The following is a 226,978-nucleotide window of genomic DNA, read 5'->3' on the forward strand; positions in this document are numbered from 1 at the left end:
TACGGAACCTGTACAGCCTATGCTCGCGCTGGATAAAATCGATGCCAATCTCTGTTGGAAGCACTAAATCCACGACCGCACGGACGTCTGCTCGTGCATCGATCCAGTCTTTGAAGGAAAATAGCATTTCCACATAAGCCTGAGCTATTATTGTCGAAGGGAATTTTCGGACGATAATTCTCCCGTTGGCATCAGCTGCGTAATACGAATCGCCGATCTCATTAGGCAGGTATTCTATAACTGCCCGATCGAGGGAGAATTCTTTAAAATTTCTCATGTCGCCTTTTCTGAAATATTATTTAGATAGCTATATTTCATGTGTTATTAGCAAGCTGTTTCCGGTTGTGGATTTATTTCCAAAGCGATTATGGTGATCCGGAAATTTCAGGGTGAAAAAATGGACTTACATATCAAACTCCGCAAGGATATCGACAGTACCATTCAATTTCTCCGCAAGAGAGATCAATTCTCTGGCGAGGTTTCTCTGGTTTTCCAGGTCAACCTCTTCAACTGGAAAGACATCAAGATCGTAGGTGTAGTATTGCCAGGCGTTCGGCCCCGACTTGGCCTTGTCAGTATCTCTGAATGTATTCAGAGCGAGTGTCATGGCATTTCCTGATTACTTTATATACCCACCGGTGCGCTCACTACCAACGAGTACGCGATGCATCATGTCGAAGAACTCATGTTCCTCGATGTCCAATTCAATTTTCAGGCAAAATGTAAGGTCCGAATCGCTCTGTAATCTGGAGGGCGTGGCGCTCATCGAATTCGGCCTTGCAGATGTCGACCAAGTAGCCATCGCGAAGAACATGCCGAGCAGCGCAAAGCCGGCTGAGTATTCCTTCGATGGCATGGCAAAGTACAGCGCAGCGGCCAGGGCGACGCAGAGCGCCGCCGCGAGATGATGATTTTTCATGACCGGCAGGCGTGAGGAAGTTGTGGAGTGCAAAGTATGCACGTCGAATTACCGTGCTTCAAGCTTGATTACTTGCGTGGATCGAGCTCGTCCGACCGCTCGCGCCGGCGCAGCGGACGATAGGTCCGGCTGCGCGTGGCCGGCCACACGAAACAGGCAAACATATAGACCGAGAAGCACAGCAGCGGTCCCATCACCCCCAGCACGGCCGGATCGGGATACTGATACACCATGGCGCTGCCCGCAAGCAGCTGGACCAGCACGATCACGGCCGCCAGTGGGCGCCGCCACGCCGAGCGCTGGATGCGCGCGCCGCCGATGGCAAAGAAAAAGTACCCGCCCGCGAAGCCAATAATCCCCCCACACATGAGCAGCAAGGTCGCGTCGCCGGCAAACGGGTGCAGCTGCGTCGGCGGCAGCAAGGTAAACGAGGTGGCGAACAATGACGCCATGCCTACCAGAAAGGCGAGCACTTGTAAAAGTAGCATCGGGACTCCGCATGATGCATCGGACCCAGTTGGCATCCGGCAAAGTTTCAATCGGCAGAAATTGCCTGATATTTATGAAGCTTGTCGAAAGATAACACATGATGCCGGGACGCGCCAGCCATGGCGTTATACTTCGCCCACACACCGATCACCCGCCAAGAAAGAAGTGACAATGATGCAAATCTGGGTCGATGCCGATGCCTGTCCGGTCGTCATCAAAGACATCCTGTACCGCGTGGCCGAGCGCCTGCAACTGAACGTGACCCTGGTCGCCAACCAGCTGATGCGGGTACCGCCATCGCGCTTCGTGCGCGCGCTGCAAGTGCCGTCCGGCGCCGACGTGGCCGACGCCGAAATCGTGCGCCTGCTGGCGCCGGGCGACCTGGTGGTGACGGGCGACATACCGCTGGCCGCCGATGTGCTGATCAAGGGCGGCTTCGCGCTCAATCCGCGCGGCGAGTTCTACACCAACGACAACATCGCCCAGATGCTCACCATGCGCACCTTCATGGATGAATTGCGCGGCAGCGGCGTCGACACCGGCGGGCCTGCGCCCTTCAGCCAGGCCGACCGCCAGAACTTCGCCAACCAGCTCGACCGTCACCTGGCCCGCCACGCCAAACGCCCCTGAACCCGCGTACAATGACGCCAGGGCTTGACGAAAAAACCACGCGCAAAGGTAAACATGCAGCTGTTACGTATCCTTGGCCTTCTGTTCGCCGCCGTTGCCATGGTCGGCTTTGGCCTGTGCGGGGTGTTCGGGGTGGTGATTGGTATCCAGCCCGGCGCTGATCTGGCCAACCGGTTCAATATCGGTTTCGTTCTTGGTCTGGCCGGTCTGGCCATCTGCGGCGCGCTTGCCTGGTTCCTCGGCAGCAAACTGCGTAAAGCGTTCGCCTCGTCCCGCGAGTGAGCAGCCGGTCGACACCCTCATGACCGTATCCTTCTCGTGAGGCACCGATGAACTTCCTGCACGCGGTCGGCCTGTTTCGTGAGGCAATGATGATCTTCCTGCGCACTATTGGCCTGTTGATTGCGCTGGCCGTCATGGTCGGCTGTGGCGCGTGTGGCGTGCTCGGGCTGATTCTTGGCACGTACACCGAAGAGAAAACAGGATCGATCGAATTGCTGGTGTATGGTTCCATCGGCCTGGCGATTGCGAGCTTGATCGCCTGGGGAATCTTCCGCCGGATGAGGAAGCTTGGCGCGCCTCGGGCGTCAACGCCGCCCGGGCAATGAGCGTGCAGTTCCTCTCTCCCGGCGCCGCCCATGTGGTTCATCTGCTGTTCGAGTGGGCCGCCATCGCCATCGGCGTGCAGCTGTACCGGCGCCAGCGCGCGCGCAGCGGCGCCAGCGGCATCCTCAGCAACAGTGGCTACGCCGTCGTGATCGGCTGTATTCTCGGCGCCGCCATCGGCAACAAGCTGGTGTTCTGGATCGAGTATCCCCACCTATGGGCCGCGCATGCGGGCAACGTGACGGTCTGGATGTCGGGGCAGTCGATTGTCGGCGGCCTGCTGGGCGGCTTGCTGGGCGTGGAAATGGCCAAGAAATTGACCGGCCAGCGCCACTCCACCGGCGACCAGTTCGTGCTGCCGCTGATGGTGGGGATCGGCGTCGGGCGCATTGGCTGTTTTCTCGCGGGCCTGAACGATGGCACCTACGGCAAGGCCACCACGCTGCCATGGGGCGTCGATTTCGGCGACGGCGCCGATCGCCATCCCACCCAGCTGTATGACATCGCCTTCGTGCTCGCGTGGGGCGGCCTGCTGCTGGCGCTGCGCGCACGCTGGCACGACAAACCGGGCCTGATGTTCAAACTGTTCTTGTCCGGCTACCTGGCCTGGCGCTTCGCCATCGATGCCATCAAGCCGCTGCGCTACGATTACGGCGCGGGCCTGGGCGGGGTGCAGCTGGTCTGCCTGGCCGCGCTGCTCTGTTATCTTCCCTTCCTCGCCAGGCAGCTCGGCGGGCCGGCACCACTAAAAGCGATTGAACCATGAGCCGGAAAATCCGTCCCTATCTGTTTTACGACACCACCACCTCGGTGTGCTCGACCTGCCTGCATCCGGTCGAGGCCAAGATCATCTTCAAGGGCAGCGATGTCTTCATGGACAAGTGGTGCAGCGCGCACGGCGCCGAACGCGTGCTGGTCAGCGACGATGTCGATTACTACCGCCTGTGCCGCGAAGTCTTCGTCAAGCATCCGGAAATGCCGCAGACCTTCAATACGCCGATGCAGTACGGCTGCCCTTACGATTGCGGCCTGTGTCCCGATCACATGCAGCACTCCTGCCTGTCGATCGTTGAAATCACTGACAACTGCAATCTGAACTGCCCCGTGTGTTATGCCGAAAGCGGCACCCACCGCGAGCTGCACAAAAGCTTCGAGGACATCCTCAAGATGCTCGACGCGGTGGTGGCCAACGAAGGCGAGGCGGATGTGATGCAGCTCTCGGGCGGCGAACCGACCCTGCACCCGCGCTTCTGGGACATCCTCGACGCGGCCAAGGCGCGCCCCATCAAGCACGTGATGGTCAACACCAACGGCATCGTGCTGGCCCAGGACCCGGCGTTCGCGCAGCGCCTGGCCACCTATGCACCGGGGATCGAGGTGTACCTCCAGTTCGATTCCCTGCGCGCTGCCGTGCACAAGGTGCTGCGTGGCGCCGACCTGACCCGCATCCGCGCGCAAGCGCTGGCCAACCTGAACGCGGCGGGCGTGTCGACCACGCTGGTGGTGACGCTCAAGAAGGGCTTGAACGACGACGAAATCGGCGCCATCATCGACTTTGCGCTGACCCAGCCCTGCGTGCGCGGGGTGACCTTGCAGCCGATCCAGGATGCCGGCCGGGTGGAGCAGTACGACCCGCGCGTGCACCGCCTGACGGTGTCCGAAGTGCGGCGCAAGATCGCCGAACAGACGTCCCTGTTCACGCTGCAGGATATCGTTCCGGTGCCCTGCAATCCGGACACGCTGGCCATGGCATATGCGCTCAAGACGGCCGGCCAGGTGGTGCCGCTGACGCGCTACCTCGATCCGCAAACGCTGGTCGAAGGCAGCAGCAATACCATCGTCTTCGAGCGCGACGAAACGCTTAAAAAGAGCATGAAAGAGCATGTCTTCAAACTGTTCTCGACCAATCATTCGCCCGAGTCGCAGGCCAACTGCCTGTCGGAGCTGATGTGCTGCCTGCCGCTGATCGACGCGCCGGCGGGTCTGCGCTACGACAATGTCTTCCGGGTGCTGATCGTGCAGTTCATGGACGCGTATTCGCTCGACGTGCGCGCGCTGAAAAAATCATGCATCCATTTCGCGCTGCCGGACGGGAAGATGATCCCGTTCGAGAGCTACAACCTGCTGTATCGCGGCGGCGAGCAGTTGGCCGAGATCCGCGCCAGCATCGCGCAGCAGACCGCGCAGCGCAAAGGTCCGCGCAAGGTCATTCCGATTGGCGCGCAGTAGGGTCAGCGCGGCGCGCGCTTGCTTGCGATGACGTCGCCCATGGTATGCGCGCCGGGGGCGTACAGCGCCAGCCCCGCGCCGGCAACGGCCATGGTCAGCGCAGCGGCCAGGAACGCCCAGCCGGTGCGGCGGATGGCCGGCTCGATCCAGTGAGCCCGGTCCAGGCCCCGCAGGCGGCGATACAGGCTGGCCGAGAGCAGCCCATCGACCAGCAGCTCGGCGAACAGCAGCGGCGCCGACGACACCAGCGAGAACATCATGAAGAGCGCTGCCCCAAGGGCGGCGCAGATGGCCGCGAGCAGCGCCAGCGGAATGAGCAGCTCTTCGGCGCTGCCGACCGCGTCGAGCGCCGCATCGGCGCCGCTGTCGGCGATGTCGGGCATGATTCCGTCGCCGGGCGCATCGAAGTTGGCGCTCGCGCCGCCGCCGTCGAAGCTGCCGCCCTCGCCGCTGTAGGATAGGTCCGAACCGCGCCCTGACGGTAGCAGGTCGGACAGGCCGCCATCGCCGATGTCGCCGCCGCGCATGCGCAGCCACACCCACAGCAGCAAAAGGAAGACCAGATAGGCGACGGCGATCGATGCCGGATAACGCAGCCACATGGACTGCAGGCCGGCCAACAGCAGCAGGAACGATGCGAGAAAGCCCCCCGCGCCGGTCAGCGTGACCAGCAGGAGCATCTGCAAGCGCGGATAACTGTCGCGTTCGAGCTTGCCGCGAAGGCGCGCGATCTCGCGCTCGCGCTGCGATACGGCGGGACGTCGCCTCATGGGGCGGAGCAGGCTTTTACGCTTCGGCCTGGTGGCAGACCGCTTCAATATTGTGGCCATCGGGGCCGATGACGAAGGCGCCGTAATAGTCCGGATGATAGTGCGCGCGGATCCCCGGCGCGCCGTTATCCTTGGCGCCGGCTTCCAGCGCCGCCGCGTAAAACTGGCGTACCTGGGGTCTGAGGTGCAGTGGAACGACAAACCCGGTTAAGCACAATCGTGGGGCTACCGCCGCTGATTGGCCAGTGTCCGGCTGAAGTACGCTCCAACTTGGCGTCAGGCAAGCGGCCAAAATTGCGTCAGGATAGGATCGATTCAGGCATTTCCTGACGCGCTCGCATCGGTGTCTATGACTTTAACCTGACAGGTTTGGCTCTTAACCCGGTTTTCCGTTCCACTGCACCTCAGACCCCTACCTGTTCGCGGCTGTCGGCCGCGAAAGCCACGTGCATCTGGCCCTGGACCGTGCCGCCCTGGCCGAACCAGAACTCGGGCTTGCCGTTTTTACCCAGGCCCGCCCAGCCTTTTACTTCGATAATGACGGAAATTCCCAGCGGCGCGAGCGCCTTGCCGAAAAAGATTTTGCTCTGTTCATAGTCGCTTACTGCAAAGCCAAGATGGTCGATGATCATGTCAGGTCCGGTGGATAGTTAACGTGATGAAAGTGTCGCCATGGCTTCCATGGCAACCTTGTGCTTTGAATACTATTAGGATTAGCGACCAGCAACAATGCCGGTCGACGCCGCGCGCAACAGGCGGGAAAGGCGATTACTCTTCGCGTACCCAGACCTGGGAACGGCCGAACACCGGCATGCCCATGTAGCCGCGCACGTTGAGCTTCTTGCCGCCTTCGACGACTTTCAGCTTGCTCTTGTAGACCTTGCCGTTGTCCGGGTCGAGGATCTGGCCGCCGGTGTACTCGTCGCCTTCTTTTTTCAGGCCGCTCATGAAGGTCATGCCGAGGATCGGCTGGTCCTTGTTGGCGCCTTCGCACTTGGTGCACTTGGGATTCTGGTCGGTGCCCTCGGGGCGGAACAGTTTTTCGAGCTTGCCCTGGATTTCGCCATTGTTGTCGCTGATGCGGATCAGCGCCTTCGGCTTGCCGGTCACGTCATCGATGTTCTTCCACAGGCCGACCGGGGACGCTGTTTCCTGCGCCAGTGCCAGGGCCGGCGTCATGGCCAGCATCGCGGCGATCAGGGTGGCTGTTGTCAGTGCTTTCATGGTGTCTCCAGTATTGTTGGTTTGTCCAGCGTTGCTAGTGTAGCAAACTGGCTTTGCACTGGAGCCACAACTTTGTATCAGCTTGTGAGGGCTTTTACCGGGACCGGCACGGCGCGCACCGTCCCCGGATGAGGCAGCCCCGGGACCGGGGGCTACCTGCGGCACTCAGGGTGCCGTGATGATCGTGACGATCTCGTTGCGGGTGCCGGCCACCAGCGTGCCCGTGGCGCTCTGGTCTTCGGTGCGGATCCAGCCGAAGCCTTTCGCCATCCACCCCACGGCAAGCTGGCCCTGGACATCGGACGCCCCGGTTATTTTGCAGGTATTGGCAAAGATCCGGCCCGCCACGGTGATGGTCTCGAATCCGGCGAACGTCAATTCATCGTTGACGGTCTTGACTTCGGTGGTGAGCGAGTTGGCCCTGGTAATTGTCTCGGTGAAGTGCAATACGATGGCCTGGCCCGGTACCTTGTTCAAGACCAGGGCCGCCTCTTTGGAATAGACGTATTTGTCCTCGTACACACCGGCTTCATTGTACTGGGTCAGTCCCAGCGGCGTGAAGACCTTGCCGTCGAACGCATTGTAGACTGCGGCCAGGCGCGTGCCGTTCTCGCGCAGATAGACGTCGGCATACGCCATCGCGCCTTCAAACATCTCCTGGACGATCATGTGGGTGTACTTGTCGGTCGTCGTGAATTTCACGCCCGGCGTACGCTCGTAGCAGTCGGCGAAGGCGGGTGCCGCCGGCACCACCACGGGCTTGGCCGGCGCGGTATTGTTATCGGACGAGCCGCCACCGCAGCCGGCAACGAGGACGCAGGACAGGGCGATGCCCCAGGCTGAATGTTTCATGTACTTCCTTCTTCTTAAAAAATCGTTGTGCGCGGCGCGTCCGTGGAAATCCATCGTGACAACGCCGCTGGCCCGGCAGACGGTGTTTGCCGCCTGCGTGGACCGTTGAATGATGTTGTTGTGCGCGTCAAAAATGCTGCTCGTGCACGCACACGCGGGATCGGGCAACAGGGAATCGGCCGACGCTGAACGCCGACGAAGCGGAAGGAATCAGGAACGCGCCGGCTGGCGCGGCGCTCGCATGAACATGCCCCCCGCGCCGGGTGTGGCGCTGGCGCGGGGAGACGGGGTGCGCGACTTGAAGCGCGCTACACGGCGCCTTACGCCGCCGGCAGCTTGGCCAGCTGCTCGCGCAGTTTTTCTATCGTGGCCGAGAAATTGACCAGACGTTCTTTTTCCTGCGCCACCACCGCCGCAGGCGCGCGCGCGACGAAGCTTTCGTTACCCAGCTTGCCGTTCACCTTGGCGATCTCGCCTTCGATGCGGGCGATTTCCTTCGCCATGCGCTCGCGTTCCGCCGCCACGTCGATCTCGACCTTGAGCATCAGCTTGGTGGCGCCCACCACCGCCACGGCCGCCGGCGATTCCGGCAGCGTGTCGACGATGTTCACTTCCGACAGCTTGCCCAGGGTCTGCACGTAGGCCGCATAGCTTTCCAGGCGCGCGCGGTCGGGGGCATCGGCCGCTTCCACGATCAGCGGCACGCGCATCGACTCCGGCAGCTTCATCTCGCCGCGCAGGGTACGGGTGCCATCGGTCAGCGCCTTGAGTTGGCCCATCCACTCTTCCGCGCGCTCGTCGATGAGCGCCGGATTAGCTTGCGGATACGGCTGCACCATGATCGAGTCGCCGGCCGGGTTGAGCTGCTTGCCCGCCAGCGGCGCGACGGTCTGCCACAGCGTTTCGGTCACGAACGGGATGATCGGATGCGCCAGGCGCAGGATCACTTCCAGCACGCGCAGCAGCGTGTTGCGGGTGGCGCGCTGCTGGCCTTCGCTGCCGTGCTGGATCTGGACCTTGGCCATTTCCAGGTACCAGTCGCAGTAGTCGTACCACACGAACTTGTGGATGGCCGAGGCGATGTTATCGAAGCGGTAGTCGTCGAAGCCCTTGGCCACTTCCATTTCGGCGCGCTGCATGGTCGACAAGATCCAGCGGTCGCCCTGCGACAGGTCGGCATCGGCCGGCACGCCGCAATCCTTGTCCTGGGTGTTCATCAGCACGAAGCGGGTGGCGTTCCACAGCTTGTTGTTGAAGTTGCGGTAGCCTTCGGCGCGGCCCAGGTCGAAATTGATGTTGCGGCCCAGCGAGGCATAGCTGGCCATCGTGAAGCGCACCGCATCGGTGCCATAGGCCGCGATCCCTTCGGGGAATTCCTTGCGCGTGGCCTTGGCGATTTTTTCGGCGTCGCGCGGATTCATCAAGCCGGTGGTGCGCTTCTCGACCAATGCTTCCACGTCGATGCCGTCGATCAGATCGATCGGATCGAGCGTATTGCCCTTCGACTTGGACATCTTCTGCCCGCTCGAATCGCGCACCAGGCCATGCACGTACACGGTCTCGAACGGCACCTTGCCGGTGAAGTGCGCGGTCATCATGACCATGCGCGCAACCCAGAAGAAGATGATGTCGAAGCCCGTCACCAGCACCGACGATGGCAGGAAGGTCTTCAGGTCGACCGTCTCTTCCGGCCAGCCCATGGTGGAGAAGGGCACCAGCGCCGACGAGAACCAGGTATCGAGCACGTCGTCATCACGGCGCAGCGGCGCCGTCACGCCGGCCGCCAGCGCCTTGGCCTTGGCTTCTTCCTCGGTCTTGGCGACAAAGATATTGCCGGCATCGTCGTACCATGCCGGGATCTGGTGGCCCCACCACAGCTGGCGCGAGATGCACCAGTCCTGGATGTTGTTGAGCCACTGGTTGTAGGTGGTGTTCCAGTTCTCCGGCACGAATTTGATCTCGCCCTGGGCGACTTTGTCGAGCGCGACTTCGGCGATCGATTTACCCGGGAAGAACGTGCCTTCCGGCGCCGGCTTGGTCATGGCGACGAACCACTGGTCGGTCAGCATCGGTTCGATGACCACGCCGGTGCGGTCGCCGCGCGGCACCATCAGCTTGTGCGGCTTGACTTCCTGCAGCAGCCCTTGCGCATCGAGGTCGGCCACGATCTTCTTGCGCGCCACGAAACGGTCCAGGCCACGGTAGGCTTGCGGAGCTTCGTCGTTCATCTTGGCGTCGAGCGTCATCACGCAGATCATCGGCAGCTTGTGGCGCTGGCCGACCGCATAGTCATTCAGGTCGTGCGCCGGGGTGATCTTCACGCAGCCGGTGCCGAAGGCCTTGTCGACGTATTCGTCGGCGATGATCGGGATTTCGCGCTCGGTCAGCGGCAGCTTGAGCATCTTGCCCACCAGCGCCTCATAGCGCTCGTCGGTCGGATCGACCGCCACGGCGACGTCGCCGAGCAGCGTTTCAGGACGGGTGGTGGCGACCGTGAGGTGGCCGCTGCCGTCCGCGAACGGATAGCGGATGTACCACATCGAGCCGTCTTCTTCTTCCGATACCACTTCCAGGTCCGACACGGCGGTGCCCAGTTTCGGGTCCCAGTTCACCAGGCGCTTGCCACGGTAGATCAGGCCCTGCTCGAACAAACGCACGAAGACGTCGGTAACGACTTTCGAGCGCGGCTCGTCCATCGTGAAGTATTCGCGCGCCCAGTCGGGGGAGGTTCCCATGCGGCGCATCTGGCCGGTGATGATGTTCCCCGACTTTTCTTTCCATTCCCAGACTTTTGCGACGAATTTTTCGCGGCCCAGGTCATGGCGCGAGATTTTCTGCGCATCGAGCTGGCGCTCCACCACGATCTGGGTGGCGATGCCGGCGTGGTCGGTGCCCGGGACCCAGGCGGTATTGAAGCCGCGCATGCGGTAGTAGCGGGTCAGGCCATCCATGATGGTCTGGTTGAACGCGTGACCCATGTGCAGGGTGCCGGTGACGTTCGGCGGCGGCAGCTGGATGCAAAACGACGGCTTGCCGGCGTCGGTGGTCGCGGCGAAGTAGCCGCGTTTTTCCCACTCCGCGCGCCAGTATCGTTCAATGTCGGCGGGCTCGAAAGATTTGTCTAATTCCATGGTTTGTCGTGTATTTTTGCGAAAACGTACATTATAGAGGACTGCCGCCAAGCCGCAGCCCAGAATGCCGGCCGGCCGGCCTGGCCGCGGACAGTTATTGCGCCGCGGCGCGCTGGCGCAGCGCTTCCAGGGTTTTGGGCATGCTGCCACGGCTCATGCTGTCGACGATCCAGCCCAGTCCCATCGGCACCGGACCCGGATCGGTGTACACCATGTACTTGACGACGGTCTTGGTTTTGTCTGCGGCGTGGGGTGCCAGCAGCCAGAAACCGGTGGTGTCGGCGATCGCTTCCTCGGCCTTCACACCTTCCCACGGCAGCATTTTCCACGACAGCTGGCAATGATAGGCGGTCACCTTCGGCTCCATGCGCAGGCGGTATTTCTTGACCTTCCCGAGCGGGAGCTTGAGCGTCATGTCGACCTGCGCCGCGTCATCCTTGCGCAGCACCGCCACCTTCTCGACGTTGGGCATGAAGCTCGGGTAGGCCGCGTAATCCTGGATCATCGCGCACAGCTTCGGCACGGGGGCGTTGATGATGGTGGCGGCCATGAAGGCCTTGCCGGGCTGGCCGGGCTTGCTGACGTCGGCGAGGGAGACCACCGTCTCGGTCAGTTTGGCGGTGTCGATGCCGGGGTCCGCGTAAGCGCCGGCGCAGGCGGCGGACAGCGCCGCGTACAAGAATAGTCTGGTCGTGGTCATGAGGCGTTTTTCTGAGTTGGTCAGGTTGGTGGCGTTCATGGTAATCGGTCCGCGTGCGCTCATGCCGGCTGGCCCAGCACCTGGGCCAGGACAGCGCCGGCCGCATGCGGGCGGCCCAGCGCGCGCGCGCGTTCGCCCATGGCGGCCAGCTGGTCGGGATGCGCCAGCAGGTGGGCGATGCGGTATTCCAGCGTCGGCCCATCGACCGCCTTGAGCGCGACGCCCTGTTCGAGCAGGTAATCGGCGTTGCGCTCCTCCTGCCCCGGAATCGGCGAGTTGACGATCATCGGCAAGCCCATGGCCAGGCATTCCGAACTTGTCAGCCCGCCCGGCTTGGTGATGACCAGGTCGGCGCAGGCCATCAGACGCTCCACGTGATTGGTAAAGCCCTGCGCCAGCAGGCGCCCCGGATAGCGCGCTTCGAGCAGCTTGAGTGCCGCCAGCGCCTTGGCGTTCTTCCCCGCCAAAACGATCAGCTGGAAGCTGCCCTCAAGGCCCAGCAGGCGTTCGGCCACGGTCTCCAGGCTGCCCAGGCCCGCGCCGCCGCCCATCAGCAAAAAGGTGGTGATGCCCGGATCGAGCCCGAATTCGCGCGCGCACACGGCGCGCTCAGGCAGCTGGCCGAAGGCCGGCATGATCGGAATCCCGGTGACGTGGATGCGTTCCGGCGCAATGCCGCAGCGCCGCATGCGGTACGCCACTTCCTCGTTGCCGGCGAAGTAGCCGGCCATGTTCTCGTGCACCCACATGCGGTGCAGGTCGAAGTCGGTCACCTGCACCCACACCGGGGTGGTGAAACCGCGCTTGCGGATCGCGCGCGCCAGGATCTCGGCCGGCAGGAAGTGGGTGCAGACGATGGCGTCCGGCCGGGCGTCTTCGATAGCCTGCATCAGCGCGCGCGTATTGAGGCGTTCCAGGCCGCGCCGCAATTGCTGCATGGTGCTGTCCGGGCGCGCATCGTTGCTGGCCTGGTACAGGTAGCCCCACAGCGCCGGCGCCTTGTTGACCAGCTTCAGATAGAACTCGGTGTACAGCTTGCGAAAGCCGGACGTCACGTAATCCATCACGTCCAGGTGGGTGGCGTCGATGCAGCCTGGCGCCGCGTGGGCGCGGATCGCTTCGGCCGCGCGCATATGGCCGGCGCCGGCGGAAACGCTTAACAGTAAAATCTTTTTCGTCATACTTGCCCGGGATGGTAGGGGCGCCAGGCGCCCCGGATAAACAAAAGTCTATCAGCGTACCATCTCCGCAAGATCGTGCGTCAGTTCAATTCCCGCAACCCTTCAACTTGATGCGGTCGTAGGCGGCCTTGGCCTGCACCAGGCCGTAACCATACTTGGTGTCGCGTCCCGCCGTGCCCAGGTCGAGCGCGCTCTTGCCGAGCGAGCTGCGGATCTGGGCGCCGCTGCAGGTCGGGAAGTAGCTCCACACCAGCGCCGCCACCGCCGACACGTGCGGGGTCGCCATCGACGTGCCATCGAACCAGGCGTAGCTGGCCGGCTTGACCGCCACCGTGGCGCTCTGGCCCAGCTGGGTCTTGAGCTGCGCACCCTCGGTGTTCGATGCCGATACCGACGGGATGAGCGTGGCCGTGCCGACCGTGCCGCTAAAGCCGCCGGCCACGTTGTTGTACACGACCGCGCCCACGCCGCCGCTGTTCTGGCAGTTGGCCACCTTGGTGGCGAAATCGATGGTGCCGCGCGCGATCAGGCACACCTTGCCCGAGACGGCGGCGTTGACCTTGTCGCCCAGGCCAAAGTCGGCCAGCGGCGCGCTAGCCGTTTTCAGCGGCGAGCCATCCATCGCCCCCGGCGCATACACGGAGGCGCCCACGGTCAGCGATGGCGTCGAGCCGCTGTTCATCGGCACGGTCGACAGCACGCCCACGCCAGGGCCGGAAATTTCGACCTTGCTGTTGTACTGCGAGAAGCTGGCCCAGGCCTTGTTCTCGTCCAGCGCGCCGACCATCATCACGCTGGCGTAGCCGGCCGGGTAGGAGACCACCGTGTTGCCATCGTTGCCGGCGGCGGCGATGCTGAGCACACCCTTGGCGGCCAGCGCATCGAAGGCGCGCTGTTCGGTCTTGCTGGCGCGCGCGCCGCCGAGCGACATGCTGATCACGTTGGCGCCGGCGCTGCCGCACTTGTTGGCGGCCGTCGCCAGGGATGAGGAATAGGCCCAGCCAGCCGCGCCGAACACCTTCACGATGTGCAGCTTGAGCAGGCGGTTGGGATTCACGCCCACCACGCCGGTGCCGCTGTTGTTGATGGCCGCGATGGTGCCCGCCACGTGCGTGCCGTGATGGTTTTCGTCGGTGTACCAGTTGCCGGTGCCGGCATCGTATTCGCCGGCGACGCTGTTGGCGCTCAAGTCTTCGTGGGCGCGGTCGTAGCCGGAATCGATGATGCACACCTTGCGGTTGGCGGCGTTCGTGTCCGGCAGCAGGTCGGCCTGCACCAGCTTGATCCCGTACGGGACCAGCTGGCCGGCCGCGTAAGGCGTGCCGGTCGACGCCGAGGTCAGGGCGAAGGCCTTGCGCAGCACGTCTTCTTCGATGTAGTCGACGTTCGGATTATGCTGCAAGCCTTTCAGGGCCTGGGCCGGCACCTCGATCGCCATCGCGTCCATGCCGTGAATCTCGTGCTTGACCGCACCGTGGGCGCCCGCCACCGCTGCCCGCACGATGGCAGCCTTGCCCGGTTTGAACGCGACAATCACGCGGGTCGTGTCCGCCGCCGCCGAGGCATGCGTGACGACGCCAGCGGCGACGCTGGCCAACAACAATGTGACCGCGTTGGCGATCGGGGACATTTCAGGCTTGGTGTGCATCATGGCAGTTCTCCGGAATGATCGTTTCGAGGGTGCCGCAGGCGTTGCTGACCGGCTTACCCATGGGACCAGAAAATAAGTGTATAGGGAAACGGTTAGAGCAAGCAATCAAGATGTTTGGTTACTTCGACAATTGTTGTTTTAACTTGGAAATCTGGTTTTCTGCCGTGTGCTCACTGCCAAGCGGGAGAATTGGTGATATTGTTTTGGGCTCCCCATCGCAACAGTCTGATTGAAATGGCAATCATGGCAGGCAAGCCAACGGTTCAGTGTCCCACGCCGACCCGCGCGCCGCTTGTGGCAGGTCACCGTGACTGGCATGCCGAAAAAGCCATCTTGTCGGGCGGATCAACAGGTATAATTGCGCTCGCTGCCGCAAGGCGGCACACGCTAGGGGTCCTGCAAGTCGCAACGCGATGCGCGGGTGAGAAACACCCTCTGAACCTGATCTGGATAATGCCAGCGAAGGGAAGCCAGTGAGTTCAATGGGTGCGCCATCATGGCCGCAATCCCGGCCGCTCCGACTCCTTTGCTGGCTCCTGCACGCAATGGAGCCACATGAACGCACCGCTTAAAACCCCGCTCAAATTCGATTCCGCCACCGCCACCGTGGACGAAGCCGCCATCGCGCCTTTCCCGAATTCCCGTAAAGTCTATGCCCAGGGCAGCCGCGCCGACCTGCGCGTGCCGATGCGCGCCGTCAGCCAGGCCGATACCGCCGCCTCGTTCGGCGCCGAGCCGAATCCGCCCGTGTATATCTATGACACGTCCGGCCCGTACAGCGACCCGGAAGCGGCGATCGACATCCGCTCGGGCCTGGGTACGCCGCGCCTGCCATGGATTGTCGAACGTGGCGACACCGAAGAACTGGCCGGCCCCAGCTCGGCCTACGGCCAGGCGCGCCTGGACGATCCGGCCCTGGCCGCGCTGCGTTTTCAATTGCAGCGCACCCCGCGCCGCGCGCTGGCCGGGGCCAACGTGACGCAGATGCACTACGCGCGCCGCGGCATCATCACGCCTGAAATGGAATACGTGGCGATCCGCGAAAACCTGCGCCGCCAGGAATACCTGCAGGAGCTCGAAGCGTCCGGCCCGATGGGCAAGCGCAGCGCGCAGCTGCTGGGCCGCCAGCATCCGGGCCAGTCGTTCGGCGCCAGCATCCCGGACACCATCACCGCCGAATTCGTGCGCGAGGAAATCGCGCGCGGACGCGCCATCATCCCGGCCAACATCAACCACCCGGAAGTCGAGCCGATGATCATCGGCCGCAATTTCCTGGTCAAGATCAACGCCAACATCGGCAATTCGGCCGTGACCTCGTCGATCGGCGAGGAAGTCGAAAAAATGACCTGGGCCATCCGCTGGGGTGCCGACAACGTCATGGATCTGTCGACCGGCAAGCACATTCACGAAACGCGCGAATGGATCATCCGTAACAGCCCGGTCCCGATCGGCACCGTGCCGATTTACCAGGCGCTGGAAAAGGTCAACGGCAAGGCCGAAGACCTGACCTGGGAAATCTTCCGCGACACCCTGATCGAACAGGCCGAGCAAGGCGTCGACTACTTCACCATCCACGCCGGCGTGCTGCTGCGCTACGTGCCGATGACGGCCTCGCGCCTGACCGGGATCGTCTCGCGCGGCGGCTCGATCATGGCCAAATGGTGCCTCGCGCATCACAAGGAATCGTTCCTGTACACGCATTTCGAAGACATCTGCGCCATCATGAAGGCCTACGATGTTTCGTTCAGCCTCGGCGACGGCCTGCGTCCGGGCTCGATCTACGACGCCAACGACGAAGCCCAGCTGGCCGAACTGAAGACCCTGGGCGAACTGACCCAGGTCGCCTGGAAGCACGACGTGCAGGTCATGATCGAAGGCCCCGGCCACGTACCGATGCAGCTCATTAAAGAGAACATGGACCTGCAGCTGGACCAGTGCGGCGAAGCGCCGTTCTACACCCTCGGACCTTTGACCACCGACATCGCCCCCGGCTACGACCACATCACCTCGGGCATCGGCGCGGCCATGATCGGCTGGTACGGCACCGCCATGCTGTGCTACGTCACGCCCAAGGAGCATCTGGGCTTGCCGAACAAGGATGACGTCAAGGACGGCATCATCACCTACAAGATCGCCGCGCATGCGGCCGACCTGGCCAAGGGCCATCCGGGCGCGCAGATCCGCGACAACGCGCTGTCGAAAGCGCGCTTCGAGTTCCGCTGGGACGACCAGTTCAACCTGGGCCTGGACCCGGACAAGGCGCGCGAATTCCACGACGAGACCTTGCCCAAGGATTCGGCCAAGGTGGCGCATTTCTGCTCGATGTGCGGTCCGCATTTCTGCTCGATGAAGATTACCCAGGAAGTACGCGACTACGCCGCCACCATGAACGTGAGCGAACAAAGCGCGCTGCGCCAGGGGATGGAAGTGAAAGCCATCGAATTCGTGCGCCAGGGCGGTGAGCTCTATAAAAAGGTGTGACCGTGATCGAGATCGAAGTCAACGGCGAGGCCCGGCGCGTGGCGCCGGGCGCCTCCTTGCTCGACCTGGTCGAGCAACTCGGCCTGCCGCCAGGGCAGGCCATGGCGCTGGCGGTCAACCGCCAGGTGGTGCCGCGCCAGCAATGGCCGCAACGCGCGCTGCTGGCGCTGGACAAAATCGAGATCGTGCGCGCCATCGGTGGCGGCTGACATAAAGGAATCGACAATGAACATGAACGACAACAACGGGGACGGCAGCGACCTCCTCACCATCGCAGGCAAGACCTACCGTTCGCGCCTGCTGGTCGGCAGCGGCAAATACCGCGACCTGGCGCAAACGCGCGAGGCGACCGACGCCGCGCAGGCGGAAATCATCACCGTGGCGATCCGCCGCGTGAACATCGGCCAGGACCGCAACGCCCCCAGCCTGCTGGACGTGCTGCCGCCCGACCAGTACACCATCCTGCCCAACACGGCCGGCTGCTACAACGCGAAAGATGCGGTGTACACGCTGCAGATGGCGCGCGAGCTGCTGGGCGGGCGCAACCTGGTCAAGCTCGAAGTGCTGGGCGACGAAAAGACCCTGTTCCCGCACATGCCCGAAACCCTGGTCGCGGCCGAAGCGCTGGTAAAAGACGGCTTCGACGTCATGGTCTACTGCAGCGACGATCCGATCCAGGCGCGCCTGCTGGAGGAAATCGGCTGCGTGGCGGTGATGCCGCTGGCCTCCCTGATCGGCTCCGGCATGGGCATTCTCAATCCCTGGAACCTGTCCCTGATCATCGAGCAGGCCAAGGTGCCGGTGCTGGTCGACGCTGGCGTGGGCACCGCGTCGGACGCGGCGATTGCCATGGAACTGGGCTGCGACGGCGTGTTGATGAACAGCGCCATTGCCGGCGCGCGCGATCCGGTGCGCATGGCCGGCGCCATGCGCCTGGCGGTGCAGGCCGGGCGCGAAGCCTTCTTGGCTGGACGCATGCCCAAGCGCTTCGCCGCCGTGCCATCGTCGCCGGTGGCTGGAAAAGTCGCGTGACAGGGCAGGGCGCGTTCATGCCGGCGGTGCTGGTGTTCTCCGGCCTCGATCCATCGGGTGGCGCCGGCATCGCCGCCGACCTGGCCGCGATCGCGGCCCAGGGCGCGCACGCGCTGCCGGTGGTCACCGCGCTGACGGTGCAGGACCATAACCGCGTCCACGAGGTGGTGCCGGTCGATTGCGCCCTGCTGACGCGCCAGGCGCAGGCGCTGCTCGACACGGTCGAGGTCAAAGCCGTCAAACTCGGCATCCCCGGCAACCGCGCCAATGCCGAGGCGATTGCCGCGCTGATCGTGCAACTGCGCCAGCGGATTCCCTCGCTGCCGGTGGTGCTCGACCCGGTGCTGGCCAGCGGCCATGGCGACGCGCTGGCGCGCGGCGATGCCCTGGCGGCCCTCATGCCCCTGCTGGCCGTGGCCACGCTGGTGGTGCCGAACCTGCGCGAAGCGGCCGCCCTTGGCCGGGTCGCGTGCCCGCATGTGCTGGTCACCGGCGGCCACGGCGACGGCCCGGATGTCGTCAACCGCTGGCACGCCGGGGGCCACGAGCAGGAGTGGCGCTGGCCGCGCCTGCCCGGCGAGTTCCATGGCAGCGGCTGCACCCTGGCGGCGGCGATTGCCGCCCGCCTGGCGCTGGGCGAATCGATGGCCGACGCCCTCGAACGCGGCCAGTCCTATACCCATCAAAGCCTGGCGCAATCGTTCGCGATCGGTGCCGGGCAGCGCATTCCACAGCGCCTACCTTCCTTACTATGACACTGAAAGCGACACTCCCCATGCGCGGACTTTACCTGGTCACCCCCAACTGGGACGATACCGAACGCCTGCTCGACTGCACCCGCGCCGCCCTCGATGGCGGCGTGGCGCTGGTCCAGTACCGCCACAAGGATGCCAGCCCGGATCTGCGCCGGCGCCAGGGCGCGGCCTTGCTGGCATTGTGCCGCCGCTACGGCCGGCCGCTGGTCATCAACGACCACCTGGACCTGTGCCTGACCCTGGGCGCCGACGGCGTGCACGTGGGCGGGACCGACGCCACAGTCGCCCAGGTGCGCGCCGCCCTGGGGCCGGGCAAGATCGTCGGCGCCTCCTGCTACGGCGACCTGGAACTGGCGCGCGCGGCCGAACGCGATGGGGCCACCTACGCGGCCTTCGGCGGCTTCTATCCCTCGCCGGTCAAGCGCTACAGCTTCACCACCGCGCCGGATATTTTGCTGGAAGCGCGCCGCCAGATCGCGCTGCCGCTGGTCGTCATCGGCGGCATGACGCCGAAGAACGCGGTGCCGCTGGTCGAACGCGGCGCCGACATGGTGGCGGCGATTACCTCGGTCTATGCCAGCGCCGATCCGACCTGCGCGGCGCGCCAGTTCGATACCTTGTTCGGCGCACAGCGGAAATCGTGCGCGAACATGACCGGGGCCGTATAATCTTTTTACACTTCCTCATAGCGTAAAAGGACTTCCGTGCCAACTTCCGCCCCTGTCGTGAAACGCCGCATCCTCATCGTCGACGACGATCCGCTGCTCCTGCAGTTTCTCAATGAAGTCATCGGCCACGCCGGCTACGACACCGTGACCGCGTCGTCCGGCGAAGAAGCGCTGCGCGAAATCGCTGCGGGCGAGCCGGACATGGCGCTGCTCGACATCACCATGCCCGGCATGACCGGACTGGAACTGGCGCACCACCTCAAGACCCACACCACGGTGCCGTTCATGTTTTTGTCGGCCATCGGCGACAGCGAATCGAGCAAGCAGGCCGCCGCCTACGGCGCGCTCGGCTACCTGGTCAAGCCGGTCGACGCCGAGCGCCTGATGCCGGCTTTCGAGGCGGGCCTGGCGCGCGCCGACGATATCCGCCAGTTGCGCCGCACCGAACTGAACCTGAACGCGGCGCTCGCCGCCGGACGCGAAACCAGCCTGGCCGTGGGCTTGCTGATGGGCAAATTCCAGACCGACCGCAACACCGCCTTCGAAGTGCTGCGCGACCACGCCCGTTCGAGCCGGCGCAAGATCAACGAAGTGGCCGACCAGTTGCTGGCGGCCGAAGAAACCTTGAATAGTTTGCATGCCGGCTTCGCCATTCGTCTCAAATCGAAATGATGTGATGCGAAGGCGTTGCGTGTTGCGGACGCTTTCAAAATAAAAAGCTTGCATACTGTTCCCGTAGAGCAAAACTTTGCTACACTGGTTTTGTGACTTGCATTTCTTCACACAGTTTTGCGTGACCGAGCCCTGACCCGCTCGCGTCCGCCCCCCTCAGTGCCGCCTTTCCCCTGCGGCCGATAGATGTTTCTCGGCCCAGCTCCGCCGATTGTTCCCCTGATGTCGTTGCGCTTTTGCCCATGCATTGTTGCGCCGTACGCTTCAGGATGTCGATCGAACCGGTTCAGAAAGGACGTCGTCATGAAAGCGACTGCAAATTACAAACTCTGCATCTCCGAGGCTGGCCCGCAAGTCGTCGCCAAGGAGCGCCGCACCCTGTTTTCCCACACCCCCCGGCGCTGGGATGTCGGTTCTTCCCTGATCGCGCCCGACGCCGACGCGCTGCTCCTGGGCGCGCCCTTGATGGACGCGGCGCTGGTGCCCGGCCACGCGAAGGATGCCGGCCCGGGCGACCTTGGCGGCGGTGCCCGCAGCGTGCCGCGCGTGCTGCACATCGACAGCGATGAAAAGACCGCGCTGGTGCTGGCCACCCTCTTGCAGCCGGAAGCGCGCGTGACCCATGTGACGACGATCGCCGCGGCGCGCCGCCTGCTCGGCACGGAACTGTACTCGCTGGTGGTGCTCGATCCAGGCCTGTCCGACGGCGACGGCCGCGCCCTGATGCCGGAGCTGCTGACCACCCCCCTGCTGGTGTACTCGGCGCGCCTGCCCGACGGGCGCGATCCGGTGCGCGCCTTCTTGCCCAAGCCATGGACCTCGCCGCGCCAGCTGTGGAGCACCATTTCGACCATGCTCGGGATTGCGCCCGGCGTGACGGCGGGAGACTAGGCATGGATACCGCCATCCACAACGCCCTCAAGACCATCCTGTACGTCGAAGACGACCTGCATGTGCGCACCACGGCCAAACTGGTGCTGGAAGTGATCGGCAAATTCGAGGTGCGCGACTGCGGCTCCGGGCGCGAAGCGCTGCTCGCGGCCACGGATTTCAAGCCCGACCTGATTTTGCTGGACGTGATGATGCCCGAACTGGACGGCCTCGCGACCCTGGCCATGCTGCGCCGCATACCGCACCTGGCCGACACGCCGGCGCTGTTCGTGACCGGGCTGACATCGGAAGCGGACATCGCGCGCTATGTCGAAGCGGGGGCGATCGGCGTCATTCCCAAGCCCCTGATGCCGCTGCGCCTGACCGGCCAGCTGCATTCGCTGTGGGAGCAGCACGCGCTGGCCGCGCACTGACGCGGAAGGTGCACGCTTGGTTCCAGCTTGATATGATGGCGGCAGTGCGCCCACGCGGCGCGATCCGATCATCTCAGGGACAGGAACAACATGAAAACCAAGGCAGCGATTGCATGGAAGGCGGGCCAGCCGCTGACGATTGAAGAAGTCGACCTGGCGGGCCCGCGCGAGGGCGAGGTACTGGTGGAAATCAAGGCCACCGGCATCTGCCACACCGACTACTACACGCTGTCGGGTGCCGATCCGGAAGGGATTTTCCCCGCCATTCTCGGGCACGAAGGCGCCGGCGTGGTGGTCGACGTGGGCCCGGGCGTGAAAAGCCTGAGCAAGGACGACCACGTCATCCCGCTGTACACCCCCGAATGCCGCCAGTGCAAATTCTGCCTGTCGCAAAAAACCAATCTGTGCCAGTCGATCCGCTCGACCCAGGGACGCGGCCTGATGCCCGATGCGACCAGCCGCTTTTCGATCGACGGCAAGCCGATTTTCCACTACATGGGCACGTCGACCTTCTCCAACTACATCGTGGTGCCCGAGATCGCGCTGGCCAAGGTGCGCTCGGACGCGCCGTTCGACAAGATCTGCTACATCGGCTGCGGCGTGACCACCGGCGTGGGCGCGGTGCTGTTTACCGCCAAGGTGGAAGCGGGCGCCAATGTGGTGGTGTTCGGCCTGGGCGGCATCGGCCTGAACGTGATCCAGGCGGCGAAAATGGTCGGCGCCGACAAGATCATCGGCGTCGACCTGAACCCCGCGCGCGAAGCGATGGCGCGCAAGTTCGGCATGACCCATTTCATCAATCCGTCCAAGGTGGAGAACGTGGTCGACACCATCATCGAGTTGACCGACGGCGGCTCCGACTACAGCTTCGAGTGCATCGGCAACGTGACCACCATGCGCCAGTCGCTCGAATCGTCGCACAAGGGCTGGGGCCAGTCGATCATCATCGGCGTGGCGGCGGCCGGGCAGGAGATTTCGACCCGTCCGTTCCAGCTGGTCACCGGCCGCGTATGGAAAGGCTCCGCCTTCGGCGGCGCGCGCGGACGCACCGACGTGCCCAAGATCGTCGACTGGTACATGGAAGGCAAGATCAATATCGACGACCTGATCACGCACCGCCTGCCGCTCGAACGCATCAACGAAGGCTTCGACCTGATGAAGAGCGGCGAGTCGATCCGCTCGGTCGTGCTGTACTGACCGACTGGCCTCCGCTTGCGCCCTTGCGCAGGCGGAGGCATGCTTCCTCCCCGGCAGCGGGCCTGCCCGCCGCCGCTTTCCCCGCGCACACCTCCACTCTGACTTCCCGCCAGCAAGCCATCCGCTTCCTTGGTCCGCCATAAGGCCGGGCCTGATGCCGATCATATCTTGAGTCCTTTCGCAGAACTATATTGAACTTCCCCGGGGTGTCGTTTCACCCGTAGACATGCAGCAAGTGCACCCCTTGTTCCGCGTAGCGCTTCTTCCTGTGGAGGTTTCAAATGGATCCCAAAGTATTCCAGAGTCTGGTTGAAAAGGCACAATCCGACCCTGCGTTTTTCCATCAACTGGTGTTCAGCCCAGAAAAAATCATTGACCAGGTTAATGATCTCGACCGCCGGGCCAAAGGTGCCCTGATGGGGCAAGAGCCGGGAGCCTTCATCGCCAGCCTGCTGGGCATTCTCCAGCGCTGCGGCAATACGTGCTCCAGCAGCTGCGACAACACCTGCGGCGGAAGCTGTGGCTATACCACCAACCTGACCGAGGAAATGACGACGGCCAACCCCGCCGCCGTGAGCTATTTCTCGATCTCCCGTAGCGCATTGGCTGGCTGCGGCAACACCTGTACCAGCAGCTGCGACAACACCTGTGGCGGGAGCTGTGGCTACACCACCAACTTTACCGACCGTGGTGGCGCCGTCATCAATCCGGCCAACGTCTTCGGCCGCTGAGCGGCACGCGCGTAAGCGCACATGGCGACGCGCCACGCTGTTGCGGCGCGTCACCTCGTTTTTCACACCGAGTCACTTTACAAGGAGACCGCCGTGGACAGAACGACTTTCACACGACTCGTCGGCCACTTGCGCGGCGACGCGCAGCTGTTCGCCACCTTCCTGTCCGATCCCGCCGCCGCGTTGGAAACGCTGGCCTATCTGGATGACGACACGCGCCGCGCGATCGCGGCAATCGATCCGCAAACCTTCATCGCCGATGCCGCCGCGCTGCTCGGCAGGGACCGCGCCCTGGGCGCATGCGGACCCCAGTACACCTGCTCCTGCACTTCGTACACCTGCGGCGGCGTCACCTGCGGCGGCTCCACCTGCGACGTCACCTGCACCGACACCAGTTGCGGCAACACCTGCGGCGACAGCTGCGGCTTCACCACGAACATCGATGCCCGCTACCTCGGCCTTGACCTGTGGCGCAATGAAGGCGCCCGGGCCGCCGGCCAGGTGCGGGATGACGCCTCCCTCGTCTGGAAATGAGCCACCACATGAATCCATCCATTGACAGCGCCCCGCCGAACACCACTTCCTACCACGACCATCTGCAGCGTTGGGGCCTGTCGCCCGAGATCAGCGGCGTGTGGCTCAAGGCCGGCCGCACCGACCGCGTGCAAGGCTGGAAACTGCACGTGTCCAGCGTGCCGGCCGAAGCGCACGCCTTGCTCGACACGATCCTTCCCGTCTTGCGGGCGCGCCAGGTGCCGTTCAAGATCGCCAGGGACGCCACCATCCTGGGATTGCTCAACGAAGGCAACCTGGGTGCCACCCAGGTCGGCAAGTTCTGCACCATCTACCCCGCCAGCGATGCCGACGCCAGCGCGCTGGCCGCGCAGCTGGTGCCGGCGACGCAGGGTTTCAACGGGCCGGTGATCACGTCGGATATGGCCTTGGGCAATCTGGTGTATGCGCGTTACGGCGGCTTCAACACCATCGTCGAGCGCGACCTGCTCGGCCAGCACCATCTGTACATCAAGGGCGCCGACGGCGAACTGATTGCCGACGCCTACACCCAGCCCTTCGTGGCGCCATCCTTCGCCGCCTGCCCGTTCGATACCACCAGCGCCCCGGCACCCGCCGAGGCCAATCGAACGGGTGGCCCGGCGACCTTCGGGCCAGGCTATGTGCTGGTCGACGTCATCAAGCATCACGCCAAAGGCAATGTCTACCTGGCCATCCTGGCGCGCTCGCAGGACTGCGTGGCCGGGCGCGTGATCAAGGAAGGGCGCAAGCACTGCCTGTCCGACATCCATGGGCGCGACATCCGGGTGCGCCTGCAACGCCAGGGCGCCATCCACGCCCAGTTGGGCGGCCTGGTGCCGGTGCCCGCCTGCGATCCGTACTTTGAGGTCGACGGCAACGGCTATCTGCCGATGGCCTTCCTGCCCGGCGCCGACCTGGAAACGGTGGTGCAGGCGAGCCTGAAACGCGGCCCCTGGAGCGCCGCCGGCCGCGCGGACCAGCTGCGCCTGCTGGACGCATTGCGCCAACTGGTTGACGCCGTGCAAGCGCTGCACTGCGCCGGCTTCGTGCATCGCGACCTGAGCGTGTCGAATGTCTGGCTCGGGGACGATGGGAAAACCTGGCTGCTGGACCTGGAGATCGCCCAGCATGTGGGCGACTGCGGCCCGGTGTTCGGCAAGGGCACGCCGGGCTTCATGGCGCCGGAACAGGAAGCCGGCGCCGCGCCCACGTTCGCGCAGGATATCCACGCGACGGCGGCGCTGATCCTGTTCGCATTGAGCGGCCTCGATCCGCGCCGCACGCTGTTTGCGCGCGGCGACTCGCGCGCGCGCAACGTGCGCCACCTGGCCGCGTCGGTGCCCGACGATCTGCTGGCCGTGCTGCTGGCCGGCCTGGACGACGATCCGCTGGCGCGGCCCGCGCTGGCCGCGATCGGGGAGCGGCTGGCCGCCTACGATGCCAGCCTGCGCGCCGGCACTGCACCCGACGGCGGCGCGCCGCCGCAGCGGCACGATTTTAGCGCCTGCGCGCTGGGCGCCGGACTGAGCCTGCTGCGCCACGCCTTGCGCGACCCGCAATCGGGCCTGTGGCTGTCGGCCGGCTTGTCGAATGCGGGCGGCGGCCAGGAGCAGGCGTCGTCGTACGAATTGCGGCGCGGCGCCAACCGCGGGGTGGCCGGCGTGGTCTACGCGCTCGCGCGCCTTGGCCGCGCCGGTATCGCCATCGACGAGGCTGCGCCGGCCGCCGCCACGGCCGTGGCCTGGCTGCTGGCGGACGCCATCACGCCCGACCGCGGCATGCCCGGCCTGCATTTCGGCGACGCCGGCGTGGCCGTCGGCATGGCCGAAGCGGTGCGCGCCGGGCTGGTACCGGCAACGCCGCAGCTCAGCGACTGGATCGCCCGCGTGTTCGAGGCGCCCGTCACCTGGCCCGACGTCACCCACGGCGCGGCGGGGCAGGGCATGGCCGCCCTCATGTGCGCGCACAGCCTGGGCACGGATGCCCCGCTGGCCATGGCGCACCGCTGCGCGCGCTATCTCACCGGCTCGCAGGCGGCCGACGGCTCCTGGGTCATGCCCGAAGGCGTGCCCGGCATGTCCGGCGAAACCCTGACCGGCTTCGCCCACGGCGTGGCGGGCATGGTGTTTTTCCTCCTTGAGCATGGCGAACGCTTCGGCGACGATACCAGCCGCGCGGCCGCCCAGCGCGGCTTGCGCTGGCTGGAACAGCATGCCTTGCCCGCCGCTGGCGAGCAGGCGCTCGCGTGGCGCTACAGCGACCGCCAGGGCGCCGTCTGGCAGTGGTGGTGCCACGGCGCGCCCGGCATCGCGCTGACCTTCCTGCGCGCTTACCGGCTCACCAAAGACCCGGGCGCGGCACTGTTCGCGCGGCGCGCGCTCGACGCCATCGATCCCGCCCTGCGCGCGCCCAACCTCACCATCTGCCATGGATTGAGCGGCCTGGGTGAGATCTTGCTGGAAGGGGCGCAGGCGCTCGGCGAGCCGGCTTACCGCGACAAGGCCGCCGCGCTGGCCGATACCATCCTGCACCTCGGGCACTGCTGCGCCGACGGCAGCCTGATCTGGCTGGCGGAAGACCCGGTCGCACCTACCGCCGACCTGATGGTCGGCATGGGCGGCATCGCCCATTTCCTGGCGCGCCTGGGCAGCGGCGGCACGGCGCTGGGTTTTCCCTTGCTGCCGTAGTCACCACCCAAGCCGGCGTTGGCGCAACAACGCCGGCTTGGGCCCGTCCGGCGCGCGCCAGCCGCGCCTTTTGGTCGCCTGTTCCCCCGAATCGACCGTCCATCGCCTGCCGCTGGAGCACGCTCCGCCTCCTGTCTAGAGTACGCTCAGCACGCCGCGCCCGCGGCTGCCTGCAAAGTAGAAAAATAGTTCTAGACAAAAGTATCTAGATATTTTATTCTACATTGACCCTTTGACGGAGAGACCATGCACGCAGGAAGCCCCCCATGAACGACATGCTCGCCGTCATCGTGCCCAGCCTGGGCTGGGCGCTGCTCGATTTTGTCTGGCAGGGTTTGCTGATCGGCTGCCTCGCCGCCATGGTGCTGGGATTGCTGCGCGCTGCGCGGCCCCAGCTGCGCTACGCGGTCGGCTGCGCCGCGCTGCTGCTGTGCGCCGCCTTGCCGCTGGCCGGCACGGTGCAGCGTGTGCTCGATGCGCAGGCGGTCACGACCATGTTGCCGCTGGCCGCCAGCGGCATGCCGCAGATTCCCGGCGGCGCCCCCCTGCTGGCGGTGCAGGTCGCCTCATGGGAGCCGGTGCTGCGGCAGCGCCTGCCCCTGCTGATGTTTTTCTGGAGCTGCGGCGCCGGCCTGCTGGCGCTGCGCCTGCTGCTCGGCCTGGCCTGGGTGCGGCGCCGCAGCCAGAGCAGCCAGTACACGCACAACGCCGCATGGCAGGCGCGGGTGGACCGGCTGGCGCTGCGCTTCGGCGTGGCGCGCCAGGTCGCGCTGGGGCTGGTGGACGACCTTCCCGGCCCGGTCACGGCTGGCTGGTGGCGTCCGGTGATCCTGGTGCCGGCCGCGCTGGTGAGCGGCATGCCGCCCGAGCTGCTGGAGGCACTGCTGGCGCACGAAATGGCGCATATCCGGCGCTTCGATTACCTGGTCAACCTGATGCAAAGTGCGATCGAAATCGTGCTGTTCTATCACCCGGCGGTGTGGTGGCTGTCGCACCGGGTGCGCATCGAGCGCGAACAGATCGCAGATGATTTAGCAGCAAGCATGCTCGGCGAACCGCGGCGTCTGGCGCTTGCATTATCCGAACTGGACCAGTTCCAGTTCTCCACACCTCAACTCGCCCATGGGGCTCACGGAGGAAATCTTATGTCCCGCATCAAACGCCTGGTCCGCCCGGATACCGAACCGCTCAACTGGAAGATGGCGCTGCCGATTCTCGGCCTGTCGGCCGCCTGCGCCGCCTTCTACGCCAACGCGCAGAGCGCGCCTTTAGCGCAGCCCCAGGCCGCGCGCGCGGTGCGGGCGCCGCTGCCGCCGGTCCCCCCCGCGCCGCCGGCCGCCCCGGCTGCGAAGGCGGTTCCGGCCGTTTCCGCCGCAGCGATGGATATGCCGGTACCGCCGGCGCCACCGGCGCCGCCCGCACCGCCGCGTCTTCCCGTGAGCATCACCAAAGGCGTCGGCGAGATGTCGTACGCGCTGGTGCAGGGCGCCGAGCGCAAGGGCATGCTCAGTGGCGACAGCCGCGACTTCGACGACATCGACGCCGCCAAGCACACCGTCAAGGGTGATTTCCTCTGGTTCCGCCAGGGCGGCAAGGCTTACGTGGTGCAGGACCCTGCGCTGATCGCCCGGGTGACCGAAGCCTATGCGCCGCTCAAGCGCCTCGGCGACCAGATGGACGTGCATGGCAAGGAGATGGAAAAGCACGGCAAGGTGGTCGAACAGCTGGGGCGCGAGATGGAACGCACCGCCGGCGCCCATCGGCCCGCCGACGCTGACACCCAGCGCATCGCCGGCCTGATCGCGGCGCTGGCGGCGCAGCAGGGCCGCTTGCAGCGCGACATCGTGCTGCTTGAGCGCCAGATCGACGACGCCAGCGGTGCCGCGCGCGCCCAGTTGTCGGGCAAGCGCGACCAGCTCAACACCAAGCTGGGCGACATCGAACGCCAGCTCGACGCGCAGCACGCCCAGCTGGAGCGCCAGCATGGCAAGATGGAGGCGGCGCGCGCGCCGATGGATGCCATCGACAAGCAGATGAAGGAAGCCGCCAAGCCGATGGACGCGCTGGGCAAGCAAATGAATGTCCTGGGCCGCGAAATGGACCAGCATGGCAAAGCGGCCGAGCGCGTGATGCGCGAGGTCCTGCGCGACGCCGTCGCCAGGGGCCTGGCGCGGCCCGTGCCAGGGGATCGCGCGGGCTGAGCAGCTTGATCAGATTGGCAAATTGTTAATCTGGTCGAATGAGCAGGCGATTAGAATAGGGCTCCGGCGATGTGCCGGAGTGATCGCCTATCTGACCATCAAGGGAAACATGAAACAATTTGTCAGGGTCTGTCTCGCGGCGGCTGCCGTCCTGTGCGCCGCCCCATCGCGCGCCGCACCGGTCGATATCAAGGGGCGCTGGATGATTGACCTGGCGCCCATGGTAGTGGGGATGAAAGCGAGGAAGGCACCGGCGAAAGCGATCGCGTCGATGGAACAGACCTTCCGCGGCGGCATCATGACCATCGACGCGAACACGCTCAAGCTCACTGTCGCCGGCCATGAGGACCGACAGCCCGTGACCCTCAAATACACAGTGGTCGGGAGCAGGGATGACTGTATCGCGCTGCACGTGGATGGCTCGCCGCGTCCCATTGCGTACTGTCTGGTGCCCGGCGGCATGGTGGTCAAGGACCCGGCTGCCGGCATGAGGCAGTTCTACCGGCGCCATTGATCGCGCACGCAAGCAGGGCTATATGTTAACTTAATTACATGTCAATTGTGCAATTGTTTGGAACCCCCGCTTGCGGTCAGGCTTCCGCTCACGCGCCTGGAGCGTTACGACCATCGACTCACTGTTAAGGAAAACATGAACAAAGCTCTACGCGTTGGTTGTGCGGCGATTGCCGTGCTGTGCGCCGCCCAGTCGCATGCCGCCTCGGTCGATATCAAGGGAAGCTGGGAGATCGACATGGCCCCCATGCTCGAACAGGCGAAGAAAAACAAGGCCCCGGCCGAACAGGTGGCGCAGCTCGAGCGCAGGTTCCAGGGCAGCCAGATGGTGATCGACGCCAAGCCGATCACGCTGTCGCTGGCCGACAGCGCCGCCAAGCCGATGACCTATCAGTACAAGATCGCCAAGCCCGCCAAGAGCGCCAAGAGCGCCCCGAACAAGGCGAACTGCGTCAGCCTGAGCATCGATGCCTTGCCCGCCCCGCTGGACTACTGCCTCAACGATGGCGCCCTGTCCGTCAACGATCCGACCAGCGTGCTGGTATCGGTCTACCGCCGCAAATAAATCATCAAGCAACAGCACTGAAGCACAAGCAGTGAAGCCCGCAACACGGGCTTGACCTTTGCGATTACACGTGTAATCATTAGTCATCGATTACACGTGTAATTAATAAGGGGAGTGACGCATGGAACAGCAAGCGGCAGCGATCAGCGACGCCGAGTCGAAGGTCATGGAAGTACTGTGGCGCTCTGGCAGCGCGATGCCGGCCGAGGATATCGTGGCCGCGCTCGTGAGCGGTCATCAGTGGCAGGAAGCGACCATCAAGTCGCTGCTCAACCGGCTGCTCAACAAGGGCGCGCTCAGCGCGCAGAAGGAGGGGCGCCGCTATCTGTACACGGCGGTGCTCAAGCGCGAGCACTGGCTCACCAGCGAAAGCACGGGCCTGCTCGAGCGCCTGTTCGGCGGGCGCATCGCGCCGCTGGTCGCCCATTTCGGCCAGCACCGCAAACTGAGCAAGACCGATATCGCCGAGCTCAAACGCCTGATCGGAGAGCTCGACGATGATCAATAACCTGCCCGAGCTGCTGCTGCGCCTGGCCGTCTGCGCCAGCGCGGCCATCGCCGTCGTGCTGCTGGTGCGCCGCCCGCTGCGCCAGCGCATCGATGCCGGCCTGGCCTACCAGGCCTGGCTGATCGTCCCGCTGGCCATGGCCGCCGCCGCCTTGCAGCCGCTGTTTGCCGCCCCCATCAAGGCGCTGGTGCTGCTGCCCGTGCTGCCTGCGCTGCCGGCGTTCGGGCCGGCGGGCGCGCCGGGAGCCGCCAGCGCCGCCGCCCAGGGGTGGACTGGCTGGCTGCTGCCGGTCTGGGCCTGCGGCGCGCTGGCCACGCTGGCCCTGTTCTGCCTGAGCCACCGCGCCTTCGTGCGCAGCCTGGGAGCGCTGAGCGTGCGCGGCGGCGTCGCCTACGCCGCCCATGCCGGCGCCGGCCCAGCCTTGCTCGGCTTGTGGCGCCAGCAGATTGTGGTGCCGCTCGATTTCGACCAGCGCTACAGCGCAGAGGAGCAGGCCCTGATCATCGCCCACGAGCAGGTCCATGCGCGGCGCGCCGATGCTGCCGCCAACACCCTGCTGGCGCTGATCCAATGCGCGTTCTGGTTCAATCCCCTCGTGCACCTGGCCGCGCCGCGCTTTCGCTTCGACCAGGAACTGGCCTGCGACGCGCTGGTAATGCGGCGCCATCCATCCCAGCGCCGCACCTATGCCGGCGCCATGCTGAAAACCCAGGCCGGCGTGAGCCTCACGCCGTCCGTCTGCCACTGGCAATCCTGCCACCCACTCAAGGAGCGCATCATGCATCTGCAACAAACCTCATCCACCCCGTCACGCCGCCTGGCCGGCCGCCTGCTGGTGGCGGCGCTGGCTACCGTCACCGTCTTCGGCGCCCTGGCCGCACGCGCCCAAGGCACGCCCGATTACGCGGTGGCCATGACCTTGCGCATGGATGGCGACCCTGCGCCCAAGGACATGCGCATCCGCACGCCGGGGGAATTTTCGGTGCGCTCATCGGCAAGTTCGGCCGAAGTCGACAGCAGTTGGGATGGCGCTTTCACGATGACCGCGGTCGGCAGCGACCAGGTGTACATCCGCAGCAAGATCAGCCGCAACGGCAAGCTGGTGAGTGAACCGGGCATCCTGTTGCGCCTGGGCGCGAGCGGCGCGATGAAGATTGCCGGTGCCGACGGCCAGGGTGGCATGGCAGTCGAGTTGACTGTCACGCGCGAGGGCGAGACCGCGCCCGGCGCCTGACCAGGGCCGTTCGCCAGCGAACACGCCGCCGCCTGGCGGCGTCGCGCCGGTATAATCACGGGATGCAAAATCTCCTCCATAACCTCAATCCCGAACAACTCGCCGCCGTCACCCTGCCACCGCAGAGCGCCCTGATTCTTGCGGGAGCCGGCTCCGGCAAGACGCGCGTGCTGACGACCCGCATCGCCTGGCTGATCCAGACCGGCCAGGTGTCGCCGTCCGGGATCATGGCGGTGACGTTTACCAACAAGGCGGCGAAGGAAATGCTGACCCGCCTGTCGGCCATGCTGCCGGTGAGCACGCGCGGCATGTGGATCGGCACCTTCCACGGCCTGTGCAACCGCTTCCTGCGCACCCATTACCGCGATTGCGCGCTGCCGCAAACCTTCCAGATCCTCGATTCCCAGGATCAGCTGTCGATGATCAAGCGCTTGCTGAAAGCGAACAATATCGACGACGAGAAGTATCCGCCCAAAAACCTGATGTATTTCATCAACAACGCCAAGGACCAGGGCTTGCGCGCCAACCGGGTCGAGGCGCACGACCCGATCGAACGCAAGATGGTCGAGTTGTACGAGCTGTACGACAACCAGTGCCAGCGCGAAGGCGTGGTCGATTTCGCCGAACTGCTGCTGCGCGCCTACGAACTGCTCGAACGCAACCAGCCGCTGCGCGAGCACTACCAGGCGCGCTTCAAGCACATCCTGGTCGACGAGTTCCAGGATACCAATGACCTGCAATACAACTTGCTCAAGCTGCTGGCGGGGCATGGCCAGCAGGTGGCCGGCGCGCTGTTCGCCGTGGGCGACGACGACCAGAGCATTTACGCCTTCCGTGGCGCCAACGTCGGCAATATGAGCGCCTTCGAGCGCGAATTCCGGGTCGAGAACCTGATCAAGCTGGAGCAGAATTACCGCTCGCACGGCCACATTCTCGACAGCGCCAACCACTTGATCGCCAACAACAGCAAGCGCCTGGGCAAGAACCTGCGCACCGATGCCGGCCACGGCGAGCCGGTGCGCATCTACGAAGCCTCGTCCGACCTGGAAGAGGCGCAGTGGATCATTGAGGAAGCGAAGAGCCTGATGGCCGAAGGTGCGCTGCGCCGCGAGATCGCGATTCTGTACCGCTCCAATGCGCAGTCGCGTGTGATCGAGCATGCCTTGTTCGCGGCCGGCCTGCCGTACACCGTCTACGGCGGCCAGCGCTATTTCCAGCGCGCCGAGGTCAAGCACGCCATCGCCTACCTGCAACTGATGGACAATCCGCACAACGATTCGGCCTTTTTACGCGTGGTCAATTTCCCCACGCGCGGCATCGGCATGCGCTCGATCGAAGCGCTGCAGGCGGCCGCCGAACAGTACGGTATTTCGCTGTACGCGGCGGTGCCTTACGTGGCGGGCAAATCCGGCTCCTCGCTGAACAGCTTCGTGAAACTGGTCGAAGGCGCGCGCTTCGAGACACAGCAACTGGCGCTGCCCGAAACGGTGCGCGTGGTGCTCGAGGCCAGCGGCCTGCTGCAGCACTACCAGAACGAAAAAGAAGGCGCCGACCGCATCGAGAATCTGGAGCAGATGGTCAATGCGGCCACCCAGTTCGTGCAGGAAGAAGGCTTCGGCCAGGGCGCCCCGGCCCACATGGGTCCCAAGGCGCAGGCCAGCGCGGGCGAACTGATTGTGAATGGCGACGGCACCGAGATCATCGACGCCGACATCCCGCTCAACACCATCATGTCGCCGCTGTCGGCCTTTCTGTCGCACGCCTCGCTCGAAGCGGGCGACGCCCAGGCCCAGGCCGGGCAGGATGCGCTGCAACTGATGACGGTGCACTCGGCCAAGGGCCTCGAATTCGACGCCGTCTTCATCACCGGCCTGGAAGAAGGCTTGTTCCCGCACGAGAGCAGTTCGCGCGAAATGGACGGCGTCGATGAAGAACGGCGCCTGATGTACGTGGCCATCACGCGCGCGCGCAAGCGCCTGTACATGAGCTTTACGCAAACGCGCATGCTGCACGGCCAGACCCGCTACAACATGAAATCGCGCTTTTTCGACGAGCTGCCGGAAGACGCGCTCAAATGGATCTCGCCGCGGGTGCAGTCGCACTGGTTCGGGAATAAAAAATCGGCCTGGGATGACGCCAAATCGGGCAGCGGTGGTTCGGACAACAAGATCGCCCAGCAGATCAAGCAGAAAGCGGCCAGCAACGGGCCCGGATGGCGCATCGGCGAATCGGTGGCGCATGCCAAGTTCGGCGAAGGGGTGATTGTCAATATCGAAGGCGGCGGCAGCAATGCGCGCGCCCAGATCAATTTCGGCAAGGCGGGCATGAAAGTGCTCGACCTGTCGGTCGCCAAGCTCGAACGGGTGGGGCGCTGAATCGATGGCGGGTGGGCCTGCGCCCACCCGCTGGCGCTGCTATTTGAGCGCCGCGTCCTTCGGCAGCAGCGACGGGTCGCCGAAGATTTGCCGGTAGCTGCAAAAAATCGCGCATTGCAACAGCAGTACGAATTGCAGCATCAGCCAGATGACGGCAATCCGTCCACCCTGGCTGTCGCCCAGCAGCAGCATGACTGCGATCGAGGCGCCGAAAAACATCGCGCACCACGCCAGCAGCATTACCATGAACGGGCGGATCGCCCCGAGAATGCCGAACACGCTGTAAAAGGTCGCCTTGCCCGGTGACATCTGCTGCCAGTAAGTCAGCGCTGGCGCAAAGCACAGCGCCAGCAGCGCCAGGCTTTGCAAGAGGCCGGTCAGCAGCACCGCCTGCATGTCGGCCGTGCTGATTTTCAGGTTGGCGCGATCGGCCAGCGGCACGCTCATCTGCTTGATGAATTCGGGCGATACCATCAGCGCCAGCAGCACGCCGAGCAGGATCGACAGCGCCAGGTAGATCAGGCCCAGCTTGCACAGGCGGCGCAAGGCCGGCTGGCGCAATCCGGTCAGCAGCACGCCCGGGGTGACCGGCTGGTCCTGGCCGATCAGATTGCAGGCTTGCAGGATCGCCACGCTGAACGAGGGCACCAGCACCATCGTGATCATTTGCCCGAGCAGGGGAATCGCGCTCAGGGCCAGGCTGAACAGCAGGGTGGCGAACAGCAGCATGGTGAGGATCGCCGGCTGCTTGCGGAACAGGGCGAAGCCCTGCTTGATCCAGAGCCATCCGGTGATGGCGGGAAGGCGGCTCATGCGAACAATTCCGGGGCCGGGGTGGCGATGCGCTCGCGCAGGATGCGCTCGAAATGGGTCGGATCGTGCGGCGTGAGCATTTCGGCTTCGCGCGGCAGGTAGAGGTCGTACAGGCGCGAGAGCCAGAAGCGCAGCGCGGCGGCGCGCAGCATGGGCTGCCAGGCGGCTTGCTCGTCGGCCGTGAACGGGCGCAGCGCGTGGTAGGCGTCGAGCAGGGCGCGCACGCGGGCGGTGTCGAGCACGCCGGTATCGAGGTCGATGCACCAGTCGTTGACGGTGACGGCCACGTCGAACAGCCAGGTATCGCAGCCGGCGAAATAGAAATCGAAGAAGCCGGTCAGGCGCTCGCCGACGAACATCACGTTATTGCGGAACAGGTCCGCATGGACCGGGCCGCGCCCGAGCCGGTGGTAATGGTCGCAGGCCGCGAACGCGCTCTGGAAATGCATCTCGGCGCGCAGCAGGTGGGCGTTGCGCTCGTCGAGGAAGGGCAATACCTGCGGCGTGGTGTCGTTCCACCAGTCCAGGCCGCGCAAATTCGGCTGCTGCAGCGCAAAGTCGCGCGCGGCCAGATGCATCTTGGCCAGCATGGCGCCGACGGCCGCGCAATGGACCGGCTGCGGCGCCATCTGCGAGCTGCCTTCGAGTTTGCTGACGATGGCGGCCGGCTTGCCGTGCAGCGGCACCACCAGTTCGCCCGACTCGTCCGGCACCGGGGCCGGCACCAGCACGCCGCGCTCGGCCAGATGACGCATCAGCTGCAAATAAAACGGCAACTGCGCGAAACTGAGGTTCTCGAAAATGGTCAGCACGTACTCGCCGTGCTCCGTATCGATGAAGAAATTGCTGTTTTCGATGCCGGAACTGATCCCTTTGATGGCGACGGCATTTCCTAATGGAAACTTCTTCAACAACAAGGTGAGGTCATCCAGGCTGACCGCGGTAAAAACTGCCATGTGCAAGCGAAGGGTAAGGTGAATCGGTCGATATCGGTACGCGCGCGCAAGAGGGCGCGCGCGGGCGGATGGGGGGATTACTTGGCTGGAGCGGGCGGTGGCGGCACCGGTGCTGCTTCGGTGTTGGCGGCGGCCTCGCTGGCGGCTTTTTTCTTTTTGTTCAGGTCGAATTCCCCGACCGTCCATTGAGGTGCGCGCAGGGTCGAGCCGGTGGCGTCGCCGGTCGAACTGCCGCCGGCGGGATTGTTGCCCTTCATCGTATAGCTGCTCTTGCCGGTTTTGACTTTGACTTCCGTGGTCCGGCCGCCCGCGCGTTTTTCGGTGATTTTCGGCTCATTCGCGCGCGGCGCGGGGGTAGCTGGCGCCATATTGCTCTCGTCGAGGCGTTCGAGCTTGGGCGGCGCGTCGCTCGGCTTGGTTTGCTGGGCGCCGGCCAGGTTCGCGTGGGCCAGCAGGCACAGGGCCAGGGTCTTGCAGAGAGAAGAAGTGCGCAGCATGATAGGGTCGCCTTGTGATCGTGTGGACCATTGTAACAAACCCCCGCCCCGCCTGTGAAAACACATCGTCCAAGCCAATACAATTCCTACCGCCCAAGGTCACCTCCTACAACCGGGGTCTGACCTCTGATTAGCAACAAAACCGCTGAAAGGCGCAAAACCGTTGCAAAATACGGCGCAGCGCCCAGTTTTGCAAGGAATCGGCGTCAAAAGTTGCCTGACCGGGGTCAAATCTTGGTTGGCAACACAAAAATTGCTAGTCAGAGCTCTGACCCCGGTTTAGGCGACACAAAAATTGCTAGTCAGAGGTCAGACCCCGGTTCGCGCTTCTAAGCCAGTGGAATTCCTACCGCCCGAGTCCACCTCCTACAACCGGGGTCTGACCTCTAATTAGCACGAGTCCACCTCCTACAACCGGGGTCTGACCTCTAATTAGCAACAAAACCGCTAAAAGGCGCAAAACCGTTGCAAAACACGGCGCGGCGCCCGGTTTTGCAAGGAATCGGCGTCAAAAGTTGCCTGACCGGGGTCAAATCTCGGTAGGCAACACAAAAATTGCTAGTCAGAGCTCTGACCCCGGTTAGGCGACACAAAAATTGCTAGTCAGAGGTCAGACCCCGGTTCGCGCTTCGGGCCAGCCGCGCTTTCTGCGATAATGACCGGTACGCTGCCGCGCCCGCTCCTGTCCCGGCTCAACCTCATTTTTGGCACTATGCAAAATACCCTGCTGTTAGTCGACGGTTCCAGTTATCTTTACCGTGCTTTTCACGCCCTGCCGGACCTGCGCAGCCCCGACGGCCATCCCACCGGCGCCATGCACGGCATGGTCAATATGCTGCGCCGCTTGCGCCAGGATTATCCGGCCGCTTACATCGCTTGCGTGTTCGATGCCAAGGGCAAGACTTTTCGCGACGATATGTATCCGGAATACAAGGCCACGCGCGCGTCCATGCCGGATGACTTGCGCCTGCAAATCGAGCCGATCCACGAAGTGGTGCGCCACATGGGCTGGCCGATCCTGATGGTCGACGGCGTCGAGGCCGACGATGTCATCGGCACGCTGTCGGTCCAGGCTTCCAGCCTGGGCATGGACACCGTCGTTTCCACCGGCGACAAGGACCTGGCGCAGCTGGTCAACGACAAGGTCACCCTGATTAACACGATGAGCAACGAGAAGCTCGACGAAGCCGGCGTACTGGCCAAGTTCGGCGTGCCGCCCAAGCGCATCATCGATTACCTCACGCTCATCGGCGACACGGTCGACAATATCCCGGGCGTGGCCAAGTGCGGCCCCAAGACCGCCCTCAAGTGGCTGGCGCTGCACGATAGCCTCGATGGCGTGATCGCCAACGCGGCGTCCATCGGTGGCGCGGTCGGCGAGAACCTGCGCCAGGCCCTCCCATGGCTGCCGCAGGGCCGCGCCCTGATCACCGTCAAGACCGATTGCGACCTGGCCGCGCACATGGCGTCGATCACCGATACCCTGGTGGCGCAGCCGGAAAACAAGGATGGCCTGAAAGCCTTCTTCGAGCGTTACGGCTTCAAGACTCTGCTGCGCGAAGTGAGCCAGCGCGACGACGAGGGCGCCCCGCGCGCACTGCTCAATTCCCCCGAGGGCGACCTGTTCCCCGGCGCGCTGGTGCCGGTCATGCGCGGCGAGTATGAAACGGTGGTCACCGAGGCCGACCTGGAACGCTGGCTGGCGCTGGTTGATGCCGCCGAACTGACCTCGGTCGATACCGAAACCACCTCGCTCGACCCGATGACGGCGCAGATGGTCGGCATCTCGCTGTCGGTCGAAGCGGGCAAGGGCGCCTACATCCCGCTGGCGCACCGCTACGCCGGCGTGCCCGAACAATTGAACCGCGAGGCGGTCCTGGCGCGCATGAAGCCATGGCTGGAAGATGCGTCGAAACCGAAGGTCGGCCAGAACCTCAAGTACGACAGCCACATTTTCGCCAACCACGGCGTGACCCTGCGCGGCATCATGCACGACACCTTGCTCCAGTCATACGTGTTCGAGTCGCACAAGCCGCACGACATGGATAGCATGGCCTTGCGCCACCTGGGCTACACCACGATTCCGTTTACCGATGTATGCGGCAAGGGCGCCGGCCAGATCTGCTTCGACCAGGTGGACCTCGAGCGCGCGACCGAATACGCGGCCGAGGATTCCGACATCACCCTGCGCCTGCACCAGGCCATGAAGGGCCATGTCGAGAGCGACGACAAACTCAATTTCATCTACCGCCAGATCGAGCTGCCCACCTCGGTGGTGCTGCACAAGATCGAGCGCAACGGGGTGCTGATCGACGCCGAACTGTTGAATGTGCAGTCGGGCGAACTCGGTGCGCGCATCATGGAGCTCGAACAGAAGGCCTACGAGCTGGCGGGCGGTCCGTTCAATCTCGGTTCGCCCAAGCAGATCGGCGAGATCTTCTTCGTCAAGCTGCAGCTGCCGGTGATCAAAAAGACCCCGAGCGGGGCGCCGTCGACCGACGAGGAAGTGCTGCAAAAACTGGCCGAGGATTTCCCGCTGCCGAAAATCCTGCTCGAATACCGCGGCATGTCCAAGCTCAAGTCGACCTACACCGACAAGCTGCCCAAGATGGTCAACCGCGAGACCGGCCGCGTGCACACCAACTATGCGCAGGCGGTCGCCGTGACGGGGCGCCTGTCGTCGAACGAGCCGAATCTGCAGAACATCCCGGTCCGCACCGCCGAAGGGCGCCGCATCCGCGAAGCCTTCATCGCCGCTCCGGGCAATGTGATCGTGTCGGCCGACTATTCGCAGATCGAGCTGCGCATCATGGCCCATATTTCGGAAGACGCGGCCATGCTGCGCGCGTTTGCCGAGGGCGAGGATATCCACCGCGCCACGGCCGCCGAAATCTTCGGCGTGCCGCCGGCGCAAGTGCAGGGCGAGCAGCGGCGCTATGCGAAGGTCATCAACTTCGGCCTGATCTACGGCATGAGCGCCTTCGGGCTGGCCGCCAACCTGGGCATCGAACGCTCGGCGGCGCAAAACTATATCGACAAGTACTTCGCGCGCTTTTCCGGCGTGCGCCAGTACATGGAAGACACGCGCATGCAGGCCAAGGCGCGCGGCTACGTCGAAACCGTGTTCGGGCGGCGCCTCTGGCTGCCGGAGATTAATTCGCCGAACGGGCCGCGCCGCCAGGGCGCGGAACGGGCCGCGATCAACGCGCCGATGCAGGGCACGGCGGCGGACCTGATCAAGCTGGCCATGATCGCGGTGCAGGACTGGCTGGAGACGGACAAGCTGGCCACGCGCATGATCATGCAGGTGCACGATGAACTCGTGCTGGAAGTGCCGCAGGCGGAACTGGAGCTGGTCAAGACCAGGCTGCCGCAATTGATGGCGGGCGTGGCGGCCCTGAAGGTGCCCTTGCTGGCCGAGGTGGGTATTGGCAAAAACTGGGACGAAGCACACTAATAACGTATAGATACCTACTAATATAAATACCTACTGAAAGAGGGAACGATGAAGAGCACATTTATCCGCCTTGGCACGGCAAGCACCGTATTGGCCGCCCTGGCGCTGACTGCCTGCGGCGGCGGCGGCGGCAATCCCGGCGCCAACCGCACCAACGGCAACGGCAACGGTAACGGCACGCCGCCGCCCATCGGCGGCACGACCGGCACCCTGAACGTGTCCCTGACCGATGCGCCGGCCTGCGGCTTCGATGCGGTCAACGTCACCATCAGCAAGGTGCGCGTGCACAAGAGCGCAGCCGCGGTCGATACCGACGGCGGCTGGTCCGATGTGGTGCTGGCGTCGCCGCGCAAGATCAATCTGCTCGACCTGACCAATGGCAAGCTCGATGCGCTCGGTTCGACCGAGGTGCCGGCCGGCCGCTACAGCCAGGTGCGCCTGGTGCTCGATCCGAACACCGGCAGCGGTTTCGCCAACACCGTCACGCCGACCGCCACCAAGTCTGAAACGACCTTGGAAACCCCGTCCGCCATCCAGTCGGGCGTGAAGATCATCAGCGATTTCGAGGTCGTGGCCGGCCAGCCTTATGGCCTGGTGCTCGATTTCGACGCCTGCCGCTCGGTCGTCACCAAGGCTGCCGGCGGCTACCTGCTGTCGCCGGTCGTGACCGTCGTGCCGGGCACGGCCAACGGCATCACCGGCTTTATCAGCCCGGTCTTCGCGCGCGATGGCGTGGTGGTGAGCGCCCAGCAAAACGGCAGCGTGGTCAGCAGCGTGGTGGCCGATCCGTCCAGTGGCGCGTTTGCGCTCAGCCGCCTGGTCCCGGGCGCCTACGACATCGTCATCGTCGGCAGTGGCCGCGCGGCGGCCGTGATCGGCGGTGTGCCTGTGGCCAGCACCACCGGTACCATCGCCATCAGCACGGCGGCCGCGCCGATCAGCATGCCGGTCAGCCTGACCCGCACCATCAGCGGCACGGTCACCTTGCTGCCGGCGAAAGCGACCGTGACGCCGTTTGTCAAGGTGATGCAGACAGTGTCTGCGGGCAAAACCGTGGTGATCCAGGCGCGCGATGCCGGCGCCGGCGGCGCGTATTCGATTAGCGCCCTGCCAGTCGTCGCGCCGCAGTACGCCAATTATGGTGCATCCCTGCCGCTGACCTTCGGCCCGATCACGCCAGTCCAGGGCCTGGGCGGGTATCGCGTCGACGCGCTCGCTACCGGTTACGTCAGCAAAACGGTGGCCGTGGTCGATGTGTCGGCTGGCGACAAGGCCAACGTCAACCTGCAACTGGTGCCGTAAGGCGCCGGCCATCGCGCCCTGCGGCCCCCTATACGGGCGCTGCGGGGTGCGATGGCGCCTGCGCTAGCGGCGCGCCCGGTTTGGTCCCGATGGCACCGAACTGGGCGGCCGGCGGCCCGGAGCGGTACAATGCCCGGCTTGCGATTGTCGCAAGACCGTTCAAGAGGCTTCAAAATCGATTCGACCCTCATTTCCATCCTGCTGGCAACGACCATCGGGGGTGTGCTCAGCATTTCCGCCGCTGCCGTGTTTTCGTTCGCCCTGCTGTCGAAAATGGTCGAGCGCATGGTCAGCCTGTCGGTCGGGATCATGCTGTCGACCTCGCTCCTGCATGCCTTGCCGGAAGCGTTCGAGTCGGGCGCCGATGCGCGCAGCCTGTTCGCCACCTTGCTGGCCGGATTGCTTGCATTTTTCATGCTGGAAAAGTTCGCCATTCTGCGCCATTCGCACCATCATGAAGGCGATGGTCATCATCATGCACACGGCCACGACAAGCGCGAAGCAGGCAAGGCTGGCTGGATGATCTTGCTGGGCGACGGCATGCACAATTTTACCGATGGCATCCTGATCGCCGCGGCCTTCCTGGCCAATCCGGAACTGGGCATCGTCACCGGGCTGGCCATCATCGCCCATGAAATCCCGCAGGAAATCGGCGACTTCATCGTCTTGCTCAATGCCGGCTTTTCGCGCACGCGCGCCTATCTGTTCAACCTGCTGTGCAGCCTGATGGCCGTGGCCGGCGGTTTGCTCGGCTATTTCACCCTGGACCGCGCCAGCGGACTGATTCCGTACGTGCTGGTATTTGCTTCCTCGGGCTTCCTGTACATTGCCGTCAGCGATCTGATGCCGCAGATGCAACGCCGCGCCACTGTGCGCGAATCCGTTCCGCAAGTATTGCTGATCGGCGTGGGCGTGCTGATCGTGCTGTTTCTCACGCGCGGACGCTAGGCATCGCAGCGGCAATTTTGCCGCCCGCGATTGAAATTCTTCCGGTCCGGCTATCTAATTTCCCCATGTTATACACCAGGCGCGGTAATGCGCCTGCCTTTAGTCCCGCTCAAGTCCGCGCTATTGCCCGGCTCGCCAGCGTCTTTTATGCTGAAGGCTGAAGTAGCAAGCCGGTGAAGCGAGACCACCTTTTTGCCTCGCAGCCAGTTTGGGAGGATATATGGCTGAAATCGTCCTGTTTGAACATGCTAATTATCACGGTGCGCATAAACATTTATTCGGTTCGGAAACGAATCTGAATGCCCCCGACGATAATTTTTTCAACGATCGCATTTCTTCGTTTGTGGTGCTGTCGGGCCGCTGGCAGTTCTACCGCGATAGCAATTTCCATGGGCCGGCGTCGCAGGTATTCGGACCGGGCCGTTATAACTGGGTCGAAGCGGTGAACGTGCCGAACGATTCCATTTCGTCGGTCCGCCTGCTGTAAGCCGGACTGTCCGATGGAGCGGCATGCGCCCCGGCGTGACATGGGCCGCGCCTGCCGCCTGTAACCGGGTAAGGAGGATATATCCTGAAGCCGTGCTATATCAGCATATCAATTTTCGGGGCCGCGAGAAACGTCTGTATGGGGCGGAGCCGAACTTGAATGCCCCAGACGACAATTTTTTCAATGATAAAATATCGTCGTTCGTCGTCGTATCGGGACGCTGGAAGTTTTACCGCGACAGCAATTATCGCGGACCGGCATCGCGCGTATTCGGACCGGGCCGCTATTCCTGGGTCGAAGCGGTAAATATTCCGAATGATTCCATCTCGTCCGTGCGACTGATGGCGGCCTGAGCTGGGCTGCAAGCGATGACAAGCGCCATGCCGGAGTAGCCGGTGCGCTTGTCATCAAGCTGTCATGAAAGTATGCGAGGCTATGCTCATTACAAAAACAAAAAAGGAGAAGACGACCATGCTCAGCACCGTAGTGAATCACCTCAACACCTATCGCGCCGCCCGGGTCACGCATCAATCACCGTACCGCGCCGAAATGGCCGATCTCCCCGCGACGCTGTATCCCTTCTGGAAGCGCACCGCGCAGCACGAATTCAAAGGCATCCCGCAGGATGCCTTTTTTTTCGCCCGCGCCGCCGAAGGCTTGATGGCGTTTTTCGACTGCGTACGCCACAGCAGCATGAGGTGCGGCTTGCCCTCGATGGCGGCCGATTCGGTGTGGCACGCCTGGATGCGCCTCTCGCCCACCGGCCTGAACGCGTTTTGCCGCAAGCATTTCGGTCGCGTCATCCCGCACGTGGAAGCGCTCGATATGGGGGACGGCATGGCGCGCGCGTTGGCGGCCTGCCTGGTGCACGCGCGCAGGATCGAGCGCATGCCGGTGGCCGGGCCCAACTTGCCGCGCCTGTTCGCACTGGACCGCGTGCTGGCCATGCCGGCTGGTCGCGGCTACCTGTTGTTCAACGGTGAGGTGGCTTCGCTCGCGCTCGACGCGCGCGGACGCGCCATCGGCGTGCCGGCGTATGTCCACAGCCTGTCGCCGGCGCTGTTGCTGGCCGCCGGCTTGATCAGTGATGACGAGTACCGCCGCCACGCGCGCAAGACCGGCACGCCCGCTGAAACCGGGGGAGGGCGCGGCAGCAGCGACAGCCAGGCGATCTGCGTCGGCGACGCCTGCGAGGGCGCGAGCGACGCCGGGGGCGACTCCGGCTGCGGAGGCGGCTGCGGCGGAGGCGGCGACTGATCCGCGCGGCGCTGGCGACCGATGCTGCGCGTTAGCGCAGGAGCGCGCCGCCCGGTGCTTTACGTTCCGGTGGCTACCGGGCGTGCCGGATCGGCGCACCACTCGCTCCACGAGCCCGGGTACAGCGCGGCGCCCGGCAGCCCGGCTACTTCCAGCGCCAGCAGGTTGTGGCAGGCGGTCACGCCCGAGCCGCACTGCATGATGGCGTCAGGCGGATTGCCCACCAGTGGCGCCAGTTCGGCCTTGAGCTGGGCCGCATCCTTGAAGCGCCCGTCCGGTGCCAGGTTATCCTTGAAGAAGCGGTTTTTCGCGCCCGGAATATGGCCGCCGACCGGATCGATGGTCTCGTTCTCGCCGCGAAAGCGGTCAGCCGCGCGGGCGTCGAGCACCACCCGTTTGCCGCCGCCGATGTTATCGAGTACGTCGGCCGCCGAGACGGTCGTTACCAGCGCCGCGCGTTCGGTGATGGCGCCGCTGCGCGGCGACTGCGGGGCCGTCGACAGCGCCAGTCCGGCCGCCTGCCATGCGGCCAGGCCGCCATCGAGCACCGCCACCGCCGGATGGCCGACCCAGCGCAGCATCCACCACAGGCGCGCCGCGAACATGCCGCCGTGCGCGTCGTAGGCCACCACCTGGCTGTCGTCGTCGATGCCCCAGTTGCGCAGGGTGGCGACCAGGTCGGCGCGCACCGGCAGCGGGTGACGTCCCCGGAACACGCCGTCGGCGCCGCGCTTGGCGCCCGACAGCGCGGTTTCGATATCGGCAAACAGGGCGTGCGGCAAATGGCCGGCGGCGTAGGCCTCGCGTCCGGCGGCCAGGTTCATCAGGTCATGGCGGCAGTCGACGATAACCCAGGCCGGGTTGTCGATATGGCCGGCCAGGTCGGCTGCGGAGATCAGTGTCGTGTACATGGGCGTCCTTAAAGTTCGCTTGCGATGGGATCGGTCTTGCTGACGGCGGCGCCGCGCGGCGTGCTTTGTGTATTGTAAAACGTTGCGGCGATGCCCGACACAAGAATCACCGCCATCCCGAGCCACACGTACCAGCTGAAGCGGTCGCCCCACAGCAGCATGCCCCACAGGCTGGAAAAGACGATGCCGGTGTACTGCAGGTTGGCCACCACCAGCACCTTGCCGGTGCGCCAGGCGCGCGTGAGCGCCATCTGGGCGAACACGCCGGAAGCGCCGATGAACAGCAGCAGGGCCGCGCCGCGCGCCGAGTGCGCGTGCCAGGCGGCGCTGTCGGGCGAGCCGCCGGGCAGCAGGCCGCCGGCCAGGCCGGCGGCGATGTTCAGCGCCAAAAAGTAGAACACCACCCGGTATTCGGGTTCGCCGGCGCGGCTAAGGCGCCGCACCATGGTGTAGGCGATGGCCGCCAGCATGCCGGACAACAGCGCCATGAGCGCGCCGAACCACTGCTGCGCCTCGAAGGCCGGGCGCAGCGCCAGGATCACGCCGCCGAAACTCACGCCAATGGCCAGCAGCAGGGGCGGGGCGACGCGCTCCTTGCCGCGCCACCAGGCGAAGCCGATCAGCGCGACCGCAGTCCAGATGGGCGACATGTAATTGAGGGTGACGGCGGTGGCCAGCGGCAGCTTGGTGGCCGCGTAAAACCACATCCACAGGGAGACGACGCCGATGGCGCCGCGGCCGATATGCCCGGCCAGGTGCTCGGTGCGCAGCTTGCCGCCCTGGTGGCGGATGAAAAAGTACAGGAGGATGATGCCGACCAGGCCGCGATAGAACACGATTTCGGCCACCGAATACTCGCCCGAGGCCAGCTTCACGGCCGCGCCCATGAGCGAGAACAGGAAGCTCGCTACCAGGATCCAGAGCGCGGCCATCGGTCGGCGCCTACAGCGCCAGGTTACTGCGGTACCACTCGTGGAAGTGCTGCATGCCGTCTTCCATCGGTGACTGGTACGGTCCCACTTCGCTGACGCCGCGCGCCATCAGGATGCGGCGCCCGGCGTCCATGCGCAGGGCGATTTCATCGTCTTCGATGCAGGTCTCGAAGTAGGCGGCGCGTTCGGCCTCGATGAAGTCGCGCTCGAACAGCACGATCTCTTCGGGGTAGTAGAACTCGACCACGTTGCGCGTCTTTTGCGGGCCGTCCGGCCACAGGGTCGAGACGATCAGCACGTGCGGATACCACTCGACCATGATGTTCGGGTACAGCGTGAACCAGACCGCGCCTTTTTCGGGCGGCACGCCGCCACGGAACTTGAGCACCTGTTCCTGCCAGCGCTGGTAGATGGGCGAACCGGCCTTGCCCAGGCCGCGGTTCACGCCGACCGTCTGCACGCTGTAATCGCGCCCGAACTCCCAGCGCAGGTCGTCGCAGCTGACAAAGCCACCCAGGCCCGCGTGGAACGGCTCGACGTGGTAATCCTCCAGGTAGACTTCGATGAAGGTCTTCCAGTTGTAATGACAGGTCTGCACCTCGACATGGTCGAACATATAGCCCGAAAAATCGAAATCCCTGGTCACCGACAGGCCCGCCAGTTTGTCCATGACGTTGTAGCCGTTCTGCTCGAACAGCAGCCCGTTCCACTCCTGGAGCGGGGTCTTGGACAGGTTCAGGCACGGCGTTTCCGGGAAGTGCGGCGCACCGATCAGCTCACCCTTGAGGTCATAGGTCCAGCGGTGCAGCGGGCAGACGATATTGTTCGCATTGCCGCGTCCATTGAACATCAGCGCCTGGCGGTGGCGGCACACATTGGACAGGACCTCGATCCCGTTTGCGTTGCGCACCAGCATGCGGCCCTCATTCTCGGAAGCGAGCGTGGCAAAGTCTCCCGTTTCGGGCACCATCAGCGTATGCCCGACATAGCGTGGGCCATGCTGGAACAATTGCTGCATTTCGCGCTGTAACAGCGCTTCATCAAAGTAAGCATCTACCGGAAGCTGCGCGCATGAGCGCGCCAGCTTGGCGTGGGTAGCCAGATCGGACATCCCAACCCCCCTTTTTATATGTGCATCAGCCAAAGAAGAGAAAGAATCCAAAGACCAGTATTTTTAGCGACGGAATACGGTATTTCGGACAGAACCGGCGATTATAGCGTGGAACGAGCCCTGCCGTCTCGGTCCGGCGCGCGAATGTGGTGTGGGCGGGTGTAAATGTTGAGGGAAAAACATGGTTTTCATCGATCCAGCCTCAATACGATAAAATGCCGAATCGCCACCCGTTAGGATGGATTGTTCTAGAATAAGCGATTAGACTGGCGCGCCGCGCACAAGTTGCATGCTGCGGACTCACATAAAGTAACTATGGCAAAGAAATTATCAGTGGAAAGCGCGGCGGCGCCGGAATCGTTCGAACAGGCCATGGCCGAACTGGCCCAGCTGGTGACCCAGATGGAAGCTGGCCAGTTGCCGCTCGAAGCGTCGGTCGCGGCGTACGCGCGCGGTTCGGAGCTGGTGCGCTATTGCGCGGCGCAGCTTGAAAAAGTCGAGTCCCAGGTCAAGGTACTCGAAGGCGACATGCTCAAGCCCTTCGCGGCCGACGGCGCCGGCGAGGGCATGCAATGAGCGGCGCTTTCGACGACTGGATGAAAACCGTGCAGGCCGGCGTTGAAGAGGCGCTGGGCGCCTTGCTGCCGGCCGCCGACGCGGTGCCGCACAAGCTGCACGAAGCGATGCGCTATACGGTGCTCGGCGGCGGCAAGCGGGTACGCCCGCTGCTGGTGTTCGCGGCCGGTGCGCTGTCCGGCGCCGCAACGCGCGCGCTGGAGCGCGCCGCCGCCGCGGTCGAAATGATCCACGCCTACTCGCTGGTGCACGACGACATGCCCTGCATGGACGACGACGCGCTGCGGCGCGGCAAACCGACTGTGCACGTGGCCTACGACGAAGCGACCGCGCTGCTGGTGGGCGACGCGCTGCAATCGCAAGCCTTTTTGGTGCTGTCGGAAGACCTGGACATGCCGCCGGCGCGCCAGGTCGCGATGCTGCGCCTGCTCGCGCACGCGGCCGGGTCAAGCGGCATGTGCGGCGGCCAGGCCATCGATCTTGACAGCGTCGGCATCAGCCTCACGCTCGAACAGCTCGAACAGATGCACCAGCTCAAAACCGGCGCCTTGCTGCGCGCTTCGGTGGTGCTGGGCGCGCTGGCCGGCGGCGATGTGAGCGACGCGCAGATGGCCGCGCTCGACGCCTACGCCAAAGCGATCGGGCTGGCCTTCCAGGTGGTCGACGACGTGCTCGATGCGACCGCCGATTCGGCCACCCTCGGCAAGACCGCGGGCAAGGATGCGGCGGCCAACAAGCCGACCTATGTATCGATTTTGGGCCTGGAACCATCCAGGGTCTTGGCAGAAAAATTGCGGAACGATGCGCATGACGCGCTCGCGCCGTTTGGTGACAAAGCAGATCGGCTGCGCCAGTTGGCGGACCTGATCGTGCAGCGGAAAGCGTAAATGAACTTGCTAGAGACAATCAACGAACCGGCCGAACTGCGCAAGCTGGCGCGCGCCCAACTGACGCCCCTGGCGCACGAGTTGCGCCATTTCCTGCTCGATTCCGTGTCCAAGACCGGCGGCCACCTCTCGTCCAACCTGGGCACGGTGGAGCTGACGATTGCGCTGCACTATGTGTTCAACACGCCGCACGACCGCATCGTGTGGGATGTGGGCCACCAGACCTATTCGCACAAGATCCTCACCGGCCGGCGCGACCAGATGCACAGCCTGCGCCAGTTGAACGGCATTTCGGGCTTCCCGCGCCGCGACGAAAGCGAATACGACACGTTCGGCACGGCGCACTCGTCGACCTCGATTTCGGCCGCGCTGGGCATGGCGCAGGCGGCCAAGATCAAGGGCGAGCATCGCCACGCGATCGCGGTCATCGGCGACGGCTCCATGACCGCCGGGATGGCCTTCGAGGCACTGAACAACGCCGGGGTACAGGAAGACATCAACCTGCTGGTCGTATTGAACGACAACGACATGTCGATTTCGCCGCCGGTGGGCGCGCTCAATCGCTACCTGGCGCGCCTGATGTCGGGGCAGTTCTACGCGGCCGCCAAGAACGTCGGCAAGTCGGTGCTGCCCGGTCCCGTGCTGGAACTGGCCAAGCGTTTCGAGGAACACGCAAAGGGCATGGTGGTCCCGGCCACGATGTTCGAGGAATTCGGCTTCAACTACATCGGCCCGATCGACGGCCATGACCTGGACTCCTTGATTCCTACCCTGGAAAACATCAAGAAGCTCAAGGGTCCGCAATTCCTGCACGTGGTGACCAAAAAGGGGCAGGGCTACAAGCTGGCCGAAGCCGATCCGGTGCTGTACCACGGGCCGGGCAAGTTCAACCCGACCGAAGGCATCCTGCCGGCCAAGGCGGGCAAGACCACTTACACGGAAGTGTTCGGCAACTGGCTGTGCGACATGGCCGCCTTTGATAAGCGCCTGGTCGGCATTACGCCGGCCATGCGCGAAGGCTCGGGCATGGTGCGCTTTGAAGAGCAGTTCCCGGACCGCTATTTCGATGTCGGCATCGCCGAGCAGCATTCGGTGACCTTCGCCGGCGGCCTGGCGACCGAAGGCTTGAAACCCGTAGTGGCGATCTACTCCACCTTTTTGCAGCGCGCCTACGACCAGCTGATTCACGACGTGGCGCTGCAAAACCTGGACGTGCTGTTCGCGCTCGACCGCGCGGGCCTGGTCGGTGCCGATGGCGCCACCCATGCCGGCAACTACGATATTGCCTACCTGCGCTGCATTCCGAACATGGTCGTCATGGCCGCCTCGGACGAAAACGAATGCCGCCAGATGCTCAGCACCGGTTACCAGTACAAGGGGCCGGCGGCGGTGCGTTATCCGCGCGGCGCCGGCATTGGCGCGGTCATCGAGAAGGAACTGACGACGCTCCCGATCGGCAAGGGCGAAATCAGGCGCCAGGGCGCCAGCGTGGCGATCCTGGCTTTCGGCTCGATGGTGGCGCGCAGCGTGGTGGCTGGCGAGGAATTGAACGCGACGGTGGCCAATATGCGCTTCATCAAGCCGCTCGACGTGGAGTTGGTCAAGCAACTGGCGCAGGACCACGACTACCTGGTGACGGTGGAAGAGGGCGCGGTCATGGGCGGCGCCGGTTCCGCCGTGGCCGAAGCGCTGGCGGCCGAAGGCATCCAGAAGCCGCTGCTGATTCTCGGCCTGCCCGACAAGTTCATCGACCATGGCGACCCGGCGGCCCTGCTGGCCAGCGTTGGGCTCGACGCCAAGGGCATCGCCGCGTCGATCCGCCAGCGCTTCGGTGCAGCGGAGCCGCGCCTGGTGGTCAATAACACCTGATACGAGGTTCGCGCGAAACGCTGCGCGACGCCCGCTCAAGTACCAACGCCAGCCTTCGGGTTGGCGTTGTTGTTTGGGCGAGTTGATCGTTCGCCGTATTTGTCCGATCCAAGAAACAATCTGTTTCATTCGCGGCTATATATCCAGCAAGTCAAACGGTCTACTCTTCTCTCACGCAATTCAATTTTTGACGAGAGACGATATGACAAGCACTACCAAGCTGACATGGAAACACTTCCCCGCAGGCCAGAACGGTTTCTTCCGCGCGCCGGTGCTGCTGGAAGGACCGACTGAAGCGCTGCTGATCGATGGCGGCTTCACGCTCTCCGACGGCAAGGCCGTGGCCGACGCCATCGCCGCCGGTGGCAAGCCGCTCAAGAGCGTCTACGTCAGCCAGAGCGACCCGGATTACTATTTCAGCCTGGGCGCAGTGCGCGCCGCTTATCCCGAGGTGCCGGTGCTTGCCGCGCATGCCACGGTAGCGGCGATCCACGCCAACGTTCAAAAGAAGCTCGATGTCTGGGGCCCGCAACTGAAGGCCAACGGCCCGCAAACGCTGGCCGATGTCGTGCTGCCAGCCGCATCGGATGCGTCCACCATGAGCCTCGACGGCGAAACCATCGAGATCGTGAATGCCGAAGGGATGAGCAACCGGCGCTACCTGTGGGTGCCTTCGCTCGAAGCCATCTTCGGTGGGGTGCTGGTGTTCTCCGGCGTGCACGTGTGGGTGGCCGATACCGCCACGCCCGAACTGCGCGCCGCCTGGGTGAACAACCTGGACGCGATGGCCGCCCGCCAGCCGCGCATCGTGGTACCGGGGCATGGAACGGTCGATGCGCCAGCCGATGCATCGGCCATCGCCTACACGCGCGACTACCTGCTCGCGTTCGAGGAAGAAGCGGCCAAGGCGGCCGACAGCGCCGCGCTGATCGCCGCCATGAAGCAGCGCTACCCTGACGCCGGCATGGAAGTGGCCCTCACCACCGGCGCCAAGGTGGTGCTCGGCGAAATGAAGTGGGCTTGATCGTGAGTCCGAATCTGGAGATGCTGCGTTCGACCTACGAAGGCCAGTCGAGCGAGAATGCAACGCGCCTGCTGGACTTGCTCACGGCCGATGCCGAATGGGTTGAAGCGGATGGTTTTCCGTACGCCGGCACCTTCCGCGGTCCCGACGCCATCGTGGCCAATGTGTTCAAGCGGCTTGCCACCGAGTGGATCGGCTACCGCGCCGAGGCGCATAGCTACCTTGAACAGGGCGACCAGATCGTGGCGTTCGGCTTTTACTCGGGCACCTGCAAGGAAACCGGGCGCGCCATGCGGGCCGCCTTTGCCCATCACTACACTTTCAGGGATGGCAAGATCGCGCGCATGGTGCAGTACGTCGACAGTCACACGGTGCGCCTGGCGATGCAAGCCTGATGCACGCCTGCGCGGGCGACGGAGATCCTGGTTTTCTCGGACGGCAAAGTCGTGGAAGAGGGAAGCCACAAAGATCTGCTGGCGCACACAGGCGGGTATTTCACCCTTGATCGCCCTAAGCCAAGTCGATATCGATAATGGACGGCAGCGCTTCGAGCGCGAGATAATCGACTTGCGCGATTGACTCGCGCCAGTCGTCCAGGTGCAGCGCCAGCAAGGGCCGCAATGCTTCCGTGAACGCGCACCGGTTCTCCCCGGTGATGAATGGCGCTCCCAGCCTGGCGTCGAGCAAATACGTTTCCGACCATGTCGCTTGCGGCGCTTGGCTTCCCAGATCGGCGGGGAAGGCGCTTCCCGCATCCCATATCTGCCGGGTCTGGCCGAGCCACAACAGTATCTGCGCGCGCCAATGCGGATCGCCGATCGCAAAAATCGAATCTACCCAAGCCTTGATGTCACGCGGATGGAGATACTTCAGGCAGAAAAACAGCGATGCCGACAGCTCGCTGCAGACATCCCACCACCCCCACGTCTCATGAGGACTGGCGGGCGGGCCATTGAACAGATGGTCGAGGATCAGCCGGCCGTCGCGCCAGCGCGACGGTCCCATGAAGACCTGTCCCAGTGTCTGCAACACCTCGTCATAGGTCCAATCGTGGATGCGGACCGGGTAATGGATAAAGAATGCCGTCGCCAGCATCTCGATGGTCTCACGCTCCGACGGCGCTTGTTTTATCGCGATCAGCCGGGGGAGCAGGTAAGCGAACCAGTCATCCCATTCGTCCATATGGCCGAAGCTTGATGTCCCGCTGGCGATTTCCCACAGTGCCTCCGTGATCTGGCTATCGGAGAGCTGGTCGACGGCCGTGGTACGGAGATAGCCGAACATCTTGCGGTCGTCACCCATGAACCACGCTTCGCCCATGAGCACCGATGGCATGGGCGCCGCCTGTTGCATGCGCGCGAGCGCTTGCGGGTCAGGTCCGGTGCCGGGCTGCCACGTCAAGCCCGGGCCAGGCGCCGGCTCGCGCTTGGCGCGCTTGCCCACTTACTTGCGCACCCGTGCCAGTTCGGCCTTGAGCCAGTCGGCGCTGTTGACCACCGCCGTGCCGGGACAGCGCATCTGGTACGGGGCGCCGCTCATGCTGCTGCCGGTCGCGCCACGCTCGATGAAGCTTTCGGTAGTGGTCAACAGCTTCTTGTTGTCGAGATAGTCGTACTTCTTTTGCAGGTGGGCGCGCGCCGCCTTCGCATCGTGCCAGGTGCCGTTGCGGCTGAACTGGCACTGCGACTTTTCGACCGTGTCGAGCAGGCGCGTGACTTCGGTGCGGGTGACGTCGGGCGTGGCGGCGAACGCGCCGCCGGTGCTGCACAGGGCAGCGCTCAATGCGGCGATCAGTATCTTTTTCATGGAGCTTATCCTCGCTTGCGCTCGTGCTGCCACAGCACGTCGCTGCCGCCGGCGAAGCGGTTCAACACGCGCGAAAGCACGAACATCAGGTCCGACAGACGGTTCACATACTGGCGCGGGTGCTCGTTGATGGTCTCGGTTTTTCCGAGCGTGACGATGCTGCGCTCCGCGCGCCGGCACACTGTGCGGCACACGTGCGCAATCGACGCCGCGCGCGAGCCGGCCGGCAGGATGAAGTCCTTCAGCGGCGGCAGGTCGGCATTGTATTTTTCGAGCAGGTCGTCCAGCCGCGCCACATGCTCGTCGGTGATCAAGGTGTAGCCGGGGATGCAGATCTCGCCACCCAGGTCGAACAGGTCGTGCTGGATCGAGACCAGTTCCTCGCGCAGCTCGGCCGGCATGTCTTCGCACAGCAGCAGGCCGACGAAGGAATTGAGTTCGTCGACTTCGCCCAGGGTGTGCACGCGCACGCTGTCTTTTTCGGTGCGGCTGCCGTCACCCAAGCCCGTGGTGCCATTGTCGCCGGTGCGGGTGGCGATTTTAGAAAGTCGGTTGCCCATGATTGTTTTCCGGTAGCTGAATCATAATCAGGCAGGATACGACAAAAGCGGCGATAACGCATACAATCGATGCATGTCCGCCTCCCTTCCCATCGATCCCGAACGCAGGCAGCAGGTCGCCCAGGCGCTGCTGGCGGTGCTGCCGGCGCGCTGCGTGCTGTCCGACCCCGAAGACACCCGCCCCTACGAGTGCGACGGCCTGGCCGCCTATCGCCAGCTGCCGATGATCGTCACCCTGCCCGACGACGAAGAGCAGGTGCTGGCCATCCTCAACGTGTGCCGTGAACTGAAGGTGCCGATCGTGCCGCGCGGCGCCGGCACCGGCTTGTCGGGCGGGGCGTTGCCGATTGCCGACGGCGTGGTGCTGTCGACTGCGCGCATGAACCGCATCGTGCGCACGGAACCCTACGCGCGGCTGGCGGTGGTGCAGCCGGGCGTGCGCAACCTGGCCATTTCCGACGCGGCCGCGCCGCATGGCCTGTACTACGCGCCCGATCCGTCCTCGCAGATCGCCTGCACCATCGCCGGCAACGTGGCCGAAAATTCGGGCGGCGTGCATTGCCTCAAATACGGACTCACCGTGCATAACGTGCTGCGCGTGCGCGTTGCCACCATCGATGGCGACATCATCGAACTTGGCGGCGAGGCGCTCGATGCACCGGGCCTGGACCTGCTGGCCGTGTTCATCGGTTCCGAAGGCATGCTGGGCATCGTCACGGAAGTCACGGTCAGGCTCATTCCCAAGCCGGCCACCGCGCGCGTGATCATGGCCTCGTTCGACAGCGTCGTCACCGGCGGCAATGCGGTGGCCAGCGTGATCGCCGCCGGCATCATCCCGGCCGGGCTGGAGATGATGGACCAGACTTCCTCGCGCATGGTCGAACCGTTCGTCCATGCCGGCTACGACACCGACGCCGCAGCGATCCTGCTGTGCGAAGCCGATGGCACCCAGCTTGAAGTGGATGAAGAAATCGAACGCATGTCGGCGGTGCTGCAGGCTACCGGCGCGAGCGCCATCGCCGTGTCGCAGAGCGAGGCCGAACGCCTGCGTTTCTGGTCGGGCCGCAAGAACGCCTTTCCGGCGGCGGGCCGCATCTCGCCCGACTACTACTGCATGGATGGCACCATCCCGCGCAAGAACCTGGCGCAGGTGCTGACCGGGATTGCGCAGATGGAAGCGACCTACGGCCTGCGCTGCGCCAACGTGTTTCACGCCGGCGACGGCAACCTGCATCCGCTGATCCTGTTCGACGCCAACCAGCCGGGCGAATTCGACCGCGCCGAAGCCTTCGGGGCGGCCATCCTGGCGCTGTGCGTCGAAGTGGGCGGCACCATCACCGGCGAGCATGGCGTGGGCATGGAAAAGATCAATTCGATGTGCGTGCAGTTCACGCGCGCCGAACTCGATGCCTTTTTCGCCGTCAAGCGCGCCTTCGACGCGCCGCACCTGCTCAATCCCGACAAGGCCATCCCCACGCTGAACCGCTGCGCCGAATTCGGCAAGATGCGCGTCAGCGGCGGCGTGCTGCCCTTCGCCGGGTTGGCGCGTTTCTGACATGGGAGACAATTTGCAGCAGATCGAACATTTCAGGGAACAGATACTGGCGGCGGCAAGGGATGGCCGCACCCTGCGCATTCGCGGTGGCGGCAGCAAGGATTGGTACGGCCAGGCCACCGATGGCGATATCCTCGACACGCGCGGTTTCAGCGGCATTGTCGACTACGAGCCGACGGAACTGGTCATCACCGCGCGCTGCGGCACGCCGCTGGCCGAGATCGAGGCGGCGCTGGCAGAACACAAGCAAATGCTGGCGTTCGAGCCGCCGCACTTCGGCGCCGGCGCCACCATCGGCGGCGTGGTCGCCAGCGGCCTGTCCGGCCCGCGCCGCGCCAGCAGCGGCGCGCTGCGCGACTTCGTGCTCGGCGCGGTCCTCATGGACGGCAAGGGCGAGGTGCTCACCTTCGGCGGCCAGGTCATGAAGAACGTGGCCGGCTACGACGTATCGCGCCTGCTGGCCGGTTCCATGGGTACGCTGGGGCTGATGCTGCAGCATTCCATCAAGGTGCTGCCACGTCCGTTGTGCGACACCACCTTGCGCTTTGCGATGGATGAAATCGACGCGTTGCGGCACCTGAACGAATGGGCCGGCCTGCCGCTGCCGATATCGGCCAGTTGCTGGCATGCCGGCGTGCTCACTGTGCGCCTGTCGGGCGCGCAGGCGGCCGTCGTTGCCGCCGCGCGCACGCTGGGCGGGCAGCCGGTCGATGACGGCGATGCCTTCTGGGCGGCGCTGCGCGAGCAGCGGCATGCGTTTTTCGATGGCGAGGGCAGCCTGTGGCGGCTGTCGGTGCCGTCGACCACGGGCGCCATCATCCTGCGCGGCGCGCAGCTGATCGAGTGGGGCGGCGCGCAGCGCTGGCTCAAGGTCGATGCCGACGCGGCGATGGCGCAAAATATACGGCGCGCGGTGACGGCGGTGGGCGGCCACGCGACCCTGTTCCGGGGCGGCGACAAGGGCGTAGGCGTGTTCCAGCCGCTGGCGCCAGGCGTCGCCAGGATTCATCAACGCCTGAAGGCGGCCTTCGATCCGTCGCAGGTTTTCAATCCCGGACGGATGTACTAATGCAAACCAATCTCGCCGATTTCATCAAGGGCACGCCCGATGGCGACGAAGCCGAAGCGATCCTGCGCGCCTGCGTGCATTGCGGCTTCTGCACCGCCACCTGTCCCACTTACCAGCTGCTGGGTGATGAACTCGACGGCCCGCGCGGGCGCATCTACCTGATCAAGCAGGTGCTCGAAGGTGCGCCGGTCACCGCCAAGACCCAGACCCACCTGGACCGCTGCCTGACGTGCCGCAACTGCGAGACGACGTGTCCGTCGGGCGTGCGCTACGGACGATTGGCCGACATCGGCCGCAGGGTGGTCGAAGAACGCGTCCAGCGGCCGCTCGGTGAACGCATCAAGCGCGCGGTGCTCAAGGAAGCGCTGCCGCGCGCGTGGATTTTCCGGCCGGCGTTCAAGGCCGGCCAGCTGGTCCGGCCGCTGCTCTCGCCGGCACTGCAAGACAAGCTGCCCAAGACGCGCAGTGCCGGCCACTGGCCGGCGCGGGAACATGCGCGCAAGATGCTGGTGCTGCAAGGCTGCGTGCAAAGCACGATGGCGCCCGATATCAACGCCGCCACCGCACGGGTGCTCGATGCCTTTGGCGTGCAGTTGCTGGCCGCACCCAAGGCCGGCTGCTGCGGCGCGCTGCGCTACCATCTGAACGACCAGGAAGGCGGCCTTGATGACATGCGCCGCAATATTGACGCCTGGTGGCCGCTGGTCGAGCGTGGGCAAATCGAGGCGATCGTGATGACGGCGTCGGGTTGCGGCGTCACGGTCAAGGAATACGGACACCTGCTGGCGCACGACAGCGCCTACGCCGCCAAGGCTGCGCGCATTGCGATGCTGACGCGCGACCTGAGCGAGATCATGCCGCAGTTCGAGGCTGAACTGGTAGCGAAGCTGAAGGGGAAAGTGGCGAAGCGGGTGGCGTTTCATCCGCCTTGCACCCTGCAGCACGGACAGCAGATCCGCGGCAAGGTGGAAGGGGTATTGCGTGCTGCCGGCGTCGATGTGACGCTGTGTGCAGACAGCCATCTGTGCTGCGGTTCGGCCGGTACCTATTCGGTGCTGCAGCCTGCGCTGGCGACTGAATTACGGGATCGCAAGCTGGCCAGTTTGCAGGCCACCAACCCGGAGCTGATTGTGTCGGCCAATATCGGCTGCCAGACACACCTTCAATCAGGCACGCAGACGCCTGTCGCGCACTGGATCGAGTTGATCGACCAGGCGCTGGCCTGAGATTACGCGGCCTGCTTTGCTTTTTCTGCTGCGGAGAGGCGCTTGCCGGTGACGACGATGGTCGTCATGTCGGTGTCGGCCTTGGCGGCGGCAGCCGGCGAGGTCGGTGCGGCGCTGCGGGCGCGCGGTGCTTCAGCCGAGGCCATGGCGGTGACGAAGGTCAGTGCGACTGCGGCGATGAGGACGGCTTCCATGTTCTTCACGATGTTCATATCGATCCTTGTTTAATGTGTCTTGTTGGTATGTACACATTATGCGGCATCGCAGCATATAACTCCAATTTCAAATTCGAATGCTTGTCATTCATTTTTTGAATGATGTAAGCACATTATTTGATGAAGGATATTTGTTTTGTGAATGTAGGAGCCCTCGTCATTCCTGTGCGGGAACGACGGTGGAGGATGACGGTGGGATGCGGATGAAGCGGGTACTGCGTGACAAGCAGTGTCTATTCGGTGAGCAGCTTTTCGATATCTGCCACCAGCTCTTCCGGCTTGGTGAGCGGCGCGTAGCGCTTGTACACGCTGCCGTCTTTCCCGATCAGGAACTTGGTGAAGTTCCACTTGATCCGCTCGGTACCCAGCAATCCGGGCGCCGCTTTTTTTAAGTGCTGGAACAGCGGATGCGCGTTATCGCCATTGACATCGATCTTGGCAAACAGCGGAAACGTGACGCCGTAGTTCTTCTCGCAGAACGCGCCGATCTCGCTCTCGCTGCCGGGCTCCTGTCCGCGGAACTGATTGCACGGAAATCCCAGCACCGCCACGCCCTTGTTCCTGAACTGCTGGTACACGATTTCAAGGCCCTTGTACTGCGGCGTAAAGCCGCACGCGCTGGCCGTGTTCACGACCAGCACAACCTGGCCCTTGTACATGGCCAGGTCCACCGGCGTGCCCGAAATATCGGCCGCCTTGAAATCGAGCGCGCCCGTCACACGATACCCAGATGCTCGGTGCCGTGCGAGAGATCGCGGTTCTTGGCTTCCTTGCCGTTCAACTTGATGTTCAGGCGCAGGTCATTGACCGAGTCGGCGTTGCGCAGCGCGTCTTCGTAGGTGATCTTGTCGGCTTCGTGCAGGTCGAACAGCGCCTGGTCGAAGGTCTGCATGCCCAGTTCGCGCGACTTCTTCATGATCTCCTTGATCTCGTGCACATCGCCCTTGAAGATCAGGTCCGAAATGAGCGGGGAGTTGAGCATGATTTCAATCGCCACGCAGCGGCCCTTGGATTCCTTCATCGGAATCAGGCGCTGCGACACCATGCCCTTCAAGTTCAGCGACAAGTCCATCAGCAACTGCTGGCGGCGCTCTTCGGGGAAGAAGTTGATGATGCGGTCGAGCGCCTGGTTGGCGCTGTTGGCGTGCAGGGTGGCCATGCACAGGTGACCGGTTTCGGCGAAGGCAATCGCGTGTTCCATCGTTTCGCGGTCGCGGATCTCGCCGATCTGGATCACGTCCGGCGCCTGGCGCAGCGAGTTTTTCAGCGCCACTTCAAACGACTCGGTGTCGACGCCCACTTCGCGCTGCGTGATCACGCAGTTCTTGTGCGGGTGAACGTATTCGACCGGGTCTTCGATCGTGATGATATGCCCGTAGCTGTTTTCGTTGCGGTGCCCGACCATGGCCGCCAGCGTCGTCGATTTACCCGAACCGGTCGCACCGACCATGATCACCAGGCCACGCTTGGTCATCACGATGTCTTTCAGGACATCCGGCAGGCCCAGGTCGTCGAGGCGCGGAATGGCCGTGGTAATGGTACGCAGGACCATGCCGACAGAACTCATCTGGATGAAGGCCGAGACCCGGAAGCGTCCCAGGTCGCCCGGGCTGATCGCGAAGTTCGCTTCCTTGGTCAGCTCGAAGCCGGCGGTCTGCTTGTCGTTCATGATCGCGCGCGCCAGGTCGGCGGTGTGCGATGGTGTGAGCGGCTGGGCCGACACCGGGGTGATCTTGCCGTCGATCTTGATCGCCGGCGGAAAACCGGCGGTGATGAACAAGTCCGAGCCGTTCTTGCTGGTCATCAGACGCAGCAGATCGAACATGAATTTTGAGGCCTGGTCGCGTTCCATTAAATATTCCTAAAAATTAGCCGGGGAAGTTTTCCGGCGTTTTGGCGGCCGAACGCGCAGCAGCGCCGGAGATGACGTTGCGGCGAACCAGGTCGGTCAGGTTCTGGTCCAGCGTTTGCATGCCGACCGAGCTGCCGGTCTGGATCGCGGAGTACATCTGCGCGATCTTCGCTTCGCGAATCAGGTTGCGGATCGCCGGCGTGCCGATCATGATTTCGTGCGCGGCGATACGGCCGGAACCATCTTTCGTCTTGAGCAGGGTCTGCGAAATGACGGCCTGCAGCGATTCGGACAACATCGCGCGGACCATTTCTTTTTCTTCGGACGGGAACACGTCGACGATACGGTCGATGGTTTTTGCGGCCGAGGAGGTGTGCAGCGTGCCGAACACAAGGTGGCCCGTTTCCGCGGCCGACAGGGCCAGGCGGATGGTTTCCAGGTCGCGCAGCTCGCCCACCAGAATACAGTCCGGATCTTCGCGCAGCGCCGAGCGCAGCGCGTTGTTGAACGACAGCGTGTGCGGGCCGACTTCGCGCTGGTTGATCAGGCACTTCTTCGAGTCGTGCACGAATTCGATCGGGTCTTCGATGGTCAGGATGTGGCCATACTCGTTTTCATTGAGGTGGTTGACCATCGCCGCCAGGGTGGTCGACTTGCCCGAACCGGTCGGGCCGGTGACCAGCACCAGGCCGCGCGGGCGCATCGCCAGTTCGGCGAAAATGCGCGGGGCGTTGAGGTCTTCCAGGCTCAGGATTTTTGAAGGAATGGTCCGCAGTACTGCCGACGCGCCGCGCTCCTGATTGAAGGCGTTGACGCGGAAGCGCGCCAGGCCCGGAATCGCAAACGAGAAATCGCATTCGAGCATTTCTTCGTACTGCTTGCGCTGGCCGTCATTCATGATGTCATAGATCATGCCGTGCACATCCTTGTGCTCCAGCGGCGGCAGATTGATGCGGCGAACGTCGCCGTGCACGCGTATCATCGGCGGCAAGCCGGATGAGAGGTGCAAATCGGATGCCTTGTTCTTGACGGAGAATGCGAGTAATTCGGAGATGTCCATTTATAATCCCTGTGCCGTGATTGGGCGCGTGCCGATGGTATGCGCATTTCGCAACGACCGACCTGCATTGAATTGCCCGCCGAAAATGATTATGTCCACAATCGTCCAGAACTTGCAAGCTGTCGATGCGAGTATTGTTGCTGCGGCCGACGCCGCAGGCCGCTCCCGGAACGACGTGCAATTGCTCGCCGTTTCCAAGACTTTTCCTGCCGAGGCCGTACTGGAAGCCGCTGCCGCCGGGCAGTATGCGTTCGGAGAGAATTACTTGCAAGAAGCATTGGATAAAATTGCCGCGGTTTCGCACGCGCTGCCGGCCGCGCCAATGGAATGGCACTTCATCGGCCCCATACAGAGCAACAAGACGCGCCCCATCGCGGCCGGCTTCGCGTGGGTGCATACCGTCGAACGGCTCAAGATAGCGCAGCGTTTATCGGAACAACGCCCGCCGCAACTGGGGCCCTTGAATGTCTGTCTACAAGTTAACATCAGTGGTGAAGCTAGCAAGAGTGGTGTCACTCCGGAAGCATTACCCGAATTGGCCCGCGCAGTGGCGCAACTGCCACACTTGCGCCTGCGCGGGCTGATGGCGATCCCGGAAGCGCAGGCCCAGGTTGACCGGCAGCGCGTCGCGTTTCGCCAGTTGCGGGTGCTGTACGAGCGGCTGCGCGCGGGCGGGTTGGCGCTCGATACGCTGTCGATGGGCATGTCGGCCGACCTGGGCGCGGCGATCGCGGAAGGTGCGACCATCGTGCGGGTCGGCAGTGCGATCTTCGGATCGCGGCACTACGAATAAAGACAATACTAATAAGGGTGGCTATGAAAATTGCGTTTATCGGTGGTGGGAACATGGCGTCGGCGCTGATCGCCGGCCTGGCGGGCAAGCTGGCCGCGGGGGCGGATATTCACGTGGTCGATCCGAATGCCGATGCGCTGGCGCGGCTCAAGGCGCAGCATGGCGTGAGCACCAGCGGCGCGATCGATGGCGCGCTGGCCGCGTGCGATGCGATCGTGCTGGCGGTTAAACCGCAGCAGATGCGTGACGTGGCGGCGGCGCTGCTGCCGCAGTTGACCGGCGCGCCGCTGATCCTGTCGATTGCGGCGGGTATCCGGGCGGCGGATTTGTCGCGCTGGCTCGGTGGCTACGGCGCGATTGTGCGGACCATGCCGAATACGCCGGCACTGATCGGGCTTGGCATCACCGGCATGGTGGCCACGGCGGGCGTGAGCGCGGCGCAGAAGGCGGCGGCGGACGGCATCATGAAGGCCGTCGGCCAGACCGTGTGGCTCGATGGCGAGGACATGATCGATCCGGTGACGGCGGTGTCGGGCAGCGGGCCGGCGTATGTGTTTTATTTTATCGAGGCGATGCAGCAGGCGGCCGAGGAGATGGGCTTGTCGGCGCAGCAGGGCAAGCAACTGGCGCTGGCCACATTCACCGGCGCGGCGCAACTGGCGGCGCAGTCGGATGACGCGGTGTCGGTGCTCAGGGAGCGTGTGACGTCGAAGGGCGGCACGACCTATGCGGCCTTGTGCAGCATGGAGGACAGTGGCGTGAAGGAGAAGGTGGTTGCCGCGATCAAGGCGGCTGCGGCGCGGGGCAGGGAGTTGGGGGATGAGTTGGGGGCGGGCTGACTGCCCGTCGTTCGCGACACTTCCATCGTCGTTCCCCCATCGTCGTTCCCGCGCCAAGGCGGCACTCGGCGGGAACGACGGGGTAGCGGGAACGACGGGTTAGCGAGGAACGACGGACGCTAGCTGTGTTTTTTACGCACTATCCCCATCACACTGCGCGCCGCCTTGATCAGCGACAGGCCAATGGTCAGCATCGGCAACACCTTGCCCGATTTGGCCACCACCAGTCCGATCACGGTACTGGCAATCCCCAGCGGCAGCTTCATCGCGCCGCCGCCAAACAGTTTGCCGATCCCGCCCGCCGGATGACGCAAGGGCGTCATCAGCGCGCCAATTTCGCGCGCCGCATCGCGCCGCTGCATCGAACACTGCACAATCAGCGCCTCGCGCCGTTCGGCCAGCGACAGTTTGTCGTTACTCATCGGCGTGCCCCGCATTCCTGATGAAATTGACGTCCTTGTTCAGTTCAGCCACGGTCGCTCCCAGCAGACGCGGACGCGCGTCGAAACTGCGCTTGACCCGCATCGCAATCACGCCGCCGGCGACGCCAAACAGCGCCGCCATGCCGCCAATGGCTTCGAGCCGGTAGCTATCCCAGAAAATCACCACCACCAGCAGCACCAGCAATAACGCGGCGATGCCGAACAGGATCAGCGACGCCAGCGCAAGCACGACATACCCAAGAAAGCGTTGCAGCTCCTCCTGCACCTCGACCGCGGCCAGTTCCAGCCGCGTTTGCACCATGGCGACCAGGGTCGCCCCGATCCGCCCCACCGATTCGGCGATCGCCATGCGCCTTACCTGCGCGAAATCAGCATGCCGATGATGCAGCCGGCGGCAGCGCCGATCCCGACCGCTTTCCACGGGTTTTCCTGCACGTACTCGTCAGTCGCCTTGGCCGCGACCTTGGTTTTTTGAACCACCGCTTCTTCCAGGCGAATCAGGTCCGCCTTGGCGCTCGTCAGGGTGCGCTCGAACTTGGCCTTGGCCGCTTGCAGTTCTTCGCCGGTCAGCTGGCTGCCGTGGCGCAGCCACTGTTCGGCATCCTGGATCACGGATTTCAGGTCGTTCACCAACTGGTCGCGCGCGCCTGGTTTGGTTGGGATGGATTCGATCATGTTTTGTTACCTCGTAAGTGAATTGATAGGAAAGCCCAGCGGTCCGAGCGCGTCGATGTCGAACTTGCGCGCTAGCAATATTGACTTTCCGTGTTATCGGAACAACATCAGCTGAAAGCGTAGTCTAACGCCACCCCGGCAAAAAGGGCCGCACCCAACCAATTGTTGTGGCGAAAAGCTGCAAAACAAGCCATGCGCTCGCGCCCACGGATCAAAGTGTAGTGATAAAGCGCCACTGCGGCGGCCACGGCGACACCGCCGACGAACCAGGCGCGCAAGCCTTCGAGCCAGCCGCACACCAGGATGATGGCCAGCGCGGCCCCATAGCACAGCATGACGGCGGCCACGTCGAAGCGTCCGAAGGTGATGGCCGAGGTGCGGATACCGATCCGGATGTCGTCGTCGCGGTCGACCATGGCGTATTCGGTGTCGTAGGCCACAGCCCAGAACACATTAGCCAGCAGCAGCCACCAGGCCACGGCCGGCACCTGGTCCTGCACGGCGGCAAAGCCCATCGGGATGCCGAAGCCGAAGGCGATGCCCAGGTAGGCCTGGGGAATGGCGAAAAAGCGCTTGAAGTAGGGATAGCTGCCGGCGATGATGACGGCCGCCACCGAGAGCTGCTTGGTCAGGGCGTTGAGCGGCAGGATCAGCAGGAAGGACATGATGGACAGGGTGGCGGCGACGGCCAGCGCTTCCCAGCTCTTGATGCGCCCGCTGGTGAGGGGGCGTTCGGCGGTGCGCTTGACGTGCTTGTCGAAGTCGCGGTCGGCGTAATCGTTGATGGCGCAGCCGGCCGAGCGCATCAGGATGGTGCCTAAGGTGAAGATGACGACGATGACGGGGTCGGGCGTGCCGCGCGCGGCGAGCCACAGGGCGATCAAGGTGGGCCAGAGCAGCAGCAGGATGCCGATCGGCTTGTCCAGCCGGATCAGGCGGAAGTACAGCGACAACTTGTTCATGGTCGGATCGCTGGCGCGACTGTCGTGGACGAGGCTTGGATTTTACTGTGTTTGCAGGGAAACGTGAACGCCGCGTTGCTCTGGCAAGCCGCGCGCGGCCTCGCTCAGCGAACCGGCTGGTCCTGCCGCGCCAGAAGCGCGGTCAGCGTGTCCACCAGTTGCGTCACGATATACGGCTTTGCCACATGGGCCTGAAAACCGGCATCGAACGCCCTCTGGCGATCCAGCGGGCTGGCGTATGCGGTCAATGCGACCGCCGGCAAGGTGTCGCCGGCAAAGCCACGCCGCCGTATCTCGCCGATCAGCTGGTAGCCATCCATCTGCGGCATGCCGATATCGCTCACGACCATGTCGAGCGCTTCGCTACCGAGCAAATCAAGCGCGAGGAGTGCAGATGGTGCCGTGAGCACGTGCGCGCCATGTGCGCTCAGTACGTCTTTCACCAACTCGCGCGTATCGGCGATGTCTTCCACGAGGAGAATGCGGCGCTGTGCAAGCATGCGCGACTGCGCCGCTGGCATCGCCGGCTGCTGGCGGGCAGCCCCTGTGCCGTCTCCCACGGAAGCAAGGGGAAAGCGTAGCGTAAAGCTGGTGCCCAGCGCGCGCCCCGGACTTGTCACCGCAATGGTCCCTGAATGCATTTCGGTGAGCTGTTTCGCAATCGACAGGCCGATTCCCAGGCCGCCATGGCGGCGCGTGCTCGAGGCGTCTTCCTGGCCGAATTTGTCGAACACATACGGCAGGAATTCGGCAGCGATACCGCACCCGCTGTCTTCGATGACGATCTGCACCAGGCTGTCCGGGACGAGGGAAGCGCGCACCTGAATCGTGCCGCCTTCCGGCGTGAACTTGATTGCATTACTCAGGATATTGTAGAGCACCTGCTGGAGCCGGTGCACGTCGCCCGCTATCGTCACCGCGCCGACGGCATAGTGCGTGACCAGCTTGAGTTGCTTGGCGTCGCTCATTGCCTGCACCGAATCGGTGGCCGCGCGCAGCAGGTCGACCAGCGCGATGTCGTGCAGCTCCAGGGTGAGCTTGCCGGTGACGATCGAGGACACATCCAGCAGATCCTCGATCAGCTTGGCCTGCAGTTTGGCGTTGCGTTCGATAATATTGAGCGAGTGCTGCAGGTCGGGCGCGTCGGGGTGTTGAATGCGCAGAAGTTGAGTGCGACCGATGACGGCAGTAAGCGGCGTGCGCAGTTCATGCGAGAGCAGGGCAAGGAACTCGTCCTTGAGGCGCCCCAGGCGCTCGGCATTCTGGCGCCCCGCACGTTCCGTTTCGATGGCATGCACGACGTCGGAGACATCGCGCGCCGAGATTGAGGTACCGATAAACGTGTGGCTTTCATCCTGCACCCGTGCCAGCGACACTTCCAGGTGCAGCGTTTGGGCATCGATGACGGTGCTCATTTTCGCTGTCAATGGCGGTGCGCCGGCATGGAGTCGCGTCAGTAGCGCGTCGAGCATGGGTGACCAGAACGGCAGCTCGGCAGCCGGCTGGTTGTGGCGCGGGCGACACTGGAACAGCCGCTCCGCCCCCGTGCTCCAGTACAGGACGTTATCGTGCGGACCGAGCGAGAAAATCGCATCCGACGAGTGCTGCAGCAAACTGGCCAGGTAATGCTCCGAAATCACCGATTGGCGATAGGCGACGCTATCGACCGCTTTGGGTTCCGCCAGCCGGAGGTTGGCGCGGTCCAGGGTGGTCCGCAGGCGCGAGCGCTGGCGGCTTGCCTGCACTGCGCGCATCAACTTCTCGCCCAGGCGCGGATCGCCCAGCGGCACCAGGGACCAGTTCGGGCCAAGCATGGGCACAAACCGCAAGTCGGTTTGTACCGCCTCGACCTGTTCCCTGGATGGTATGAAGAGAATCTGTCCGACCGGCCAGACAGTGCGAATCCGACGGGCAATCGAGGCAGCATTGCCGATGCCCGGCCCGACCAGAACGACCGACGGTTCGCGGTCCTGGCCGATCAGTTCCTGGATGCACTCGACGGCGCGTGCCGGCGCAGCCAGGACGGCGTCGAGCTGCTGCTCCTTGAGCGCCTGCGCGAGCGCGCCATCGATGTCCGCGTGCGGGTCCGGGACGATGAGAAGGAGGAGTTTATAGTTCACGGCGCTGTCACAGTAACGGCAAGCCCAGCAATGAGCGCCCGGTCCAGATTTTCAGCATGTCGGTGGTCGGGGACATCACATGCCCGGCGCGTGCATCGCGCAGCATCTGGCTCACCCGGCTGTTCTCGCGGTAGGCGATCCCGCCGCAAATCGTCATCGCTTCATTGGTGACCGCCACGGCGGTCTCGGCGGCATCGGCCTTGCAGGACAAAATGAACGGGAGCGCGTCCGGGTCGCCGCGGTCGCCGCGTTCTCCGGCCGCGTACAGCAGTTGCCGTGTCTTTTCGATGGACCTCCACATGTCGGCGTACTTCATCTGCAACGGCTCGATGTGGCGCAACGAGTCGCCGGTATGGTTGTAGCGCCGCGTGCGCATATGCTCGCCAACGGCCTCGAGTGCGGATTGCGCGATGCCGAGGTAACTGCCCGCCATTGCCATGAGAAAGTAGGGCGCGATGACTTCGAACACGTACCAGATCTGGTCGCCGGTATCGCCCAACAGATTGGTGAGCGGCACCTGCGCATCCGTCAGGCGCATGCCGCGCGACGAGTTTCCGCGCATGCCGAAGCCGTGCCAGGGTTCAAGCCATTCGACCCCGGCGGCGTCGCTGTCGACGATCAGGCAGCTCACGTCGCCAATTTCGCCGGAATCCGGGCTCAGTGCCGAGATCACGTACGAGTCGGCGCGCCCGCCGTTGGTGACGAACTGCTTGGTGCCATTGACCAGGAACTGGCCGCCGGCGAGGGTAATCAGCGTTTCGGACAGATAGAAATTGGCGCCGGTCCCGCTTTCGGACAGGGCCAGGGTGGTGATATGCTCGCCGCGCGCAATCTTGCTCAGATAATGTTCGGATTGGTAGGATGTCGCCTTGGCGGCGATCACCGCCGTCCCCACGCAATGCATGCCGAAGCACAGCGCGGACGACGGGCAGGCCTTGCCCAGCGTTTCGGTCAGCACCGCCAGCGCGAGCAGGCCCTGGCCATGGCCGCCGAGTTGTTCGGGCACTTGCAGCCCCATCAGCCCGGCCTTCGACAGCGCGGCCATCGAACGGGCAGGCCAGGCGGCCTCGCTGTCGACCGCGGAAGCGAAAGGCGCGATCTCGCTGGCGACAGTGGCCGCTGTATCTTTCAGGCTGAGTAGTTTGGTCGCAAACATGTTGAGCATCCACTCCTGTCGAAAAGGGCGAGTTCGGCGGCAGATCCGGCGCGGTGGCGCCAGACGCGATGGGTCGCTTAGGTAAATACAATTGTAGCGTTTTTGCTATCGCACCATATTTCCCATGGACGCAATCGAACCGGTCCGGAACAGGCCTCGTTTTTTCGGCCTGGTGGGGCGGGCGCGCGACCTTGCCAAGCCCGCCGCAGGCATGCTGGCGCCCTCCTTAGCGCGGGAGAGCAACGAATAGGGTGGGGGCGGTGCCGGGCGAATTGCTCAGGGCTGGCGTTCCCGCGCGGGGCGCGATGGCCAGGAGCGCGCCAAGCAAGGCGCTCCCCGACCCGGGCGTGCCGCTCATCGTGCCTCGGCTTGCTTATCCCGCATCGGGCACGACCCCATCGGGCATGAACATGTCGACGCCCGGCAGCTCGCAGGCGGCGACTGCCTCGCACACCGCGTCGATCGCGGCGCGCCGGGTAAAGCTCTTGCGCCACACGATGACCACGCGGCGCTCCGGCACCGGCGCCTCGAACGGCACGAAGGCCAGCATATTGCTGCGCGATTGCATGTCCGGGACCGAGGCGCGCGGCAGCACGGTCAGGCCGATGCCGCTGGCAACCATGTGGCGGATCGTTTCCAGCGACGAACCCTCGAAGGTACGCTGCATGCCATTGCCGGGCGACGAAAAGCGCGCCATTTCCGGGCACACTTCCAGCACCTGGTCGCGGAAGCAGTGACCGTTGCCTAATAACAACATCGTTTCGGATTTCAAATCCTGGGCCGAGACGGCGCTGCGCTTGGCCCAGGGATGGTTTTGCGGCACGGCCACGACAAACGGTTCGTCGTACAGGGTTTGCATCGACATGCCGTGTTCCGGCAGCGGCAGCGCCATGATGGCCGCGTCCAGTTCGCCCTGGCGCAGCAGTTCGAGCAGGCGCACTGTGAAGTTTTCCTGCAAGATCAGCGGCATTTGCGGCACCCGCTCGATGATGTTCTTCACCAGCGGCGGCAGCAGGTAGGGGCCGATGGTATAGATCACGCCCAGGCGCAGCGGCCCGGCCAGCGGGTCCTTGTTCTGCTTGGCGAGTTCCTTGATGGCGGCGGTCTGCTCCAGCACGCGTTCGGCCTGCGCGATGATCTGCGCCCCGAGCGGGGTGACGGAAATTTCCGCGCCGCCACGCTCGAACAGCACCACGCCCAGCTCGTCTTCGAGCTTCTTGATGGCGACCGACAAGGTGGGTTGGGCGACGTAACAGGCCTCGGCGGCATGTCCGAAATGTCTCGCACGCGCGACGGCAACGATATATTTCAGTTCGGTCAGGGTCATAAAGGTGAGGGCAGGAAGAGGACAGGCGCGGCGCGACCGTCGTGACACGATGTTGCTTATGAGTCAGCAAAGAAATTATATTCTACCGGAATGCAGTCGATATAATTGGGCCGCAGGCGGATTTTCGACCTGCCGACTACTTGAAAGGCGAGCATGTCCACCACTTTTGGCCCTCTGGAAGCGCAGGCCTACATCCATAAATTACTGACCGTGATGCACCATCAGGGCGGTTCCGACCTGTTCATCTCGGCTGATTTTCCTCCGAGCATGAAGTTTCAGGGTTCCATGAAACCGATGAGTCAGCAAAAGCTGACCGGCGAAGTCACGCGCGCGCTGGCCCTGTCGTTAATGAACGACAAGCAACGCAATGAGTTCGAGAAGGAAATGGAATGTAATTTTGCAATTTCCTTGCCGAATGTGTGCCGTTTCCGCGTCAATGTCTACGTGCAGCAGCAGTGCGTGGCGATGGTGGTGCGCACGATCGCGTCCGAAATCCCGAATTTCGAGAAACTCGACCTGCCGGAAGTGCTGAAAGAGGTCGTGATGACCAAGCGCGGCCTGGTGCTGGTGGTAGGCGGCACGGGCTCGGGCAAGTCGACCACCCTGGCGGCGATGATCGATTACCGCAATGCCAATTCGGCGGGGCACATCATCACGGTGGAAGACCCGGTCGAGTATGTCCACAGGAACAAGAGCTGCCTGATCACCCACCGCGAAGTCGGGGTGGACACGCATTCGTGGCACGCGGCGCTGAAAAACACCCTGCGCCAGGCGCCGGACGTGATCCTGATCGGCGAAATCCGCGATACCGAGACGATGGAGCACGCCATCGCCTTCGCCGAAACGGGCCACCTGTGCCTGGGCACCCTGCACGCGAACAACTCGAACCAGACCATGGACCGGATCATCAACTTCTTCCCGGAAGAGCGGCGCAACCAGCTGCTGATGGACCTGTCGTCGAACCTGCGCGCGATCGTTTCGCAGCGGCTGGTGCGCACGGAAGACGGCAAGGGGCGCAAGGCGGCCATCGAGATTTTGCTCAATACGGCGACGATCAGCGAGATGATCCTGAAGGGGAATTTTCAGTCGATCAAGGAGATCATGCACAAGTCGCGCGAGCTGGGCATGTGCACCTTCGACCAGGCGCTGTACGAGTTGTACAACCGCGGGCAGATCGGCTACGACGAAGCGATCCGCAACGCCGACTCGGCCAACGGCCTGCGCCTGCAGATCAAGCTGCGCGGCGACCGCAAGGAACCCGGCGGCGCCGCCGCATCGCGCTCGAACGATTTGTCGATGGCGGTGGACGAGGAAGAGGAAGAGTAACCCCCCACCGTCCCCGCCACCACCGTCGTTCCCGCCGAGTGCCGCCTTGGCGCGGGAAGTCGGTTCTGGCAATGCCAGAGACGACGGGGGCATCTAATTGAATTACACCGTAAGCCCACATGCCCGACTTCGAAAACAAAATCTGCACCCGCCTCGACCTCGCCGCCCGCATCGCCGCCCTCCCCAAACCAGTGGTCCTGACCAACGGCGTGTTCGACATCCTGCACCGTGGCCACGTGACCTACCTCGCGCAAGCGCGCGCCCTGGGCGCCTCGCTGGTGGTCGCGGCCAACACCGACGCCTCGGTCAAACGCCTCGGCAAGGGCGACGACCGTCCGCTCAACACCGCGCAGGACCGCATGGCCGTGCTGGCCGCGCTCGAATCGGTGAGCCTGGTGGTCGACTTCGACGAAGACACCGCGCTCGAAGTGGTCCTCGAAGCGCGTCCCGACATTTACGCGAAAGGCGGCGACTATGACATGCAGGCCATCCCCGAAGGCCAGGCCGTGCTGGCCTACGGCGGCCAGGCCATCGCCATCGACTTCGAACACGACCGTTCGACCACCAAGCTGCTGTCGAAAATCCGCACATAAAAGGAGTACCCCCATGGGTGGAAACGCCATGAAACACGTCGGCGTCACCCGCCAGTCGGCTGTCGATCACGCCGCCATCACTGCCGCCGTGATCGACATGCTGCGCGCGCTGTTCCCCGCAATTGCCAGCATGCCGATTCTCGCGTACGGCCAAAAGGACACCTTCGGCGACAGCGACATCCTGATCGAATCGTCCCACCTGCCGCCCGACTGGATCGACCAGGTCAAGGCCGCCTTCGCGCCGCAAGACCTGATCGTCAACGGCGACGTGGTGTCCTTCGATTTCCGGTCCATGCAGATCGACCTGATTACCACCCCGGCGGAAGAAATGGCATTCGCCGCGTCGTACTACGCCTTCAACGACCTGGGCAACCTGATGGGCCGCATCGCCCACAAGATGGGCCTCAAGTACGGCCATGACGGCCTGTGGAAACTCCTGCGCGACAACGACCAGGTGTTCGCCGAGATCCTCATCACGCGCGATGTCGCCAAAACCTTCGCCCTGCTCGGCTACGACCACGCGCGCTACCTGCAAGGCTTCGAGACGCTCGACGACGTGTTCGAATTCGCCGCCTCGACCCCGTATTTCCATCGCCAGATCTACCTGCTCGACAACCGCAACGCCGCCAGCCGCGTGCGCGATGCCAAGCGGCCCTCGTACACCGCGTTCCTTGCGTGGATAGCAGACAAGCCGGAACTGGACCGCTATACCTGGTCAGCCTGGGATGGCGGGCGCAGCTCGCCCGAGCGCGATGCCGAACGGGCCGACTGGGAACAGCGCATCTTCACCGACATGTTCACCGAAGCGCGTCCGCAATACCTCAAGGCGATCGACGAACACGAAACGCACAAGCGCGCCAAACTGGTCTGGAACGGCACGCTGGTCGCCGCGCACACCGGCTATCAGGGCAGGGAGCTCGGCGAATTCATGGCCGCGTGCCGCGCCAGCTTCATGAATGCACTGCACGACCCGGCGCTGTCGTTCGAGCAGTGGGTGCTGACGCTCGCGCCGGAAGATATCACCGCGCACGTCCACGCCTTCCGGCAAACGTGGCGCTAATCCGCCGACCGCTTGTCGTCCAACGCTGCAAGCTTGCAGTACGGTTCGTCGCATTGAATAATTAGCCCATGTTGATTGATCGTTCCGATGCCTATGCCTTGCTTCGCGCGCTAGGCGCCAACGAGCGGCTGCTGCGGCACGTGCAGCTGGTCGGCGAAGCCGCCGATGAGCTCATGAACGCCTACACCGGCTTGCAGGTCCGCTTCGATGCCCGCCTGATCGAGCTGGGGGTGGCCGTGCACGACGCCGGTAAAATCACCTATCCCGAGGAACTCGACGGTCCGGGTTCACGCCACGAACCGGAAGGCCAGGCCATGATGCTGGCCAATGGCGTACAGCCGGCCGTAGCGCGCTGCTGCGTATCGCACGCAGCATGGCAGCATGCCGATAATTCGTTCGAGGAGCTGTCGGTGGCCCTGGCGGACAAACTCTGGAAAGGCAAGCGCGAGGAAGAGCTGGAGTTGCGCGTGATCGACATGATTGCCGCACAGCGCGGCGTGGCGCGCTGGGACGTGTTTACGACGCTCGATTCGGCGTTCGAGGATATCGCCGCCGGCGCCAGCGCGCGCCTGCGGCGCAGCATCGCCTAAGTCAGCCGCCGCACCGATTCGCGCACCACCAGGCTCAGTGCCGGCAACGGCACCTTCACCTCGTGATGTCCGATCATCCCCAGCATCATGGTCCCGATGCACGAACCGACGTCGTACAGCGGCTGGCGCACCGTGGTCAGGGGCGGGGTGGTGTACATCGAACTATGCAGGTCGTCGAAACCGATGATCGACACGTCTTCCGGCACCCGGATGCTGCGCCGGTACAGCGCCAGGCGTGCGCCGTAGGCACTCAAATCGTTGGCCGCGAAAATGGCGGAAAAGCGCGCTCCCGAGGTGAGCAGCTGGTTGACCGCCTGCAAGCCGCCGGACTCCTGGAAGTCGCCCGCCACGATCAGCCCCGGATCGGGCTCGATGCGATGCTTTGCCAAGGTGTCGCGATAGCCGGCCAGGCGCGCGTGCGCATCTTCCTGGTCGTCGGAGCCGCGAATGAACGCGATGCGCCGGTGCCCCTGTTCGATCAGCAGTTCCATGGCCTCGCAGGCGGCGCCGTAATTGTCGAGGACAAAACCGAAGACGCGCTCGCCTTCCAGCTTGCGCCCGAACGCCACGATCGGCACGCGCTGTGAAAAATCGAGGATCTGGGTGTCGCTCATGTTCCCGGTCAGGATCACCACGCCATCCACGCGCCGCCCGATCAGCAGTTCGACCCGCTCGGCTTCTTCAAGCGCGTGCCAGTGCCCGCTCATGATCAAAAGCGCATAGCCGGCCGCCTTGACCGCATCCTCGATGCCGACCATGGCGTCGTTGAAGTAGCCGCTCACCAGCGACTGGGTCAGCACGCCGATGGTGCGCGTGCTGCCCATTTTCAGGCCTTGCGCCACCAGGTTAGGCTTGTAGTTCAGGCGTTCGATGGCGTCTTCGATGCTGCGCCGCTTGGCGTCCGACACCCTGGCGGTGCCGTTCATGAAGCGCGATGCGGTGGCCGGCGAGACGCCGGCGGCATGCGCGACCTGGTGCAGGGTGACGGGGCCGATGTCGTTGTTCTTCATCGGTTGGTCCTCATCGTCGTTGGCACAAGTGCTCGACCAGCGCGCGGTGCGGCGGCAGGTCGGCCAGCGCATGCCCGGCCAGCTTGGCGATCATCGCAAATTCGGCGGCCGCCTCGTCGCGCCGCGCCGGATGGCAGGCGCTCGGATGCAGGCCGGTGGCGAACTCCATCCCGTACAGCACGTACTGCCAGCTCGACGTCGGATACATCTCGACGTCGGCCACGAAGTCGAGCCGGTGCGGGGGCCGGCAGCGCCACATGGCCAGCTTGTCGCGCAGCGACGCGGGAATCGAACGCGGATCGGTATTGTCGGTCCAGAAGGCCGAATCGGTGCGCTGGGAGAGGCAGTAGTGCAGCTTGATGAAGTCGACCACGCGCTCGTAGCGCTCGCGCATCAGGCGGTTGAACTGGGCCGCCACCGGCGCGCTGTCGCCGTTGAACGGGAACAGGTGGCCGATCAGGTAAGCCGCCGTTTCGATCAGGCCGATGCCGGACGATTCGAGCGGCTCCAGGAAACCGCCCGACAGCCCGACCGCCACGCAGTTTTTCACCCACTGCACATCGCGGTAGCCGATGTTCAGTTTCAGCTGGCGCGGCGTGAGTCCGTCGGCAGCCGCGCCGATGTACTGGCGCAGCACCTGCTCGGCGCGCTCAATGGTGGTGTGGCGGCTCGAATACACATAACCGATCCCGCGCCGCTGCTGCAGGCCGATATCCCAGGTCCATCCGGCTTCGTGCGCGGTGGAGATGGTGTACGAGGGGATCGGCGTATCAGGCGCGGGGTAGGGCACCTGCATCGCCAGCGCGCGGTCGACGAACAGCACGTCGTCCATCTTGCGAAACGGTGAGCCGAGCGCTTCGCCGATCAGCGCGGCCCGGAAGCCCGTGCAGTCCACGTACAGGTCCGCGCCCAGCGCGCCGTGTTCGCGCGTGTGCACGCAGGCGATCGCGCCGCCGGCATCGAGTTCGATCCGTTCCACGGTGGCCTGCACGCGGCGCACGCCGAGCGAGCGCCCATGCTCGGCCAGCAGGGCGGCGAAGCGCCCGGCGTCGAAGTGGTAGGCGTAGTTCATCGGCCCGGCGTAGTCGGCATCGCCCAGGCGCTTGGGGCCGTGCGCCGCATCGGCCACGCGTTTTTGCATGGTCGCCGCTTGGGCAAAGGGGATGCCGGCGCCGGCGGTGCCTTGCAGCCAGTGCGGCAGCAGTTCCGGTCCGCCCTGGCGCTGGCTCGGCTGGCTGAACGGATGGAAGTAGTGGTCGGCGCCGGGCGCGCCGGCCGGACGCACCCAATTGTTGAAGCGTACGCCCTGCTTGAAGGTGGCCTGGCATTCGCGCACGAAGCGCGCTTCGTCGATGCCGATCGCCGCCAGGGTCGAGCGGATCGAGGGAAAGGTCCCCTCGCCGACGCCGATGATGCCGATCTCGGGCGACTCGACCAGGGTGATGCTGACGCCGGCCGCGCCTGCGCCGCCCCCCAGGGTACGCGCCAGGTAGCAGGCGGTAAGCCAGCCGGCGGTGCCGCCGCCGACGATCAACACATTATGAAACGCTTTCATGAATTGCCCCTTTTTGTGGCCCTGTGTGGCGAATATGACAAATGCGGTCGCACCGGAATATTTAGTTTGACTTTGGAATGCACCGAAATGTACCATGAAATCGTTTTCACGCAATCTGAAAACGTTTTCTCGCCCAGCCACGTCATGAACAACAAAAATCGGTCAATTCCGAATGGAGACTGCATGAAATCTACCGCCACCCAGGCGTTTCGCCGCGCTCGCGCCCCAATTCAACTTGCCATCCTGACCTTGCTCGCGGGTATCAGCGCGGCGCACGCCCAGGATGCGGCGCAAGCCCCGGCAGCGCCTGCGGTCAGCAAGAGTGTCGCCAGCGGCGACTCGAACCTGATTCCCGAAGTCGTCGTCACCGCGACCAAGCGTTCGACCCCGCTGCAAAAAACCCCGATCGCGATCACCGCCATCAACGCCGCCGCGCTCCAGGACAACCATGTCCAGACCATCCAGGACGTCGTCAACCTGGTGCCGGGCTTCCAGGCCACCGGCCAGGGCGACCATGGCGTGATCACCATGACCTTGCGCGGCATCGGCAACGACAGCGCCAAGACCGAATACGCCGATCCGGAAGTGGCCAGCTTCGTCGACGGCATCTACTCGCCGCGTCCGGAAGGCGCCACCTCGCTGCTGTTCGACCTGGAAGCGATCGAAGTGCTGCGCGGCCCGCAAGGCACGCTGTGGGGCCGCAACTCCACCGTCGGCGCGGTCAACATGCAGACCACCAAACCGGTCATCGGTGAACGCTCGGGCAGTTTCGAAGCCGGCATGGGCGACTACAAGCGCCTCGGCACGCGTGGCGCGGTCAACATCCCGCTGAGCGATAGCGCGGCCCTGCGCATCTCCGCCGTGCACGAACAGCACGACGGCTACATCGATTACCAGAAGCTGCCGGCCATTCCGCTGGCCGACCAGCGCGCCGCCTTCAAGGCTGGCGGCGGCAAGGATGCCGATTTCCGTCCGATCAATCCGAACCTGTTCGTCGCCGGCGGCCCGAAATACGGCTCCCAGGACCAGACCGCGGTGCGCCTGGCGCTGTTGTGGAACATCGCGCCTTCGCTCAAGTGGAACGTCTCGTACGAAAAATTCGCCGACCGCGGCACCCCGAGCATGAACTTGCTGCAAAACCCGCGCGCCGGCACCGACCTGTGGTCGACCCTGGCCGACGTGGCCCCGACCCTCAAGCGCGATACCGATGCGATCCGCTCGCGCCTGGAATACACGATCAACGATTCGATGGCGCTGCACTACATCGCCGGCGTGTCGCGCTTCTCCGGCTCGTCCACCTTCGACCAGGATGGCGGCGTCGCCGTGCCGACCAGCTTTGCCACGGGCGCGACCTACCAGGCCAACAACACGGTCTCGTCGAACTACAAGAACCACAGCCACGAACTGGAACTGCAGTCGCTCGGCAAGCACGATATCGACTGGCAGCTCGGCCTGTACTACGCGGCTGAAAAGAACGACATCCGCTTCGACATCCCGATCTTCAACGGCACCCAGGAAGGCACCGTCAGTTGGCAGGGTTCCTTCATCCAGCCGAAGGAAACCGTGGCATCGAGCGCCGCCTTCGGCCAGGCCACCTGGAACGCCACCGAGAGCCTGCACCTGACCGGTGGCCTGCGCTACACCAAGGACAAGCGCACCAACGTCGGCGGCAACGGCTACACCTGGAACTACGACAAGGACGTGGCCCAGGTGCCGCTGTCCCCATCGATCGATCCGCGCATTCCTGGCCAGGGTTACAGCCCGGGCGTGCCATCGAACGATGGCGTCTACCACGGCAGCAAGGTCACGGGCCTGGTGCGCGTGAACTATGACCTGGACCGCAGCAACATGGTCTACGCCAGCGTCGCCACCGGCTACAAGTCGGGCGGCCTGCAGGATGGCGGCCGTCCGTACGGCGCCGAAACCCTGACCAACTACGAAATCGGCACCAAGAGCACCTTCTTCGGCGGCATGGTCAAGATGAACAACGCGCTGTACTACTCGGACTTCAAGGACTTCCAGTTCAGCGCCCCGATCACCAATCCGGACGGCACCCGTGGCCTGGCCACCAACAACGCCGAAGGCGCCACGGTGTCGGGCCTGGAGTCGGAAATCGCGGCCAAGATCACGCGCGACGACAAGCTGCAACTGACCTTGGCCTACACCCGCGCCAAGCTGGGCAAACTGGTCGGCGGCACCAATGACTACACGCTGCCGAAGTGCGCCATTCCGGGCATCAGCACCTGCCTGGACGTAAGCGGCAACACCATGCCGCACGCGCCGAAGTTCTCGATGCAGCTGCAATACCAGCACAACTTCGAGCTGGCCGGCGGCGCCACCCTGGTGCCGCGTATCTCGACCCACTACGAAACCGCGTCCTGGCTGAGCGTGTTCAACCTGGGCGAGGGCGACCGCCAGAAAGCCTACGTGCGCACCGACCTTGGCCTGCGCTACACGGCCAGCAAATGGTGGGTCGACGCCTTCGTGCGTAACGTGGCCGACAAAAACATCAAGACCAGCGCCGCCAATTCCTTCGGCCCGTACATGGCGCAGTACCTGCCGCCGCGTACCATCGGCTTTAACACCGGCGTCGACTTCTAAGTAGCGCCAACCCGTCCGCTTCCCCCGGGGGAGCGGACCACGGCGCGGCGTGCCTGCAAGGGCGCCGCGTGTCCCGTCATTGCCCCACCGATATCGAGCTCTAGAATGAACCAATCCAATCACTACCCTGCCGACTTTACGTGGGGAGTCGCGACCAGCGCTTTCCAGATCGAGGGCGGCGCCAGCGCTGACGGCAAGGGGCCATCGATCTGGGACACCTTCTGCCTGAACCCGAACAACATCAAGGACAAGAGCGACGGCACGGTCGCCTGCGACCATTACAACCGCTATCGCGAAGACGTCAGCCTGATTTCGTCGCTGAACGTGGACGCCTACCGCTTTTCGATGGCATGGGCGCGCGTCCAGCCGAGCGGCAAGGGCGCCTGGAACGAGGCCGGCTTCGGCTTCTACGACCGCCTGCTGGACCAACTGGCGGCGAAAGATATCAAGGCGCACCTGACCCTGTACCACTGGGACCTGCCGCAAGGCTTGCAGGACGACGGCGGCTGGCTCAATCGCGACAGCGCGCACCGCTTCGCCGACTACGCGCACGAAGTGGCGCGCCGTTTCGGCAACCGCGTCGCGGCCATCGCCACCCACAACGAGCCATGGTGCAGCGCCAACCTCGGTTACGGCAATGCGCAGTTCGCGCCCGGCGTGGCGGACGCCAAACAGGCGATCCAGGTCTCGCACCACCTGCTGCTCTCGCACGGCCTGGCGATGACGTCGATGCGCGCCACCGCCAGCTCGGCCCAGCTGGGCATTGTGCTGAACCAGTGGACGGCCGACCCGGCTACCGATTCCGAGGCTGACCGCGCCATGGCGGAACTGGAGTACGCGCGTTCGGTGCAGTGGTTCATGGACCCGATCTTCAAGGGCCGCTATCCGGAGCTGGCGCTGCGCGCGCACGGCCAGAACGCGCCCGTGGTGCACGACGGCGACTTCGCCGCCATCGCCCAGCCGATCGACTTCCTCGGCGTGAACTACTATTTCCGTTCCTTCTGCAGCGCCGAAACGCCGCCGCGCACGCCGCCCGGCAAGCTCGGTTTCACCGACATGGGCTGGGAGATCTATCCGCAGGGGCTGACCGAACTGCTGGTCAAACTGAATGCCGAATACATGCTGCCGCCGATTTACATCACCGAAAACGGCATGGCCAATCCGGACGCGGTCAGCGGCGGCAAGGTGGCCGATCCCGAGCGCATCGCCTACGTGCAGATGCACCTGGACGCGCTCAAGGCGGCCATGGAGCAGGGCGTCGACGTGCGCGGCTACTTCCTCTGGAGTTTGCTCGACAACTTCGAATGGAACTCCGGCTACGCCAAGCGCTTCGGCATCGTCCACGTCGACTACGAGACGCAGGAGCGTACGCTCAAGGACAGTGCCATCTGGTACCGCGATTTCCTGTCCGCCCAGCGCCAGCGCTGATCGACTGTTCTTCCACTGGAGGCAACATGGTTCATGATTCCTATGCCGATGGTGCGCGCCTGCTGGCCGACATCGGCGGCACCAACGCGCGCTTCGCGCTCGAATACGGCGCCGGGCGGGTGGGCGACGTGCACACCCTGGCCTGCGCCGACTACGCGCACTTCGACGACGCGGTGCGCGCCTATCTAAACAGGCTGCCGGCGCGGCGCGTGCGCCACGCGGTCATCGCGATCGCCAATCCGGTCGACGGCGACGCCGTCAAGATGACCAATCACCACTGGGCGTTTTCGATCGACGCCTCGCGCAAGACGCTCGGTCTCGATACCCTGCTGGTGGTGAACGACTTCGCCGCGCTGGCCATGGCGTTGCCGGCCCTGCGGCCGGCGGACCTGGACCAGATCGGCGGCGGCAAGGCCGTGGCCACCGGCGTGATCGGCCTGGTGGGCGCCGGCACCGGCCTGGGCGTGGCCGGCCTGGTGCCGGTCGACGGACGCTGGGTGGCGGTGCAGAGCGAAGGTGGCCACGTCGCCTTTTCGCCGTTCGACGAACGCGAAGTGGCAGTCCTGCAGCATTGCTGGCAGCGTTACGAGCACGTCTCGGCCGAGCGCATCGTCTCCGGACCCGGCATCGTGCTCATTCGCGAAGCGCTGGCCGACAGGCGCGGCCTGCAGGTCGACGCCAGCCTGTCCACGGCGGATATCGTGGAACGCGGTTTGGCCGGCAGCGACCCGCTGTGCCGTGAAACGCTGGACTGCTTTTCGGGTATGCTGGGCACCGTCGCGGCCAACCTGGCGGTCACGTTGTGCGCGCGCGGCGGCCTGTATATCGGTGGCGGCGTGGTGCCGCGCCTGGGCGCGTATTTTGCCCAGTCGCCGTTCCGGGCGCGCTTCGAGAACAAGGGACGTTTTTCCGCCTTCACCGCGCAGATTCCGACCCTGGTGATCAGCGCCCCCTATCCGGCCATGCTGGGCGCGGCGGCGATCCTGTCGGCGTACCTGGCCGACCTGGCGCCAAGCGGCGCCGGGCCGCGCGCCATGGCGCCGGCGCCTTTGCCGCTGCCTCCTCTTGAAATGGAAAACGACCATGCACGCTTCTAAACCGTCCGTCTCGCCCCTGCTGTGGGTGCCGACCGGTTACTTCATGATGGCGCTCGGCTACGTCATGCTGACCTCCGTCACCGCCATCATGTTCAAGAATCTCGGCATGGACAACGGCAAGGCGGCCCAGTATTCGAGCCTCCTGATCCTGGCCTACACGGTCAAGCCGCTGTTCGCTCCCTTCGTTGAAATGTACCGCACCAAGAAGTTCTTCGTGCTGTGCGCGCAAGTGCTCATTGGCCTGGGCTTCGTCGGCATCGCGCTGGTCATGGCCCTGCCGAACTACATGGCGATCCTGATGGCGCTGTTCTGGGGCTTGTCGTTCGTCGGCGCGACCCTCGACATCGCCAGCGACGGGGTCTATGTCACCTCGCTCGATTCGCGCGCGCAGTCGCTGTACTGCGGCATCCAGAGCCTGAGCTGGAATATCGGCCCGATCGTCGCTTCCGGCGGCATGGTGTTCCTGAGCGGCTGGCTGCACGTGAACGTGTTCCACCACGACGCCACCGTGTTCGGGCCGGACTGGATCGACGCCTGGCGCATTATCTTCTTCCTGGTGGCCGGACTGACGCTGCTGCTGGCCATCTGGCACGCGCGCTTCATGCCGGACGGCGCGCGCGCCGAAAACACGCCAGCGAGCGTCAAGGCGGCCGGGCATATCCTGATGGATGCCTTCGTCACCCTGTTCCAGAAGCGCGGCATCTGGCGCATGATCGCCTTTGCCTTCCTGTTCCGCCTCAGTATCGGCTTCCTGGAAAAGATCGGCCCGTTCTTCATGGTCGATCCGGTCGCCAAGGGTGGCCTGGGGCTGAACAACGAAATGCTGGGCCTTATCTACGGCACCTACGGCCTGGCGGCGGTGCTGCTCGGGTCCCTGCTCGGTGGCCTGTACGTGGCCAAGCGCGGCCTCAAGGAAACCCTGTTCGTGCTGTGCTGCGCGGTGAATATTCCGAATGTGACGTTCCTGATCATGGCCGTGTACCAGCCATCGAGCCTGTCGCTGATCACGGCCGGCGTGATGATCGAGAAGTTCTTCTTCGGCTTCGGCGCGGTCGGCTTCATGATCTACCTGATGCAGCAGCTCGCGCCGGGCAAGTACACCACCACCCACTACGCCTTCGGCACCGGCATCATGGGCTTGTGCGGCATGGTCACGGGCGCCATCAGCGGCCACTTGCAGGAGTGGATGGGCTACATCGCCTACTTCGTCTTCGTGATGGTCGCCACCATCCCCTCGTTCATCGCCACCTGGTTCGCACCGTTCCACATCATTGATGCGGCCGGCGACGATCCGAAAGCCACGCAGGCGGTACCGGCATGAGGCGCGCGCCAGCCTGCCTGCTCACGGTGCTGCTGGCGGCCGGTGCCCACGCCGCTGCCGCTCCCGCGCTTGGCGAGATCCGCGTCAACCAGCTCGGTTTCCTGCCGCAGGCGCACAAGGTGGCCGTGCTGCCGGCCGGCGCCAGCGGCGATGTCGAGGTGATCGACGCCGCCAGCGGCGCGCTCGCCTGGCGTGGCCGCGCGGGTCCCGCCGCCATGTGGAAGGAATCGGGCGAAACGGTCATGCTGGCCGATTTCTCGGCCTTGACGCGGACCGGCGAGTATCGCATCCGCGCCGCCGGCGCCGCGCCATCCGAACGTTTTTCGGTGCGTGCCGGCGTGTACGTGGAGCTGAACCGCGCCGCGCTCAAGGCGTTCTACTTCAACCGCTCCGGCATCGCGCTCGACGCCGCCCACGCCGGCGTGCATGCGCGCGCGGCCGGGCATCCCGACACGCGCGTGCTGGTGCACGCCTCGGCCGCATCATCGGTGCGCCCCGAAGGCACCGTCATTGCCAGTCCCAAGGGCTGGTACGACGCCGGCGACTATAACAAGTACATCGTCAATTCGGGTATCTCCACCTACACCTTGCTGGCCGCGTTCGAGCATTTTCCCGGCTATTTCGCGCGCCAGCGCACCGGCATTCCGGAAAGCGGGAACACGTTGCCGGACATCCTCGACGAGGCGCTGTGGAACCTGGAATGGATGCTGTCCATGCAGGACCCGAATGACGGCGGGGTGTACAACAAGCTGACCAACCAGAACTTCGACGGCATGGTCATGCCGGACAAGGCCAGCGGCGCGCCGCGCTACGTGGTGCAAAAGGGGACTGCCGCCACGCTCGATTTCGCCGCCACCATGGCCACCGCCAGCCGCGTCATGAAGCCGTACGAGCAGCAGCGTCCCGGCCTGTCGGCGCGCATGCTGGCCGCGGCCGAAGCGGCGTGGGAATGGGCGCGCGCCAACCCCGCCGTGGCGTTTCGCAATCCGCCCGGCGTGGTGACCGGCGAATACGGCGACGCCAGCTTCGACGATGAATTCGCGTGGGCCGCGGCCGAACTGTATATCAGCAGCGGCAAGGACAGCTACTACGCGGCGATGAAGCCGGCCGCCGTGACGGCCAGCGTGCCCGAATGGGCCGACGTGCGCGGCCTGGCCTGGATCTCGCTCGCGCACCATCGCAAGCGCTTGAGCGCTGTCGCCGACCAGCGCCTGATCGCCGCGCGCATCGATGGCCTGGCGGCGGCGCTGGCCGCCAAATGGCGCGCCTCGGCTTACGGCGTGCCGATGCAGGGCGGCGATTTCGTCTGGGGCAGCAATGCGGTGGCACTGAACCAGTCGATGATGCTGCTGCAGGCGTACCGCCTGAACGGCAAGCGCGATTACCTCGACGCGGCGCAGGCCGGCCTCGATTATGTGTTGGGGCGTAACGCCACCGCGTATTCCTTCGTGACCGGCTTCGGTGCGCGCCAGGTGCTGCATCCGCATCACCGGCCCTCGGTAGCCGACCAGGTGGCCGCGCCGGTGCCGGGCTTTCTGGCTGGCGGGCCGCACGCGGGCCAGCAGGACAAGGGCGACTGCAAGGTGCCCTATCCGTCGGCGCTGCCGGCGCTGTCGTATATCGACGACGATTGCAGCTACGCCAGCAACGAAGTGGCAATCAACTGGAACGCACCGCTGGTGTATGTGTCGGCGGCGCTCGACGTGCTGGGGGACGCCGCGCCGTGAGACGGGAAGATCCTTGCCTGCTGCTGGCAATGCTGGTGCGCCAGGAGCAGCTGCTCCAGTTCGAGTTTTTCAACAGCGACGTCGCGCTCGAGATTGGCCTGCGGCTGGTACGGATATAAGCGTCAACTGCATATCGTCGTCCCCGCCTGCGCGGGGACGACGGGGGCTACTCGAACGTCACGCTCCTCTGCTGCGCGTGGCTTTGCATGGCCATGCGGATGATCTTGATCACCGCCAGGCCTTCGCGCGCGGTCACCGGCAAGCTTTTGCCATGGGCGATGGCGTCGAACACACGCTGGTAGTATTCCTGGTAGCAGCCGGGCAGCGCTTGCGCCTTGCCGGTCACGCTCAGCGCGCCTTTCACGAAACTGATGTGCGCGTGCAGCGACTCCGCTTCCACGCCCCAGCCGGGCGCCCCGGGACGCTCGCCGCGCATCAGCGCCGCTTCCTGCGGGTCCATCCCATGCTTGATGAAACTGCCGGTATCGCCATGCACGGTGAAGCGCGGCCCGGCCTGCAGCACCAGCGAGGACGCGTGCAGGATCACGCGGCGCGCGCCGTAGCGCATGGTCAGGTGAAAATAGTCGTCGGCGGCGTCGCCGCCAGCGTCGCGCTGCACCCCCATGTCGCAGTTGACACAATCCGGATTGCCGAACAAGACCAGCGCCTGGTCGATCAGGTGCGCGCCCAGGTCGTACAAGATGCCGGAACCGGGCAAATCCTGTTCGCGCCAGCGCCCGCGCACGTTGGGGCGGTAGCGGTCGAAATGCGCTTCGTACAGATGAATGGGCCCGAGCAGTCCCGCTTCGATGGTCTGGCGCAGGGTCAAAAAATCGCTGTCCCAGCGCCGGTTGTGGAACACGCTCAGGTGCAGCTGCCGCTGTTCAGCCAGCGCGATCAGTTCGGCGCCCTCGTCGAGGGTGATGGTGAACGGTTTTTCCACCACCACGTGCTTGCCGGCCAGCAGCGCCTGCCTGGCCAGCGGCGCGTGGCTGGCGTTGGCGGTGGCCACCACCACCAGGTCCACCTCGCTTGAATCGATCAGGGCGCCCGGGTCGGCCACCACCTGCACATCCGGAAAGTCGCGCAATACGCGCTCGCCCTGGCTGGAGCAAACGCGGGTCAGGCGCAAGCCCGGCACCGATGCAATCAGCGGCGCCTGGAAGGTGGCGCCGGAAAAGCCGTAACCAATCAGTCCGACCCGGACTTCGCGTGCCGCCTCCATCGCTACGCCTGCTGCCATGCGGCGAAGGCGTCGACCAGGCCAGCCCCGGTGGCGCCATCGATGCCCGGTCCGGCCTTGATGCCCAAGCCTTCCGGATCGCTGGCCGGGCTGGCCGAACCTTCGCGCACATCGATCGCGGTGCGCACCAGCAAGGCCTTGATCTCGGCCGGCGTGAGCTTGGGGTTTTTCTGCAGCAGCAGGGCGCACACGGCCGCGATTTGCGGGGCCGAGGCCGAGGTGCCGCTGAACACGGCCCAGCCGTCGCCGGCGGTGGTGCCGTCATGCTCGGCGTTGCCGGTATCGATCTCGGCGCCGGGCGGGACCGGCAGCATGATGTAATCGGCATTCGGCAGCATGCCGACCAGGCCGCACACATCGGGCACGTGGCGGCCTGAATAAATGGCGCTGGTAAAGGCCGACGCGTAATCGGACGCTTTCATCGCGCCATCTTCGGCCACGAAGGTGCCGCCCACGCACAGCACTTCCGGCATCGAGGCCGGGAAGGCGTAGTGCCCGTTGCCGGCGGAAAATACCACCACGATGCCGCTGGCAATCGCCGCCTGGATTTCCGCTTCCAGCGCTTTCAGGCCGTTCGGCAATTCTTTTAGTTCGGACACGCCATCGTTGTCGCGCAAGTCGTAGCACATGCTCACCGTGATCACGTGCGGCTTGTGCTTGAGCGCTTCCTGGAAGCCTTCGAGAATGCTGGCGCCGCCGTTCGGATCGTCATCGTCGCCCAGCTTGACGCCGATGAAAGTCACTTTCGGCGCCACCGCGAACACATTGGCCGATTCGCCCGTGCCGTGGCTGCCCGGATCGGTGCGGCGGTTGGTGGCCGAGGGCGCCAGCACCACCGAGGACGTGAAGCCATTGCGTGTGAAGAAGGGATGCGAATGGTCGAAGCCGGTATCGATCATGGCCACGCGGATGCCTTCGCCGTGGTGGCGTTCCTTGTGGATATGGGCCGCGTTGAGCTTGGCGGGCACATCCTTGAGGACGTCGAGGTGGTAATAGCCGACCGCCGGCGGGCGCGCGCTGGCGCCCGGGTCGGCCAGGTAGATGTGGGGCCACTGGATATACGCGTCGTCGATCAGCGCGGACAGGGCGGGATCGGGATTCCATGGCGCGCCCTCGGCCGGGTAAAACACCTGGTCGCTCGAATAGCTCTGTTTCTTGCTCAGGTTGAACGGGGTCAGGTGCGTGCCGAACACTTCCTCGAACTGGGCCACGCTGCCGCGCACCGAGACCGTCATGCGGCCGCGTCCGGAAACGGTGAAGCCGCGCTGGCGCAGCGCTTCGATGGCCGTTTCCATTTCGCCGGGGGCGGGCTCGAAGCTGAGGATGCTGCGCGAGGACAGGCGCGCGGCCAGCTTGGTCGGACCGGCGCTGGCGCGGCCCTTGAAGGTGACGGCGATGCGCAACTGGGCGTCGGGCGGCGCAGATTCGTTGAGGGCAGGGCTTGGCGGGCTGGGTTTGAATGGCTGCATGGATTCCCCCTAGATAGGTTGGCCCGGCGCCGCGTGGCGCGGAGCGATGGTAATCAGGCTGACGGCATGTTGCAGATCCGCCGGAATGGCGAGTGCCGGGGTGGATCTTACATCGGAAGCGAACCCGGCTCTTACATTTGGAATTGGTCCGAATAAATTTTCCGCCTCGGCCACGGAGGTTTCCGCCGAGATGGTGGCCATGCCGCACGCGGTCACGCGCAGGCCGTGCGCCTCAAGCAGGGCGCACAGGGCGGGGTCGTCGATGCGATCGCGGGAGGGATTGCGCAGCACGAGCTGGAGCTTGATCATGAGGGGGCGGACAGAGGGACGCTGATGTCATGATAGTAAGGCTTTGCGGAAATCCTTGCCGGACAGGTGCTATCGTGCGCGCGCGCCTCAGGCGCCGCCGGCGTAGCCGTTCTGGCGCCATGCTTCAAAGACCACCACGGCCACCGTGTTCGACAGGTTCAGGCTGCGGTTGTCCGGGCGCATCGGCAGGCGGATGCGTTGTGCCTCGGGAAAAGATTCGCGCAGCGCGGGCGCCAGGCCGCGCGTTTCGGCGCCGAACACGAACACGTCGCCGGGCAGGAATTTGGCATCGGCGAACGGCGCGGAGCCGTGCGTGGTCAGCGCGAACATGCGCGCCGGGTCGGGCCGGCAGGCGTCCAGGTAAGCTTGCCAGTTCTTGTGGACCTGCATGGTGGCGTAATCGTGGTAGTCGAGTCCGGCGCGCTTCATCTTGGCATCGTCCAGCGGGAAGCCGAGCGGTTCGATCAGGTGCAGTTGCGCGCCGGTGTTGGCGCACAGGCGGATGATGTTGCCGGTGTTCGGCGGGATTTCGGGTTCTACCAGTACGACGTGGAACAAGTCATTCTCCTTTTGTAAAGTCAGTGCGGCGCCGTGCGCGCAAACACCAGGTTGCTCACGCGCGCGGCGCCGAAGCGCTTGAGCGTGGCCGCCAGCGCATTCAATGTATGGCCGCTGGTCATGACATCGTCGACCACGCCGATGTGGCGTCCGCGCACCTGGGCCAGCATGTCGGGCGCCACCAGGAATGCATGGCGCATATTGTTCTTGCGCTCTTGCGCCGTCACGCCCGATTGCGCCGGCGTGTCGAGCCGGCGCAGCGTCAGCCGTGCTTGCAGGGCGATGCCCAGCAGTGCCGACAGCGGCCGGGCAATTTCGAGCGCCTGGTTGTAGCCGCGCTCGCTAAGCCGCGCCGGTCCCAGCGGCACCGGACACAGCAGTTCGGGCAGCGCGAAGCCGGGTGCGGCCAGCACCGCCGCATGCAGCGTGTGCGCGCACCAGGGCGCCAGCGCGAGGGCGCCGCCGAACTTGAGCCGCAGTACCAGCTGGTCGAGCGGACTGGCGTAGCCGCCGGCGGCCACGGTGGCGTCGTAGGCGGGCGCCCCGGCCAGGCAGGCGCCGCAGGCCAGGGCGGCGTCGGCGGGGCCGAGCGGATTGGCGCAGCGGCGGCAGCGCGCCGTGCCGGCGTCCACGAACTGGCGCGCGCAGGGCGTGCACACGGGGGCGTCGGCCGCGCCGCCGCACAGGGCGCAGGCGCAGGGCAGCAGCGCGCGCAGCCTGCCTGCCATCGCTTCGCATCGCGGCCATGCGCTCATCGGACTGCCCTTTTTAAATGGGAATGCGGCAAACGGGAAGACGGCAAACGGGTACACTGCCCGCATTATCTCATCTCACCGCTTATTTCACTCGCCCATGGCTACCCCCGATACCCTGAGCGCGCCGATCGACCTGGCGCGCGTGCGTACCTTGTTCTCGCGTCCGCAACGCGTGGAACAGTCCGATTTCCTGCGGCGCGAGATCGCCGCCCGCATGCATGAGCGCCTGATGCTGGTCAAGGTGGCGCCCAAACGCGTGCTCGACGCCGGCTGCGGCAGCGGCGCCGACCTGGCGTTGTTGCAAAAAGATTATCCCGCCGCCCACATCGTCGGCCTCGATGCGGCCCCCGCCATGATCGAGGCGGCCAAGACGCCAGCCTCGGCCCTCAAAGCGCTGAACCAGATGCTCAGCCGCCTGTTGCCGGGCAAGGCCGGGGTCGACCTGCTGTGCGGCGATTTCGGCAGTTTGCCGTTCGGGCCGAACTCGGTCGACCTGGTGTGGTCCAACCTGGCCTTGCACTGGCATCCCCAGCCCGACCGCGTGTTCGCGGAATGGCGCCGGGTGCTGCGCCAGGATGGCTTGCTGATGTTTTCCAATTTCGGTCCGGATACCTTGCGCGAGCTGCGCACGGCCTTTGCCGAGGCCGACGCGGCGCCGCACGTGCTGCCTTTCGTCGACATGCACGACTTCGGCGACCAGCTGGTGGGGGCCGGCTTTTCCACTCCGGTGATGGATATGGAAATGATCACGGTCACCTACGACACGGCCGCGGCCCTGCTGGCCGACGCGCGCGCGCTGGGCGGCAATCCGCTGGCCACGCGCGCGCGCGGCCTGCTCGGGCGCGCGGCCTGGGGGCGGGTGCTGGCGGCGCTGGAGCGGCAGCGCCGGCCCGACGGCAAGCTCGGCCTGAGCTTCGAAGTGATCTACGGCCACGCCTTCCGTCCGGCGCCGCGCGTGACCGCCGCCGGCGAGGCGATCATCCGCTTCGAGCCGCGCAGGGGGCGCTGAGGGCGCGCGCGCTTTTCGCCACGGGCGGGCCGCGCCGGGCCGCCCGGTTGTACCCCTCATGGTACAAAACGGCCGTGAAAGCGGGGCAAACAAGGGGGAGCTGACCCGTTACGGGAGGATTTTCCCTTGATGACGTTGGGCATACTTGAGTATAATCAAGGACTAATTTTATCGACTGTGTTGATTTTTCTTGGAAACACCAAGGAATGTTCAACGGTGCGGCAGTCGAAAGCGATAGCAAGTCAGCGTTCATCAGTGTGCTTTGTTCACCTATGGCCGATGTCAGGGTTCCAGTCGGGTCCGCCGTGCCGTGAGCGCGCCGGGACGGTATGGGCCCTTTTTGTGCGATGGTTTCGGAGCGCCGGGATCCGATCAGGATGCTTCGGCGTAGAAAAAATATTTTTATTTTTGGGTGGTTGGGGAAAACATGACATATGCAAAGCGACTTCAGGCCTTGATGTTCGGTCTGGCAATTTCGGCCAGCATCCCTGCGCTGGCTGCACCGGTGGAGGGACGTCCGGTTGAATACCAGTTGAACCTGCAAATGCCAGTGACGAAGATTGCAACGGAAATCAACGACCTGCACACCTGGATGATGATCGTCTGCATGGTGATCTTCGTCGCGGTGTTCGGCGTGATGTTCTATTCGGTCTTCAAACACCGCCGTTCGCTGGGCCACAAGCCAGCCACCTTCCACGAATCGACCGCTGTCGAGATCGCATGGACTGTCGTGCCTTTCCTGATCGTCATCGTGATGGCGCTGCCTGCGACCAAGACCGTGGTGGCGATGAAAGATACGTCCAACGCCGACATCACCATCAAGGCCACCGGCATGCAGTGGAAATGGGGCTACGATTACCTGAAGGGCGAGGGCGAAGGCATTTCCTTCCTGTCGAACCTGAAAACCCCGCGTTCGCAAGTCGGTTCGCCCGGCGTGGAGCCGACCGAAGCGCGCGGCGTCAACTACCTGATGGAAGTCGACAATGAAATCTACGTGCCGGTCAACAAGAAGATCCGCATCGTCCTGACCGCCAACGACGTCATCCACGCCTGGATGATCCCGGCCTTCGGCGTCAAGCAGGATGCGATTCCCGGTTTCGTGCGCGACACCTGGTTCAAGGCCGAGCAGATCGGTACCTACCGCGGCCAGTGCGCTGAGCTGTGCGGTAAAGAACACGCCTTCATGCCGATCGTGGTCAATGTCGTCTCCGACGCCGACTACACCAAGTGGGTCGATGGCGAGAAAAAGAAAATGGCTGCCCTGGCCGACGATCCATCCAAAGTGTGGACCATCGATGAGCTGAAAATCAAAGGCGAAAAAGTCTACGCCGCCAACTGCGCGGTCTGCCACCAGGCCAACGGCAAGGGCTTGCCGAACAACTTCGCCGCCCTGGACGCGTCGCCGTTGGTCATGGGCCCGAAAGCGGAGCAGATCAAGGTGCTGCTGAACGGCCAGAAGTCGGGCAAGTTCCCGACCGAAATGCCAGCCTGGAAACAATTGTCGGATTCTGATATTGCTGCGGTGATTACTTACACCCGCAACAACTGGTCGAACAAGGCAACGGAAAATATCGTTCAACCAGCCGAAGTCCTGGCTGCACGTAACAAGTAATCGGGAGTAAGTTATGAGCACAAGCACACTAGATCACGCACACGGCCATGACCACGATCATAGCCACGATCACCCGACGGGGATGACCCGCTGGCTGTTCGCCACCAATCACAAGGATATCGGTACCCTGTACCTGTGGTTCTCGCTCATCATGCTGCTGTCCGGCGGCGTGCTGGCGCTGATGATCCGTACCGAACTGTTCAAGCCGGGCCTGCAATTCTTCCAGCCCGAGTTCTTCAACCAGCTGACCACGATGCACGGCCTGGTGATGGTGTTCGGCGCGATCATGCCGGCCTTCGTCGGTTTCGCCAACTGGATGATCCCGCTGCAAGTGGGCGCCTCCGACATGGCGTTCGCACGGATGAACAACTTCTCGTTCTGGCTGCTGCCGCCTGCGGCGATCCTGCTGGCGACCTCGTTCCTGGTGCCTGGCGGCGCGACCGCTGCCGGCTGGACCCTGTACGCTCCGCTGTCGACCCAGATGGGACCCGGCATGGACATGGCGATTTTCGCGATGCACCTGATGGGCGCCTCGTCGATCATGGGTTCGATCAACATCATCGTCACCATCCTGAACATGCGCGCTCCCGGCATGACCCTGATGAAAATGCCGATGTTCTGCTGGACCTGGCTGATTACCGCCTACCTGCTGATCGCCGTGATGCCTGTGTTGGCTGGCGCGATCACCATGACCCTGACCGACCGTCACTTCGGCACCTCGTTCTTTAACGCGGCCGGCGGCGGCGACCCGGTCATGTACCAGCACATCTTCTGGTTCTTCGGACACCCCGAGGTGTACATCATGATTTTGCCGGCCTTCGGTATCGTCTCGCAGATCCTGCCGGCGTTTGCCCGCAAGCCACTGTTCGGCTACGCCTCGATGGTCTACGCAACGGCCTCGATCGCGATCCTGTCGTTCATCGTCTGGGCGCACCACATGTTCACCACCGGCATGCCAGTGACCAGCCAGCTGTTCTTCATGTACGCCACCATGCTGATCGCGGTACCGACCGGCGTGAAAGTGTTCAACTGGATCGCCACGATGTGGAAGGGTTCGATGACGTTTGAAACCCCGATGCTGTTCTCGGTCGGCTTCATCTTCGTGTTCACCATGGGTGGTTTCACCGGCCTGATCCTGGCCGTGACCCCGATCGACATCCAGCTGCAGGATACCTACTACGTCGTGGCCCACTTCCACTACGTGCTGGTGGCAGGTTCCCTGTTCGCCCTGTTCGCCGGTTTCTACTACTGGTCGCCAAAGTGGACTGGCCACATGTACAGCGAATTCCGCGGCAAGATGCACTTCTGGCTGTCGCTGATCACGTTTAACATCACCTTCTTCCCGATGCACTTCCTGGGTCTGGCGGGGATGCCACGCCGCTACGCGGATTACCCGGCGCAGTTCACCGACTTCAACACGATCGCCACCATCGGCGCGTTCGGTTTCGGCCTGTCGCAGGTGTACTTCCTGTTCTGCGTGATCCTGCCGACCATCCGTGGCGGCGCCAAGGCGGCCGACAAGCCATGGGATGGCGCTGAAGGCCTGGAGTGGACCGTGCCGAGCCCGGCGCCGTTCCACACCTTTGAAACACCGCCGACGGTTAAGTAATCAGTAATACAGTAGCGCGGGCAGCCTTGGCTTGCCCGCGCTACTGAACTTGTAAGTGAAACGCCATGTCTGATCCAAAAAAGCCGAACAATGCACGAACGGGCCTGATCCTGGGCGCGCTGGCCTTATTTTTCTTCGCGATGGTGTTCATCAAACGTATTTGGCTGTGAGTTGACGTGGCTACTGAAGAATCCGGAAAGCTCAAGCTCAATCGCACGATGCTCGGCAAGCTGCTGGTCGTGACCGTGATCATGTTCGGTTTCGGCTATGCCTTGATTCCCGTGTACAAGCACCTGTGCGAAATGCTGGGGATCAACGTACTGACCCAGGCCGATGGCACGGTGATGTACGACAAGAATACCCAGATCGACAAGTCGCGCACGATCACGATCGAGTTCGACGGCAATGCGCAGGGTCCGTGGCGCTTCCGCCCGACCACGCGTTCGATCGATGTCCATCCGGGCGAACTGACCACCGTGGTGTACGAGGTGGTCAATACGCAGAACCGGACCGTGCAGGCGCAAGCGATTCCCAGCTTCGCGCCGCAGCTGGTGATGTCGCATTTTAAGAAGGTCGAGTGCTTCTGCTTCAAGCAGCAGACCTTGAAGGCACATGAAGCGAGGCAGATGCCGGTGGTGTTCTACATCGATCCGGCCCTGCCGCGCGACGTGAAGACGATGACGCTGTCGTACACGTTTTTCGAGATTGCCGGTACCCAGGCAGTGGCAGCGAAGTAGGGGCCGCGATGACGGATTTGAATAAAGGCGACGAACGCAATATAAAGAACGAGCGCAAGATCGCGTTCGGCGCCACGATGAAAGCGGTGTTCTGGTCGTTCCTGGGCATCCGCAAACGCAGCGATTACGAAAAAGATTCGGCCAGCCTGAATCCGGTGCACGTGGTGATTGCCGGATTGATTGGGGTGATGTTGTTCATTGGCGTACTGATCGCCCTGGTGAAGTTTGCCGTGTCGGGTCATTGACGGCAGGGTGGCCAGGGTGCCGGATGCCCGATCAGGTTTTACAAATTAGCAATAAATTCACCGCATACAGTTTGATTTAGGAGATGAAGATGAGTTCACCACACGCCGCCGTACCGCATTATTTTGTGCCAGGCCCGTCCAAATGGCCGATGGCCGCCGGCTTGTCGCTGCTCGTTACGATGCTGGGCGCTTCGGCCTGGGTCAATGACCTGTCCTGGGGCCCGGCAGTCAATATCGCCGGTATCCTGTCGACCCTGCTGGTCATGTACTTCTGGTTCGGCGACGCCATCGGCGAATCCGAGGCGGGCCAGTACGGCAAGAACATCGACCTGTCGTTCCGCTGGTCGATGAGCTGGTTCATCTTTTCCGAAGTGATGTTCTTCGGCGCCTTCTTCGGTGCCCTGTTCTACGCGCGCACCATCACCACCCCGTGGCTGGGCGACCTCGATCACAAGATCATCTGGCCTGATTTCGCGGCCCAGTGGGGCGGCGCCAGCCCGGCCGGCACCGTCGACAGCTTCACCACCATGGGTCCGTTCCCGATCCCGACCATCAATACCGCTCTGCTGCTGCTGTCGGGCGTGACGCTGACCATTTCGCACCACGCCCTGCGCGCCGGCCACCGTGCCAAGACCGCGTTCTGGCTGGCCGCCACGATCTTGCTGGGCGCGACCTTCATGGGCTTCCAGGCGTATGAGTACATGCACGCTTACAGCGAACTGAACCTGAAACTGACCTCGGGCATCTACGGTTCGATCTTTTACCTGCTGACGGGCTTCCACGGCTTCCACGTGACGCTCGGCGCGATCATGCTGTCGGTGATCCTGTACCGCGTCATGAAGGGCCACTTCACCGCCGAGAACCACTTCGGCTTCGAAGGCGCGGCCTGGTACTGGCACTTTGTCGACGTGGTCTGGCTTGGCCTGTACATCGTGGTCTACTGGCTGTAAATGGCGGCATGCAGCGGGGGGTACGCCCTCCGGCAGGTGTAGAACAAGAAAAACCGGGGACAGTCCACCAAGCGGTGGCCTGTCCCCGGTTTTTTGCGGTTGGGAATAACCTTGACGGCCTGAGGGTCGCTCAGCGTCAGCGAATGCCGGTCGGCGCGATCCAGCCCATCTTGTAGCTGCCCAGCAGCACCAGGAACAGGGTGATCGACAGGCCCACGCGCATCGCCAGCGCGTGCACCGTGCGGTTGCTCTTGCCCTTGTCGCGCATCAGGAAGAACAGGGCCGAGCCCAGGCTTCCGATGATGAGCATGAAGGCAGTAGCGACGAGGATTTTCATAATGAGCTCGAATTTTTTGAGTAAGGCACCATTGTAATGCGTATCCGCTTCCGGTTTCGGGCGATCCCCTTCGTGGCCACGGTGCTGCTGGTGGCGCTCGGCATCGCCCTGGGGCGCTGGCAGGATGGCCGCGCCGCCGAGAAAATCGGCCTGCAGCAGACCATCACGGCGCGCGCTGGCGCCGCCCCGCTGGTGCTCGGCGCGACCCCGCGCACGCCCGCGCAGGTCGAGTTGCGCCCGGTATCGGTGAGCGGCACGTTTGTGCGCGACTGGCCGCTGTTCTTGAACAACCGTCCGCAAGAAGGCAAGGCCGGCTTTTACTTGCTGATGCCGCTGCGTATCGAGGGCAGCGATATGCACGTGCTGGTGGCGCGCGGCTGGCTGCCGCGCTACACCGGCCAGTACGACCGCTTGCCGGAGTTCGATACGCCGGCCGGCACGGTGACCGTCACGGGTTTGGCGCGCCCAAGCATGGGCAAGGTGATGCAGCTCGGAACGGCCGCCCCGGTTGCGCCCAAGGCCATCCTGCAAAACCTGACGCCGGCCGAGTTTGCGCAAGCGAGCAAGCTGGCGCTGCAGCCCTTTTTTATCGAGCAAAGCGGCCCTGCGCCGGCCGGCGACAAGCTGGTGCGCAACTGGCCGGCCCCCTCCCTGAACGTGGAAAAACACCAGGGTTATGCATTTCAATGGTATGCGCTGGCGGTCATGGCGCTGCTCTTTTTCGTGATTACAGGATTTCAACGTGGAACAAAACAAAACGACTAAAGCAAGTCAATGGAGCGGCCGCTGGAAACTGCTGGCCGTGGTCTTCGTGTGCGCGGCGCCGATGCTGTTCTCCTACCTGACCTATTACGTCATCAAGCCGACCGGGCGCACCAACTACGGGACCCTGATCGCGCCGCAGAAGTACCCGATCCCGCCGGCAATGGGCATCACCACGCTCGACGGCAAGCCGATCGCGCTCGACGCCTACAAGGGTAAATGGATCATGCTGCAGGTGGGTCCCGGCGAATGCCCGCAAGCCTGCCGCGACCAGCTGGTCGCGATGCGCCAGCTGCGCCTGATGCAGGGCAAGGAAATGGAGCGCATCGAGCGCGTCTGGCTGGTGACGGACGCCACCCCGATCGACACCATGCTCATGCGCGTGGTCGACGGCACCCGCATGCTGCGCGTGCCGGCCGCTGCTGTGACGTCCTGGCTGCCGGTCGAGGCGGGCGGCAAGGTGGACGAGCACATGTATCTGATCGACCCGATGGGCCACCTGATGATGCGTTTCCCAAAGCAGCCTGATCCGGCCAAGGTGAAGAAGGACATGTACAAGCTGCTCAAAGCTTCCGCGATCGGTTAAGCGATGCAGCTCGCGTCCATGGTGCAACTCGGCGTGACGGGCTTGCTGGCGGCCTGCCTGCCGCTGGCGATGGTCTGGATGTCGTCCGACCCCAACAAATACCGCAAGCTGGTCTGGATCACGGTGTTCCTCACCTTCGACCTGATCGTGTTCGGCGCCTTCACGCGCCTGACCGATTCGGGCCTGGGCTGCCCGGACTGGCCGGGCTGCTATGGCGCGGCCAATCCCTTCCTCGCGCATGCCGAGATCGTCGCCGCCGAAACGCTGATGCCGAGCGGCCCGGTGACGCTGCTCAAGGCCTGGATCGAAATGATCCACCGCTACCTGGCGATGGGCATTGGCGTGCTGATCGTGGCGCTGATGGCGACCGCCTGGATCCAGTGGCGCAAGACGCGCCGCGCCGAGTTTGCGCCCGGTTTGCCGACGGTGCTGTTCGGCTTCGTGCTGGTGCAGGGCGCCTTTGGCGCCTGGACCGTGACGCTCAAGCTGCAACCGGTGATCGTCACCATCCACCTGTTGCTGGGGATGGGCCTGCTGGCCATGCTGGTCTGGCTGGGCGCGCGCCAGAACCGCGCCGCCGCGCTGGCCCACGGGCGCTTCACGGCGCCGGCCGCTGCGGCACCCTCGATGCTGGGCCGCCTGGCGCTGGCCGCGGCCCTGGTGCTGGCCGTGCAGATCGCCCTGGGCGGCTGGGTCAGCACCAATTACGCGACCCTGGCCTGCACTGATTTCCCGCTGTGCAACGGCAAGCTGGTGCCCGAGATGGATTTCGAGCACGGCTTTACCCTGTGGCGCGCGCTGGGCAAGACTGCGGCCGGCCACTACCTGCCGTTCGCCGCCCTGACCGCGATCCACTGGGTGCACCGCAACTTCGCCTTTGTCGTGCTGGCCGTGCTGGGCCTGGCGGCCTGGCGCGCGCGCGCCCATCCGGGCGTGGCCAGGCACGCGCGCGGGATCGCCATCGTGCTCGCGCTCCAGGCCGTGACGGGTATCGCCACCGTCTACCTGAACTTTCCACTCACCATCGCGGTACTGCATAACGCCGGCGCGGCGCTGCTGGTGCTGATGCTGACCATGTTAAACTACAAGATCAAGTACCCCTCCGGCCCGGTACTGCAAGCAAGCCACCACCCATGACAACCCAGACCGCAACACACAAATCCGCCAACCGCGTCGCCCAGTACTGGGCGCTGACCAAACCGAGAGTCACCCAGCTGGCCGTGTTCTGCGCCGTGATCGGCATGCTGCTGGCCACCGATGGCATACCCAGCTGGCGCATCCTGGTGCCGGCCACGGTCGGCATCTGGCTGCTGACCGGCGCCGCCTTCGCCGTCAACTGCCTGGTCGAAGCCGAGATCGACGCGCGCATGGCGCGCACCGCGCGCCGCGCCACCGCCATGGGCGAACTGACCAAGACCCAGACCCTGATCTTTTCCGCCATCATCGGCGGGGCCGGCATGGCCGTGCTGTACACCTTGGTCAATCCGCTGACCATGTGGCTGACCTTCGTGACCTTTGTCGGCTACGCCGTCATCTACACCATGATCCTGAAACCGGCCACGCCGCAAAACATCGTCATCGGCGGCCTGTCGGGCGCGATGCCGCCGGCGCTGGGCTGGGCGGCGGTGGCCAACGACGTGCCGATGCAAGCCTGGCTGCTGGTGCTGATCATTTTCGTGTGGACTCCGCCGCACTTCTGGGCGCTGGCCATGTACCGGCGCGACGATTACGCGCGCTCGGGCCTGCCGATGCTGCCGGTCACGCACGGCATGAATTTCACCGGTTTCCACGTCTGGCTGTATTCGATCGCACTGGCGGCCACCACCGTGCTGCCATACGCGGTGCGCATGAGCGGCCACATCTACCTGGCCTCGGCGGTGCTGCTCAATGCCGTGTTCCTGTGGCATGGCTGGCAGGTGTACCGCCACTATTCCGACCAGGTGGCGCGCAAGGCGTTCACCTGGTCCATCATTTACCTGTCGCTGCTGTTTGCCGCCTTGCTGCTCGACCACTACGTCAAATTATGATCAAAAAACTGTTCTCCCTGTGCGCGCTGGCCGTGTTGCTGGCCGCGTGCGACAAACCGGCCTCCGCGCCGTCCGCCAAGGCGCTTGCCTTCCAGAACACCGACCTGACCGGTCTCGCTTACGCGCGCGACTTCGCCTTGACCGACCACAACGGCAAGCCACGCACCCTGGCCGACTTCAAGGGCAAGGTGGTGGTGGTGTTCTTCGGCTTCACCCAGTGTCCGGACGTGTGCCCGACCACCATGGCCGAAATGGCGGCGGTGATGAAGGAGCTCGGTCCCAAGGCCGACCAGGTGCAGGTGCTGTTCGTCACCATCGACCCGGCGCGCGACACCCAGGCCCTGCTGGCCCAGTACGTGCCGGCCTTCGATCCGCGCTTCCTCGGCCTGTATGGCGACCTTGACGCCACCGCCAGGGTGGCCAAGGAATTCAAGGTGTTCTACGCCAGGGTCGACGGCAAGACGCCGGGCAGCTATTCGATGGACCACAGCGCCGCCAGCTATGTGTTCGACCGCAATGGCAAGGTCCGCTTGTTCGTGCGTCATGGCAACGGCGCGGGGCCGATCGTGCACGACATCAAACAATTGCTCGACTGATCCACCTACCACCTCAGGGGACGACCATGGACCAGGCACGCGGCGGCAGGAATTACGCTTACATGGGCGCCATCGCGCTGCTCACCATCGGTTGCCTGTATGTGCTGCGGCCTTTCCTGGCGGCGATCCTGTTCGCCGCCGCCATCGTCATCTCGTCCTGGCCGATCTACCTGTATGTGCTGGCGCGCATGCGCGGACGCCGTACCCTGGCCGCGCTGACCCTGACCCTGACACTGACCTGCCTGGTGATCCTGCCGATCGCGCTGGTGGCCTACAACCTGGCCGACGATGTCGGCCGCTTCTACGAGCAGCTCAAGGCCGCCGTGGCCACCGGCCACGTCGAGCCGCCGGCCTGGCTGCGCCAGTTGCCCGTGGTGGGTGAAACGCTGTACTCCTATGTCGGCAGCCTGGTATCGAGCCGTGAACAGATGATGGAACTGGCCCAGCGCCTGCTGGAGCCGGCGCGCCACTACCTGCTGGGCGGCGGCATCGTGCTGGGCGCCGGCGTCGCTCAGATGAGCCTGGCCGCCTTCGTCAGCTTCTTCCTGTACCGCGACGGCCACACCCTGCTCGTTGCCACCGGCGTGGCCATGAACCGCATCATCGGCGAGCGCGCGCACCGGATCGCCACCACCGTCAGCCAGACCGTGCGCGGCGTCATGTACGGCTTGCTGGGAACGGCGCTGGCGCAAGCCGTGGTGGCCGCCATCGGCTTTGTGATCGCCGGGGTGCCGGGGGTGCCGCTGCTGGCCGTGGCCACGTTTGTCATGTCCTTGGTGCCGGTCGGCCCGCCGATCATCTGGGGCGGGGCGGCGATCTGGCTGTTCAACCAGGGCCAGACCGGCTGGGCCATCTTCATGGTGGTGTGGGGCCTGGTGCTCATCAGCGGGGTCGACAACGTGGTCAAGCCGATGCTGATCAGCCGCGGCAGCAGCCTGCCATTCCTGCTGGTGTTGCTGGGCGTATTGGGCGGGGTGCTGGCCTTCGGTTTTGTCGGCCTGTTCATCGGCCCGACCCTGCTGGCGGTGGGCTACTCGCTGCTGCGCGAATGGACCGGCATCGAGCCGGCGGTCGTCAACGACGCCTGAGCCGCGCGGGATCATGCGATGTTTTCTGAAGGGCTTGCTGGGCGCCCTGTTGATGCTGGCCCTGGCGGCAGTGATCATTCCTCAGTATTCGGATTATATTGCGCGCTCGGAAACCAGTGTTGTACTTGTTCTACTTGAGCCCGTGCAGCGCGCCATTGCAGCCGATGCTGTCAAGCAAAAATCGTTTGCAGGGATGGCGAAGCACCTCGCGAATCCGGCCTTGATTGCGGATAGGCTGACAGGGATGCTCACAGTGTTCGAGGTCAGCGACGCAGGCGTGATTACTGCGAAAGGAGGGAGGGATGGACAGATGATCGTCTTGTCACCCTCATTGCTTGATGGGAAAATACAGTGGCGCTGCATCGGCGCCCCGGACCATGACATGCCTGCCAGGTGCAAAGGCGGCCGCCCGTAGACGGGTCGCGGCGCCTCATCCCCCGTTTGATCAGTCCTGTTCGTCCGTGTCGAGCGTGCGCTCGATCTGCGGAATCACCTTGATCAGCACGATGCGCGGCCCGTTCATCTTCTTGACCACGATGTCGAAGTGCGGAAATTCGATCCGCTGGCCCTGCTTGGGAATGTCGCCCAGCTTGACCATCAGCAAACCACCCACCGATTCCACTTCATCCAGTCCCAGCGTTTCGTTATCGATATCGATGCCGAGAATGCGTTCGAGCGAGAAGATCGGCAGACTGGCCTTGCCGATCAGGGTGCCGTCCGGCTGGCGCAGCCAATCGTTTTCGTTGAGGCGGAATTCGTCACGGATTTCACCGACCATGGCGCCGAGCAGGTTGTCGAGCGTGATGAAGCCGACCGGGCGCTTGCCCTTTTCACCGATCAGCGCAAAGTGCGGCGCCCCGTCGCGAAAGCGCCTGAACATTTGCTGCGCCGGCGTGCGCGCCGACATCGTTTCGACCGGGCGCAGGAACTGGGTCAAGTCCTTGATCGGACGGCCCGCCTGCTGCGCGAAAAACAAATCCTTCAGGTGGATCACGCCGAGCACGTCTTCGCCATTGGCATCGAAGTAGGGATAGCGGCTGAAACGGTTCCTCACCACGGTCTGCAAATTGTCTTCCAGCGATTTGCTGGCGTGCAGGGCGATGACTTCATTGATCGGGCGCATCAGGTCGGCCACCGACAACTGGCTGAAGTCGAGCGACTGGGCCAGGATGTGGCGCTCGTCGCGGGTGAATTTTTCGCCGGGCTGGCTGGTGCGCAGGATCAGCTTGAGCTCATCGGTCGAATAATGCGCATCATGCCCGCCCGGACCGGACAGGCCCGCCAGGCGCAGCACCAGGTTGGCGCTACCGTTGAGCAGGTAAATGGCCGGGTACATCGACCAGTAGAAAATGTACAGCGCCGGCGCGGTCCACAGGCCGACCACTTCCGGATTGCGGATCGCCAGCGATTTCGGCGCCAGCTCGCCCACCACGATGTGCAGGAAGGAAATCACGCTGAAGGCGACCACGAACGATACCGTGTGAATGATCTTTTCGGACGTTACGCCGACCAGGCCGAACACCGGTTCGAGCAGGCTGGCAAAGGCCGGTTCGCCGACCCAGCCCAAGCCCAGCGAGGCGAGCGTGATGCCCAGCTGGCAGGCCGACAGGTAGGCGTCGAGCTGGCCGTGGACCTTGCCCAGCAGGCGTCCCCGCAAGCCCTGGCTCTTGGCGATCGCGCGCACGCGGGTTTTTCGGAGGGTGACGATGCCGAATTCGGCGGCCACGAAAAAGCCGTTGAGCGCGACCAGGAACAGGGCGAGCACGACCAGTAAGGCATTTTGCATAAGGAGTTGGGTTAGTTTTTCGCTTGGCCACAGGGGGCCGGGATGGACATTGTACCGTTCATGGCGTGCTGAACACACCCTGATGTACTGCGGAAAGGATCGCTTCGACCGCGGGATGCTTGATTTTACGCTCGTTGGAGATGGCATAGACGTGCTCGCGCACCTGCGGCACGTGGCCGGCCAGCACCGCGCCGAACTGGTCGGCCAGGTCGGTGGCCAGCGCCGCCGGCGCGAAAAACAGGCCGGCGCCGCGCCGTCCGAAGGTGTTGAGCAAGGCGTTGTCTTCAAACTCGCCGACCACGTCGGGCCGCACATTGTGCAGCTCGAACCATTCGTCGATGCGCCCGCGCAAGGCATTGTTGCGGGTCGGCAGCAGGAAGGGTGCGCCGTTCAGGCTGCCCGGAAAACCTTGCGCATACGCCCCGGCCAGGGCCGGCGTGCCGACCACGATGGTGTCGCTCTCGAACAGCATGTGGCTAAATACGCGCAAGGTGGTGCCCGAGCGCACCGCGCGGTCGGTCAGCACCACATCCAGCTTGTGCAGGGCCAGGTCGGCCAGCAAGGCCTCGAACTGGTCTTCGTAGCACACCAGGCGCACCGGGGTGGCCAGGTGCAGGGTCGCCTCCAGCAGGCGGAAGGCGGTCAGCTTGGGCAGGGAATCGGAAATGCCGACCGTGAGCCGGGTGCGTCCGCTATCGGCTTCGCCCAGCGCTTCCTGCAATTGCTCGCCCAGCAGGAAGATCTGGTCGGCGTAGGCCAGCGCCAGGCGCCCGGCCTCGGTCAGCTGCAAGCTGCGGCCCTGCTGCATGAACAGGGCCTTGCCGATCGATTGTTCGAGCTGGCTGAGCTGGGTGCTGATGGTCTGGATTGCCAGTCCCAGGCGCTCGGCGGCACGCGTGACGCCGCCTTCCTTGGCCACTACCCAGAAGTAATAGAGGTGGCGAAAATTCATTCCAGTATTTTTCATGCTTCGATTTTTCAGAAGTAATCCTCAGATTATCTCCTATTTTTAAATTCGGCGCAGGGGTCTACACTGCATCCATCAACAATAACAAGTGAGGGAAATCAAACTATGAAGCACTTCAGAATTTCATTTTTAGTCACCTTCGTCTGCCTTGCGGTAGCCGGATGGTGGGGCTACCAGCACCACGGCGTGAGCGGCATGTTCACGGCGCTGGGCGTGGCGGCGATCTTGGGTATCATGGAAGTGTCGCTGTCCTTCGATAACGCGGTCGTGAACGCCTCGGTGCTCAAGACCTGGGACGATTACTGGCAAAAGCTGTTCCTCGGCGTCGGTATCATCATCGCCGTGTTCGGTATGCGCTTGCTGTTCCCGCTGGTCATCGTGGCGCAAGCTGCCGACCTGGGCATCATGGAAGTGTGGAACCTGGCCTTGTCCGATCCGAAAGCGTACTCGGCGCACCTGACGGCCCACCATGCGGAAGTGGCGGCCTTCGGCGGTATGTTCCTGCTGCTGGTGTTCCTGAACTTCCTGCTCGACGATGAGAAAGAGACCCACTGGCTTGGCCGCATCGAAGAAAAACTCGGCGCACTCGGCAAGGTCGGTTCGATCTCGGTGATGATTGCTCTCGGTACCTTGATGGCCAGCATGACGATGGTCGAGGAAGCACAAAAGATGGTGGTGCTGATGGCCGGTCTGTGGGGTATCTTGATTTATGTGGGTGTCGACACGATCAGCAGCCTGCTGGAAAGCGAAGATGAAGGCAGCAATGTCGGCGATATGGTCAAGCGCGGTGGCGTGGGTGGTTTCCTGTACCTGGAAGTGCTCGATGCATCGTTTTCCTTCGACGGCGTGATCGGCGCGTTTGCGATCACCACCGACGTCGTGATCATCATGCTGGGCCTGGCAATCGGCGCGATGTTCGTGCGTTCGATGACGGTGTTCCTGGTCAAGAAGGGCACGCTCGACGAATTCGTCTACCTGGAGCACGGCGCGCACTATGCGATCGGTATCCTGGCGCTGATCATGTTGGCCAGCATGAAGTTCCACGTGCCTGAAATCTTTACCGGCCTGATCGGCGTGGCCTTCATCGTTGCCTCGCTGTGGTCGTCGCTACGTCACAAGAAACAGCAGTTAGCACTTGCGCAATAAGCGCTGCGTCATACAAACGCGGCACACTGAAGAACACCCGTGTGCCGCGTGATTCCCCCGGTGTTCATCGCTTTGTTTTGTTTTTTACTAACTTTTGGAGAATTAACATGCCAGTCAGCTTGCAAAAAGGCGGTAACGTCAACCTGAGTAAAGAAGCACCCGGCCTGACCAAAATGATCGTCGGCTTAGGCTGGGATACCCGCGCCACCGATGGCAGCGCGTTCGACCTGGACGGTGCGGTGTTCCTGCTCGACGCCAGCGGCAAGGTCCGTTCCGACGCCGACTTCATCTTCTACAACAACCTGAAATCGGCCGACGGCTCGATTACCCACTCGGGCGACAACACCACCGGCGCCGGCGACGGCGACGATGAAAGCGTCACCATCGACCTGGCCAACGTGCCGGCCGATATCGACAAGGTCGTGCTGGCCGTGACGATTCACGATGCCGAGACACGGCGCCAGAATTTCGGTATGGTGTCGAAAGCCTTCGTTCGCTGCATCAACGCCGCCGGCAATGCCGAAATCGCCCGCTACGACCTGTCGGAAGATGGCTCGACCGAAGCGGCCATGGTCTTCGGCGAAGTCTACCGCGCTGGCGCGGACTGGAAATTCCGCGCCATCGGCCAGGGCTTCCAGGGCGGCCTGGGCCCCCTGGCAAAAAGCTACGGCGTCAACGTTTAAGTCGTGTGCGGCCCGCTTCCCGGCGGGCCGCCAACAAGGAGCACACATGGCAGTTTTTACAGTCACAGGCGATATCGATCCTTTCCTGCACGTCTCCATGACGCGCGGCGACACGATTTACTGCGAATCGGGCGCCATGGTCATGATGGAGGCCGCGCTTGACCTCAAGGGCAAGATGCAGGGCGGCATCGGCAGCGCGCTGATGCGGCGCTTCGCCAACGGCGAATCGTTCTTCCAGCAGCACATCGAAGCGGTGCGCGGCGATGGCGATTGCCTGCTCTCGCCGACCCTGCCGGGTGCGATGCAGATCATCGAGTGCGGCCAGCGCCAGTACATGCTCAGCGACGGCGCCTTTGTCGCCGCCAGTTCCAAGGTCGATCTCAAGGTGCGCACGCAAAGCCTCGGCAATGCGCTGTTCGCCGACAGCGGCGGTTTTTTTGTCACCGAGACCAGCGGCAACGGCCAGGTGGTGGTGTCCGGCTTCGGCTCGATGAACGAGCTGGTGGTCGAGCAGGGCAAGGACATCACCATCGATAATTCGCACGTGGTCGCCTGGGACAGCAGCCTGCACTACACGCCGTCGATCACGACCGGCACCAGCGGCGGCTTTTTAGGCAACCTGATCAACAGCCAGACCAGCGGGGAAGGCATCGTGCTACGCTTCTCCGGCAATGGCAAAGTGTATATTTGTTCGCGCAACCGTGCCTCGTTCCAAGCCTGGGCGGCCGGCAGCGCGCGTTAAAAACCAAGGAGTCCTACCATGTCAGTCAATCTGCAAAAAGGCCAGAAAATTTCTCTGGATAAAGAAGCCGGCAGCACCCTGACCCGCATCACCATGGGCCTGGGGTGGGATGCCATCAAGACCAAGGGCTTGTTCGGCTTTGGCGGCAAGAGCCAGTCGGTCGACCTGGACGCATCCTGCCTGCTGTTCGACGAGAGCAACCGTGCGGTCGATGCGGTCTGGTTCCGCCAGCTCAAGAGCAAGGATGGCAGCGTCGTGCACACGGGAGACAACCGCACCGGCGCCGGCGATGGCGACGACGAGCAAATCCTGGTCGACCTGAGCCAGGTGCCGGCCACCGTCAAGTCGCTGGTGTTTACCGTGAACAGCTTCACCGGCCAGAACTTCGCGCAGGTCGAGAACGCCTACTGCCGCATCATCAACGGAGCCGACCAGAAGGAAGTGGCGCGCTTCAATCTGTCGGTGCAGGGCGAGCACACGGCCCAGATCATGGCCAAGCTGTACCGTCACGGCGGCGAGTGGAAGATGCACGCGATCGGCGAAAACGGCAGCGGCCGCACCTTCGATGAACTGATGCCGAAGATCACGCCGCACCTGTAAGCTGGCGCGCCGGCCGGGCACGATCCCGGCATGGCGCCGGGCTTTAGCAGCGCCCCGCACCGATCCCTGTCCTCATGCGACACGGGTGTTTGGCGCGGGGCGCTTCTTTTTTGTGCATTGATGAAGTGCCCGCTGCTAGAATCGCGCTCAGAACAGCAAGCGAGGATCCGCCCGCGATGCGACACTCTTCATTGCAAAGCGTTGTATGACCCTTGACCTTACCCGCGTGCCCGCGCAGCCGGACCCGCCAGCGGCCGCCATCACGCCGCGCTGCCTCTCGATCGACCTCGAAGTGGGCCTGAAAGATGGCCGCATCCACCAGTTCGCGGCCGTGCGGGGCGACACCGGCGATGCCATCGTGTTCACCAAAGGCGACTTGCACGCGGCGCTGGCGCAACTCGACGACTTCGCCGACCCGGTCGCCTTCGTGCTCGGCCACAACCTGATCGCGTTCGACGCGCCGCACCTGGCCGCCGCCGCGCCGCAGCTGCGCCTGCTCAAGCTGCCGATGGTCGACACCCTGCGCCTGAACCCGCTGGCTTTTCCGCGCCATCCGTACCACCATCTGGTCAAGCACTACAAGCACGGCCAGCTCCAGCGCGGCAGCCTGAACGACCCCGAAGGCGATGCCCGCCTGACCCTGCAAGTGTTCGCCGACCAGCTGGCCGCTTTTCGCGAGATGCAGGACGGCGCGCCCGACCTGCTGCTGGCCTGGCACTGGCTCACTACCAGCGCCGCCACGCTCTCGGGACTGAACTCGCTGTTCATGATGGTGCGCCGTGGCGCGCGGCCGGGCGACATCGAGGCCATGGCCGCGATCCTGCGCCGCCTGGAGGGACAGGCGTGCCTGGTCCAGGCACGCGCCATCGCCGCCGATGCCCCCACCCTGGGCTGGGCGCTGGCGTATGCGCTGGCCTGGCTCGCGGTGGCCGGCGGCAGCTCGGTCATGCCGCCGTGGGTGCGCCACCAGTTCCCGCAAGCGGCCCTGCTGGTGCGGCGCCTGCGCGATACGCCGTGCGCCGATGCGGCCTGCGCCTGGTGCCGCGAGCGCCACGATGCGCGCCATGAGCTCAAGCGCTGGTTCGGCTTCGACGCGTTCCGCCCCGAACCCTGCGACGCCCAGGGCCGTCCGCTGCAGGAAGCGATCGTCGACGCCGCCATGCGCGGGCGCCACCTGCTCGGCATCCTCCCGACCGGCACCGGCAAGTCGCTGTGCTACCAGATTCCGGCCCTGTCGCGCTACGACAAGACCGGCGCCCTGACGGTGGTCATCTCGCCGTTGGTGGCGCTGATGGCCGACCAGGTGGCCGGGCTGGAAGGGCGCGGCATCGGCTGCGCGGTGGCGATCAACGGCCTGCTGTCGATTCCCGAGCGCGCCGCCGCGCTGGACCGGGTGCGCCTGGGCGACGCCGGCATCGTCATCGTCTCGCCCGAGCAGTTGCGCAGCCCCGGCGTGCGGCGCGTGCTGGAACAGCGCGAGATCGGCGCCTGGGTGCTGGACGAGGCGCACTGCATCTCGAAATGGGGCCACGACTTCCGTCCCGACTACCGCTACGTGGGCCGCTTCATCCGCGAACGCGCCGCGCACGGGGCAGGTGGGGGCGAGATTGCCCCGCTGCTGTGCCTGACCGCCACCGCCAAGCCGGACGTGGTGGCCGACATGCTGGCGCATTTTCGCGACAAGGTTGGCATCGAACTGGCCTTGCTCGACGGCGGCGCCAAGCGGGTCAATCTGTCGTTCTCGGTGGTGCCGACCACGCAGGCCGAAAAATTCGCGCACATCCACCAGTTGCTCGACGCCGAACTGCCTGCGCACGCGCCCGGCGGCGCCATCGTCTATTGCGCGACCAAGAAACAGACCGAGGAAATCGCCGCTTTCCTGCGCCAGAAAGAGGTGAGCGCGGGGCACTTCCATGCCGGCTTGCGCGGGCGCGACAAGAAAGACCGGCAGCAAGCCTTCATCGCCGGTGAGCTCAAGGTCATCGTCGCCACCAATGCCTTCGGCATGGGCATCGACAAGCCGGACGTGCGCCTGGTGATCCACGCCGACATTCCCGGCTCGCTCGAAAACTACCTGCAGGAAGCCGGGCGCGCCGGACGCGATTGCGGCGCCGCCCTGTGCGTGCTGCTGTACACGGTGGAGGATGTGGAGCGCCAGTTCGCCATGTCGGCGCGGTCGCGCCTGTCGCAGCAGGATATCCAGGTGGTGCTCAAGGCGATCAAGCGCCTGGAGCGCAAGAAGCCTGGCGACGCCGACATCGTCGCCACCGCCGGCGAGATCCTGACCGAAGACGCCGACGGCGACTTCGCGCGCGACTCCACCACCGACGACACCCGCGTGCGCACCGCCATCGCGTGGCTGGAAGAAGCCAGGCTGCTTACGCGCGAAGAAAACCAGGTGCAGATATTCCCTTCCTCGCTGCGCGTGGCCACCCTGGAAGAAGCCGAAAAAAAGCTGGCTGCCTACCCGCTGTTCAAGGACAAGCGCGACGCCTTGCTGGCGCTGGTGGGAGCCTTGATCGGCGCCGATGCCGACCAAGGCATCTCCACCGACGAATTGATGAATGCCTCGGGCCTGTCGGCCGAGAAGGTACGCGCCGCCCTGTATGAACTGGAGCAGTACAAGATCGCCAGCAACGACACCGCGCTGACCGCCTTCGTGCATGTGGCGGTGGAGATGTCGTCGAAACGCTTGCTCGAACAAGCCTGCGCGCTCGAAGTGGCGCTGCTCGACGCCATGCGCGAAGGCGCGCCCGACCTGGCCAAGGGCGGCGCGTCGGTGCTGCACCTGCGCCACGCCAGCCAGCGTTTGAAAGACGCCGGCCTGGCCTGGGCCTTGCCCGAAAAGCTGCTGCGCATCGTGCGCAGCATCGCCAACGACGGCCATGGCGACGATGGCGTGGGCAGCTTCGGCGTGCGCCAGCTCGATGCGGAGAGCGTGCAGATCACCTTGCAGCGCAGCTGGAACCTGATCGCCAGCAGCGCCGCCCTGCGGCGCGACGGCGCGACCAGGCTGCTGGAGCATCTGGGCACCTGCCTGCCGCCAGGCGCGCGCGGCAACGACCAGTTGGCCAGCACCACGCTCGGCCAGCTGCTGGCGTCGATCGAGGGCGACCTGGAGCTGGCGGGGCGGTCCAGGTCGTGTCCCAAGCTGGTTGACCGTGGCCTGCTATGGCTGCACGAGCAGGGCGTGATCCGCCTGAACAAAGGCATGGCGGTGTTCCGGCCGGCCATGACGATCCGCCTGGCGCCGGAACGCCGCGGTTTTTACAAGGCCGACTTCGCGCCCCTGCAACTGCACTACAGCGAGCAGGTGGTGCAGATCCACGTGATGGCCGAATACGTGCAGCGCGGCTTGCAGAAGATGGCCGACGCCCTGCAACTGGCGATGGATTACTTCAGCATGGAGCGCGATCAATTCATCGCGCAATGGCTGCCCGCGCGCGCGAAGGAACTGGAACGCCAGACCACGCCGGCGTCGTGGCGCGCGATCGTCGACAGCCTCAATAACACGGCCCAGCAAAGGATCGTGGCCGACGACCGCGAGCGCACCAACGTGCTGGCGCTGGCCGGTCCCGGGTCGGGCAAGACGCGCGTGCTGGTGCACCGCATCGCCTATCTGGTGCGGGTGCGGCGCGAGAATCCGCGCGCCATCCTGGTGCTGACCTACAACCGCCACGCCGCCGTCGAAATCCGGCGCCGCCTCGCCGCGCTGATCGGGGCGGACGCCAACGGCGTGATCGTGCTGACCTGCCACGCGCTGGCGATGCGCCTGGCCGGCATCAGCTTCGAGAAACGCGGGGCGGCCGCCGACGACCTGCTCGGACAAGTCATCCCGCAGGCGGTGGCCTTGTTGAACGGAACCGGCCTGGCGCCGCAGGAAGCCGACGAACAGCGCGACCGCCTGCTCGGCGCGTTTCGGGCGATATTGGTGGACGAATACCAGGACATCGGCCCGGACCAGTACGCGCTGATCTCGGCGCTGGCGGGGCGCAACAGCGCCGACGAGGATGCGCGACTGAGCCTGTTCGCGGTCGGCGACGACGACCAGAACATCTACGCCTTCAATGGCGCCTCGGTCGACTTTATCCGCCGCTTCGAACAGGACTACAGCGCCAAACCGGCCTACCTGACCGAGAATTACCGCTCGACCCGGCATATCATCGACGCGTCCAACGCCATGATCGCGCCCGCCAGCGGGCGCATGAAAAACGAGAACCCGATCAGCATCGACCGCGCGCGCGCCAGGGTCGATGCGGGCGGCGTGTGGCAGGCGCGCGACCCGGTCGGCCAGGGCCGCGTGCAAATGATCGACGCCGGCGCCGACGATGGCAGCCAGGCGCAGGCCATCATGGCGGAGCTGCGCCGCCTGGCCGCACTCGACCCCGATTGGGACTGGGCCGGCGTGGCGGTCATCGCGCGCGAGTGGAAAACCCTGGAACCGCTGCGCACTTTTTGCATGTTAAACGCCATCCCGGTGCAGCTGGCCAATGAAGAAACCGCGCAGTTCTGGCGCCTGCGCGAAACCCAGGCGCTGGTGCGCTGGCTGCGCGCCGGCGGCGCGGCGCTGGTCGACACGGCCGCCATCGAGGCCTGGCTGGGCACCCAGCCGCAGGGCACCTGGCTCAGTCTCTTGCGCCAGGCGGTCCAGGAGTATGCGCTGGAGACGGGCGGCGCCGAACTGCCGGTGGCGCATTTCATCGAATGGCTGGCCGAATGGGGCCGCGAAGCGCGCCGCCGCCAGGGTGGCTTGCTGCTGCTGACGGCACACCGTTCCAAGGGGCTGGAGTTCGACCACGTGGCCGTGGCCGACGGCGACTGGACCGCACTCAGTGCCAACGAAGACGCCGATGCGCCGCGCCGCCTGTACTACGTGGCCATGACGCGCGCGCGCCAGACGCTGACCCTGGCACGCTTCGCGCCGTCGCGCAGCCGCACGGCCAATCTGCTCGACCAATTGGCCGACGCACCATGCCTGCTGCGCCGCGCGCCGGTGGTGGTGGCCGCGCCAGCGGGCGCGCTGCGGCGCCGTTATTTGCAGCTCACCTTGCAGGATGTCGATATCGGCTTCGTCGGGCGGATGGCGCCGGGCGACCCGGTCCACCGCGCCATTGCCGCGCTGCGCATCGACGACGCGCTGCAGCTACGCGAAGGCAAATCCAGATGGGAACTGGTGACGGCAGGCGGCGTGGTGGTGGGACAGCTGGCCAGGTCGTTCAAGCCGCCGCCACATCTGCGCTGGAGCGCGGGCCGGGTGGCCGCGATCCTGGTGCGCCAGGCCGCTGACGACGAGACCGGGTACCGTCGCCTGGCCCGCTGCGCGCAGTGGGAAGTGGTGCTGCCCGAACTGGTGTTTGACGCAGCTTCCTGAGATTGCCTGAAAAGCTTGACCAGGCTGCCCGGCCGCACGTGCGCGCCCGGATTGCCGGAGCTGTTGCTCAGCGAAGGCCGGCTGGCCGCCGCCGGCGTCGTGTTTTGCGTGGTCATGGGGTTTGCCTTGCTGCGGCGTTTGTCGCGCGCTCCGTGGTCAGTGCGCGGCCAAGGTGGGCGCAAGGCCGGGACGGCCAGGTGGTCTGCGGCGGGACGCTATGCGCGCTCGCTGGTGCGCGCCTTGCTGCGCGAACTGGCCGGCTGCCGGGCGGGGATCAGCCTGTTTACCCTGGTGCTGGCGTTCGGGCTCGGCGCCGCCGGCGCCGCTGGCGTTTCCGGCCGGCCGCATGGCTTGAATGGCGCTCAGTGGGCGCTTTTCTGGACCAGCGCGCTGCCCACGCCGTGGCGCTTGCCTTCGCTCACTGCCGTCACGGTACCGTCGGCATTGAACACGATGGCATTCGCCGCGCCGATTTCTTCCGGTTTGGCGCGCCATTTGTAGCCGAGTTTTTCCAGCGCCAGCGCCTGGGCGCCGCCGGCAAAGCCGGGCTCGGCGTCGGTAGCCGCATCGTTGCGCTGGCTCAGGCGCGGGGCATTGATGGCCTGGTCCATCGGCATGCCGAAGTCGACGTGGTTGACGATGGTTTGCAGAACGGTGGTGATGATGGTCGCGCCGCCCGGACTGCCGACCGTAAACGCCGGCTTGCCGTTGCGCAGGGCGATGGTCGGCGCCATGCTGCTGCGCGGACGCTTGCCCGCTTCCGGCACGTTCGGGTGCGGGCCGCTGAAATCGAAATCGGTCAGTTCGTTATTGAGCAAGAAGCCGTAGCCCGGCACCACGATGCCGCTGCCGCCCCAGGACTCGATGGTGAAGGTGTAGGCCACCACATTGCCTTCCTTGTCGGACACGGCCAGGTGGGTGGTGTGGGCGCTGTCGGCCAGCAGGCGCGCGGCCTGCGGACGCTGCGGCACGCTGGGGTCGTTCTGGAAGGGATACGGGTCGCCCGCCAGCACCTTGGGGCCGGCGCGCTCGGCATTCATCTGGGTGCGCCGGCGTGCCGCGTATTCCTTGCTGAGCAGGCCGGCCACCGGGGCGTCGACGTATTCGGGATCGGCCAGGTAGGCGTTGCGGTCGGCAAAGGCCAGCCGGCTCGCTTCCAGGTACAGGTGCTCGGCGCTGGCGCGCGGCAGGCTCTTGAGCTTGTAGCCCTCGAGCAGGTTGAGCGCTTCGCCGATGGCGATGCCGCCGCTGCTCGGCAGCGCCATGCCGTACACCTCGTAGCCGCGGTAGGTGGTTTTCACCGGCTGGCGGATGCGCGCTTCGTAGTTGGCCAGGTCGGACAGGGTCATCGCGCCGGCGCGCACGCGCACGCCGGCGGCCACCGGCGGCCTGGCCACGGCGTCGACGATGGCACGCGCGATCGGTCCCTGGTAAAAGGCTTTCTGGCCCTGGGCGCCGATCTCGCGGTAAGCCTTGGCCATGCCGGGGTTCTTCAGCAGGGTGCCGACCGGCAGGGGCTTGCCGTCTTTCAGGTAGAGGGCGCTGCTGCTGCCAAACAGCGAGAATTTTTTCTGGTTGTCGGCGCTCATGCGGTGGAAGTTGTCACTCACCATGAAGCCCTTGGTGGCCACGCCGATGGCCGGCGCGAGTACCTGCTTGAACGACATGGTGCCGTAGCGGCTCAGCGCTTCATGCCAGCCGCGCACGGTGCCGGGCACGCCGACCGAGGCGCCGCTGGCGAGCGTGGCGTCGACGTCGCTCTCCTTGCCGTTTTCCTGGAACATGGTGGGGGTGACGCTGGCCGGCGCCGTTTCGCGGTGATCGACCGTGATCACGCGCTTGTCCCTGGCCAGGTAGATCATCATGAAGCCGCCGCCGCCGATGCCGCAGCTGTAGGGATCGGTCACGCCCAGGGTGGCGGCCGCGGCGACCGCGGCGTCGATCGCATTGCCGCCCTTGTCGAGTATGGCCATGGCCGCTTGCGAAGCCTGTTCGCTGATGGTGGCGACCGCGCCGCCGGTGCCGCTCGCCACCGGGGTCCTGGCATGGGCAAGGGGAATGACGAGGATGATGGAACAGGCGAGGGCGAGGCGGCGGGCGGCGTGGGTCATGTGCTCTTATGGGCTTACTGGTGAAAACTGGTATATGTTCAGGGTGACCGCTAGTTCCGGGTCGGGCGGTATGTTGCTGGGCGACCGAGGCGGCGGGTCTTTGGCCAGCACGATGAACAGCCCGGGCTGCTGCACTGATTTATGGGCCCGCGCGCGTGATGTGAGCGCAAACGGCTCGACCGCGCCGGTGGGAAAGGTCAGCGTGAAATAAAAGGCGATCTCGCCGGCCCAGATGCAGATCACGTCGGGCGGGCAGCGGCTGTCTGCGAAGCTCTCGTAGCGCAGGTTGGCGCCCTCCGCGATGGTGCTGGTCTTCGGCATCAAGGTAATGGTGATCATGTTGGGATGTATTGATTCTTCCTTCGCGGGCGCGGCGTTGCACAACGCACACACCCAGACGGCGGCGAACGCGAAAATCAACTTGTTCATGATGGCTCCTCAGTAGTGGAAAGCCGATCATAGATCATATCAATTTCGTCGCTATGTGGCCGCGCAATTGACGAGTTATGGCGCCGTACATACCCGCCGGCAAGGCAGGGGCCGTCCAGGCCCCGGGTATTACGCTTGCGCCACGCTGTCCTGCAGGCGCAAACGGGTGCGGCGGGTCAGGCCGATCACGGCCAGGCCGAGCGCCAGCATGGCGTAGGTTTCCGGTTCCGGCACGGCCGTGGTGTAGACGGTCAGGGTCGGGTTGAGCACGCTCAGGCCAGCCCACGAATCCTGGCGCTGGACTACGCCATCCGGCGTGGTCCAGACCGCCGGGGCGGCGAACAGGGTCATGCTGCTGTTCAAGGAGATGGTCAGCATGTCCCTGAGCGTCAGGTTGGCGGCGCTGAACACGAAGGAATCGTTGCCATTGAGCTTGTTGACGCTGCGGTTGCCCTGGTTGCTCCAGTCGTTCGCGCCGCTGGCGATCAGGCTGACCGAACCGCGGTTGCTGGCCATGCCGGCGCCAGCGCCGCCGCCTGGCGGCACGGCAGGGTCGAGGGTGCCGGCGAAGCTGGCCGAAAAGGAATAGCCGGTGACCTGGTAGCCGGCACGCACCGCGAACGTCATGTCGGCCGAGTAGGCATTGCCGTCGGCATCGCTGGTGTTGAGGGACATGCTGTTGGCAAAATCACTGAAGCGGATGGTGGTCGCGCCAGCCACGTCGGACACGAGCACGTCGGCCAGCGTCGAATCGGGATTGGTGAACGTGAAGCCGGTCGCTTCGATGACGGTCGGCGCAGCCGATGCCGTGGCGGAGGCAAAAGCCAGCGCCACTGCGCCCATCTGCAATTTAAACAAGTTCATTGGTCGCATTCCTCTTCATTGTCACATCGACGAACGCCGCAACGGCGCACCAGGCTTGCCATCATAAGCGAGGGCCGGCTGGCATCAAAGTAAAACATTGTAAGAAAGATATTTGGCGCGCCGAGGCAATCGCTGAGCACGCCCGGCCGCCAAGGGGAGCAGCGGCGGCCCGGCCGTTCATGCGTCGAGGCTGTCCTGCAAGCGCTTGCGGGTGCCGCGCGTGAAGACGATGACGGCCACGCCGACGGCGAGCATCACATAGGTTTCCGGTTCCGGGACCGACTGCGAGGCCACGCTCGGGCGCGCGCTGGCGGCGCTGAAACCGCTCCTGGCGTCCTTGGCATAGTTGGCGCGTACTTCCGCAAAGCCGTGGCGCGTGCCGGAGCCGCCCCACGCGGGCACATTGCCGTTGGCGTAGGCACTGATGGCGCCGCTCAAGTCGGCTTCGCCGGCGAGCGCGGCCTCGCCCGGACGCCCGTGCATGGCGCGGGTGACATCGCCCAGGCTGAACGCGCCAACGCCGCGGCTGTCGGCCAGTTCGATGCCGGCGTGCTGAGCATAGCGTTTGCTCATATTGTTCAGGGCCGGGGACTCGATCAGGGCCGGTGCGGCGCCGGCCAGGCCGGGCGCCAGCACCAGGACGGCCAGGCTTCGTGTCCATGTAAAGTGTTTCATTTGCTGACTACCTATTCATGTTTGGCTGTGAAAAAGGCTGTGACGGCGCGCGGGGCAGCGCTCGGGGCCCATGTTATTGCCGCGCTCAGACACCGGCACGGTATGCATGATACGTCAATCTCGGATTATAAATATGTAATCAAGTGTATTGACTTGTACAAGCTTGACGCTTTGTACTGACGAAAAAAATGCCGCCTAGTCTACACCAGGCGGCATCGGCGCGGGGGCGCCAGGCGTGCGCGGGCTCAGATATAAGCCGACAACGCACTTTTCATTTTCTTCAGGGCAGCACTTTCGATCTGGCGGATACGCTCGGCGGAGACGCCGAATTCGTCCGCCAGCGCGTGCAAGGTGGCGCCGGAACCGTCGTCGTTGGCCAGCCAGCGCGCTTCGACGATGCGGCGCGAACGGGCGTCGAGCTTGCCCAGCGCCGTTTCCAGGCCTTCCGATTGGAGGCGCGTGACCTGTTCAGCTTCGAGCACCTTGGTCGGCTCGGACAGGTCCGACGACAGGTAGGCGATCGGCGAGAACTTGTCGTCTTCGTCATCGGTCGGCGCTTCGAGGGCGATGTCGCGGCCCGACAGGCGCGTTTCCATCTCGATCACTTCTTCGCGCTTGACGTCGAGCAGCTTGGCCAGCGCATCGATCTGGGTTGGGGTCATGGCATCGAGGCCCTGCTTGTTGCTGCGCAGGTTGAAGAACAGCTTGCGCTGGGCTTTGGTCGTCGCGACCTTGACCAGGCGCCAGTTCTTCAGGATGTACTCATGCATTTCCGCCTTGATCCAGTGCATGGCGTACGACACCAGGCGCACGCCCTGGTCGGGATCGAAACGCTTGACCGCCTTCATCAGGCCGATATTGCCCTCTTGAATCAAATCGGCGTGCGGCAGGCCGTAGCCAAGGTAGCCGCGCGCGATCGACACCACCAGCCGCAGGTGCGACAGCACCAGCTCTTGCGCGGCGGCGAGATCGTTATTTTGTTGCAGGCGTTGAGCCAGGGAAATCTCTTCCTCGTGGGTCAGCATCGGCAGGCGGTTGACCGCCGAAATATAAGCGTCGATATTGCCCAGATTGCCGGTGAAACCGAGTCCTAAAGCACGATTGCCGGTCGGAACCAATGCGGATTGTGCGGACAACGTCATCATGTATTTCCTCGTAGAGTGTCTGTGCTGCATCATCGAATGCCCGGGCCGGATGCGGGTCCGGGGCGACTGTTGCGGTCTGATGCCAGCGGTGGCTTCGGGGATTCCCCGCCATGCAAGACCCTATATTAGCACTCTCTCGTGTGGAGTGCCAATGCCGAGAATATATGGCGGCGATAGCGAAATGATATTACTTAGAGGCAAGCATAAATTCGCAAGTTTCACTCTAGTGGAGGGTGCCATTTGTCCTTTGATCCAGATCAAATTTGCGGCGCGGCCGATCGCCATGCGTTTGCGCCAGCGCAGTATCTAAACCCGGTTCCAGTGTCGCCGATCAGGGGGATCGCCTCTGTTCGTTTACGCACGCAAGGCGCTCGTCGCATGTCAGGCCGCGCCATGAATCCGATCATTATCATGGACGGTGACGACAATGACAACGATCTGTATGGCGGGGCCGGGTCGGATACGGACATGATGTTTGCCAAGGCAGGCGGCGCGGATTGCTCATCAAAGCATAGGCGAAGGCCGCCAGCAGCAAGCGCGCTGGTGTGAGCACCCTGGATAGTGCGTCTCGCGCCGCGAGCGCCGGCCCCGCACACGCCTGAGGTAGCGCAAAGGAAGGGCGGGGACGCTCGCTACAATGCGCCATGCCCGCCCTTCACGACCTCGGATACCGTTCGCTGTTCGCCCACCCGGAACTGGTGCGCGACCTGATCACCGACTTTACTTCCGCCAAGCTGTTCGACGAGATCCCGCTGTCGGCCTTCGAGCGGGTCAATCCGGCGTATGTGAGCGAGCGCTTGTCTGCACGCCAGGACGATCTCGTCTGGCGCGTGCGGCTGGGCGACGAGTTTCTTTACGTGTACATCCTCCTGGAATGCCAGTCCGGCGTGGATCGCTGGATGGCGCTGCGCATGCAGACCTACATCGGCTTGCTGTACCAGGACCTGATCAAGGGCCACGCATTGTCCCCTGGCCTGCTGTTGCCGCCGGTGCTGCCGCTGGTGTTCTACAACGGCTTGCCGCGCTGGAGCGCCAGCACGGACCTGGCCGGCCTTCTCATGCAAGTGCCCGCTGAACTGGCCGCATTGCAGCCATCCCAGCGCTACGTGCTGATCGACCAGCAGCGCCTGGACAGGACAGCGTTGGAAGCGAATGCCAGCCTGCTGGCGCTGTTATTTCGGTTTGAACTTTCAGTCGGTCCCGATGTCTTAGATCAGGTTATACCTGCCCTGAAAACGTGGTTTGCAGCTGCGCCCCAAGCCAGCCTGCGGCGTTCGGTTCGGGTGTGGATCAATGCTCTGCTGGCGCGCGGAGCCAGCGAACGGGCATTGGTGGTGGTTGACAGTCTGGAGGAGGGTGCTGACATGAAAGGTAAGCTTGACACCTGGGCCGAGGAGTTCGAGGAACTCGGCTTTCAAAAAGGATTCGCGTTGGCGGAGAAAGCCAAGGAAGATGGCAAGGCGGAAGGGCAAGGCGGAAGGGCAAGTCGTTACCCTTCGCGCGGTGCTGGGCAGCCTGTTGCGCAGCCGCTTCGGCGAGTTGCCGGCGCCGGCAACGCAGCGCATCGCTCAGGCCACGCAGGCTGAGCTTGAACAGTGGTTCGAGCGCAGCCTCAATGCGCCCAGCCTGCAGGCGGTGTTTGACGCTGGCACGACTTCCACGTAGTCCGATATGTCATGAGTAGAGCTTGGCGCTTGCGCCGCGAGGTGCGTGAAAGGCCAGGCAGATACTCATTGGCGACCTATCCTGGCTAGCGCAAACGCGCCAGATGCCTGCGCACCGACAGTACCGCGCCGGCCAGGCCGAGCGCGGCGCTGACGGCCAGCAGCACGCCCATCGCCACCGGATTGAGCGGCGCCAGCTGGAAGGATGAACCGTACAGGCGCGCGAACTCGCCGATGGCCGTATTGAGAGGCTGCAATGACAAGGTCACCGCGCCCAGCGCCACGCCGCCGGCGCACAAGCCCAGCAAGCCGCCGGTGTAATAGAAGGGACGGTGGATGAAGCCGTCGGTCGCGCCGATCAGTTTGCTCACGGCGATCTCGTCGCGCTGGGTCAGCACCTGCAGGCGGATCGTATTGAATACCACGGCAATGACCACCATGCCGAGGGTCACGGCCAGCAGCAGCAGGATCAGGCGCAGCACGCGCAGCAGGGCGGCCAGGCGCTTGACCCAGGCCGAATCGACCTGCACCGCGTCCACGCCCGGCAAGGCGCGCAGGCGCGCGGCGATGGCGTCGACGCTGCCCGCTTCGCTCACGCTGCGGAAGCTGTCGAGCTTTAACACATAGCCGTCCGGCAGGGGATTTTCGCCCAGCGTGGCCAGGACGTCGGCCAGGCCGCTCTTGCTTTTCAGGCTGTCGAGCGCCTGTTCGCGCGGCACGAACACGATGCGCGACTTGGGATCGGCCAGGATCGCGCGGATCGCCGGTTCCAGTGCCTGCGCCTGCTCGCGCGTGGTCTCGGCCCTGGTGAAAACGCTGATTTCCGGCTCGACCGACAACTGCTCGGACATCGGGCGCACATTGTCGAGCAGGGTCAAGCCGGCGAACGGCAGCGTGAGCGCGATGGCGACCACGATCACATTGAACAGGAAGCTGAGCGGCGACTTGCCCAGCTGGCCGAGCGCCGAGCCGATGGCGAAACCGTGTTGGCGGAACCAGCGCTTCATGTGGCGTCTCCCACCACGGCGCCATGGTCGAGCCGGATCACGCGCGCGCTGCCCTGGCGTGCGGCGTCGTACAGCACCAGTTCGTCATGGGTGGCGATCAGGCAGGTCACGCCCACCGAATGAAAGGCGCGCAGGGCGTCGAGCACCTTGTCGGCACTGGCGCGGTCGAGGTTGGCGGTGGGTTCGTCGGCCAGGATGATCTGGGGCCGGTTGACGATGGCGCGGGCAATCGCCACGCGCTGCTGTTCGCCGCCCGACAATTCGAGCGGCCTGGCCAGCGCGCGCCCCTCCAGCCCGACTTTTTCCAGCGCGGCGCGGGCCCGCAGTTCGGCCTCGGCCTTGGAGGCGCCGGTGACCAGCAGCGGCAGCATGGTATTGGCCAGGATCGAGCGGTCGGTCAGCAGGCGCTGCTGCTGGAAAATCAGGCCGAGATTGCGCCGCAGATAGGGCAGGCTGGCATTTTTCATGCGCCCGATATCCTGTTCGTTGACCAGTACGCTGCCCGAGGTGGGGCGCTCCATGGCCGCGATCATCTTCAGCAGGGTCGACTTGCCGGCGCCGGACGGGCCGGCCAGGTAGACCAGTTCGCCGCGCGCGATGTTCAGGGTCACCTCGCGCAGGGCGGTGGCATCGGCCGAGTAGGTTTTGGAGACGCAGCGAAATTCGATCATGGGCGCTTATCCCAGCAGCGCCTCGACGAATTCGTCGGCGCTGAACGGTTGCAAGTCTTCGATCTTTTCGCCGACCCCGATGAAATACACGGGAATCGGGCGGGTACGGGCAATCGCGGCCAGCACGCCACCCTTGGCGGTGCCGTCCAGCTTGGTGATCACGAGGCCGGTCAGCTGCAAGGCATCGTCGAAGGCCTTGACCTGGGCCAGGGCGTTCTGGCCGGTATTGCCGTCGATGACCAGCAGCACTTCGTGCGGGGCGCCATCCATGCCCTTGCCGATCACGCGCTTGATTTTTTTCAATTCTTCCATCAGGTGCAGCTGGGTCGGCAGGCGGCCGGCCGTGTCGACCATGACCACGTTCATCTTGCGCGCCTTGCCGGACTGCACGGCGTCGAAGGCCACGGCGGCCGGGTCGCCCGATTCCTGGGCGATCACGGTGACGTTGTTGCGCTGGCCCCAGACCATCAATTGCTCGCGCGCGGCGGCGCGGAAGGTGTCGCCGGCGGCCAGCAGCACCGATTGCTCGTATTTCTGCATGTGCTTGGCGAGCTTGCCGATGGTGGTGGTCTTGCCGGCGCCGTTGACACCCGCGATCATCATCACCAGCGGTTCGTGGCGGCCCAGTTCGAGCGGCTTGACGAGCGGGCGCAGCATGTCGGTCATGAGCACCTTGAGCGCGGCCTTGACGGCGGCCGCGTCGAGCAGCTTGTCTTCTTTTACCTTGCGCCGCAGTTCGGTGAGCAGGTAGTCGGTGGCATCCATGCCGGCGTCGGACATCAACAGGGCCGCTTCGAGTTCCTCGTACAGGTCTTCGTCGATGCGGGCGCCCACGAACAGCAGGCTGAGGTTGTTCGAGGTCTTCGACAAGCCCGCTTTCAGGCGCGCCATCCAGGAACTTTTGCTGTCGGCGTCGTTGCCGAGGCGCTCGGCGGTTTCCGCAATCAGTTCGCTGCTTGCGGCGGGTGCCGGCGGCGGCGCGACGAAGGTCGAGGTGCTGCCGTAACGGCGTGACGACGGTGCGGAAGGCGCCTGCGCGGCGACCGGCGCGGGCGGCACGACTGGCGCGGGCACGGCCGGTAGCGGCGGAGGAGGAGCGGGCTGCGGTGGCGGCGGAAGATCGGGAGCGGGCGGTTTTTTCTTAAAAAAACTAAACATGGGAGTGTGTTGGAGGGCGCAGCATGCTGATGCCCGGCGGCGCCGGGCACGACGAAATCGATGCCGCGTATTTTACCAGAGCAGGGCGGGGTTTCCTGCGCCGGGCTGGCCAGTATGTGGCGCTAAGCGCCAACAGCGCTGTTCCGGGCCCGCCAGCGCGCCAGCGCCACGTCGATGTCGTGCAGGTCGAGCACCCGGTTCGGCCCGAGCTGGCGCCGGGCCAGCGCGGCGCAGCTGCCCCCGGCCCACACCTGCACGCTCTCGCCCAGGCGTTTTTCCAGCTCCATCACATTGTCGACCGCCGCGCGCGGCGACATCACGCTTGAAAACGAGAGCGCCACGATGTCGGCGCGCTGCACCCGCGCCGCTTCGACGATGTCGGCCAGCGGGGTCTGTACGCCGAGCGAGACGCAGTGCGCCCCTTCCAGGGCGAATAGCGCTTCGGCCATCAACAGGCCCAGGCCATGCCGTTCCTGGGGCACGGTGGTGAGCAGGATGCGCGGGGCGGCGTCGATCAGGCCGGTCTGCTGGTTGGCCGAGAAGATTGCGTTGCGCATCACGCTTTGCAGCAGTTCGGCGAACAGGTGTTCTTCGAAAACGGCCAGGCCGCCGGCGGCCCAGGTGTCGCCCACCAGGGTGGTCAGCGGCGCCACCAGTTCCAGCACGAAGCGGCGCAAGCCCAGTTGCAGCAGCGACTGGGCCATTTTCTGGCGCAATTCATGCATCTGGTGCGCCTTGATCATGACCAGGCACTGGCGCAGCAGCGGGTCGTCGGCGTCGGCCGCGATGGTGCCGCTGCCGGACTTGCTGGCCATGCTGCTCAGCTCTTCCGTGTCCAGGTGCATGATCTTGCCGGGCCGGTAACCCATGTCCAGCAAGCGCTTGACCACGCGCAGGCGCGCCACCTGGTCGAGCGGATACAGGCGCTCGCCGTTGGCGTCGCGCTGCGGCTGCGGAAAGTGATAGCGACGTTCCCACACGCGCAACGTTTCCTTGGGGACACCGGTGTCCCGTTCCACGTCGCTGATGCTGCTGAAAACGGCAGTGGTCTGTGCTTGGCTCATTGTCGCATTCATCGTTTGTTCAGGACATCGTCCCGATTGTAAGTCGAAATAGTAAACAAAAAACTACTCTTTGTATCAGCTTGCTTTCGCAGGCCGCCACTGGCGCCACATGATGCCACGCCTCTCGATATTCCTGCTTGGTAATGGATCATGTTTCTTGAGTCCAATTTATTACCCACTACGTATACATCAATGGCAGTTTATTTTGCCATGGACAAACCGTTGACATATTTCATTATTTCAAGGATTATCCGTCAGGTGATTAGTTTGTCCTGGACAAAACAAGGAAGGCGGGTGGGGTGATGAAGATAGCGGTGATTGGAGCGGGAATGTCGGGTTTGTCGTGCGCATACCGGCTTGTCCATGGCGGAGCGGACGTGATCCTGTATGAAGCGGGTGCTTACTTCGGTGGCCACAGCAACACGGTGGACGTCACCCTCGATGGCATCACGCATGGCGTGGACACCGGTTTTTTGGTGTTCAACGAGCGTACCTATCCGAACCTGATCGCCCTGTTCGCCGAGCTGGGCGTGGACACGGCGCCCAGCGACATGTCGTTTTCGGTCAAGCTGCCGCTCGGGCAGGAGCCCGGCGCGCGCATGCTGGAATGGGCTGGCAGCAACCTCGACACCGTGTTCTCCCAGCGCGGCAACCTGCTGCGGCCGCGCTTTCTGGGCATGCTGCGCGACATCCTGCGCTTCAACCGGCACGCCACCAGCCTGGCCGTGGCCCAGCGCATGCCGGCCATGTCGCTGGGCGACTTCCTCGACCAGCATGGCTACAGCGCCCAGTTCCGCTCCTGGTACCTGCTGCCGATGGCGGCCAGCATCTGGTCCTGCCCATCGGACCAGATGCTGGCCTTCCCGGTAGCGACTTTTATTCGCTTCTGCCACAACCATGGCTTGCTGCAGGTGAGCGACCGGCCCCAGTGGCGCACCGTGCGCGGCGGCTCGCGCAACTATGTGGAAAAACTGCTGGCCGCGATTCCCCAGCGCCGCCTGGCCTCCCCGGTCACCGGTGTGACGCGCAACCCGGCCGGTGGCGCGCGCTCGGTGCGCGTCGATACCGCCAGTGAAAGCGAGCAGTTCGACCATGTCGTCATGGCTTGCCACAGCGACCAGTCGCTGGCGCTATTGCACGACGCGCGCGCGGACGAGCGCTCGGTACTGGCGGCGGTGCGCTACCAGCCCAACCGCGCCGTGCTGCATACGGACGCCAGCTGCCTGCCGCGCAGCCGCAAGGCCTGGTCGGCCTGGAATTACCAGAGCACGGCGTCGGCCACGCCGCAGGTGTGCGTGCACTATCTGCTCAACCAGCTGCAGCCGCTGCCCTTCATGACGCCGGTGATCGTCTCGCTCAACCCGATCGATGAGCCGAACCGTGCCCGCGTGCTGGCGTCGTTCGACTACGCGCACCCGGTGTTCGACGATGCCGCGGTGGCCGCGCAAGCGCGCCTGGCCGGCTTCCAGGGCCACCAGAACACCTGGTTCGCGGGCGCCTGGACAGGTTACGGCTTCCATGAAGATGGCCTCAAGTCGGGCCTCGCCGCCGCCGCCGCGCTGACGGGCCTGATGCAGGGCACGCAGCATGCGGCGGCCTGACCCCGCCATCGATGCGCGCGCGCAGCTGTGCTTCGGCCAGGTGCGCCACACGCGCCTGCGCCCGGTGGCCAATGCGTTCGCCTACGCCACCTATTACGTGCGCCTGCCGCTGCGGGCGATGGGCGCGCAGGGCTTCGGCTGCGCCCTGTTTTCGCGCAACCGCTTCAATCTGCTCTCGTTTTCCGATGCCGACCATGGCGATGGCAAGGTCGCGCTGGTCGAGTGGATCGACACGCTGCTGCGCCAGGAAGGCATTCTCGACGCCGATGGCGAGGTGTGGCTGCAAACCATGCCGCGCGTGCTCGGCTTCGTGTTCAATCCTGTCACGTTCTGGTTTTGCCACCGGCGCGACGGCGCCCTGCGCGCGCTGGTGTGCGACGTGCGCAATACCTTCGGCGAGCGCCACTATTATTTGCTCGACACCGGCGCCGACATCGCCAACGGCCAGGAACTGCATGCGCGCAAGGTGTTCCACGTGTCGCCGTTCTGCCAGGTGCAGGGCGGCTACCGCTTCCGCTTCACCCATGTGCGGCGCTTGAAGGATGGCCAGCCGCAGGACCGCACCCTGGCCTGCATCGACTACGACGATGCCGACGGCGCGCTGCTGCAAACGAGCCTGTCCGGCCGCGCCGCGCCGATCACCGCAAGCAGCGCGGCGCGCGCCTTTTTCGGTTTTCCGCTGATGACGGCCGGCGTGGTGGTGCGCATTCATATCCAGGCGCTGCGCCTCTGGCTGCGGCGCGTCCCGTTCTTTTCCAAACCGACTCCACCCCAACATAAGGTAACCCGATGAGCTCCCAATCCCTGCCATCGCTTGCGCCGTCCGCGCCCGGCCCGCGCGCCGCCACGCCGGCGCCATCGTCCGCCAAGCTCATTCTCAAGCTGCTCGAGAACCTGAAACATGGCGCCCTGACCCTGATCACGCCGGACGGCGCGCAGCGCCACTTCGGCGACGAGTCGGTGCCCGTGATCCTGGAGCTGAACAACTGGCACTGCTTTTCCGCCGCCGCGCGTTCGGGCGACATCGGCTTTGCCGAGGCCTACATCGATGGCGACTGGCAGACCAACAACCTGACCGGCCTGATCGCCCTGCTGGCGCGCAACCGCAACGCCATCGACACGCTGGTCTACGGCAGCTGGTGGGGCAGCCTGGCCTACCGCATCAAGCATCTCCTGAACCGCAACAGCAAGGCCGGCAGCCGCAAGAACATCCACGCCCACTACGACATCGGCAACGCCTTCTATCGATTGTGGCTCGATCCATCGATGACGTATTCGAGCGCCCTGTATACGCAGGCCAGTGGGCGCGACCTGCAACAGGCGCAACAAGCCAAGTACCTGCGCATCCTGCACCAGCTGGAAGTCGCGCCCGGCCAGAAGGTGCTGGAAATCGGCTGCGGCTGGGGCGGATTCGCCGAACTGGCTGCGCGCGACGGCCAGGTGCACGTGACCGGACTGACCTTGTCGGAGCAGCAGCTGGCCTACGCCAAGACGCGCCTGGAAAACGCCGGCCTGGGTGGGAAAACCGACCTGCGCCTGTGCGACTACCGCGACAGCGCCGGCCAGTACGATGCGATCGCCTCGATCGAAATGTTCGAGGCGGTCGGCGAAAGCTACTGGCCCGGCTATTTCGAGTGCATCGCGCGCAACCTCAAACCGGGCGGGCGCGCCTGCATCCAGACCATCGTGATCGCCGACGAACTGTTCGAGCGCTATCGCAAGGGCACGGACTTCATCCAGCAATTCATTTTCCCGGGCGGGATGCTGCCATCGCCCTCCGTATTCGAGCGCATGGCGTTTGAACATGGCCTCACGGTGACCGGCCGGCACCGTTTCGGCATCGATTACGCCGACACCCTGGTCGAATGGCGCAAGGCGTTCCACGCGCGCCTGGACGAGGTGCGCGCACAGGGCTTCGACCAACGCTTCATCCGCACCTGGGAGTTTTACCTGTGCTACTGCGAGGCCGCGTTCCGCGAAAAGAACACCGACGTCATGCACTTCACCCTGACGAAAGCCTGAGATGCGCCGCCGCATATTCTTGTCCGCCCTTGCACTGTGCTCGATGCTGGCCTGCGGGACGGCCGGCGCCGCGCCGGCCCACATCGAAGAAAACCTGCCGCAGGCGCGCCTGGCGGGCAAGGGCACCTACTCCTGGTTCGGGCTGACGATTTATGAAGCCGAACTGTGGGTAAGCGAGAAAGGCTATCGCGCCGACCTGCCGTTCGTGCTCGACCTGCGCTACGCGCGCAAGCTCGATGGCGTCAAGATCGCCGAGGCCAGCGCCGGGCAGATGGAAAAGATCGGCGCCGGCAGCGCGGCCCAGCGCGCCCAGTGGCTGGCCAAAATGAAAGCCATCTTCCCCGATGTGAAAGAGGGCACCCATATCAGCGGCGTGTTCGTGCCCGGCGGCGGCGCCCGCTTTTACGTCGATGGCAAGGCGCTGGCGTCGCTGCCCGACCAGGAATTCGCACGCGCGTTTTTTGGCATCTGGCTCGATCCGGCCACCAGTGCGCGCTCGCTGCGTAGCGCGCTGCTCAAAGACGCCGCCGCGCGATGAGCCGCCTGTCGCTACCGATGCTGCTGTCGTACGGCTTGTTCGGCCTGCCGCTGGCGATGGTCGCGCTGCCGATCTATGTTTACCTGCCCCAGTTTTACTCCGGACGCGCCGGGCTGTCGCTGGCGCTGATCGGCGCCGTCCTGCTCGCCGCGCGCGTGGCCGCCGCTTTCATCGACCCGCTGCTCGGCTGGTGGATCGAACGCGGGCAGGGCGCGTACGCGCGCTATGTGGCGCTGTCGCTGCCGCTGCTGCTGGCCGGCTTCGTGGCGCTGTTCCACCCGCCGCTGCTGGGCAGCCTGGCGACGATGGGCTGGTTTCTCGGCGCGCTGATGCTGGTCTACGTCGGTTTCAGCATCGCCACCATTGCCCACCAGAGCTGGGGCGCGGCATTGACCCAGGCCCCGGCCGAGCGCGCGCGCGTCACCGGCGTGCGTGAAGCCTGCGGCCTGGTGGGCGTGGTGCTGGCGGCGGCGGTGACCGGCAAGGCCGGCTACGACGCCCTGAGCGTGGCATTCGCCATCGCCCTGGCGTTGGGCGGCGCGCTGCTGCTGGCCAGGGCGGCAAGGCCGGCCATCGGCAAGGCATCCGCCGCGCGGCCCGACTGGCGCGCCATGACGGCGCCATTTCGCGAAGCGCCGTTTCGCGCCCTGTTCGCGGTCTTGATCGTGAACGGCGTCGCATCGGCGATTCCGGCCACGCTGTTCCTGTTTTTCGCGGCCGACCGGCTGCAACTGGGTGACATGGCCGGCCTGTTCCTGATTCTGTACTTTGGCGCGGCGGCAGCCTCGATGCCGTTGTGGATAGCCGCCGCCGCCCGTTTCGGCGAGGCGCGCGCCTGGGCCGCCGGCATGCTGCTGGCGGCCGCCGTTTTCGTCTGGGCCTTCGGGCTGGGCGCGGGCGCGAGCATCGCCTTTGGCGTGATCTGCCTGTTGTCCGGACTGGCGCTGGGCGCCGACCTGGCCTTGCCGCCGGCGCTGCTGGCCGGCGTGATCGGCGCGGCCGGGCATGCCGGCGGGCGCGAAGCGGCTTACTTCGGCGTGTGGAACTGGGGCGTGCAAATGACGCTGGCGCTGGCCGCCGGCATCGCCCTGCCGCTGCTGGCGTGGCTCGGCTACGTGCCCGGCGCCGGGGGCGGTAGCAGCGCGCTGGCGGCGGCTTACGCGCTTCTGCCGTGCGCACTCAAATTGCTGGCCGCCGCCATGTTGTGGCGCGCGCCCCTGCGTCACTGTTAACTACAAGGATTGAACCATGAAACTCTCCACCATCCGCGCGGCCGCTTTCCTGGCGCTGGCTTTGGCCACAGCCGGCTGCAGCACGCCCACGCCCGAGACGTACGCGAAACAGGCGCCGGGTCTCGACATCACGCAGTATTTCAACGGCACGCTGGACGCGCACGGCATGTTCCAGGACCGCTCCGGTGAAGTCATCAAGCGCTTCGTGGTGGTGATGCGCTGCCAGTGGCATGGCGACACGGGCGTGCTCGATGAAGACTTCGTGTACTCGGACGGCACGCGCCAAAAGCGCGTCTGGAGGTTGACCAAGACCGGGCCGGGACGCTTCAGCGCCACCGCGGCGGATGTCGTCGGCACTGCCCAGGGCACGGTGTCGGGCAATGCGCTGCGCTGGCAGTATGTGCTGGCGCTGCCGGTCGACGGCAAGGTCATCAACATGGACATGGATGACTGGATGTTCCTGATCGACGACAAGGTCATGCTGAACCGCACGGCGATGAGCAAGTTCGGCGTGAACCTGGGCAGCGTGACGCTCTCGTTCACCAAGCGCGCGGCGCCGCAATGAATCCGCGCATCGACGAGTGGCGCGGGCGGCGCGTGTGGATGATCGGCGCCTCGACCGGCATCGGGGAGGCGGCCGCGCACCTGCTGCTCGACCTGGGCGCGCGGGTGGCGTTTTCCGCGCGCAGCGCCGACAGGCTGGAACAGACGGTGGCCGGCGAGCCGCACGCGCTGGCGCTGCCGCTCGATGTACTCGACCACGCCAGCGTGGACGCGGCCCGCCAGCGCATCGTGGCGGCGTGGGGCGGCATCGACCTGGTGCTGATCGTGGCCGGTGGCTACAACGACATGCGCGCCGATGCGATCGACCTGGCGGCGGCCAACCGGATGATCGACCTCAATCTGCGCGGTGCCTTCAACTGCCTCGACGTGGCGCTGCCGCTGCTGATCAAGCAGGGCGCCGGCGGGATCGGCATCGTGGCGTCGGTGGCCGGTTACGGCGGACTGCCCAAGGCGCTGGCGTACGGGCCGACCAAGGCGGCGCTGATCAACCTTTCCGAGTCGCTGTACCTCGATTTGCGTCCGCGCGGGATCGCCGTGTACCAGATCAATCCGGGTTTCGTCGATACGCCGCTGACGGCCGGGAACGACTTCAAGATGCCGGCCCTGATGAGCGCCGCCGATGCCGCGTATGCGATGGTGCAGGGGATCGAGCGCGGCGCCTTCCATATCCACTTCCCCAAGCGCTTCACCAACAGCATGCGGCTGGCGCGGCTGCTGCCGTATCGCCTGTATTTCTGGCTGATTCACAAGGTGACGGGATTATGAACCGGGCGCCCGAACTGGCACGGCTGGTGCGCTTTTACGAGAATATCGAGCGCGCCTCGGTGCGCGCGCAGCTGATGCAGATTTACGCGCCCGATGCGCAGTTCAAGGACCCGTTCAACGAGGTGTGCGGGATTGAACCGATTATCGGCATTTTCGTGCACATGTTTGCACAGGTCGGGCAGCCGCGCTTCGTGGTGACGTCGACCGTGCTGCAGGGTGACGATGCCTTCCTGACATGGGAATTTCTATTCCGGATGAAGCGCTTTTCCAGGGCGCCGCAGTGCATCCGCGGCGCCACCCGGATACGCTTCGACGCGGGCGGGGCAGTCATGATCCATCGCGATTACTGGGACGCCGCCGAGGAGTTATATGAAAAGCTTCCATTGCTGGGAAGTGTCATGCGCTGGCTCAAACGTATGGCAAACAATTAGGCTGTATGGATGGGCACACATATGCATCAATCCGGCGCAAGAATCGCTATGCTTTTATCGGAAAAGGGTATAAATTATTACAAAACTATGACAGGAGGCAGTGTGAAAAGCCCAGACAATTTCAGCTTGTTGATTTCGCCGGAGACGATTCATGTGGCGGGATCGATGTGGATACGCAACGTCATCGGATTGGCGTTCATTGCCACGGTGGCTTGTTTCTTCACGGCGCCAGTGACCGAAGCGCCAAACGCCTACGACCGGCCGCTGCCTATGCCAGCCGAGCTTGGTCTTGAACTGCTGCCGCAAGCGCAGCTGGTCAGTCCGCAGTAAGGCATTCTGGCCCTCATTGTCAAAAAGGAGCGCATGGCCTGTTTGGCATGCGCTCCTTCTGGTGCTCGGCACCGATACCACCGGTATCAGTGCTGATAGAGCTGCCTGTTACTTGGCGGCCTTTGCCGCCTCCGCTGTCTTCCTGATGGTTTCCAGCGTCGCATTCGGCGTAATCAAATTCCCGTCATAGCGCAGTTCGATCACCGCCGGCAGTGAGTTTTCACGCGTGTGCGCCAGTGCGCGTGCCAGCGCCGGGCCGAATTCCGCCGTCGCATTGACCACCTCGCCATGCGCGCCATAGGCCTCGGCCAGTTCCGCAAAGTCCGGGTTATGCAAGCTGGTGCCCGAGACGCGGCCCGGATAATCGCGCTCCTGGTGCATGCGGATGGTGCCGAACATACCGTTATTAAAGACGATAATAATCACGCCGGCCTTGTATTGCACCGCCGTGGCCAGCTCCTGGCCGTTCATCATGAATTCGCCATCGCCGGCAAAGGTCACCACTGTACGTGTCGGATCGACAATCTTTGCCGCGATTCCGGACGGAACGCTGTAACCCATCGCGCCATTCGTCGGCGCCAGCTGGGTACGCATGCCGCCATAGCGGTAAAAGCGGTGCGCCCACGATGCGTAATTACCGGCGCCATTCGTGATGATGGTATCGCGCGGCACTTGCGCCATCAATTCCTGCACCACTTGCCACAGGTCGAGCGGGGCCTGGCCATCCTTGAAAATCGGCGGCTGTTCCTGGTAGGCGGCCAGCTCGGCTTTCGCCTCGGCCACCGTACCGCGCCAGGCGGACGAGTCCACCGGCTCCATCGCGGCCAGCATGGCGCAGGCTTGCGCGGCGCCGCTGTTGATCATCAGGTCGGCCTGGTAGACGCTGCCCAGTTCCTCGGCATCGGCATGGAAATGCACCAGGCGCTGGGCCGGCACCGGGGAAGCGAGCAGGGTGTAGCCGCCGGTGGTCATTTCGCCCAGGCGCGGGCCGATGGCGATCACCAGGTCGGCGTTTTTCACGCGCGCCGCCAGTTTCGGGTTGATCCCGATGCCAACGTCACCTATATAGTTGGGGTGGGCGTTGTCGAGCAAGTCCTGGAAGCGGAAGGTGCAGCCGACCGGCAGCGCGTTGGCTTCGGCGAAACGTTGCAGGTCGGCGCAAGCCTGGGCGTTCCAGCTGGCGCCGCCGAGCAGCACGAGCGGTTTTTTAGCGCTGGCAAGCATCTCGCGCAGGGTGGCGATCTGGGCGCCCGAGGGCGATGCCTGCACCGGCTGGTAGCGGCGCGTGTCGGCCACCGAGGCGAGGTCGATCAGCATGTCTTCCGGCAGCGCCAGCACCACCGGACCGGGACGGCCGCTGGTGGCGACCTGGAAGGCGCGCGCGATGTATTCGGGAATGCGGTCGGCACGGTCGATCTGGGTGACCCACTTGGCCATCTGGCCGTACATGCGGCGGTAGTCGATTTCCTGGAACGCTTCGCGGTCGATGAAATCGTTGCCGACCTGGCCGATGAACAGGATCATCGGGGTCGAATCCTGATAGGCCGTGTGCACGCCGATCGAGGCATTGGTGGCGCCCGGGCCGCGCGTGACGAAGCAGATGCCGGGCTTGCCGGTCAGCTTGCCGTAGGCTTCGGCCATGAAGGCCGCACCGCCTTCCTGGCGGTTGATGATGAAGCGGATGTCGGAATCGTGCAGGGCGTCGAGCACGTCGAGGTAGCTTTCGCCGGGAACCCCGAAGGCGGTGTCGACGCCGTGAATATTGAGCGCATCGACCAGGATCTGGCCGCCACTGCGGGAAGGGTGCGTCATGTCGTCTCTGCCTTGATGGTTGAGTATGCGCCATTCTATGCGAGCCGATTCTTGCAAGCTTTTGAAATTACGACATTAAATATCAGAATTACTATCCCGGGCGAAGGGCGCGCGACATTGGCCTGCCTCAAACTGCGGCGATATGGCAGGGCTAACGTGGGTAGATTCTCCATTCTTCCAGCTGGCTGCCATGGATTTGCTGATCATCCTCGTTCTGATCCTGCTCAATGGCGTGTTCGCCATGTCCGAGCTGGCGCTGGAGTCGTCCAAACGGGTGCGGCTCGAAAAAATGGCCGCCGAGGGCCGTGGCGGCGCGCGCGCGGCCATGCGGCCGGCCGATGACCCGGGCGCCTTCCTCTCCACGGTCCAGGTCGGCATTACCGTCATTTCGACCTTCAATGGCGCCTTCGGCGAAGCGTCGCTGACCGCACGCCTGGCGCCGCAACTGGCTGCGGTGCCGGTACTGGCGCCCCATGCGCGCCAGGTGGCGCTGGCGCCGGTGGTGGCCGGCATTACCCTGGTTTCCATGCTGCAGGGTGAGTTGGTGCCCAAGCGCATCGCAATCCAGTATCCGGAATGCGTGGCTTCGCTCATCGCGCCGCCGCTGCAGGCGCTGTCGCGCGCGATGGCGCCATTCGTGCGCCTGCGCGAAGTGCTCGGGATCGGACAGGCGCTGCCCGGCGAAGCGAGCGGGGCATATCAAACCCTGGCTGGTTTTGTTCTGGAGCAACTTGGGCGTGTGCCCGCCGCGTCCGACCGCTTTGTGTGGGAACGCTATCGTTTCGAGGTGGTGGATATGGACCGCCACCGGATCGAGCGGGTGCTGGTGGCGGAGCTGGGGGAGGCCGGCGGCGGCGTCGATGGCTTGCTGGCCGGTCTTAGCGGACCACGAGCTTGCCGGCGCCGGCGTTGCGCAGTACCGATTCGCGCACTGTCGACGCATCGATCACGGCCGGGGTGTACGGCAGGGTCCAGCCGATCGCGCTGCTGAACTTGCAGCTGCCGCCGCCCATGCCCAGTGCCGCGCCGTTCAGCAGGGAACCGCTGTCGATGATGGCGCCGGTTTTGCCGGAGGAACCCGAGGACTCGACCACATTGCCGCATTCCTTGGCGCCGATGACGTCGAAGGCATTGTGCTGCGAGACGATCTTGGCCTTGTAGCCCACGCCGATGCTGTAGTGGTGCGGGTACAGTTTGGCGTCGCGGTCGCCCTGGTAGTAATTGTTGTACACGTGGACCTTACCGAAACGCACGCGCGGCGAACGCCCGCTGATGTCCATGTAATGATTGCCATGGAAGGTCACGCTCAGATGGCCATCGTCGGACGTGGTGTCGTCGGACGAGCCGACCAGGGTGTTTTTCTCGTGCAACTTGAACACATTGTTCGACACGGTCACATAGTCGGCGCCATTCTTGATGTCGAGCGCGCCATCGTGGCATTGCTTGAGTTTGCCGTTCTCTTTCGGGAACTGGTCGTCGGTGCGCGGCGCGTCGGTGAAGGTGTTGTGGTCGATCCAGACGTGGGTCGACTTGTCGACGTTCAGGCCGTCATAACGCGAGTTCCAGTTGCCGGTGCTGGTATCTTTCGGATCCCACACTGGCGCGATGTCGCATGGGTTGGCGATGGTCAGGTTGCGCACGATCACATTGTCCACGCCTTTGATCATGATGCGGCCGTTGACGATGCCCGCATTCGGGCCCGCGCCGATCAGGGTGGTATTCGATGGCAGCGAAATCAGGCTGCGCACGCCCTGCTCGGCGACACTCTTGAGCGGGCCGTCGGCCGCCATGTCGATGGTGCCGTAGATCTTGATCTGCATCGGCCGGCCGCCCCCGGTCTTGAGCGCGGACAGCAGTTGCGATGCCGAGCTGACCAGGAAGACATCCTTCTGGAGCGCCGCCGCGCCGCCGCGGGTGCCGGTGCTGTAACTGGCCCAGCCGGTTGCCGGAGCTGCCTGCGTCACCGGATCGCTAGCGGCTGGCGGGGTGGTCGGTGGGGTGGTTGGCGGTGTCGTCGGCGGCGTGGTCGGTGGCGTCGTTGGCGGCGTGGTCGGCGGCGTGGTGCCGCCATCGAGCGGACCTAGCGCGCATTTCTTGTCGACACCCGGATAAGGATCGCTGCCGAACGTGGCGGTGGTGCAGGCAACTTTGCCGCTGAGCGACTTGAGCACCCATTTGTTCTTGATGCCGTACGATACCTGGCGCTTGCTGGTGCCGTCGTCACAGGTGCCGCCCTGGGCGGCGCATGTCGAGAAGCTCTCCGGCCAGTCCGAGGCGTGGGCGGCGGTGCTGGCGAACAGGGTGGTGCTGATCAGTGCGGCAAGAGGCAACAGTGTCATTAAGTTTCCTTTTTGTAAATTGTCGATATTTTAATAGTACGTATGTATATTGGGTAACTTTGCCGCGATCACATTTTTTGCGCGATTGATACCGAAATTGGTATCAGTGGCGCGATGACAAGCGGAAACTTTTGTCCGGAGGGCTGGGGCGCGGTACAATGGCAGGGTGAAGCAGGCCAGACAGTCGCTGGCTGGCGCGTAATGCGTCGGCGGGAGGAAGGTCCGGACTCCATAGAGCAGGGTGACGGTTAATGGCCGTCCGCTGAAAGCCGACCGGCGCAAGCCGGGGAGTATAAGGCGAGGAATAGGGCCACAGAGACGAGCGTATTAAGTTACGGTGAAACGCGGTAACCTCCACCTGGAGCAATCCCAAATAGGCACGCGTTGAGGCGGCTCGCGGAGCGTGCGGGTAGGGAGCTTGAGCGCCGGAGTAATTCGGCGCCTAGAGGAATGGCTGTCATAGCGAATGCCTGCAAGGGTAGTCGCCGTAACAAAATCCGGCCTATCGGCCTGCTTCACATTGAATATTCGGCGCGCAAGGCGCCGATGCACTGCCGCTCCGCCTCTCCGGCGGCGCGGCATGCCGCTGTCATTTCCCCCGCATGTGTGCCTGTTTCGGCTACCCCGGGGCGCGTTTTCGCACAGCGGCGAACCCGATTTGCTCAGCACCGCCACCCCTTGATCCAGCCCACTACCACACTCCACCGCGCGCGCCGGACAATTTACTCATCCGTTGCGTAAAAGTAAGCAGATGTAATTATTTTAAGCTTTGTTGTGTCTCGCAAACCCATGTGTATAGATGAGGTTGAACATTCACTGTCTTGTCTAAGTCTCTAATTTTTCGACATATTTTACTTTGAAGATCCTTCAAGGTAATGCGCTAAGTCCTTGACTTCATTAACAAAATTCCCTTTTAGCACGATTGAAAGCGCTTGACCGTCCAGATGGCTTCATCTAAAGTGGGCAACTGTGTGAAAAAGTGTAGTTTTGTGGGAGAGAAATGATGCTCCTGGCGCCAAAACACCGACTTCATAATAACTTTTCCAAGTAGGTAACTCGTGTTTCAAGGCGCGTCCGCAATCAATCTCGATGCGAAAGGCAGGATGTCCATTCCCGCCAAGCATCGCGACGCACTCGCAGTCCAGTGCGAAGGCCGCCTTACGCTTACCCGCCACCCGCACGGGTGCCTGCTGTTTTTTCCGCGTCCGGTGTGGGAATCGCACCGCGAGCAAATTGCCGCCTGGCCGATGTCGGCCCGCGCGTGGCAGCGCATTTTCCTCGGCAACGCATGCGATGTCGAGCTCGATTCCGCCGGCCGTATCCTGATTTCCCCCGAGCTGCGCAGCGCCGTCGGCCTGACCCGCGAGGTCATGCTGCTGGGCATGGGCAGCCATTTCGAGATCTGGGATGCCGCCAAACTGGCCGAGGACGAGCAAGCCGCCGTCGCCGCTGGCATGCCCGATGTTTTATCTAATTTTTCTTTCTAAGGCGCACCGATGATGAATGTGGTGGCGGTGCCGGAATTTCAGCACCGGACGGTGTTGCTGGACGAAGCGGTCGATGCGCTCGATCTGACGGGTGCGCGTGCCGATGGCACGTATATAGACGGGACCTTCGGTCGCGGCGGACACAGTCGCCTGATCCTGTCGCGCCTGGGTCCGAACGGGCGCCTGTTCGCCTTCGACAAGGATTTGCAGGCGATCGCCACGGCGGGCCAGATCGACGACCCGCGTTTCGAGATCGTGCACGACAGTTTCGCCACCATGCAGCAGGCGCTGGCCGCGCGCGGCGTGGCGCGGGTCGATGGCATCCTGCTCGACCTGGGCATTTCCTCGCCCCAGGTGGACGACGCCGCGCGCGGTTTCAGCTTCCGCAACGACGGTCCGCTCGACATGCGCATGGACACCACGCGCGGCGTTTCCGCCGCCGAGTGGCTGGCCAGCGAGACTGAACAACAATTGGAAAGGGTCATTCGCGATTATGGGGAAGAACGGTTTGCTTTTCAGATTGCAAAGGCGATTGTTGCTCGCCGGGCAGTCGAACCAATTTCAAGCACACGACAGCTTGCCGGCATCGTGGCAAACGCGGTCAAAACCCGGGAGAAGGGCAAGGATCCGGCCACCCGGACCTTTCAGGCTATCCGGATTTTCATCAATAAAGAGCTTGAAGACCTTGAAACAGGCTTGAGCGCGGCCTACGCCATGCTCGCGCCCGGCGCACGCATGGCCGTGATCAGCTTCCATTCGCTGGAAGACCGCATGGTCAAGCAGTTCCTGGCCAGCAAGGTCAAGGTCGAGCAGCCCGACCGCCGCCTGCCGATCCGCGCGGTCGACCTGCCGCAGCCGCTGATGAAGCTGATCAGCAAGATGAAGCCGTCCGACCTGGAAATCGACGGCAATCCGCGCTCCCGCTCGGCCGTGATGCGGGTGGCCGAACGCCTGCCCGCCCGGAGTGCGGCGTGAACGGCAAGATCAACATCGTGCTCGCCGCGCTGCTGGTCGGCTGCGCGCTGTCGCTGGTGAATGCCCAGTTCCAGGCGCGCAACCTGTTCATCGAACTGGGCAAGCTCGAACAGCAGGCGCGCCAGCTCGACATCGACTGGTCGCAATTGCAGCTGGACCAGTCGACCCTGGGTACCAACGCGCGCATCGAACAGATCGCGCGCGACAAGCTCGACATGACGCCGCTGACCCCGGCGCGTACGCAGTACCTGACGGAAGGGGAGCAATGAAACGCGGTGGCAATGGTGCGGCGGGCGCGCGCGTAGCGGCCTCGAAAGGCGTATCGTTCTCGAAAAGCCCGGTCCTGGCGGTGAGCCTGCCGACCTGGCGTTCGCGCGTCGTGCTGTTCGTGCTGTTCGCCTCCTTTGTTGCGCTGGCCGGGCGCGCCATGTGGCTGCAAACCGTCACCGAAGACGTTCTCATTAGCTATGGCAAGCAGCGCTACGAGCGCACCATCGAACTGCCCGCCACGCGCGGGCGCATCCTCGACCGCAACGGCCAGGTGCTGGCGTCGTCGGTGCCGGTCAAGGCGGTATGGGCCATTCCCGAAGACGTGCTGGCCTCGCCGCCGGAAAAGCTGCGCGCCCTGGCCGCGCTGCTCAAGATGAGCGACGCCGAGCTGCGCAAGAAACTCGATTCCGACCGCACCTTCGTCTACCTCAAGCGCCAGGTGGAAATGCCGGTGATCGAGCAGATCGCCAAACTGGACATCAAGGGCCTGGACACGCGCAAGGAATACAAGCGCTTCTACCCGCAGGGCGAAATCGCGACCCACCTGGTCGGGTTCACCAACGTCGAAGACGCCGGCCAGGAAAGCATGGAACTGGCGCAGCAAAAGACCCTGGTCGGCACCACCGGCAGCCGCCGCGTGATCAAGGACCGCTTGGGCCAGATCGTCGAAGACGTGGGCCTGTCGAAAGAGCCGCACGACGGCCGCGACCTGACCCTGTCGGTCGACAGCAAGCTGCAGTACATCGCCTTTACGCAGGTGAAGGAAGCCGTGGCCAAGTTCAAGGCCAAGGCTGGCGCCGCCGTGGTGCTGGACGTGAAAACCGGCGAAGTGCTGGCGCTGGCCAACTGGCCGACGTACGACCCGAACGACCGCAAGGGCCTGACCGGCGCGCAGCTGCGCAACCGCGTCATCACCGACACCTTCGAGCCGGGATCGACCCTCAAGCCGTTTACCGTGGCGCTGGCGCTTGACACCGGGCGCGTCACGCCCAACACCCGCATCGATACCGGCGCCGGACGCCTGGTGATCAACGGCGCGCCGATTTCCGACACCAAGCCGCACGGCGTGATCTCGGTCGCCGAAATCATCGAGATGTCGTCCAACATCGGCACCTCCAAGATTGCGCTCTCCATGCCGGCGCGCGAAATGTGGGAGATGTTTACCGAAGTCGGTTTCGGCCAGCAGCCCAAGTTCGGTTTCCCGGGCGCGGTGGCGGGGCGCGTGCGTCCGTACAAATCGTGGCGTCCGGTCGAACAGGCCACCATGAGCTACGGGAACGGCATCTCGGTCTCGCTGCTGCAGCTGGCGCGCGGCTACATGATGTTTGCACGCGATGGCGACACCATTCCGCTGTCGTTCCAGAAGGTGACCGAGCTGCCGGTGGGGCGCCAGATCATCAAGCCGAAAACCGCGCGCGACATGCGCGAGATGCTCGAACGCGCGGTCTCGGGCCAGCACGGTACCGCCAAGCAGGCGCAGATCGCCGGCTACCGCGTGGGCGGCAAGACCGGCACCGCCTACAAGGTCGAAAACGGCAAGTACGCCATGCCGCGCAAGTACATCGGCAGTTTCGTGGGCATGGTGCCGATGTCGAATCCGCGCTTCATCATCGCCGTCATGATCGACGAACCGACCGCGCTCGGCCACTTCGGCGGCATTGTGGCGGCGCCCACCTTCGCCGCGCTGGCCGCCAACGCGCTGCGCGCGCTTAACATTCCGCCCGATTCGGACGTGACTGAAATCGTCGCGCCGTACGACGGCTCCGGGGAGGTCATGTAATGCGTCATGTAATGCGTCATGTAATGCGTCATGTAATGCCGTCTTTGAATCCACAGGAAATCTGCGCCTGGATCGCCCAGGCGGCGCCCGGCGCGAAGCTGGTGTCCGACTCGCGCCGCGTCAAGCCGGGCGATGTGTTCTTCGCCTATCCGGGCGACGCCGCCGACGGCCGTGCCTACATCGCCCAGGCCATCGCCCAGGGCGCCGCCGCCGTGGTGTACGACGCGCGCGATTTCGCCTGGCTTGATGCCTGGAGCCTGCCGCACCTGGCCGTGCCCGACCTGAAAGCGCACGCCGGCCCGATCGCGCACGCCTGCCACCGCATGCCCGATAGCGCCATGTTCACCGTCGGCGTGACCGGCACCAACGGCAAGACCTCGTGCGCGGTCTGGCTCGGCCAGGCCTTTGCGCGCCTGGGCCAGACGGCCGCCGTCATCGGCACCCTGGGCGTGGGCCTGTTCAACGGCCGCGGCGAGGTCGAGTACGACGTCACCGGCTACACCACCCCGGACGCCGTGCTGCTGGCCGAAAAACTCGCCGCCGTGCGCGATGCGGGCGCCACTGCGCTGGCGATTGAGGTAAGCTCCATCGGGCTCGGGCAAGGCCGTACCCTGGGCATGCATTTTGACGTTGCGCTGTTTACCAACCTGACGCGCGACCACCTCGATTATCACGGCACCATGGAATGCTACGAAGCGGCGAAGGCCAAGCTGTTCGCGTGGCCAGGATTGAAAACAGCAGTGCTTAACCTCGACGACCCGGCCGGACAACGCCTGGTCAACCACTTGATTTCCCAGACCGGCGGCGCACCATCGGTGACCGGCTACACCCTGCGCGACGCGGCCTCCCAGCCCGACATCGCCGGCGTGACCATGCTGCGCGCCTCGCAGTTCCGCAGCCGTCATGCGGGCACCGAATTCCATCTCGAGTCGCCGCTCGGCAGCGCCCAGGTCAAGACACGTTTGGTCGGCCACTTCAATATCAGCAACGCGCTGGCGGTACTGGGCGCGCTGCTGGCCAAGGGCGTGGCCCTGCGCAGCGCGCTCGACGCGCTGGAAGCGCTGACCCCGGCCCCGGGCCGCATGCAGCAGATTGGCGGCCAGGACGCGCCGATGGTGGTGATCGATTACGCCCACACGCCGGACGCGCTGGAGCAGACCCTGGGCGCGCTGCGCCAGGTCGCGCGCGAACGCGGCGGCCAGCTGTGGTGCGTGTTCGGCTGCGGCGGTGACCGCGATCCGGGCAAACGCCCGCAGATGGGCGCCATCGCGCAGATCGCCGAACACGTGCTGGTCACCAGCGACAATCCGCGCAGCGAAGAGCCGGCCGCCATCATCGCCCAGATCGTCGCCGGCATGGATGCGGCCCATCCGACCTCGCGCTTCCAGGCGATCGAAGACCGCGCCGCCGCGATCCTGTCGGCCATCAAGCATGCGGCCAAGCCGGACGTGATCCTGCTGGCCGGTAAAGGCCACGAGCCATACCAGGAAATCAAGGGCCGCAAGATGCCGTTTTCCGATGCCGACCACGCCGCGCTGGCGCTGGCCGCGCGCGTGACCATGATGAGGACTAACTGATGCACGGCACGCTCGCACAACTGGTCGCAGCTATTTCCCACGCGCGCATGACCGCCGACGCTTCCTTTGACAGCGTCTCGACCGACAGCCGCAGCGCCGGCGCCGGCGCGCTGTTCGTCGCCCTGCGCGGCGAGACCTTCGACGCCCACGATTTCCTGGCGCAGGTGGCCGCCAGCGGCGCCGCCGCCGTGGTGGTGGAAAGCCTGCCGCACGGCTGGACCTTGCCGGCCATCGTGGTGCCCGACACGCTGGTGGCCCTGGGCCGCATCGCGCATCACTGGCGCACGCAGTTCGACCTTCCCGTGATCGGCGTCACCGGCAGCAACGGCAAGACCACGGTCAAGGAAATGATCGCCGCGATCCTGGCGGCCGGCCTGTCCGATGACACGCGCCTGGCCACGCGCGGCAACCTGAATAACGAAATCGGCGTGCCGCTCACGCTGATGCGCCTGAGCGCGGCGCACAAGGCGGCCGTGATCGAACTCGGGATGAACCACCCGGGCGAAATCGCGCGCCTGAGCGCCATCGCCGCACCGACCATCGGCCTGGTCAACAACGCCCAGCGCGAGCACCAGGAATTCATGCACACGGTCGAAGCGGTCGCGCGCGAAAACGGCGCCGTGCTGGCCGGCCTGGCGCACGACGGCGTGGCCGTGTTCCCTGGCGACGACGAATACACGCCGCTGTGGCAGGGCATTGCCGCCGGCCGCCGCACGATCACGTTCGGCCTCGACGCCGCATCGAACGTGAGCTGCGTGCACCGCGCCGCCGATTTCGGCAGCGAACTCGATGTCACCATTCGCATCGACGGCGCGCCGCTGCGCATGTTCGTCGTCAGGCTGGCCGCGGCTGGCCTGCACAATGTACGCAACGCGCTCGCCGCGATCGCCTGCACCGTGGCCGCCGGCGTGGCGCCGGATATCGTGGCGCGCGGCCTGGCCGCCTTCGAGCCGGTCAGCGGGCGCCTGCAGCGCAAGCAGGCTGCCGGCGGCGCCACCGTCATCGACGACACCTACAACGCCAATCCGGATTCGGTGCGCGCCGCCATCGACGTGCTGGCGCAGGCGCATGCGCCGCGCATCCTGGTACTGGGCGACATGGGCGAAGTAGGCACGCAAGGGCGCGAGTTTCACGAAGAAATCGGTGCCTACGCGGCCGCGCGCGGTATCGACACGGTGCTCGTCACCGGCGAACTGACGCGCCACATGGCCGCGTCGGGCGCACAGCACTACACGCAGTTCGACGAATTATTGGCAGCACTCGATACGCAATTGGGCAGCAAATCTGACGCGACTGTACTGGTGAAGGGCTCGCGTTTCATGAAAATGGAACGGGTCGTCGCTCATCTGGTCGGATCACATAACACAAGTAAGGAAGCCCACTAACATGCTGCTCTGGCTCGCACAAATGTTCCAGGACGAACTCGGTCCTCTGCGAATCTTCAACTTCATCACTTTCCGCGCGGTGTTCGCCACCATCACGGCGGTGCTGATCGGCCTCGTGGCCGGTCCCGCCGTGATCCGCAAACTCACCTCGCTCAAGGTCGGCCAGGCCGTGCGCCAGGACGGTCCGCAGACGCACCTGAAAAAACACGGCACCCCGACCATGGGCGGTGTGCTGATCCTGATCGCCATCGGGGTCTCGACCCTGCTGTGGTGCGACCTGTCGAACCGCCTGGTGTGGCCGGTGCTGATCGTGACCCTCGGCTTTGGCGCCGTCGGCTGGGCTGACGACTACCGCAAGGTGGTGTACCAGGACCCGGAAGGCATGCGCTCGGGCGAAAAATACTTCTGGATGTCCCTGATCGGCATCGCCGCTTCGCTGTACCTGGCGTTCTCGGTGTCGGCGCCGACTCCGGGCAAGGTCTGGGAGCTGTTCTATGCGTGGGTGCAGTCGGGCTTTTCGCTCGACCTGCCGCCCAAGGCCGACCTGATCGTGCCGTTCGTGAAAACCGTCAGCTATCCGCTCGGCGTGTGGGGTTTCATCGCGCTGACCTACTGCGTCATCGTCGGCACCAGCAATGCGGTCAACTTCACCGACGGCCTCGATGGCCTGGCGATCATGCCGACCGTGATGGTCGGCTCGGCCCTGGGCCTGTTCGCCTATTTGACCGGCAGTGCCACTTACTCGAAATACCTGTTCATCCCGCACATCCCGGGTGCCGGCGAACTGCTGATCTTCTGCGGCGCGATGGCCGGCGCCGGCCTGGCCTTCCTCTGGTATAACGCGCATCCGGCCCAGATGTTCATGGGCGACGTCGGCGCGCTGGCGCTGGGCGGCGCGCTCGGGACGATTGCCGTCATCGTGCGCCAGGAGATCGTCCTGTTCATCATGGGCGGCGTGTTCGTGGCCGAAACGGTCTCGGTGATCATCCAGGTCAGCTGGTTCAAGTACACCAAGAAGCGCTACGGCACCGGACGCCGCGTATTCCTGATGGCGCCCTTGCACCACCATTTCGAACAAAAAGGCTGGAAAGAGACCCAGGTCGTCGTGCGTTTCTGGATAATCACGATGATGCTGGTGCTGGTCGGCCTGTCTACCCTGAAACTGCGCTGATGAACCACCTCGAACAATACGCCGGCAAGCACGCCCTGGTCCTCGGGCTGGGCGAATCCGGCCTGGCGATGGCGCAGTGGCTGGCGCGCTGCGGCGCACGCGTGCGCGTGGCCGATACGCGCGAAGCGCCGCAACGCCTGCAAGCGCTGCGCGACGCCCTGCCGGGCGCCGAATTCATCGGCGGCGAGCTGAATGAAGCGCTGCTCGACACCATCGACTTCGTCGCCGTCAGCCCGGGCCTGGCGCCCGCGCGCGAACTGGCCGCCATCGTGCCGGCCGCCGAGACGCGCGCCATTCCGGTCTGGGGCGAAATCGAACTGTTCGCCCAGGGCCTGGCCGCGCTCAGGGACGAACGCGCCTATGCGCCGAAAGTCATCGCCATTACCGGCACCAACGGCAAGACCACCGTCACCAGCCTGACCGGTTTGCTGTGCCAGCGCGCCGGCCTGTCGACCCGCGTGGCCGGCAATATCAGCCCGGCGGCGCTCGACGTACTGCGCGAGGTGCTGGACCAGGACGCGGGCGCAGGCGAGGCCCTGCCGCAAGCCTGGATCCTGGAGCTGTCCAGCTTCCAGCTGCATTCGACCTTCAGCCTGCGCGCCGATGCCGCCACGGTATTGAACATCACCCAGGACCACCTGGACTGGCACGGCGACATGGACGCTTACGGCTTTGATAAGGCCCGCATCTTCGGGCTATCGACGGTACGCGTGCTCAATCGCGACGACCCGCTCGTCGCGCGCATGGCCGCACCGGGCGCCGAGGTGCGCACCTTCGGCACGGGCGAGCCGAAGGAAGCCGACAGCTTCGGCCTGCACAACGAACGCGGGGTGCTGTGGCTGACCGTGGCCGTGGCCGGCGAAGAGAGCGAGAAGAAACGCAAGAAAAATGAACCTGCGGAAGTCGTTCCGTGCACGATCAGCCGCCTGATGCCGGCCGACGCGCTGCGTATCCGCGGCCTGCACAACGCCACCAACGCGCTGGCCGCGCTGGCCCTGTGCCGCGCCATCGGCCTGCCGTTCGCGCCGCTGCTGCACGGCCTGCGCGACTACCAGGGCGAACCGCACCGGGTCGAACTGGTGGCCGCCATCGATGCCATCGATTACTACGACGACAGCAAGGGCACCAACGTGGGCGCCACCGTGGCTGCGCTGACTGGCCTGGGCAAGGCCTTCGGCGGCGAAGCGCAGAAAATCGTGCTCATCGCCGGCGGCGACGGCAAGGGCCAGGAGTTCGAACCGCTGGCCGAACCGTGCTCGCGCTACGTGCGCGCGGTGCTGCTGATCGGGCGCGACGCGCCGCTGCTGCGCGCCGCCATCGAGCCGTCCGGGGTCGAGTTGATCGATTGCGCGACCCTGCCTGAAGCGGTGCGGCGCGCATCCGCGCTGGCGCAGGCCGGCGATTGCGTACTGCTCTCGCCGGCCTGCGCCAGCTTCGACATGTTCACCGGCTATGGCCACCGCGCCCAGGTGTTCGTTGACGCCGTGCGCGAACTGGCGCTGGAAAAAGGACAGGATCTCTGATGGCCTTCCAGTTTCCATTCTCGTTCGCCGGGTCGGCTTCGGACGCTTTGTCCGGGGACCGCACACGCCCGTCGAAAATGATGGAATACGACCAGCTGCTGGTCTGGGTCACCGTGCTGCTGATGCTGTTCGGGATGGTGATGGTGTACTCGGCCTCGATCGCGCTGCCCGATTCGCCCAAGTACGCAAACTACAAAACGACCTACTTCCTGCAACGCCAGGCGATCTTCATCATGGTCTCGATGCTGGCCGGGTACTTCGTATTCCGTATCCGGATCGCGCTCTGGCAGCGCTACGCGTCCGTCATGTTCGTCGGCAGCCTGGCGCTGCTGGTGCTGGTGCTGGTGCCGCACGTGGGTTTCTCGGTCAACGGCGCGCAGCGCTGGCTGGACCTGAAACTGTTCAAGCTGCAGCCGTCCGAAGTGATGAAGATCGCGGCCGTGCTGTACGCCGCCGATTACACGGTGCGCAAGCAGGAATACATGCACAAGCTGACCAAGGGCTTCCTGCCGATGGCCGGCGCGATCGGCATGGTGGGCCTGCTGCTGCTGCTCGAACCCGACCTGGGCGCGTTCGGCGTGATCGTCTGCATCGCCATGGGCATCCTGTTCCTGGGCGGGATCAACGCGGTCTGGTTCGGCGGCATCGGCGCACTGCTGGTGACCATTTTCGGCGCCATCATCTTCTTTTCCCCATTCCGGCGCGCGCGCATTTTCGCCTACCTGGACCCCTGGAAGGAAGGCAATGCGCTCGACAAGGCCTACCAGCTGACCCACTCGCTGATCGCCTTTGGGCGCGGCGAATGGTTCGGCGTGGGGCTGGGCGCCAGCGTCGAGAAACTGCACTACCTGCCCGAAGCGCATACCGATTTCCTGATGGCCGTCATCGGCGAGGAACTCGGCCTGGCCGGCGTGCTGGTCGTCATCGCCATGTTCTACTGGCTGGTCAAGCGCGCCTTCGATATCGGACGCCAGGCCATCGCCATCGACCAGATCTTCGCCGGCCTGGCCGCCAAAGGCATCGGCATCTGGATCGGAGCGCAGACCTTCATCAATATGGGCGTGAACCTGGGCATCCTGCCGACCAAGGGATTGACCCTGCCGTTGATGAGCTATGGCGGCTCGGGCGTCTTGATTAACTGCGTCGGACTGGCGATTTTGCTGCGTATCGATTATGAAAACCGTGTGTTGATGAGGGGTGGACGGCCATGAAGCGCTTGATGATCATGGCGGCCGGCACCGGCGGGCATATATTCCCGGGGATCGCGATCGCCCAGACCATGCGCCAGCGCGGCTGGGACGTGAGCTGGCTCGGAACCTCGCACGGCATGGAGCAGGACCTCGTGCCCAAGAGCGGCATCGCGATCGACAGCATCGATTTTTCGGGCATGCGCGGCAAGGGCCTGAAGCACAGCGTGACGGGTGCGTTCAAGATGGCGGCCAGTTTCGTGGCTTGCCGCCGTTTCATCAAGCAGCGCAAGCCCGACGTGGTGCTCGGCATGGGCGGCTACGTGTGCGTCCCGGGCGGCATGATGGCGCGCTTTGCCGGCGTGCCGCTGGCGCTGGTCAATGCCGACGCGGCGCTGCTGTTGTCCAACAAGACGCTCGCGCCGCTGGCCAGCAAAGTGATGTTCGGCTTTCCCGCCGATTTCGGCAGCGCCGCCGCCAAGGCCATCGTCACCGGCAACCCGGTGCGCAAGGAAATCCTGGCCATGACGGCGCCGCCGCAGCGCTTCGCCGGCCGCAGCGGCGCGCTGCGCATCCTGGTGGTCGGCGGCAGCCTGGGCGCCAAGGTATTGAACGACAGCGTGCCAGCCGCGCTGGCGCTGCTGCCGGAAGAACAGCGCCCGCACGTGACACACCAGTCGGGCAAGAAGAATATCGATGCGCTGCGCGAATCGTACGCCAAGGCCGGCGTGACGGCCGACGTGGTCGACTTCATCGACGACATGGCCGGCGCCTACGCAGCCGCCGACGTGGTGATCTGCCGCGCCGGCGCGATCACGGTGTCGGAACTGACGGCGGCGGGGGTGGCCAGCGTGCTGGTGCCGTTCGTGGCCAGCACCACCAGCCACCAGCGCGACAATGCGCAGTGGATGGACAAACAGAAGGCGGCAATCCATTTGCCGCAAACGGAATTGAGCGCGCAGCGCGTGGCGCAGCTGCTGCAAGGCCTTAGCCGCGACGCCTGCCGCACCATGGCGACCGCCGCGCTGGCGGTCGGCAAACGCAACGCCAATGAAGCAATCGCGGATGTACTCGAACAACTGGCAGGATCGACAGACAGAATTGAAACAAGAACATGAAACATAAAATCAAGAACATTCACTTCGTCGGCATCGGCGGCAGCGGCATGAGCGGCATCGCCGAAGTGCTGCTGAACCTTGGCTACAGCGTGTCCGGCTCGGACCTGGGCAGCAATGCGGCCAGCCAGCGCCTGGCCAGCCTGGGCGCGCAGGTCATGCTCGGCCACGCCGCCGACAATATCCTCGGCGCCGACGCCGTGGTCACCTCGACCGCCGTCAAGGACGACAATCCGGAAGTGGTGGCGGCGCGTGCAGCGCAGATTCCCATTGTGCCGCGCGCGATTATGCTCGGTGAATTGATGCGCTTGAAGCGCGGTATCGCCATCGCCGGCACCCACGGCAAGACCACCACCACCAGCCTGGTGGCCTCGGTGCTGGCCCAGGGCGGGCTCGATCCGACCTTTGTCATCGGTGGCCGCCTCAATAGCGCCGGCGCCAACGCCAAGCTGGGAACCGGCGAATATATCGTGGCCGAAGCCGACGAATCGGACGCCTCGTTCCTGAACCTGACGCCGATGATCGAAGTGATCACCAATATCGACGCCGATCACATGGAAACCTACGAGCACGATTTCGAAAAGCTCAAGCAGGCCTTCGTGCACTTTACGCACCGCCTGCCGTTCTATGGCCGCGTGATGCTGTGCATCGACGACCAGCATGTGCGCGACATCATTCCGTTCGTGACCAAGCCGATCACCACCTACGGCTTTTCCGAAGCGGCCCAGGTGCGCGCGGTCAATGCCAGCGCCATCGGCCTGCAGATGCATTTCACGGTGGTCCAGGAAGGCTATCCGGATACACAGTTCATCCTCAACCAGCCCGGCATGCATAATGTGCAGAATGCCTGTTCGGCGATTGCCATCGCGCGCGAAATCGGCATCGACGACAGTGCGACCCAGCAGGGCCTGGCGGAGTTCCATGGCGTGGGCCGGCGCTTCACGCGCTACGGCGACATCAGTATCCCGGGCGGCGGCAGTTTCGCGCTGGTGGACGATTTCGGCCACCATCCGGTCGAGACGGAAGTGACGCTGGCCGCCGCGCGTGGCGCCTACCCGGGCCGCCGCATCGTGCTGGCGTTCCAGCCGCACCGCTATTCGCGCACGCGCGACCTGTTCGAGGACTTCGTCAAGGTGCTCGGCACGCCCGACGTGCTGCTGCTGTCCGAGGTGTATGCCGCCGGTGAAGCGCACGTGGTGGCCGCCGATGGCCGCGCGCTGGCGCATGCGCTGCGCGTGGGCGGCAAGATCGAGCCGATTTTTGTCGAGGCGATCGCCGACATGCCGGCCGCCGTCATGAATGTGGTGCGCGACGGCGACGTTGTCATCACCATGGGTGCCGGCTCGATCAGCGGCGTTCCGAATAAACTGATTACCCCTGTGGAGGCTTGAGCATGAGTGTATTTAATTCCGGCGACGCGGCCGCACTGGGCAAGGTGGGCGTGCTGTTCGGCGGCCGTTCGGCCGAACGCGACGTGTCGATCATGTCGGGCACCGGCGTGCTCAAGGCGCTCCAGAGCAAGGGCATCGACGCCCATCCGTTCGACACGGGCCTGCGCGGCATCGCCGAACTGGCGGCCGAGGAATTCGACCGCGTGTTCATCGCGCTGCACGGCCGCTACGGCGAAGACGGCACCCTGCAGGGCGCGCTCGAACAGCTCGGCATTCCTTACACCGGCAGCGGCGTGATGGCGTGCGCGATTGCCATGGACAAGATCTACACCAAGATGATCTGGCTGATGCGCGGCCTGCCGACGCCGCGCTACGCCGCGCTGGCCGCCGATACCGACCTGGCGCAGGTGGTGGAGCAGCTTGGCCTGCCGCTGATCGTCAAGCCGCCCCACGAAGGCTCGAGCGTGGGCATCACCAAGGTGCGCGCCGCCGCCGATTTCAAGGCGGCCTACGATGTGGCGGCCGGTTTCGACGAAGTGGTGCTGGCCGAGGAATTCGTCACCGGGCGCGAACTGACGGTGGCGGTGCTGGGACGCGGCGCGAACGCGCGCGCGCTGCCGATCGTCGAAATCGTGGCCCCGGACGGCAATTACGATTACCAGAACAAGTATTTTACGGACGACACCAAGTATATTTGCCCGGCCGCGCTGGACCAGGCGACCAGCGCGGAAGTGGCGCGTCTTGCGGTGGAAGCCTACCGCGCCGTCGATTGCGAAGGCTGGGGCAGGGTCGATGTGCTGCTGCGCGCCAGCGACAACAAGCCGTTCCTGATCGAGGTCAATACCTCGCCGGGCATGACCAGCCATTCGCTGGTGCCGATGGCGGCGCGCGCGCTGGGTATCAGCTATGAAGACCTGTGTGTCGAGATTGTGCGTTCGGCACGCTTGAAAATGGCCCAGGGCCAGGGTTAATACAGTAATGTGGCATGACGTAAGAGCTTTGAACGCAAGCGCGAGCGGCCTGATGGCCGCGGTGGTGATCGCCTGCCTCGCGTCGGCCGTGTGGTGGTTGTCGCAGCTGCCGATGTTCACCCTGCGCACGGTGCGGGTCGACAGCGTGTATGGAATGGAACTGAAGCACGTGAACAAGCTCACCTTGCGCGCCGGCGTGGTGGGCCGCATCAAGGGGAATTTTTTCACGACCAACCTGGAACAGGTGCGCACCGCCTTCGAAGCGGTACCCTGGGTCAGGCGGGCCAAGGTGCGGCGCGAATGGCCGGACCAGCTGATCGTGGAAGTCGAGGAGCACGAAGCGCTCGGCACCTGGGGCGAGGATGGGCGCCTGTTGTCGGTCAAGGGCGATGTATTTACCGCCAACCTGGCCGAGGCGGACGAGGATCATCCACTGCCGGCGCTGGACGGGCCGGAAGGCAGCGAGAAGGAAGTGCTGGCGCGGTTTCTGGAGTTGCGCGCGCTGTTTTCGCCGGTCGCGCTGGTGCCGGAAAAGCTGGACCTGTCGAGCCGTTACGCATGGACCGTGAAACTCGATAACGGCATGAGCGTGGCGCTGGGACGGGAGCAGGACAAGACGACGCTGAAGAAGCGGGTGCAGCGGCTGGTGGGGATTTATTCGCAACTGGCCAGCCGCCTGCAGGATGGCATCGACACGATCGACATGCGGTATCAGAACGGCCTGGCGCTTTCCGCCGCCGCCCTGGTGCTGCCGAGCGATCCGCACAAGCCTGTCAAGGCGGCAGTAAAAATAGCAGTAAAACCGAACAGCAGATCAACCAGCAGCAAGACAAAGCAAAGACAGTAGGCGACAGCACATGACAAAAGACGCGAAAAACCTGATCGTCGGCCTCGATATCGGTACCTCGAAAGTGGTGGCCGTGGTGGCCGAGGTGATGTCCGACGGGCGCCACGAGGTGATCGGACTGGGTCAGCACGAGTCGCGCGGACTGAAAAAAGGGGTGGTCGTCAATATCGAGGCGACCGTCGAATCGATCCAGCGCGCGCTCGAAGAAGCAGAGCTGATGGCCGACTGCAAGATCCGCAATGTGTACGCGGGCATCGCCGGCAGCCATATCCGCTCGTTCAATTCGAGCGGCATGGTCGCGATCAAGGACAAGGAAGTGACGGCCACCGACGTGGCGCGCGTGATCGAAACGGCCAAGGCGGTCAACATCCCGACCGACCAGCAGTTGCTGCACACGGTGCCGCAGGAATTCATCGTCGACAGCCAGGAAGACGTGCGCGAACCGATCGGCATGAGCGGCATCCGCCTGGAAGTGCGGGTGCATATTGTCACCGGTGCGGTATCGGCGGTACAAAACATTGTAAAGTGCGTGCGCCGCTGCGGCCTTGAAGTGTCGGACCTGATCTTGCAGCCGATGGCTTCGGCCGACGCGGTGCTCACGCTCGATGAGAAAGAACTGGGCGTGGTGCTGATCGACATTGGCGGCGGCACCACCGACATTGCGGTGTTCTCCGACGGCGCGATCCGGCATACGGCGGTCATTCCGATTGCCGGCGACCAGATCACCAACGACATCGCCATGGCGCTGCGCACGCCCACTTCCGAAGCCGAAGAGATCAAGATCCGCTATGGCGTCGCCAAGCAGGTGCTGGCCGACCCGCACGAGTCGCTCGAAGTGCCGGGACTGGGTGACCGCGGTCCGCGCAACCTGTCGCGCCAGGCGCTGGCGGCGGTGATCGAGCCGCGCGTCGAGGAATTGTTCGCGATGGTGCACCAGGTGGTGCGCGAGTCGGGCTATGAGGGCGTGCTCTCGTCGGGCATCGTGCTCACCGGCGGTACCGCGATCATGCCGGGCATGGTCGAAATGGCGGAAGATATTTTCCTCAAGCCGGCGCGCCTTGGCACGCCGGACTACCGCGGCCAGCTGGCCGACGTGGTGCGCAGTCCGCGCTACGCGACGGTGCTCGGGCTGCTGCTCGAAGCGAAGAAGCAGTATCTGCGCGGGCATATCGTGACGCGCCAGGATGGCTCGGTGAAAGCGGTCTGGCAGCGCATGAAGGAATGGTTTTTAGGGAATTTTTAAGTCGGCACAGTTTGGAATGATACGCACACGGGTTCTTGTTATTTAACGGTTAACGCAGTTTTCAACCTCCAGGTTTCATACGACTATGAGTCCTGGCGCTTGGAAACCGCACTTTGATTAGGAGTTCATCATGGAGTTTGATATGGTCGATAACGCAGCACTAGGAACCGTCATCAAGGTCGTCGGCGTCGGCGGAGCAGGTGGCAATGCGGTTCAACACATGATTAACAAGGGCGTGTCGGGCGTTGAATTCATCGCGGCCAATACAGATTCGCAGGCACTGGCCGCGTCGAGCGCCCACAACATCATCCAGATCGGCGAGTCGGGCCTGGGCGCTGGCATGAAGCCGACCGTCGGCCGCCAGCTGGCCGAAGAATCGCGCGCGCGCATCGAAGATGCGCTGCGTGGCGCGCACATGGTCTTTATCGCGGCCGGCATGGGCGGCGGCACCGGTACCGGCGCAGCACCGATCGTGGCCGAAATCGCCAAGTCGCTCGGCGCGCTGACGGTGGCCGTGGTCTCGAAGCCATTCTCGTACGAAGGCCAGAAGTGCATGGACGTGGCCGAGAGCGGGCTGGAAGAACTGTCGCAGCACGTCGATTCGCTGATCATCATCCTGAACGAAAAGCTGGAAGAGATTTACGAAGACGAAAGCATGATCGAGTGGATGCGCCACGCCGATGATGTGCTCAACAACGCGGTGGCCGGTATCGCCGAGATCATCAACGTGCCGGGCCATATCAACGTCGACTTCAACGACGTCAAGACCATCATGGGCGAGCAGGGCAAGGCCATGATGGGCACCGCGACCGCCAGCGGCGTCGATCGCGCGCGCATCGCGGCCGAGCAGGCAGTCGCGTCGCCGCTGCTCGACGGGATCGACCTGTCGGGTGCGCGCGGCGTGCTGGTCAACGTCACCGCCAGCCGTGGTCTCAAGGGTAAAGAGATCAAGGAAGTCATGGCGGCGGTGCGCGCGTTTGCGGCGCCCGATGCATCGATCGCGCAGGGTATCGCGTACGACGACGACATGGGCGACGATATCCGCGTGACCGTCGTCGCGACCGGCCTGGGCAAGGCCAAGAAGGCCATGCAGCTGGTCCAGCAGCCGATGTTGCGCACCGGTACCCACAACGGTCCGATGATGTCGGCCGGCGGCGTGGGCGCCACCGTGGGCGTGTCGATGGGTGCCGGCGCGGCCAGCGGCCATGCGATGGAAGGCATGAAGCAGCCAGCCGTGTGGCGCCGCGAGCAGGCCTCCGAGCAGGTGCAGGCGATGCAGCGCAATGGCGTGGAAACCTACGACATCCCGGCGTTCCTGCGCAAGCAAGCCGATTGATCGGACCGCAGTGTTGAAGAAGCCGGGGGGAACCCCAGCTTTTTTTACGCCGTTTTTTCCACGCGCGGACGGCACGGCCGCGCGCCAGGGAGGCGCCAGCCTGCAAGGTCGACCAGGATCAGGCATACTAGCCGTCTTATCAACCTCATACTATGGAGCCTCGAATGACTATTAAAATCGGCGACCGCCTGCCTGAAGGCACCCTCTCTGAATTCGTCGAGACCGAAACCGAAGGCTGCTCGCTCGGCCCGAATACCTTCCAGGTAGCTGATCTGGCCAAGGGCAAGAAGATCGCGATCTTCGGCCTGCCGGGCGCCTACACCCCGACCTGCTCCGCACAGCACGTGCCGGGCTACGTCAAGCTGGCCGACGAACTCAAAGCCAAGGGCGTCGATGAAATCTGGTGCATCTCGGTCAATGACGCTTTCGTCATGGGCGCCTGGGGCCGCGACCAGAAAGCCACCGGCATCGTGCGCATGATGGCCGACGGCAACGCCGCCTACAGCAAGGCACTGGGCCTGGATGCGGACTTCTCCAAGTTCGGCATGGGCACGCGCTCGCAGCGCTACTCGCTGCTGGTCGACGACGGCGTCGTCAAGCAGCTCAACGTGGAGCAGGGCGGTGCGTTTGAAGTGTCAAACGCCGAAACGCTGCTCAAGCAAGTCGCTTAAAACCAACCCGGAACCATTTCCGCAAAGACGGCGCCGCGGCGCCGTTTTTTACAGCGCCATGCATATTCAAACCGAAACCCCGCGCCAGAGCGACATCATCGCCATGCTCGAACGGCTGGACGCCTATTTTGCCGGCCTCTATCCGGCCGAGAGCAACCATTTGATGGACGTCGACTCGCTGACCCGATCCGATGTGGTGTTCCTGGTCGCGCGCGATCCTGACGGCCGCGCGCTTGGCTGCGGCGCTTATGTCGACCGGGGCGGCTACGGCGAAGTCAAACGCATGTACGTCGATCCGGCCCAGCGCGGCAAGGGCGTGGGCGGCAAGCTGCTGGCCGAGATCGCGCAGCGCGCCGCCGCCGCTGGCTTGCCTTGCCTGAAGCTCGAAACCGGCATCAGCCAGCCCGAAGCCATCGGCCTGTATGAGCGCGACGGCTTTATCCGCTGCGCGCCGTTCGGCGACTACCAGCCGGACCCGCTCAGCCTGTTCATGGTCAAGCGCCTGTGACGGCGCGCGGCGGAAACCTGCGCGCCATCTACGCGATGCTGATCGCGGTGGTCATGTTTTCGCTGATGGATACGGCGCTCAAGCTGCTGTCGGCGCACTATCCGGCGCTGCAGGTGGCTGCCATGCGCGGGCTGTCGTCGCTGCCGCTGGTGTTTGCCTATGTCGGCTGGCGCGGCGCGTTCGGCATGGCGCTGCAGGTGCGCTGGCCGATGCATCTGCTGCGCGCGGCCCTGAGCATCACGATGCTGGCGCTGTTTGCCTTCGGCCTGCGCAAGCTGTCGCTGGCCGAAGCGTATTCGATCTTTTTTATCGCCCCGGCCCTCATTACCGCGCTGTCGGTGGTGTTCCTGAAGGAGTCGGTCGACCTGGCGCGCTGGATCGCCATTGCGGTCGGCATGGGCGGGGTGCTGGTGGTGCTGCGCCCGAGCGGGACCGGCATGCTGACCCTGGGCGGGCTGGCGGTGCTGGGCGCGGCCACTTGCTACGCGGTGTCGGCGATCACCTCGCGCATCGTCGGGCGCACCGACCGCGCCGAGCACATGGTGCTGTGGCTGATGGTGTTCCTGGCCATCGGCGCGTCGGCCCTGGCCGCGCCGAACTGGGTGGCGGTGCGCGCCCAGGACTTCTGGCTGTTGTGCGGCCTGGCGCTGACGGGTTTCCTGGGCCAGCTGGCGATCACCGAAGCGTTCAATTCGGGCCAGGCTTCGCGCGTGGCGCCGTTCGAGTATTCCGGGCTGGCCTGGGGCGTGGCGCTGGACTGGCTTCTGTGGCGTACCCTGCCAGACCGCTACACCCTCATTGGCGCGACCATCATCATCGGCAGCGGCATCTACCTGGTGCGCCACGAGCGCTCGCATGCGCAGGCCGAGCACCCCTAGCAGCCCGGCAGCGCTGGCCCATCAAGTTCGCTATAATCGCCAGATGTTAAAACAAAGAACCGTCAAACAACTGGTGCGCACCGTCGGCGTGGGGCTGCACTCCGGGACCAAGGTCGAACTGACCCTGCGCCCGGCCGCGATCGATACCGGCATCGTGTTTCGCCGCGTGGACCTGGACCCGGTGGTGGAGTTCCCCGCCAGCGCGGGCGTGGTGGGCGACACCCGCATGGCGTCGGTGCTGGTCAAGGACGATGCGCGCGTGTCCACGGTGGAGCACCTGATGTCGGCCTGCGCCGGGCTCGGGATCGACAATCTGTACGTGGACGTGTCGGCCGAAGAGATTCCGATCATGGATGGCTCGGCCTCGTCGTTTGTCTTTTTGCTGCAACAGGCGGGCGTGCAGGAGCAGGACGCGGCGAAGAAATTCATCCGCGTGCTGAAAGACGTGGAAGTGCGCCAGGGCAGCGGCGCCAGCGAAAAATGGGCGCGCCTGACCCCGTACGACGGCTTCAAGCTCGATTTTTTCATTGAATTCAACCATCCGGCGGTCGATGGCACGACCCAGCGCGCGTTTGTCGATTTCGGCGACGTCTCGTACGTGCACGACGTGGCGCGCGCGCGCACCTTCGGCTTCATGCAGGATGTGGAAAGCCTGCGCGGCATGGGCCTGGCGCGCGGCGGGTCGCTTGAAAACGCGATCGTGATGGACGAGTACCGGATTCTCAATTCGGATGGCCTGCGCTACGACGACGAGTTCGTGCGCCACAAGATCCTCGACGCGATCGGCGATTTGTACCTGGTCGGGCATCCGCTGCTGGCCGGCTACGAGGCGCACAAGTCGGGCCATGCGCTCAACAACCTGCTGCTGCTTGAACTGCTCAAGCATCCGGACGCCTATGAGATCGTGGCGTTCGAAAAGCCCGGCAGCGCGCCGCCTTCGTACGTGCGCCAGATGGCGCGCGAGTGGGCGCTTACCTAGCAGCCTGTCGCTAACGTCGCCCCCACGCAGGGGCGACGGTGGTTCACCGCTGGCGCGCCGCCATCGCCTTGACGGCGGCGATCAGGGTGGCGTTGGCCTTTGTCTTGGGCAGGGCGTCGCCCAGCGCCTCGAACGCCGAGCGCGCGGTGCCGGGCAAAATCAGCTGGTGCGTGTGCACCACCGGTGCGATGCTGCGCGTGACCTGCACTTTCAATTTGATCTCGTCGATATGCCAGCCGCGCTTTTGCAGGGCCCCCTGCAGCTTGGGCAGTTGCTGTTTGAGCTTGGCCGCGACGGCCGAACTGGGCACGGCCAGCACCAGGCGCGCGTCTTCGAACGAGAGCACGTCGCAGTTGCCGAACATCGGCGGCAGCGCCTTGGCGCAGTCGCTCTGCAGGCTGGCCATGCGCATCGCCGTCGGCAGCAGGGCCGCCATCTTGTCGTTACGCTTGAGAAAATCGGTAGCGACGATCGAGGTGCGGCGCGTCTTGGTTCCGTAGATATGCATAAGGCGCAACATAGCACAGCGCGCGGCGCCCCGCCAGAACGCCTTGTCGAAGTCATTTTATTAACTTTGTTTTGACCTTGCCTCTTGAGTTCCGGGCCAATAACCCCAAGTGTGGCAAGATCGCATGATAAAATCACAGTCTTTTTGCCATAGTCGGCCGTTGGATGATATGTTTTTGCTATCATTGCGGCTTCTTTTTGCGGCGTTTTTTTCAAGAATTCAAGCATGTCATTACTGACCCAGATTTTCGGTAGCCGCAACCAGCGGCTGCTCAAGCAATATCAAAAAACCGTGCGCGAGATTAACGCGCTCGAGCCACAGATCGAAAAGCTGTCGGACGCTGAACTCCAAGCGAAGACGCCGCAGTTCAAGGAGCGCGTCGCCAAAGGCGAAACGCTCGACCAGCTGCTGCCGGAAGCGTTTGCGGTGTGCCGCGAGGCGGCCAAGCGGGTGCTCAAGATGCGCCATTTCGATGTCCAGATGATCGGCGGCATGGTGCTCCACTACGGCAAAATCGCCGAAATGGGTACCGGCGAGGGCAAGACGCTGATGGCGACCTTGCCGACCTACCTGAACGCGCTGTCCGGCAAGGGCGTGCACGTCATCACGGTCAACGATTACCTGGCCCAGCGCGACGCCGAGTGGATGGGGCGCCTGTACAGCTGGCTCGGCCTGACCACCGGCATCAACCTGTCGCAGATGGACCACAGCGTCAAGCAAGCGGCTTACGCGTCGGACATCACCTACGGCACCAATAACGAATTCGGTTTCGACTACCTGCGCGACAATATGGTGTTCGAGGCGAGCGAGCGGGTCCAGCGCAGCCTCAATTTCGCCGTGGTCGATGAAGTCGACTCGATCCTGATCGATGAGGCGCGTACGCCGCTGATCATTTCGGGCCAGGCTGAAAACCATACCGAGCTGTATCACCAGATCAATTCGCTGCCGGCCAAGCTGACCCTGCAGATCGGCGAAGAAACGCCGGACGGCAAGGGCGTGGTCTCGGTCCCGGGCGACTATACCAAGGACGAGAAGGCGCACTCGGTGCTGCTGACCGAACGCGGTCACGAGAACGCCGAGGCGATCCTCACCGAAATGGGCCTGCTGCCGGAAGGCGCTTCGCTCTACGACGCCGCCCACATCACCCTGATCCACCACCTGTACGCGGCCCTGCGCGCGCACGCGCTGTACCACAAGGACCAGCATTACGTGGTGCAGAACGATGAAGTGGTGATCGTCGATGAATTCACCGGCCGCCTGATGACCGGGCGCCGCTGGTCCGACGGCCTGCACCAGGCAGTCGAAGCCAAGGAAGGCGTGCGCATCCAGAACGAGAACCAGACCCTGGCCTCGATCACCTTCCAGAACTACTTCCGCATGTACACCAAGCTGTCCGGCATGACCGGTACGGCCGATACCGAAGCGTACGAATTCCAGGAAATCTACGGCCTGGAGACGGTGGTCATTCCGCCCAACCGTCCGTCGCAGCGCAAGGACCGCCAGGACCAGGTGTACAAGTCCTCGGCCGAAAAATACAACGCCATGCTGATCGATATCCGCGATTGCTACGAGCGCGGGCAGCCGGTCCTGGTGGGTACCACCTCGATCGAAAACTCCGAGATGCTGTCGGGGATCCTCGACAAGGCCAAGCTGGCGCACAATGTCCTCAATGCGAAGCAGCATGCGCGCGAGGCCGAAATCATCGCCCAGGCGGGCCGTCCCAAGATGATCACCATCGCCACCAACATGGCCGGCCGTGGTACCGACATCGTGTTGGGCGGTAACGTTGAAAAGCAGATCCAGATCATCGAAGCCAATGCGGCCCTGTCGGATGCCGACAAGGCAACCCAGGCCGAAAAGCTGCGCAGCGAGTGGAAGTCCCTCAACGAGCACGTGGTGGCCGCCGGCGGCCTGCACATCATCGGCACCGAACGCCACGAATCGCGCCGCGTCGACAACCAGCTGCGTGGCCGTTCCGGCCGCCAGGGCGATCCGGGTTCGTCGCGCTTCTACCTCTCGCTCGACGATGCGCTGCTGCGCATCTTCGCCGGCGACCGCGTGCGCGCCATCATGGACCGCCTGAAAATGCCGGAAGGCGAACCGATCGAAGCGGGCATCGTCTCGCGCTCGATCGAGTCGGCCCAGCGCAAGGTCGAGGCGCGCAACTTCGACATCCGCAAGCAGCTGCTCGAATACGATGACGTGTCCAACGACCAGCGCAAGGTGATCTACACCCAGCGTAACGAACTGCTGGAAACGACCGACATCGGCGAACTGATTGCATCGCTGCGCGCCGGCGTGTTCACCGATGTGGTGCATGCCTTCGTGCCGGAGGAATCGGTCGAAGAGCAATGGGACATTCCCGGCCTGGAAGCGACCCTGGCCAACGAATGGCAGCTCAACGTGCCGCTGGCGCAGATGCTGGCGACCGATACCAACATGACCGACGACGACATCCGCGAGCGCGTGCTGGCCGCGGCCGACGCCTCGTACAACAGCAAGATCGCCGTCGTCGGCAAGGAATCGTTCGGCGGTTTCGAGCGCAACGTCATGCTGCAAAGCGTGGACAGCCACTGGCGCGAGCACCTGGCGGCGCTGGACCATCTGCGCCAGGGTATCCACCTGCGCGGCTATGCGCAGAAGAACCCGAAGCAGGAGTACAAGCGCGAAGCGTTCGAGCTGTTCGGATCGATGCTGGACATGATCAAGAATGAAGTGATCCGCATGGTGATGACGGTGCGCATCCAGTCGCGCGAAGAGATCGACGCCGAAGCGGCGATGCACCAGTCGCACGTCGAAAACGTCAGTTACCAGCACGCGGACTTCAATCCGGACGCGGCGCCGGAAGACTTGCTGGCGCCGGTCGGCGGCCCGGGCGAAGAGCTCGGACCGAAGGTCGGCCGCAACGACCCATGCCCTTGCGGCAGCGGCAAGAAGTTCAAGGCATGCCACGGCAAGCTCGCATAAAGCGTCCGGCATGACCAGAAGGGGAGGCAGAACGTGATGTTCCGCCTCCCTTTTTTTACGCCCGCATCAGATTGCATCGCCATCCATTCAAGGAGTCTCCCATGCCCTATCCGGTTCACCGCAGCGCCCTGACGGCGTGTGCGCTCGCACTGATCCTGTCGTCGCCGCTGGCGCAGGCGGGAAAATACGACGCCGACCGCCCCGGCGGCGCCGACCATCCGCTGCTGTCGCGCTACGCCGGCTCCACCTTGTACCTGCATGGCGAAGAAAACTACGCCAGCGCGCGCACGCTGGTCGCCGGTAAAAACGGCCCGGTCGAAAAAACGGTGGAAGGCAAGATCTCGAACCGGATTTATTTTGGACCGCAGGGGCGCGGATCGCTGGAGATCTTCCGCAATTACCAGGCCGCGCTGCGCGGCGCCGGCTTCGACACCTTGTACGAATGCGAGGCAGCCCAGTGCGAGAAAGACCGCACCCAGTCGAAGATCGTGCGCTGGGCCCAGGGCGCGCAATGGGTCGACCATGGCCAGAGCGATGCCTATGTGATCCGCCTGTTCGAATACAAGCCGGGCTTCCACTACATCCATGCGCGCAAGGACGCGCCAGCGGGCGCGGTGGATGTGCAGATCGCGTTGCGCACGGGCGAGGAGAGCGACGCCAACGTCCAGGGCCGCGCCCAGCAATTCATGCAGGTGATCGAGGCTGCCAGGGTCGAACAGGGGAATGTGACGGTCGACGCCAGCGCCATTGGCGCCGCGCTCAGGAAGGATGGCCGCATCGCCCTGTACGGCATTCTGTTCGATACCAACAAGGCGCTGATCAAGCCGGAATCGAAGGACACGCTCGAACAAATGGCCAAATCGCTCAAGAACGACCCGGGCGTGAACGTGTTCATCGTCGGGCACACGGATAACCAGGGCGCGGTCGATGCCAACCTTGCGCTGTCGCGCAAGCGCGCGCAGGCGGTGGTGGATGCTTTAAGTGGGCAGTACGGGATCGCGCCCGCGCGCATGCAGCCGCACGGCGTGGCCAACCTGGCGCCGGCGGCGAATAACGCCGACGACAACGGGCGTGCGCGCAACCGCCGCGTTGAAATGGTGGTGCGCTGATGCGTATCCCATTGACGATAGTGGGCGCCCTGCTGGCCGGTGGCGCCGCTTGCGCGCCGGCGCTCGAGCAAATCCTGCCGCCGGCCGGCCTGTACCGGCTCGATTCGGCGTCGACCAGCAGCATCCCGGCACCGGCGCCGGCCAACCGGGTCGACACCCGGGTCGATGGCGCCAATGGCGACATCGTGCGGCGCGAGCGCGTCGCCGGGGCCGACTCGGGCGAGAAGGTGTATGAAGGCAAAGGCCCGGTCACGCACTGCATCCGGCCGCGCCGGATTGCCGACGCCCTGTATTCGTCGGCGGTGGCGCTGGCGTCCTGTCCGGACCAATCGAGCGAGGTTGGCGCGGATGGGGTGCTGGTGCATACGGCGAACTGTCCGGCGGCGGTGGTCACGCTCACCATCCGCCGCATCGACAAGGTCACGTGGGAATACGATACCGTCAGTGCGACCCGCGCCGGCGACCCCGCGGCGGACCTGGCATGGATGCGTCCCGTGCTTGAACGCGAAGCGGCCGAAGGCAAGACGCCGGAGGCGCGCGCCAGGGCGGCGCAGCAACTGCGCGACCTGCCGCGCCTCCAGCGTGAACTGGCGGAAAAGCAGGTGGCGGTCAACGTGCAGTACGCGAAGGCGCTGCGCGAAGCGAAAACGCCGACGGAAGCGGCGGCGGTGCGCGCGACGATGGCGCAATCGGGCAAGTCGGTGGCCACGCAGGCGCGCCAGCGGGTGCGCTGGACCCGTATCGGCAACAGCTGTGCCCTTGGCGCAGGCGGTTGACAGGAGCGGCCGGCGTGGTGCCGGCGCCACGCTTGTGGCATTGCCGATGAGTAAGATCAGTTTGAGTTGATGACACGCAACAATAGCAAGCGCGCTTCCTGCAATGGTTAGGTTTCATTGCCAACCAGGAGGACGTTATGAAAGCCATTTTTGCCGCTGTCGCTGTCTCGGCATGCCTGCTGCTCGCGGTGGTGGGGGGCGTGGTCCCGTCGCCATCTTCACAGACCGGCGCCGATGCGGACGCCCAACGCAGCGGCCTGCAGTGCCCGGCTAACAGTACCCTGGAAGGAAATCAGTGCACCTGTCCGGATGCAACCAGCTGGACCGGGTCGGAATGCATGCAGGTATGGTCCAGCTCGGGCCGCAAGGTGGCCGTCGTGGCGCCGCCGCAGCCGGCCGTAGTGAAATGAAAACCAGGCGGCTTGGAGGCGGTCATCGGACGATGGCCGCCGCTTACTGCTTACTGCTTACTTGGCGCGGCGCTTGGCCGGTTTTTTGGTAGCCGCGACGGGCTTCTTGCCACCCGTCGGGATGGCAACTGCCTTGCCGTTGACGGTCAGCTTGCCGGCCTTGAATTCAACCATCGATACCAGCACGCCGTCTTCCAGGCGCGCATAGCCGTCGGCCGTGGCCTTGTCCACGGCCATGTCGGACAGGCTCTTGGCGGTCGAGTCCAGCATTTCCGGCGTTGGCGTTTCGCCCTTCCGGGTTGCCTGCGCCTGCGTCACATTGCGCGCGATGGCAGTGATCAGTGCGACCGGCACGCGCATTTCAAAGCGCCCGTCCAGCTTTTTCATCAGGGCGGTGGCCGAATTGAAATCCTTGTCGACCGTCTTGCCCACGGCCAGGCCGCCCTTCATCAATGCGCGATGGCCGTGGTAGCCGGCGCTCATCTCGGTGATCTCGATGGCCGTACCGCGTACCGCCATGCCCTTGACGAAAGCCTTGAGCTGGGGACCGATATCGTCCAGGTTCGGCTCGGCGCCTGGCTTGGTCGACTTTTGGATGGCTTTGCTCAACTGCTCCAACGACAACATATCGAGCTTGGTCATCCGCATCGACATGCGCAGGTCGTCGATCTTTTCATCCATGACCGTGATCAGCTTGATGCCGAAGTCGCTGCCGAGGTCGTAATCTTTGCCGTTCTCGGACACTGCGGACGTGACCGACAGGCCTTCCATTTTCACGGTGCCCGGTTGATCTTTGCCGGTCACGTCGATCGACTTGACGTCCGCGCGCGCCGTGCCGAGCCACACATCGTCGCTGTTGCGCCGCTGGCTGGTTTCCATGGTCATGTTGTTGACGACGATGTCGCCGCTTTTCACGTTGACCGTGAGGCGTGGCCAGCTGCCGGTGCCCGTCATGGTGCGGCCGGCTTCGTCGGTCACCACGTGCATCTTGAGCGCGTCCCACGACCAGTTCTGCTCATTCAAATCGGCATAGCTGTGCGCCGGAAGCGCAATGTCGAAGCCGACCATGCCGGCCACGGCCGGCGCGCGCGTCACGGTGTATGGCCGTGACGATCCGAACACGGTTTTCAGTTTCGCGGCAGTCGGCGCGGAGAACTCGAACACCGCCAGCTTGTCGAAAATGGGAATCGGACTACCCTTGACCCAATAGAAATTCCGTTCGAGTTCATCCGCCGCCGCCGAGACGGCAGCGGCCATGTTCGATTCGATCTTGGCCACGGGCGCCTTGGCGGCGGCGGGACGTTGCGCGGCAAAGGCGGGGAAGGAGGCCAGCAGGGCTGTACAGAGGAGAAGTTTTTTCACTGGATTGATTGATAAATAGTTAATGCTTAACATTATCGAGCAAATGACTTTACTTGTCATTAAGCATTTTTGCGGTTGTCGTTAAGCCACAAACCGCATCACCACACCTCAGTTTGCGGGAAAGCCCGGGGTCTCGAAGCCGTATTCCAGGAACTTGCGCTGCATCTCCGCGACATTGGCGCGCTGGGTCGCGTTCAGGCCGGCCCACGCTCCCGGCAGGGCTTGGCGCAGGTAGCGCGCGCCCTTGTCGAAATCGTCGCGCGCCTGGTCCTTGCGGCCCAGCGCTTCGAGCGCCCGGCCGCGCATCCAGTACGCGTCCGGAAACGCGGGTTGCGCCCCCAGGCCGGCGCTGAGGGCGCTGATGGCTTCCTCGTAGCGTTTCAGCGTGAAGAAGGCGAGCGCGAGCTTGTACTGCACCGGCATGCTGACCCAGCCCATGGCGCGGTCCAGCTCCTCGGCCTTGTGCAGCGTTTCCAGTTCTTCCTTGTACTCCTTGCGGGCACGCTGGGCCGCGGCGTACTGCATCGTCTCGCCGAGCAGCCGCCGCAGGCGCACCTTGCGCGCGGCCGCCTGCTTGCTGTCGAAATGCGGATCGGCCGCCGTGATGGCGGCGCAGCGGGCATGGGTCGCCGCGCCGTGCTCGCCCCAGGCGCGCAGGTCGACCTGCTGGCCGAGGCGCGCCAGCACGGGCGCCATGGCGCCGGCATCGTTTGCCAGGCAGGCGAAATAAGCGTATGCGTTCAGGTTCCACGGGTCCGGATACTGCGCGACCAGGGCCGCGAAGCTGGTGCGCATGGTTGGCCAGTCGGCCTGGCTGAGCTGGAAGATTTTCCCCTTGTAGGCCGATTGGTCCATGTACCAGTACAGGCGCGCATACATCGCGCCCTGTTCCTTGCCGGCGGCCTTGTTCAGGCTAAGCGCGAGCTGCTCGACCGCGTCCGGCGCGCCGTTCCAGTGCGCCATCGAGAATCCCGCCGCCGTGAAATACGCTTCGTGGTAATGCGGATAGCGCGCCATCGCCGCGCCGATCTTTTCCTGGTAAAGCGCTTGCGTGAACTGGTTCGTGTACGGGAACACCTTGAGCATGGCGCGATGCCACTCCGGGTCGTCGGCCTTGGCGGCCAGCGCCTGCGCCGCTTCCAGCACCCGCATGGCCGCCGCCGAACCCTCGCCGAGATCGCGCCGCTGCTTTTCCGTGAGCGTGTCGTAGTAGCCCGAACCGCGGTTCGCTTCGGCGCGCTTGAACAGCATATAGGCCTCGAACAGGCGCGCCGGCACCGACTGCGGATATTGCTTGCGCCACGCCCGGACCCGGGTCTGCACCGTGTCCCAATACGCCGCATCGGTGCTCCACTGGCCGAATCCGCGCAGCTGCTTGTAGAACAGCGCCTGTTTCCAGATGCCGCTCGGGGTGCGCTGGCCGGCGCCCCGGATTCGCTGATACAGCGCTTCCAGGGCCTTGTAATCGCACGCCTGCAGGTAACGGTTCGTTTCGCTGGCCAGCGCTTCGCGCGCGCGCATGTCGGCGCCATCGGCGCTGTCCTGGGCGGATGCCGCCGTCCTGGCGATCGGCTGTGCGCCGGCGTGGCTGAACGCGGGCGCGGCAAGACAAGCCAGCAGGAGGGCGAAGCGGGCCGGCCGGCGCGCGCGCGGAAACAAGGTCGGGAAAATCAAGACAGTCCTTCGGATCGATGATGGTCGGGCAGCTCGCGCGGCGTGCCGGATCACGCCGACGGCGATGCTGGACCGATATTGTTACACACATCGCATGGCCGCCGGCCGCCCGGCCGCCGTCGTGAAAGAGCGCGCGGAAACGTGTTCCCTGGCGCGTTGCCGCAGTTGCATCCCTCATATCGTTTCAAGCGTTACAATAGCGGCTTCCCACTTCACTGCTAGAGAATCCGCCATGGCCGTTAATTCCCCTCTGCCCGTCGCCGCCGACCTGAAGCCCGTCAACGGGATCGAGATCGGTTTTGCCGAAGCCGGCATCAAGAAGCCCAACCGCAAAGATATCCTGGTGATGAAGCTGGCCGACACGGCCACCGTGGCCGGCGTGTTCACTACCAACCGCTTCTGCGCCGCGCCGGTGCAGGTCAGCAAAGCCAACCTGGCGGCCGTGGCCGCGGGCGGCGCGCCGATCCGCGCGCTGGTGGTCAATACCGGCAACGCCAACGCCGGCACCGGAGAGACCGGACTGGCCAGCGCCCACGCCACCTGCGCCGCGCTGGCGCGCCTGCTCGATTGCGAGCCGCACCAGATCCTGCCGTTTTCGACCGGCGTGATCCTCGAACCGCTGCCGCTCGATAAAGTGGTCGGCGCGCTGCCGGGGGCCATCGGCAACCTGAAGGCCGACAACTGGTTCAATGCCGCCGAGGCGATCATGACCACCGACACCCAGCCGAAGGCGGCGTCGCGCACGGTCGACATCTGCGGCCACAGCGTCACCATGACCGGCATCAGCAAGGGCGCCGGCATGATCCGCCCGAACATGGCGACCATGCTGGGCTACCTGGCGATCGACGCCAAGGTCTCGCAGGACGTGCTCAATGAACTGGTCAAGCACGCGGCCGACCATTCGTTCAACTGCATCACCATCGACGGCGACACCTCGACCAACGATTCGTTCATGCTGATCGCCACCGGCACCGGCAGCCTGGCTATCGCCAACACCGATTCGACCGAATACGCCGAACTGAAAACCGCCGTGACCGAGATCGCCCGTTCGCTGGCGCAGATGATCATCCGCGACGGTGAAGGCGCCACCAAGTTCATCACCGTCACGGTGGAAGAGGGCGGCTCGATGGAGGAATGCCGCAAGATCGCTTACTCGATCGCCCACTCGCCGCTGGTGAAAACCGCATTCTTCGCGTCCGATCCGAACCTGGGCCGCATCCTGTGCGCGATCGGCTACGCCGGCGTGGATGACCTCGACGTGACCAAACTCGATCTGTACCTTGACGACGTGCTGGTGGCGAAAAGCGGCGGGCGCAATCCGGCCTACCAGGAAGCCGACGGCCAGCGCGTGATGCAAAAGAGCGAAATCACGGTGCGCGTGCGCCTCGGGCGCGGCGCCCACAGCGCCACCGTCTGGACCTGCGACCTGTCGCACGACTACGTGACCATCAACGCCGACTACCGTTCCTGAGCCGCGCCTTGACGACCCCACTCGAACAGTTCCTGCTGCGCGCCGAAGCGCTGCTGCAGCGGGTCGAGGCGGTGCTGCCGCCCGCGTATCCGCGCGAGCCGGACTGGTGCCTCTCGACCGCTTTCCGCTGGCGCAAGCGCGCCGGCAGTGGCGTGAGCTATCTGCAGCCGGTGCTGCACGCATCAAGCATCGCGCTGTCGGACCTGCACAACGTGGCGCCGCAAAAGCTGCAGATCGAGCGCAATACGCGCCAGTTCGTGCAGGGCCGCCCGGCCAACAACGTGCTGCTGACCGGCGCGCGCGGCACCGGCAAGTCGTCCCTGATCAAGGCTTGCCTGAACCAGTTCGCCGCCGACGGCCTGCGCCTGATCGAAGTCGACAAGGCCGACCTGGCCGAACTGCCCGACATCGTCGACCTGGTAGCGGGGCGCCCGGAGCGCTTCATCATTTTTTGCGACGACCTCTCGTTCGAAGAAGGCGAGGGCGGTTACAAGGCGCTCAAGGTGGCGCTCGACGGCTCCATCGCGGCCCAGTCGGACAATGTGCTGATCTACGCCACCTCGAACCGGCGCCACCTGCTGCCCGAGCGCATGAGCGACAACGCCAGCTACAAGCATGACGGCGACGGCGACCTGCATCCGGGCGAAACGGTGGAAGAGAAGATCTCGCTGTCCGAGCGCTTCGGCCTGTGGCTGTCGTTCTATCCGTTCAAGCAGGACGACTACCTTGGCATCGCGGCGCACTGGCTGGCCAGTTACGGGTGCAGCGCGCAGCAGATCGAGCAAAGCCGCGCGGAGGCCCTGCAATGGGCCCTGCAGCGCGGTTCGCGTTCGGGCCGGGTGGCATGGCAGTTCGCCAGGGATTACGCGGGGAAGCTGCCTGAATGAGTGAACATATAAAGAAAAAGCCGATCGATGTCGCAGTCGGCATTTTGATGAAACCCAATGGCGACGTGCTGCTTGGCCAGCGTCCCGCCGGCAAACCGTACCACGGCTATTGGGAATTCCCGGGTGGGAAAGTAGAAACCGGCGAAGCCATCCTCGACGCGCTCAAACGCGAATTCGTCGAGGAGCTTGGCGTTCATATCCTGAGCGCGAGCGAATGGTGCGGGGTGGAGCACGTGTACGAACACGCGCACGTGCGCCTGCACTTCTTTATCAGCCGCGAATGGCGCGGCGAGCCGCAAAGCCTGGAAGGGCAGGCCTTTGCGTGGCAGGGCGTGGTCGGTGTATCGCCGCTGCTGCCGGCCACCATTCCGCTGCTCGAATGGCTCGACCAGCTGCGCTATCCGTAGCGACGTTCTTTTTTCTGCCCTTTCGCAATAACGCACCGCAAGGAAGTTCGTGAAAATTATTGTCTTGGGCAGTGGCGTGGTCGGTACCACGTCGGCCTATTTCCTGGCCAAGGCCGGGCATGAAGTGACCGTCATCGAGCGCCAGGGCGGCGCCGCCCTGGAAACGAGTTTTGCCAACGCCGGCGAAGTCTCGTCGGGCATGGCGGCGCCGTGGGCCGCGCCGGGCGTGCCGATGAAGGCGCTGCGCTGGCTGGCCATGCGTCACAGTCCGCTGGTGATCCGTCCCTCGCTCGATCCGCGCATGTGGCGCTGGCTGTTCCAGATGCTGGGCAACTGCAATCCGGCCAGCTACGCCGTCAACAAGAGCCGCATGGTGCGCCTGGCCGAGTACAGCCGCGATTCGCTGATCGCGCTGCGCAAGGAGACCGGCATCGCCTACGACCACCGCAGCAAGGGCACCTTGCAGGTGTTCCGCAATCCGCGCCAGCTCGACGAAGCGCAGGAGGACATCGCGGTGCTCAAGCGCTATGGCGTGCCGTACACGCTGCTCGATCCGGCCGGCTGCGAACTGGCCGAACCGGCGCTGGCGCGGGTGCGCGGCAAGATCGTCGGCGGCCTGCACCTGCCCGGCGACGAAACGGGCGACTGCTTCAAGTTCACCCAGGCGCTGGCGCAGATGGCGGTCGGGGAGGGCGTCGTTTTCCGCAATAACGTCGAGATCCGGCGCCTCGTGGCCGACGGCGATGCGATCACCGCCGTCGAGACCTCGCAAGGGGAGCTCAGGGCCGATGCCTTCGTGATGGCGATGGGGAGCTATTCGCCGCTGATGCTCGAGCCCCTGGGAATCAGGATACCGGTCTATCCGGTCAAGGGCTATTCGATCACGCTGCCGATCATCGATGCCGCCAGCGCGCCCGAGTCGACCATCATGGAAGAGACGTACAAGGTCGGTATCACGCGTTTGGGCGAGCGCATCCGGGTCGGTGGCACGGCCGAAATCGCCGGCTACGACCTGCGCCTGCATGCCTCGCGGCGCGCCACCCTGGTGCACGCGGTGACCGAGTTGTTCCCGGGCGGGGGCGATGTGGACAAGGCGACCTTCTGGTGCGGCCTGCGTCCGATGACGCCGGACGGTACGCCGGTGATCGGGCCGACACCGTTTCGCAATCTGTATCTCAATACCGGGCACGGGACGCTGGGGTGGACCATGTCGTGCGGGTCGGCGCGGGTACTGGCCGATCTGGTGTCGGGCCGGGCGCCGGACATCGATACCGACGGCTTGCTGATGACGCGCTACGGGCGCTGAAGCGGGCACCGTCGCCCCCCGGGTATCTTTACCGTCGCCCCGCCCTCGCGCGCGGGCGACGGTGGTACGCGCAGGATCAGTCCCCGCCGCTGTTCGGCGCGCGCGGCAAGTGCGCTGTAAAGGTCGTGCCGCATTCGGCGCTGGAGGTCACTGTCAGGGTGCCGCCATGCGCCACGGCGATTTCGCGTGCGACGAACAAACCCAGCCCCAGGCTGGTACGCGGCCGTTCCTCGGCTTCGCCTTCGCCCGGCAGCTGGATCAGCGGACTGAAAATGCTTTCGAGCGAGTCGGATGGAATCACCGGGCCGTCATTGGTCACGGCCACCGTCACCGCGTCCGGATGAGCGCGCGCCTCGATGCGCACGGCGGCGCCGCGCGTGCCGTATTGGGCGGCGTTGACCATCAGGTTGGTCAGCAGCTGGTGCAGGCGTACGGCATCGTATTGCCCGCCGAGCCCTTCATCGGCCTCGATCTCGAAACGCGTGGCCGGATGGGTGGCGTGGGCGTCGGCCAGCGCCGCCCGGCACACGTCGCCCACGTCAACCTCGCGCAGCTGGGTCGGCATGCCGCCGCCAAGCTGGGTGCGGGTGTAGCCGATCAGGTCGTCCACCATGCTGCTCATCAGGCGCGTACCGCGCTTGACCCGGGCGCCGATGTCGCCAGCCTGGGTGGCGTCGACCTGCATGCGGATCAGCAGGTCGCCCGCCATCGACATGCTCGACAGCGGCGCGCGCAGGTCGTGCCCGAGAATGGCCAAAAACAGTTCGCGCATGTGGTCGGCGCGCGCCGAGTAAGTCACCACCGACTCGGCCAGGGCCTGGTCGATGGCTTCGTTAAAGCGCACCATTTCGTCGGCAACATCGGATGTCATGCGATTGACTTGCGGCAGCCACAGGCGCAACACGGTGGCGCGCAGGGCGCGGTATTCCGCACTGAGCTGGAGCAGGGAAAAATTGCTGGCCTGGCGCAGCGCGCCGTGGATGGAAGCGGCGCTTTCGCCGTCGACCGTGTCGGGCGCGAGGCCCTGCGACTTGGCGAGCTGCTGTTCCGGGTCTTGATAGGTTTCGATGTCGAGCGCGATCGCCTGCAGGATCTGGCGCGCGTGGTCGCGCAGGGCCAGATCGGTCATCTGGCTGGCGGCCGGCAGCAGGGTCTGGGCGAACGCTTCCCACTCCGTCAGGATTTCTTCCATGCGCTCATTGATGAAACGGTCGAGTCTCATCGCACTGCCCGTGACATTGACATGTGGTTGCATCCTTTGCGTGATGGGCGGTCAGTCATTGTAAGCGCTTTTGCGCCGCCACGTCGCAGGACGAGCGCGGCGCTACTGGGGCAGGTTGTCGTCGTCCAGCAGGGGGTCGGAAGGGGCGGCGCCGGGAATGGTGTATTTTTCTTCGGCCCAGGCGCCCAGGTCGATCTGTTTGCAGCGTTCGGAACAGAATGGACGGAATTTATTCGCCTCGGTCCATTCGACTTTCTTGGCGCAGGTGGGGCAGCTAACGACGGTCATGGCAACATGGGATCTAAAAATTACAGAGCGTGAGCTCGAACGGGACATCTTCTTCCAGCGGCTTGGGCTTCAAATCGCCGCCCTGCGTGGTAAAGCGCACCCACAACATGTACTTGTTGGCGGAAATCTCGGGAATCGCCCCCATCGCTTCATCCATGGTCAGGCGCAGCATCTGGTAGACCTTGCCTTGCAGCATTTGCTGATAGCTGCCGGCGATGGCGACCATCTTGACCGGGCCACCCGAGTCGCGCAGCAGGCGCAGCACCAGGGCCAGGGCGTCGAACAGCGGCGCCAGCGGGGCGAACCAGTTGACGATATCGTTGAAGCGCTGCTCGGCCGGCCGCTTTTGCCAGGCGTAATAGGACGGCAAGTCGAATTCGCAGGCGCCGCCGGGAATGATGGTGCGGCCGCGGATGCTCATCAGCCATTCATTGTCGCGTACGTTCTGGCCGGTCTTGCCCTGCGCCGCGACCAGCGCGCCGCTGACCGTTTCGACCTCGGCGAGGACGGCGTCGAGCATGTCGGCGGCGACATTCGGATTGGACCGGTAGCTCAGCAAGCTTTGCTTCTGGCGTTCGAGTTCCTGCAGCAGGTCGCTCTTGAGATCGGCGCGGCCGGCCACTTCGAGCATGTCGAAGATGGTGGCCAGGGCGACATGATGCTGCATTGCATGTTCCTGGTGCACAAAGAACTTGAACTTCTCGTACAGGTCTTCCAGCCGCAACAACGTGCGTATGCGCTCGTTGAAAGGGTATTCGTAGACGATCAAAATGACATCCCTTTACATGGCAGGAGAAGAATCCCGTGATTCTGAACCAAGCGACGCAAAATTACAAACGCTGCACCGGGAATAGTGCCATTCTCTCCGAAAATGCCAGATATTGTGCATGCAATAGAGCAATTTGACGGTCCAGGGCTTCCAGGCTGCCATCGTTGACGAGCACATCGTCGGCCGCCGCCAGCCGCGCGGCGCGGCTGGCCTGGTTGGCCATGATGGCGCGCACCTGGGCTTCGCTCATGGCGTTGCGGCGCATCACGCGCGCAATTTGTACTTCTTCAGGGCAATCGATGACCAGCACGCGCGCCACCCGCTCGCGCCAGCCGCCGGACTCGATCAGCAGCGGTACCACGTAGATCAGATAGGCACCGCTGGCCACGGTGGCGGCGGCCGCAGTGGCGGCGCGAATGCGCGGGTGCAGGATGGCTTCCAGGCGCGCCTTGGCGGCCGGATCGGAAAACACCAGTTCGCGCATGCGCACGCGGTCGAGCGCGCCGTCGGTGCTGACAAAGGCCGGGCCGAACTCGTGCAGCAGGGCATCCATCGCGGCGCCGCCGGGCATGGTCAGCGCATGCGCGATCAGGTCGGTATCGATGATGCTCGCGCCCAGCGCGGCAAAGCGGTCCGAGACGGCCGTCTTGCCGCAGCCGATGCCGCCGGTCAGGCCGACGCTGAACTTGCCGGCGTCAGGGGCGCGCGCACTGTCCACTTAGCGGATCCAGTACTGGAGCAAGATGCCGGTCATGGCGCCGATCGGTTTGCCGTACAGCATCACGATGAAGCCGGCCGCGGCCAGGTAAGGACCGAAAGGAATCTTGACATTGTGCGCGCGTCCGCCGAACACGATCAGGCACAGGCCGACCACCGACCCGACCGCCGACGAAATCAGGATCACGCTCGGCAGCACGCTCCAGCCCATCCAGGCGCCCAGTCCGGCCAGCAGCTTGAAGTCGCCATGGCCCATGCCAACTTGTCCGCGCACCTTCTCGTACAGGGTCGCGACCGACCACAGCGACAGGTAGCCGACCACCGCGCCGATGACCGCGTCTGGCAGCGGCACGAAGCTGCCGTTGATATTCATCAGCAGGCCGATCCACAGCAGCGGATAGGTCAGTTCGTCGGGCAGCAGCTGGGTATCGGCATCGATGAAGGTCATCGACAGCAGCAGGTAGCCGAACACCAGGGTGGCAAGGCCGGTATAGCCGCTGCCGAAGTGCCATACCAGCAGGGCTGACATCAATCCGGTCACCAGTTCGATGATCGGATAACGCGGCGAAATCCTGGCCTTGCAGCCTTTGCATTTGCCGCCCAGGACCAGGTAGCTGATCACGGGAACGTTTTCCAGCGCGCCAATCTTGTGGCCGCAGTGCGGGCAGGCCGAGCGCGGCGCCCACAGGCTGAATGTATCGGTGTGCACCTTGCGGGTGCCGCAGCCGCAGCCGTACTCGCCGGCCAGGTAATCGTTGTATTCGCGATCGAGGATCTTGGGAAGGCGGTAGATGACGACATTCAAAAAGCTGCCGATCAGCAGGCCGAACAGGCCGGCGGCGAGGGCCGGGCCCAGGGAGCCGGGGGCGGCGAACAAGAGTGTTTCCGGTAGCATGATGCTCCAAGGTAAGAAGTGATCGCGGCAGTGTGCTGCACCGATCTATTTTAGGGCTTGCGCCCGCTTTGGGGAACCGCGTCCGGTTCCGGCGCCCGGTTCCGGCGCCCGGTTCCGGCGCCCGGTTCCGGCGCCCGGCGGGCACCAAAAAAAATCGCAGCAGGCGCTTGCCGGCGGGGCAAGCGGCTGCTGCGGCGCTGATGCTGGGGATGGGCGGCACGTGGCCGCCCATCCCTTGTTATACCACCGCGCCCAGTTTGAAGATCGGCAGGTACATGGCGACCACCAGGCCGCCGATGAGCACGCCCAAAATCACCATGATCAGCGGTTCCATCAGCGAGGCCAGGGTGGCGACGGCCTCGTCGACTTCATCCTCGAAGAAGCCGGCGACCTTGCCCAGCATTGCATCGAGTGCGCCCGATTCTTCGCCGATGGCGACCATCTGGGTGACGATCGGCGGGAATACATTGGCGTTCTGCATCGCCGCGGTCAGGCTGGTACCGGTGCTCACCTCGTTCTGGATGCGCTTGGTCGCTTCCAGGTACAGGGCATTGCCGGCCGCGCCGCCGACCGAGTCGAGCGCTTCGACCAGCGGCACGCCGGCCGCGAACATGGTGGCCAGGGTACGGGTCCAGCGCGCGATCGCCGCCTTGCGGATCACGCTGCCGAAGATCGGCGCCTTGAGCAGCGCCAGATCCATGAAGCGCTGCATCTTGGCCGAACGCTGCCAGGCCTGGAAAAAGAAGTACAGGCCGGCGAACAGGGTGCCGAAAATGGCCCACCAGTACGAGACGAAGAAGTCGGAAATGTCCATCACGATCACGGTCGGGGTCGGCAAATTGGCGCCGAAGCTGGTAAACACCGATTTGAACGCCGGGACCACCCAGATCATGATCACGGCGGTGACGATGAAGGCGATGCCCAGGATCGACACCGGATACATCAGCGCGGACTTGATCTTGGCCTTGATGGCCAGGGTTTTTTCCTTGTAGATCGCCAGGCGCGTCAGCAAGTCTTCCAGAATACCGGCCTGTTCGCCGGCCCCGACCAGGTTGCAGAACAGCGGGTCGAAGTAGAGCGGATACTTGCGGAAAGCATTGTTCAGGCTGGTACCGGTTTCGATGTCCGAGCGCAAGTCCAGGATCAGCTTGGCCATCGAAGGATTCGCGTGGCCCTTGCTGACGATATCGAACGATTGCAACAGCGGCACGCCGGCCTTCATCATCGTGGCCAGCTGGCGCGTGAACAGGGAAATATCCTTGTCCGTGATCTTCTTGCCGCTGCGATAAGTCTTTTTCTTGACCTTGGTGACCATGACACCCTGGCGCCGCAAGGTCACATTGACCACGGCTTCGCCGCCGGCGCGCAGTTCGCCGCGCACGGTCTTGCCGGACTTGTCCTTGCCTTCCCAGGCGTAGACCGACTCCTTGACGGCGTTGGTTTTAGATTGAGCGAGTGCCATACTGTATTTTCCTATTCGTTGGTGCAGCCAAGAACTTCTTCAAGGCTGGTCAAGCCTTGCTTTACTTTCATCAGGCCGGAACGGCGCAAGGATTTCACGCCCTCCAGCTCCGATTGCGCGGCAATTTCCATCGAATTGCCGTTCGCCAGAATGATTTTTTCGATCGCCGGGGTAATCGGCATGATCTGGTAGATACCGACCCGGCCCTTGTAGCCGCCGCCGAGGCAACGGTCGCAGCCGACCGGACCGTAAGGCTTCCAGCCGCCTTCCAGTTCTTCTTCCTTGAAGCCGGCGGCAAGCATGATTTCACGGCTGGTCTCGACCGGTTTCTTGCAGGTGCACAGGCGCCGCGCCAGGCGCTGCGCGGTGATCATGATCACCGACGAGGCGATGTTGAAGGGCGCCACGCCCATGTTCATCAAGCGGGTCAGGGTCGATGGCGCATCGTTGGTGTGCAGGGTCGAGAACACCATGTGGCCGGTCTGGGCGGCCTTGATCGCGATGTCGGCCGTTTCCAGGTCGCGGATCTCGCCGACCATGATGATGTCCGGATCCTGGCGCAGGAAGGACTTGAGCGCGACCGGGAAGGTCAGGCCGGAGCGGTCGTTGATGTTGACCTGGTTCACGCCCGGCAAGTTGATCTCGGCCGGGTCTTCCGCTGTCGAAATATTAATGCCAGGCTTGTTGATCACGTTCAGGCAGGTGTACAGCGACACCGTCTTGCCGGAACCGGTCGGGCCGGTCACCAGCACCATGCCGTACGGACGCTGGATCGCTTCGAGCAGCAATTCCTTCTGGTCCGGATCGTAGCCGAGCGCGTCGATGCCCATCTGGGCCTGGGTCGCGTCCAGGATCCGCATGACGGTCTTTTCGCCGAACAGGGTGGGGCAGGTGCTGACCCGGAAGTCGATCGCCTTGGTGGGCGAGAGGATCAGGCGCATGCGGCCATCCTGCGGCACGCGCTTTTCGGAAATGTCGAGCTTGGAAAGCACCTTGATGCGCGAGACCAGCTTGTCGCGGATCGTGATCGGCGGCTGGGCATGCTCGCGCAGGACGCCGTCCACGCGCAGGCGGATGCGGTAAAATTTTTCGAACGGTTCGAAGTGAATATCGGACGCGCCCAGGTTGATCGCATCCATCAGGATCTTGTTGAGGAACTTGACGATCGGCGCGTCTTCGATATCGGCGGCGGCGGCCTGGTCGACGACCGCGGGCGCATCGTCTTCGCCGAACTGGATATCTTCCTGGTCGCCGACCATGTCGTTCAAATTCTGTTCGGCATTGCGGCCCAGGCTGGCCAGCAGGGTCAGCAGGGCGTCGTGCAGCACGATCACCGGCTCGACCGACGCTTCGCTCTGGAACTTGATCTGGTCGAGCGCCTGGATATTGGTCGGGTCCGAAATGGCGACCGACATCTTGTTGCCGCGCTTGGCCAGGGCGATCACGCGCTGGGTCTGCATCAGCTTGCCATCGATGGCGTTCGGCGGCAGGGCGTCGACATTGAAGCTCTGCAAATCCATCAGCGGGTAGCCGAAGGTTTCCGCGCAAAAGGCGGCCAGGGTACGCGCGTCGAAGGTGCCGGTCAGCAGCAAGGTATCGATGAACGGACTCTTGTCGATCAGCGATTTCTTGTGCAGTGTATCGGCTTGCTGCGCACTGAGGCGGCCAGCCTGCATCAGGGCGCGGGCCAGGCCCGGCATGGGCGTTCCGGGGGTCGTATTGGGGAGGACTGCAGCCATATGCGCGCTTGGTTTAATTGGTACGGAGAACGACAAAGCGCCGTCCAGTGGTGACTGTTGCGGCGAACTGCCTTGGATCATGCCTCCGAGCATCACATTTGTAAAGTGTTTGCTGCATGGGGGAGGCAACCATACCACGTAGCTAAAATGGAACGTTCAATTGCAACTTGGAACTTGTATGGCTGAACTGAAATTGTTGGTGACAGTCTGATTAGGATAGCGGCGGGCGAGTCAGCTTGACGACCTTGATTGCCTGGTCTTTTACCTGGATGACTTCGATCACAACATTGCCGATTTTCAGGCTGATCGGGGCGTCGGGAATCTCTTGCAATTGCTCCAGCATCAAGCCGTTGACGGTCTTGGGACCGTCCAGCGGAAAGGCCAGGCCGAGCCGTTTATTGATCTCGCGCAGGGGCGCCGTGCCTTCCAGCAGGCATTCGCCGCGCGCATCCCAGCCGAAGCTGTCGCCGCGCGCCGCGCCGGGCACCGAGGTGGTGAAATCGCCAATCATTTCTTCGATGATATCGTCGAGCGTGACCAGGCCTTGCACTTCGCCGTACTCGTCGACAATGATGCCCAGGCGCTCCTTGTTTTCCTGGAAATATTGTAGCTGAGTAAAGACGCTCGTATCCTGGGGAATGAAATAGGGTGTTGTTAAAAGTTCACGGAAGTGGGCAATGCTCAGTTCGTCTTCCTCGTTGAGCAGGGCCACCGCGTGGCGCACGTGCAGGATGCCGATGATGCGGTTGATCTCGCCTTCGTACACCGGCAGCTTGTTGTGGTAGCAAGTCGTCAGCTGGGCCTTGAGCTCGGCCACCGGCACGGCCAGGTTGAGCGCCTCGATCTGGGAGCGCGGGGTCATGATGTCTTCGATCGAGACGGTTTCCAGATCGAACAGGTTGAGCAAGATGCTTTTGTGCTTCTGCGGAATGAAATTGCTGCTTTCGAGCACGATAGCGCGCAACTCTTCCGGCGAGACGCGGTGCTGGGCCGCGCTGTCGGCCGGCTTGACGCGCAGGATCGTCAAAAACAGGCGCACGAACAGGTTGACGAACCAGATCAGCGGCTTGGACACGGCCATCATGGGCTTGAGCAGGGTGCTGGCCACCAGCGAAATGGTTTCCGGATAGGTGGCGCCGATGAACTTGGGCGCGATTTCCGCGAACACGATCAGCACGAATACCAGCAGCGCGATGGCGATCGCGATGACGCTCTCTTCATAGCCGAACAGCAAAATCGCAATCGCGGTCGCCAGCACCGTCGCCATGGCGTTGACCAGGGTATTGGCGATCAGGATCAGCGACAGCAGCTTGTCGGTGCGCTCGAGCAGCCACAGGGTGGTGATGGCGCCCCGGTGGCCGCGCTTGGCCAGGCTGCGCAGGCGGAATTTGTTGGCGGCCATGAGCGCCGTTTCCGCCATGGCGAAAAAGGCCGAACACAGAATCAGGAAGACAAGCGCGGCGACGAGCACCCAGGGCGACACGGTATCCAAGGGTCAGCGTGCCGCGGTGGTGGAAAAACAGGGGAGCATGAAAAGCGGGCCAAGCCCAGAATGGTGCGCTCGCCGGAACGGCAACCGCAGAGCTGCTGATTTTAAGTCAAGCCCCGCCTCCGTGCAAGTTTGACCATGATGTGTGCGTCACATATGCGTCACGTAGTGCGGCAACTTTTGCCGCCACCGTATCGGCCCGTCAGCCGTTCCACCAGTGCGACGTGGTGCCGGCGCCCGGCAGGCGCGCCTGCGTCGCCTTGTGGATGATGCCGGCCGCCACAGCCTGGTCGGCGTCGTAGATGCGCGCATTGCCGAACAGATTGGTGCGGATATCGTCCTGGGCACCGGCGGCCTTGGTCGCTTCCTCGAAAATGCAGGCATAGCGCTCGGCGTCGAAATCGAGGCAGTCGCGCCATTCGCTCACGCGCGAGTGGTCGGCCGCCACCAGGCTGCCGAAACCCCAGTGCAGCGGATGGACCAGGAAACGCGTACCGGGACAGGCGTAGCGCTTGCCGCCGGCCAGGAAAATCACCACGCCCACCGATTCGACGCTGCCGATATTGTGGGTGGTCAGCGGCAGGGGCAGGGATTTAAGGAAGAAATACAGCGCGAAGCCGGCGGTCATATTGCCGCCTTCGGTCGACATGTGCAATTCGATCTCGCTGGCGCCGCTCTGCAGCGCTTGCAGGCAGAGGTTGCGGATGGTGCACACCGCGCTATGGTTGATGGGGCCGATAAAGTGAACGATGTGCAGCGACATTATCTCTCCTGAAGCTTTCTGCCCAAGAATAGCAAGTTTTTGCCCGCCGCACGGTTTCCTTGGTATTTCAGCTACCGCGATAGGTGGAATACGACCACGGCGTGAGCACCAGCGGCACGTGATAGTTCTGGGACGGATCGGCAATGCCGAAGGCCAGCGTCACCTGGTCGATGAAGCGCGGTTCGGGCAGGTTCACGCCCTGGGCGGCGAAATAATCGCCGGCGGCAAACACCAGCTCGTAGCGTCCGGCCTGCATGGCGTCGCCTTCGAGCAGGGGCGTATCGACGCGGCCATCGCGGTTGGTGGTGACGGTCTTGAGCAGGGTGCGCGCGCCGCCAGTGACGGCGTACAGTTCGACTACCACTCCGGCCCCGGGTTTGCCTTGCGTTGTGTCCAGCACGTGTGTACTAAGTTTTCCCATAGTCCTTCCTATATGTCGATATTGACGCTTGTTATCTGGCTGATCATATACTGAGGTGCGAACGCCAATATATGATGCGCACTATACCCTCCATGCCTTCCCTTCCATCCAGAGCCCATTCATGACCACTTATGACAACTATCCACGCGACCTGATTGGCTACGGGCGTACCCCGCCCCATCCGCAATGGCCGGGCCAGGCGCGGGTGGCGCTGCAGTTCGTGCTCAACTATGAAGAGGGCGGCGAAAACAATGTGCTGCACGGCGACGCCGCCTCCGAAACGTTTTTATCCGAGATCATCGGCGCGGCCGCGTTTCCCATGCGTCACATGAGCATGGAGTCGCTATACGAATACGGCTCGCGTGCGGGCCTGTGGCGCCTGCTGCGCATGTTCGAGGAGCGCAAGCTGCCGCTGACCGTGTTCGGGGTGGCGATGGCGCTCAAGCGCAATCCGGAAGCCGTGGCCGCCTTCCGGGAGCTGGGACACGAAATCGCCTGCCATGGCCTGAAATGGATCTCCTACCAGAACGTGGACGAAGCCACCGAGCGCGCCCACATGGCTGAAGCGGTGCAGATCATGCGCGAACTGACCGGTTCCGCCCCGCTGGGCTGGTACACCGGGCGCGACTCGCCCAACACCCGCCGGCTGGTGGTCGAGCATGGCGGTTTCGCCTACGACGCCGACCACTACGGCGACGACCTGCCGTTCTGGCAAAACGTCGAGCACGCGGGCGGCGTGACGCCGCACCTGGTCGTGCCCTACACGCTCGACACCAACGACATGCGCTTTGCCGCCATGCAGGGCTTCAATTCCGGCACCCAGTTCTTCGATTATCTGAAAGACGCCTTCGACGTGCTGTACGCGGAAGGCGATCGGGATGGCCTGAACCAGCCGAAAATGCTTTCCATCGGCCTGCACTGCCGCATCGTGGGCCGTCCGGGGCGGGCGGCGGCACTGGCGCGCTTTCTCGATTACGTGCAAAGTCACGACAAGGTATGGATCACCCGGCGCATCGATATCGCCGATCACTGGAAGGCCGCCCACCCGGCATAGTGCTTTTTGCTGATAACCGACATCTTCAAATAGATATAATTGCGGATGCCTTGGGTGGTAGCCTTGCATGCTGGGACAAAGCCGAGGCAACAATGTCAGAACCGATTCGTTTTTACTATCAGGGCGCCGTGCGTGTAGTGACGCAGGCCGCGCCGACGCAGACCATTCTCCAGCATTTGCGCGAGGACTTGCACTGCACCGGCACCAAGGAAGGCTGCGCCGAAGGCGACTGCGGCGCCTGCACGGTCGTCATCGGCTCGCTGGGCGCGGACGGCCAGGTCGAGATGAAGGCTGTCAATTCCTGCATCCAGCTCACGCCTACGCTGGACGGCAAGGCCCTGTTCTCGGTCGAAGACCTGGAGCAGCCCAACGGCACCCTGCATCCGGTGCAGCAAGCCATGGTCGAATGCCACGGTTCCCAGTGCGGCTTTTGCACGCCCGGTTTCGTCATGTCCCTGTGGGGCATGTACCTCAAGCAGGAAGGTCGCGATGCGACGCGCGATGCGACGCACGATGCGACGCGCGATGCGACGCGCGATGCGACGCGCGAGCCGACCCGCTGCCAGATCGACGACGCTCTCTCGGGTAATCTGTGCCGCTGCACCGGCTACCGCCCGATCATCGACGCCGCCAGGCGCATGGGCGAACTGCCCGCCGTGAACTTCGACCGCGCCGCGCTGGCGGCCCAATTGGCGCCCCTGCAACGCGGCGCCATGGCCACCTACAGCGCCGCTGGTGCCTCGTTTTACGCCCCGCGCACGCTCGATGAACTGGTGCGCATCCGCGCCGACAAGCCCGACGCCGTGCTGCTGGCCGGTTCCACCGACATCGGCCTGTGGGTCACCAAGCAGATGCGCGAGCTGGGCGACATCATCTACCTCGGCCACGTCGACGCGCTCAAGCAGGTAACGCAGCAGGACGGCATGATCGAGATCGGCGCCGGCGTGACGCTGGAAGAGGCCTACAAGGCGATCGCCGCGCACTATCCGGCCGAACTGTCGGCCATGTGGCAGCGCTTTGCCTCGCTCCCGATCCGCAATGCCGGCACCCTGGGCGGCAACGTCGCCAACGGCTCGCCGATCGGCGACTCGATGCCGTGGCTGATCGCCCTGGGCGCGCGCGTCGTGCTGCGCGGCGCCGCCGGCGAACGCGAGATGGCGCTGGAAGACCTGTACCTCGGCTACCAGAAAAAGGACATGCAAGCGGGCGAATTCGTCCAGGCCGTGCGCGTGCCGCTGCCGCGTACCGGCGTGCAGTTCCGCACCTACAAACTGGCCAAGCGCTTCGACCAGGACATCTCCGCCGTGTGCGCCGCCTTCGCGCTGCGCATCGACGGCGACGTGGTGGCCGAGGCCCGCATCGCCTTCGGCGGCATGGCCGCCACCCCCAAGCGCGCCGCGCAGACCGAAGCCCTGCTGCTCGGCCAGCCGTGGAGCGAGGCCACGGTGGATGCCGCCATGGCCATGCTGACGCAGGATTACGCGCCCCTGTCGGACATGCGCGCGTCGAGCGAATACCGCATGAAGGCCGCGCAGAACCTGCTGCGCCGCTTCTGGTTCGAGACCCGTCAACACAACCCGCTGGCGGCCGATGCCGTCAACGCCTTTGCCGTGCGCGCGTAAGGAGAACACCATGAACGACGCAGCTACCCCAGCGCTCAAAGCGGCGGCGTGGACCGGCGTGGGCGTCTCGCGCGCGCACGAATCGGCCACGCTGCACGTGCTCGGCCAGGCCACCTACACCGATGACATCCCGGAAGTGCAGGGCACCCTGCACGCGGCGCTCGGCTTGTCGAGCAAGGCGCACGCCAATATCAGCGCCATCGATCTCGCCGCCGTGCGCGCCAGCGTGGGCGTGGTGGCCGTGCTGACGGTGGCCGACATCCCTGGCACCAACGACTGCGGCCCGATCATCCACGACGATCCGATCCTGGCCGATGGCCTGGTCATGTACGTCGGCCAGCCGATCTTCATCGTCGTCGCCGACACGCACGACCACGCGCGCCGCGCGGCGCGGCTGGCCAAGGTCACCTACGAGGAACTGCCCGCCATCCTGACGCCGCAAGCCGCCAGGGCCGCGCAATCGTACGTGCTGCCGCCGATGCGCCTCGCGCGCGGCGACTACCAGGCCGCTTTTGAAAAGGCGCCACGCTCGGTCAAGGGCGAATTGTATGTGGGCGGGCAGGAGCAGTTTTACCTGGAAGGCCAGATTTCGTACGCGATCCCGAAGGAAGACAAGGGCATGCTGGTGCTCTGCTCGACCCAGCACCCGAGCGAAATGCAGCATGTGGTGGCACACGCGCTCGGCCTGCACTCGCATAACATCGTGGTCGAATGCCGGCGCATGGGCGGCGGCTTCGGCGGCAAGGAATCGCAATCGGCGCTGTGGGCGGCCGCTTCCGCCATCGCCGCCTCGAAACTCAAGCGCCCGGTCAAGCTGCGCGCCGACCGCGACGACGACATGCTCGTCACCGGCAAGCGCCACTGCTTCCATTACGAATATGAAGTCGGCTACGACGACGAAGGCCGCATCATCGCCGCCAAGGTCGACATGGTCACCCGCGCCGGCTATTCGGCCGACCTCTCGGGGCCAGTGGCCACGCGCGCGGTCTGCCACTTCGACAATACCTATTATTTGTCCGACGTCGATATCCGCGCCGCCTGCGGCAAGACCAACACGCAGTCCAATACCGCCTTTCGTGGCTTCGGCGGTCCGCAGGGCGCGATTGCCATCGAATACATCATCGATGAAATCGCCCGTAACCTCGGGCGCGATGCGCTCGACATCCGTCGATTCAATTTCTACGGGCGCGAAGAGCGCAACGTCACGCCGTACGGCCAGGTCGTGGTGGACAACGTGATTCACGCACTGTCCGCCGAACTGGAAGAGACCAGCGAATACCGCGCACGGCGCGCGGCAATCAGCGCTTTCAACGCCACCAGCCCGGTCCTCAAAAAAGGTCTGGCGCTCACGCCCGTCAAGTTCGGCATTGCGTTTAACGTCACGCACCTGAACCAGGCCGGCGCGCTGGTGCACGTGTATGTCGACGGTTCCATCATCGTCAATCATGGCGGCACCGAAATGGGGCAGGGCATCAACACCAAGGTGATGCAGGTCGTCGCGCATGAACTGGGCGTGGACATCTTGCATGTGCGCGCCACCGCCACCGACACCAGCAAGGTATCGAACACTTCTGCCACGGCCGCATCGACCGGCGCCGATTTGAACGGCAAGGCAGCCCAGGACGCGGCGCGCCAGATCCGTGAACGCCTGGCCGCCTACGCGGTCAAGCTGTATGGCGGCGAGGCTGGCGACGTGGTGTTTGCCGCTGACGTGGTGTATGTCAACGGCCATGAAGTCGCCTTCCCGGTGCTGGTGCAAAAAGCCTATCTGGCGCGGGTGCAGCTGTGGTCCGACGGGTTTTACGCCACGCCGGGCCTGCACTGGGATCCGAAAACCATGAACGGCCGCCCGTTCTCGTACTACGCCTATGGTGCGGCAGTGGCCGAAGTGGTGGTCGATACGCTCACCGGCGAATGGAAGCTGTTGCGCGCCGACGCGCTGTATGACGCCGGCAAGTCGCTCAACCCGGCCATCGATATCGGCCAGGTCGAAGGCGCCTTTATCCAGGGCATGGGCTGGCTCACTACCGAGGAACTGTGGTGGAACCCGGCCGGTAAACTCATGACGCACGCGCCGTCGACCTACAAGATTCCCGGCGTGTCCGACTGCCCGGAAGACTTCCGCGTGCGCCTTTTCGACAACCGCAACGTCGAAGACAGCATCCACCGCTCCAAGGCCGTGGGCGAGCCGCCGCTGCTGCTGCCATTCTCGGTATTTTTTGCGATCCGCGATGCGATTTCCAGCGTCGGCGGGCACAAGGTCAACCCTCCGCTGAACGCTCCGGCTACCAGCGAAGAAATCCTCAAATCCATTTCCGCTGTCGAAGCGGCGCTCAAGGCGGCGTGATGGATGACTGGCTCAGTGCCACCGGTCCAGCCGTGCTGGTGACCGTGGCCATTGTGGAAGGCTCCGGTCCGCGCGAGTGCGGCGCCAAAATGCTGGTGGACGCCACCCGCGTGTGGGACACCATCGGCGGCGGCCATCTGGAGCATCGCGCCATCGAGACCGCGCGCGCGATGCTGGCTGGCGCCCGCCCGCGCCACTTTGAACGCTACGCCCTCGGCCCAAGTCTCGGCCAGTGCTGCGGCGGCGTGGTGCACCTGGCGTTCGAGCTGCTCGATGCGGCGCAGGCCGCGCTGCTCGGGCAGCGCCGCCAGGACGATAGCTGGCGCGTGGTTGCCATCGACGGCGCGGCGGACAGCGCGCTGTTCGATGGCGACGGGCGCTGGCTGGCGGGCAGCCGTCCACCCGTATTCGCGCGCGACCGCGGCGCCTACGTCATGCAGGAACCGGACGGGCGGCGCTGGCTGGTCGATCCGGTGTTCGCTCCGCGCGCGCACCTGGTGCTGTTCGGCGCCGGCCACGTGGGCACGGCCATCGTGCGCGCACTGGCGCACCTGCCATGCAATGTCACCTGGGTCGATGAACGCGACGACATGTTCCCGCCGCAGGTACCGGCCAACGTCACCGTGGAAGCCTCCGATGTGCCGGAGGCGCTGGTAGCCGCCGCGCCAGCCGGTGCCAGTTACCTCGTCATGACGCACAGCCACGCGCTCGACCAGCGCCTGACCGAAGCGATCATGGCGCGGCCGGACGTGGGCTGGTTCGGCCTGATCGGATCGAAAACCAAGCGCCGCCAGTTCGAACACCGCCTGCACGCGCGCGGGGTGGACGCGGCGCGCATCGACGCCATGGTCTGCCCGATCGGGCTGGCCGGCATCACCAACAAGGCGCCGGCGGTCATCGCCGCATCCGTCTGCGCGCAGTTACTGACCGTGTGGGATGCCATGCAAAGGACGCCTGACGCGTCCATGCGCATCATGGCAAAACCGGCGGCCGCAATCACCGAAAGAGTCTGATGTCTACCGTACCACCAAGCACCGTGCAAGCCTACCGAGCCAGCTTGCTGCATTTTCACGCCGACCCGGCCTTCAGCAAGGATGCCTGCCTGTGGCACGAAGATGGGCTGCTGATCGTCTCGGGCGGCAAAATCCAGGCTGCCGGCGATTATGCGCAGCTGTTCCCGACGCTGCCAGCGGGCGCGCTGGTGATCGATTACCGTGGCAAGGTGATCATGCCGGGCTTTATCGACACCCACCTGCATTTCCCGCAGACCGACATGATCGCTTCCCCGGCGCCGGGCCTGTTGCCGTGGCTGGAAACCTACACCTTTCCGACCGAGCGCGAGTTCGGCGACCCGGCGCACGCACGCGAAGTGGCCGACTTCTTCCTCGACGAGCTGCTGCGCTGCGGGACCACCACGGCCATGGTGTACTGCACCGTGCACCGCGAATCGGTGGATGCGTTTTTCGAGGCCAGCGAGGCGCGCAACCTGCGCATGGCGGCGGGGAAGGTGCTCATGGACCGCAACTGCCCCGAGTTTTTGCGCGACACGGCCGACAGCGGGGCGCGCGACAGCGAAGACCTGATCAAGAAGTGGCACAACAAGGGCCGCGCCATGTACGCGATCACCCCGCGCTTTGCTCCCACCTCCACCGAAGCGCAGTTGCGGCTGACGGGCGAGCTGGCGGCGGCGTATCCGGACACGTTCATCCAGACCCACGTGTCGGAGAACGCGGACGAGTGCAGCTGGGTCAAGTCGCTGTTTCCGGACGCGCGCAGCTATCTGGACGTGTACGACCACTATGGACTGATGCGCGAGCGCGCCATGTTCGGCCACTGCATCTGGCTTGACGACCGCGATTTCGCGCGCATGGCCGAAACCGGGGCGGCGGCGGCGATCTGCCCGACTTCCAATTTCTTCCTCGGCAGCGGCTTGTTCGATTTTGAAAAGGCCGACGCGGCGCAGGTATCGCTGTCGCTGGCGACCGACGTGGGGGCGGGGACTTCCTTCTCGATGTTGCAAACTATGAATGAAGCCTATAAAGTAGCGCGACTGAAGGGCAGTTACCTGCCGGCCGCGCGCATGTTTTACCTGGCGACGCTGGGCGCGGCGCGCAGCATGCAACTCGAAGGGACCATCGGCAGTTTGGTGGCCGGGGCGGAGGCCGATTTCATCGTGCTCGACCCGAAAGCGACGCCGTTGCTGGCGCGCCGCACGGAGCGCTGCAATAATCTCGAGGAGTTGCTGTTCGCGCTGGCGCTGCTGGGTGACGACCGGTGTATTGGGGCGACCTATGCGGCCGGGCGCAAGGTGCATGAGCGCGCGAGCGCGACGCAAGCGTAAATACCACTCCGTCGCTCCCGCCGAGTGCCGCCTTGGCGCGGGAGCGACGGATACTAATCGAGAGAAGAATTCATGATCCGTAAAACGAGCAGCCTGTTGATCGCCCTGGCGCTTGCCGCGAACGCGTATGCCGCCACCGCGCCGACCGCCAAGTCCAAGGCCAACGAAGCGGCCACCGCGCGCCATCTGGCGGGCCTGATCGCCGGCGCCGAGCCGAAGCTGTCCGAACTGACCCTGTTCTTCTCGCAGATGCCCAAGGGCGCCGACCTGCACCACCACTACTCCGGTGCCCTCTACGCCGAACAATATGTCGATTTCCTCGACAAGCAGGGCCTGTGCGTCAACAAGCAGACCTACCGCATCGAAACGACCAAGGCCGTGATCGACGCCCAGCGCGCGCTGCCCGCCGCCGAGCGCACCTGCCTGTCGTCAGCCGACGTGCTGGCCGACGACTTCACCTACCGCGAGCTGCTGCAGCGCTGGTCCAGCAAGGACTTCGACAACCACGGCGCGATCCAGCCGCCGCCGGACCGCCAGTTCTTCCAGACCTTCGGCTTCTTTGGCCCGGTCTCGAACGCCAATTACAACGATGGCTTGCTGGAGCTGAAAAAGCGCGCCATCGCCGAAAACGTCGGCTACATCGAAACCATGTTCAAGCTGGCGCCCATGACCGGTAATGCCGACGCCGACAACGCCATGTGGAAAGCCGGCGACGACGCCGCACTCACCGCCGCCATGCGCAGCTGGATGGAGACGCTGGAAAAAGACCCCACTTTCAACCAGACCCTGGCCGATTACGTCGAGCGCATCAAGACCAATCACGCCAACATCGACGACGAGCGCTTCACCATGCGCTACCAGGCGTATGTACTGCGCCTGGTAAATCCGTCGATGGTGTTCTCGTCGATGCTGGCCGGCTTCAAGGCCGCCAGCCAGAGCGAGTTGATCGTCGGCGTCAATATCGTCGGCCAGGAAAGCCTGGCGCCATCGATGCGCGACTATGAACTGCACATGAAGATGTTCCGCTTCCTGAAAACCCGCTATCCGAAGGTGAAACTGGCGCTGCACGCGGGCGAACTGGCGCTGGGCGACGTGCCGCCGGAAGGCCTCAAGTTCCACATCGAGCAAGCCCTGAACGTGGCCGGCGCCGATCGCATCGGCCACGGCATCGACCTGGCGCACGAATCGAACGCGCCGGCGATCATGAAAACCATGCGCGACAAGGATATTCCGGTCGAGATCAACCTGACCAGCAATGCCTTCATTTCCGGCATCAAAGGCGCGAACCATCCGGTGACCTTGTACCGCAAGTTCGGCGTGCCGTATGTGATTTCGACCGACGACGCCGGCGTCACGCGCCACAACCTGTCGCAGGAATACACGCTGTTCGCCAGCCGCTACCAGCCGTCGTACGCGGAAATCAAGAAGGTCTCGTACAACGGCGTGCGCTACGCCTTCCTGCCGGAGCAGGAAAAGCAGCGCCTGATGCGCCAGCTCGACGAGCGCTTTGCGCGCTTCGAGGCGCTGGTGGCCTCCTGGCCGGCGGCCGCCAGCGTCACGCAACGCGCGCGCTGACCTGTCAAGCCCGGTCGTTTCTGTCATTGGCAGGAGCGACCGCGGCACCGGCCCGGCCCTGCCGTGTCCGTCACATCCCAATTCTGCCGTTTTCCCGCTCCCTCCTCCCAAACGCTGCACAATGGCAGCCGCGCTAGCTTGCGCGACACCAAACATCCACAGTTTGTTATAAAAAATGATTTACGTAATGTAAAGTTTGTGGCCATCCCGCTACACATTTGCGCGTCCGGGCAAACCTTTGTCGAAAATCCCTATGAAAGGAATTCACGTCGGAAGGGAAGATTTATAATCCGCCAAGGCAACAAGCCCGTAAAGATGTCTATCTCAGCCGTTCTAGCACTACTTTATGCATGAATTTATATGATCGATATATAAATGCATAAGCGAAATGGTATTTGTCAGCCGCGCGAGCGCTGCTGCATAGTTGGCTGAGAATGTTCCCGGAAACATGGTATTGCCTGTTGCCGCCCAGTCATGGTGCTGACACATTCGGCAAGTAGACTTGCGCGCTGCGCAGCAACATGCCGCGGCCGGGCGCAGTCGCTCGGCGGGCACGACGGATGACAAACAAGACGGTTTCGCTTCATGTGACAGGCTTTTCGTGGCGGCGCCACCAGTGCCGCCAGCGCAGATTTGCAACAAAGTACAGAGGGAAGGCTTCGCCGCTTTCCACCATAACATGTCTTTTTTTGGGGTTACACAATGATCAATCATAATCGGATGCAGGTCACCAAGCTGGCGCTGGCGCTATCGATCGCGCTGGCGACCTTGCCGGCCATGGCGCAGAACACCACGTCGGCCATCGGCGGGCGCATTTCCGCTGCCGACGGCAAGCCTGCCAGCGGCGCGACCGTGTCCATCGTCCACGCCGAATCCGGTTCCGTCAGCAATGTCGTCACCGACGGCGAGGGACGCTACGTGGCGCGCGGCCTGCGTTCGGGCGGTCCGTACACGATCATCATCACCAAAGGCGGCATCACCGAAAAACGCGAAAACGTCTACATCCAGCTGGCCGAGACCGCCTCTATCGACGCCACCCTGGGCGCACCGATGCAGACCGTGACCATCGCCGGTTCGGCAGCGCGCTCCGACAAGTTCTCGAAATCGTCCATGGGCGCCGGCACCAGCCTCGGTTCGACCGAGATCGCCACCCAGGCATCGATCCAGCGCAACCTGCAAGACTACGCCCGTGCCGACCCGCGCGTGGCCCAGACCGACAAGGAACGCGGCGAAATCTCCGTGGCCGGCCAGAACTCGCGCTACAACTCGCTGACCATCGACGGCGTGGCCGTGAACGATACTTTCGGCCTGGAAGCGAACGGCAGCCCGACCGCCAAGCAACCGATCTCGATCGAAGCGATCCAGACCGTGCAAGTGAACGTCGCCAACTACGACGTCACGCAAAAAGGCTACACCGGCGGCAATATCAACGCCGTCACCAAGTCCGGCACCAACACCGTCAAGGGCAGCGTCTACTACGTGTTCCGTAACGATGCGATGGCCGGCGACCGCTACAACAATGCCAACGATACGTATTATGCGCCACCATCGTTCAAGGAAACCACCAAGGGCGTGACCCTGGGCGGCCCGCTGATCCAGGACAAGCTGTTCATTTTCGCGAACTACGAAAAGCTCGAATCGAGCCGTTCGGCGCCCGCTTTCGGCCCGCTGGGCAGCTCACTGACCAACGTCGGCATTTCCCCGGCGCTGATCTCGGCCGCACAGGGCATCGCCACCAACACCTACGGCATCAATGCCGGCACCACCGATGTGCCGAGTGGCGCCAAGCTGAACGTGGAAGACATGCTGGTCAAGGTCGACTGGAACATCAACGACGACCACCGCGCCATGTTCCGCTACGCGAAAACGTCGCAGGCCGAGCCGCAGTTTGCCGGCATTTCCGCCACCGGCCTGTCGCTGAACTCGCAGTGGTATTCGCAAGAGAAGGCGATCGAAACCTTCGTGGCCCAGGTGACGTCGGACTGGACCCCGAACTTCTCGACCGAATTCAAGCTGTCGCAGCGCGACTATGACAGCGTGCCGACCCTGAACGCGCGCCTGCCGTCGATCAGCCTGTCGATGACCGGCGCCAATCCAGCCGGTACGCCTGCATCGGTGCCGACCACCAACCGCTCGCTGGCCTTCGGCACCGAGAACAGCCGTCACCGCAACATCCTCGGCACCAAGACCGACGACATGTACCTGGGTGCCAACTGGGCCCTGGGCGACCACGAAGTCAAGTTTGGCGGCGATTACAGTAACAACACGGTCTATAACGCCTTCCAGCAAAACATTTTCGGCAATTACTCGTTCAGCTGCCAGAACAGCAGCGCGGCCTGGACCTACAGCTTCGGCGCCATCACCTGCGGCACCGCCAGCCCGGCCGATGTCGAACGCGCGATCCTGGAAAACTTCAGCAAGGGCCGTCCTAGCTCGTACCAGCTGCAGGTTGCCGCCCCTGGCGTGAACCTGAATGATGCCGTCGCCAATTTCTCGCTGAAAAACTACGGCGCCTTCGTGCAAGACACCTGGACCATCAGCCCGCGCCTGACGATGAGCTTTGGCGTGCGCCTCGATGCCGCCCGCATCGACGACCGCCCGCGCCGCAACGACGCCGTCGCCGCACCCAAGATCGAAGGCAATGCCGCCACCGGCCTGCGCGAAAAAGGTGGCTATGGCATGGACAACACCAACACCTTCGACGGCCAGAACCTGGCGCAGCCGCGTTTCGGCATCAACTACAACTTCGACACCACCCGCAAGATGCAAATCCGCGGTGGCGCCGGCTTGTTCCAGGGTAACGCTGCCGCTGTCTGGCTGTCGAACCCGTTCTCGAACCCTGGCGTGGCAACCACCACCGTCGGTTGCGGCACCGGTAACTTTGCTTCGTGCAACGGCGCGACCATCTTCAGCGCCAATCCGGACCAGCAGAAGAGCAGCTTCGGCGGCAACGCCGCGATGCCGGCGGCCAACGTCGACATCCTGGCCCAAGGCTTGCGCCAGCCATCGGTGTGGAAAGCCAACATCGCCTTCGACATGGAATTGCCATGGTACGGCCTGGTCTTCGGCGCCGAATACCTGCACCTCAAGTCCAAGGATGCCATCTTTTACCAGAACCTGAACCTCGGCGCACCAACCCGCCAGGGCAGCGACGGCCGCGCACTGTATTACACGCCGCAGGGTTACAGCGCGGCGTGCTGGAGCGCAACCGGCAACGCGATCACCAGCGGCACGGGCTGCACCGGTTTCCGCAGCAAGGCACTGAGCAACGAATCGTTCGCCAACGTGCTGCTGGCGCAAAAGACCGACAAGGGTGGCAGCGGCATGGCGACCCTCTCGCTGAGCCGTCCGTTGACCTCGGGCCTGGGCTGGTCGATGGCTTACACCTACACCGACGCCAAGGAAGTGTCGCCACTGACCTCGTCGACCTCGAACTCGAACTTCACCGGCCGTTCGATCTTCAATCCGAATGAAGAAGTCAACGCCAATTCGAGCTACCTGGTCAAGAACCGCGTGAACGCCATCGTCAACTTCCAGAAGGCTTTCTTCGGTGCTTACAAGACGCGCTTCGGCATGTTCTACGAAGGCCGTTCGGGCAAGCCATACAGCTGGACCGTCAACAACGACTTGAACGGTGATGGTTCGGGCGGCAACGACCTGATGTACATCCCATCGGCACCGGGTTCGGGCCAGGTGGTGTTCCAGGGCGACAAGCCAGGCAGCACTGTCAACGAAGACAAGTTCTGGGGCGTCGTCAACAGCAACAGCGTGCTCAAGAAAGCCGCCGGCGGTGTGGTTGGCCGTAACTCGGACTTCTCGCCATGGACCAACAGCTTCGACATGCGTGTCGCCCAGGAACTGCCGGGTTACGGAAAAAACAAGGCCGTGTTCAGCCTCGACTTCTTCAACTTCGGCAACTTGCTGAACAAGAAATGGGGCCGTACCAATGAAGTCGGCTTCCAGGGCGCGGGCGCACAGGCGCGCAGCTTCGTCGACTACGTCGGTCTCGATGCCAACGGCAAGTACATCTACAAGGTACGCGACAGCGTCGAATCGCTCGACGTTCGCCAGACCAAGGGCGAATCGCAGTGGGCTATTCAAGCGACCGTCAAGTACGAATTCTGATGCGTGGCTAAGCTAGATTGAAGAGCGGCCGGTGGCGACACTGGCCGTTTTTTTTCGTCCCGCCCGGGCGTGATCTTTTTGCCTTGATCGATACATTCCCGCTACATTTGAAAGGGCGTGGCGTCCGCTGCGGCCTGCGCTCTTCGGTTATCCTACTACCTATGACACTACTCTCAAGGCCTCTTTGCGCCGCGCTCGCCGCGGCCTTCCTGTCGGCGGGCTGCGCCACGCGCCCGACGCCCCCGATCGAGATCAACCTGGTTGCCCTGAACGACTTCCATGGCCACCTCGACTCCACCAAATTCCAGTACAACAGCATCCACGCCAGCGGCGAGCAAACCGAGCAGGCGGGCGGCATCGACACCATTGCCGCCGCCGTCCAGGCCTGGCGCAAGGAAGACAAGGACTTGCTGTTCGTTGGCGCCGGCGACCTGATTGGCGCTTCGCCCGCCATGTCGTCGATGTGGGCGGACGAACCGGCGTTAGAGGCGCTGAGCCTGGCCGGCATGCGCATCTCCTCGGTCGGCAACCACGAATTCGACAATGGCCGCGCCGAACTGCTGCGCCAGCAGCGCGGCGGCTGCGAGTCGGTCCGTCCTGAAAAAGCCTGCCAGTTCACGCCCGACTTCCGTGGCGCCGGCTTTACCTACCTGGCCGCCAATGTGATCGACGATGCCACCGGCAAGCCGTTCTTGCCGGCCTACCGGATCGAAGACGTCAAGGGCGTCAAGGTCGGCCTGATCGGCGCGGTGCTGCGCAATACCGCGTCGGTGGTGCTGGCGTCGGGCATCGCGGGATTGACGTTCGAGGACGAGGTCAGCGCCATCAACCGCGTCATCCCGGCCATGCGCGCGCAGGGTGCGCAGGTATTCGTGGTGCTGATCCACGAAGGCGGGCACACGCCCGAACCATTCGACAAGCCCGATTGCAGCGACCTGAAAGGCCCGATCGTCGATATCGTCAGGAAGCTCGATCCGGCTATCCGCGTGATCGTCAGCGGCCACTCGCACACCGGCTTCCAGTGCAAGGTCGATGGCCGCGTGGTGACCCAGGGCGAGATGGGCGGCCATGTCCTGTCGCGTATCAAGATGATGGTCGATCCGGCCAGCGGCGCGGTGCGCGACGTCGGGGTACGCAACGTGGTGATGAAACCGGGCCAGTATCCGCCGGACCAGCGCGTGTCGGCCTATCTGAAGCAGGCCAAAGAGCGCAGCGAGGCGGCGCTGGCGCGGCCGGTGGCGCGCGTGGCCATCCGTTCGATCAACCGCAAGGAAAGCGCCGCCGGCGAAACCGTGCTCGGCGGCCTGATCGCCGACGCCGTGCTGGCCGCCACCAGATCGCAGGGCGTGCAGATCGGCTTCATGAACATGGGCGGCATGCGCCAGGACCTCGACGTGGGCGCCAGTCTCACCGCCACCTACGGCGACGTGCAGATCGTGCTCCCGTTCGGGAATACGATCGTGGTCATGGACATGACCGGCGCCGAGATCCGCGCGCTGCTGGAGCAGCAGTGGGCGCGTCCGGCGGCGAGCAGCGTCTCGGTACTGCAAGTGTCGGACGGCTTCAGCTACCGCTGGAACCCGGCCGCGCCGGCCGGCCAGCGCGTGATCCGCGACAGCGTCAGCTTGAACGGCAAGGTGCTCGACGACGCCGCCCTGTATCGGGTGGCGGGCAATAACTTCCTGGCCGAAGGCGGCGACAGCTTCCCGGCATTCGCCGCCGCCGCCAACAAGCGCGATACGCAGATCCGCGATATCGACGCCGTGGTCCAGTTCCTGATCAAGCAGGACAAGGCGGGCAAACCGGTGGGCACCGACACGCCGGCCGGGCGCTTCGGGACGGTGCAATGACGCCGCTTCGGCGCGGCCTGGCGGCGCTGCTTGCGCTGTTCATCGGAGCGCACGCGCAGGCCGGTTTTTCCATTCCCGGCTATGAACTGGTGCAGACCGCGCCGCTGGAAACCACGCTCGTCAACGCCGACTTGCGCAGCAGCGCCGCAGTCTGGTCGCAGCTGTTCGACGAGGCGCGCGGCGAGATCGTGATCGGCCAGTTTTACGCCATCAGCAAGGCCGGCACGCCATTCGAGAAGGTGGTGGAACGGCTCGAAGCGGCCGGCGCGCGCGGCGTGAAGATCCGCTTTTTGCTCGACAAGAAGGGCATCGGCCTGTCCGATCCGGCCACCTTGGAGCGGCTGCGCAAGATCCCCAATCTCGACATGCGCGTGCTCGATTACGCGCAGTTGACCGGCACCGGGATCATCCATGCCAAGTACATCGCGGTCGACAGGAAGGCCGCTTTTATCGGCAGCCAGAACTTCGACTGGCGTGCGTTCACCCACATTCACGAGACCGGCCTGTTGATCACCGACGCGGCCGTGGTGGCGCAGGTGCAGGCCGTGTTCGAGCGTGACTGGCAGGCGCAGTCGCTGCTGGCGGCGAACCTGGCGGTGCCGCGCGCCGTCGCGGTTCCGGTGGCGGCGCAGGCCGCGCAGCTGGTCGCCAGCCCGGCCGCCTTCAATCCGCCCGGCGTGGCCGATTCCGAAGCGGTGCTGCCGGCGTTGCTGGCCGACGCCAGGCAAGAGGTGCGCATCCAGCTGCTCGATTACGCGCCGCTCGGTTACGGGCCTGACAGCACGCGCCCGTACTACGGCGTGATCGACAATGCCGTGCGCGCGGCGGCTGCGCGTGGCGTCAAGATCAAGCTGATGGTCTCGAACTGGAATACCGAGAAGCCGGGCATCGCCTACCTGAAAAGCCTGGCGCTGCTGCCGAATGTGGAGGTGCGCATCGTCACCTTGCCGCCTGCCGCGAGCGGCCCGATTCCGTTCGCGCGCGTCATCCACAGCAAGACCATGTCGATCGACGGCAAGCTGGCCTGGGTCGGCACCAGCAACTGGGCCGGCGGCTACTTCGACAAGTCGCGCAACCTCGAAGTGGTGCTGCGCAACGAGAAGATGGCGCAGCGCATCGGCGCGCTGCACGAGCAGGCGTGGAGCTCCTCGTACGCCCAGCCGATCGAGATCGGCAAAGACTATCCAAAACCGAGCAAGGGGAACGAATGATGAAGAAACTGGCTTGTGTACTGGCGCTGTCCGGCGCCTTCGTATCGGTGGATGCGCTGGCGTGGGGCGCCGAGGGGCACCGCGCGGTCGGCGCCATCGCCGAAAAACTGATCAAGGGCAGCAATGCGGAGAAGCAGATCGCGGCCCTGCTGCTGCCGGGCGAAAGCCTCGAATCGATCACCGTGTGGGCCGACAGCGCCAAGGGCGGTGCCGGCTACACGCCGCCAACGGAGGAAATGAACGCCTACACGGCGGCCAATCCCCGCCACGGCGAATACCACTACACCGACATCCCGTTCCAGAACGAGCACTATCATGATGGTGCGGTGGGCACCGCCGATGTCGACATCGTGCAAACGCTCAAGCAGGCGATCGCCGTTTTGCAGGGCAAGACCGATCCGGCGCTCAATCCGAACAAGCTGACCAGGCGCCAGGCCTTGCTGCTGGTGGCGCACATGACCGGCGACATTCACCAGCCGCTGCACGTGGGGGCGGCGTTTGTCGGCAAGGATGGCAAGTTCGTGGTGCCGAAGAAGCACGCGGATATCGATAGCCTCAACATCTACGATTCGCGCGGCGGCAACAGCCTGCTTCTCGACGACGACAAACTGACCTCGTTGAGCGCCGCCCTGATTCCGGGCGAAGCCAAGCCGCTGCCGCCCGGTGCGCAGAAGTGGACGACCAGGCCGTTCCACGCGTACTGGGACAGCACCGTGGTCGATTACGCGATGCGCCGCATCAGCACCAAGACGCCGGAGCAGTTCGCGCAGAAGGTCATCGACGGCAAACCGGCGGTGACGATGAACACGGGCGACGTCACCAGCTGGCCGTACCAGTGGGCGGATGACGCGCTGGCGGCGTCCAAGATGGCCTATTCGGACGTGACGCCGGGCGCGATCGGCAAGCAGGTGAACCGTAAGGGCGAGACGTATTACACCTTCGGGCTGGAGATGGGATCGAATTATCCGGTGCCCAGTTCGGCGCTGGCCAAGACGCAGCTGATCAAAGGCGGTTACCATCTGGCGTCGCTGCTGAAAACCATCTGGCCGTAACTATCATTTCGACACCTCCCTGTGTAGTCTCGAGAGCTGGCAAGCAGACCGCGCCTCCAACGTCATCCCCGCGCAGGCGGGGATCCAAGTTCGCTGATCCACCCGTGAGCATCCGCATGAAACCAGCCGTAACAATTGCCGCCATCCTTCTGGCCCTCCCCATCGCCGCTTTCGCCGCGCCACCCGAAAACAAACCGCTCCCGCTGTGGGAAGCCGGCGTCCTTGGCGGCGTCGCCTCCGCGCCTGCGTATCCCGGCTCGGCCGACCGCTCATCGCGCGGCCTGGTGTTGCCGTTCCTGATCTACCGCGGCCTGGTGTTGCGCGCTGACCAAAACGGCATCGGCGCGCGCCTGCTCAAGCGCGAGGCGGTCGAACTCGATGTGGGCCTGGCGGCATCGCTGCCGGCGCGCTCCGACGACGTGGCCGCGCGCGCCGGCATGCCCAACCTGGGCCTCTTGCTCGAATTCGGGCCGCGCCTGAAGGTGCGCGTCGCCGAACCTAGCGCATCGAGCCGCATCCGCCTCGACATCCCGCTGCGTGCCGTGATCGAAGCGCGCGCCGGCATGCGCACGCAGGGCTTCACGTTCGAGCCGAAAGTGGTGTACGAAATGCGCAGCGCCGACGGCTTGTGGACCTTCGATGCCAATGCCGGCGTGGCCATCGGCGACAAGAAGGTGAACCGTTATTTCTACGAAGTTCAGCCGCGCTACGCCACATCGACCCGGCCCGCTTATCAGGCCGACGCGGGGCTGATCCTGGCACGGGTGGGCGCGAGCGCGTCGCGCATGCTCAATGACGATATGCGCGTGTTGGGTTTCGTGCGGTTTGAGCGTTATGCGGGTGCCGCCAACGAAGACAGTCCGCTGATGAAGAAGAAGTCCGGTGCGTCGGCCGGCGTGGCGTTCGCCTGGACCCTGGGCCGTTCGACCCGCTTGGCCGGCGACTGAGCGGTATTGCAAGCGCTGCCCTCCGCAGGGCAGCACGCTGACCGTTTGATCTTACAATCACAGTATTGTTCTACCGCAAGCTGACATGCATTAAATAGATTGTCGGAAAAACTTACGTTAAGTCATTAGCTAAGACTTCATGTTCGATAGGCTTTGAGACTCTGTTTCTTCACGCAAACCGCGCCGCTGGAAGGCGACGCGCGCTGCTTACCGTGAAATGAGACCTCGCCCAATGTCGAACATTTGTCAGAACACGCTCACCAGCGCCGCGCCGGATACGCCGCAGGCCGCTCCACCCGAACCTCAAGCCGCCGTTAACGACACCTTCTTCCGCAAGGAGGTGGCGCAAGCGCACGCCAATCAATGGATGGGTGCGATCCGGCTCGCCCAGCCCATGTCGGTCCGGATCGTTGCATGCGTTGCCCTGGCGATGGCGCTGTGCGTACTTGCCTACATTTTCTTCGGCAGCGTGACCAGCAAAGCCCGGGTGACAGGGATGACCTTGCCTGCAGGCGGAAGCTTGACGATCTCTGCCATGAACTCGGGAATTCTTTCTCGCAGTTTCGTGACCGAAGGGCAGGCTGTCGTCGCGGGGCAGCCGCTGTTCGAGGTGTCGACGGAACGCCAGGGCGGCAGCGGGGAGATTTCCATGCTGGTGGCCCAACAGTTAACGATCCAGAAAAACACGCTGGCGTCGGAGCGCCGCACCCGGCTGGCACAGCATCGCGACAAGACGAGCGCCATCGATGAACGTTTGTTGAACGTCAATGCGGAAACGCTGGAGTTGGATCAGGAAATCGCGTTGGCGCAGCGACGGCTCGAACTGGCCAGGGCTAGCCTCGCCAAGTATGAAACACTGCAAGGAAATGGCTTCGTCTCCGCCGCGCAGACGCAGCAAAAGCAAGAAGAATTGATCGATCTTGGCGCACGGGTGAGTACGCTTGCGAGAGCAAAGCTGCAGCTACAAGCCAGCTGGCTGAACCTGACGGCCGAACGCAACGCCAGCGCCGGCGAGCTGGCTAACATGATCGCGCAATTACAGCGTTCGGAGGCCGGCATCGACAAGGACATCGCCGAAAATCAAAGTCGGAAAACCAGTCTGATACTCGCGCCACAGGCCGGCATCGTGGCGACCATCACCTACCGGTCCGGACAAGCGGTCGTTGCAGCTCAGTCGCTGGCGGTATTGATTCCCGGGGCGAACGGCAAGCAATCCATGCAGGCGTTGGAGGTTCAACTGTATGCGCCAAGCCGGATGATGGGGTTTGTCGCTGACGGGCAGACGGTCTTGATACGTTATCAGGCCTATCCCTATCAGAAATTCGGGCTGCATCGCGGGCGCATTGTCGATATCAGCAAGGCGCCGTTCGCGCCGAATGAATTGCCCCCTCATCTGGCCAGTACGATCCTGAGCAATGCCCAACTAAGCACACCCGGAGCCAACAGCAGCGAAGCCTTGTTCCGGATCAGGGTCCGGTTATCGCGCCAGAGCATCGACGTGTATGGCGTGGCGCAGCCGCTGCGCGCCGGGATGACCTTGGAAGCCGACATCGTGCAAGACGAGCGGCGCATTTGGGAATGGATCGCCGCGCCGTTGCTGGCGGCGGCGCAGCGTTAAGTCAATCTGAGGGAGGCGGCGATGAAACCCATTCTACAGACCGAATCGAGCGAATGCGGCCTGGCTTGCCTGGCCATGGTGGCCAGCCATTTCGGCAGCCATATGGATCTGGCGGATTTACGGCGGCGTTTTTCGATCAGTCTCAAGGGCGCGAATTTGGCGCAATTAATGCGCCATGCCGGTTCGATGCATCTCGCCTCGCGGCCGTTAAGACTGGCGCTGGAAGAATTGGGTGCCTTGAAGTGTCCCTGCATACTGCATTGGAATCTGAATCACTTCGTCGTCCTCAAGACGATCAAGCGCAGCTTGCGCGGCAGCACGACTGTCGTTATTTTCGATCCGGCCGTCGGTGAACGTCACCTGACGATGGCCGAGGTGTCGGACCATTTTACCGGGGTCGCACTGGAACTCCTGCCGACGGCGCAATTCGAGAAAAAAGACGCCACCCGGAGAATGTCGATCAAGCAGCTGACCGGACCGGTGGTGGGATTGCGCCGGGCCTTGTTGCAAGTGTTTGCGCTGGCACTGGCGCTTGAAGTGTTTGCGCTTGTATCGCCACTGTTTAACCAGTACGTGATCGACGAGGTGATCGTCAGCGGCGATCACCAGTTGCTGCAGATATTGGTGGTCGGCTTTGCTCTGCTGCTGGTGACGCAGACGCTGATCGGTATCGCGCGCAGCATGGTGTTGATGAGATGGAGTATCGACGTCGGGCTGCAATGGTCGGCCCGCGTGTTCTCGCATCTGATCAACCTGCCGACGGTATTTTTTGAGAAACGTCACCTGGGCGACGTGCTGTCCCGTTTCGGCAGTATTACCGCGATCCAGCAGACCTTGACCAGCGTATTCGTGGAGAGTGCGCTGGATGGATTGATGGCATTGCTGGCCTTGGGGATGATGTTGATGTACAGCGCGGAGCTTACTCTGATCGTGGTCCTCAGCGTCGCGCTGTATGCCGCGTTGAGATGGATTTTCTACCAGCCGCTCAGAGCCGCATCGCAGGAACGGTTGATACTCGCAGCGAAGGAAAATACGCATTTTGTGGAAACCGTGCGCGCCATCGTTCCCCTCAAGTTATTCGGACGAGAGGCCGAGCGCAAGGCACGCTGGCAAAACCTGAAGCAGGATGTCGTGAACCGCGATGCCAGGACCGAAAAACTCACCATTTTGCTCAAGGCGGCGAACAGCACGATCATCGGCTTGCAAGGTCTGGTCGTTTTCTACGTTGGGGCGGGGCTGGTGCTGCGAAACGCGCTGACGGTGGGGATGCTGATGGCATTCATCAGTTACGCGGGGACGTTCGCCGGCCGCATGGTCAGTCTGGTGGATATGCTGATCAGCCTGAAGATGCTCGGGCTGCACGCAGAGCGGCTGTCCGACATTGTTCTTGAGCAGGCGGAACCCACGACCATGTGGGAGAGCGATTTGAGCCGGATTGCTCCCAGCATCACCCTGCGCGATGTGAAGTTTCGCTATGCGGACGGCGAGCCATGGATTCTGGATGGCGTGAATCTGCACATACCGGCGGGGCAGAGCATTGCATTGGTCGGTCCTAGCGGATGCGGCAAGACCACGATGTGCAAGATCCTTCTCGGCTTGCTCGCGCCGACAGAAGGGGAGGTGATGATCGATGGGATACCGATTCAGCAGCTTGGCTTGCCGGCATATCGACAGCTGGTCGGCACAGTGATGCAGGATGATGTGCTCCTGGCTGGTTCTATCATCGACAACATCAGTTTTTTCGACAGCAAATGCGAATATGCGGACGTGCAGCGGTGCGCACGGCTGGCGGCTGTGCATGATGAGATTGTGTCAATGCCGATGGGGTATCAGACCTTGGTGGGGGACATGGGCAGCAGTTTGTCGGGCGGGCAGAAACAGCGGATTCTTTTGGCCCGGGCGCTGTACAAATCTCCCAAAGTGCTGGCGCTGGATGAAGCGACCAGCCATCTTGATATTCAAAACGAACAGCTTGTGAATGCTGCGCTAAGCGCGATGGCGTTGACGCGCATCATGGTCGCGCATCGGCCTGAGACGATTGACTCCGCAGATCGAGTTGTTGGCTTAAGTGCAGGCAAAGTGGTTGAATTACGTCCGGTAACCGTGCCTCAATAATTCTTTGTGAATCAGCCGCATTATTTGCGTTTTGACAATAACTAGCTTGTCAATAGCCGTGACAATAGTTATACGTAAGCAGGATTGAGGAATCAGTCTTCTTACTATTCTCGCCGGTGGATTCTCATCAGTTCATATGCCGGCCTGGATTCAATCGCGCACTTTGGTTCGATTGAAACATATATCAAGGAGTAGTCATGCAAGTAATCGAAAATTCTGCAATTCTGGAGGCAATCGGCGGCAGTGGTAAAGACGATCTGAAGTGCGAAATATCGACGGAAAAAGTTGGATGCGAAGCTACTTTGGGGCAATTCCTCGAAGTAGCTTTCGAAGCGTTTGATGAGGTTCAGAGGTGGGGTGGTAATTTGGGCCGTTGGTTGTATGACAGGGTCCACGGTGATTAAACAGTACTATATCATTGATTCGGCGGCCAGATGACGGAAGTGACGAAGCCCGTGTATCGCCGGGCTTCGTCACAAAACCAGACTTACGATTCCAATGCAAAGGTGGCGGTATGTTGAGTAATCTTGGCAAGCTCTTGAAACCAATGGCACAATCAGCACCGATCAAAATTCATGAAATTATATTTGTGTGGATTTGCGTAATGCTCGTCTGGGACTACGCTGTGGGCAGTTACGGAGAAGGTATTACGAATTTCATCTATATGAAATGGGGCGGTGTGGCATTGACAATGGTATTTTTCAGTAAACGCTTCATTCAGCGAGAAAATCTCAATTTTACCCAATTCATGGGGGCTGGATTCTCAGTTCGGGCGTTAGTCGAATTGATCCTTGTGCTTGTTGTAAGCGTATTCATCGGAATTGGGTGCTGGGCGGCCCTGGTTTTCTTAAGTGCAAAAATCGATATCGATTGGGCATATCGCCATTGGCATTTCGCGAAGCCCTCAGCGTTTGATAACACAAATTGGCTGCCGAGTTGGCTGGTCCTGCAAGCAATTACAATTGTCGTGTTGGGTCCCATTATCGAAGAAATTGTTTTTCGCGGTTTCATATTGCGTCGCTTATGCGAAAAGTATCGATTGAGCGTCGCGATCATCGTTTCGTCATTGATTTTCGGGATTGTTCACTTCGATCAGGGTTTTTTAGGAAGTTTTGTAAATGGAATTCTCTATGCAATTATTGCGATCAGGTTCGCTTCACTATATGCTCCAATATTTGTCCATGGCGGCTATAACGCGATCACTTTTTTCATCGAGCGAATGTATGGCGTCTCGTTGGCCGCCGAAAAAACGCAGATTGATTCCATCGGCTATTGGCTGCCAGAACTTGCGCTACTTCCGTTCTGCATGGTCGCGTTAATTTGGTATTGGAAAATGTTCTTTTGTACCAATATAGTTGTGTCATCAGCGCTCGTACAGCGTCACTGAACTAATCAATGCGTTGAAGTTGCTGCGCCATGAACCGGCCGATTCGCGTTTCATACTCGCGCGTCGCCATGCCGTGGAAGTCGGTGTGCGCCGCCCCGGCAACGATCCACAGCTGTTTTGGTTCTGGCACGGCGGCGTAAATGCGGCGGGTTTCGGCCTCGTTGGTATGCTGATCCTTCTCGCCACCCACAATCAGGGTAGGGCAGGCCAGCGCTCCCACCGCATCGATCGGCCGCAGTTGGTCCAAAGTCAGGTCCAGCCGCAGCGGCACCTGCCATAGCAACAGCGGCGCGAGCGCCGCACCCGCGCTCCCCAGATACAGGCGCAGGCGATTGTCGATCGCTTCTTCAATCGTCGGATACATCGCCTCGATCACCAGCGCATCGATCCCGCGTCCGGGTTTCGACAACACCAGCGCTGCGGCGCCGAGCGAGGTGCCGATCACGCCAATCCGTTCACCCGGCTGTTCGTGCCTGAGGTACGCGAGCGCGGCGCGCACGCCGGCGGCCTCGCGTACGCCGAAGCTGATGCGCTCACCCGCGCTTTCGCCGTGCGCTTGCAGGTCGATCAACAGCACGCCGTACCCCAGTCCCGACAGAAATCGTGCCCGCCCCAGCATATGCAGGCGGTTCCCGCGCACGCCGTGCAGCAGCAGGACTGCACCGGCGCCCGGCGTGCCGCGCACCATCCAGCCCTGAATGGGGCCGGTGGCGGTGTTGATGGTAATCGAGGACGCGGGGAAGTCGGGCGGTGCGGCGCCGATCTGGCGCCGCGCGGGAGAACTGAGATATTCGCCGGCGCCGAACAGCGCCCCGAATCCCAGCAACAGCAGACAGGCGAAGGCGATCATGCCGCGCTTCGCCATTGCGGGTTTAACGCGATTTGACGAACGGCTTGCCGATCGCTTTCGGCGCCACCGACTTGGCCATCAGACCGGCCAGCACAATCACGGTCACCACGTACGGCACCATCTGGATCAGCGAGCCCGGAATGCGCCCGATGCCCGGCAGGTCGACGCCTTCGATCTGGATCTGCACGGCGCTGAAGAAGCCGAACATCATGCAGCCGAGCGCCGTGTACATCGGCCGCCAGTTACCGAACACCAGCGCGGTCAGCGCCAGATAGCCCGCCCCCGCCGACATGTCGCGCAGGAAGAAGCCACTTTGCACGATCGCCAGGTACGCGCCCGAGAACGAACACAGGATGCCCGCCACCAGCATCGCCATATAGCGCGTCGTTGCGACATTCACGCCGGCCGCATCGGCCGCATGCGGATTCTCGCCGCAGGCGCGCAGGCGCAGGCCGAAGCGGCTGTGGTAAATCACCCAGTGCACCAGCGGGATCAGCGCGAACGCCAAATACACCAGCGCCGAATGGCCGCCGATCACGTGCCCGTAGAACCAGCCGATGAAGGGAATGCCTTCCAGCGCCTGAGTGCCCGGCAAAACGATATCGAACAGGCGCGCCTGGCCCAGGTCCGGCGTGCGGCCGCCCTGCTGATAAAAGAACTGGGCCAGCACGAAAGTCAGGCCGCTCATGGCGATGTTGATCGCAATGCCGCCTACCAGCTGGTTGCCCTTCTGGGTGATGCTCACATAACCCTGCAGCAGCGCCAGTGCGGCCGATATGGCCACGCCGGCGGCCACGCCGTACCAGGCATTCTGCGTGGTGAAGGCGACAGCGGCCGAGACGAACGCGCTGGCGAGGATTTTGCCTTCCAGCGCAATGTCGACCACGCCGCTGCGTTCGGCGAACAGGCCGGCCATCGCGGCAAAAATCAGGACAGGCGCATTGCGGATCGTGGACACCACGATGCTGGCTAAATGGAGGTCTTCGAACATGGCTTATCCTTTGCGAATGTTAAGCAGCTTCAGGACAGCGGGCGCGTACAGATTTTCCATCGCGCCGCAGAACAGAATGATCAGCCCCTGGATGAAGACAAAAGTCTCCTGCGGGATGTTTGGTTTTTCCAGCGACAGGTCGAAGCCGCCCTGGATCAGTGCACCGAACAAGACGCTCGACAGGAAGATGCCGACCGGGTGCTGGCGCCCCATCAGCGCAATCGCAATGCCGACAAAGCCCGCACCCGCCGGGAAGTTCAGGCTCAGGTAATGGGTCGAACCCATGATCGAATTGACCGCGCCCATGCCCGCCAGCGCGCCCGAAATGAGCATCGCCACGATGATCATGCGGCTGATCGATACGCCCGCATAATGCGCCGCGTTTTGATTCAGACCCGTGGCGCGCAGCTTGTAGCCCCACGAAGAGCGCCACACCATCACGCCATAAATGGCCAGGGCGGCGATTGCGAGCAGGAAGCTGACGTTGAGCGGGGTGTCGCCCAGCACCGGGAACCACTCGTTCAGGCGCGGCATGGCGCCGGCATCCGAAAACACGCGGCTGGCCGGATTTTGCTGGCCTTCCGGGATCAGGTACTTGACGATGATGAAGTTCATCAGGCTCGCGGCGATGAAGTTGAACATGATCGTGGTCACCACCACATGGCTGCCGCGCTTGGCCTGCAAATAGCCGGGCAGCCATGCCCAGGCCGCGCCGAATACCGCGCTGCCCAGCATCGCGGCCGGAATCAGCAGCCAGGCGGGCAGCGAGTGGTCGAGCGTGAGCATGACCACGGTCAGCCCCAGGCCGCCGACGTACAACTGGCCTTCGCTGCCGATGTTAAACAGCCCGGCCTTCATGGCGATCGATACCGACAGGCCGGTAAAGATGAAGGTACTGGCGTAGAACAGCGTGTAGCTCAAGCCCTCGGGATTGATCACGGCGCTGTCGATCAGGATGCGCAGCGATTCGGTCGGGCTTTCGCCCAGCAGATGGATCACCAGCGCGGCCACCAGCAAAGCCGAGAGCAGGTTCAGTACAGGCAGGACAAACGCGCTTGCCCAGCGGGGGAGTTCGGTCGTTTTCATGTTTTATGCGCCCCGCCCATCAGCAGCCCGATGCGGGTCGTGTCGAATTCTTCAATCTTGAGTTCACCGGTAATGCGTCCGCCGGACATGACGATGATGCGGTCGGCCAGCGCCCGCACTTCTTCCAGTTCCACCGACACCAGCAGGATGGCCACGCCTTCGTCGCGCATCTTGAGCAGTTGCGTATGAATGCTTTCGATGGTGCCGATGTCGACCCCGCGCGTTGGCTGGCCGACCAGCATCAGCTTCGGCTTGGCCGACACTTCGCGCGCGATCACCACCTTTTGCTGGTTACCGCCCGAGAGCAGGCCGATACGCAGGTCCGGATTGGCCGGACGCACGTCGAAAGCCTTGAGCAAATCGCCGCAGCGCGCCGCGATGGCCTTGAAGTCGAACAGGCCCCAGCGGTTGCAGACCCGGTCCTGGTAGCCGAACACGGTGTTCTGCATGACCGAGAAATCCTTGATCACGCCATCGCGCAGGCGGTCTTCCGGCACATGGCCGATGCCCAGCTTGCGGAAGGTGGCCGGCAAGCCGTCGGCGTCGGAGCGTTTGGCATAGGGCAGTTCGGTGCCAAGGAAGGCGACCTTGCCGCCGCTCGGCAGGCGCATGCCCGAGAAAATTTGCATCAATTCGCTCTGGCCATTGCCCGATACACCGGCAATCGCCACGATTTCGCCCGCGCGCAAGGTGAAGTCGATATCGGCCAGCAGGCGCACGCCAGCGGCGTCCTGCAACTGCAGGCCGGCCACTTCCAGCACGGCGGGGCCGGGCTTGTACGGTGCGCGCGGCAGTTCGCCCTGGATCGGGCGGCCCACCATCATATTGGCCAGTTCTTCCTTCGACGTGGTCGCGGTCTGCACCGCGCCCACCACGCGCCCGGCGCGCATCACGGTCACCTGGTCGGTGATTTCCATGATTTCGCCCAGCTTGTGGGTGATCAGCACGATGGTCTTGCCCTGTTCCTTGAACAGGCGCAGGATCTCGAACAGCGACGCGGTTTCCTGCGCGGTCAGCACGGCGGTCGGCTCGTCCAGGATCAGGATGTTGGCGCTGCGGTAGATCTGCTTGAGGATCTCGACCCGCTGCTGCGCGCCGACCGACAGGTCTTCGATCTTGGCCAGCGGGTCCACATCGAGCCGGTAGCGGGTGCAGATCTCGCGCAGCTTCGCCTCGGTCGCGGCGCGCTGCGAGGCGAGCTTGAAGCCGCCTTCGGTGCCCAGCATGACGTTGTCGAGCACCGTGAAATTCTCGACCAGCATGAAGTGCTGGTGCACCATGCCGATGCCGAGGGTGATCGCCTGTTGGCTGGTGCGGATATCCTGCGCCTGGCCGTCGATCAGCAGCGCGCCGCTGTCGGCATTGTAGTAGCCGTACAGGATGCTCATGAGGGTCGACTTGCCGGCGCCGTTCTCGCCGATCACGCCATGGATCGAGCCCTTGGCGATGGAGAAGCTGACGTCGGCGTTCGCCTGCACGGCCCCGAAGGCTTTGCAGATATTGCGAAATTCTACAGCTGGCTGCATAGCGGTCAGTGGTGAGTAGTAAAGGTAAATGAGTTCAAAAGCGCGCCGGACCAGTCAAAACCGGCGCGGCGCGCTTTTCTGAGAAGCGGGAAAAATCAGACCGGGCAGCTGCTGCCAATGCGGTAGTCGACCACCTTGATCTTGCCGCCGATGATGGCGGCTTTGGCCTCGTTGACCCGTTTTTCGATTTCCGGCGTGACGACCGCACGGTTATCCTTGTCCAGCGCCCAATCGACGCCGCCTTCTTTCAGGCCCTTGTAGATCACGCCCGGCTTCCACGTGCCATTCTTCATCTGCATGAAGGAGTCGTAGATGGCCACGTCGACCCGCTTGACCATGGAGGTCAGCATGGTGCCCGGATGGAGGTAGTTCTGGTTCGAGTCGACGCCGATGGCCAGCTTGCCTTTTTCCTTGGCCGTCTGGAGGGTACCCATGCCGCTGCCGCCGGCAACGGCGAACACCACGTCCACGCCGCGGTCGAACTGCGCGCGCGCCAGCTCACCGCCCTTGGCCGGATCGTTCCAGGCCGCGCTGGTGGTGCCGACCATGTTCTGCATGGTCTCGATTTTCGGATTGGTCGCCTTCGCGCCCTGGGCATAGCCGCAGGCGAAGGTGCGGATCAGCGGAATGTCCATGCCGCCCACGAAACCGATTTTCTTCGACTTCGATGCCAGGGCGGCGGCCACGCCAGCCAGGTAGGAGCCTTCTTCTTCCTTGAACAGGATCGAGTTGACGTTGTTACCCTTGGCCACGGCGTCGATCAGCACGAAGCGCACGTTCGGGAATTCCTGCGCGACCTTCTGCACGGCCTGGGTCTGCGAGAAGCCGACGGCGGCGATCAGGTCGAGCTTTTTGCGCGCCAGGCCGCGCAGCACTTGCTCGGCCTGGGTATCGCTGCTGGCCTGCGCCTCGATGTATTTGATGCTGGTCTCTTTTTTGAAGCGCTCGGCGCCTTCAAACGCGGACTGGTTGAACGACTTGTCGAACTTCCCGCCGGCGTCGTACACAATGCCCAGTTTCGGGTCGGCAGCCGTGGCGCTCGCCGCGGCGCAGAGCGCCGCGATCGTGATACTAAGTTGCTTAAATTTCATGAGTTCACTCCTGGAAAGCGATATTGTACCCGGCACACCGGCTGCGATGGGGCGAAAGGAATGCGTAAGCTTAACGACACTAAGCAAGCAAAGCCAGCAAATTGGCGTGTGCTTGCTCGAATTGTGTCAGGCCGGCGCGCAAGAGGTCGTTACCAATTGTATCGAGTGCGATGCCGTGGCGGCCCAGTTGCGTCAATACGGCGCGCGCGCCGTCGACGTCATGTTCCAGCGACAGGCGCGCTTCGCCATGGTCGCGAAAAGCGGCCAGGGTCGCATCGGGCACGGTATTGACGGTGGCCGCGCCAATCAGTTCTTCGACGTAGGTGACGTCGCGCATGGCCGGATTTTTCACGCCGGTGCTGGCCCACAGCAGCCATTGCGGGGTGGCGCCGAAGGCGGCGAAGATGGCGAAGCCACTGTCGTTCTGGAACTCGTGGTAGGCCAGGCGCGCGGCGGCGATGGCCGCTTTGCCGCGCAGGGCATCGGCACCGGCCGGCAGCAGCGCGTCGACGGCGGCATCGACGCGGCTGATAAAGACGCTGGCCACGCTGGCGATGCGCTGCACCGACAGCATCGCTTCCAGGCGGCGCGCCAGGCCACGGCGGTGCGCCGCGCGCACGGCGGCCAGCTGGGTGGCGCTGAAAATGAGGGTGACGTTGACGTTGATGCCGGCGTAGATCACTTCTTCGACGGCGGCGATACCGGCCTCGGTGGCCGGAATCTTGATCATCGCGTTGGGGCGGCCGATCGCGGCCCACAGGCGGCGCGCTTCCAGCACGGTGCCGGCGGCATCGTGCGCCAGGCGCGGCGAGACCTCGAAGCTGACGAAGCCCGCGTGGCCGTCGCTGTCGGCGTACAGGGGCGCGAACAGGTCGCACGCGGCCTGCACGTCGGGCAGGACCAGCGCTTCGAAGCGCGCTTCCGGGTCCGGGTGGGCGGCGCGCAAGGCCGGCAGCGCGGCCTGGTAGGCGCAATCGTTGCGGATCGCGTTATAAAAGATGGAGGGGTTCGAGGTCACGCCCTGGATGCCGTCGTCGGCGATCCAGCGCGCCAGTTCGCCCGAGGCGAGCAATTCGCGGCTGAGGTTATCGAGCCAGATTTGCTGGCCCAGGGCGGCTACGGCCTTGAGACGGCTGGCGGATGCACTAATTTGGTTCATGGCAACTTTCCTGGCGGGCTATGTCGTATTGTTGCAACAACTCATGTGGCGAAAATCACGCGTCTTTACGTGTTGAACCTTGCTCGTCCAGGCCCGGTGCGCGCGGCCCGTCTGGTCGCCATGTTCGCTACGCCCGGGAGTGCGCAAGGCTAGGGAATATTGCGCCGCGCCATATGAGACAGGCACAGCTTTAGAACTATGCATCACCGTTAATATGTATGGCAAATACGATTTTGCTTCGTCATTTATATGATCGAAATATAAATGAAAACGTAATTGCCATGATTTCGAGTCAATTCTTTTCATGCTAGGATGCCCAGGCACTATCAAGATACGGACGGGAGCGTAGTCGCAGCGGGGTGATGAAGGTCGTTTTGTGCGCTGCAAGGCGTGCGGGCGGGCCGTCGCCGGAGCGCGATGCGAACCGCCAAGCAGGATTCATGAGATGGTTAATCGACCTTAGGACTTACTTAAATGACAATAAAAAGCAAGCAGTTCGCCACCCGTTCGCTGATCGCCCTGGCTGTCGCCAGCGCTTTTCCGCTGCACGTTGCGATGGCCCAGGACAAGCCAGCCGAAGAAGCCAAGCCGCAAGCCGGCCAGCTGGAGACCGTCATCGTGACCGCGCAGCGCCGTTCCGAGAACATCAAGGACGTGCCGATGGCGATCACCACGCTCAAGGGTGAAAAACTCGACGTGCTCACCGCCGGCGGCCAGGATATCCGCTTCCTGTCGGGCCGTTCGCCCAGCCTGAACGTCGAATCCGACTATGGCCGTTCGTTCCCGCGCTTTTACATCCGCGGCCAGGGTAATACCGATTTCGACCTGAACGCATCGCAGCCGGTCGGCCTGGTGGTCGACGACATCGTGCAGGAAAGCCCGATGCTCAAAGGCTTCCCGGTCTTCGACGTCGACCAGATCGAAGTGCTGCGCGGCCCACAGGGCACGCTGTTCGGCCGTAACTCCCCGGCCGGCGTGATCAAGTTCGACTCGGCCAAGCCGCAGATCGGCAAGACCGACGGCTACGCCACGGTCGGCATCGGCAACTTCCGCTCCAAGAACTTTGAAGGCGCGGTCAACCTGCCGATCAGCGACACCGTCGCCGCGCGCGTGTCCGTGCAGTCGCAGAACCGCGACGACCGCGTTCATAACAACCGTCCGGGCAATGGCACCAAGGATTTCGAGGGTTACCACGACGACGCGCTGCGCCTGCAAGTGCTGGTCAAGCCGACCAGTAACTTCAGCGCCCTGTTCAACGTGCACGCGCGCGACATGGATGGCAGCGCCACCCTGTTCCGCGCGAATATCCTCAAGAAGGGCAGCAATGAGCTGGTCGACGGCTTCCAGTACGGCCGCTACGACAGCGATGCCGTCAACGAACAGCGCCTCTCGACCGAAGGCGCCAGCATGCGCCTGCGCCTGGACCTGTCCGGCGTCACGCTGCACTCGATCACGGGTTACGAATCGGCCGACTTCTATAGCCGCGCCGATGTCGATGGCGGCTATGGCGCCGTGTACGCGCAGCCGATGGGCCCGAGCTACGCCAACCAGGCCGCGTTCATCCCGTTCGTGGTCGAAACCGCGGACGTGCTGCCGAATCACCGCCAGTTCACCCAGGAGTTCCGCGCCGAATCGGTCAACAGCGGCCCGCTGCAGTGGATCGCCGGCCTGTTCTACTTCAACGAAGACATCCAGATTGACAGCATCAGCTTCGACTCGCTGGCGCCGGGCAATCCGAAGAATCCGTTCTTCGCGACCCAGTACCAGGACACCAAGTCGTGGGCGGCCTTCGGTTCGCTGAACTACACCGTGTCGGACAAATTCAAGCTGCGTGCCGGCCTGCGCTACACCAACGACAAGAAGAACTTCTCGGCCAAGCGCGTCGAGTTGACCACCGCCGGTCCTTTCGGGATCAGCAACGAGTCGAAAAACGTCAGCTGGGATATGTCCGGCACCTACGCGCTCAGCCCCGATTCGAACCTGTTTGCGCGCGTGGCTACCGGCTATCGCGCACCGAGCATGCAGGGTCGCCTGAATGGCCTGGCCGATCGTCCGTCGTTCGCCGAAGCTGAAAAGGCGCTGTCGTACGAAGCCGGTATCAAGCAGGACCTGTTCAATCGCCGCGCGCGCCTGTCGGCCAGCGTGTTCCAGTACCGCGTCAAGGACAAGCAGCTGACCGCCGGTTCGGGCCAGATCAACATGAACCAGTTGATCAACGCCGACCGCGTGACCGGCCAGGGCGTGGAACTGGACTTCCAGGCCAACCTGTCGGATGCACTGCGCATGACCCTGGGCGGCAGCTACAACGACACCGAGATCAAGGATTCCAAGCTGTTCGTCCAGACCTGCGGCAACGAGCCGAATACCAAGGGTGTGAACGGCTGCACGCCGACCGGCGTGGCGGGTCCTTTCGCGTACACGCAAAAGCTGAACGGCAACCCGCTGCCGCGCGCACCTAAGTGGCAGGGTAATTTCACGCTGCGTTACAGCGTGCCGGTGGCCGATGGCGAGTTCTTTGCGTACACCGACTGGGCGTATCGCAGCACCTACAATATGTTCCTGTACGAAGCCAAGGAATACAAAGCCAAGTCGCTGGTCGAAGGTGGCCTGCGCATGGGCTACAAGTGGGATAACTACGAAGTGGCAGCCTTCGCGCGCAACATCACCGACAAGGTACAGTCGGTCGGCGCGATCGAGTTCGACAACCTGACCGGCATGGTCAACGAGCCGCGCAGCTTTGGCGTGCAGCTCAAGGCGACGTTCTAACTAGCGCGGGCACTTCGTGCCCATCGCATGATGGATCATGCCCCGCACATCGCAAGATGTGCGGGGTTTTCTTTTTTGGACGGACATCGGGTAAGATTCCACGGCCCGTATTCGGGTCGCTATCCCCATCGTCGTCGTTCCCGGCACTGCCGGAACCGACTTCCCGGCACTGCCGGAACCGACGGGTCATCCGGAGAATCCATGCAAACAGCAGTGAACCTGTGGCCGCTCATTGGCGTCGCCGTCATCATCGTCGGCTTCGTGCTGCGCGTGCATCCCGTGCTAGTCGTCGTCGCCGCCTGCGGCGCCACCGGCCTGGCCGTGTCGATGCCGCTCGAAACGCTGCTCGCCTCGCTCGGCACCGCCTTCATCAAAACACGCAACCTGCCGATGATCCTGCTGCTGCCGCTGGCCGCCATCGGCCTGCTCGAACGCTTCGGCCTCAAGGAGCATGCGCAAGCCACGATCGCAAAGATCAAATCGGCCACCACCGGCCGCCTGCTGATCGTCTACCTGTTCGTGCGCGAAGTCTCCGCCGCCTTCGGCCTGACCAGCCTTGGCGGCCACCCGTCCATGGTGCGCCCGCTGGTCGCGCCGATGGCCGAAGCGGCCGCCGAAACGCGCAACGGCAGCATCAGCGACCAGCTGCGCTACCGCATCCGCGCCATGGCCGCCGCCACCGACAACGTCGGCCTGTTTTTCGGCGAAGACGTCTTCGTCGCCTTTGGCGCCATCGTCCTGATGCAAACCATCCTCGCCGCCGAAGGCATCCTGGTCAACCCGCTGCACATGGCGCTGTGGGGCATCCCGACCGCGATCACCGCCTTTATCATCCACGCGTGGCGCCTGCACCGCTTCGACGCCGAGATTGCGCGCGACGGAGCCGCCAAATGATCATCCTGCTCGACTATTTTTACCTGGCGCTGGGCGCCATGCTGGCCGCGTCGGCTGTCATGTCGCTGCGCGACAAGGACAACCCACGCCGCTATTCGAGCGCCTTGTTCTGGGCCCTGTACGCCGCTGTTTACCTGATCGGCGAGCGCCTGCCGCCGGCGTACGTGGGCGTGATCATGATCGTGATGGCGCTGATCGCCGGCTGCGGCGGCGTCACGCTCGGCAAATACGGCGTGCGCACGCCCGAGGAAAAGACGTCGAGCGCGCGCCGCCTCGGCCACCTGCTGTTCATCCCGGCGCTGATCATCCCGCTCGTGACCATGATCGGCTCGACCCTGCTCAAGGATGTCCACATCGGCGGCTTGCTGCTGCTCGAAACGAAGCACCTGACCCTGGTCAGCCTTGGTTGTGCGTCGGTGCTGGCGATCGGCGCGGCCTGCTGGCTGACGCGCGCCACACCGGTGCAGGGCATGCGCGAGTGGCGCCGCCTGGTCGACGCGGTCGGCTGGGCGGTGGTGCTGCCGCACATGCTGGCGGTCCTGGGCCTGCTGTTCGCCGAAGCGGGCGTGGGCAAGGCGGTGGCGCACATCACCACCTCGTACATCAACATGGATTCGCGCTTCGTGGCGGTGGTGGTGTTCTGCGTCGGCATGGCGCTGTTCACGATCATCATGGGCAACGGCTTCGCTGCCTTTCCGGTCATGGCGGGCGGCGTCGGCATTCCTATCCTGATCGGCCAGTACGGCGCCAACCCGGCGGTGATGGCGGCTATCGGCATGTTCAGCGCCTACTGCGGCACCCTGATGACGCCCATGGCCGCCAATTTCAACGTGGTGCCGGTGGTGCTGCTCGAACTGCCCGACAAGCACGCGGTCATCAAGGCGCAGATACCGACCGCGCTGCCGCTGCTGGTGGCGAATATATTCCTGCTGTATTTTTTGATGGGCCAGAAATGAACAAGACAGTGCTGCTGACCGGATTCGAGCCGTTCAACAAAGAGACGATCAATCCCGCATGGGAGGCGGTGCGCTCGCTGGCCGGCCAAGAGGGCGAGGGCTACCGCATTGAAGTGCGCCAGTTGCCGTGCGTGTTCGGGGCGGCCGGCGAGGTGCTGCGCGCCGCGATCGACGAGCTGCGCCCCGCGGTGGTGATCGCGGTGGGGCAGGCCGGGGGCAGGGTGGACCTGTCGGTCGAACGCATCGCCATCAATATCGACGATGCGCCAATTCCAGACAACGCCCAATGCCAGCTGGTCGACCAGCCGGTGGTCGCAGGCGGACCGGCGGCGTATTTTTCGACCCTGCCGATCAAGGCCATCGTGGCAGGTTTGCGCGGGTCCGGCTTGCCGGCGTCGGTATCGCAGACAGCCGGCACTTTCGTATGCAATCACGTCTTTTACAGCTTGATGCACCAGACGGCAGGCCGGCAAGTGCGCGCCGGCTTCATTCACATTCCCTACCTGCCGCAGCAGGCCGCAGCCCACCCGGGCGCGCCCAGCATGGCGCTGGCCGAGGTGGTGCGCGGGTTGACGATTGCGCTGGAAGTGGCGTTGTCCACCCGCGACGATGTGTGCGAGGTGGGTGGCGCAGTCGCCTAGGCGGTTGGATTGAGGATGTTCAGGAACGCCCGCACCACCGGCGCATCGTCGAGCGTGGTGTAGGTGATGTACAGATTGGCCGATGGCGGGTTGGTCTTGATCGGCAAGAAGATCACGCCCGGCCAGCCGATGCGGCTGGTCGTCTCCGGCATCAGCGCCACACCAAGGCCCGCGCCCACCATCGCCAGCAGCGTTTGCGGCTCCGACGCTTCCTGGAAAATCGTCGGCTGAAAACCGGCCTTGATGCAGCACTGGATCAGGTAGCGCGGGAAGGCCGACTTGTCCAGCGCCAGCGTGAGCATCGGCTGGTCGGCAATGTCGGTCAGCTCGATCCACGGCTGCGTGGCCAGCGGATGGTGTTCATTGACCGCCACGCACACATTCTCGCGGAAGCACAGTTCCTGGCGCAGGTTGTCGTGTTTGAGTTCATCTTCGTCGAGCTTGGGCTCGCGCCAGAAACCCACATCGATCTGCTTGGCGCGCAGCGCCTCGTACTGCACGTTCGGCCCCGACTCGTGCAAGGTCCAGGTCACGCGCGGGAACTTGGTCTGGAATTCTTCGAGCAGGCTGGGAATCGGACCCCACATGGCCGAACCGACGATGCCGACACGAAGGCGTCCGACTTCGCCGCGGTCGATCTGGCGGATGGTGTCGATCGTCATGCGCATCTTGGCCAGCAGGTCCGACGCTTCCCCCATCAGCGCCTTGCCGGCCACCGTCAGCTCGAAGGTGCGGGTAGTGCGCGCGAACAGGCGCACGCCCAACTCGCTCTCGAGCTTCATGATCTGCTGGCTCAAAGGCGGCTGCGAGATGTGCAGCCGCTCGGCGGCGCGGCTGAAGCTCTTTTCTTCAGCCACCGCGAGGAAATACTTGAGCTGTTTCAGGTCGATGGACATGTGGGTATGTGGGTGGAGTTAGATCGGCTGCAAACCTGGCAGGTTGCGCATGGCCACGGCCAGCTCGGCGCCTACCTGCGCGTTATGCTTGACCAGTGCGATGTTGGTCATCAGGCTGCGTCCTTCGGTCAGCGTCTTGATGCGGGCCAGCAGGAACGGGGTGACCAGCTTGCCCGTCACGCCGCCGTCGCGCGCTTCCTGCAATGCCTGTTCGGTGATCTTGTCGATTTCATCCTTTTGCATCGCAAACGCTTCCGGCACCGGATTGCTGACGACGATGCCGCCATCGAGGCCCAGCTGCCATTTGGTCTGGATGAAGGCCGCCTGTTCCAGCGCCGAATCGAGCTGGAAGTCGGCCTTGAAGCCGCTGTCGCGCGTGAAGAAGGCCGGGAAGGCTGGCTGGCCGACGCTGATCACCGGCACGCCATGGGTTTCGAGGTATTCGAGCGTGAGGCCGATGTCGAGGATCGACTTGACGCCGGCGCACACCACCGCCACGTTGGTGCGGGCCAGTTCCTGCAAGTCGGCCGAGATGTCGAAGCTGGTCTCGGCGCCGCGGTGCACGCCGCCGATGCCGCCGGTGACGAACACGTGGATGCCGGCCAGCTGCGCGCAGATCATGGTGGCGGCCACGGTGGTGGCGCCAAGGCGGCCTTGCGAGAGCACGTACGGCAGGTCGCGGCGCGATACTTTCATCGCGTCTGGCGAGGAGGCCAGCAGTTCGAGCTGCTCGGCCACCAGGCCGACGCAGATCTTGCCTTCGATGATGGCGATCGTGGCCGGCACGGCGCCGGCGGCGCGGATCACGTGCTCGACTTCCTGCGCCATCGTGACGTTTTGCGGGTACGGCATGCCGTGCGAAATGATGGTCGACTCCAGGGCGACGATCGGCTTGCCGGCGGAACGGGCGGCGGCGACTTCGGGCGAGAACAAGAGGTATTGGTGCATGATCAGTCCTGGTAAAGTGCGTTGAACGGCTGCTGGGCGCCGGGCAGGGCGTCGGGAGGTGGAATATCGGCGAGAACTTCCGCCGTCAGGGAAGGGCATACGGTTTCTTCGCTGGCCAGCGTCATGGCGGACAGCCGCAGACCGCGGCGACAGGCCAGCGTCATGTCGTCGCTGCCCTGGAACAGGGACCAGCATACCGCAGCGGCAAAGGCGTCGCCCGCACCGGTGACGTCGACGATCTTTGCCGGCGGCGCGTCCAGGTGCTCGATGCCGTCGCTGGTGGTATAAATCACGCCAGTGGCGCCGCGCGTGACGATGACGTCCCGCGCGCCCTGCGCCTGCAAGCTGCGGCAGGCCGCCAGGAAGTCGGCGTCGGTCTTGAGCGGTGTGCCGATGCGCGTTTCGAGCTCGCCCTGGTTCAAAATGAGCAGGCGCAGGCCGCGCAGGTCGTCCGGCAGGTTAGCCATCTTGGGCTGCGATACCGCCACCAGCACCAGCGGCACCGCGTCGCGCGCGGCATCGTCGAGCAGGGTGCGCAGGGTGGCGCGCGGCAGGTTCAGGTCGGCCACGGTCAGGGCGCCGGCCGCGCGCTGCGGCTGGCGCGTTGCCAGAAATGCCGGCGTGAGGGCGTCGTACAGGGCCATGTCGGCCAGCGCGAGGATCATTTCGCCATGGTCGTCGAGTACCGCGGTGTAGGTGCCGCTGCACACGCCCGTCAGGTGCAGGGTGGCGCGGGTGTCGATGCCAACCGCCTCGGCATGCGCCAGCAGCGTCTTGCCGGAAGAATCGTCGCCGATGGCCGTGATCAGCGCCACCGGCGCCGACAGGCGCGCCAGGTTTTCGGCGATATTGCGGGCCACGCCGCCGAACGATTCGTCCTGGCGCGCCGGATTGGAGGTGCCCATCTTGAGCGTGGCGAGGGAGCGCAGCTTGCGATCGAGGTTGGCCGCGCCGAGGCAGACGATCGGCCGGTTATCGGGCAGCACATAGGCGCGCCCGAGCAGGCGCCGGTCGCGGATCAGGCCCGCGATATAGCCGGCCACCGCCGAACGCGACAAGCCCAGTACCGACGCCAGGTCTTGCTGCGAGATGAAGGGATTGGCGCGGATCAGTTCGTACAACTGGTCTTTTTTGGAGAGTTCGGTCACAATAAGCAATCATTAAACAATTGTTTTCGATAGTAGGCAAATGTCTTAGTGCTGTCAATCAATGATTGTGTCCCGCTCTCCTATAGTGTGCCTGATTGGCAGCTCGCCTCCAACCGATTCTAGCGTGTATTTATATGTTACGCGTATAAATGAGGAAGAAAAATGGTATTTGCCATACATATCCCTGATCATGCATAGTTATAATAGTTAGCGAACCCATTCTCCATGCCGCCTGCATCCTTTGCACCGCGTGGCAGCGCCCTCCCTGAACAGATAAGGAATCCTCATGTCGAACAATACCCCTTTCGAAGCCGCCGATATCATCCGCGCCCGCAAACCTGGTTTCGAGCCGCGCGTGGCGATGATTCTTGGTTCGGGCCTCGGCGTGCTGGCCGAGCAGATGACCGATGCGGTCTCGATCGGCTTCGACGAGCTGCCTGGTTTCCCGATCAGCACCGTGCACGGTCACGCCGGTGAGCTGGTACTGGGCACGCTGGCGGGCGTGAATGTGGTGTGCATGAAGGGCCGCGGCCACTTCTACGAAGGTTACGGCATGGGCGTGATGACCAGCGCCGTGCGCACCATGAAGCTGCTCGGTTGCGAGATGCTGTTCGTGACCAACGCCGCCGGTTCGCTGCGCACCGAAGTCGATGCCGGCAGCCTGGTGGCCCTGACCGACCATATCAACTGGCTGCCTGGCACGCCGATGGTGGGCCCGAATGACGACCGTTTCGGCCCGCGCTTTTTCAGCATGGCCAATGCCTACGACAGCGATATCCGCAACGTGGTCAAGGAAACCGCCGCCGCCAAGGGCATCACGCTGCATGAGGGTGTGTTCATTGCGTATCCGGGTCCGAACTTCGAGACCGCAGCCGAAATCCGCATGATGGCCAAACTGGGCGCCGACGTGGTGGGTATGTCGGTGGTGCCGGAAGTGGTGTCGGCGCGTCACTGCGGTTTGAAAGTGGTTGGCGTGTCTGTGATCACCAACCTGGCGGAAGGCATGTCGCCGTTCCCGCTGTCGCATGAGCAGACCCTGAAGTACGCGGCGATTGGCGCCAAGGATCTGGTGGCGCTGATTCCGGCATTCCTGGAGCGCGTCGCCGCACAACCGCGCACCGCTGCCTGATATAGAGACCGACGCTGTGCCAATGCTTCTAACGCAAACCCGCTAACCTCAAAACCGTCGCCCCCGCCGAGTGCCGCCTTGGCGCGGGGGCGACGGTGGTCTTTTCACCGTATCTGAACCTTTGTAAAGCGAGCGATCCCATGTCACGCGCATTTATCCTCCTGCTTGATTCCTTCGGCCTCGGCGCCACCCCTGACGCCGACAAATTCGGCGACGTTGGCGCCAACACCTTTGGCCATATCGCCAGCTGGGCTGCCGAACAGGGCAAGCCGATGCAGCTGCCCAACCTCGAACGCCTCGGCCTCGCCGCCGCCGCCCACCTGGCCAGCGGCGAATGGGCCCAGGGCTTCAACCAGCGCGACGGTTTCACCGGCGCCTACGGCGCGGCGCGCGAGCGCTCCACCGGCAAGGACACCCAAAGCGGACACTGGGAAATCGCCGGCGTACCGGTCGAATTCGACTGGGGCTACTTCCCGCGCACCGTGCCCTCCTTCCCGGCCGAACTGACCGACAAGCTGCAGGAACTGACCGGCGTGGTTGGCTACCTCGGCAACTGCCACGCATCCGGCACCGACATCATCAACAAGCATGGCGACGAACACGTCGCCACCGGCAAAATCATCGTCTACACCTCGGGCGACTCGGTGATGCAGATCGCCGCGCACGAAGAACACTTCGGCCTCGAACGCCTGTACGCCGTGTGCGAAGCCGCGTTTGAACTGGTCAAGCCGTACAACATCGGGCGCGTGATCGCGCGTCCGTTCCTGGGCGAGAACGGCAACTACCGCCGCACCAGCAACCGCCACGATTACGCCGTGCCACCCCCGGCACCAACCTTGCTCGACCACGTCAAAAACGAAGGCGGGGAAGTCATCGGCCTGGGTAAAATCAGCGACATCTTCGCGACCCAGGGCATCTCGCGCGTGGTCAAGGGCGTGGACAACATGGCGCTGTTCGACGCTCTGCTCAAGGTGACTGACGAAGCCGGCGACAAGTCGCTCACGTTCGTCAACTTCGTCGACTTCGACCAGGCCTTCGGCCATCGCCGCGACGTCGCCGGCTACTCGAACGCGCTGCACGAAATGGACGCGCGCCTGCCGGAATTCATGGCCAAGCTCAAAGAGGGCGACCTGGTCGTCATCACCGCCGACCATGGCTGCGACCCAAGCTGGCCGGGTTCCGACCACACACGCGAGCATATCCCGATGATCTTCTTCGGGCCGGGCGTCGCCCCGTGCGCGCTGCCGGTCTCGAACACGTTCTCCGACATCGGCGCCACCTTGGCCAAGCACCTCGGCGTCAAACCACTTTCCAACGGAACCGCTCTGCTATGACTCTCACTCCCGCATTCAAACGCAACGAGGCGGTTGGCCTCGACCTCGGCTGGGTCAACCAGATCAAAGTGAACCGCAACGCGTCGGACCGCCGCGCCGCCAGCCTGGCCAATCGCCGCACCGTCAAAAAAGAATACCAGGCCGCGTGGCTGATCAAGGCCCTGCAATGCATCGACCTGACCACCCTCGGCGGCGACGACACCCCGGGCCGCGTCGAGCGCCTGTGCATGAAGGCCATGCGCCCGCTGCGCACCGACCTGATGGAAGCGCTGGGCGTGTCCAACCTGACCACCGGCGCGGTATGCGTGTACCACGAGATGATCACCCCGGCCGCCAGGATTTTGCAAGGCCGCTTGCCCATCGCCGCGGTATCGACCGCCTTCCCGGCAGGCCTGGCCAGCATGGAAACCAAGGTGCGCGAGATTGAACTGTCGGTCGCCGCCGGCGCCACCGAAATCGACATCGTCATCACGCGCCAGCACGTCCTGATGGGTAACTGGCAGGCGCTGTACGACGAAATGGTCGCCTACCGCAAAGCCTGCGGCGATGCGCACGTCAAAGCCATTCTCGCCACCGGCGACCTGCTCACGCTGGAAAACGTGGCCAAGGCCTCGTGGGTGTGCATGATGGCCGGTTCCGACTTCATCAAGACCTCGACCGGCAAGGAAGGCGTCAACGCCACCATACCCGTGGCCCTGACGATGGTGCGCACCATCCGCGAATACCATGAGCAGTACGGCTTCCAGGTCGGCTTCAAGCCGGCCGGCGGCGTAGCGACCGCCAAGAGCGCGCTGCAGTACCTGACCCTGATGAAAGAGGAATTGGGACGCGAGTGGCTGGAGCCGCATCTGTTCCGCATCGGTGCATCGAGCCTGCTGACCGACATCGAGCGCCAGCTCGAACACTACGTCACCGGGAACTACTCGGCCAACCATCGCCACGCGCAACCATAAACATCAACGGATTCGTCATGCCAACAATCAACGAGATTCTTCAAACTATGGACTACGGCCCTGCACCCGAGAGCACCAAAGAAGCGCAAGCATGGCTGGACCAGCATGAGCGCCGGTTTGGCCTGTTCATCGATAACGCCTGGAGCGATGCCGCCGACACCTTCGCCACGACCAATCCGGCCGATGGCAAGGAACTGGCGCAAGTGACCCAGGCCAGTGCCGCCGATGTGGACCGCGCAGTGGAAGCGGCGCGCCGCGCCCAGCCGGGCTGGGTGGCCCTGGGCGGCCATGGCCGCGCGCGCGTGATGTACGCGCTGGCCCGCCTGCTGCAAAAGCATGCGCGCCTGTTCGCGGTCATCGAAACGCTCGACAACGGCAAGACGATTCGCGAAACGCGCGACGCCGACCTGCCGCTGGCCGCGCGTCACTTCTACCATCACGCCGGCTGGGCGCAGTTGCAATCGGAAGAATTTGCCGACTACCGCGCCGTGGGCGTGGTGGGGCAAATCGTTCCCTGGAATTTCCCGCTGCTGATGCTGGCCTGGAAAATCGCGCCAGCGCTGGCAGCCGGTAACACGGTCGTCTTCAAGCCTGCCGAATTTACCTCGCTGTCCGCATTGCTGTTCGCCGAAATTTGCCAGCAGGCTGGCGTGCCGGCCGGCGTGGTCAACATCGTCACCGGCGATGGCCGCGTGGGCGAAGCCATCGTCAACCATGCGGGCATCGACAAGGTGGCCTTCACCGGTTCCACCGAAGTTGGCCGCATCATCCGCAAGGCCACTGCCGGAAGCGGCAAGAAGCTCTCGCTCGAATTGGGCGGCAAGTCGCCGTTCATCGTCTTTGAAGACGCCGACCTGGACGCCGCCGTCGAAGGCCTGGTCGACTCGATCTGGTTCAACCAGGGTCAGGTTTGCTGCGCCGGTTCGCGCCTGCTGGTACAGGAATCGATCGAAGAGCGCTTCCTTGCCAAGCTGCGCGCGCGCATGGACAAGCTGCGTCTCGGTTCGCCGATCGAAAAGTCGGTGGATATTGGTGCGCTGGTCGATCCGATCCAGCGCCAGCGCATCGAAGGTCTGGTCGAAGCGGCCCGCGCCGAAGGCTGCACCATTTACCAGCCGGTGTGCGAACTGCCAGCCACCGGCTCGTGGTTCCCGCCAACCCTGATTACGGGCGCATCCACCTCGGCCGGCATCGCCCAGACCGAAATCTTCGGACCGGTGCTGGTGGCGATGAGCTTCCGCACCCCGGTTGAAGCGGTGCAGCTGGCGAACAATACCGTGTACGGCCTGGCAGCCTGCGTGTGGTCCGAGTCGATCAGCCTCGCGCTCGACGTGGCCCCGCAGATCAAGGCTGGCGTGGTGTGGATTAACACCGCCAACCAGTTCGATGCCGCGTGCGGCTTCGGCGGCTACCGCGAGTCCGGCTTCGGCCGCGAAGGCGGCAAGGAAGGCATGTATGAGTACATGACGGCGCTGTCGGAAGATGCGCGTCCGGCGCTGCCCGTGGTGGAAGCGAAGGGCAAGGCCAAGCCGGCCGAGGCGCCGGGTCCATTCGCCATCGACCGTACCGCCAAGATGTACATCGGCGGCAAGCAGGCGCGCCCTGATGGAGCCTACACCCGTGCGATTACCGGCGCCAATGGCGCCTTCATCGGCGACGTCGGCGAAGGCGGCCGCAAGGACATCCGCAATGCCGTGGAAGCGGCGCACAAGGCATCCGGCTGGGCCAAGGCGACCTCGCACAACCGTGCGCAGGTGCTGTACTACATTGCCGAGAACCTGGCGATCCGCGCTGACGAATTCGCGGCGCGCCTGGCTGCCATGACCGGTGCCAAGAACCCTGAAAAAGAAGTGCAGGCTTCGATCGAACGCCTGTTCTACTACGCGGCATGGGCCGACAAGTACGACGGCCTGGCGCACCAGCCGCCGATGCACGGCATCACCGTGGCGCTGAACGAGCCGGTTGGCGTGATCGGCATCATTTGCCCGAACGAGTCGCCGCTGCTGGGCTTCATCTCGCTGGTGGCGCCTGCGCTGGCGCTGGGTAACCGCGTGATCGCGGTGCCGTCGGAAGCGTATCCGCTGGCTGCAACCGATCTGTATCAGGTACTCGACACCTCGGACCTGCCAGGCGGCGCGCTGAACATCATCACCGGCAGCGCCAACGAACTGGCCAAGACGCTGGCATCGCACTCGGACGTGGACGCCGTGTGGCGCCACGACGGTTCGGCCGAGGGCTGTGCCGAAGTCGAACGCCTGTCGGCCGAATCGCTCAAGCGCACCTGGGTGGGTGGCGGCAAAGGGCGCGACTGGTACGACACCAAACAGGCCGGCGGACGCGCAGTGCTGGCGCACGCGAGCCAGGTCAAGAATGTCTGGATTCCGTACGGCGTTTAAGCCGTACGCGATTTGGAAAAATATACATCAAGTAAAGGCAGCACATGTTCTTAAATCAGGAAATCATCCGCAAAAAACGCGATGGCGGCGCTCTCTCGGCTGAAGAGATCCAGTTCTTCGTGCGCGGCATTACCGACGGCAGCGTCACCGAAGGCCAGATCGCGGCACTCGCGATGGCCGTTTTCTTCAACGACATGAACATGGATGAACGCGTGGCCTTCACCCTGGCCATGCGCGATTCCGGCCAGGTCATGGAATGGCGTTCGATGAACCTGCCAGGCCCGGTGGTCGACAAGCACTCCACCGGCGGCGTGGGCGACGTGGTGTCCCTGATGCTCGGACCGATGATTGCAGCCTGCGGCGGCTTCGTGCCGATGATCTCCGGCCGTGGCCTGGGCCACACCGGCGGCACGCTCGACAAGTTCGATTCGATTCCCGGCTACTGCACCGTGCCCGATCCGGAACTGTTCCGCACCGTGGTCAAGGACGTGGGCGTGGCCATCATCGGCCAGACTGCGCAACTGGCGCCGTCGGACAAGCGTTTCTACAGCATCCGCGACACCACCGCGACGGTGGAATCGGTGGCCATGATCACCGGTTCGATCCTGTCGAAGAAGCTGTCGGCCGGGCTGGACGCGCTGGTGATGGACGTGAAGGTCGGCACCGGCGCCTTCATGCCGAGCTACGACAAATCGGTCGAACTGGCCGAGAGCATTGTCGCTGTCGGTAACGGCGCGGGGACGCGTACGTCGGCGCTGCTGACCGAGATGAACGAGTCCTTGGGTCCCGTGGCCGGCAACGCGCTGGAAGTGCGCCTGGCGATGGATTACCTGACCGGCCGTTCGCGTCCGGCGCGCCTGCACGAAGTGACGATGGCGCTGTGCGCCGAGATGCTGGTACTGGGCAAACTGGCCGCCAACGAAACCGAAGCACGCGCCAAGCTGCAAGCGGGGCTGGATTCCGGCGAAGCGGCCGAGCGCTTCTCGCGCATGGTGGCGGCACTGGGCGGCCCGGCCGATCTGGTCGAGCGTCCGGACGCGTATCTGGAAAAGGCGCCAATCATCGTGCCGGTACTGGCCTTGCAGGCGGGTTTTGCAACCGCGACCGATTGCCGTGGCCTTGGCCTGGCGGTGGTCAGCCTGGGTGGCGGCCGTCGCCGTCCGGAAGATGCGATCGACTTTGCCGTTGGCTTGACCGGGCTGGTGGAGCTGGGCGACGCGATCGCGGTCGGCCAGCCGCTGGCGATGGTGCACGCTCGCACCCAGGCTGCGGCCGAACAGGCGGTGCGCGAGGTGCAGGCTGCGTACAAGGTTGGTGATACCAAGCCGGCGGCGAATCCGATCATCTACCGCACGATCCGCCCATAACACGTCGTCCCCGCGCAGGGCCAGGCGCCCTCGCGGTAACCCAAGTCTTCAACGCAGCCGCCGGCTGCGGAGCTAACTTGGGGGAACGCATGCGTTCCCGCCTGCGCGGGTGCGACGGTCTTGAGGGTATAGGAACGAATAAGGACTACCCATGAAATACGAAAAGCTCATCACCGAAGCCACCGCAGCCCGTCTGCTGGCCTACACCCCGTACTCGAACTTCCAGGTCGGCGCCGCCCTCGAATGCAAGGACGGCCGCATTTTCCGAGGCTGTAACGTCGAAAACGCCTCCTACGGCTTGTGCAACTGCGCCGAGCGCACCGCTTTCTTCAGCGCGATCGCCCACGGCTACAAGCCCGGTGACTTCGCCGCGCTGGCTGTCATCGGCCAGACCGATGGCCCCATCGCCCCTTGCGGCGCCTGCCGTCAAGTCATCCTTGAACTGGGCGGTAACGACCTGCCCATCGTGCTCACCAACCTGAATGGCGACATTCTCGAAACGACGGCGGCCGCCCAGCTTCCGAACGCGTTCGGCGGCCGGGACCTGAAGAAGTAAGCTTTGAAAAAAACCATCGATGTACAGGCCGCGGTAGCCCTCGCGGCCATTGAAGCCATCGCCGCCAAGACCCAGGGAACCTTCGGGGTCGGCGGCGTGCTGCTCGACCAGCATGGCAATGTGCTCAAGTCGCTGCAAAACAATGTGGTGCGCGACGGCCTGATTTTCGATCCGACCGCACACGGCGAGCGCCAGCTGATCGACTGGTATTTTGCCGAACGCGCCAAAGGGCGCGCGCTGCCTGCGCCCCAGGAAATCACCCTCGTCACCTCGCTCGACCCCTGCGCCATGTGCACCGGTGCGATCCTGTCGGCCGGCTTTAACGTGGTGGTCGCGGCGCGCGATGCCAATGCCGGCATCAACCACGACGCCAGCTTCACGTTTGCGTGCCTGCCTGAAGGCCTGCGCAGCCAGGCCGCAGGCAGCTTTTTCTACCCGGCGGTGAAAGGTGCTTCGCCGTTCGCGCGCGCGAGCGCCGGCGCCGCGCCGAAGTCCTTCTTCATCGGGAAAACCATCGCCGAAGCGACCCAGGCACTTTGCTCGCTGGTGTTCGAGGCCACCTCCGAGAAGGTGCAGGTCCTGCTCAATAGCGACCTGCCGCGCGAACAGTTGAAAGACCCCGCGCAACTGGCTCCCGACCATCCGCTGGTACGCCAGCTCAAGACCCTGTACCCGCATGCGCTGGCCTACCGCTGCACGCCGCACCTGCCGGATGCGGGTCTGGCGCCCTACCTGCTTGATGCCATCGCGCGCGACCGCCAGCAGGGCGGGGAGGGCGATGCGGTAGCCCTGCTCGATTCCTTCGGCAACCTGCTGCTGTGCTCACCTGGCCGGCGCGCGCTGTCGGCGATCTGCACCGCGTTCATGGAATGCACGCGCCAGTACGCGCAGCTGCGCTACACGCTGATGCAGGGTCGCGACGCGCAGGAACGGGCCACGGTGCGCCAGTACCTCGCCCATCCGAAGGAAGGCACGTTCGTTTTCGCGCGCGGGCCCGACGCCAGTGCGCACAGTTTCATGAACCTGGGCGCCTATGGTTCGACCATGGAAGGGCCGCTGCCGGCGGATAACCCGGCCCAGTTCCAGTATGTGAGCGCATCGCTGCCCGACGCGCAGCTCGATGCGATCTGCGCGCACATGCCGCCGCTGTACAGCGACATCATCCGCATCCGTCCGGTGCGGGTGGCCGACCAGGCGCTGGTGGCGGCGCTGTCGGCCCCCGTGCCCGTCATGCAGCCGTGATATCGGCCTGCATCATCCCGAAGATATTCCCGTCCGGGTCCTTGACGTAGGCCAGCCAGCCGATCCCCGGCACCGCTATCTTGGGCACGCACACCACGCCATGCACCGACCCCGCGGCGGCTTTCGCCAGCGAGGCGTCGATGTCCTCCACGTCCACGGTGATGACGAAGGCGTTGACGGCGGCCTGGCTCTCGGGCAGCGGGCCGCGGCGCGGCAGCAGGCCGCCGTTGATGCCCGGCTGGTCTTCCGGCCCGGTGTGCACCATCCAGTAGTCGCCACCCTCCCATTTGTTGAAGGTCCAGCCGAACAGGCCGTGGTAAAAGTCGATCATGACCGGCGGGTCGGACGCCTGGATTTCGAAGTGGACTGCACGTGACATGGTGTGCTCCTCGATGGCTGTTTTATTCGAACGGGTCGTAGGTGCCGAAGGTCCAGACGTGGCCTTCCAGGTCGCGGCAGGTAAAACTGCGCCCGCCATAGTCTTCATCCTTGATGTCCATGACGATCTGCGCGCGTGCCGAGATGGCACGGTCGTAGACGGCGTCGGCATCGGCGACGACCACGCAGATGGTCTGGGTTTGCGCGCCGCCGATTTCGTCGGGCTGCTTCATCAGTTTGCCGTACTCGGAATCGACGGCCGACGCCGAGCCGAGCATCACCATGCCGTTGCCGAAGGCCAATTGCGCGTGCAGGATGGTGTTATTGTCGCCGGGAACAACCAGTTGTTTTTCGAAGCCGAAAGTGCTGCAGAGCCATTCGATGGCGGCCGGCGCGTTGCGGTAGCGCAAGCAGGGGATGACATTGGCGCGGGTTTGCTTGGGTGTGACTGACATGTTCCTTCTCCTGGGTAGGTGATCGGAAAAGCAGGGTATATGGTACTGGATTATTGGATATCCGGGTGCACGTCCCGGCCGCCATGCGCGCCCGGGTTGGCCTTACATTTGCTGGAACAGATGCGTGTGATTGCGGCTCACTTCCAGCAGCGCCGGATGATTGCGCACCCTGAGCATCTGGCGGCCACGGTCGTCGCGCGTGACCTCGGCGATGGCATCGACCCGCACCAGGGTGGAACGGTGGATGCGCCAGAATTCGTCCGGATCGAGTTCGTCGGCCAGCTCCTTGAGCGTCTTGCGGATCAGCAGTTCGGCTTGCGCCGTCTGTACCAGGGTGTATTTTTCGTCGGACTGGAAGAACAGCACTTCGCGCGTGCTGATCATGCGCAGGTTGCTGCCCACCTGCGCCTGGATCCAGCGCAGGTAAGCGGTTTTTTTCGATTCGCCCTGCTGCAGGATATGGGTCAGCTGGCGCAGCTGCTCGCCAATGTTTTCCGGGGCTTTCGTCAAACGCGTGCGCAGCCGCTCGCACGTCACGCGCAGGCGCTCGGCCACCACGGGCTTGAGCAGGTAGTCCATCGCGCCCTGCTCGAAGGCGTCCAGCGCGTACTGGTCGTAGGCGGTCACGAACACGATGTGGCACTGGTTGTAGAGCTGCCGCGCCGCGTCGATGCCACCCTGGCCCGGCATGCGGATGTCGAGGAACACGATGTCGGGCTGGAGCTGCGCCGCCATGGCGACCGCATCGATGCCGTTGGAAGCCTCGCCCACGATCGCCAGGTCCGGCCATACTTCGGCCAGGCGCGCGCGCAGCTGGTCGCGCATGGGGGATTCATCGTCGACGATCAGGGCGCTGACAGTGGCCATTTCAGTTGGTCTCCTGGGAAGAATGGGGCACGCGCAGCGATGCCAGGGCGCCGCCCTCAAGCGGCATTTCGATCACCAGCTCGGCGCGCGCGCCGAACAGCAGGAACAGGCGCTCGCGGATATTCGCCAGGCCCACGCCGTCGTCCGCGTGCATGTTGAAGCCGACGCCATTGTCGCGCACATCGACATGCATGGCGTCGCCCACCAGGCGCGCACCGACGTCGATGCGGCCGCCCTCGATCTTCGGTTCCAGGCCGTGCTTGATGGCGTTCTCGATCAGGGTTTGCAGCATCATCGGCGGAAAAGGCAGGTGCTCCAGCTGCGCGGGCACGTCGAAACTGACGCTCAAGCGCTCCTTCATGCGTGCCTGCATGATGGCCAGGTAGGCGCGCGAGAGCTGGACCTGGCGCCCCAGCGTGCCGCCGCCGGCGGCGCGCATCTGCGGCAGGGTGGAGCGCAGGTATTCGATCAGGTGCATGTGGATGCGCGCGGCCTGCGGCGGATCGGTTTCGATCAGCTGGCCGATCAGGGCCAGGGTATTGAACAGGAAATGCGGCTCGATCTGCGCCTGCAAGGTCGCCATCTGCGCTTCGAGCAGGCGCCGTTCGAGTTCGGCGACGCTGGCTTTCGCGGTCGCTTCCTTGGCCATCAGCTCGGCCTTGCGCTTGCCGCCGGCCAGCACTTTCACGCCGTACGACAGGATCACGTACCACACCGCCGGTTCGGGCAGGGTCAAAATCAGGCCGAAGGCCATGGCCAGGAACCAGGTGATGAACAGTTGCCGCCATTCCACCAAGGCAAGCCAGTCGAAGAAGTTCCACCATAACACCGTGGCTTGCGCGAGGGAATCGCGCAGGAAATCCATCGCCTTGTTCAACTGGCTGGCATTCACGCTGTCATTCGCCTTCTGGCTTCACGGGTGTGAAGGGCGTGGCGGGGCCGCGGGTGGCGCGGTCGGTGACATAGCCGTGCACCAGTTTGATGACCATGAACAGCACGAACAGGGTCAGCACCAGCGGCACGATGGTGAGCAGCAGGGCCAGGCCGACGGCGCTGAGCAGCAGGGTGGGCCAGGACATGGTGGCGATCGCGCTGACGGCGTAGCGGGCTGCCTTGGCCAGGGTGCGGCCGAGGTCTTCGAGGCTGGCAAAAAAGGATGTAAAGGCAGGGTTGTTCATTTGCTTCTCCAGAGGAGGGTTGTCGATGGAGAGACTGTAACAAGTGGCGCGCGAATGCTCTACCGCTGTCCGATGAAGTGCATAAACGGGGTGGTGACCGGTTTGAAGACGCGATAAACGGCTGGCGATTGCCATTTCACCAACGAAAGACGCACATTCAAGCCATGTCGATGACGTTGCCGCCGTCATCGTCGGCAATCACCAGCATCTCGCCCGGCCCCGGCGCGGCAATGATCAACGCGCCGCCGGAGGCCCAGATCGCGCTGCGGCCAGCGCTCTCGTATCCGCCCGAGGGGTGCGCGTGATTGGCCATCAGGACCCCCATCCCGAACAGCTTTGCGTAGCCGGCCAGCTGCGTGGTGTCCTTGTCGTAGCCGCCGGCCGAGATCAATGAGCCGGCCGCATACAGTCCGGCCCCGGCCACCGCGGCGGCGTGCGGGTGCTGCTGCTGGCCGGTATCGGCGCAAATCGCCAGCGCGACCTTCACGCCGCGCACATCGTGCAGCTGGCTGATCGCGCTGCCGGCCGTGACGTGCCGCTCTTCGCCCGC

At 64.0% G+C, this 226,978-nt stretch carries 214 protein-coding genes, 1 other RNA gene, 1 pseudogene and 1 riboswitch (1 of these 217 cut by a window edge); of the genes and pseudogenes, 134 read left to right on the top strand and 82 right to left on the bottom strand.

Annotated features, from left to right (window positions below):
- The 4 genes from PO883_RS03820 to PO883_RS03835 form a co-directional block, all read right to left on the bottom strand.
- On the bottom strand, positions 1-277 hold a 277-nt coding region (locus PO883_RS03820; protein WP_289308554.1), incomplete at its 3' end, for a hypothetical protein.
- A 126-nt stretch (positions 278-403) separates the two neighbouring features.
- Entirely contained in the window at positions 404-607 is a 204-nt protein-coding gene (locus PO883_RS03825; protein ID WP_289308555.1) for a hypothetical protein, read from the bottom strand.
- Between the two features lie 12 nt (positions 608-619).
- Positions 620-919: a hypothetical protein gene (locus PO883_RS03830; RefSeq protein ID WP_289308556.1), complete on the bottom strand. Its 300-nt coding sequence runs from the start codon at positions 917-919 to the stop codon at positions 620-622.
- Between the two features lie 68 nt (positions 920-987).
- Positions 988-1,407, bottom strand: a complete 420-nt coding sequence (locus tag PO883_RS03835) for a hypothetical protein (RefSeq protein ID WP_289308557.1) — start codon at positions 1,405-1,407, stop codon at positions 988-990.
- Between the two features lie 175 nt (positions 1,408-1,582).
- Between PO883_RS03835 and PO883_RS03840 the strand changes: the two genes are divergently transcribed.
- Genes PO883_RS03840 through PO883_RS03860 form a run of 5 tightly spaced genes read left to right on the top strand, consistent with a single transcriptional unit; the run spans position 1,583 to position 4,873 of the window.
- Complete coding sequence (locus PO883_RS03840) at positions 1,583-2,038, top strand: YaiI/YqxD family protein (protein WP_289308752.1); 456 nt, start codon at positions 1,583-1,585, stop codon at positions 2,036-2,038.
- 54 nt (positions 2,039-2,092) lie between these two features.
- Positions 2,093-2,320, top strand: a complete 228-nt coding sequence (locus tag PO883_RS03845; protein WP_167091958.1) for a hypothetical protein — start codon at positions 2,093-2,095, stop codon at positions 2,318-2,320.
- 47 nt (positions 2,321-2,367) lie between these two features.
- Entirely contained in the window at positions 2,368-2,646 is a 279-nt protein-coding gene (locus PO883_RS03850; protein WP_289308558.1) for a hypothetical protein, read from the top strand.
- A complete protein-coding gene (locus tag PO883_RS03855; RefSeq protein WP_289308559.1) occupies positions 2,643-3,410 on the top strand; it encodes a prolipoprotein diacylglyceryl transferase in 768 nt (255 codons plus the stop codon). The genes PO883_RS03850 and PO883_RS03855 overlap by 4 nt, the downstream gene beginning before the upstream one ends.
- On the top strand, positions 3,407-4,873 hold the full coding sequence (locus tag PO883_RS03860) for a radical SAM protein (RefSeq protein ID WP_289308560.1): 1,467 nt from the start codon (positions 3,407-3,409) through the stop codon (positions 4,871-4,873). The genes PO883_RS03855 and PO883_RS03860 overlap by 4 nt, the downstream gene beginning before the upstream one ends.
- Positions 4,874-4,875: 2 nt before the next feature.
- On the opposite strand, the gene PO883_RS03865 is transcribed toward PO883_RS03860, so the two are convergent.
- The 9 genes and pseudogenes from PO883_RS03865 to PO883_RS03905 all read right to left on the bottom strand — a co-directional run bounded on the left by PO883_RS03865 (position 4,876) and on the right by PO883_RS03905 (position 14,382).
- The gene (locus PO883_RS03865) at positions 4,876-5,643 is read right to left on the bottom strand and encodes a hypothetical protein (RefSeq protein ID WP_289308561.1); all 768 of its coding nucleotides are present in this window, start codon (positions 5,641-5,643) and stop codon (positions 4,876-4,878) included.
- 16 nt (positions 5,644-5,659) lie between these two features.
- Positions 5,660-5,824: pseudogene (locus PO883_RS03870) on the bottom strand (VOC family protein); the annotation flags it as partial.
- Between the two features lie 223 nt (positions 5,825-6,047).
- Positions 6,048-6,275 (bottom strand): hypothetical protein, encoded by a 228-nt coding sequence (locus PO883_RS03875; RefSeq protein WP_289308562.1) that lies wholly within the window; start codon positions 6,273-6,275, stop codon positions 6,048-6,050.
- 136 nt (positions 6,276-6,411) lie between these two features.
- Positions 6,412-6,867, bottom strand: coding sequence for a DUF2147 domain-containing protein (locus PO883_RS03880; RefSeq protein WP_167091944.1), 456 nt, complete (start codon positions 6,865-6,867; stop codon positions 6,412-6,414).
- 165 nt (positions 6,868-7,032) lie between these two features.
- Positions 7,033-7,719, bottom strand: coding sequence for a hypothetical protein (locus PO883_RS03885; RefSeq protein WP_289308563.1), 687 nt, complete (start codon positions 7,717-7,719; stop codon positions 7,033-7,035).
- A 320-nt stretch (positions 7,720-8,039) separates the two neighbouring features.
- Complete coding sequence (locus tag PO883_RS03890; protein WP_289308564.1) at positions 8,040-10,850, bottom strand: valine--tRNA ligase; 2,811 nt, start codon at positions 10,848-10,850, stop codon at positions 8,040-8,042.
- 94 nt (positions 10,851-10,944) lie between these two features.
- The gene (locus PO883_RS03895) at positions 10,945-11,613 is read right to left on the bottom strand and encodes an SRPBCC family protein (protein ID WP_289308565.1); all 669 of its coding nucleotides are present in this window, start codon (positions 11,611-11,613) and stop codon (positions 10,945-10,947) included.
- Positions 11,610-12,731 (bottom strand): glycosyltransferase, encoded by a 1,122-nt coding sequence (locus PO883_RS03900; protein WP_289308566.1) that lies wholly within the window; start codon positions 12,729-12,731, stop codon positions 11,610-11,612. Before PO883_RS03900 ends, PO883_RS03895 begins: the two co-directional genes overlap by 4 nt.
- An 85-nt stretch (positions 12,732-12,816) precedes the next feature.
- Positions 12,817-14,382 carry a S8 family serine peptidase gene (locus PO883_RS03905; protein ID WP_289308567.1) on the bottom strand — a complete coding sequence of 522 codons (1,566 nt, stop codon included), beginning with the start codon at positions 14,380-14,382 and terminating at the stop codon, positions 12,817-12,819.
- Between the two features lie 379 nt (positions 14,383-14,761).
- A riboswitch (TPP riboswitch) is annotated at positions 14,762-14,867 on the top strand.
- A 70-nt stretch (positions 14,868-14,937) separates the two neighbouring features.
- Here PO883_RS03905 and thiC point away from each other — a divergent pair.
- From thiC to PO883_RS03995, 18 genes are all read left to right on the top strand, one after another.
- Complete coding sequence (gene thiC / locus PO883_RS03910) at positions 14,938-16,863, top strand: phosphomethylpyrimidine synthase ThiC (protein ID WP_167091932.1); 1,926 nt, start codon at positions 14,938-14,940, stop codon at positions 16,861-16,863.
- A 2-nt stretch (positions 16,864-16,865) separates the two neighbouring features.
- The gene (thiS, locus tag PO883_RS03915) at positions 16,866-17,072 is read left to right on the top strand and encodes a sulfur carrier protein ThiS (protein ID WP_289308568.1); all 207 of its coding nucleotides are present in this window, start codon (positions 16,866-16,868) and stop codon (positions 17,070-17,072) included.
- 16 nt (positions 17,073-17,088) lie between these two features.
- On the top strand, positions 17,089-17,895 hold the full coding sequence (locus tag PO883_RS03920; protein ID WP_167091926.1) for a thiazole synthase: 807 nt from the start codon (positions 17,089-17,091) through the stop codon (positions 17,893-17,895).
- A 17-nt stretch (positions 17,896-17,912) separates the two neighbouring features.
- Entirely contained in the window at positions 17,913-18,650 is a 738-nt protein-coding gene (locus PO883_RS03925) for a bifunctional hydroxymethylpyrimidine kinase/phosphomethylpyrimidine kinase (protein WP_289308753.1), read from the top strand.
- Positions 18,651-18,670: 20 nt separating this feature from the next.
- Positions 18,671-19,318, top strand: a complete 648-nt coding sequence (gene thiE, locus PO883_RS03930; protein WP_167091923.1) for a thiamine phosphate synthase — start codon at positions 18,671-18,673, stop codon at positions 19,316-19,318.
- A 36-nt stretch (positions 19,319-19,354) separates the two neighbouring features.
- Complete coding sequence (locus PO883_RS03935) at positions 19,355-19,990, top strand: response regulator (protein WP_167091920.1); 636 nt, start codon at positions 19,355-19,357, stop codon at positions 19,988-19,990.
- Positions 19,991-20,293: 303 nt separating this feature from the next.
- Positions 20,294-20,881 carry a hypothetical protein gene (locus tag PO883_RS03940; protein ID WP_289308569.1) on the top strand — a complete coding sequence of 196 codons (588 nt, stop codon included), beginning with the start codon at positions 20,294-20,296 and terminating at the stop codon, positions 20,879-20,881.
- A gap of 2 nt (positions 20,882-20,883) precedes the next feature.
- The gene (locus PO883_RS03945) at positions 20,884-21,294 is read left to right on the top strand and encodes a response regulator (RefSeq protein WP_289308570.1); all 411 of its coding nucleotides are present in this window, start codon (positions 20,884-20,886) and stop codon (positions 21,292-21,294) included.
- A 90-nt stretch (positions 21,295-21,384) separates the two neighbouring features.
- Positions 21,385-22,491: an S-(hydroxymethyl)glutathione dehydrogenase/class III alcohol dehydrogenase gene (locus PO883_RS03950; RefSeq protein WP_167091911.1), complete on the top strand. Its 1,107-nt coding sequence runs from the start codon at positions 21,385-21,387 to the stop codon at positions 22,489-22,491.
- A gap of 281 nt (positions 22,492-22,772) precedes the next feature.
- Entirely contained in the window at positions 22,773-23,222 is a 450-nt protein-coding gene (locus PO883_RS03955; protein ID WP_289308571.1) for a hypothetical protein, read from the top strand.
- A 93-nt stretch (positions 23,223-23,315) separates the two neighbouring features.
- Complete coding sequence (locus PO883_RS03960; RefSeq protein WP_289308572.1) at positions 23,316-23,756, top strand: hypothetical protein; 441 nt, start codon at positions 23,316-23,318, stop codon at positions 23,754-23,756.
- A gap of 8 nt (positions 23,757-23,764) precedes the next feature.
- A complete protein-coding gene (locus PO883_RS03965; protein ID WP_289308573.1) occupies positions 23,765-26,443 on the top strand; it encodes a lanthionine synthetase LanC family protein in 2,679 nt (892 codons plus the stop codon).
- 266 nt (positions 26,444-26,709) lie between these two features.
- The gene (locus PO883_RS03970) at positions 26,710-28,644 is read left to right on the top strand and encodes a M56 family metallopeptidase (protein ID WP_289308574.1); all 1,935 of its coding nucleotides are present in this window, start codon (positions 26,710-26,712) and stop codon (positions 28,642-28,644) included.
- A 79-nt stretch (positions 28,645-28,723) separates the two neighbouring features.
- A complete protein-coding gene (locus tag PO883_RS03975) occupies positions 28,724-29,158 on the top strand; it encodes a hypothetical protein (protein WP_289308575.1) in 435 nt (144 codons plus the stop codon).
- A 135-nt stretch (positions 29,159-29,293) separates the two neighbouring features.
- Positions 29,294-29,722 (top strand): hypothetical protein, encoded by a 429-nt coding sequence (locus tag PO883_RS03980; protein WP_289308576.1) that lies wholly within the window; start codon positions 29,294-29,296, stop codon positions 29,720-29,722.
- Between the two features lie 121 nt (positions 29,723-29,843).
- On the top strand, positions 29,844-30,230 hold the full coding sequence (locus PO883_RS03985) for a BlaI/MecI/CopY family transcriptional regulator (RefSeq protein ID WP_289308577.1): 387 nt from the start codon (positions 29,844-29,846) through the stop codon (positions 30,228-30,230).
- Complete coding sequence (locus PO883_RS03990; protein ID WP_289308578.1) at positions 30,220-31,464, top strand: M56 family metallopeptidase; 1,245 nt, start codon at positions 30,220-30,222, stop codon at positions 31,462-31,464. The genes PO883_RS03985 and PO883_RS03990 overlap by 11 nt, the downstream gene beginning before the upstream one ends.
- Positions 31,465-31,526: 62 nt before the next feature.
- Positions 31,527-33,839 carry a UvrD-helicase domain-containing protein gene (locus PO883_RS03995; protein ID WP_289308579.1) on the top strand — a complete coding sequence of 771 codons (2,313 nt, stop codon included), beginning with the start codon at positions 31,527-31,529 and terminating at the stop codon, positions 33,837-33,839.
- 39 nt (positions 33,840-33,878) lie between these two features.
- Here the strand turns inward: PO883_RS03995 and PO883_RS04000 are convergent, their stop codons facing one another.
- The 3 genes from PO883_RS04000 to PO883_RS04010 form a co-directional block, all read right to left on the bottom strand.
- On the bottom strand, positions 33,879-34,652 hold the full coding sequence (locus PO883_RS04000; protein ID WP_289308580.1) for a BPSS1780 family membrane protein: 774 nt from the start codon (positions 34,650-34,652) through the stop codon (positions 33,879-33,881).
- Positions 34,649-35,608 carry a homoserine kinase gene (locus PO883_RS04005; protein ID WP_289308581.1) on the bottom strand — a complete coding sequence of 320 codons (960 nt, stop codon included), beginning with the start codon at positions 35,606-35,608 and terminating at the stop codon, positions 34,649-34,651. The genes PO883_RS04000 and PO883_RS04005 overlap by 4 nt, the downstream gene beginning before the upstream one ends.
- A gap of 77 nt (positions 35,609-35,685) precedes the next feature.
- Positions 35,686-36,105, bottom strand: a complete 420-nt coding sequence (locus PO883_RS04010) for a hypothetical protein (protein ID WP_289308582.1) — start codon at positions 36,103-36,105, stop codon at positions 35,686-35,688.
- Between the two features lie 712 nt (positions 36,106-36,817).
- Here PO883_RS04010 and polA point away from each other — a divergent pair.
- From polA to PO883_RS04040, 6 genes are all read left to right on the top strand, one after another.
- Positions 36,818-39,562: a DNA polymerase I gene (gene polA, locus PO883_RS04015; RefSeq protein WP_289308583.1), complete on the top strand. Its 2,745-nt coding sequence runs from the start codon at positions 36,818-36,820 to the stop codon at positions 39,560-39,562.
- Between the two features lie 48 nt (positions 39,563-39,610).
- The gene (locus tag PO883_RS04020; RefSeq protein WP_289308584.1) at positions 39,611-40,864 is read left to right on the top strand and encodes a DUF4382 domain-containing protein; all 1,254 of its coding nucleotides are present in this window, start codon (positions 39,611-39,613) and stop codon (positions 40,862-40,864) included.
- Positions 40,865-40,993: 129 nt separating this feature from the next.
- Positions 40,994-41,812, top strand: coding sequence for a ZIP family metal transporter (locus PO883_RS04025; protein ID WP_167091866.1), 819 nt, complete (start codon positions 40,994-40,996; stop codon positions 41,810-41,812).
- A gap of 220 nt (positions 41,813-42,032) precedes the next feature.
- The gene (locus tag PO883_RS04030) at positions 42,033-42,299 is read left to right on the top strand and encodes a beta/gamma crystallin-related protein (RefSeq protein WP_289308585.1); all 267 of its coding nucleotides are present in this window, start codon (positions 42,033-42,035) and stop codon (positions 42,297-42,299) included.
- A 23-nt stretch (positions 42,300-42,322) separates the two neighbouring features.
- Positions 42,323-42,652 carry a beta/gamma crystallin-related protein gene (locus tag PO883_RS04035; RefSeq protein ID WP_289308586.1) on the top strand — a complete coding sequence of 110 codons (330 nt, stop codon included), beginning with the start codon at positions 42,323-42,325 and terminating at the stop codon, positions 42,650-42,652.
- A gap of 118 nt (positions 42,653-42,770) precedes the next feature.
- On the top strand, positions 42,771-43,556 hold the full coding sequence (locus PO883_RS04040; RefSeq protein ID WP_289308587.1) for a hypothetical protein: 786 nt from the start codon (positions 42,771-42,773) through the stop codon (positions 43,554-43,556).
- Positions 43,557-43,615: 59 nt separating this feature from the next.
- Here the strand turns inward: PO883_RS04040 and PO883_RS04045 are convergent, their stop codons facing one another.
- The 3 genes from PO883_RS04045 to PO883_RS04055 are packed head-to-tail and all read right to left on the bottom strand — an operon-like array spanning position 43,616 to position 46,510.
- Positions 43,616-44,467, bottom strand: a complete 852-nt coding sequence (locus PO883_RS04045; protein ID WP_289308588.1) for a sulfurtransferase — start codon at positions 44,465-44,467, stop codon at positions 43,616-43,618.
- 8 nt (positions 44,468-44,475) lie between these two features.
- Positions 44,476-45,399, bottom strand: a complete 924-nt coding sequence (locus tag PO883_RS04050) for a DMT family transporter (protein ID WP_289308589.1) — start codon at positions 45,397-45,399, stop codon at positions 44,476-44,478.
- A gap of 10 nt (positions 45,400-45,409) precedes the next feature.
- Positions 45,410-46,510 (bottom strand): aromatic ring-hydroxylating dioxygenase subunit alpha, encoded by a 1,101-nt coding sequence (locus PO883_RS04055; protein ID WP_289308590.1) that lies wholly within the window; start codon positions 46,508-46,510, stop codon positions 45,410-45,412.
- 315 nt (positions 46,511-46,825) lie between these two features.
- Here PO883_RS04055 and PO883_RS04060 point away from each other — a divergent pair, with 315 nt between their 5' ends.
- From PO883_RS04060 to PO883_RS04080, 5 genes are all read left to right on the top strand, one after another.
- On the top strand, positions 46,826-47,086 hold the full coding sequence (locus tag PO883_RS04060; RefSeq protein WP_167091848.1) for an exodeoxyribonuclease VII small subunit: 261 nt from the start codon (positions 46,826-46,828) through the stop codon (positions 47,084-47,086).
- Positions 47,083-47,973, top strand: a complete 891-nt coding sequence (locus PO883_RS04065) for a polyprenyl synthetase family protein (protein ID WP_289308591.1) — start codon at positions 47,083-47,085, stop codon at positions 47,971-47,973. Before PO883_RS04060 ends, PO883_RS04065 begins: the two co-directional genes overlap by 4 nt.
- Positions 47,974-49,842 (top strand): 1-deoxy-D-xylulose-5-phosphate synthase, encoded by a 1,869-nt coding sequence (gene dxs, locus PO883_RS04070; RefSeq protein WP_289308592.1) that lies wholly within the window; start codon positions 47,974-47,976, stop codon positions 49,840-49,842. It abuts the gene before it with no gap.
- Positions 49,843-50,044: 202 nt separating this feature from the next.
- The gene (locus PO883_RS04075; RefSeq protein ID WP_289308593.1) at positions 50,045-50,866 is read left to right on the top strand and encodes an MBL fold metallo-hydrolase; all 822 of its coding nucleotides are present in this window, start codon (positions 50,045-50,047) and stop codon (positions 50,864-50,866) included.
- Between the two features lie 2 nt (positions 50,867-50,868).
- Entirely contained in the window at positions 50,869-51,261 is a 393-nt protein-coding gene (locus tag PO883_RS04080; RefSeq protein ID WP_289308594.1) for a nuclear transport factor 2 family protein, read from the top strand.
- 115 nt (positions 51,262-51,376) lie between these two features.
- Here PO883_RS04080 and PO883_RS04085 read toward each other — a convergent pair whose 3' ends face one another.
- From PO883_RS04085 to PO883_RS04095, 3 genes are read right to left on the bottom strand one after another with little or no spacing between them, the layout of a single operon-like run.
- A complete protein-coding gene (locus PO883_RS04085) occupies positions 51,377-52,309 on the bottom strand; it encodes a hypothetical protein (RefSeq protein ID WP_289308595.1) in 933 nt (310 codons plus the stop codon).
- A complete protein-coding gene (locus tag PO883_RS04090; protein WP_167091830.1) occupies positions 52,310-52,672 on the bottom strand; it encodes a DUF5329 domain-containing protein in 363 nt (120 codons plus the stop codon). It lies immediately after the preceding gene.
- Between the two features lie 5 nt (positions 52,673-52,677).
- Positions 52,678-53,232 carry a cob(I)yrinic acid a,c-diamide adenosyltransferase gene (locus PO883_RS04095; protein ID WP_166892667.1) on the bottom strand — a complete coding sequence of 185 codons (555 nt, stop codon included), beginning with the start codon at positions 53,230-53,232 and terminating at the stop codon, positions 52,678-52,680.
- 73 nt (positions 53,233-53,305) lie between these two features.
- Here PO883_RS04095 and PO883_RS04100 point away from each other — a divergent pair, with 73 nt between their 5' ends.
- Genes PO883_RS04100 through glcF form a run of 3 tightly spaced genes read left to right on the top strand, consistent with a single transcriptional unit; the run spans position 53,306 to position 57,082 of the window.
- Complete coding sequence (locus PO883_RS04100) at positions 53,306-54,787, top strand: FAD-linked oxidase C-terminal domain-containing protein (protein WP_289308596.1); 1,482 nt, start codon at positions 53,306-53,308, stop codon at positions 54,785-54,787.
- A 1-nt stretch (position 54,788) separates the two neighbouring features.
- Positions 54,789-55,856: a glycolate oxidase subunit GlcE gene (gene glcE, locus PO883_RS04105; RefSeq protein ID WP_289308597.1), complete on the top strand. Its 1,068-nt coding sequence runs from the start codon at positions 54,789-54,791 to the stop codon at positions 55,854-55,856.
- Entirely contained in the window at positions 55,856-57,082 is a 1,227-nt protein-coding gene (gene glcF / locus PO883_RS04110; RefSeq protein ID WP_289308598.1) for a glycolate oxidase subunit GlcF, read from the top strand. The genes glcE and glcF overlap by 1 nt, the downstream gene beginning before the upstream one ends.
- Before the next feature lie 2 nt (positions 57,083-57,084).
- Here glcF and PO883_RS04115 read toward each other — a convergent pair whose 3' ends face one another.
- From PO883_RS04115 to PO883_RS04130, 4 genes are all read right to left on the bottom strand, one after another.
- Positions 57,085-57,294, bottom strand: a complete 210-nt coding sequence (locus tag PO883_RS04115) for a hypothetical protein (protein ID WP_167091819.1) — start codon at positions 57,292-57,294, stop codon at positions 57,085-57,087.
- Between the two features lie 236 nt (positions 57,295-57,530).
- Positions 57,531-58,016, bottom strand: coding sequence for a glutathione peroxidase (locus PO883_RS04120; protein WP_289308599.1), 486 nt, complete (start codon positions 58,014-58,016; stop codon positions 57,531-57,533).
- Complete coding sequence (locus tag PO883_RS04125) at positions 58,013-59,149, bottom strand: PilT/PilU family type 4a pilus ATPase (RefSeq protein WP_289308600.1); 1,137 nt, start codon at positions 59,147-59,149, stop codon at positions 58,013-58,015. Before PO883_RS04125 ends, PO883_RS04120 begins: the two co-directional genes overlap by 4 nt.
- A 16-nt stretch (positions 59,150-59,165) precedes the next feature.
- Positions 59,166-60,209 carry a type IV pilus twitching motility protein PilT gene (locus PO883_RS04130; RefSeq protein WP_054266383.1) on the bottom strand — a complete coding sequence of 348 codons (1,044 nt, stop codon included), beginning with the start codon at positions 60,207-60,209 and terminating at the stop codon, positions 59,166-59,168.
- Between the two features lie 91 nt (positions 60,210-60,300).
- On the opposite strand from PO883_RS04130, the gene PO883_RS04135 reads away from it, so the two are divergent.
- Together PO883_RS04135 and proC are read left to right on the top strand one after the other, a co-directional pair.
- Positions 60,301-61,002, top strand: a complete 702-nt coding sequence (locus PO883_RS04135; RefSeq protein WP_289308601.1) for a YggS family pyridoxal phosphate-dependent enzyme — start codon at positions 60,301-60,303, stop codon at positions 61,000-61,002.
- Between the two features lie 23 nt (positions 61,003-61,025).
- Complete coding sequence (proC, locus tag PO883_RS04140; protein WP_289308602.1) at positions 61,026-61,841, top strand: pyrroline-5-carboxylate reductase; 816 nt, start codon at positions 61,026-61,028, stop codon at positions 61,839-61,841.
- A gap of 119 nt (positions 61,842-61,960) precedes the next feature.
- Here the strand turns inward: proC and PO883_RS04145 are convergent, their stop codons facing one another.
- The 7 genes from PO883_RS04145 to PO883_RS04175 all read right to left on the bottom strand — a co-directional run bounded on the left by PO883_RS04145 (position 61,961) and on the right by PO883_RS04175 (position 68,524).
- Positions 61,961-62,263: a hypothetical protein gene (locus PO883_RS04145; RefSeq protein ID WP_289308603.1), complete on the bottom strand. Its 303-nt coding sequence runs from the start codon at positions 62,261-62,263 to the stop codon at positions 61,961-61,963.
- Positions 62,256-62,633: a phage holin family protein gene (locus tag PO883_RS04150; protein ID WP_289308604.1), complete on the bottom strand. Its 378-nt coding sequence runs from the start codon at positions 62,631-62,633 to the stop codon at positions 62,256-62,258. Before PO883_RS04150 ends, PO883_RS04145 begins: the two co-directional genes overlap by 8 nt.
- A 5-nt stretch (positions 62,634-62,638) precedes the next feature.
- On the bottom strand, positions 62,639-62,959 hold the full coding sequence (locus tag PO883_RS04155; protein ID WP_167088397.1) for a YqjD family protein: 321 nt from the start codon (positions 62,957-62,959) through the stop codon (positions 62,639-62,641).
- A 107-nt stretch (positions 62,960-63,066) separates the two neighbouring features.
- Positions 63,067-63,921, bottom strand: a complete 855-nt coding sequence (gene ubiA, locus PO883_RS04160) for a 4-hydroxybenzoate octaprenyltransferase (RefSeq protein ID WP_289308605.1) — start codon at positions 63,919-63,921, stop codon at positions 63,067-63,069.
- Between the two features lie 104 nt (positions 63,922-64,025).
- Positions 64,026-66,041, bottom strand: a complete 2,016-nt coding sequence (locus tag PO883_RS04165) for an ATP-binding protein (RefSeq protein ID WP_289308606.1) — start codon at positions 66,039-66,041, stop codon at positions 64,026-64,028.
- Between the two features lie 7 nt (positions 66,042-66,048).
- Positions 66,049-67,206, bottom strand: coding sequence for an acyl-CoA dehydrogenase family protein (locus PO883_RS04170; RefSeq protein WP_289308607.1), 1,158 nt, complete (start codon positions 67,204-67,206; stop codon positions 66,049-66,051).
- Between the two features lie 364 nt (positions 67,207-67,570).
- Positions 67,571-68,524, bottom strand: coding sequence for a hydrogen peroxide-inducible genes activator (locus PO883_RS04175; protein ID WP_167088405.1), 954 nt, complete (start codon positions 68,522-68,524; stop codon positions 67,571-67,573).
- Between the two features lie 153 nt (positions 68,525-68,677).
- Here PO883_RS04175 and PO883_RS04180 point away from each other — a divergent pair, with 153 nt between their 5' ends.
- The 4 genes from PO883_RS04180 to PO883_RS04195 all read left to right on the top strand — a co-directional run bounded on the left by PO883_RS04180 (position 68,678) and on the right by PO883_RS04195 (position 72,093).
- Positions 68,678-69,850 carry a PilT/PilU family type 4a pilus ATPase gene (locus PO883_RS04180; protein ID WP_167088393.1) on the top strand — a complete coding sequence of 391 codons (1,173 nt, stop codon included), beginning with the start codon at positions 68,678-68,680 and terminating at the stop codon, positions 69,848-69,850.
- Positions 69,851-69,969: 119 nt separating this feature from the next.
- Positions 69,970-70,443 (top strand): D-glycero-beta-D-manno-heptose 1-phosphate adenylyltransferase, encoded by a 474-nt coding sequence (gene rfaE2 / locus PO883_RS04185; RefSeq protein WP_289308608.1) that lies wholly within the window; start codon positions 69,970-69,972, stop codon positions 70,441-70,443.
- 28 nt (positions 70,444-70,471) lie between these two features.
- Positions 70,472-71,503: a hypothetical protein gene (locus tag PO883_RS04190; protein WP_289308609.1), complete on the top strand. Its 1,032-nt coding sequence runs from the start codon at positions 70,472-70,474 to the stop codon at positions 71,501-71,503.
- A 68-nt stretch (positions 71,504-71,571) separates the two neighbouring features.
- Positions 71,572-72,093, top strand: coding sequence for a hypothetical protein (locus PO883_RS04195; protein WP_289308610.1), 522 nt, complete (start codon positions 71,572-71,574; stop codon positions 72,091-72,093).
- Here PO883_RS04195 and PO883_RS04200 read toward each other — a convergent pair.
- Positions 72,090-73,103 carry a LacI family DNA-binding transcriptional regulator gene (locus PO883_RS04200; protein WP_289308611.1) on the bottom strand — a complete coding sequence of 338 codons (1,014 nt, stop codon included), beginning with the start codon at positions 73,101-73,103 and terminating at the stop codon, positions 72,090-72,092. The two genes, PO883_RS04195 and PO883_RS04200, sit on opposite strands and share 4 nt — an antisense overlap.
- Before the next feature lie 10 nt (positions 73,104-73,113).
- Entirely contained in the window at positions 73,114-74,658 is a 1,545-nt protein-coding gene (locus PO883_RS04205) for a tryptophan halogenase family protein (RefSeq protein WP_289308612.1), read from the bottom strand.
- Positions 74,659-74,841: 183 nt separating this feature from the next.
- Between PO883_RS04205 and PO883_RS04210 the strand changes: the two genes are divergently transcribed.
- The 6 genes from PO883_RS04210 (at position 74,842) to PO883_RS04235 (ending at position 82,951) form a co-directional block, all read left to right on the top strand.
- Complete coding sequence (locus PO883_RS04210; protein ID WP_289308613.1) at positions 74,842-77,259, top strand: TonB-dependent receptor; 2,418 nt, start codon at positions 74,842-74,844, stop codon at positions 77,257-77,259.
- Positions 77,260-77,364: 105 nt separating this feature from the next.
- Entirely contained in the window at positions 77,365-78,687 is a 1,323-nt protein-coding gene (locus PO883_RS04215) for a GH1 family beta-glucosidase (protein ID WP_289308614.1), read from the top strand.
- A 26-nt stretch (positions 78,688-78,713) separates the two neighbouring features.
- Positions 78,714-79,784, top strand: coding sequence for a glucokinase (locus PO883_RS04220; protein ID WP_289308615.1), 1,071 nt, complete (start codon positions 78,714-78,716; stop codon positions 79,782-79,784).
- Positions 79,771-81,105, top strand: coding sequence for an MFS transporter (locus tag PO883_RS04225; protein WP_289308616.1), 1,335 nt, complete (start codon positions 79,771-79,773; stop codon positions 81,103-81,105). The genes PO883_RS04220 and PO883_RS04225 overlap by 14 nt, the downstream gene beginning before the upstream one ends.
- Positions 81,102-82,832 (top strand): glycoside hydrolase family 9 protein, encoded by a 1,731-nt coding sequence (locus tag PO883_RS04230; protein WP_289308617.1) that lies wholly within the window; start codon positions 81,102-81,104, stop codon positions 82,830-82,832. The genes PO883_RS04225 and PO883_RS04230 overlap by 4 nt, the downstream gene beginning before the upstream one ends.
- Positions 82,829-82,951, top strand: coding sequence for a hypothetical protein (locus tag PO883_RS04235; protein WP_289308618.1), 123 nt, complete (start codon positions 82,829-82,831; stop codon positions 82,949-82,951). The genes PO883_RS04230 and PO883_RS04235 overlap by 4 nt, the downstream gene beginning before the upstream one ends.
- Positions 82,952-82,998: 47 nt before the next feature.
- Here the strand turns inward: PO883_RS04235 and PO883_RS04240 are convergent, their stop codons facing one another.
- The 5 genes from PO883_RS04240 to PO883_RS04260 all read right to left on the bottom strand — a co-directional run bounded on the left by PO883_RS04240 (position 82,999) and on the right by PO883_RS04260 (position 87,166).
- Positions 82,999-84,075 carry an oxidoreductase gene (locus tag PO883_RS04240; RefSeq protein WP_289308619.1) on the bottom strand — a complete coding sequence of 359 codons (1,077 nt, stop codon included), beginning with the start codon at positions 84,073-84,075 and terminating at the stop codon, positions 82,999-83,001.
- On the bottom strand, positions 84,060-85,544 hold the full coding sequence (locus PO883_RS04245; protein WP_289308620.1) for a S8 family serine peptidase: 1,485 nt from the start codon (positions 85,542-85,544) through the stop codon (positions 84,060-84,062). The genes PO883_RS04240 and PO883_RS04245 overlap by 16 nt, the downstream gene beginning before the upstream one ends.
- A 9-nt stretch (positions 85,545-85,553) precedes the next feature.
- Positions 85,554-85,853: a hypothetical protein gene (locus tag PO883_RS04250; protein WP_289308621.1), complete on the bottom strand. Its 300-nt coding sequence runs from the start codon at positions 85,851-85,853 to the stop codon at positions 85,554-85,556.
- Between the two features lie 87 nt (positions 85,854-85,940).
- Positions 85,941-86,411, bottom strand: coding sequence for a tRNA (uridine(34)/cytosine(34)/5-carboxymethylaminomethyluridine(34)-2'-O)-methyltransferase TrmL (gene trmL / locus PO883_RS04255; RefSeq protein WP_289308622.1), 471 nt, complete (start codon positions 86,409-86,411; stop codon positions 85,941-85,943).
- A gap of 20 nt (positions 86,412-86,431) precedes the next feature.
- Complete coding sequence (locus PO883_RS04260) at positions 86,432-87,166, bottom strand: ComF family protein (protein WP_289308623.1); 735 nt, start codon at positions 87,164-87,166, stop codon at positions 86,432-86,434.
- A 97-nt stretch (positions 87,167-87,263) separates the two neighbouring features.
- Here PO883_RS04260 and PO883_RS04265 point away from each other — a divergent pair, with 97 nt between their 5' ends.
- The 7 genes from PO883_RS04265 to PO883_RS04295 all read left to right on the top strand — a co-directional run bounded on the left by PO883_RS04265 (position 87,264) and on the right by PO883_RS04295 (position 93,328).
- Positions 87,264-88,175, top strand: a complete 912-nt coding sequence (locus PO883_RS04265) for a methyltransferase domain-containing protein (RefSeq protein ID WP_289308624.1) — start codon at positions 87,264-87,266, stop codon at positions 88,173-88,175.
- A gap of 457 nt (positions 88,176-88,632) precedes the next feature.
- Entirely contained in the window at positions 88,633-89,787 is a 1,155-nt protein-coding gene (gene coxB, locus PO883_RS04270; RefSeq protein WP_289308625.1) for a cytochrome c oxidase subunit II, read from the top strand.
- Between the two features lie 13 nt (positions 89,788-89,800).
- Positions 89,801-91,396: a cytochrome c oxidase subunit I gene (ctaD, locus tag PO883_RS04275; protein WP_099874403.1), complete on the top strand. Its 1,596-nt coding sequence runs from the start codon at positions 89,801-89,803 to the stop codon at positions 91,394-91,396.
- Positions 91,397-91,461: 65 nt separating this feature from the next.
- On the top strand, positions 91,462-91,566 hold the full coding sequence (locus tag PO883_RS04280) for a cytochrome oxidase small assembly protein (RefSeq protein ID WP_223165053.1): 105 nt from the start codon (positions 91,462-91,464) through the stop codon (positions 91,564-91,566).
- Positions 91,567-91,572: 6 nt separating this feature from the next.
- Positions 91,573-92,133, top strand: coding sequence for a cytochrome c oxidase assembly protein (locus tag PO883_RS04285; protein ID WP_289308626.1), 561 nt, complete (start codon positions 91,573-91,575; stop codon positions 92,131-92,133).
- Between the two features lie 8 nt (positions 92,134-92,141).
- Positions 92,142-92,378 carry a DUF2970 domain-containing protein gene (locus PO883_RS04290; protein WP_289308627.1) on the top strand — a complete coding sequence of 79 codons (237 nt, stop codon included), beginning with the start codon at positions 92,142-92,144 and terminating at the stop codon, positions 92,376-92,378.
- Between the two features lie 89 nt (positions 92,379-92,467).
- A complete protein-coding gene (locus tag PO883_RS04295) occupies positions 92,468-93,328 on the top strand; it encodes a cytochrome c oxidase subunit 3 (protein WP_289308628.1) in 861 nt (286 codons plus the stop codon).
- Positions 93,329-93,464: 136 nt separating this feature from the next.
- Here PO883_RS04295 and PO883_RS04300 read toward each other — a convergent pair whose 3' ends face one another.
- Complete coding sequence (locus PO883_RS04300) at positions 93,465-93,665, bottom strand: twin transmembrane helix small protein (protein ID WP_289308629.1); 201 nt, start codon at positions 93,663-93,665, stop codon at positions 93,465-93,467.
- Between the two features lie 36 nt (positions 93,666-93,701).
- Between PO883_RS04300 and PO883_RS04305 the strand changes: the two genes are divergently transcribed.
- Genes PO883_RS04305 through PO883_RS04335 form a run of 7 tightly spaced genes read left to right on the top strand, consistent with a single transcriptional unit; the run spans position 93,702 to position 99,139 of the window.
- Positions 93,702-94,430: an SURF1 family protein gene (locus tag PO883_RS04305; RefSeq protein ID WP_289308630.1), complete on the top strand. Its 729-nt coding sequence runs from the start codon at positions 93,702-93,704 to the stop codon at positions 94,428-94,430.
- The gene (locus PO883_RS04310) at positions 94,408-95,013 is read left to right on the top strand and encodes an SCO family protein (protein WP_373890030.1); all 606 of its coding nucleotides are present in this window, start codon (positions 94,408-94,410) and stop codon (positions 95,011-95,013) included. Before PO883_RS04305 ends, PO883_RS04310 begins: the two co-directional genes overlap by 23 nt.
- Positions 95,014-95,016: 3 nt before the next feature.
- Positions 95,017-96,150 carry a heme A synthase gene (locus PO883_RS04315; RefSeq protein WP_289308631.1) on the top strand — a complete coding sequence of 378 codons (1,134 nt, stop codon included), beginning with the start codon at positions 95,017-95,019 and terminating at the stop codon, positions 96,148-96,150.
- Positions 96,147-97,040, top strand: coding sequence for a heme o synthase (gene cyoE, locus PO883_RS04320; protein ID WP_289308632.1), 894 nt, complete (start codon positions 96,147-96,149; stop codon positions 97,038-97,040). Before PO883_RS04315 ends, cyoE begins: the two co-directional genes overlap by 4 nt.
- Positions 97,040-97,636, top strand: coding sequence for an SCO family protein (locus PO883_RS04325; RefSeq protein ID WP_289308755.1), 597 nt, complete (start codon positions 97,040-97,042; stop codon positions 97,634-97,636). The genes cyoE and PO883_RS04325 overlap by 1 nt, the downstream gene beginning before the upstream one ends.
- A gap of 26 nt (positions 97,637-97,662) precedes the next feature.
- Positions 97,663-98,724, top strand: coding sequence for an AI-2E family transporter (locus PO883_RS04330; RefSeq protein WP_289308633.1), 1,062 nt, complete (start codon positions 97,663-97,665; stop codon positions 98,722-98,724).
- A 34-nt stretch (positions 98,725-98,758) separates the two neighbouring features.
- Positions 98,759-99,139 (top strand): pilin, encoded by a 381-nt coding sequence (locus tag PO883_RS04335; RefSeq protein ID WP_289308634.1) that lies wholly within the window; start codon positions 98,759-98,761, stop codon positions 99,137-99,139.
- A gap of 30 nt (positions 99,140-99,169) precedes the next feature.
- Here the strand turns inward: PO883_RS04335 and PO883_RS04340 are convergent, their stop codons facing one another.
- The gene (locus PO883_RS04340; protein WP_289308635.1) at positions 99,170-100,510 is read right to left on the bottom strand and encodes a hemolysin family protein; all 1,341 of its coding nucleotides are present in this window, start codon (positions 100,508-100,510) and stop codon (positions 99,170-99,172) included.
- Positions 100,511-100,568: 58 nt separating this feature from the next.
- Positions 100,569-101,477 carry a LysR family transcriptional regulator gene (locus PO883_RS04345; protein WP_289308636.1) on the bottom strand — a complete coding sequence of 303 codons (909 nt, stop codon included), beginning with the start codon at positions 101,475-101,477 and terminating at the stop codon, positions 100,569-100,571.
- A 105-nt stretch (positions 101,478-101,582) separates the two neighbouring features.
- Here PO883_RS04345 and PO883_RS04350 point away from each other — a divergent pair, with 105 nt between their 5' ends.
- The 5 genes from PO883_RS04350 (at position 101,583) to PO883_RS04370 (ending at position 110,019) form a co-directional block, all read left to right on the top strand.
- Positions 101,583-102,623, top strand: coding sequence for a DUF475 domain-containing protein (locus tag PO883_RS04350; protein ID WP_289308637.1), 1,041 nt, complete (start codon positions 101,583-101,585; stop codon positions 102,621-102,623).
- A gap of 107 nt (positions 102,624-102,730) precedes the next feature.
- The gene (locus tag PO883_RS04355; protein ID WP_167088364.1) at positions 102,731-103,306 is read left to right on the top strand and encodes a TerD family protein; all 576 of its coding nucleotides are present in this window, start codon (positions 102,731-102,733) and stop codon (positions 103,304-103,306) included.
- A gap of 46 nt (positions 103,307-103,352) precedes the next feature.
- On the top strand, positions 103,353-104,048 hold the full coding sequence (locus tag PO883_RS04360) for a TIGR00266 family protein (protein ID WP_289308638.1): 696 nt from the start codon (positions 103,353-103,355) through the stop codon (positions 104,046-104,048).
- An 18-nt stretch (positions 104,049-104,066) separates the two neighbouring features.
- Complete coding sequence (locus PO883_RS04365; RefSeq protein ID WP_289308639.1) at positions 104,067-104,648, top strand: TerD family protein; 582 nt, start codon at positions 104,067-104,069, stop codon at positions 104,646-104,648.
- A gap of 205 nt (positions 104,649-104,853) precedes the next feature.
- Positions 104,854-110,019, top strand: a complete 5,166-nt coding sequence (locus PO883_RS04370; protein WP_289308640.1) for a RecQ family ATP-dependent DNA helicase — start codon at positions 104,854-104,856, stop codon at positions 110,017-110,019.
- Positions 110,020-110,381: 362 nt separating this feature from the next.
- Here the strand turns inward: PO883_RS04370 and ggt are convergent, their stop codons facing one another.
- The 5 genes from ggt to rpoH form a co-directional block, all read right to left on the bottom strand.
- A complete protein-coding gene (ggt, locus tag PO883_RS04375; protein ID WP_289308641.1) occupies positions 110,382-112,130 on the bottom strand; it encodes a gamma-glutamyltransferase in 1,749 nt (582 codons plus the stop codon).
- 6 nt (positions 112,131-112,136) lie between these two features.
- Positions 112,137-112,559 carry a hypothetical protein gene (locus PO883_RS04380; protein ID WP_289308642.1) on the bottom strand — a complete coding sequence of 141 codons (423 nt, stop codon included), beginning with the start codon at positions 112,557-112,559 and terminating at the stop codon, positions 112,137-112,139.
- A gap of 129 nt (positions 112,560-112,688) precedes the next feature.
- Positions 112,689-113,423, bottom strand: a complete 735-nt coding sequence (locus PO883_RS04385) for a PEP-CTERM sorting domain-containing protein (RefSeq protein ID WP_289308643.1) — start codon at positions 113,421-113,423, stop codon at positions 112,689-112,691.
- A 177-nt stretch (positions 113,424-113,600) separates the two neighbouring features.
- Complete coding sequence (locus PO883_RS04390) at positions 113,601-114,098, bottom strand: PEP-CTERM sorting domain-containing protein (protein WP_289308644.1); 498 nt, start codon at positions 114,096-114,098, stop codon at positions 113,601-113,603.
- 245 nt (positions 114,099-114,343) lie between these two features.
- Positions 114,344-115,243 carry an RNA polymerase sigma factor RpoH gene (rpoH, locus tag PO883_RS04395; RefSeq protein ID WP_167088354.1) on the bottom strand — a complete coding sequence of 300 codons (900 nt, stop codon included), beginning with the start codon at positions 115,241-115,243 and terminating at the stop codon, positions 114,344-114,346.
- A gap of 393 nt (positions 115,244-115,636) precedes the next feature.
- On the opposite strand from rpoH, the gene PO883_RS04400 reads away from it, so the two are divergent.
- Together PO883_RS04400 and PO883_RS04405 are read left to right on the top strand one after the other, a co-directional pair.
- Entirely contained in the window at positions 115,637-115,792 is a 156-nt protein-coding gene (locus PO883_RS04400) for a hypothetical protein (RefSeq protein WP_289308645.1), read from the top strand.
- Between the two features lie 95 nt (positions 115,793-115,887).
- Positions 115,888-116,829, top strand: coding sequence for an Rpn family recombination-promoting nuclease/putative transposase (locus PO883_RS04405; protein ID WP_289308646.1), 942 nt, complete (start codon positions 115,888-115,890; stop codon positions 116,827-116,829).
- A 164-nt stretch (positions 116,830-116,993) separates the two neighbouring features.
- Here PO883_RS04405 and ftsX read toward each other — a convergent pair whose 3' ends face one another.
- The 4 genes from ftsX to PO883_RS04425 all read right to left on the bottom strand — a co-directional run bounded on the left by ftsX (position 116,994) and on the right by PO883_RS04425 (position 120,807).
- Positions 116,994-117,914 (bottom strand): permease-like cell division protein FtsX, encoded by a 921-nt coding sequence (gene ftsX, locus PO883_RS04410; RefSeq protein WP_289308647.1) that lies wholly within the window; start codon positions 117,912-117,914, stop codon positions 116,994-116,996.
- Positions 117,911-118,585 (bottom strand): cell division ATP-binding protein FtsE, encoded by a 675-nt coding sequence (locus tag PO883_RS04415; protein WP_289308648.1) that lies wholly within the window; start codon positions 118,583-118,585, stop codon positions 117,911-117,913. The genes ftsX and PO883_RS04415 overlap by 4 nt, the downstream gene beginning before the upstream one ends.
- A 6-nt stretch (positions 118,586-118,591) precedes the next feature.
- Positions 118,592-119,743 carry a signal recognition particle-docking protein FtsY gene (gene ftsY, locus PO883_RS04420; RefSeq protein ID WP_289308649.1) on the bottom strand — a complete coding sequence of 384 codons (1,152 nt, stop codon included), beginning with the start codon at positions 119,741-119,743 and terminating at the stop codon, positions 118,592-118,594.
- 122 nt (positions 119,744-119,865) lie between these two features.
- Positions 119,866-120,807, bottom strand: a complete 942-nt coding sequence (locus PO883_RS04425) for a MerR family transcriptional regulator (RefSeq protein WP_289308650.1) — start codon at positions 120,805-120,807, stop codon at positions 119,866-119,868.
- A 302-nt stretch (positions 120,808-121,109) separates the two neighbouring features.
- Between PO883_RS04425 and PO883_RS04430 the strand changes: the two genes are divergently transcribed.
- From PO883_RS04430 to PO883_RS04470, 9 genes are read left to right on the top strand one after another with little or no spacing between them, the layout of a single operon-like run.
- Positions 121,110-122,408 carry an NAD(P)/FAD-dependent oxidoreductase gene (locus PO883_RS04430; RefSeq protein ID WP_289308756.1) on the top strand — a complete coding sequence of 433 codons (1,299 nt, stop codon included), beginning with the start codon at positions 121,110-121,112 and terminating at the stop codon, positions 122,406-122,408.
- A complete protein-coding gene (locus tag PO883_RS04435) occupies positions 122,395-123,201 on the top strand; it encodes a DUF1365 domain-containing protein (protein ID WP_289308651.1) in 807 nt (268 codons plus the stop codon). The genes PO883_RS04430 and PO883_RS04435 overlap by 14 nt, the downstream gene beginning before the upstream one ends.
- A complete protein-coding gene (locus PO883_RS04440; protein WP_289308652.1) occupies positions 123,198-124,430 on the top strand; it encodes a cyclopropane-fatty-acyl-phospholipid synthase family protein in 1,233 nt (410 codons plus the stop codon). The genes PO883_RS04435 and PO883_RS04440 overlap by 4 nt, the downstream gene beginning before the upstream one ends.
- A 1-nt stretch (position 124,431) precedes the next feature.
- A complete protein-coding gene (locus PO883_RS04445) occupies positions 124,432-124,968 on the top strand; it encodes a chalcone isomerase family protein (RefSeq protein WP_289308653.1) in 537 nt (178 codons plus the stop codon).
- Entirely contained in the window at positions 124,965-126,200 is a 1,236-nt protein-coding gene (locus PO883_RS04450; protein ID WP_289308654.1) for an MFS transporter, read from the top strand. Before PO883_RS04445 ends, PO883_RS04450 begins: the two co-directional genes overlap by 4 nt.
- Positions 126,201-126,216: 16 nt before the next feature.
- A complete protein-coding gene (locus tag PO883_RS04455) occupies positions 126,217-126,765 on the top strand; it encodes a DUF3833 domain-containing protein (RefSeq protein ID WP_289308655.1) in 549 nt (182 codons plus the stop codon).
- On the top strand, positions 126,762-127,529 hold the full coding sequence (locus PO883_RS04460) for an SDR family NAD(P)-dependent oxidoreductase (RefSeq protein ID WP_289308656.1): 768 nt from the start codon (positions 126,762-126,764) through the stop codon (positions 127,527-127,529). The genes PO883_RS04455 and PO883_RS04460 overlap by 4 nt, the downstream gene beginning before the upstream one ends.
- Positions 127,526-127,960, top strand: a complete 435-nt coding sequence (locus PO883_RS04465) for a nuclear transport factor 2 family protein (RefSeq protein WP_289308657.1) — start codon at positions 127,526-127,528, stop codon at positions 127,958-127,960. The genes PO883_RS04460 and PO883_RS04465 overlap by 4 nt, the downstream gene beginning before the upstream one ends.
- A 21-nt stretch (positions 127,961-127,981) precedes the next feature.
- Positions 127,982-128,290 (top strand): hypothetical protein, encoded by a 309-nt coding sequence (locus tag PO883_RS04470; protein WP_289308658.1) that lies wholly within the window; start codon positions 127,982-127,984, stop codon positions 128,288-128,290.
- Between the two features lie 108 nt (positions 128,291-128,398).
- Here the strand turns inward: PO883_RS04470 and PO883_RS04475 are convergent, their stop codons facing one another.
- Positions 128,399-130,102 carry a thiamine pyrophosphate-binding protein gene (locus PO883_RS04475; protein WP_289308659.1) on the bottom strand — a complete coding sequence of 568 codons (1,704 nt, stop codon included), beginning with the start codon at positions 130,100-130,102 and terminating at the stop codon, positions 128,399-128,401.
- Positions 130,103-130,292: 190 nt separating this feature from the next.
- On the opposite strand from PO883_RS04475, the gene PO883_RS04480 reads away from it, so the two are divergent.
- The gene (locus PO883_RS04480) at positions 130,293-131,093 is read left to right on the top strand and encodes a CNNM domain-containing protein (protein ID WP_289308660.1); all 801 of its coding nucleotides are present in this window, start codon (positions 130,293-130,295) and stop codon (positions 131,091-131,093) included.
- On the opposite strand, the gene PO883_RS04485 is transcribed toward PO883_RS04480, so the two are convergent.
- Positions 130,981-132,441 carry a polysaccharide lyase family 1 protein gene (locus PO883_RS04485; protein ID WP_289308661.1) on the bottom strand — a complete coding sequence of 487 codons (1,461 nt, stop codon included), beginning with the start codon at positions 132,439-132,441 and terminating at the stop codon, positions 130,981-130,983. The two genes, PO883_RS04480 and PO883_RS04485, sit on opposite strands and share 113 nt — an antisense overlap.
- A gap of 168 nt (positions 132,442-132,609) precedes the next feature.
- Between PO883_RS04485 and rnpB the strand changes: the two genes are divergently transcribed.
- The 20 genes from rnpB to lpxC all read left to right on the top strand — a co-directional run bounded on the left by rnpB (position 132,610) and on the right by lpxC (position 153,735).
- Positions 132,610-132,962: RNase P RNA component class A (rnpB, locus tag PO883_RS04490), an RNA gene on the top strand.
- A gap of 537 nt (positions 132,963-133,499) precedes the next feature.
- Positions 133,500-133,928, top strand: coding sequence for a division/cell wall cluster transcriptional repressor MraZ (gene mraZ, locus PO883_RS04495; RefSeq protein ID WP_289308662.1), 429 nt, complete (start codon positions 133,500-133,502; stop codon positions 133,926-133,928).
- A 12-nt stretch (positions 133,929-133,940) separates the two neighbouring features.
- A complete protein-coding gene (gene rsmH, locus PO883_RS04500; RefSeq protein ID WP_289308757.1) occupies positions 133,941-134,903 on the top strand; it encodes a 16S rRNA (cytosine(1402)-N(4))-methyltransferase RsmH in 963 nt (320 codons plus the stop codon).
- Positions 134,900-135,172: a cell division protein FtsL gene (ftsL, locus tag PO883_RS04505; RefSeq protein ID WP_167088340.1), complete on the top strand. Its 273-nt coding sequence runs from the start codon at positions 134,900-134,902 to the stop codon at positions 135,170-135,172. The genes rsmH and ftsL overlap by 4 nt, the downstream gene beginning before the upstream one ends.
- Complete coding sequence (locus PO883_RS04510; protein ID WP_289308663.1) at positions 135,169-136,953, top strand: penicillin-binding protein 2; 1,785 nt, start codon at positions 135,169-135,171, stop codon at positions 136,951-136,953. Before ftsL ends, PO883_RS04510 begins: the two co-directional genes overlap by 4 nt.
- 35 nt (positions 136,954-136,988) lie before the next feature.
- Positions 136,989-138,530, top strand: coding sequence for a UDP-N-acetylmuramoyl-L-alanyl-D-glutamate--2,6-diaminopimelate ligase (locus PO883_RS04515; protein WP_289308664.1), 1,542 nt, complete (start codon positions 136,989-136,991; stop codon positions 138,528-138,530).
- Positions 138,530-139,915: a UDP-N-acetylmuramoyl-tripeptide--D-alanyl-D-alanine ligase gene (gene murF, locus PO883_RS04520; RefSeq protein WP_289308665.1), complete on the top strand. Its 1,386-nt coding sequence runs from the start codon at positions 138,530-138,532 to the stop codon at positions 139,913-139,915. The genes PO883_RS04515 and murF overlap by 1 nt, the downstream gene beginning before the upstream one ends.
- A gap of 1 nt (position 139,916) precedes the next feature.
- Positions 139,917-141,086, top strand: coding sequence for a phospho-N-acetylmuramoyl-pentapeptide-transferase (mraY, locus tag PO883_RS04525; protein WP_289308666.1), 1,170 nt, complete (start codon positions 139,917-139,919; stop codon positions 141,084-141,086).
- Positions 141,086-142,609: a UDP-N-acetylmuramoyl-L-alanine--D-glutamate ligase gene (gene murD, locus PO883_RS04530; protein ID WP_289308667.1), complete on the top strand. Its 1,524-nt coding sequence runs from the start codon at positions 141,086-141,088 to the stop codon at positions 142,607-142,609. The genes mraY and murD overlap by 1 nt, the downstream gene beginning before the upstream one ends.
- Positions 142,609-143,820 (top strand): putative lipid II flippase FtsW, encoded by a 1,212-nt coding sequence (gene ftsW, locus PO883_RS04535; RefSeq protein ID WP_289308668.1) that lies wholly within the window; start codon positions 142,609-142,611, stop codon positions 143,818-143,820. The genes murD and ftsW overlap by 1 nt, the downstream gene beginning before the upstream one ends.
- A complete protein-coding gene (gene murG, locus PO883_RS04540; protein WP_289308669.1) occupies positions 143,817-144,914 on the top strand; it encodes an undecaprenyldiphospho-muramoylpentapeptide beta-N-acetylglucosaminyltransferase in 1,098 nt (365 codons plus the stop codon). The genes ftsW and murG overlap by 4 nt, the downstream gene beginning before the upstream one ends.
- Entirely contained in the window at positions 144,911-146,302 is a 1,392-nt protein-coding gene (gene murC, locus PO883_RS04545) for a UDP-N-acetylmuramate--L-alanine ligase (protein WP_289308670.1), read from the top strand. Before murG ends, murC begins: the two co-directional genes overlap by 4 nt.
- Before the next feature lie 2 nt (positions 146,303-146,304).
- Positions 146,305-147,273: a D-alanine--D-alanine ligase gene (locus PO883_RS04550; protein ID WP_289308671.1), complete on the top strand. Its 969-nt coding sequence runs from the start codon at positions 146,305-146,307 to the stop codon at positions 147,271-147,273.
- Between the two features lie 7 nt (positions 147,274-147,280).
- Positions 147,281-148,120 (top strand): cell division protein FtsQ/DivIB, encoded by an 840-nt coding sequence (locus PO883_RS04555; protein WP_289308672.1) that lies wholly within the window; start codon positions 147,281-147,283, stop codon positions 148,118-148,120.
- 10 nt (positions 148,121-148,130) lie between these two features.
- Positions 148,131-149,363: a cell division protein FtsA gene (ftsA, locus tag PO883_RS04560; protein ID WP_054266460.1), complete on the top strand. Its 1,233-nt coding sequence runs from the start codon at positions 148,131-148,133 to the stop codon at positions 149,361-149,363.
- A gap of 130 nt (positions 149,364-149,493) precedes the next feature.
- A complete protein-coding gene (ftsZ, locus tag PO883_RS04565; protein WP_167088329.1) occupies positions 149,494-150,699 on the top strand; it encodes a cell division protein FtsZ in 1,206 nt (401 codons plus the stop codon).
- A 164-nt stretch (positions 150,700-150,863) separates the two neighbouring features.
- Positions 150,864-151,370: a peroxiredoxin gene (locus tag PO883_RS04570; protein ID WP_289308673.1), complete on the top strand. Its 507-nt coding sequence runs from the start codon at positions 150,864-150,866 to the stop codon at positions 151,368-151,370.
- 58 nt (positions 151,371-151,428) lie between these two features.
- Positions 151,429-151,878: a GNAT family N-acetyltransferase gene (locus tag PO883_RS04575; protein ID WP_289308674.1), complete on the top strand. Its 450-nt coding sequence runs from the start codon at positions 151,429-151,431 to the stop codon at positions 151,876-151,878.
- A 35-nt stretch (positions 151,879-151,913) separates the two neighbouring features.
- Complete coding sequence (locus tag PO883_RS04580; RefSeq protein ID WP_289308758.1) at positions 151,914-152,756, top strand: DMT family transporter; 843 nt, start codon at positions 151,914-151,916, stop codon at positions 152,754-152,756.
- 43 nt (positions 152,757-152,799) lie between these two features.
- Entirely contained in the window at positions 152,800-153,735 is a 936-nt protein-coding gene (lpxC, locus tag PO883_RS04585) for a UDP-3-O-acyl-N-acetylglucosamine deacetylase (protein ID WP_289308675.1), read from the top strand.
- Positions 153,736-153,778: 43 nt separating this feature from the next.
- On the opposite strand, the gene PO883_RS04590 is transcribed toward lpxC, so the two are convergent.
- Positions 153,779-154,243 (bottom strand): DciA family protein, encoded by a 465-nt coding sequence (locus PO883_RS04590; protein ID WP_082692401.1) that lies wholly within the window; start codon positions 154,241-154,243, stop codon positions 153,779-153,781.
- Between the two features lie 225 nt (positions 154,244-154,468).
- Here PO883_RS04590 and secA point away from each other — a divergent pair, with 225 nt between their 5' ends.
- From secA to PO883_RS04610, 4 genes are all read left to right on the top strand, one after another.
- Entirely contained in the window at positions 154,469-157,210 is a 2,742-nt protein-coding gene (gene secA, locus PO883_RS04595) for a preprotein translocase subunit SecA (RefSeq protein ID WP_289308676.1), read from the top strand.
- Between the two features lie 101 nt (positions 157,211-157,311).
- The gene (locus PO883_RS04600; RefSeq protein ID WP_289308677.1) at positions 157,312-158,319 is read left to right on the top strand and encodes an OmpA family protein; all 1,008 of its coding nucleotides are present in this window, start codon (positions 157,312-157,314) and stop codon (positions 158,317-158,319) included.
- Positions 158,319-159,095, top strand: a complete 777-nt coding sequence (locus tag PO883_RS04605; RefSeq protein WP_289308678.1) for a hypothetical protein — start codon at positions 158,319-158,321, stop codon at positions 159,093-159,095. The genes PO883_RS04600 and PO883_RS04605 overlap by 1 nt, the downstream gene beginning before the upstream one ends.
- A gap of 137 nt (positions 159,096-159,232) precedes the next feature.
- Positions 159,233-159,505, top strand: a complete 273-nt coding sequence (locus PO883_RS04610; RefSeq protein ID WP_289308679.1) for a hypothetical protein — start codon at positions 159,233-159,235, stop codon at positions 159,503-159,505.
- 57 nt (positions 159,506-159,562) lie between these two features.
- On the opposite strand, the gene PO883_RS04615 is transcribed toward PO883_RS04610, so the two are convergent.
- Complete coding sequence (locus tag PO883_RS04615) at positions 159,563-160,867, bottom strand: DUF945 family protein (RefSeq protein WP_289308680.1); 1,305 nt, start codon at positions 160,865-160,867, stop codon at positions 159,563-159,565.
- A gap of 108 nt (positions 160,868-160,975) precedes the next feature.
- Complete coding sequence (locus PO883_RS04620) at positions 160,976-162,541, bottom strand: hypothetical protein (RefSeq protein ID WP_289308681.1); 1,566 nt, start codon at positions 162,539-162,541, stop codon at positions 160,976-160,978.
- 232 nt (positions 162,542-162,773) lie between these two features.
- Between PO883_RS04620 and argJ the strand changes: the two genes are divergently transcribed.
- The 4 genes from argJ to PO883_RS04640 are packed head-to-tail and all read left to right on the top strand — an operon-like array spanning position 162,774 to position 166,612.
- The gene (argJ, locus tag PO883_RS04625) at positions 162,774-164,012 is read left to right on the top strand and encodes a bifunctional glutamate N-acetyltransferase/amino-acid acetyltransferase ArgJ (protein WP_289308682.1); all 1,239 of its coding nucleotides are present in this window, start codon (positions 162,774-162,776) and stop codon (positions 164,010-164,012) included.
- An 8-nt stretch (positions 164,013-164,020) separates the two neighbouring features.
- The gene (locus tag PO883_RS04630; protein ID WP_289308683.1) at positions 164,021-164,899 is read left to right on the top strand and encodes an ATP-binding protein; all 879 of its coding nucleotides are present in this window, start codon (positions 164,021-164,023) and stop codon (positions 164,897-164,899) included.
- Positions 164,896-165,306, top strand: a complete 411-nt coding sequence (locus tag PO883_RS04635) for an NUDIX domain-containing protein (RefSeq protein WP_289308684.1) — start codon at positions 164,896-164,898, stop codon at positions 165,304-165,306. The genes PO883_RS04630 and PO883_RS04635 overlap by 4 nt, the downstream gene beginning before the upstream one ends.
- Before the next feature lie 49 nt (positions 165,307-165,355).
- Positions 165,356-166,612, top strand: coding sequence for a D-amino acid dehydrogenase (locus tag PO883_RS04640; RefSeq protein ID WP_289308685.1), 1,257 nt, complete (start codon positions 165,356-165,358; stop codon positions 166,610-166,612).
- A gap of 76 nt (positions 166,613-166,688) precedes the next feature.
- On the opposite strand, the gene PO883_RS04645 is transcribed toward PO883_RS04640, so the two are convergent.
- The 10 genes from PO883_RS04645 to uraH form a co-directional block, all read right to left on the bottom strand.
- Positions 166,689-167,834, bottom strand: a complete 1,146-nt coding sequence (locus tag PO883_RS04645; RefSeq protein WP_289308686.1) for a sensor histidine kinase KdpD — start codon at positions 167,832-167,834, stop codon at positions 166,689-166,691.
- Positions 167,835-167,936: 102 nt separating this feature from the next.
- Complete coding sequence (yacG, locus tag PO883_RS04650) at positions 167,937-168,122, bottom strand: DNA gyrase inhibitor YacG (RefSeq protein ID WP_126074530.1); 186 nt, start codon at positions 168,120-168,122, stop codon at positions 167,937-167,939.
- Between the two features lie 13 nt (positions 168,123-168,135).
- Positions 168,136-168,891, bottom strand: coding sequence for a cell division protein ZapD (gene zapD / locus PO883_RS04655; RefSeq protein ID WP_289308687.1), 756 nt, complete (start codon positions 168,889-168,891; stop codon positions 168,136-168,138).
- A gap of 61 nt (positions 168,892-168,952) precedes the next feature.
- Positions 168,953-169,609, bottom strand: a complete 657-nt coding sequence (coaE, locus tag PO883_RS04660; RefSeq protein WP_289308688.1) for a dephospho-CoA kinase — start codon at positions 169,607-169,609, stop codon at positions 168,953-168,955.
- On the bottom strand, positions 169,610-170,503 hold the full coding sequence (locus tag PO883_RS04665) for an A24 family peptidase (protein WP_289308689.1): 894 nt from the start codon (positions 170,501-170,503) through the stop codon (positions 169,610-169,612).
- Between the two features lie 238 nt (positions 170,504-170,741).
- Positions 170,742-171,965, bottom strand: coding sequence for a type II secretion system F family protein (locus PO883_RS04670; RefSeq protein ID WP_167088309.1), 1,224 nt, complete (start codon positions 171,963-171,965; stop codon positions 170,742-170,744).
- Positions 171,966-171,976: 11 nt separating this feature from the next.
- Positions 171,977-173,665, bottom strand: a complete 1,689-nt coding sequence (pilB, locus tag PO883_RS04675) for a type IV-A pilus assembly ATPase PilB (protein WP_229423599.1) — start codon at positions 173,663-173,665, stop codon at positions 171,977-171,979.
- 250 nt (positions 173,666-173,915) lie between these two features.
- The gene (locus PO883_RS04680; protein WP_289308690.1) at positions 173,916-175,196 is read right to left on the bottom strand and encodes an HlyC/CorC family transporter; all 1,281 of its coding nucleotides are present in this window, start codon (positions 175,194-175,196) and stop codon (positions 173,916-173,918) included.
- A 199-nt stretch (positions 175,197-175,395) separates the two neighbouring features.
- The gene (locus PO883_RS04685) at positions 175,396-175,956 is read right to left on the bottom strand and encodes an ATP-dependent Clp protease proteolytic subunit (RefSeq protein ID WP_289308691.1); all 561 of its coding nucleotides are present in this window, start codon (positions 175,954-175,956) and stop codon (positions 175,396-175,398) included.
- A 67-nt stretch (positions 175,957-176,023) separates the two neighbouring features.
- Entirely contained in the window at positions 176,024-176,377 is a 354-nt protein-coding gene (gene uraH / locus PO883_RS04690; protein WP_289308692.1) for a hydroxyisourate hydrolase, read from the bottom strand.
- Positions 176,378-176,498: 121 nt separating this feature from the next.
- Here uraH and puuE point away from each other — a divergent pair, with 121 nt between their 5' ends.
- The 15 genes from puuE (at position 176,499) to PO883_RS04765 (ending at position 199,621) form a co-directional block, all read left to right on the top strand.
- Positions 176,499-177,431, top strand: a complete 933-nt coding sequence (puuE, locus tag PO883_RS04695) for an allantoinase PuuE (RefSeq protein ID WP_289308693.1) — start codon at positions 176,499-176,501, stop codon at positions 177,429-177,431.
- 92 nt (positions 177,432-177,523) lie between these two features.
- Entirely contained in the window at positions 177,524-179,053 is a 1,530-nt protein-coding gene (xdhA, locus tag PO883_RS04700) for a xanthine dehydrogenase small subunit (RefSeq protein WP_289308694.1), read from the top strand.
- Between the two features lie 10 nt (positions 179,054-179,063).
- Positions 179,064-181,400 carry a xanthine dehydrogenase molybdopterin binding subunit gene (gene xdhB / locus PO883_RS04705; protein WP_289308695.1) on the top strand — a complete coding sequence of 779 codons (2,337 nt, stop codon included), beginning with the start codon at positions 179,064-179,066 and terminating at the stop codon, positions 181,398-181,400.
- Positions 181,400-182,413 carry a xanthine dehydrogenase accessory protein XdhC gene (gene xdhC / locus PO883_RS04710; RefSeq protein WP_289308696.1) on the top strand — a complete coding sequence of 338 codons (1,014 nt, stop codon included), beginning with the start codon at positions 181,400-181,402 and terminating at the stop codon, positions 182,411-182,413. The genes xdhB and xdhC overlap by 1 nt, the downstream gene beginning before the upstream one ends.
- The gene (gene guaD / locus PO883_RS04715) at positions 182,413-183,741 is read left to right on the top strand and encodes a guanine deaminase (RefSeq protein WP_289308697.1); all 1,329 of its coding nucleotides are present in this window, start codon (positions 182,413-182,415) and stop codon (positions 183,739-183,741) included. The genes xdhC and guaD overlap by 1 nt, the downstream gene beginning before the upstream one ends.
- Positions 183,742-183,813: 72 nt before the next feature.
- Positions 183,814-185,316 (top strand): adenosine deaminase, encoded by a 1,503-nt coding sequence (locus PO883_RS04720; protein WP_289308698.1) that lies wholly within the window; start codon positions 183,814-183,816, stop codon positions 185,314-185,316.
- A 702-nt stretch (positions 185,317-186,018) separates the two neighbouring features.
- Positions 186,019-189,441: a TonB-dependent receptor gene (locus PO883_RS04725; RefSeq protein WP_289308699.1), complete on the top strand. Its 3,423-nt coding sequence runs from the start codon at positions 186,019-186,021 to the stop codon at positions 189,439-189,441.
- A 161-nt stretch (positions 189,442-189,602) separates the two neighbouring features.
- On the top strand, positions 189,603-191,291 hold the full coding sequence (locus tag PO883_RS04730) for a bifunctional UDP-sugar hydrolase/5'-nucleotidase (protein WP_289308700.1): 1,689 nt from the start codon (positions 189,603-189,605) through the stop codon (positions 191,289-191,291).
- Complete coding sequence (locus PO883_RS04735; protein ID WP_289308701.1) at positions 191,288-192,502, top strand: phospholipase D-like domain-containing protein; 1,215 nt, start codon at positions 191,288-191,290, stop codon at positions 192,500-192,502. Before PO883_RS04730 ends, PO883_RS04735 begins: the two co-directional genes overlap by 4 nt.
- A complete protein-coding gene (locus PO883_RS04740; RefSeq protein WP_289308759.1) occupies positions 192,502-193,554 on the top strand; it encodes a S1/P1 nuclease in 1,053 nt (350 codons plus the stop codon). The genes PO883_RS04735 and PO883_RS04740 overlap by 1 nt, the downstream gene beginning before the upstream one ends.
- A gap of 116 nt (positions 193,555-193,670) precedes the next feature.
- The gene (locus PO883_RS04745; protein ID WP_289308702.1) at positions 193,671-194,501 is read left to right on the top strand and encodes a MipA/OmpV family protein; all 831 of its coding nucleotides are present in this window, start codon (positions 193,671-193,673) and stop codon (positions 194,499-194,501) included.
- Positions 194,502-194,733: 232 nt separating this feature from the next.
- Positions 194,734-196,119 (top strand): HlyD family secretion protein, encoded by a 1,386-nt coding sequence (locus PO883_RS04750; protein WP_289308703.1) that lies wholly within the window; start codon positions 194,734-194,736, stop codon positions 196,117-196,119.
- A 21-nt stretch (positions 196,120-196,140) separates the two neighbouring features.
- Complete coding sequence (locus PO883_RS04755) at positions 196,141-198,234, top strand: peptidase domain-containing ABC transporter (RefSeq protein WP_289308704.1); 2,094 nt, start codon at positions 196,141-196,143, stop codon at positions 198,232-198,234.
- A gap of 197 nt (positions 198,235-198,431) precedes the next feature.
- Positions 198,432-198,638 carry a hypothetical protein gene (locus PO883_RS04760; RefSeq protein ID WP_289308705.1) on the top strand — a complete coding sequence of 69 codons (207 nt, stop codon included), beginning with the start codon at positions 198,432-198,434 and terminating at the stop codon, positions 198,636-198,638.
- Positions 198,639-198,748: 110 nt separating this feature from the next.
- The gene (locus tag PO883_RS04765; protein ID WP_289308706.1) at positions 198,749-199,621 is read left to right on the top strand and encodes a CPBP family intramembrane glutamic endopeptidase; all 873 of its coding nucleotides are present in this window, start codon (positions 198,749-198,751) and stop codon (positions 199,619-199,621) included.
- A gap of 1 nt (position 199,622) precedes the next feature.
- Here the strand turns inward: PO883_RS04765 and PO883_RS04770 are convergent, their stop codons facing one another.
- The 6 genes from PO883_RS04770 to tal form a co-directional block, all read right to left on the bottom strand.
- Positions 199,623-200,471: an alpha/beta hydrolase gene (locus tag PO883_RS04770; protein WP_289308707.1), complete on the bottom strand. Its 849-nt coding sequence runs from the start codon at positions 200,469-200,471 to the stop codon at positions 199,623-199,625.
- A gap of 22 nt (positions 200,472-200,493) precedes the next feature.
- Complete coding sequence (locus tag PO883_RS04775; RefSeq protein ID WP_289308708.1) at positions 200,494-201,462, bottom strand: ABC transporter permease; 969 nt, start codon at positions 201,460-201,462, stop codon at positions 200,494-200,496.
- Positions 201,463-201,465: 3 nt separating this feature from the next.
- Entirely contained in the window at positions 201,466-202,548 is a 1,083-nt protein-coding gene (locus tag PO883_RS04780) for an ABC transporter permease (protein WP_289308709.1), read from the bottom strand.
- Positions 202,545-204,074, bottom strand: coding sequence for an ABC transporter ATP-binding protein (locus tag PO883_RS04785; protein ID WP_289308710.1), 1,530 nt, complete (start codon positions 204,072-204,074; stop codon positions 202,545-202,547). Before PO883_RS04785 ends, PO883_RS04780 begins: the two co-directional genes overlap by 4 nt.
- A gap of 95 nt (positions 204,075-204,169) precedes the next feature.
- Entirely contained in the window at positions 204,170-205,165 is a 996-nt protein-coding gene (locus tag PO883_RS04790) for a BMP family protein (RefSeq protein WP_289308711.1), read from the bottom strand.
- 79 nt (positions 205,166-205,244) lie between these two features.
- Entirely contained in the window at positions 205,245-206,324 is a 1,080-nt protein-coding gene (tal, locus tag PO883_RS04795; protein ID WP_289308712.1) for a transaldolase, read from the bottom strand.
- Positions 206,325-206,798: 474 nt separating this feature from the next.
- Here tal and PO883_RS04800 point away from each other — a divergent pair, with 474 nt between their 5' ends.
- The 4 genes from PO883_RS04800 (at position 206,799) to pcp (ending at position 211,581) form a co-directional block, all read left to right on the top strand.
- Positions 206,799-209,090 (top strand): TonB-dependent receptor, encoded by a 2,292-nt coding sequence (locus PO883_RS04800; protein ID WP_289308713.1) that lies wholly within the window; start codon positions 206,799-206,801, stop codon positions 209,088-209,090.
- Between the two features lie 201 nt (positions 209,091-209,291).
- Positions 209,292-209,984, top strand: coding sequence for a DUF969 domain-containing protein (locus PO883_RS04805; RefSeq protein ID WP_289308714.1), 693 nt, complete (start codon positions 209,292-209,294; stop codon positions 209,982-209,984).
- The gene (locus PO883_RS04810) at positions 209,981-210,940 is read left to right on the top strand and encodes a DUF979 domain-containing protein (protein ID WP_289308715.1); all 960 of its coding nucleotides are present in this window, start codon (positions 209,981-209,983) and stop codon (positions 210,938-210,940) included. The genes PO883_RS04805 and PO883_RS04810 overlap by 4 nt, the downstream gene beginning before the upstream one ends.
- Positions 210,937-211,581, top strand: a complete 645-nt coding sequence (gene pcp / locus PO883_RS04815; RefSeq protein WP_289308716.1) for a pyroglutamyl-peptidase I — start codon at positions 210,937-210,939, stop codon at positions 211,579-211,581. Before PO883_RS04810 ends, pcp begins: the two co-directional genes overlap by 4 nt.
- On the opposite strand, the gene PO883_RS04820 is transcribed toward pcp, so the two are convergent.
- Genes PO883_RS04820 through PO883_RS04830 form a run of 3 tightly spaced genes read right to left on the bottom strand, consistent with a single transcriptional unit; the run spans position 211,578 to position 214,573 of the window.
- The gene (locus PO883_RS04820; RefSeq protein WP_167086546.1) at positions 211,578-212,477 is read right to left on the bottom strand and encodes a LysR family transcriptional regulator; all 900 of its coding nucleotides are present in this window, start codon (positions 212,475-212,477) and stop codon (positions 211,578-211,580) included. The genes pcp and PO883_RS04820 overlap by 4 nt on opposite strands.
- An 18-nt stretch (positions 212,478-212,495) precedes the next feature.
- The gene (locus tag PO883_RS04825) at positions 212,496-213,425 is read right to left on the bottom strand and encodes a pseudouridine-5'-phosphate glycosidase (RefSeq protein WP_289308717.1); all 930 of its coding nucleotides are present in this window, start codon (positions 213,423-213,425) and stop codon (positions 212,496-212,498) included.
- A gap of 2 nt (positions 213,426-213,427) precedes the next feature.
- Positions 213,428-214,573 (bottom strand): carbohydrate kinase, encoded by a 1,146-nt coding sequence (locus PO883_RS04830; RefSeq protein ID WP_167086544.1) that lies wholly within the window; start codon positions 214,571-214,573, stop codon positions 213,428-213,430.
- 286 nt (positions 214,574-214,859) lie between these two features.
- Between PO883_RS04830 and xapA the strand changes: the two genes are divergently transcribed.
- From xapA to PO883_RS04865, 7 genes are all read left to right on the top strand, one after another.
- On the top strand, positions 214,860-215,702 hold the full coding sequence (xapA, locus tag PO883_RS04835; RefSeq protein ID WP_167086543.1) for a xanthosine phosphorylase: 843 nt from the start codon (positions 214,860-214,862) through the stop codon (positions 215,700-215,702).
- Between the two features lie 140 nt (positions 215,703-215,842).
- Complete coding sequence (locus PO883_RS04840; protein ID WP_289308718.1) at positions 215,843-217,036, top strand: phosphopentomutase; 1,194 nt, start codon at positions 215,843-215,845, stop codon at positions 217,034-217,036.
- A complete protein-coding gene (gene deoC, locus PO883_RS04845) occupies positions 217,033-217,989 on the top strand; it encodes a deoxyribose-phosphate aldolase (protein ID WP_289308719.1) in 957 nt (318 codons plus the stop codon). Before PO883_RS04840 ends, deoC begins: the two co-directional genes overlap by 4 nt.
- 17 nt (positions 217,990-218,006) lie before the next feature.
- Positions 218,007-220,385 (top strand): aldehyde dehydrogenase family protein, encoded by a 2,379-nt coding sequence (locus PO883_RS04850; protein ID WP_373890032.1) that lies wholly within the window; start codon positions 218,007-218,009, stop codon positions 220,383-220,385.
- A gap of 44 nt (positions 220,386-220,429) precedes the next feature.
- Complete coding sequence (gene deoA, locus PO883_RS04855; RefSeq protein ID WP_289308720.1) at positions 220,430-221,752, top strand: thymidine phosphorylase; 1,323 nt, start codon at positions 220,430-220,432, stop codon at positions 221,750-221,752.
- Between the two features lie 151 nt (positions 221,753-221,903).
- Positions 221,904-222,308: a cytidine deaminase gene (locus PO883_RS04860; RefSeq protein ID WP_289308721.1), complete on the top strand. Its 405-nt coding sequence runs from the start codon at positions 221,904-221,906 to the stop codon at positions 222,306-222,308.
- A gap of 3 nt (positions 222,309-222,311) precedes the next feature.
- Complete coding sequence (locus PO883_RS04865) at positions 222,312-223,550, top strand: nucleoside deaminase (RefSeq protein ID WP_289308722.1); 1,239 nt, start codon at positions 222,312-222,314, stop codon at positions 223,548-223,550.
- On the opposite strand, the gene PO883_RS04870 is transcribed toward PO883_RS04865, so the two are convergent.
- The 6 genes from PO883_RS04870 to PO883_RS04895 form a co-directional block, all read right to left on the bottom strand.
- A complete protein-coding gene (locus tag PO883_RS04870; RefSeq protein WP_289308723.1) occupies positions 223,537-223,929 on the bottom strand; it encodes a VOC family protein in 393 nt (130 codons plus the stop codon). The two genes, PO883_RS04865 and PO883_RS04870, sit on opposite strands and share 14 nt — an antisense overlap.
- 22 nt (positions 223,930-223,951) lie before the next feature.
- Positions 223,952-224,383, bottom strand: coding sequence for a VOC family protein (locus PO883_RS04875; protein WP_289308724.1), 432 nt, complete (start codon positions 224,381-224,383; stop codon positions 223,952-223,954).
- Positions 224,384-224,485: 102 nt separating this feature from the next.
- A complete protein-coding gene (locus PO883_RS04880; RefSeq protein WP_289308725.1) occupies positions 224,486-225,250 on the bottom strand; it encodes a LytTR family DNA-binding domain-containing protein in 765 nt (254 codons plus the stop codon).
- 1 nt (position 225,251) lies between these two features.
- Positions 225,252-226,142, bottom strand: coding sequence for a histidine kinase (locus PO883_RS04885; RefSeq protein ID WP_289308726.1), 891 nt, complete (start codon positions 226,140-226,142; stop codon positions 225,252-225,254).
- 4 nt (positions 226,143-226,146) lie between these two features.
- Positions 226,147-226,428, bottom strand: a complete 282-nt coding sequence (locus PO883_RS04890) for a hypothetical protein (protein WP_289308727.1) — start codon at positions 226,426-226,428, stop codon at positions 226,147-226,149.
- A gap of 157 nt (positions 226,429-226,585) precedes the next feature.
- Positions 226,586-226,978: the 3' portion of a carbon-nitrogen hydrolase family protein gene (locus PO883_RS04895; protein WP_289308728.1), read on the bottom strand. The gene runs 348 nt beyond the window's last position; only the last 393 of its 741 coding nucleotides appear in the window; its start codon lies beyond the right edge, outside the window — the gene reads right to left on this strand; the stop codon is at positions 226,586-226,588.

This window comes from Massilia sp. DJPM01 (assembly GCF_030348125.1).
Lineage (GTDB): Bacteria > Pseudomonadota > Gammaproteobacteria > Burkholderiales > Burkholderiaceae_D > Telluria_A > Telluria_A frigida.

Excerpts from the sequence above, each read along its gene's own strand:
- PO883_RS03825 (WP_289308555.1), bottom strand. The coding sequence starts at position 607 with ATGACACTCGCTCTGAATACATTCAGAGATACTGACAAGGCCAAGTCG.
- PO883_RS03830 (WP_289308556.1), bottom strand. The coding sequence starts at position 919 with ATGAAAAATCATCATCTCGCGGCGGCGCTCTGCGTCGCCCTGGCCGCT.
- PO883_RS03835 (WP_289308557.1), bottom strand. The coding sequence starts at position 1,407 with ATGCTACTTTTACAAGTGCTCGCCTTTCTGGTAGGCATGGCGTCATTG.
- PO883_RS03840 (WP_289308752.1), top strand. The coding sequence starts at position 1,583 with ATGCAAATCTGGGTCGATGCCGATGCCTGTCCGGTCGTCATCAAAGAC.
- PO883_RS03845 (WP_167091958.1), top strand. The coding sequence starts at position 2,093 with ATGCAGCTGTTACGTATCCTTGGCCTTCTGTTCGCCGCCGTTGCCATG.
- PO883_RS03850 (WP_289308558.1), top strand. The coding sequence starts at position 2,368 with ATGAACTTCCTGCACGCGGTCGGCCTGTTTCGTGAGGCAATGATGATC.
- PO883_RS03855 (WP_289308559.1), top strand. The coding sequence starts at position 2,643 with ATGAGCGTGCAGTTCCTCTCTCCCGGCGCCGCCCATGTGGTTCATCTG.
- PO883_RS03860 (WP_289308560.1), top strand. The coding sequence starts at position 3,407 with ATGAGCCGGAAAATCCGTCCCTATCTGTTTTACGACACCACCACCTCG.
- PO883_RS03865 (WP_289308561.1), bottom strand. The coding sequence starts at position 5,643 with ATGAGGCGACGTCCCGCCGTATCGCAGCGCGAGCGCGAGATCGCGCGC.
- PO883_RS03875 (WP_289308562.1), bottom strand. The coding sequence starts at position 6,275 with ATGATCATCGACCATCTTGGCTTTGCAGTAAGCGACTATGAACAGAGC.
- PO883_RS03880 (WP_167091944.1), bottom strand. The coding sequence starts at position 6,867 with ATGAAAGCACTGACAACAGCCACCCTGATCGCCGCGATGCTGGCCATG.
- PO883_RS03885 (WP_289308563.1), bottom strand. The coding sequence starts at position 7,719 with ATGAAACATTCAGCCTGGGGCATCGCCCTGTCCTGCGTCCTCGTTGCC.
- PO883_RS03890 (WP_289308564.1), bottom strand. The coding sequence starts at position 10,850 with ATGGAATTAGACAAATCTTTCGAGCCCGCCGACATTGAACGATACTGG.
- PO883_RS03895 (WP_289308565.1), bottom strand. The coding sequence starts at position 11,613 with ATGAGCGCACGCGGACCGATTACCATGAACGCCACCAACCTGACCAAC.
- PO883_RS03900 (WP_289308566.1), bottom strand. The coding sequence starts at position 12,731 with ATGACGAAAAAGATTTTACTGTTAAGCGTTTCCGCCGGCGCCGGCCAT.
- PO883_RS03905 (WP_289308567.1), bottom strand. The coding sequence starts at position 14,382 with ATGATGCACACCAAGCCTGAAATGTCCCCGATCGCCAACGCGGTCACA.
- thiC (WP_167091932.1), top strand. The coding sequence starts at position 14,938 with ATGAACGCACCGCTTAAAACCCCGCTCAAATTCGATTCCGCCACCGCC.
- PO883_RS03920 (WP_167091926.1), top strand. The coding sequence starts at position 17,089 with ATGAACATGAACGACAACAACGGGGACGGCAGCGACCTCCTCACCATC.
- PO883_RS03925 (WP_289308753.1), top strand. The coding sequence starts at position 17,913 with ATGCCGGCGGTGCTGGTGTTCTCCGGCCTCGATCCATCGGGTGGCGCC.
- thiE (WP_167091923.1), top strand. The coding sequence starts at position 18,671 with ATGCGCGGACTTTACCTGGTCACCCCCAACTGGGACGATACCGAACGC.
- PO883_RS03940 (WP_289308569.1), top strand. The coding sequence starts at position 20,294 with ATGAAAGCGACTGCAAATTACAAACTCTGCATCTCCGAGGCTGGCCCG.
- PO883_RS03945 (WP_289308570.1), top strand. The coding sequence starts at position 20,884 with ATGGATACCGCCATCCACAACGCCCTCAAGACCATCCTGTACGTCGAA.
- PO883_RS03950 (WP_167091911.1), top strand. The coding sequence starts at position 21,385 with ATGAAAACCAAGGCAGCGATTGCATGGAAGGCGGGCCAGCCGCTGACG.
- PO883_RS03955 (WP_289308571.1), top strand. The coding sequence starts at position 22,773 with ATGGATCCCAAAGTATTCCAGAGTCTGGTTGAAAAGGCACAATCCGAC.
- PO883_RS03965 (WP_289308573.1), top strand. The coding sequence starts at position 23,765 with ATGAATCCATCCATTGACAGCGCCCCGCCGAACACCACTTCCTACCAC.
- PO883_RS03970 (WP_289308574.1), top strand. The coding sequence starts at position 26,710 with ATGAACGACATGCTCGCCGTCATCGTGCCCAGCCTGGGCTGGGCGCTG.
- PO883_RS03980 (WP_289308576.1), top strand. The coding sequence starts at position 29,294 with ATGAACAAAGCTCTACGCGTTGGTTGTGCGGCGATTGCCGTGCTGTGC.
- PO883_RS03985 (WP_289308577.1), top strand. The coding sequence starts at position 29,844 with ATGGAACAGCAAGCGGCAGCGATCAGCGACGCCGAGTCGAAGGTCATG.
- PO883_RS03990 (WP_289308578.1), top strand. The coding sequence starts at position 30,220 with ATGATCAATAACCTGCCCGAGCTGCTGCTGCGCCTGGCCGTCTGCGCC.
- PO883_RS03995 (WP_289308579.1), top strand. The coding sequence starts at position 31,527 with ATGCAAAATCTCCTCCATAACCTCAATCCCGAACAACTCGCCGCCGTC.
- PO883_RS04000 (WP_289308580.1), bottom strand. The coding sequence starts at position 34,652 with ATGAGCCGCCTTCCCGCCATCACCGGATGGCTCTGGATCAAGCAGGGC.
- PO883_RS04005 (WP_289308581.1), bottom strand. The coding sequence starts at position 35,608 with ATGGCAGTTTTTACCGCGGTCAGCCTGGATGACCTCACCTTGTTGTTG.
- PO883_RS04010 (WP_289308582.1), bottom strand. The coding sequence starts at position 36,105 with ATGCTGCGCACTTCTTCTCTCTGCAAGACCCTGGCCCTGTGCCTGCTG.
- polA (WP_289308583.1), top strand. The coding sequence starts at position 36,818 with ATGCAAAATACCCTGCTGTTAGTCGACGGTTCCAGTTATCTTTACCGT.
- PO883_RS04020 (WP_289308584.1), top strand. The coding sequence starts at position 39,611 with ATGAAGAGCACATTTATCCGCCTTGGCACGGCAAGCACCGTATTGGCC.
- PO883_RS04025 (WP_167091866.1), top strand. The coding sequence starts at position 40,994 with ATGCCCGGCTTGCGATTGTCGCAAGACCGTTCAAGAGGCTTCAAAATC.
- PO883_RS04030 (WP_289308585.1), top strand. The coding sequence starts at position 42,033 with ATGGCTGAAATCGTCCTGTTTGAACATGCTAATTATCACGGTGCGCAT.
- PO883_RS04035 (WP_289308586.1), top strand. The coding sequence starts at position 42,323 with ATGCGCCCCGGCGTGACATGGGCCGCGCCTGCCGCCTGTAACCGGGTA.
- PO883_RS04040 (WP_289308587.1), top strand. The coding sequence starts at position 42,771 with ATGCTCAGCACCGTAGTGAATCACCTCAACACCTATCGCGCCGCCCGG.
- PO883_RS04045 (WP_289308588.1), bottom strand. The coding sequence starts at position 44,467 with ATGTACACGACACTGATCTCCGCAGCCGACCTGGCCGGCCATATCGAC.
- PO883_RS04050 (WP_289308589.1), bottom strand. The coding sequence starts at position 45,399 with ATGGCCGCGCTCTGGATCCTGGTAGCGAGCTTCCTGTTCTCGCTCATG.
- PO883_RS04055 (WP_289308590.1), bottom strand. The coding sequence starts at position 46,510 with ATGTCCGATCTGGCTACCCACGCCAAGCTGGCGCGCTCATGCGCGCAG.
- PO883_RS04060 (WP_167091848.1), top strand. The coding sequence starts at position 46,826 with ATGGCAAAGAAATTATCAGTGGAAAGCGCGGCGGCGCCGGAATCGTTC.
- PO883_RS04065 (WP_289308591.1), top strand. The coding sequence starts at position 47,083 with ATGAGCGGCGCTTTCGACGACTGGATGAAAACCGTGCAGGCCGGCGTT.
- dxs (WP_289308592.1), top strand. The coding sequence starts at position 47,974 with ATGAACTTGCTAGAGACAATCAACGAACCGGCCGAACTGCGCAAGCTG.
- PO883_RS04075 (WP_289308593.1), top strand. The coding sequence starts at position 50,045 with ATGACAAGCACTACCAAGCTGACATGGAAACACTTCCCCGCAGGCCAG.
- PO883_RS04090 (WP_167091830.1), bottom strand. The coding sequence starts at position 52,672 with ATGAAAAAGATACTGATCGCCGCATTGAGCGCTGCCCTGTGCAGCACC.
- PO883_RS04095 (WP_166892667.1), bottom strand. The coding sequence starts at position 53,232 with ATGGGCAACCGACTTTCTAAAATCGCCACCCGCACCGGCGACAATGGC.
- PO883_RS04100 (WP_289308596.1), top strand. The coding sequence starts at position 53,306 with ATGTCCGCCTCCCTTCCCATCGATCCCGAACGCAGGCAGCAGGTCGCC.
- glcE (WP_289308597.1), top strand. The coding sequence starts at position 54,789 with ATGGGAGACAATTTGCAGCAGATCGAACATTTCAGGGAACAGATACTG.
- glcF (WP_289308598.1), top strand. The coding sequence starts at position 55,856 with ATGCAAACCAATCTCGCCGATTTCATCAAGGGCACGCCCGATGGCGAC.
- PO883_RS04115 (WP_167091819.1), bottom strand. The coding sequence starts at position 57,294 with ATGAACATCGTGAAGAACATGGAAGCCGTCCTCATCGCCGCAGTCGCA.
- PO883_RS04125 (WP_289308600.1), bottom strand. The coding sequence starts at position 59,149 with ATGGAACGCGACCAGGCCTCAAAATTCATGTTCGATCTGCTGCGTCTG.
- PO883_RS04130 (WP_054266383.1), bottom strand. The coding sequence starts at position 60,209 with ATGGACATCTCCGAATTACTCGCATTCTCCGTCAAGAACAAGGCATCC.
- PO883_RS04135 (WP_289308601.1), top strand. The coding sequence starts at position 60,301 with ATGTCCACAATCGTCCAGAACTTGCAAGCTGTCGATGCGAGTATTGTT.
- proC (WP_289308602.1), top strand. The coding sequence starts at position 61,026 with ATGAAAATTGCGTTTATCGGTGGTGGGAACATGGCGTCGGCGCTGATC.
- PO883_RS04145 (WP_289308603.1), bottom strand. The coding sequence starts at position 62,263 with ATGAGTAACGACAAACTGTCGCTGGCCGAACGGCGCGAGGCGCTGATT.
- PO883_RS04150 (WP_289308604.1), bottom strand. The coding sequence starts at position 62,633 with ATGGCGATCGCCGAATCGGTGGGGCGGATCGGGGCGACCCTGGTCGCC.
- PO883_RS04155 (WP_167088397.1), bottom strand. The coding sequence starts at position 62,959 with ATGATCGAATCCATCCCAACCAAACCAGGCGCGCGCGACCAGTTGGTG.
- ubiA (WP_289308605.1), bottom strand. The coding sequence starts at position 63,921 with ATGAACAAGTTGTCGCTGTACTTCCGCCTGATCCGGCTGGACAAGCCG.
- PO883_RS04170 (WP_289308607.1), bottom strand. The coding sequence starts at position 67,206 with ATGCTCAACATGTTTGCGACCAAACTACTCAGCCTGAAAGATACAGCG.
- PO883_RS04175 (WP_167088405.1), bottom strand. The coding sequence starts at position 68,524 with ATGACCCTGACCGAACTGAAATATATCGTTGCCGTCGCGCGTGCGAGA.
- PO883_RS04180 (WP_167088393.1), top strand. The coding sequence starts at position 68,678 with ATGTCCACCACTTTTGGCCCTCTGGAAGCGCAGGCCTACATCCATAAA.
- rfaE2 (WP_289308608.1), top strand. The coding sequence starts at position 69,970 with ATGCCCGACTTCGAAAACAAAATCTGCACCCGCCTCGACCTCGCCGCC.
- PO883_RS04190 (WP_289308609.1), top strand. The coding sequence starts at position 70,472 with ATGAAACACGTCGGCGTCACCCGCCAGTCGGCTGTCGATCACGCCGCC.
- PO883_RS04195 (WP_289308610.1), top strand. The coding sequence starts at position 71,572 with ATGTTGATTGATCGTTCCGATGCCTATGCCTTGCTTCGCGCGCTAGGC.
- PO883_RS04200 (WP_289308611.1), bottom strand. The coding sequence starts at position 73,103 with ATGAAGAACAACGACATCGGCCCCGTCACCCTGCACCAGGTCGCGCAT.
- PO883_RS04205 (WP_289308612.1), bottom strand. The coding sequence starts at position 74,658 with ATGAAAGCGTTTCATAATGTGTTGATCGTCGGCGGCGGCACCGCCGGC.
- PO883_RS04210 (WP_289308613.1), top strand. The coding sequence starts at position 74,842 with ATGAAATCTACCGCCACCCAGGCGTTTCGCCGCGCTCGCGCCCCAATT.
- PO883_RS04215 (WP_289308614.1), top strand. The coding sequence starts at position 77,365 with ATGAACCAATCCAATCACTACCCTGCCGACTTTACGTGGGGAGTCGCG.
- PO883_RS04220 (WP_289308615.1), top strand. The coding sequence starts at position 78,714 with ATGGTTCATGATTCCTATGCCGATGGTGCGCGCCTGCTGGCCGACATC.
- PO883_RS04225 (WP_289308616.1), top strand. The coding sequence starts at position 79,771 with ATGCACGCTTCTAAACCGTCCGTCTCGCCCCTGCTGTGGGTGCCGACC.
- PO883_RS04230 (WP_289308617.1), top strand. The coding sequence starts at position 81,102 with ATGAGGCGCGCGCCAGCCTGCCTGCTCACGGTGCTGCTGGCGGCCGGT.
- PO883_RS04240 (WP_289308619.1), bottom strand. The coding sequence starts at position 84,075 with ATGGCAGCAGGCGTAGCGATGGAGGCGGCACGCGAAGTCCGGGTCGGA.
- PO883_RS04245 (WP_289308620.1), bottom strand. The coding sequence starts at position 85,544 with ATGCAGCCATTCAAACCCAGCCCGCCAAGCCCTGCCCTCAACGAATCT.
- PO883_RS04250 (WP_289308621.1), bottom strand. The coding sequence starts at position 85,853 with ATGATCAAGCTCCAGCTCGTGCTGCGCAATCCCTCCCGCGATCGCATC.
- PO883_RS04260 (WP_289308623.1), bottom strand. The coding sequence starts at position 87,166 with ATGAGCGCATGGCCGCGATGCGAAGCGATGGCAGGCAGGCTGCGCGCG.
- PO883_RS04265 (WP_289308624.1), top strand. The coding sequence starts at position 87,264 with ATGGCTACCCCCGATACCCTGAGCGCGCCGATCGACCTGGCGCGCGTG.
- coxB (WP_289308625.1), top strand. The coding sequence starts at position 88,633 with ATGTTCGGTCTGGCAATTTCGGCCAGCATCCCTGCGCTGGCTGCACCG.
- ctaD (WP_099874403.1), top strand. The coding sequence starts at position 89,801 with ATGAGCACAAGCACACTAGATCACGCACACGGCCATGACCACGATCAT.
- PO883_RS04280 (WP_223165053.1), top strand. The coding sequence starts at position 91,462 with ATGTCTGATCCAAAAAAGCCGAACAATGCACGAACGGGCCTGATCCTG.
- PO883_RS04290 (WP_289308627.1), top strand. The coding sequence starts at position 92,142 with ATGACGGATTTGAATAAAGGCGACGAACGCAATATAAAGAACGAGCGC.
- PO883_RS04295 (WP_289308628.1), top strand. The coding sequence starts at position 92,468 with ATGAGTTCACCACACGCCGCCGTACCGCATTATTTTGTGCCAGGCCCG.
- PO883_RS04300 (WP_289308629.1), bottom strand. The coding sequence starts at position 93,665 with ATGAAAATCCTCGTCGCTACTGCCTTCATGCTCATCATCGGAAGCCTG.
- PO883_RS04305 (WP_289308630.1), top strand. The coding sequence starts at position 93,702 with ATGCGTATCCGCTTCCGGTTTCGGGCGATCCCCTTCGTGGCCACGGTG.
- PO883_RS04315 (WP_289308631.1), top strand. The coding sequence starts at position 95,017 with ATGCAGCTCGCGTCCATGGTGCAACTCGGCGTGACGGGCTTGCTGGCG.
- cyoE (WP_289308632.1), top strand. The coding sequence starts at position 96,147 with ATGACAACCCAGACCGCAACACACAAATCCGCCAACCGCGTCGCCCAG.
- PO883_RS04330 (WP_289308633.1), top strand. The coding sequence starts at position 97,663 with ATGGACCAGGCACGCGGCGGCAGGAATTACGCTTACATGGGCGCCATC.
- PO883_RS04340 (WP_289308635.1), bottom strand. The coding sequence starts at position 100,510 with ATGCAAAATGCCTTACTGGTCGTGCTCGCCCTGTTCCTGGTCGCGCTC.
- PO883_RS04345 (WP_289308636.1), bottom strand. The coding sequence starts at position 101,477 with ATGAAAAATACTGGAATGAATTTTCGCCACCTCTATTACTTCTGGGTA.
- PO883_RS04350 (WP_289308637.1), top strand. The coding sequence starts at position 101,583 with ATGAAGCACTTCAGAATTTCATTTTTAGTCACCTTCGTCTGCCTTGCG.
- PO883_RS04355 (WP_167088364.1), top strand. The coding sequence starts at position 102,731 with ATGCCAGTCAGCTTGCAAAAAGGCGGTAACGTCAACCTGAGTAAAGAA.
- PO883_RS04360 (WP_289308638.1), top strand. The coding sequence starts at position 103,353 with ATGGCAGTTTTTACAGTCACAGGCGATATCGATCCTTTCCTGCACGTC.
- PO883_RS04365 (WP_289308639.1), top strand. The coding sequence starts at position 104,067 with ATGTCAGTCAATCTGCAAAAAGGCCAGAAAATTTCTCTGGATAAAGAA.
- PO883_RS04370 (WP_289308640.1), top strand. The coding sequence starts at position 104,854 with ATGACCCTTGACCTTACCCGCGTGCCCGCGCAGCCGGACCCGCCAGCG.
- ggt (WP_289308641.1), bottom strand. The coding sequence starts at position 112,130 with ATGACCCACGCCGCCCGCCGCCTCGCCCTCGCCTGTTCCATCATCCTC.
- PO883_RS04380 (WP_289308642.1), bottom strand. The coding sequence starts at position 112,559 with ATGAACAAGTTGATTTTCGCGTTCGCCGCCGTCTGGGTGTGTGCGTTG.
- PO883_RS04385 (WP_289308643.1), bottom strand. The coding sequence starts at position 113,423 with ATGAACTTGTTTAAATTGCAGATGGGCGCAGTGGCGCTGGCTTTTGCC.
- PO883_RS04390 (WP_289308644.1), bottom strand. The coding sequence starts at position 114,098 with ATGAAACACTTTACATGGACACGAAGCCTGGCCGTCCTGGTGCTGGCG.
- rpoH (WP_167088354.1), bottom strand. The coding sequence starts at position 115,243 with ATGATGACGTTGTCCGCACAATCCGCATTGGTTCCGACCGGCAATCGT.
- PO883_RS04400 (WP_289308645.1), top strand. The coding sequence starts at position 115,637 with ATGAATCCGATCATTATCATGGACGGTGACGACAATGACAACGATCTG.
- PO883_RS04405 (WP_289308646.1), top strand. The coding sequence starts at position 115,888 with ATGCCCGCCCTTCACGACCTCGGATACCGTTCGCTGTTCGCCCACCCG.
- ftsX (WP_289308647.1), bottom strand. The coding sequence starts at position 117,914 with ATGAAGCGCTGGTTCCGCCAACACGGTTTCGCCATCGGCTCGGCGCTC.
- PO883_RS04415 (WP_289308648.1), bottom strand. The coding sequence starts at position 118,585 with ATGATCGAATTTCGCTGCGTCTCCAAAACCTACTCGGCCGATGCCACC.
- ftsY (WP_289308649.1), bottom strand. The coding sequence starts at position 119,743 with ATGTTTAGTTTTTTTAAGAAAAAACCGCCCGCTCCCGATCTTCCGCCG.
- PO883_RS04425 (WP_289308650.1), bottom strand. The coding sequence starts at position 120,807 with ATGAGCCAAGCACAGACCACTGCCGTTTTCAGCAGCATCAGCGACGTG.
- PO883_RS04430 (WP_289308756.1), top strand. The coding sequence starts at position 121,110 with ATGAAGATAGCGGTGATTGGAGCGGGAATGTCGGGTTTGTCGTGCGCA.
- PO883_RS04435 (WP_289308651.1), top strand. The coding sequence starts at position 122,395 with ATGCGGCGGCCTGACCCCGCCATCGATGCGCGCGCGCAGCTGTGCTTC.
- PO883_RS04440 (WP_289308652.1), top strand. The coding sequence starts at position 123,198 with ATGAGCTCCCAATCCCTGCCATCGCTTGCGCCGTCCGCGCCCGGCCCG.
- PO883_RS04445 (WP_289308653.1), top strand. The coding sequence starts at position 124,432 with ATGCGCCGCCGCATATTCTTGTCCGCCCTTGCACTGTGCTCGATGCTG.
- PO883_RS04450 (WP_289308654.1), top strand. The coding sequence starts at position 124,965 with ATGAGCCGCCTGTCGCTACCGATGCTGCTGTCGTACGGCTTGTTCGGC.
- PO883_RS04455 (WP_289308655.1), top strand. The coding sequence starts at position 126,217 with ATGAAACTCTCCACCATCCGCGCGGCCGCTTTCCTGGCGCTGGCTTTG.
- PO883_RS04460 (WP_289308656.1), top strand. The coding sequence starts at position 126,762 with ATGAATCCGCGCATCGACGAGTGGCGCGGGCGGCGCGTGTGGATGATC.
- PO883_RS04465 (WP_289308657.1), top strand. The coding sequence starts at position 127,526 with ATGAACCGGGCGCCCGAACTGGCACGGCTGGTGCGCTTTTACGAGAAT.
- PO883_RS04470 (WP_289308658.1), top strand. The coding sequence starts at position 127,982 with ATGCATCAATCCGGCGCAAGAATCGCTATGCTTTTATCGGAAAAGGGT.
- PO883_RS04475 (WP_289308659.1), bottom strand. The coding sequence starts at position 130,102 with ATGACGCACCCTTCCCGCAGTGGCGGCCAGATCCTGGTCGATGCGCTC.
- PO883_RS04480 (WP_289308660.1), top strand. The coding sequence starts at position 130,293 with ATGGATTTGCTGATCATCCTCGTTCTGATCCTGCTCAATGGCGTGTTC.
- PO883_RS04485 (WP_289308661.1), bottom strand. The coding sequence starts at position 132,441 with ATGACACTGTTGCCTCTTGCCGCACTGATCAGCACCACCCTGTTCGCC.
- rsmH (WP_289308757.1), top strand. The coding sequence starts at position 133,941 with ATGAATGTGGTGGCGGTGCCGGAATTTCAGCACCGGACGGTGTTGCTG.
- PO883_RS04510 (WP_289308663.1), top strand. The coding sequence starts at position 135,169 with ATGAAACGCGGTGGCAATGGTGCGGCGGGCGCGCGCGTAGCGGCCTCG.
- PO883_RS04515 (WP_289308664.1), top strand. The coding sequence starts at position 136,989 with ATGCCGTCTTTGAATCCACAGGAAATCTGCGCCTGGATCGCCCAGGCG.
- murF (WP_289308665.1), top strand. The coding sequence starts at position 138,530 with ATGCACGGCACGCTCGCACAACTGGTCGCAGCTATTTCCCACGCGCGC.
- mraY (WP_289308666.1), top strand. The coding sequence starts at position 139,917 with ATGCTGCTCTGGCTCGCACAAATGTTCCAGGACGAACTCGGTCCTCTG.
- murD (WP_289308667.1), top strand. The coding sequence starts at position 141,086 with ATGAACCACCTCGAACAATACGCCGGCAAGCACGCCCTGGTCCTCGGG.
- ftsW (WP_289308668.1), top strand. The coding sequence starts at position 142,609 with ATGGCCTTCCAGTTTCCATTCTCGTTCGCCGGGTCGGCTTCGGACGCT.
- murG (WP_289308669.1), top strand. The coding sequence starts at position 143,817 with ATGAAGCGCTTGATGATCATGGCGGCCGGCACCGGCGGGCATATATTC.
- murC (WP_289308670.1), top strand. The coding sequence starts at position 144,911 with ATGAAACATAAAATCAAGAACATTCACTTCGTCGGCATCGGCGGCAGC.
- PO883_RS04550 (WP_289308671.1), top strand. The coding sequence starts at position 146,305 with ATGAGTGTATTTAATTCCGGCGACGCGGCCGCACTGGGCAAGGTGGGC.
- PO883_RS04555 (WP_289308672.1), top strand. The coding sequence starts at position 147,281 with ATGTGGCATGACGTAAGAGCTTTGAACGCAAGCGCGAGCGGCCTGATG.
- ftsA (WP_054266460.1), top strand. The coding sequence starts at position 148,131 with ATGACAAAAGACGCGAAAAACCTGATCGTCGGCCTCGATATCGGTACC.
- ftsZ (WP_167088329.1), top strand. The coding sequence starts at position 149,494 with ATGGAGTTTGATATGGTCGATAACGCAGCACTAGGAACCGTCATCAAG.
- PO883_RS04570 (WP_289308673.1), top strand. The coding sequence starts at position 150,864 with ATGACTATTAAAATCGGCGACCGCCTGCCTGAAGGCACCCTCTCTGAA.
- PO883_RS04575 (WP_289308674.1), top strand. The coding sequence starts at position 151,429 with ATGCATATTCAAACCGAAACCCCGCGCCAGAGCGACATCATCGCCATG.
- PO883_RS04580 (WP_289308758.1), top strand. The coding sequence starts at position 151,914 with ATGCTGATCGCGGTGGTCATGTTTTCGCTGATGGATACGGCGCTCAAG.
- lpxC (WP_289308675.1), top strand. The coding sequence starts at position 152,800 with ATGTTAAAACAAAGAACCGTCAAACAACTGGTGCGCACCGTCGGCGTG.
- PO883_RS04590 (WP_082692401.1), bottom strand. The coding sequence starts at position 154,243 with ATGCATATCTACGGAACCAAGACGCGCCGCACCTCGATCGTCGCTACC.
- secA (WP_289308676.1), top strand. The coding sequence starts at position 154,469 with ATGTCATTACTGACCCAGATTTTCGGTAGCCGCAACCAGCGGCTGCTC.
- PO883_RS04600 (WP_289308677.1), top strand. The coding sequence starts at position 157,312 with ATGCCCTATCCGGTTCACCGCAGCGCCCTGACGGCGTGTGCGCTCGCA.
- PO883_RS04605 (WP_289308678.1), top strand. The coding sequence starts at position 158,319 with ATGCGTATCCCATTGACGATAGTGGGCGCCCTGCTGGCCGGTGGCGCC.
- PO883_RS04610 (WP_289308679.1), top strand. The coding sequence starts at position 159,233 with ATGAAAGCCATTTTTGCCGCTGTCGCTGTCTCGGCATGCCTGCTGCTC.
- argJ (WP_289308682.1), top strand. The coding sequence starts at position 162,774 with ATGGCCGTTAATTCCCCTCTGCCCGTCGCCGCCGACCTGAAGCCCGTC.
- PO883_RS04635 (WP_289308684.1), top strand. The coding sequence starts at position 164,896 with ATGAGTGAACATATAAAGAAAAAGCCGATCGATGTCGCAGTCGGCATT.
- PO883_RS04645 (WP_289308686.1), bottom strand. The coding sequence starts at position 167,834 with ATGAGACTCGACCGTTTCATCAATGAGCGCATGGAAGAAATCCTGACG.
- yacG (WP_126074530.1), bottom strand. The coding sequence starts at position 168,122 with ATGACCGTCGTTAGCTGCCCCACCTGCGCCAAGAAAGTCGAATGGACC.
- PO883_RS04665 (WP_289308689.1), bottom strand. The coding sequence starts at position 170,503 with ATGCTACCGGAAACACTCTTGTTCGCCGCCCCCGGCTCCCTGGGCCCG.
- PO883_RS04670 (WP_167088309.1), bottom strand. The coding sequence starts at position 171,965 with ATGGCACTCGCTCAATCTAAAACCAACGCCGTCAAGGAGTCGGTCTAC.
- pilB (WP_229423599.1), bottom strand. The coding sequence starts at position 173,665 with ATGCCGGGCCTGGCCCGCGCCCTGATGCAGGCTGGCCGCCTCAGTGCG.
- PO883_RS04685 (WP_289308691.1), bottom strand. The coding sequence starts at position 175,956 with ATGTCGCTGCACATCGTTCACTTTATCGGCCCCATCAACCATAGCGCG.
- uraH (WP_289308692.1), bottom strand. The coding sequence starts at position 176,377 with ATGGGAAAACTTAGTACACACGTGCTGGACACAACGCAAGGCAAACCC.
- puuE (WP_289308693.1), top strand. The coding sequence starts at position 176,499 with ATGACCACTTATGACAACTATCCACGCGACCTGATTGGCTACGGGCGT.
- xdhA (WP_289308694.1), top strand. The coding sequence starts at position 177,524 with ATGTCAGAACCGATTCGTTTTTACTATCAGGGCGCCGTGCGTGTAGTG.
- xdhB (WP_289308695.1), top strand. The coding sequence starts at position 179,064 with ATGAACGACGCAGCTACCCCAGCGCTCAAAGCGGCGGCGTGGACCGGC.
- xdhC (WP_289308696.1), top strand. The coding sequence starts at position 181,400 with ATGGATGACTGGCTCAGTGCCACCGGTCCAGCCGTGCTGGTGACCGTG.
- guaD (WP_289308697.1), top strand. The coding sequence starts at position 182,413 with ATGTCTACCGTACCACCAAGCACCGTGCAAGCCTACCGAGCCAGCTTG.
- PO883_RS04720 (WP_289308698.1), top strand. The coding sequence starts at position 183,814 with ATGATCCGTAAAACGAGCAGCCTGTTGATCGCCCTGGCGCTTGCCGCG.
- PO883_RS04725 (WP_289308699.1), top strand. The coding sequence starts at position 186,019 with ATGATCAATCATAATCGGATGCAGGTCACCAAGCTGGCGCTGGCGCTA.
- PO883_RS04730 (WP_289308700.1), top strand. The coding sequence starts at position 189,603 with ATGACACTACTCTCAAGGCCTCTTTGCGCCGCGCTCGCCGCGGCCTTC.
- PO883_RS04735 (WP_289308701.1), top strand. The coding sequence starts at position 191,288 with ATGACGCCGCTTCGGCGCGGCCTGGCGGCGCTGCTTGCGCTGTTCATC.
- PO883_RS04740 (WP_289308759.1), top strand. The coding sequence starts at position 192,502 with ATGAAGAAACTGGCTTGTGTACTGGCGCTGTCCGGCGCCTTCGTATCG.
- PO883_RS04745 (WP_289308702.1), top strand. The coding sequence starts at position 193,671 with ATGAAACCAGCCGTAACAATTGCCGCCATCCTTCTGGCCCTCCCCATC.
- PO883_RS04750 (WP_289308703.1), top strand. The coding sequence starts at position 194,734 with ATGTCGAACATTTGTCAGAACACGCTCACCAGCGCCGCGCCGGATACG.
- PO883_RS04755 (WP_289308704.1), top strand. The coding sequence starts at position 196,141 with ATGAAACCCATTCTACAGACCGAATCGAGCGAATGCGGCCTGGCTTGC.
- PO883_RS04760 (WP_289308705.1), top strand. The coding sequence starts at position 198,432 with ATGCAAGTAATCGAAAATTCTGCAATTCTGGAGGCAATCGGCGGCAGT.
- PO883_RS04765 (WP_289308706.1), top strand. The coding sequence starts at position 198,749 with ATGTTGAGTAATCTTGGCAAGCTCTTGAAACCAATGGCACAATCAGCA.
- PO883_RS04770 (WP_289308707.1), bottom strand. The coding sequence starts at position 200,471 with ATGATCGCCTTCGCCTGTCTGCTGTTGCTGGGATTCGGGGCGCTGTTC.
- PO883_RS04775 (WP_289308708.1), bottom strand. The coding sequence starts at position 201,462 with ATGTTCGAAGACCTCCATTTAGCCAGCATCGTGGTGTCCACGATCCGC.
- PO883_RS04780 (WP_289308709.1), bottom strand. The coding sequence starts at position 202,548 with ATGAAAACGACCGAACTCCCCCGCTGGGCAAGCGCGTTTGTCCTGCCT.
- PO883_RS04785 (WP_289308710.1), bottom strand. The coding sequence starts at position 204,074 with ATGCAGCCAGCTGTAGAATTTCGCAATATCTGCAAAGCCTTCGGGGCC.
- PO883_RS04790 (WP_289308711.1), bottom strand. The coding sequence starts at position 205,165 with ATGAAATTTAAGCAACTTAGTATCACGATCGCGGCGCTCTGCGCCGCG.
- tal (WP_289308712.1), bottom strand. The coding sequence starts at position 206,324 with ATGAACCAAATTAGTGCATCCGCCAGCCGTCTCAAGGCCGTAGCCGCC.
- PO883_RS04800 (WP_289308713.1), top strand. The coding sequence starts at position 206,799 with ATGACAATAAAAAGCAAGCAGTTCGCCACCCGTTCGCTGATCGCCCTG.
- PO883_RS04805 (WP_289308714.1), top strand. The coding sequence starts at position 209,292 with ATGCAAACAGCAGTGAACCTGTGGCCGCTCATTGGCGTCGCCGTCATC.
- PO883_RS04810 (WP_289308715.1), top strand. The coding sequence starts at position 209,981 with ATGATCATCCTGCTCGACTATTTTTACCTGGCGCTGGGCGCCATGCTG.
- pcp (WP_289308716.1), top strand. The coding sequence starts at position 210,937 with ATGAACAAGACAGTGCTGCTGACCGGATTCGAGCCGTTCAACAAAGAG.
- PO883_RS04820 (WP_167086546.1), bottom strand. The coding sequence starts at position 212,477 with ATGTCCATCGACCTGAAACAGCTCAAGTATTTCCTCGCGGTGGCTGAA.
- PO883_RS04825 (WP_289308717.1), bottom strand. The coding sequence starts at position 213,425 with ATGCACCAATACCTCTTGTTCTCGCCCGAAGTCGCCGCCGCCCGTTCC.
- xapA (WP_167086543.1), top strand. The coding sequence starts at position 214,860 with ATGTCGAACAATACCCCTTTCGAAGCCGCCGATATCATCCGCGCCCGC.
- PO883_RS04840 (WP_289308718.1), top strand. The coding sequence starts at position 215,843 with ATGTCACGCGCATTTATCCTCCTGCTTGATTCCTTCGGCCTCGGCGCC.
- deoC (WP_289308719.1), top strand. The coding sequence starts at position 217,033 with ATGACTCTCACTCCCGCATTCAAACGCAACGAGGCGGTTGGCCTCGAC.
- PO883_RS04850 (WP_373890032.1), top strand. The coding sequence starts at position 218,007 with ATGCCAACAATCAACGAGATTCTTCAAACTATGGACTACGGCCCTGCA.
- deoA (WP_289308720.1), top strand. The coding sequence starts at position 220,430 with ATGTTCTTAAATCAGGAAATCATCCGCAAAAAACGCGATGGCGGCGCT.
- PO883_RS04860 (WP_289308721.1), top strand. The coding sequence starts at position 221,904 with ATGAAATACGAAAAGCTCATCACCGAAGCCACCGCAGCCCGTCTGCTG.
- PO883_RS04870 (WP_289308723.1), bottom strand. The coding sequence starts at position 223,929 with ATGTCACGTGCAGTCCACTTCGAAATCCAGGCGTCCGACCCGCCGGTC.
- PO883_RS04875 (WP_289308724.1), bottom strand. The coding sequence starts at position 224,383 with ATGTCAGTCACACCCAAGCAAACCCGCGCCAATGTCATCCCCTGCTTG.
- PO883_RS04880 (WP_289308725.1), bottom strand. The coding sequence starts at position 225,250 with ATGGCCACTGTCAGCGCCCTGATCGTCGACGATGAATCCCCCATGCGC.
- PO883_RS04890 (WP_289308727.1), bottom strand. The coding sequence starts at position 226,428 with ATGAACAACCCTGCCTTTACATCCTTTTTTGCCAGCCTCGAAGACCTC.